Source organism: Flavobacterium sp. GT3P67, from assembly GCF_004349155.1.
GTDB lineage: Bacteria > Bacteroidota > Bacteroidia > Flavobacteriales > Flavobacteriaceae > Flavobacterium > Flavobacterium ranwuense.
Map to the genome: position 1 here is coordinate 1 of NZ_SMLF01000004.1, position 230,686 is coordinate 230,686.

Genomic DNA, 230,686 nt, shown 5'->3' on the forward strand with positions numbered 1-230,686 from the left:
AAGCGAAGCGAAGCGAAGCGAAGCGAAGCGAAGCGAAGCGAAGCGAAGCGAAGCGAAGCGAAGTACAGGGCAACCACACCAATTATTTTTTACCGCTAATTCGCTGATTTTAGTTAGATTTCAGCCGCATTCAGTGGAATCAGCGCAAATTAACATCTCCTTATCTAGGAATTTTAAAGGGTAAATTAGCGAATTAGCGGTCATTTTTAAAACTCATGAGTTTGCCTTGAAGCAAATAATTTACAATATGGATTTAAATAAATTTATAGTACGTTTGTAATTGAATACCACCAAACTTTTTAAAAAGCGCAAAGATGAGTTTAAAAGATTTACTAGATAATAACACCGATCATAGCCTTTCTGGTCAAAAGTGGCGTATTCTAAGACAGTCAATCGTAAAACGTTTGTTATCCGCTGGAAATGCAACCATAGCAGAATTAGGTTCTGAATTGCAATCGAGCGTTCCAACGATTACCAAAGCAATCAATGAATTACTATTAGAAGGTTATGTGGTCGATATGGGGAAAATAACCAATAGCGGCGGAAGACGTCCCTCATTATATAGCATTAACCCGACCTGCGCTTTCTTTTTAGGCGTTGAAGTAAGCAGAACCAGCATTTCTATTGGTTTACAAAATATTAAAAACGAATTCATCAGCATAGACTTAAGAACTTCTTTTACTTTAAAAAACACCCAGGAATCCCTTTTAGAATTTTGCAATTTGATAAACTCTTTTATTGAAGACAGTTCGGTCGAAAAAGAAATGATTGTGGGCGTTTGCATTAACTTTTCAGGTCGTATTAATTCAATGGAAGGATTCAGTTATAATTACTTCTTTAGTGAAAACAGGCCTTTAACAGAAATTATTTCAGAACAATTGAACTTACCGGTTCATTTAGAAAACGATACCAGAGCCATGGCTTTTGGCGAATTTTGTGAAGGAGTGGTTGATGCTGAGCAAAACATCATCTTTTTAAATTACAGCTGGGGGGTAGCTATTGGAATTATTTCCGATGGCAAGCTTTACTATGGAAAATCCGGATATTCCGGAGAATTTGGACACAGTACTATTTTTGACAACGAAATTATGTGTCAGTGCGGTAAAATGGGATGTCTGGAAACTGAAATTTCAGGCTGGTCACTCGTAAACCAGTTCAAAGCAGCTTTGAAAGAAGGAAAACAGTCAAAAATTACCCTCAATGAAAATTCTGATTTACTACATCTTGATATTATTGCAGGAGCCATAAACCTGGAAGATAGTCTATGTGTGGAGTTAGTTACAAAACAAAGCGAGAAAATGGGACGTTATTTATCTATTTTACTCAATATATTCAATCCAGATCTATTAGTTATTGGTGGCGATTTTTCACAATTAGGCGATTATATACTTTTACCAATCCAGTCCGCCTTAAAAAAACATTCTTTAGGATTAGTCAACAGAGACATGAAACTCAAAAAGTCCACTTTAGGACTTCGTGCAGGAGTTATAGGCGCTTGTTGCGTTATAAAAGAGAAAATGCTATCCCCTTTGATCAATAATTAAAATTAATGTTAAATTTTAATTATTAAATTTTTTTAATAAATACTTTGACTTATTAAAAAAATTTATATATTTACAGCCTGACAATACCCTTTTAGATAAAAGCATGGGTTCTTTTAATCTTCTGCTCTTTCTTTCTAATAAAAGTGTCACGAAAATTATTTTAGTTCACTTGAATAAAATGGAAATGAAATTACTATCGCCAAAAAGGAATCCTCCATTTTAGCAATAGTTTAGTCTTCAGGCTTATTTCTTCATTTGAATAACTGACATGGTTGTAAATACATCATTTGAAAAAACAAGTTTTTGTTTGAGAACTTTTGAATAAAATTTACAATTACTAAGAAATAATATTGCCATTTAGAAAGAAACGATGCTATTTTAAAATTACAGCTGAATTTTAAAAGTAATGTCATAGTAATTTGAATAAAACGGGGAAACCTATTTTTATAATTATTTTTTGTTTCGCATAAAAAAACCAGCAGATGCTGCGAACACTGCTGGCTGATTCCTTAATACAAAGGAATATAGACTTGGAAAAGAAAAATAAGACCACGAAGGAAAAATTATTATTAACCAAACCATTACAAAAGTATGAAATTACTACCAAAAAGCAAGCCTAAAAAATATTGGCTTTCGCCAAAATTCGGGAACGTTATCAAATTAACGCCCCTGTTTTTAATACCTTTCACTATGCAGGTATCGGCAGCTGAATCTACTAGAACGGTTACTTTATCCGAAAAAAACGGAATTGTAACAGTAGAAAATGACAGAACAACAATTAAATTATCTCTAATTCAAAAACAAATTAAGGGTAAGGTACTTGATGAATCCGGAAATCCTTTACCGGGAGCTAACATCGTTGTTAAGGGAACTAATGTTTCAACACAGACCGATTTTAATGGTGATTTTACATTGACCGTTCCTGATAATGCTACAAAACTTATTGTATCTTATATTGGTATGATTCAACAGGAATTAACTATTGGAAACTCCCCAATTACAGTTACCTTAAAAGAATCAGGTCAGAACCTGGATGAAGTTGTTGTTGTAGGATATGGAACTCAAAAGAAATCGAAAATAACCGGTTCCGTATCAAAACTAGACAATAGAGTATTGGAAACTGGAATGCGCTCCAACCCTGCTTCGGCCTTAGCAGGTACCATTCCAGGTTTAAGAGTACAACAGGCTTCAGGACGTCCTGGTGCTGTTGCAACTATTACTTTACGTGGTGGTACTAATTACGATGGTAGTGGGTCTCCATTAGTAATGGTTGACGGCTTTTTAAGAGCCAGTTTTAGCGAAATCAATCCAGACGACATTGCTTCTATCGAAGTTTTAAAAGACGCTTCGGCCACTGCTATTTATGGTGCCAGAGCCAACAATGGAGTGATTTTGATTACCACTAAAAAAGGGAAGGCTGGTGTATCAAACATCACCATTAATACGAAGTTAGGTATCAATACCCTAAATATTCCTTTTGAATTTTTAAACGCAAAAGACTATTTATCTTGGTCCAGAAAAGCCATTCAAACATCAGGTTCTTATGATGCCAGCCGTTTAAGTCAATTGAACTCCACTGGTCCTTTTGGTACTGGAAATCTTTACAAAGATGCAAACGGAAACATTATTGACGGAAACAAAAACTCCGGTGCGGTATGGAGCCCTATGTTTAGAAATGCTGCTAATCAAGAATTATTAGGTCAAGGTTGGCAAAGTATGATTGATCCGGTTCGCACCAATGCAGCTGGGGCTTACGATCCAAACGGAACCAATAAAGAAATCATTTTTAAAGATTTTGATTATAAAAAATATGCGCTTAGACCTCAAGGTATAACCAAAGACCTTAATGTAGCCATGACTGGCGGTAACGAAAAAGGCAGTTATTATGCAAGTATTGGCTCTTATAATGAGGAAGGTTTGCCTATTAACACCTTCTACAAACGAATGACCTTTGTTTTAAATGGCGAATATAAAGTAAAACCTTGGTTAACCTCTACTTCCAGTTTGAACTTTGCAACTGCTAAATGGAGAGAGGCACAAACAACTGGTGAAGGTAATTATTTGACCCGAGCACTGGGGGCACCACCAACGATGAGAGGAACCAATGCCAATGGAGATTTATTGGTAGGTCGTGATTCTCAAGATGGTAACCCGGCCGTTAACGATGATAAGTTTATCCGTAAAAACCAATCCGATAAATTTACAATGTCTCAAGCATTTAAAGCCGATTTATTAAAAAATCTAAGCTTTAGAACTAGTGCTAACTGGTTTTATAATGAAGGCTTTAATGAGTCTTTCAACAAAGATTTTTTAGCGAGTCCTAACAATATTAATAGAACCCGTGCTTCATCTGCTTCCTACGGAAGAGCATTCAGTCAAACCTATAATGGTACTTTAAATTTTAACAGTGATTTCTTAGGAAAACACCATGTTGATGCCATGGTAGGTACGGAGTATTATGATATCTATTCAAACGGATTGTTCGCCTCGGGTTCAGGCGCGCTATCTGATGATTTTATGGATTTACAATACACCAGTATCGAAAGAGACAGAAGATCTATAGACACCTACCATACAAGTCAACGTATTTTATCATTCTTTTCGCGTGTCACGTATGATTATGATGATAAATACTTAGCTACCTTTACTGTAAGACGTGATGGATACTCTAAATTACTAAACAACCGTTGGGGTAATTTCCCTGGAGTATCTGTGGGTTGGAATATGCATAAAGAAAGTTTCCTAAGCGATTCAAAAATAATTAATACCCTAAAATTAAGAGCCAGTTACGGTCAAAACGGAAACGTTAGTGATGATCTTATTGGACCTTATCAATTACAAGGTTCTTATCCGTCTGTAAGATACGATGGGACTGGAGGGTATCTACTAGGAGGGCTTCCTTTTCCTGATTTATTATGGGAACGCTCTTCAACCTATGAATTTGGTTTAGAAACCCGCTTATTCAATAGATTAGACCTTACTGTTGCTTATTACAACAGACAGACAAAAGATAAAATTTCAAGCTTTGCCCTTCCGGCTACCGCTGGTTTAACGTCTATTACAACAAACTTAGGGAATATGCAAAACAAAGGTCTAGAGGTTGATTTGAATTATAGAGTTATTAAAAACTCCGATTTCTCATTGGATTTTAATGCAAATGCAGCTTACAATGTTAACAAAATATTAAAATTACCTACCAATGGTTTAGAAAATAATAGAGTTGGTGGAAGTCAGGTTTATGATAAAGACGGTAATTTAATATGGGTTGGCGGTCTGCAAGAAGGTCAAGATCCAAACGTAGCTTATGCCTATGTTGCCGAAGGAATTATTAGAACCCAGGCAGAATTAGATTCTTATGCATTAACACTAAGAGATTTAATTGGTGCCAAAGTTTTAGTTCATCCAAACGTTTTCAACGCTATGACTCCAGCTCAAAAAGCATTGCATTTTCCTATAGCATTAGGAGATGTGAAGTGGAAAGATGTAAACGGGGATGGTATTATCAATACCTATGACAGACAATATATGGGTCGTACGGTACCAACAGTAACTGGTGGTTTTGGTTTTAACGCCAAATACAAAGGATTCTCATTAAGCTCTCGTTTTGACTATGCTCTAGGTCATGTTCAATTCGATGGACCGAATCAGTGGTTCTTAAGTAACGCTCAAGGAACATTTAACACTACCACAGCGGTAAATGACACTTGGTCTCCTGAGAATCCAAATGCCAAATACCCAACTTACTACTGGGCGGATCAATTGTTTAAAAACAACACCTTCCGTACCTCAAGTATGTTCTATAATAAAGCCGATTATATAGCTTTCCGCGAAATCAGTTTAGCCTATTCATTGCCTGCTGATTTATTAACTAAGGTAAAAATAGAAGGAATTAAATTTACTTTAACCGGACAAAATTTAGGGTATTTAAGTAAATCAACTTTATTCACTCCAGAGAAAACAGATCAAGGGATAAATGTAACGGGAGGGTATCCATTACCACGTACAATAATCTTTGGTGTTCAATTTATTTTATAAAAAAAGATATGAAAAAGATAATATTAGGATTTGCATTATTGGCGTTGTCAATTACGTTTAATGCTTGCGACAAACTGGATTTAGCCCCAGAAGATTATTTCAACACCGAAGCCTTTTGGAAAACTCCCTCTCAAGTGGATGGAGCGATGGTTGGTTTGCACCAACAATTGAGAAACTATCAATTTACATTGTTTACCTTAGGGGAACTAAGAGGAGGTACACTAAGAGACGGTACCAGTTTTACTGGAACGGCATCTTTAAACTCAGGGTCTATTGTTCGTCAGGATTTAAGAGAATCTTCTCCTGGTATCTCAGGTTGGGCAGGATTTTATGCCGCCATATTTCAGGTAAATAATTTTATTTATCAGGTAGAAAAAGCCGATTATTTGGTAGCGACTGATAAAAGTTACTATTTAGGCCAGGCGTATGGTTTAAGAGCTTTCTATTACTTCCAATTATACAGAACCTATGGAAGAGTGCCTTTGGCAAAAGAGCCAAAAATAGCCATCAACTTGCCAAATTCATCCCAAGATGCCTATTTGCCACGTACCGCGACCGAGAAAGAGACTTTAGACTTTATCAAAGAAGATGTCAACAAGTCCGTTGCTAATTTTACTGGAAATTATACCACTAAAATGCAAAAAGCACAGTGGTCTTTGGCAGCTTCACAAATGTTACTGGGCGAAGTATATTTATGGTCTGCCAAAGTTAAAATTGACGGTGCTGCACCTACAAGCACAACTGCTGATTTAGCGATTGCCAGAGCAGCTATGGAAGCTGTTATACCTAAATATAGTTTACAACCGAGCTTTGCAAACGTATTTAATTCAGCCGACATACCTGCAATTAAAGGAAACAATGAAATTATTTTCGCCATGAGATATGGTTTTGGAGAGGCTAGCAATAGCTATAGTCAATTTATTTACGCCATTACAGATCCATTATCAGGTTATGTAGACGACAAAGGGGTAGCCATTCCTGCCAGTGATCCGCTAAAAGTAAATGGTGGTGGAACCATTATTCGTTATGAGTATAAATACGAATTATATGCTAAATATGATGCTGCTGATACTAGAGCAAATGTTACTTTCTTAAACTTTAACAAAGGTGCGGTAAAAGCTACCAACTTGCGTAAGTTTATCGGTACTATTGTTAGTGGTGCCCGTGCATTTACAGATGATTTCCCTATTTATCGTCTATCGGAAGCTATCTTAATGTTAGCCGAGATTAAAAACAAACAAGGTCAGGATCCATCTGTTGAAATTAACAGAATCAGAACCCGAGCTTATGCTGGTGGTGGTGGTGTTGCTCCAGTATATGTAAACGGTTCATTCGAGCAAAACGAATTGGCTATTTTCGTTGAAAGACAAAAAGAATTTGTGGGCGAAGGAAAAATTTGGTATGACTTACGTCGTATGCAAGATGCTTCCGGAAATCCTTTAGCATTCTCAGGTTTACCTTTAGTTGGTGTATTGCAAAATATTGCGGGTCAAAACCATAAATTGCTATGGCCAATAGACCTATTTACTTTAACTACTGATCAAACTTTAGGACTAGATGCCCAAAATCCAGGTTACAAAGGAACTTAATAGTTTTTTTATTACAGAACCGACAAAGAAAACTTGTCGGTTCTTTTTAAAAGAATGTAACCAAAATTCCTATAAATTGAGTATTTAAGTTAGTCCAAATAAATCAATGATTTAGCAAACTAACATGGACACCAATTGAAAAAATACAATAAAACTTATATTGGAGATTTAAAGATAAAGCTGGAAATTCAACAGTTTCCGTCCTAATTAAAAAGCATAAAAAAGAATACTAAAAAAATATCTCATGAAAATTGAACACTTACAAGGGCTTATCTCAGCTCCTTTTACACCCTTTGACAGCAATGGAAAATTAGACGTTAGCCTAATTCCGGCTTACTATACTTTTCTAAAACGTAACGGAATAACCGGTGCTTTTATTAATGGTTCAACTGGAGAAGGCGTTTCTATTACCTTACAAGAGAAAAAAGCGGTTGCTCAAGCTTGGGCAGATTGTTCTAACCATGATGCCGACTTTAAAGTAATGGTATTCTTAGGAGGAACATGCCTTACGGATTGCATTGACTTAGCTAAACATGCGTATGAAATAGGTTTATATGCTGTTTCATTAACTGCTCCATTTTATTTCAAACCTGCAAATGTTGATATGTTGGCACAAGCCTGTATCGAAGTTGGGAAAAGTGTTCCTAATATGCCTTTTTATTACTATCACATTCCAGTATTGACAGGCGTAAACTTACCAATGTTTGATTTAGTACAAGCCTTAGACGAGAAGCTTCCAAATTTTGCCGGTGTAAAATACACACACGAAGATTTCATGGATTTCCAAAGTTGCATGAGTTATAAAAATGGCAAATTCGACATGCTTTGGGGACGTGACGAGAATATGTTATCCGCATTAGTATTAGGTGCCAAAGGTGCTGTTGGAAGTACTTTTAATTATGCAGCTCCGCTATACTATGATTTGATTGCTGCTTTTAATGCAAATGATTTGGTTACTGCACGTACTTTGCAGCAAAAATCAATCAACATGATTCGATTGTTGGGTAAATATGGTGGAATTTCAGTTGGTAAAGCCTATATGAAAGTGGTAGGACTAAATTTAGGTGAATTTAGATTGCCTGTTAAAAACATGAGTGCTGACCAATTTGAATTGTTCAAAAAAGATGTTGAAAGTCTCCATTTTGAAGATTTCAGATCAAAATAGTTTAGTCACTTTAGATTAAAACAAATACTATGAATAAATATTTTTCTCCTCTAATTCTTTCCTTACTGATTATGTCGACAACTGATGCCCTTTCTCAAAAAAAAGCTATAACCCATATTGAATGGAAAAAAGCAGCGCAATTACAAAATGCTGATGGAAGTATCTCATTAGGTTTTGCTGGTGCGATTAATGGTGTTACTAACGATGTTTTAATTGTTTCGGGAGGTGCTAATTTCCAAGATAAAAAGCCTTGGGAAGGCGGAAAAAAACATTATTCGAAAGAAATTCATGTATTACAGAAATGCAACAACACATACAGTTGGAACAAAGAGGTACAAAGTACATTACCGGAACCAATCGCCTATTGTGGTTCAACTTCAACTGATTTAGGAGTCGTATATGTAGGTGGTGAAAATGAAAATGGGCTTTCCAATAAAGCTTTTATCTTAAAATGGAATGCATCCAAAAATAAGGTTGAAACAAAATCGTTACCCAATTTTCCAGTACATATTACAAATATTGGCCTTACACATATTGGCAATGTAATATACGCCATTGGTGGTGATGAAGCGACTAAATCTTCTGATCTGTTTTTAAGTCTTGATTTAAAAAGCAACACTCCGGAGTGGAAAACATTACCAAAATTACCTATTGCTCTCGCTAATTCCGTTTCGGTAGTTCAGAAAGACAAAAATGGAACCAATATCTATGTAATTGGAGGAAGAACAAAAACTCCTTCAGGCATAAGTGATTTACACAATACCACTTTTGTTTTTAACATTAAAAAACAAATCTGGGAAAGTCGTGCAAACCTGTCCGATGGGGAAAATACAACCAACTTTTCAGCAGGTGCGGGTGTTGCTGTAGGCAATCATTCTATCCTAATCGTTGGGGGTGATAATGGTGAAACTTTTCATAAAATCGAAACCTATTTATCCCAAATTGCACTAGCCTATTCTCCTGAAGAAAAAGCGAGACTGGCTGCAGAGAAGAATAAGTTAAATACAAATCATGACGGTTTTTATAAAGGAATCTTATTATATGATACCAGAACCGATTCATGGTCTACCATTGGCGAATTGCCTTTTCTTGCTCATGTGACAACAACAGCTGTCCTATGGAATGACGAAATTGTCTTGTCAAATGGGGAAGTAAAACCTGGAATTCGTACTCCTAATGTCATGTTAGGAACAATAAAATAACGACACAAATAATTGGTTTTGTCTACTTTTTCATGTCGAAAAAGAAAGTTAAAACTAAAAAAAATAAAACATGAAAAACACAAAGCATTATCCTTGGATTGTAGTAGGCTTGCTATGGCTTGTAGCATTGTTAAACTATATGGACAGACAAATGTTAGCCACTATGCGTCCTTCAATGGAAGCGGACATTCCTGAATTAGTATCCGGTGAAAATTTTGGACGCTTAATGGCTATATTTCTTTGGATTTATGCTTTAATGAGTCCTATATCTGGAATTATAGCTGATAAATTAAACAGAAAATGGTTAATTGTAGGCAGTTTATTTGTGTGGTCAGCAGTGACTTATGCCATGGGTTATGCTACAACTTATAATCAAGTATATTGGTTAAGAGCCCTTATGGGAGTGAGTGAAGCTCTTTATATTCCAGCAGGTTTATCCCTTATAGCTGATTATCACCAGCAAAAAACAAGATCGCTTGCCATTGGTATTCATATGACCGGACTTTATGTGGGATCGGCCTTAGGGGGTTTTGGAGCAACAATTGCCGCTACCTATTCTTGGCATTCTACTTTCCATTATTTTGGAATGGCAGGTGTAGTTTATGCAGTTATTTTGGTTTTCTTATTAAGAGAGAAAAAAACTGTTGAAGAAAAAACCATTAACATAAGTGACATTGTGCCTAATAAAAAACCTTCTGTTCTTCAAGGCTTGGCATTATTATTTACTAATATTTCTTTTTGGATTATCTTATTCTATTTTGCTATAATAAGTTTACCGGGTTGGGCTACTAAAAACTGGCTCCCTACCCTATTTTCTGACAACTTAGGAATCCCGATGGAACAAGCTGGTCCACTAGCGACTATCACCATTTCCTTTTCTTCATTATTAGGAGTGATTTTTGGCGGAATTTTATCGGATAGATGGGTACAGAAAAATGTTAAAGGCAGGGTTTATACCAGTGCCATTGGTTTGAGTTTAACCATTCCTGCTTTATTGCTAATTGGTTTTGGGGATTCATTATTTCATGTCGTTGGAGCAGGGCTTTTCTTTGGTATTGGATACGGAATGTTTGATGCCAATAATATGCCAATCCTTTGTCAATTTGTTTCTTCAAAATACAGGGCAACTGCTTATGGTGTTTTAAATATGACCGGAGTGGGTTGTGGTGCTTTAGTAACCTCATTGCTAGGAAAATCCTCTGATAGCGGTACTTTAGGATATGGTTTTGCGCTTATGGCAGGTGTAGTCTTAATTGCTTTGGTTGTTCAAATCAGTTTTTTACGTCCAAAAGTAAATGACTTTGTTGACGCATAAAATTCTCAAAACATAGCTTTACTATGTTTTTATAAATTGTTTGGTTTTTGGTTAGTTTTTATCCGTTGAGGCGAAATCTCTGTGTTTCGCCTTGGCTGATAAATTGTCAAACTCTTTGAAAAATCTATCTAACATGATGAATCATTTGAAAAGGAATCTTCCCTTATTCGTATTTCTAATTTCTATATTCAGTCATTTTGAACTAGCTGCACAAAAAACAGCTATCAAAGTGGCCTGCATTGGAGATTCTGTAACGGCGGGTTATCTTTTAGCTAATCCGGCTACCGATTCTTATCCATCACAACTTCAAATTATGATGGGAGAAAAATATGAGGTAAAAAACTTCGGCCATAGTGGTGCAACCCTTTTAAAAAAAGGTCACAAACCATATTATAAAACAAAAGAATATACTGATGCTATTGCATATAGCCCAGATATTGCCATTATTCATTTGGGTTTAAATGATACCGACCCAAGAAATTGGCCTAATTACAAAGAAGAATTTGATGCAGACTACTCTTGGTTAATAGATACTTTAAAAAAACAAAATCCAGCTGTAAAAATATACATCTGCAGAATGACGCCTATCTTCAATGAGCATTACCGCTTTAAATCGGGAACCAGAGATTGGTTTTGGCAAATTCAATCCCATATCGAGAATATAGCAAAAGCAAATCAAGTAGGCCTAATCGATTTACACGAAAAATTATATCCTCGTCCAGATCTTTTTCCGGATACCTTACATCCTATAAAAGAAGGGGCGGCAATTTTAGCCCAAACCGTTTATGGGAATATTACAAAAGATTTTGGTGGATTGAAACTAGCTGCTGTTTTTACAGATAATATGGTTTTACAGCGCAATCAACCCATTCAAATTTATGGAACTGCCAATGGCGGAGATCAAGTCGAAGTTACTTTTAAACAACAAAAAAAGAGTGCAACAACCGATCAATATGGAAAATGGAAAATTACTTTTCCAACCATGCCACACGGTGGTCCGTACGAAATAAGCATTCGAAGCAATGAAAAAAATATTGTTTTAAAAAATATTCTAGTTGGTGATGTTTGGTTCTGTTCGGGACAATCGAATATGGCATTCCAACTTCAAAACTCAGAAAACGGAGCAGTTGAAGTAAAAAAAGCTATCGCCAATACTACGATACGTTTATTCAATGCCAAAGCGATTCGTGATACAGATGATACAGCTTGGGATTCGATCACTTTGGTTAAAACCAATCAACTGAAATTCTTTTCGGGAAGTTGGTCAGTTTGTGATTCAACAAGTGCCAAAGATTTTTCGGCAATTGCCTATTATTTTGGAAAAAATATCGCCCATGAAGAAAACGTTCCCGTTGGTTTGATACAAGTTGCTGTTGGAGGTTCTCCGATAGAATCTTGGATTGACAGATACACATTGGAACACGATGATAAAGTAGTTGATGTATTGACCAACTGGCGTAAATCTAACTTTATTATGCCTTGGGTTCGGGAACGTGCCGATGTAAATTTGAAAAACGCTACCAATACAAAACAACGCCATCCGTATGATCCTTCTTATAATTTTGAAGCTGGAGTTTCAAATTTTACAAATTTTCCCATCAAAGGAGTGATTTGGTACCAAGGCGAAAGTAATGCGCACAATATTGAATTGTATGAACATCTAATGCCCGTAATGGTTCAAAGTTGGCGTAAAGCCTGGGGAACCCTCCCATTCTATTACGTACAATTGTCCAACATAGACCGTCCAACATGGCCGGCTTTTAGAGACGCACAAAACAGAATGCAAAAACAGATACCAAATAGTGGCATGGCAGTTAGCATGGATTATGGTGATGTTAGCAATGTACACCCAATTAAGAAAAAGGAAGTCGCTGATCGTTTGTCGCTCTTGGCATTGCGCTATACCTATGGAAAATCAGTTACCGCCAATGGTCCATCCCCTTTGAAAGCAGTACAAAAAGAAAATACTGTCGTTGTTTCATTTGCATTTGCAAAACAACTGGCAACAGCAGATAAAAAAGAATTAATTGGTTTTGAATTAGTAACCGATAAAGGAAACCATATTCAAAGCAAAGCAACCATAATTAAAAACCAAGTCATTATTACTATCCCTAAAGGAGAAAAAATAACGACAGTTTTATATGCCTGGAAACCTTTTACTACAGCCAATTTAGTGAACGAAGCAGGCTTACCCTGTTCGACATTTAAATTAGATCTGAATTCATTTACCAAAAATTAACAGTTATGCCATAGAGTCCCCCAATTCTATCAATACAAAAAACAGTCAAATAACATTAACCAAACGACCTAAAAATCAACAACCAGTGTGAATGAAAAAATATTGGTTTCTAAAAATATATTAAAAATGAGCTATTCAAAAACAGATCTCCAAAACCTGAAAGAGTTTTATCAGAATCAATTATTAAATGACACCGTTCCATTTTGGTTTCCTCGTTCTATTGATACCGAATTTGGCGGTTATTTATTAATGCGGGATCAGGACGGAAGTTTGATTGACGATGATAAAGCGGTTTGGATACAAGGCCGTGCCGCTTGGTTATTGGCAACACTTTACAATACCGTTGAACCAAAACAAGAATGGTTAGAGGGGTCTAAAGCAGGTATCGATTTTTTAAACAAACATTGCTTCGATACTGATGGACAAATGTTCTTTCACGTAACCCGTGACGGACAACCGATACGCAAACGTCGTTATTATTTTTCGGAAACCTTTGCAGTTATTGCTATGTCAGCTTATGCAAAAGCAAGCGGAGATGAGGCTGCTGCCGAAAAAGCCCGTTTTTTATTCGGAAAATGTATCGAATACTCCACTACCCCCGATTTATTAGAACCTAAATTCACCACTACCAGACCATCAAAAGGAATTGGTACACCTATGATTATGATAAACACGGCACAACAGCTAAGAGAAAACATTGGAGACCCGCGTTGTGACGAATGGATCAGCAAATGGATTGCCGAAATTGAGCGTGATTTTGTCAAAGACGATATTCAATGTGTGATGGAACAAGTGGCGCCAGACGGCTCAATTATAGATCATATTGATGGCCGCACCCTGAATCCAGGACACGCCATTGAAGGAGCTTGGTTCATTTTACATGAAGCAAAATACAGAAACAATGATCCACATTTGATTGCATTGGGTTGTAAAATGTTGGATTATATGTGGGAACGCGGCTGGGATAAGGAACATGGCGGTATTTTATATTTCTGTGATGTATATGACAAACCGGTACAGGAATACTGGCAGGATATGAAATTCTGGTGGCCTCAGAATGAAGTGATTATTGCTACACTCCTAGCCTACACCATGACCGGTGATGAAAAATATGCAAAATGGCACAAAATGATTCATGACTATGCTTACGCCAAATTTCACGATAAGGAAAATGGAGAATGGTTTGGGTATTTGCATAAAGACGGGACTATTGCTCAAACTGCCAAAGGAAATATGTTCAAAGGACCTTTTCATTTGCCACGACAAGAATGGTACTGTTTACAGATTCTTAATGAATATTTGAATAGCGACTTATAATTACCACTAGCAACGGCTTATAACAATTGTTTTTTTATTGAAATTGAATACCAAATTTTTTAACTATAAAACCAATTTTAACCAACTATTAGAAATTATGAAAAAATTATTACTTTCTTTTTGTACATTTTTTATGTGTACCTATGTTATAAGCCTAAAAGCACAAAGCGGTAAAGTGCTAAATCTTAACGGAACCAGTACTTATATGACGGTAGCTGACCATGCCGATTTAGACTTTGGCATAAGCCAAAACAAAACAATTAGTTGTTGGATAAAAACAACCACTACAACTGGAACTCCTCGCATATTTGCCAAAAGAAATGGCTCATCAGGCAACGGATATGAATTTTGGACTGGCAATGGATCAAATGCCGGTAAATTTGCCATGAATATGCAAGGTACAGGAACGCCTAACAGCATTAGTACAGCGGGTTATTCTGCAAATTCTATTGCAGATGGCACTTGGCATCACATCGCATTGGTATTGGATGCTTCCAGTAACAGAACAGTTTACGGTTATGTGGACGGTGTTTTAGCCAATACAGGGAAAACTTTCACATCCGTTACCTCTGATTTTTCAACTGCATTAAACTTTGTTGTCGGAGCTACTTCTGACACAAATAACAGTTACAAATGGGCTGGTCAAATTGATGACATCCGGGTTTGGAATAAAGCAATGACTCCAACAGAACTACTGGCAGACATGACTGCTGTAGTAAATGGCCCTACAACCAACCTCCTGGCTGCCTGGGATTTTGAAAATGTGAGTGGCACTACCGTTCCTGATGTTTCAGGTTACAATCATGCAGGAACTCTTTTTGGAACTCCCTCTTTCCCAAATGCTTTCCCGATGATTTTATCTTTGGATGGTATAAATGATTACATGTCTGTTGTTAATCATTCCGATTTTAATCTGGCTGCGGGACAAAGTTTAACGGTTAGTTGCAGAATTAAAACAGCTGATTTCTCTAAACGAATCCTGAGTAAGCGACCAAACGGTGCGGGTATTGGTTATGAGTTTATCAATAATTCATCTGCTGGTGGTGGGCAATTTGGAGTTAATCTAACAACAAGTGCTGGCGCTGCTGGACCTCCTTATGGCACATCAAATATTTCTAATAATGTTTGGCATCATCTCGTTATGGTTATTGATGTTGCGACTACGAGTTGCAAAATTTATGTGGACGGTGCTTTACAACAAACCAAAACTACAACAAATATCGGAGGTGCAAATACCGTTTCTAATACTGGTAATTTATTCGTTGGTACACTCAGCAATTTTGCTTCTTATATGAATGCCCAAATAGATGACATCCGTTTCTGGAGCAAAGCAATGACAGCTACAGAAGTACTTGCTGATAAAACAGCCGTCATAACAGGTTCAGAAGCTAATTTATTAGCCGCATGGGACTTTGAAAATATAAATGGAGTTACTGTCCCAGATATTTCTGGTCACAGCCATCCCGGTACGCTAAATGGCGGAGCCACGGTAATTGCTCAAACGAATACGATGCAAATCAACAGCGTTTCATTGGTTCAAACGGAACTTCCAACGGGTATGGGAGATACAGACCAACGTGTTGTAGCTGTAAAAGTTGCTGCAAACGGAACCATCAATCCACTTACCGTGAGCGCATTAAACTTCACCATGAATGGTACTACTAATATTGCTAATGTCACCAATATTAAAGTCTATTCCAGTGGGACCAATGCTATTTTTAATGCTACAACAGCTACCCTATTTGGAAATGTCACTCCTGCTGCCGGTAACTTAGTCGTTAATGGTTCTAAAATATTAACCTCTGGAGATAATTACTTTTGGATTACTTATGATGTAGCTTCCGGAGTAACCGAAGGAAATCTATTGGATGCAACTTGTGAATCAATCGTTGCCAACTCCATAACCTACAATACTGTTGCGAATACCGTTTCCGGTAACCGAGTAATTTTATTGGCCAATACCCTTTTATTTACACCTGGGGATGCCGGGTCATTAAACTATCGTATTCCAGCTATCATTACAGCAGCCGATGGTTCATTAGTAACCGTAACTGACAAAAGATGGAATCACGCCGGAGATTTGGCTGCAAAAATTGATCCTGTCGTGCGTCGAAGTACAGATAATGGAAAAACATGGTCAGAGCCTGTGACCATTGCCAATTTTGGTGCGCCAACAGGAGTCGGAGATGCTGCATTGGTCATGGATAGCGCAAGTGGCGATTTAATCTGTTTACTTGCTGCCGATTTAGGATTTTTTGCATCAACACCAACAAATCCAATTAAAATAAAATATTGCAGAAGTACTGATAATGGAGTTACATGGGGTGCGCCAATAGATATCACCAATCAAATTTACGGTGCTGGTTGTAGTAATCCAATTACCCAAAATTGGTTAGGTGTATTTGCGGCTTCCGGTAGAGCGCATCAATTAAGAGATGGTCGTATCGTTGCTGCCATTTGTGTCAGAGAGTCAGGAGGAGGAATAAATAATTACATGATTTCAAGTACTGATGGCGGTATCACTTGGACACCATCAACAGGTATTGCCGAAGCAGGAGGCGATGAAGCAAAAATTGTCGAATTGAATAATGGAAATCTGATGATGAGTATCCGTAATTCCGGAACCCGCAGATTTAATATATCAACAAACAAAGGTGTTTCTTGGGGTACAGCATACAATCAGGCTAATATAACCGACCCAAATTGTGACGGCGACTTTATACGTTATACCTCAACTCTGGACGGATACGATAAAGACCGTTTGTTGCATACCATTCCTTTTGCAGGAAACAGAACCAATGTATCGGTATTAATGAGTACCGATGAAGGAGCGACCTGGCCAATCAGAAAAACAATTTTTCCTGGAGCATCTGCTTATTCTAGTTTAACGGTATTGCCTGACGGAACACTGGGAATCTATTATGAAAATGGAGAAAGCTCAACTTACCAAATGTATTTTGCCAGATTCAGCTTAAATTGGTTAACCAATGGAGCAGATACTTTCGTCCCTAATGGCTCACTTCTTAAAACCGATTCAACATTAAAAACAGGACTGAATATAAAAGACAATACAGACCTTGAATTCAACGTACAGGTAGATCCCAATCCAACAGATGATTTGTTTAACGTCAAAGTCAGTAATGCAAAAGGCAGTGTAACTGTCAAAATATTAGACCTCTCAGGGAAAATGCTTCAAAAAGTGACTCTAAATGATTTAGAAACTAACAAGGCATTCTCATTAGGAAATCGAACCAACGGTATTTATATTTTACAAGTAAGCGATACAAATACAACTATTAGTCGTAAAGTGATTAAGAAATAAATATTGTAATAATTCTCAACGCATTGTCAGAGGACGATTCTATTTTTTGAATTCCTCATTTTTAAATTAATAATTCTAATCCAAAATCCATAAATATGAAAAAGTTACTTCTCTTTATTGGTGCATTTTTTGTTTATTCCCACTCGGCAATTACACAAACAAATGCAATACAAATCAATTTTTCTATATATTGAAACATAACAAAATGTACCGAGAACCGTTTTTAATATTAATTTTTTCAATAGCCCCGAAATACAAAATAATCTTAAATCTATTTTTATCATGAAAAAAATTTTCATATCACTATTATTAATCACTGCAACGGGGCTTTCAGCTCAGAATCAAACCTATAAAATAGCAGATGGAGTAATCACACATCAGGATTTATTTAATACATCTATGGTTGAAGGTGTTTCCTGCTTTCGAATCCCAGCTATAGTTACAGCCCCAAATGGCGATCTTGTTGCTGCTATAGATGAACGTGTACCTTCGTGCGGCGATTTAAAATGGAGTAAAGACATCAACATCGTTCTACGCAGAAGTGCCGATAATGGTAAAACCTGGTCTGAGATTGAAACAGTGATTAATTTTCCTTTTGGGCAATCCGCATCAGATCCTTCGATGATTGTAGATCAACAAACCAATGAAATCTTTATGTTCTATAATTATATGGATTTAGATAAAGAAAAAGATGTTTATTATTTACACGTTGTAAAGAGTGCTGATAATGGTAAAACTTGGAGTAAACCACAAGATATTACCAGTCAAATCGCAAAGCCGGAATGGCATAAAGACTTTAAATTCATCACATCGGGGCGTGGAATTCAAACAAAAAATGGGAAGCTATTGCATACTTTGGTAAATTTAAATAGTGGCTTGTATATTTTTGGCAGCGATGATCATGGGAAATCATGGTATTTTATTGATACTCCAATAAAACCGGCAGATGAATCAAAAATCATCGAATTGGCTGACGGAAGTTGGATGGTCAATGCAAGAGTAAATAAGGGCGGCATGCGCTATGTACATATTTCAACTGATGAAGGAAAAACATGGAGCAGTAAACCCGAACCAAAGTTAATAGATCCAGGTTGTAATGCAGGTATCGTTCGATACACTGCTAAAGCAGATGGATATAACAAAAATAGAATCCTTTTTTCTAATGCTAAAATGGAAAAAGGACGTATGAATTTGACCGTTCGTATTAGTTATGACGAAGGAAAAACATGGACAGAAGGAAAAACAATATATGGCGGTGGCTCAGCATATTCTTCCCTTACTGTACTAAAAAATGGAGATATCGGTGTGTTTTTTGAGAAAGATGACTACACTCAAAATACTTTTGTTAGCTTTTCTTTAAAATGGCTTACTGATGGAAAGGATAAATTCAAAAAGCCTTCCAAAAAAAGAAAATCAACAAAGAAATAAATAACAATTAGTAGCCCTCTATGAATTCAGAATTCATAGAGGGCTTTAATTTATATACTAAATAAAAACTTAAAAAATGAAACAGGCTATTATTAATGCCAACGTTCATACTGGAGATGAAATAATTGATAACGGTGTTATTATTATAGAGAACGGAAAAATCCTTTCGGTTCAAAAAGAAATACCAAATGATGTTAAACAAATTGATTTAAAAGGAAAACATATCTCTTCAGGATTTATAGACATCCAAATAAATGGTGGAGAAAAGCATTATTTCAGTCAGTTTCCCACTGAAGAAACCATTCAGGATATTTATGATTCGAGTTTAAAATACGGCACTACCCATACCCTGCCCTGCTTAGTGTCTTCATCCAATGAAACTATTCATCAAGGAATTGAAGCCATTCGTAATTATAAAGCAAAATACAATAACGGAGTTATGGGAATGCACCTAGAAGGTCCGTTTCTAAATCCTCTAAAACGCGGTGCGCATAGTATTAATCAGGTTCGCAAACCTACAAATTCCGAATTAGAGGAAATCATTCGCTATGGCAAAGATGTGATAAAAGTAATCACTATTGCCCCGGAATGTTTTACCGATGAGCAATTAGACATGTTGTTGGAAAGCGGTATTGTTATCTCAGCAGGACATTCAACAATGACTTACGATCAAGCACAATATTATTTTTCTAAAGGAATTAAACTCGTGACACACTTATTCAATGCTATGACACAGTTTGGTCATCGTGAACCGGGCTTGGTTGGTGCAACTTTCGAAAATGAAAGCGTTTATGCCCCTGTTATTTTAGACGGTGCCCATTGCGATTATGCCGCAGCGAGACTGGCGTATAAATTAAAGAAAGATAAATTCTTTTTAATTAGTGACGCCGCATTTTTAGGGCGAAAAGTTGCCAGTTTTAAATGGGAGAATTTTGATGCGCATCTCGACAATGGTTTTTACAGAAACGACGAGGGCAATTTAGCCGGTGCCAGTATTTCGATGCAAGAAGCCGTACAAAATGCCTTTAACCATCTCAATGTATCTGCGGATGAAGCAATTAAAATGGCTACTTGTCGTGTGGCAAGTGCTATAAATATGGGAAATAAAATTGGAAAAATAAAACCTGGATTTCCCGCTAGTTTTGTTACGTTTAACGATGATTTATCGGTAATCGAAACCTTAAATTTCAATCCATTAACACCCTAAAAATCTTTCGCCAAAAGTGAAAATTTTAAAAATTGGTTGATTTTTTGTTTTGAATTTGGTTTTAAAAAAGAGGTGCTTTTATTCTAAAGCACCTCTTTTTTAATTAATAAGAAGTTTTAAGTTTTTTTGATGATTTTATGTTGGAATCAATAACTTCCATTTTTTCTGGTAGGTGTTTTTTGTTTTCGTCGCTAATAATGCAGTATTTTGGAAAAAATTACTTCTCAAGAGATATCCCTAGGAAGAAGTTTTAAGGTTTATTGGATTTAATAAAAGAATAAAATTCGGAAATATGAACAAAATATGGACATTAATCATCACGTGTTTGGTAACCTGTGCTGTATTTGCCCAGCAAAAACCAAATATCATTTACATTTATGCCGATGATATGGGGTATGGAGAATTAGGGGCTTATGGCCAAGAAAAAATAAAAACGCCCTACTTAGATAAAATTGCCAAGGAAGGAATCAAATTCACCCAACATTATGCTAGTGCACCCGTTTGTGCACCTTCGCGCTGTATGTTGATGACCGGAAAGAATAGCGGGCATTCCTACATTCGGGGGAATTATGAATTAGGCGGATTTGAAGATGAGAACGAGGGCGGACAAATGCCATTGCCGGAAGGCACTTTCACGATTGCGAAATTGATGCAACAGGCAGGTTATACCACGGGAGCCATCGGTAAATGGGGATTAGGCATGAACACAACAACTGGCGACCCGAACAAACAAGGCTTTGATTATTTCTACGGATATCTCGACCAGAAACAGGCACATAATTTTTATCCGACCCATCTTTGGGAAAACGGGAAATGGGATACATTAAAAAATCCGTACATACAAGTGCACAAACCACTGGCAAAAGATGCTCCAGATAGTGCTTTCGATTATTTCAAAGGAAAAGAGTATTCGGTAACAAAAATGGCGGAGAAGACTTTGGACTTTATCAAAGAAAATAGAAAGAAACCATTCTTTTTATACTTGCCTTACACAGGACCACACGTTTCACTTCAGGCACCGGATGAAGCGGTGAAAGAATACTTGGGCCAATTTGACGAAAAGCCTTACCGTGGAGAAAATGGATATGCTTCTGCGCTGTATCCTAGAGCTACTTACGCGGCCATGATTACCTATATGGATGAACAAGTTGGCCGAATTATGAAGTTGTTGAAAGAGCTTGGATTAGATAAAAATACGATAGTGATGTTCTCCAGCGATAATGGTGCTACTTTTAAAGCGGGCGGAGCTGACACGGAATTTTTCAATAGTTTTGGTGGTTTAAGAGGTAAAAAACAGGACTTATACGAAGGAGGTATTCGTGAGCCTTTTATTGCGCGTTGGCCGGGTAAAATTCCTGCGGGTAAAGTAACCAATCACATTTCTGCACAATTTGATATGATGGCAACTTTGTCTGAAATTACAGGAGTGAAAGCATGGGATAATGATGGAATTTCGCTTTTGCCAACTTTAATGGGGAATGATAATAAGCAAAAGAAACACGACTATCTTTATTTTGAATTTCCCGAAAAAGGAGGCCAAGTAGCAGTTCGAATGGGAGACTGGAAAGGGGTTAAGAGTAATATGAAGAAAAATAAGAATGCCCCTTGGGAAATCTACAATCTTCTTACGGATGAAAAAGAAACGACTGATCTTGCTGTTCTGCATCCGGAGCTTGCAAAAAAGTTTGAAGAGATTATGAAAAAAGAACATCAGTCATCGCATATAAAAGATTGGGAATTTATAAATCCAAAGTTTTCTGAAAAATAAAAAAAGAGATTTAACGGGCGGTTCTAAGGAACTTCCAATACAATAAGAAATAATTAATAAGCTTTAAGTATGAATAAAATTGGGACAATGCTAATTGTATGTTTGCTAACGACTGTACTGTTTGCTCAGCAAAAACCAAATGTGATAATCATTTTAACAGATGATTTGGGTTATGGCGATCTGAGTTGTTATGGTGCTACAAAGATCAATACACCTAACATTGATAAACTGGCAAAACAAGGCATTCGGTTTACCAATGCGCATTCTACTTCGGCGACCTGTACTCCGTCTCGTTATGCAATAATGACGGGGCAATATCCTTGGCGAAAAAAAGGCACGGGAATTCTACCCGGTGATGCCGCTTTAGTTGTTCCAACGGATAAAACAACTTTACCTTCCTTGTTTCAGAAAGCAGGATACCAAACTGGTATCGTTGGTAAATGGCATTTGGGATTGGGCAATAGTTTAGAAAAAGAATGGAATGGTGAATTAAAACCGGGTCCCAACGAAGTGGGCTTTGGTTATTCATTTATATTTCCGGCTACTGCGGATCGTGTACCCACGGTTTTTGTAGAAAATCACAAGGTAGTTGCATTGGATCTCGCCGATCCCATTCAGGTTGATTATAAAAAAATAGTTGGTAATGATCCAACGGGGAAAGAGCATCCTGAATTATTAAAAATGCAATCTTCTCCCGGACAGGGGCATAATAATACGATTGTAAATGGCATCGGGCGCATTGGTTATATGAGTGGGGGTAATAAAGCCCGATGGACCGATGAAGAAATGCCGTTGACTTTTTTATCAAAAGCAAAAGACTTTATTGAAACCAATAAACACAATCCGTTTTTTCTCTATTATACGTTGACTGAACCACATGTACCCCGCATGCCTTCCACGATGTTTAAAGGGAAAAGTGAATTGGGTTATCGTGGTGATGCGATTTTGCAATTAGACTGGACGGTAGGGGAAATTATGAAGCAATTGGAATATCTTGGCATTTCAAAAAATACCATCATCATTTTTAGCAGCGATAACGGCCCTGTGCTCGATGATGGTTATCAGGATGAAGCGGTCTCAAAACTAAATGGGCATACACCTGCAGGCGTTTTACGTGGCGGAAAATATAGTTTATTTGAAGCCGGCACAAGAATTCCATTTATTGTGAGTTGGCAAGGGAAAACAAAACAGGGTGTTTCTGATGCTTTGCTTTGTCAGGTTGATTTATTTAGCTCTTTTTCCAAGATGTTGAATATTAAATTGAAGGAAAATGATGCCATAGATAGTGAAGATATGTTAGCCGTTATGTTGGGAAAATCTATAAAAGGCCGGACTGTTTTGGTTGAACAGGGATTAGGATCATTGGCCATCGTTCAGGGCAATTGGAAATACATCGAGCCAAATAACGGACCGGCGATGAATACGGCTACCAATATAGAATTAGGGAATAACCAACAACCACAGTTGTATGATTTAAGTGTTGATATTGGAGAAAAAAATAATCTTGCGGATAAACATCCGATGAGGGTAAATGAGTTAGCGGCCTTATTGCAAAAAGCAAAAGATAAAAAGCAGAGCGATTAAATTATTTACTTTTAAATTTGGCAATTAGATTTAATAAAAATATAAATGAAGTATAAGGCAGTTATTCTGGGATTACTATTATTTTCACTGGGAGCTTGTAATAAGAAGCCTGACAAAACTTCTAAGGCTACTAATGATGCGATGAGTTGTGAATCGAGGCTTCCATCCCGTTTTTCGGCAACAAAAGACACCATTGCCATCAATAAATCAGGGACGGTTTCTTATGAAGGAATGGTGCAGATACCTGCGGGTGAATTTATGATGGGCGCTTCAGATAATGAAGGAAGGTCTGATGAATACCCGCAACACCCAGTAAAAACGAATAGTTTTTGGATGGATGCTACTGAAGTTACCAATGCCCAATTTAAAAAATTTGTCGATGCAACGGGCTATGTCACCACTGCTGAAATAAAACCGGATTGGGAAGAAATAAAAAAACAGCTGCCTCCAGGCACACCAAAACCAGACGAGAGTTTATTAGTAACAGCATCGTTAGTGTTTACACCTACTTCTTCGGCTGTAAATTTAAATGATGCCTCCAAATGGTGGAGTTGGACCCAAGATGCCAATTGGAAACATCCACAAGGACCCGCCAGCAGTATCAAAGGAAAAGATAATTATCCCGTGGTGCATATTTCATGGGATGATGCTAATGCGTATGCAAAATGGGCGGGAAAAAGATTGCCTACGGAAGCCGAATGGGAGTTTGCCGCTCGAGGCGGATTAGTTGATAACAAATATTTTTGGGGCGATGAAGATCCCGAAAAAGGGAAGCCAAAAGCAAATATCTGGCAAGGAAAATTTCCCTACTTAAATAAGACTGTAGATAAATTTAAAGGAGCCGCTCCTGTGAAATCTTTTGCCCCTAATAAATTCGGATTGTATGATATGGCGGGTAATGTTTGGGAATGGTGCAGCGACTGGTATACACCTGACTATTATAAGGGGTTGGGCAACGGTCTTTCGATTAACCCGAAAGGTCCGGCAAGAAGCTACGATCCCATGGAGCCTACCGTTCCCAAAAGAGTGGTTCGTGGCGGTTCTTTTCTTTGCAATGCTTCCTATTGCAAAGGATATCGAGTTACAGCACGTATGAAATCATCTCCCGATACCGGTCTAGAGCATACCGGTTTCAGGTGTGTGGCTGATGCCAAATAATGGTGCTTTACTTTGTTCCTAAACTTCAAAACTCTTATACTAATATTTTATAACTTTGTACCAACCGCTGAATTATGTGCCCTTTTAGATACTTCTGAGACTCTAAAGACGTCATCAATAAATAATGGCATGCAAACACGGGGTTGCTAATTCCTGCATTGGGAAGTAAAACTATAAATGGATTCATTAACACAGATTGTTTTAGGAATTGCCGTTGCCGAGGTATGTGTAGGCAAAAAACTTAAAAACAGAACCTTTTTATATGGTGCGATTTTAGGAACAATTCCTGATTTAGATGTAGTAATCGGTTTATTTTTGAATCCGATTGATGGGATTATGATTCATCGCGGCATAAGTCATTCTCTTATATTATTTCTGTTTCTATCTCCTTTTTTGGGTTGGATTATTTCAAAAATAGAAAAGGACAAAATTAACTTTCTTGGAGCAACATCGATGGTGTTTTGGTGCTTATTCACCCATGTATTACTCGATATGTTTACTTCCTGGGGCACACAGATTTTATGGCCGCTTAACCATCGATTTGCATTAAAAACAATATTTGTAATTGACCCATTATACACTATTCCATTACTTCTTTCATTGATAATGGTTTGGAAAACAAACAAAGTATTGCTCCGTAAAAAATATATTAGGAGAGGCTTATACATCAGCAGTGCTTATTTATTCTTGTCCTGTTTTATAAAACTATATGCTTTGAACCAATTTGAAAAAGCATTAACGAAGCAAGGAATCCAATATTCTGAAATTATAGTAAAACCAACAGCATTCAACCTAATTTTATGGAATGCGAACATAGCAACTTCTGATAAATACTTATTAGGGGATTATTCCCTTTTTGACAGTCAGCCAATTTCGTTTACCTCCTATGCTAAGAATACCGATTTGGACCGCCAGTTAATAGGCAATTCTGACTTTGAAAAGTTAAAAAAAGTAAGTGAGGGCTGGTATATCGTTTCTAAACAAAACGAGACCTTATACTTCAATGATTTACGTTTTGGTTTGCTAAATGATAATCCAAAACAGCCACAGTTTGCTTTCAGTTATAAATTTATCCAAACCGATTCAGAATTAAAAGCTGTTGAAGTAACCAAAGAAAAACGAGATGGTAAACGATTACTTCAGAAGATTTTCAAACGATTAAAAGGAAATTAATCATCCAGAATAGAAAATTATTGGATCTGTTATGCAGAATATTAGGATGATAGTACAGTAAAGAAGGTAATTTAAAAAAATAACCTTTGGTGCTTTTTTGTAATCTTTTATGTTGCTGAAACAAATCCAAAACAATGCCTTATATTGCAGTAGCCATAAAAATCCATCTCCATGAAAGATCTAAAAAAATATAGTAATAAAACAAAAGCGGCTTTTGTTATACTTATTGTTATGCTTATTATTATAGTAAGCAATTTCAATACGCTACAAAACTCCAAAAAGGCAAATGAGAATATCAATGCAGTCTACAATGACAGATTGGTCGTGGCCCGATATATCTTTCAGTATGCAAATGAACTTCATTTTATAAAAGCAAGCGCAATACAAATAAAACTAAATGACACCCAAAAAAAGGAGGAGATTACAACCGCATTAAAAAACATTCAAAACATAGATAAATTATATTTAAAAACGGTATTAACCCCCAAAGAAAAAATATCCTTTGCATCATTTCTGGCTTCTTCCTCTGCGATTAATGAACAAACCAAAAATAGAAATTGGCATCAAGTAGTTTACTCCACTAATCAGGCTTTACAAACATTGGAACAGCTATCACAAATTCAAATTAAGGAAGGCAGATCAAAATTGTCAAACTCAAATGCCTTGCATTACGGTAATAACACGTTTGGTCAACTTCAGATTGCTTTACTGGTTATTTTAGGTGCGGTGTCTTTATATTTGTTAATGGCGAAGAAAAATAAGATCAAAATACCCCAATCTCCAAGTATGAATTAATCATATGCTGAAATATTTTTTACTATGAGAATTAATAATTGTCATTCAACCATCGTACAATACAAAAAATCCAACTGTGACGCAGTTAACGTAAACACAATTATTTAAAAGTCAATAAATTAACGCATACCACCAAATACTAAATCAAGAAAAAATAGTAACTTTAGTATATGAAAAAGCATCACACTATTATTATTGCCGGAGCTGGTGGAATTGCCGAAGCTGTAGGTTTGTTATTGATGGAATGGAGCGAAGTCCCTCCTACTCTTTTTATTGGTGACAGAACCCATTCAAAAGCAAAAAAAGTGGCTCATTGGATTGAAGAAGGCACAACGAAACGCTGCTCCGTTAACGGCTTTCACCTTGCTGAGAAAAGCCTGACGGAGGAAATGGCAGCAATCTTGCGTCAAGGAGATATCATTCTAGACTGCCTACCGGGTAGCCAAGCACCAAGGATAGCCCAATTTGCCAAAGATTTCAATCTTCATTATGCTAATCTCACCGAATATGTTTCAGAAACCGAAGAAATAATGGCTTTGGCAAAAGATGCCAAAACTGGTTTTGTGCTTCAAACTGGTCTGGCTCCCGGCTACATCGACTTGCTCGCCAATGCTCTTTTTCAACAGTTTTGTAGAGACTTTGGAGTAGATAAAGTGGATAAATTAGAAATGAAAGTTGGTGCTCTGACCAATCACGCTGTTGCTCCGCATTATTATGGATTTACTTGGAGTCCGGTGGGTGTTGCTACCGAATATCTGAAAGAAACCATAGTCATAAGGGATTTTAAAAAAACTATACTACCTTCATTGTCGGAAAAAGCTACTATTATTATTGACGGCATTGCTTATGAAGAGGATCTCACCTCTGGTGGCGCAGCAGATTTACCCGATGCATTGTTAGGAAAGGTGCGTTCACTTGACTACAAAACCTTACGTCATCAAGGGCATTATGCTTGGGTACAAGAGCAACTTACTACTTTAGGAAATACATCGGACGCAATTAAAACTCTTCAAGAAAAAATGGAAGCTGTAATCCCTCATATTGAAGACGACAAAATTGTTTTGTATGCAGCTGTAGAAGGCAAAGATGCAGCTGGAATTTTGCGCAGACGAGAGATCGCAAAATGTATACTTCCTCAAAAAGTAGGAAAACATCAATTGAGAGCCATCCAAACAACTACTGCAGCACCCTTAGCGCAAGCAGCCCAATTATTACTCGAAACGCCTCATAGCGGAGTTGTTTTGCAAAGCCAAATTGATCCAGTACAATTTTTAAATGGGAATTATATTGTACATGTTTATGGGAAATTATAAACACGGTAATAATGTATTAACCTGAGTTCGATTATTAATTATTTTTTAATCAATTCAATATCAGTATTTTATTATTTTGTATTTTCCTGTAAGGTCTTTTTTCGACCTTGTAGGTATTTGGATGCAAGAAGAACAATACCTACAAGGTTTTGGAAACCTTGCTGGAACCCAAACCTCTTTGTAAATCAATGGTTTGGCGCTTGTCGAAGAAGCGAATATCGAATCAAAAAACTGTCTGCCTGCACTGAATTTGATACGAAGCACAAAACTTCATTTAAGCACTGATCCCGCTTTTTTTCCAAACGCCTGTTATATTTTTTCTTGTCATTTCGTAATTGCTGGTATTAAATAGTCCTGCATAATCTTGTCAACTTGTTTCTGTCCGTATGGAGTATTATATGCTGTCGAAGTAATTACAATTACAATTGGCTGGTCTTTGAAAATAAAAATTCTATTGCCACCATTTCCGCTCGAATAGTAAACTTCATAATTCACGCCATTTACTTTGTACCTTTTATTCCAAAATAGATAACCATAATACTCGTCTTCTGATATTGTCATTTGGTGTGATAAACTTTTTGCTATCCAGTCTTGTGACAGAATTTGTTTGCCATTCCAAGTACCCTGATTTTTGTATAACTGCCCAAACTTCGCAAAGTCCAACGAACGCAATTGTAAACCACCTGCTGTATTAGCTACTTTTTGAGGTGTGAACTGCCATTTATATTTTGTAATTCCGAGAGGTTGAAATAGGTTTTTGTCGGCATACTTATCTAAACCATTTGGAACAGATTTATGAATGATGTCGCCCAAAACTACAACACCAGCTGTAAAGTAATCCCACTGCTTGTCTGCTACTTTTGTTTTGTCAATTGGTAAATTTAAAGTGAAGTCAACCCAATTTTTTGTAGGATACATATTTTCTTCGTGACCAAATGATTCAGAATTTATATCGGAACCGTCAAAAGTTGAACTCATTGTCAGCAAACTTTTTAAAGTAATACTATCTTTTGATGAGGAATAGTTTTGAAAGGATTTTAGGTTGTAAAATTCTTTTAAGGTTTGTGTTTCGCTTTTTATGTAACCGTCTTTAATTGCGATACCTAAAAGAGTTGACGCAAATGATTTTCCAACAGACCGTGTGTCGTGAAGTGACTCACGAGTTGCTCCGTTAAAATACTCTTCAATTAAAAGTTTACCGTCTTTTATTACAACAACACTTGTTATATCTTTATAGGATTGTATTGCGATTTTTCGGTTTAGTTCTTCAATTTTAGCGGTATCAATTTTCTCTGTTGAAATTTGCCAGTCTTTAAGTGGTTTTATGGTCTGAACTTTAACCAATTTTTCATTGATTTTAATTTCTGGAACTTTGATTTTAATTTGGCCTTCAGCAATAATATTGCCAGTCAACACTTCGGTCAGTTTTAAGTAAGGCCTGATTTCTATTTTAAGAAGATGTTCTCCATTTGTAAATGCTTCTTGTCCGCCATTCGTTAAAAATCTATTCCAAAGAAATCTACCCCAAGAATCTTCATTGGTAGAACTTATTAACGGAATTCTAAAAACTGTTCTTTGATTTTTACTGTCAGCACTTCCTGCCCCAACATTGAGATTTTCAACATAAATCTTTTGGTTGTCAACGAAAAATGTGAATTGATAATTTCCATTTTTAGTTAGTTCGTGAGCGGTTGATTGAGACGAAAGTAAATGAAGATAATTTGTCAGAGAATTTCCTAAAAAAACTCTGATGTTAAGGTCGGTTTTCTCTTTTAATTCAAATGATGTTAGAAAGTCAGATTGTTTAAAATTTTCAATAGGAGCAATCTTACCCATAAAAGCAATTTTACCAACGTTTGCTTTATGAATTGGATAAGTAATACTATCACTTTTTACAAAATCAATTGTTTGTCCAAACAGGTTGAATGTTGTCAGGAAAATTGTGGTTAAAATAGCAAGCCGTCTCATCATATTTCTGTTCTTTAATGTTTGCAGTGTTGTCTTTTAAAATGGTAGATAACTGTTTAATAATCGAACTAATGTTATTAATGTTGAATGTGATATTTTTCAAAAACAAAGATTCATGACAGCCTTCGTAATCAAACTAAATTTGGACTTACCAAGCTTAAAATCAATAATATAAAACATAAATACAATTTGTGGAAGTGAAATTTTTTATTAAACCTCAAATCTCTTATATAAATAACGCTTAAACAAATAAACTTGAATGAGCACCATTATAGATAAAGAGAATAAAGCATATTGCAGTGTTTTAGAAAATGTCAATCTAGAAAATATTCCTAAAATTTTATTATTTAAAAGAGTACTAAAACCTACTGTATCAAACCATTCTGGTATTTGTGGTTGCTCTCCAATAATCGCATAAACTACCAAAGCTGCAAAACCTCCAAAAATAACAAACCATCCTTTTTTTGAAATTAAAGGTTTATAAATGGTAGTCTCGCTTTGCTTCAAAACCGTGAGCTGTGCCATTATTTGAGTAGTAAAATCAAATGAAGGAGACTCTAATGAGGCTTTTCTAATAACTTTTCTTGATAAGTTATCCATTTGTTTGTTTTCGTTCATAATGTTCAATTATTTCTGGCTCTAATCGTTCTTTTAATATGGAAGTTAACTTTTTCCTGCTTCTAAAGAGTTTCACTTTGACATTATTAGCTGTCAACCCCATTATTTTTGATATCTCATCTAATGATTGCTCTTCAAAATAATACAGGGTTAATAAAAAACTATCTTCGTTAGGCAGTCTTTGCAAACAATCTTCTATCGCTTGCTGCTGTTCTTTTTCTACTAAAGCATCAAACGCATTGTCTAGTGTTACCACTTGACGCTCTGTAAACTCATCTATAGTGACCCACTGATATTCTTGTTTGTATTTCTTTAAGGCATCTAAACAATTATTATAGGTTATTCTATAAATCCAACTTGAAAATTTTGAATCTCCTTTAAATTTATTTAAAGACTTAAACACTTTAATAAAGGTATCCTGTGATACTTCCTCTGCTTCTTCCTTGTTTTTAAGCATTCGCAAAGCCAAGGTAAAAACCAAATCTTTATAACGATCAACCAAAACGGCAAATACTTTGGTGTCACCTTCTACTATTTTTGTGATGTAATATTGATCGTCGATTAGGGTCATATATTAGTTAAGACTACAACAAATGGGTTTTGGTTACAGTTAAATTAAAAAAAGTTTTTGAAAAAAGTTGTAACCAAAGTTGAGCTTCTATCGTCCTAAGCTAGGAACACATTAAAAGTAACCAATTAAAAACAATTATTATGGGACCAGAAGTTTTTATCCTAATTATCATTTTCGGAGCAATCTTCGGAGTATTCTATTTATTTTTTTCAACCCGAAACAAGGAACGTTTAGCACTTATTGAGAAAGGTATAGACGCCAGCATTTTCATGACAGAAAGACAAGAGACTGCTCCAATAGCGAAAGTGCTTATCTTAAATTTCGCCTTATTACTAATGGGAATTGGAGCTGGCATATTAATAGCTTTGAGTATACAACACGTTTTTGGCGTTACAAATGAAGCCTTATACCCTGGAGTGATATTCCTAATGGCAGGTACTGGTTTATTGACTGGTTTTAAAATGACCGAAAGATTAGATAAAGAATAAAAATTTGCATTCAAAATTAAGCATATTCCTTTTCAATATTTAAAACAATAAAAGAGATGTCTCACGGCATCTCTTTTATTGTTTTCTAAACGAATTATGCGAATCAAGGGTTGGAAGTCTTTTTTTTCATATCCAGTTACTTTCTGTATCAGAAAATAAAACTATTGCAATAAAAAAAATCCAATGAAAATTGCAATAACTAAATCTTTACTTTTGCATAAAGCGTAAATCATAACCTATGGAAAAACAATATTCTGTTGCGATATACCCTTCGGAGGATATTATTGCTTTAGTTAAATCCATGAAAGATCAATTGGCAAAGGAAGCGGGTTGGTTTCACAGTAAAAATTCTGTGGTTCATATTACCATTTGTGAATTCAAAACTACCGATAAATCGATTGAAATTATTAAAAATCAATTAGTCAGATTGTGTGATACTTTAGAACCGATTGAAGTGTGTTTGAATGGATTTGGTTCCTATCCCAATGGTGCGTTTTTTATATCGCCTAACGAAGATTCTAAAAACAGTTTGAAACCCATAATGAAACGAGTTCATGAATCACTTCGAAGATTTGATTTACAAAAAAGCAACGATCCGCACTTGTCTATTGCGCGAAGATTAACTCCTGAAAAGCTTCAAAAAGCGAATCGTTTGTTTACCGAAATTGACACCGTTTTTTTGTGTGACAGTATTGTTTTACGAAAGTTTGATGAGAATATAAAACAGTTTTTTGTAACTGATACTTTTAAATTCAACAGTAATCCTCAACCCAAACTTATACAAGGAACGCTTTTTTAGTTATTAATCACTCTTCAACCATCCAGTAATGCTCATTCTGGTATTTTGTGTTACCAAAACTTCGTGAACTAGCTCGTCACTTTTAAAGAAAACAGTCTTGCCTTGTGTAGGTGAAATTTTCTGATTGTTGTCTAATTGATGAATCAGCAATTCTCCTCCATCACTTTCTTGCCAATTGCTGTTTAAATAACTAATCATAGAGTATTTTCGACTGGGATTGTTCTTGAATTGATCCAAGTGTTTTAAATAAAAATCACCCGATTCATACAATGAATAATGAAATTCATAACCTGTTATTCCGGCATAACAACTTTGGTTCAAATAGATAATAAATGCTTCAATTTGAGCAAAAAATTCATTTTCGAATACGTTGTTATGTTTTTTGTCAAGCCAATAAATAGAATCGCTTCGTATCGCACCATCATAAGAAACTTTCTCTGAGTTGCCAATTCCTGCTTCCATCAACAAACTTTTCTGATTTAAAGTAAGCAAGTTTTGCTTTAAGTTATTGGCCAAATCGGTACTCAAAAAATTTTCGGATATGCCTACCTTATTTTCAATATAAGTAGCAATCAAAGCCTCAAAGCAATTTTCCATGTCTTTTTTATTGACAGTTTAGACTGTCAACGGGGCAAGGTAGACTAAATAAAACCGTTAGCGTCTCATTGTGAAATAAATAAAAATTATAGTGTAAACTCGCCACCTTTAAAAACAGAAAAGGTAGAAACATAATGTCAATTTTAACCATGTAAGGTATTTAAGTACATTATAAAAACTTTAAACTTAAGACTCCTAAATACCTTTCATCGTTCAATCTATAAATATTCAAGGAATAAAATGCTGCTGAATATTAATAAAAAAGGGTTTAGAAATGAATCCAAACCCTTGTTGTTATTTATAATTTACTAATAAAACTTCCATAAATATCCTTGAACTGATACCCCTCAGAGAAGCGGTCTTTGCTCAGTTTTTTATATTCTACCAAACCCCAAAGAATAAATTCTTTCATAAAGAATTTGTCTTCTTTTTCCAGTTGTGGTTGGTATTTCTTAATCAAAATCTCAAGCGGGACAATACTTCCCAAGATTCTTTGATATTCCTCATCCGAACAATCATCCAATAATTCAAAACCGCTTTCGGCAAAAAACCATTCGATAATATCGGTATAAGGTGTTTTCTCGTCCTGTTTTTCCAGTTTTTCAATTTTTGGAAAATAAGCCGGGAAAAAAGTATGAATCGCATCCCCTAATAAATGCTGCGCCACAGCGGCTGCTCCCTCCTGCTCTCCTTCATAAACCAATTCTACTTTTCCGGTAATGGCAGAAATAATACCCATAAAATCAGATAATCGTAAGCTTGTTTTATCTTCTCCTGATTTCAATGCTCGGCGTTCTGCGGTACTTAATAAATTCTCTAAAGCCGTGATACTCAATCTGGCACTCACGCCACTTTTGTTATCAATATATTCACTTTCCCTTGCTTCAAAACTTATTTGTTCCAATAAATCCCGCGCTAATGAAGGTACGTAAACCATATCGCTTTGTGAAGCATCTAGTTTAGCTTCCTGTTCTGTAATCTTTCGGGCAATTTTAATGGTTTCCGGATAATGTGTCAAAATTTGGGAACCAATCCTGTCTTTTAATGGCGTCACAATACTTCCACGATTCGTATAATCTTCGGGATTTGCGGTAAAAACGAATTGCATATCCAGTGGCATTCGCAACTTAAAACCCCTAATCTGGATATCACCTTCCTGTAAAATATTAAACAGCGCTACCTGAATTCGAGCCTGTAAATCAGGCAGTTCATTAATGACGAAAATACAGCGATTCGCTCTTGGAATCATCCCAAAGTGTATCACACGATCATCTGCATACGATAGTTTCAAATTGGCTGCTTTTATAGGATCAACATCACCAATTAAATCAGCAACGGTAACGTCTGGCGTAGCTAATTTTTCGAAGAAACGGTCGTTTCTGTGTAACCAAGAAATTGGAGTTTCATCTCCTTTAATTTCAATTATATCTTTGGCAAAACGCGAAATTGGTTGCATAGGATCGTCATTAATTTCGGAACCAGTCACAAACGGAATGTATTCATCGAGTAATTCAATCATTTTACGAGCCAGTCTGGTTTTGGCTTGACCGCGAAGCCCTAATAAATTGATGTTGTGACGCGATAAAATAGCGCGTTCTAATTCTGGAATAACGGTATTCTCAAAACCGTGAACGCCTTCAAATGTTGGCTTTCCAGATTTTATTTTTTCTCTAAGGTTGGAACGCAATTCATCTTTAATGCTTTTACTTTCGTAACCCGAGTGTTTTAATTCTCCGAGTGTTTTTATATTTTCTATTTTCATATTGTGAATTATCTTTTCTTGCATCTTTTTCTAATCTTTATTTTATTCTTTTTTTACGATTCGTTTCATAATCTTCAAAAATCATTTCACCAAGTCCTTTCAATCCGGTGTAAAATGCTTTTCCTTGATTGGCTTCGGTAAACCGATTTACAAATTGCTGTAAATACGGATCATTGGCAATCATAAAAGTGGTTATTGGAATGTGCAATTTTCGGGCTTGTTGCGCCTGATTGTAGCATTTATCGACAATATATTCATCGAGTCCATTGCTGTTCATATAATAGGAACCGTCTTTTTCGCGAACACAACTTGGCTTTCCATCGGTAATCATGAAAATTTGTTTGTTGGTGTTTCGTTTTCGGCGAAGTAAATCCATAGCCAGTTGTAAACCGGCTACCGTATTGGTATGGTACGGCCCGACTTTTAAATAGGGTAAATCCCGAATTGCAATCGTCCAAGCGTCATTTCCAAAAACTAAAATATCTAAAGTATCTTTCGGATAACGTGTTGTAATCAATTCAGCAAGAGCCATCGCCACTTTTTTGGCGGGTGTAATTCTGTCTTCTCCATATAAAATCATGCTGTGACTAATATCAATCATCAAAACCGTACTCATTTGGGACTTGTATTGGGTTTCTTCAACCACCAAATCATTTTCGGTTAGCATAAAATCAGCTACACCATTATTGATTTGGGCGTTACGCAAGCTTTCAGTCAACGAGATTCTTTCTAGTCCATCACCAAAATGAAATTCCCGAAATTCACCGGTATGCTCATCTCCGTTTCCGGCATGTTTTGTTTTGTGATTTCCACTTCCGGAACGTTTTAAATTACCAAAAATGTTATCTAAAGCTTGTTGTCGAATGGCGCGTTCTGTTTTGGCAGTAATTCCAATTCCTGAAGTTCCATCGTCTTTGAGTTCATCGCGGATGTAACCTTTTTTCTTCAAATCTTCGATAAAATCATCAATGGTATACTGTTTATCGGTGAGTTTATATTCTTTGTCTAATTCCCGCAACCAGTCGATTGCTTCATCAAAATCTCCCGAAGTATGTGTAATTAATTCTTTAAAAATACCAAAGAGCTTATCAAACGGAGACTGAAATGGGGCTTCGTATTGCTTAAAATAAAATCCTTTTTTATTATCATTTTTCATAGACTTTAAAATTACATCATTTTAAAATGTAGTCTAGACAAACGTTTATTAATTTTTAGTTAAAAACATCGAGACAAAATTATGCTAGATTTTATTAGTAAAGGGAACTAATCAAAAAACTTCCCATTTACATAAAACCAATTCTCGTTTTCGAATTTAAAAGTAGAAAGTTCGTGATGAATTTGTTTTTGAAGCTTGCTATCCAAAAAATAGGCTTTGAACTCCACAGTATTTTCTGTCGCTTTTACAATTTCTAATTGAAGCCATTGATTTGAAATGGCCCAATTTAGAATTTCAGATTTAGAATACTGTTTTCTTTCTGAAATATGGGTTGTGGCCAATAAATATTCGGAGGCATGTGTTGCGTAAGCCGAATAACGGGAACGCATTAATTCTAAAGCTGTTGATGCTTTTTCAGCTCCATTAATAAATGGTTCGCAACACTGATCAAAATTTTTTTGAGAACCACAATGGCATTTTATTTTTGTCATTTTATATAAAAAACTATTGAAATCTATAACATTATAATTGTCCGTCAAGTGCAACTATCTTTTGTTGCAATTGATTCAACAGTACTTGATACTTACTGATTTCGATTAGATCTTCGTCTTCTTCTGCAAAGTCAAGCAACTCATCTAAATCTTCGCTCACTTCAACTAATTTATTATTAGCCTCTTTACCATTTCTACTGGCAATCAAATCAATTATTTCTTGAACCCCTTTTTTTAGATCCGCAAATTTATTGTTTTCCATCTTTAATTATTTTCTAAATCCTTACTCTCGTTAAACTGTTTGGCAATTTGTTTTAGTTTTTCTTTACGGAGAATTTCAGCTTGTTTTACTTTATCCTGAGCTTTATGCAACTTGTCGTTGTGCTTTTTTATATTTCTTTCGTTATTTCTGCCCATGTCATTTTTTTTTAATTATCAAATCGACTATTTAATCTGAGAACTCTTGCAAAGTTCGGGTTATTTATTGAAATTCAATTGTTTTTAACCATAGAGTTTAGCATTTTAAAAATAGCCATATAATCACTTTTCGTATTTATTCTGATTATTTCTGTTTTTTATAACAAGATATTATACTTTTTTTCAGAAATATTGGTTTTTATATAATTTTTGACACTACAATAAAATATGAATAATCACATAAACCATTTCAACAGGTTAAAAACTAAGAATTTAAGTATAGTATTAAAATGTTATGGTGTTATATTATTTTTATCTATATTTATTTTTTAAAAATTGAGCTTTCTCAATCCTTCCAATTAGTACAAATGAGCAATAAAAAATACCCGGAATTTATTAGTTGGTTCTTAAACAAACCGAAAACAACGGGTTTTATCACTTTCTTATTCCTGAGCTATGTTGTAGGCTTTCTTGTATATCAGCAATATCAACTTATAAAAGAGGATGAGCAGCGAGAAATGAATAGCATCCTTCAAATTGTCAATCAAAATTTAGAACAATCACTTAAAAACTGTTATACAACCACACTAACATTAGCATTAACTATTAATGATAAAGGAGTTCCAGAAAATTTTGATTATGTAGGTAAAAAGCTGATAGAATCAAACAATAACATCAGTGCGGTACAATTAGTTCCTAATGGGGTGATAAAGTATATCTATCCCTTGAAAAATAATGAAGCTGCAATAAATTTAAATATTTTAGCGGCTCCTCATCTTAAAGGGGAAGCTTTAAAGTCCATTGCATCTCAAAAGATGTATTTTGCCGGTCCTTTAAAACTAAAACAAGGCGGAATGGGGATTGTAGGGAGATTTCCCGTTTTTCAAAACAATAAGTTTTGGGGATTTTCAGCTGTTATTATTAAATTTAATACTTTATTGAAATCTTCAGGAATAAATACTGTTGATGATTCAAAATACTATTTTCAGTTTTCAAAGAAAAATCCAGTTACCAAAAAGGAAATTTTTTACTTACCCAATAAAAGTGATTTTTCTGAAAAATACCATATCTCTACAACTATTCCTGATGGTGATTGGAAATTATACTTAATATCTAAACATCCGAATTATTTTTACGCCCAAATTCTGATTCCAGGAATTATAGGTCTAATTTTAGCCGCGCTTTTTGGTATTCTTATTTACACTTTATTAAAAATTCCTGAAGAACTTCAATCTCTAGTAAATATTCAAGCAACAAAACTTTTTAATTCTGAAATAAAATTTGAGGCGATTTTTGATCAGGCAGCTGTAGGAATAGCACATATAGATTCATTTACGGGCAATTTTATTGAGATTAACAATCAATATTGTAAATTATTAGGGTATTCACAACAAGAAATGAAAGAGAGAAGTTTTCAATCGATAACACACCCAGGAGATTTAAAAGAAGATTTAATGAATTTAGAAAAGCTCAGAGATGGAAAAATCGCAGCGTATTCTATGGAAAAACGATGTTATACAAAATCTGGTGCTATTGTTTGGATAAATCTTACTGTATCTCCACTTTTTAAAAAAGGAAAAAAAGTGACAACCCATATCTCTATTGTTGAAGATATTTCATTAAAAAAAGAAGCTCAAAAATTAATCAAAAAAAGTGAAACCCGATTTAAAAGTCTATTTGAAGATTCCCCAATTCCTTTGTGGGAAGAAGATTTTTCTAAAGTTAAAAATTATCTTCAAAAATTAAATCTTGTCAATGAAACTCCAGAGACAGTTTCTCTTTATTTAAAAATGCACCCTGATGTGGTTCATGAATGTATTGCTTTAGTAAAAATTATTGATGTAAATACGATGTGCTTACACCTTCATAAAGTTAGAACTAAAGAAGAATTAATCTCTGGTCTTTCACAAATCATCGATAAAGATTCCATTGCCGATTTTACAAAACAACTAATTGCAATAACTCAAGGTAAAAAACAATTAATTATTGATACCAAAATAAAAAACAAAGAAGGGGAATATCGTAACGTAAATTTAAGATGGAATGTAATTCGGGGTTATGAAAAAACATTAGATAGAATCATTGTTTCCACTGAAGACATTACGGACCGAAAACTATCCGAAAACATAATTCTTAAATCACAACAAAGAATCGAATCCTTAATTAATACTATTGATGGAATAGTTTGGGAATGTGACGCTAAAACCTTTTCTTTTAATTTCATAAGTCAAAAAGCAGAAAAAATATTGGGATATAATGCAGAAGAATGGTTGGCAAGTAAAACTTTCTGGGCAGACCATATTCATCCTGAAGACAGAAAATGGACGCTCGATTATTGTACTTTAAAAACCAAGGAAAATTTAAATTATGATTTTGAGTATCGAATGGTTGCTAAGAACGGAGCTGTAGTTTGGTTAAGAGCTATTGTAAATGTAATTTCCGAAAATGGTCAAGCTTTTAGTTTACGAGGCATAATGATTGATATCACAACAACAAAAGAAGCCGAGAAAGATTTAAATGACTCTTTCAATTTAGTCACTGAACAAAACAAAAGGCTGCTTAACTTTTCCTATATTGTTTCACACAATTTAAGATCCCATACCAGTAACATCGCATCTATTATGGCTATAATAGAATCTTCTGAATCTGAGGAGGAGAAAGATGAAATGATACAATTATTAAAATCTGTTTCGAATTCCTTAAATGAAACCATGATTCACTTAAACGAAGTCATAAACATAAGAACCAATATTGGTCTGGTGTCAGAATCATTAAATTTACAGCAGTATTTAGAAACTGTTCAAAGAGTCCTTTCTGAGCAAATAAACTCAAAAGATGTTTCCATTTCTACAATCATGCCAGATAATGTTATGGTGAATTATAATCCAGCCTATCTGGAGAGTATCCTTTACAATATTATTTCTAACTCCATTAGATATAGCCATCCGGAACGCAAACCAATTATAAAAATAAAATGGCTTATGGAGAATGATATGAACGTACTTCAGATTTCAGACAATGGTATTGGGATTGACCTTGTTAAGAATGCTGATAAAATTTTTGGAATGTATAAAACATTCTCTAATAATTCTGATTCAAAAGGAATTGGATTATTTATTACAAAAAATCAAATTGATGCCATGGGCGGAAATATAACTGTGGAAAGTGAACCTAATTTAGGAACAACATTTAAAATCTATATCCAATGACAAAAAAAACAATCTGGGTAATCGATGACGACCCAATTTATCAAATCATCATTAATAAAATCATTCAAAGATCTGAAATGTTTTCAACCATTACGACTTTCAAAAACGGGAAAGAAGCAATAGATGCATTACATGATACTATACTTTATAAACTGGATAATACAGAAGTACTTCCGGACATAATCCTATTGGATATCAATATGCCAATTATGGATGGTTGGGAATTCATGGAGAAAATGGGGTTAATAAAATCTAAATTCAGCAAACAAATTATCGTATATATTGTAAGTTCTTCTATTGCTGCTGAGGATAAAAACAAATCAAAAACATATTCAGATATTTTGGGCTATTTATCTAAACCAGTCACTATTAGCGATTTAGTATTGATTGCTTCAGATAATTAAAAGTTAAACGTTTTTGAATAAATTATCCCTTAGAATTATTTCAATTCTCTTTTTATTTCTTCCAATGATTTATTGGTCAAAATTAATTTATCGATAATTTTTTTTCTCAAAACGTCCAAATCATCATAATCAAAATACTTAGCCCAAGAAGTCAGATTAAATAAATTTCGGACTTGCTTGATTCTTTTTGTAGTTTCAAAACTGGATCTAAGTATGGCTTTATTATCATAATTTGGATTCTTTTTATGCTGATAATTAACCGTTTTTTTTAGATAATTTGCTTCTAAATAATATAATTCTTCCAAAGTATTATCTGGATAAAAATTGGTCCAAGGTGCAAAACCTAATTTTATTTTAGAATCTATTTCTGGTTCCAATGGTTCTAAACGCCACTTACTGTTAGCCAATCGCCCCCAGTGATTAGACAAACGATACATTCCTACTTTAGTATAATAATATTTACTTCCCGATTTACTGTCGTACTGAAGTTCTAATCCATTTATGCTGTCCAAAAACTCTTCATGAAAGACACAAAAAGTATTTTTGAAGGAATTGGGGCTGGGACGAAATATTTTTTCCATTAAACAAAGGTAACCAGAAAGTCTAAAACATAGTAAGACAAGTAATATTTGATTAACTTTGCCAACAAGAATTAGTAAAAATAAATTGATTATGACCAAAGCTTCTGAAGAAAGAATGTTACAAAAAGGTGTTTACACCGGAATTATGGAAAAAGATGAAAACAACAACTTTTTTTGTGGTGCATATCTTTTAGACTATAAAATGGCCCAAAAACATACTGTTGGTGATTGGATTACAATAAAATCTATAATTGAAAATCCAAGCGATATCAGTTATAATAAATATCCAAAAAAATCGAAAAACTTCGATAAAGCCAATAATAAACCACAACAATAATATATTTTCCTCTTACTTTTTTAAGAAAAAAATAGAATTCAAATTCTTTTTTTTGAATATTTTTTTGTCACAAACTAAAAATTTAAAAAAAAGTGTACCTTTGCAAAAAATTTGTCGATTTTGAAATCAAATTACATTGATTTAATAGTAAAAGACAAGTAGTTACCTTTATTTATGAAAAAAATAGTTGAATACCGCAAACTGCTAAATGTAGATAAAACTGCAGAGCTTAAAGAATTAAAAACGATTTATCGTAACGCTATGAAAGAAGCGCATCCTGACAAATTTCAGGGTGATGAATCTGGATTGAAAGCTGCAGAAGAAAATAGTAAAAAAATCATTGAAGCATATCATTTTTTGGTAAGTATCAATCCTGAAACTCTTAAACAAAACTTACCTGAATATACTGAAACTATAGCAACTGCTACAATTTCAGACTATAAGTTTGTTGAAGGAAGATTGATTATTAATTTTTCAAATGGTAGTGTTTACGAATACATCAGCGTGCCAAAAGCAACTTATGTAAAAATGGTAAATGCTGATTCTCCTGGAAGATTTGCAAAAAGACATATCCTAAATTCTTTTACTTGGAGAAAAACAATCAACCAAGACTAGTTTTTTAGAAAATCAAAAAAATAGCTAAGCATCCTTTATCAGGGTGCTTTTTTTATTTTATAATTTTACGATAACTATTTCATAAACATATAATTACAATCTTAAAGAATTAATTTTAAATCGAAATTTAAAATAAAAACATTGATTGTTTATATTACAAAACACCTACAAATAAAATACACAATACCTTCTAATTAAGAATGAAAAATTATAACAAAAATTTAGGTTGCAAAATAATTTGTATTTTATATTTTTTAAATACTTTTGCAACCTTAACTTAATTAACTAATTAATAATGAAAAAAATAATTTTATTACTTTCTGCTGCTGTTGTTTTAATTTCTTGTAGCAAAGTTGGCAAAGATGAATACATCATTTCAGGAACTGCAACAGGAATTGAAAATGGTAAAACAATTATCTTGGAAACTCAAGATGCTAATGGCATGGGATTGATTGCTAAAGACACCGTGAAAGTTGAGAACGGTAAATTTGAAATGAAAGGGTCAATTACTGAACCATCGTTTTATACTATCCAATTAGAAGGAGCTCAAGCTAAAATACCTTTCATATTAGAAAATGGAGAAGTAACTATCGCCATTAACAAAGACAGTATCCAAAAATCTAAAGTTTCAGGAACTTATAATAATGATGAATACGTAGCATTCAATGAAGAAATCACTAAGGTTCAAAAGAAACTTATGGATTTTCAAACCAAAAACATGCAGGCAATGAATACAGCGCAACAAACTAAAGATACAGTAGTTATCAATAAGTTGATGCAAGAATTTTCTAAAATTCAAGAAGAAGTTGGTGCAGCTTCAAAAGCCAAATACGTAACTTATGCTGAAACACATCCTAAAGCATTCATTTCTGCTTTGATTATTCAAGGGATGTTAAATGATCCAACTGCTGATGTTGCAAAATCTGAAAAACTATACAACAGCTTAGAAGAGTCATTGAAAAAAACAAAACCAGGTATCGCCATTAAAGCTAAACTTGCTGAAATGAAAATGCCCGCTGTAGGAGCTGCTCCTGCTGTAGGGGTACCGGCTGCTGTTGAAGCTAAATGAAGGACAGATTTTTCAGGTCCTAATCCTCAAGGGAAAACAATTTCTCTAAAAGAAAATTTAGGAAAGGTAACAATCGTTGACTTTTGGGCTTCATGGTGTGGACCTTGTCGACAAGAAAATCCAAATGTTGTAGCAATTTACAAAGAGCTACATAGCAAAGGTCTTAACATAATTGGCGTATCTTTAGATAAAGATGCCAAAGCCTGGAAAGATGCTATTGCAAAAGATAAACTAACATGGAATCATGTTTCAAACTTGAAATTTTGGGATGAACCTATAGCTAAGCAATATAAAGTAGAATCGATACCGGCTACTTTCATTCTAGATGCATCTGGAAATGTAGTCGCAAAAGATTTAAGAGGTGCGGAACTTAGAGCAAAAGTTTTAGAACTTTTAGCAAAATAATCCCATTTATCGGTATAAAACAAAAAATCTCCCTAGTGGAGATTTTTTTATTTTATTCAATACCAACACATTAAAAATAATCCTAAAATTAAGCGCAAAATTAGTTTGCAGAAACCAAAACTGTTTCTATATTTGCAACCGCTTACAACAAATAAGTGTTGTACTCAAAGGCTTCGGGGAGATACTCAAGCGGCCAACGAGGGCAGACTGTAAATCTGCTGACTACGTCTTCGTAGGTTCGAATCCTACTCTCCCCACAAAAAGGGTAAAAGAAGCAAAAAGGCAACTTTTTCAATCTTTTCAAAAACCCGCAAAAAACGTGGTAAAACCTGCAAATCCAAGGATTCGCAGGTTTTTTTGTTTTAAAGCACTTTTCAATATTTATAAAAACGCTGAAAGTTTCTATGGCAAAATCGTGGCACATTTCCGTGTTCGCAAAATGTGCCACAGAATACCACTTAAACACTTGTAAATACAGAGGTTAACGAGATTAACGACTTGTTTTTTTGATGCTATAATTCTACATTTATTAATCTAAAAAGTTGAATTATGTTAGAGAGCAGCTTTGGGTTGGTTTTCTTTTTGAAAATCCCCCGCAATGAAAGTAAAATTAGAACAGTTTATCTTAGAATAACTGTAGATGGAATCCCTAAGGAAACATCCACCAAACGAAAATGGGACAGCGCCCGCTGGGACCAAAAAATCGAAAGGGCTATCGGCACCAAAGAAGATGCGAGATCCCTTAACTTTTTTCTGGATTCACTGATTTTAAAAATAAATGAATACAAGACCGAGATTATGTACAGCGGAAAACCGATAACTTCCCAAAAGATCATGGATTACATATTAGGAAACGTAAATCCAAGGGTTAAAGTACTGGAAGAATTTCAAAAACATAATGATGAAATGACTGCCTTACTGGGAAAAGGATATGCTAAAGGAACTCTTGATCGTTTTACCATTACGATAAATCATTTAAGGTCATTTATTCGATTTAAATTTAATACTGATGATATTGAATTTACAGATCTAAATCTTGAATTTATTAAGGACTTTGAGTTTTACCTAAGAACAGTTCGAAATTGCAGCAATAATACCACTCTTAAATACATTGCTAATTTCAAAAAAATTGTCATTCGTGCAATCGATAAGGAAGTCATCCTAAAAGACCCTTTTAAAAACTTTAAAAGCCGAAAAACCAAAATAGTTAAGAAACCTCTTTCCACACAAGAACTGTATGAATTGGAAAGGCATTATTTTACCACAGAAAGACTTAATGTCGTCAGAGATGTATTTGTATTCCAATGTTACACAGGATTAGCTTATATCGACGTATATCAATTAAAAAAAACCGATATCAAAGATGGTATTGACGGGAATTCTTGGATAATGTCTGAAAGACAAAAAACGGGTTCTCCCACAAATGTCCCACTATTGCCGCAAGCACTAAAAATAATTAAAAAATATGAAGAACACCCTCTCTGTTTGCAGCGTGGTACCGTTTTACCAGTTTCTTCCAACCAGAAAATGAACGAGTATCTAAAAGAGATTGCGACTCTATGCGGTTTTCCCTTCACATTAAATACACATATGGCACGTCGAACCTTTGGAAGTACAGTTACATTAAACAATAATGTCCCCATTAATGTAGTCAAGGAAATGCTAGGCCATGCGTCTGTAAAACAGACGGAAGCCTATGCCATAACAGAACAGGTAACCATTGGACGCGAAATGTCACTGCTCAATAAAAGACTGTCTAAAACGTCCTTTAAGATGTCCAAAGTAGATTTGGCTGTACTTTCAAGATTAGAAAAAGATATAAAAACAATTAAGGAAAAATATAATATACCCTCATCTTAATTCATATACTGGAAAAAAAAATAAATATTAAAACAAAGAGGTTATCTCACTAGTTATTAGATAACCTTTTTTCATGTAGTTCAACTTCACTCCTATAGTCTGGATGGTATGAGGGGCTGTACTTGACATATCCAAAATCTTGAAGCTGTTTAAAGTATTTATGGTATGTTGGCAGTGTATTTATGTGCGACAATGCCATTATTTTACTGCGACTAACTTTGATTCTCTGCCATTGTCTCTGCCTGTAACCTAAATTTAGAATTGCCGCTAAAATGGCCAGATGCCAAACATTAAGCCTTGGATCGTCCATACAAATGGATAAATAGTTCATGATTTGGTCTTCACTTGGTTTATTTGTCTGGTTCATCATTGAAAAGTTTCTGAAGATCTTCTTTATTGTAATAATACGAGCCCAGAACTTTTTTAAATCGGACTTTCTGTGTCACTCTGAGATTCTGCACTGAACCTGCAGAGATATCCAGCAGCTTTTTGACAGCCTTACTTTTGAGCCATTCTGGCTGTACTAATTCCGTTTGTGCATGAGTGGTCTCTTGAACTATAATGCGCATTTTATCTAATAATTGCAGACCAAACTGCCTTAAATCTTCTTTTGTTATAATTTCTTCCATAACATTTTTTTTAAAATTTGACTGTCGCATATTTTCATTTACCAAAAAATAAATTCTGCTTTTTTGATTTCTTTTTTTTAATCGGTACAACTACTAAATTATTAGAATGATACAGAAATAATCAATCTTCGGCTTTAAAAGGAGATTCTTGGCTATGATTGGCTGTTCATCAACTCTTGGCAATTAATCTATAGTAGAGGCAACGCCATGATCGCTTTCAAAAGCGAGCCCAAAGCAAACGAATCATCCTCGGGTTGAAGAAAACTGGACACGCTAACTTAGTCACCATAGAAAGTTAAGAAATAATCTTAATTTTACCCTATGAAACAAGTCCACAAAATTTATAACAACGCTTTTAAAGAAAAAAGCTGTCCAATTGCGTTATGAGAGAACTAACATATCAGAACTGGCTAGAGAGCTAGGAATAACAGCCTCACAGTTATATAAATGGCGCAAAGAGTTCGAGGAGTTTGGGGAAGGAAGTTTTCCTGGAAAAGGAAATTTAAAACTAACTCCCGAGCAATAAAAAATTCATTAACTGGAGAAAAGACTGAAGATACCGAGTTGGAGTGTGATATCTTAAAAAAAGCAATCGGGATTTTTTCCAAGAACGGTCGATGATTTATGCTTTCATTAAAAACAATGAACAACTATTTCCGATTGAAAAAATGTGTAAAGTACTGTTGGTTAGCAGTGGAAGTTATTACCGGTGGAAAAAACAAAAAATCACTGCTAGGTTGCAACGAAAAATTGTCATAAAAGAACAAATAACAGCGATGTATTTTGAATCCAAGCAACATTATGGAAGTTCTAGGATAAGTTCTTAACTTCAGAGTTTAGTTTATGAAATTTGCAGAGTTATTGTAGCAAAATATATGAGACAGCTAGGTTTACGAAGTAAATTAAGTAAGAAATTTAAAGTAACAACCAACTCGAATCATAATTATTTAGTCGTCGAAAATATATTAAATAGACAGTTTGTTATGAAAACACCTTAAAAAGTATGGGTTTCAGACATTACTTATATCCAAACCAAAGAAGGATTTGTTTACCTGACGACAATTATGGATTTGTACAATAGAAAATCATAGACTTGAGTTTAAGCGAGGGAATGAATACAGATGAAACCTCACTTAAAGATTGGAAAATGGCGGTTAAAAACCGAAATATTGAAGAAGGTTTGATTTTTCATTCCGACAAGGTGTTCAATATGCCAGCAAAAAGTTTGTAAATGTTCTTGATTACTATAAAAAATAACTCGCAGTATTAGCCGTAGAGGCAATTGCTGGGATAATGCTTTTGGTAGCAGTTTTCTTCGCGGTCAGTCAATTTATTTTTTTAGAATTCCTTTGTCCACACTTTCGTTAATTAAGTTCTCTGCATAATTCCAAATTGTTGTAGAACCGTTTTTAATTGCTTTTTTCTTCTCATAAACTTTTTGGTACGGCACATTAAATTCTGTCCAAGTCCCACCATTATTTGAAGTATTTTGAAGTAATGGTTCAAACCTGTCCATAGATTTTGCAAATTTTGCATCGTCTGTAATTCCTTCTTCAAATTCTTCCCAAATTTCAATAAATTCTTCTGCTTGTTCTGTCGGTAAAAGTCCAAAAATACGTTTAGCTGCAATAAGTTCTTCGTTTGTGTTTGTATGGTTTTTTGTAGAGTCGTAAATAAACGTGTCGCCTGCATCAATTTCTACAATGTCGTGGATTAAAACCATTTTTAAAACTTTAAGAACGTCAATTGGCTTGTCTGAATGTTCTGCTAATACTATTGTCATCATTGCTAAATGCCAACTATGTTCAGCGTCATTTTCGTGTCTGTCGCTATTGAATAATTTAGTTTTACGTTGAATGTATTTTAACTTGTCAATCTCTTTTATGAAATTTACTTGTTTTAATAAATGGTCTGTTTTCATTGTCTATAATATTTAGAGATATTAATTGTTTCTACGATGTCCGTCAAAATTGCTCCCAACTTTTATATATGTCTAACGAGGTTAGACCAATACATCTAAATCTGGCTGAATTGTTAGGATAATGACGTACTTTTTTAAAAAAATGGTAATTCTATAAATTATCAAAAGGGGGTATAAATTGTTTGTTCTTGCATGAGTATAGATTTCTATTGTTTTACTTCTATTTTGCCGCAAAAGCTCGTAAGAAATATTTTTAACCATGTTTATCTACTTTTCTTTTGCGGCCTCAATAAGATTTTTAATTTATTGAAATTACTACATTTCCTTTCTTATGCCCTTTTTCAACATATGCATGCGCCTCTGCAATTTGTTCTAATGAATAAGTTTTATCTATCACGGGTTTAAATTTTCCGGCTTCAATAAGTTCTTTTAAATATATAATATCTGCTGCTGTATGACTAATTACACCTGTCATAACCTTTTTGCTACTTGTGATAGCGATCCAAACGCCTTGAAGCATTTCTGACATTCCTGCGGCACTTAAAATCATTATTCCATTTTTACTAAGCGACTTTAAACTTTGTGAAACAGCTATTGCTTTCACAGCATCAAAAATCACATCATACGTTTCGCCATTTTGCGTAAAATCCTCCTTTGTATAATCAATTACTTTGTCTGCGCCTAATGATGTCACCAAGGCCATATTTACTGTGCTACAGACACCCGTAACGTTTGCTCCATATGCCTTAGCTAATTGAACGGCCGCACTTCCCACTGCACCAGAGGCACCTACTATAAGAACTTTTTGCTCTGGTTTTATTTCGGCCTTTTTTATAAAATGTAATGCAGTAACACCTCCAAAAGGAATGGCCGCTGCTTCACTGTGTGAAATAGCAGCTGGTTTTAATGCTATAGATGCATTTTCAGGCAGGCATTTATATTCGGCATAGGTACCAAAACTCATATCTGTATGGCCAAAAACAAAGTCACCAACTTTGAAATGTTTTACGTCTTCACCTACACTCTCTACTTGGCCAGAAAAAACACTTCCGAGAATCTTAATTTTGGGTCGTAATAAACCAAAAATAAATCTCACCGCAAATGGGTCCGCTTTGCGTAATCGACAATCACCTGAATTGACTGCGGTAGCTGTAATTTTTAGCAAAATTTCACTTTTGTTTGGTATCGGTTTTTCTACCTGTGTGACATGGAGGACTTCAGGTGGACCATATTGATTGTAAACTGCTGCTTTCATTTTTTATTCTTTTTTGTTGAATCTCTACTTTGTGTTAGGTTTACTTATTTTTTATATCAGTCGTCTTACTTTTTGCTGATAGTTTAACTACTTCTGATACAAGTTTTTTTGAAAATCAGTATTAATTCATTATCACATGATAAATACAAATGCTACCAATACCAATGACTATTATGCCTCTTCAACCAAATTTATGTTATCTTAATTCTCTTATAGGAGAAGTTTTATTGCTCTAGTTGCCAAAAATGCAGGAAAATAATCGTCCAAATTATTTTCACCTCCCCAATTGTCTTCATACATATTTGTTAAGCTAAAACCAGCCTGTAACTGACCATTAATTTGGTCAGTCAAACTATGACCATATTGCAAAGCCTCCTTGTTCTTAATCAGTTCTTCTACTTTTTCAGCCGGCAAAGAGTGTAGGTCTGAAAAAGGTTGTTTGTAAATCAGTTTCAAGCTTTGTTCGTCAATTTGAAATGAAATTGGGTTAATTAAACCTGTCATTAAAATACCGTTTGGTTTCAAAACTCGATAACATTCTTTCCAAACAGGCAGAACATTGTCTACAAAGAGTACAGAACAAGGATTAAAAATTAAGTCAAATGAATTATCCTCAAACACTGAAAGGTCTTTCATGTCTCCCTGTAGTGTTTTGATGTCAAGGTTAAATTTGTTGCTTATCGTTTCGTCTTGTTGTAATTGCTTATCTGAATTGTCAAAAATGGTAACGTTTGCCCCTAAAGTTGCGAGAATAGGTCCTTGCTGTCCACCACCAGAAGCTAGACCTAAAACTTTTAAACCATTTAATTCAGGAAACCAATTGTGAGGAACTGGCTTTTTTGGAGTTAAAACTATATTCCAGTTTCCTTTTTTTGTATTTTCCAATTCTTGTTCTGAAACCGGAATTGTCCAACGGTCTTTTTTGTCCACATAATTGTTCCAGGCTGATTTGTTGTGTTTTACTATGTCCATTTTGTCGTTATATATTTTTTTAAAACTACGTGCTATAAATGTCATTTTTTTGTAAAATAGGCCAAAGTTTAAGAATTTTTCAATAAAAGTTTTAACAGATTCGAAAGAAATGTTATCACTTTAACCAGAATGTTTTGACAGTAAATTGTGGCTTACTTCAATGGCTATTTTTGACTTATCACTTATAGTTACAAAGTTATCAAAAGTTTTTTCAATTAATTTATATCGTATTCATTTTAAGTAGTTTAAAATTGTTTTCGGGTTTATTATGGTTATCGTTCTCATGTCTATTATGCATTAAATAAAATTTTTAAAATCTATAATTTATTATACTATGGAATGTTTTAGAATACATTTTAATTTTTATTAAACTGTATGTTGAGCTCTAAGTCGCCCTCTTTAAAATTATCATTTTGTCTTTTGTTTAAATTTGGTAGAAAGTAACATATACCACTAATAAGAGGTAAAAAAGAGCAAACTAAAAATACATATTGAATTGAAGTATAATCTGCTAAAATCCCTAATGAGGCAGAACCGATTGCGGCCATACCAAAAGAAAAACCATAGAAAAGTCCAGAAATCATACCCAGTTTATGAGGTACTAATTCTTGAGCATATACAATTATTGCAGGAAATGCTGATGCCATTATAAAACCAATGATGACTATTAAAACATCTGTATAAAAAAGGCTTGCATAGGGTAATAATAAGGCAAATGGTGCTGCACCAAAAACTGAAAACCAAATAATATAAATACGACCAATTTTATCACCTAAAGGTCCGCCAAGTATAGTTCCTATCATGTATGCGAATAGGTAAATAAACATATGGAATTGGGCTTGTTGAATTGAAAGATGGAATTTTTCAATTAGGTAAAAAGTATAAAAACTTGATAAACTAGCAGAGTAAATAAATTTTGAGAAAATAATAACCAATAAAATACCGATTACCCATTTTACTTTATTATTAGATAGCTTATGTTTGCTCTCAACTATATTTTTTTTAGTGTTTTTTTCAATTAAATGGATTTTATACCAATTGGCAATACGAGAAAGGACCCCTATTCCTATTGTGGATGCTATAAAAAACCAAAGTAAATATTTTTGTGAATTTGGAATAACAATAAAAGCTACTGCTAATGGTGCTAAAGCAGATCCAAAATTGCCACCCGTTTGAAAAATTGATTGAGCCAGCCCTAATTTTCCGCCAGAAGCCAAATTAGAAATTCTACCTGACTCCGTGTGGAAAATAGCAGAGCCTATCCCTATAATAATACTTGAAACAACAATCCAATTTAAATTGTTAGCAAATGATAATACTATTATACCTAATGCTGTAAAACCCATTCCGTAAACTTGTGAATAAGGCTTTGGATATTTATCCGTGTAATATCCTATAAAAGGTTGTAAAATGGAAGCGGTTAATTGAAAAGCAAAAGTAATTAGTCCTATCTCTGAAAAAGTAAGCCCATAATTTTGTTTCAGTAGAGGATAAATAGAAGGAATTATTCCTTGTATTAAATCATTTAACAAATGGGCAAAACTAATAAAGAATAGTATCGAATATACTGTTTCGTTACTATACTGTTTTACAGCACTGCTTTGTTTTGTATTTAAATTCCTTGTCATTTTTTATTCAATCATATTGGTATTACAATACGTAGCTTTTTCAAAATCTCTAATGTTCATCGATAGCGTGGTTACTTTCGGAAACATTATTTTCAAGTTGTTGATAATTTCCTTTGAAAGGTTACTTTTTTGTTCTGTTGTTCTTCCTTCCATTACATTTCCAAAAATGTGAATGAAATCATCCTTAGTGTTTCCAACCTTATAATGTGGAAAAGCATTAATCCTTACTTTGATATCTCCTAAATCAAAAAGTTGAGTCGATTCAGCTGAATCGTGTACATTTTGCATTATTTCTTCAGCAGATTTTAATTTCAATATGTTTTCTTAGCATTCAATTATTAGATGTGGCATTGTATTTTTGTTTTTTTAATATAAATTATTATTATTGAAGTATTAGTAGCAACTGGTATTATACATCTAGTTGTTTACTGTAAACTTGGGCTCTTGGTTGTCTCGATTATATCACAATGTAATTACTTTCGTACTTCCTCAAATATTCCACCATTTCTAACAAACAATAGTGCCTTAGGATAGTTACCTTTTTCGTCCTTAATAAATTCAATTTGTGCATTACCGTCTAGTACAAATAGGTTGTTGGATATATGCGCTAGTTCAGAAATGTTACCAAGGATATTACAAAACAATTTGTCTCCCTCGCGATAGATTTCCAATGGACCGTATGTCCCTATGAATTTATCAAATTGATCCAAGGGTAGGCTGCCAAGGTCCTGGTTCACATATAGTCCATTGATCAAAAACTTCATGCTTTGCTTCTCCTTTTCAGTTTGTGCATTTGCCTGGCGCTCTCTAAATATAAGCTCCTGTGCTTTTATAAGAGCGTTTGCTGCTTCAACTTTAACATCAGGTATTACACCGGTTCCTTCCCAATCAGTTTTTGAAAAGGGATTAATTGAATAGGCAAAAGGTATTTCAACCACGAATCCTTGTCCGACTGAAAACGGTTTAGTAGGGTGGGCACCTCCGCCGGTAATCTCACCCACGACAGTCGCGCGTTTTGCCTGCTGCATGTTGTAGCTAAAAGCCTCCCCGCCAGAAAAAGTTTTTTTGCTAGTTAAGATATACATGGGCATAGAAAGGGTCAAGCCTTCTGTTTTTGCCGGGTCAGCATAGTAATATGTAGTGTCTTTTTTTGATGTATTTATTATAACATTGGTAAGCGTTTTTTCTTTGAAAAAGTAGCTTTCCATCTGGCTTCCCATATCGGGCTCACCTCCTGTGTTTTCTCTTAAATCGATAATAATGGCACTAGAATTAGCTAAAAAACCTAAAGCTGAAGCTATGATTGGTTTTGCCTCTTTAATAAATTCCACAAACACATTAAAGGGTAAATAGCCTATATTACCGGGCAAAAGTTACACCTTCTTAAACGTAAAGTTATTATCCGTAACAATTTTTTTGAATTGCTTGGCTTCTTCGTCAGAGGGTAATGTCTGTCCTTGATTATGACCCCACCAACCAGGATTATAATCTACACTCATATGGGGGTCTTGGTGTATTTTATAGATGTCAGCTTGAATTTGTTTTGCTAATTTTTGAGGATCTGTTGAAGACGAAACATAGACCTTCTTTTTTGCCTGGGCTTTTAAGAATGTAGAAATATTTTGAGCCTTATCAGGGAAGACATAATTATCCTGAAGACTCAAATTAATTGAATCAATAAGTTGATTAATCTTAATGGAATTTTTCTCACTATTTTGCGCACCACAGAAATTAGGTATTGATAGTGTTAGTACAAGGCCTAGTAATATTGCGTTTTTTTTCATGTGAATACTATTTTAGAGTTACTCTTGATTAAATAATTTTGTGAACTGTTTTAAAAACAATATAAATTGTTAGGGAATAAGATCTCCTTCTTATTTTATACAAAAATGAAAAAACCCTTTAGCCTCTACAAATTAATTATTTAACTAGCTCAATATACTATATGAAATAGCAAATTGAATTGACCAATGGAATATAGATAGTAGGGAGACTCCTTGCATGAATATTAGCTAATCGCTATTTATTTTCAGGTATATTTTGTTTTTAAAAACTTATTAATCAGAATTTTAATAACGTAAAAGAAGTAACCGTTTTGAATTAGTGCTTCTTATACTTATTGGTAGCTCTCTGCTTCAATTTATTTGGCATAGTGTGTATGCTTTAAGACCAATCAGAAAATAGGAGGGTATTATTACTTCACTAAAAGGATGACCCAGTTGATTAGGGGATGGCATCCTTTGTACCATAAGATGTTCTCCCTTTCTATGCTTGTCCTGGTTCAATATTAGCCAACTTTTCAAAATTATGTATGCAGCTGTTTCAGTATTACACCATTGATTTGTTACAATAAGTTGCTTTTTCAAAATCTCTAATGTTCATCGATAGCGTGGTTACTTTCGGAAACATTATTTTCAAGTTTTTGATAATTTCTTTTGAAAGGTTACTTTTTTGTTCTGTTGTTCTTCCTTCCATTACATTTCCAAAAATGTGAATGAAATCATCCTTAGTGTTTCCAACCTTATAATGTGGAAAAGCATTAATCCTTACTTTGATATCTCCTAAATCAAAAAGTTGAGTCGATTCAGCTGAATCGTGTACATTTTGCATTATTTCTTCAGCAGATTTTAATTTCAATATGTTTTCTGAGCATTCAATTATTAGATGTGGCATTGCATTTAATTTTTATATTACTATTACTGATATTTACCTATATTAAACCAAAGGCCATTACGATTGCGAATAATGACCTATGGTTATAATCACCAGAGTGATTAAGGTTTAATAATATGTCCGGTTACTTTACCCAATACACTTTTCTTGAACATAAACTCCAATTGTCGTATACTAGGTGGTATTTTTGATATATTATTGTAGCACCTCAGCAGAAAAACCTGCTTCATTGACTATTGATATAACCTCTGTTTCATTGAGATTAGTGCTAACAGTTAACGTTTTCTTAAGGGTCATTATGTCAACTTCCCAATTTCCTTCTCCTATTTTTTCATTAAGAACAGGAGTAGCTTTAGCAATGCATCCAGCGCATTTAATGTTTGATTTAAATTGTAATGTGTTCATGATTTATAAGTATTTAATTAATTTTTAAAATGGTTATTTTGTTGCTTTTATATAAAAAAATGTCATTAGCGTTGCCAAACCACTCAGTACTGCGGCGGCTATAAAAGCAGTTTGAAATCCTTGTACAAGTGCTTCATTCGGAGCACTACCGATGGCAGTAACGGCCTCTGTTTTAGCAGCGGCAATAACGACAACAATAGCCAATCCTAATGCCGAACCGATTTGATAACTGGTATTCACTAATCCTGATGCCAATCCCATCTCCTCAGGCTTCGCACCAGACATAGCAGCCATAGTACTTGGAATATAAGCTAAGGACATGCCGATGGCTCCTAATATAGATGCTGGTAAAACATTAGTCATAAAGCTACCATCAGCAGGAGCCATGCTAAATAGAATTAAGGAAGCAGTAAGGAATAGTAATCCTGCAATCAGATTCGCTTTATACCCAAACTTCATTACCAATTTTCCGGTAAAGCCCACCATAACTATCATGATTACAATAGTCATTGGGAGTAAGGCTAATCCACTATTAAATGCTGAAAAATTAAGCACTTGTTGTAAATAAAGATTCAGATAAAACCATAATGGAATCCATGATCCGGCCAATAAAGCGGTGATAATATTCCCTGCTGAAAGATTAGGAACTTTAAATATTGATAATGCAATTAAAGGTTCTTTCTTTTTATTCTGTGACCCTAAGAAGACCAGAAACAACACCAAAGAAACCAATAATAATCCGATGGTTTTCAAAGACATCCATCCTGATGATTCTGCTGAAACTATGGCATAAACCATTAATACTAAGGCAGTAGTTGCCATAATCGCTCCCGAAATATCCACACTTCCTTTTCTAGTATTACCTTTTTGTAATACTTTAGGAGCTTGAAATAGCACTAGCAACCCAATCGGAATGTTTATTAAAAATATCCATTCCCATGACAACCATTCTGTAATAACACCTCCCAAGAATACACCCGCAGAACCACCAGCTGCAGCAGCGGCGCCCCAAAAACCAAATGCTTTACCTAATTCTTGCGGATTGGTAAACATAGTCATCACCATGGTGAGTGCCGCTGGCGCTATAAAAGCAGAACCTAAACCTTGTAATGCTCTAGCGGTGTTTAAAGCCGAATCAGACCAGGCAACGCCGGCAAATAAAGAAGCTAAAGTCAATATAGCAAAACCCCACATAAAAATTTTGCGTGCGCCAAAAATGTCCGATAATTTACCCCCTAAGAGTAAGAATCCACCAAAGAAAATCACGTAGGCGTTAAATATCCATTGCAATCCCGTTTGGCTATATCCTAAATCGGATTTTATGGCTGGTAAGGCTACTCCAATAATAGAAGTATCCATAATTACTGTAAATTGTGCTAGACACAATAAGAATAGGGCTGACCATCTCAATGGATAAGGAATCGGAGCCGTAGTTGATTTATTATTTTTCATAACTTAATTATTATAAAGCAAAATTATCGTGTATGGTTCAGCTGAACTTTGCACTTTTCACTCCTTTTTTTCTATAATTTTTTAAAATTTGTATTTACTGCAACAAGCCTAAGGCCTTTTCGTAAGCAACCGTTAAAACTTTTAATTCATACACCGCCATTAAATAATTGAGCTGAGCCGTATTTAAGGCTAATTCGGCATCATTAACTTCTAGCATCGAACTCAAATTATTTAGATATCTATTGCTATTAATGGTGTAATTAATTTCAGCAGCATCAACTGTTTTCTTCTGAATATCCAATTGAGCTTTGGCATTTTTCCAATTCCCGGAAATAGTATTCAACTCTAAATTGACCTCTTGTTTTAAATCTTCCAGATTCAGTTTTTCTTGCTCGATCTTGATTTTGCTTTGTCTAGCTTGGGCAGTAATGCTACCACCACTGAAAATAGGTACGGAAACCTGAAGTCCTACAAAACTTGTTTTTGGAAATGTGTATTGCCCCACTTTCAAATCATCTGCTTGCGCCTGTATTTGATATTGACCTATTAAAGAAACTTGAGGCAAATAATTTCCTTTAACAGCCGATAAGTTTTGTTCTTCTTTTTCAATGGCTAAAACCTGAAGTTGAACATCGTTTCTATCATCTGTTCCACTTTTTATTTTTTCTTCTAATAGGATAAACTTTTCATTTTCATCTTCTAAAAGTAATGGGTCAGTAAGCGCTATAGTTTCAGTAGCATCCATACCCAGTAATTTTTTAAAGCTACCATTGGCTACCTCAATATTGTTGTGCAAATAGGCTATAGAAGATTTTAAATTCTCCACAGCAATATAACTTCTCAGCGTATCTACTTTCAACACTCTTCCTTCAGCAAACAAAGATTTAGAATCAGATAGAGCCTTTTGATTTCGAGCCAGACTTTTTTCCTGCAACTGTACTTGACTTTTCATTAGTTGGATGCCGTAGTACGATTTCGTCATCTGATATACCAACTGACTTTGCAGTTCTTGAGTGGTCTCACTTTGCATTTTCTCTTCCAATTTGGCCATATTTTTTTGACGGCTTATACTCTTAGCAATTAAAGGTTGTTGCAACGTAATCGATGTATTTAAGGCATTCAAACCGCCTACACTAAGATCCTGTACCGGATTTTGAGTACCAGCAAAAGTACCAGGCAAAAAAATCACTTGTCGATCAAAGTAATGAGAAACCGTACTGTTTAAGGCAACTCTAGGAAGTAATTTTCCTTTTAATTCATTGGTTACTTCTTTGTATCTTTCCTCTGCCAGTTTTTGAATGGCGAGCTTTTTATTATTCTTTGCTACCAATTCTTTAGCATCCTTTAGCGAAACACTAGTATTTTGTGCTACCAAAAATTGAGTTGAAAAGAAAGTTAAAAGAAGCAAAACTGTTTTATTAATTAATGTTTTCATAATCCTCATATTTAAAATTCATTAGTACTTTTTAACGGCACGACTGGTATTTCTTCAACAGTTAATTTTACTTTACTTGATGACAATGAAGAATATACGGCAGGAATAATAAATAAGGTTAATATCCCGGCAAAGATTAAACCACCTACAATTACAATTCCTAATGATTGTCTGCTATTCACTGTTAAAGCAATAGGTAATGCTCCAAAAATCATCGCTAAGGAGGTCATCAAAATGGGTCTAAAACGTTGTACGGCAGCTTGCGTTGCAGCCTCAAATTTTGACATGCCTTTCGCTTTTAAATCATTGGCAAATTCTACGATCAAGATTCCGTTTTTAGTGATCAACCCAACTAAAGTGATAATTCCAATTTGGCTGAACACATTCAAACTTTGGTCAAACCAATACAAACTGATTAGTGCTCCCGTTACCGCCATTGGAACGGTTAACATGATAATAAGAGGATCGCGAAGACTTTCAAACTGGGCAGCTAGGATTAAATAGATAAGTAGTAAAGCTAAAATTAAAGTGAATAAAATATTGCCTTGACTTTCTTCAAAATCACGTGCTTGGCCGGATAACGAAGTTTTAAAGTTTTCGCCTAAAACACTTTTTTTGATGCTTTCCATTTCACGAATTCCTTCCTCAAGACTCACGCCAGGCGCCAATCCTGCTGAAACAGTCGCGGAAGTATATTGATCGTAACGATAAATCGCTGCCGGACTGATACCTTCATCAAACGTAACCAGATTGTCAAGTGAAATCATGTCTCCTTTAGCCGATCTTACATTTATTGATTTTAAGTCACTTAGGTCATTTCGCTGTTCTTTTTCAACTTGACCAATGACTTCATACTGTCGGTCGTCTTTTAAGAAATAGCCATAACGTTGTCCGGAAAGTGACAATTGTAACGCCCTAGAAACTTCCTGAATAGAAACTCCCATCAAAGCCGCTTTTTGACGGTCTATATTGATTTTTATTTCGGGTTTATTCATTTTTAAATCACTATCAACAAACATTAGTTTTTTACTTTGACGGGCAGCATTTAAAAACTTTGGCAATATTTTATTAAGTGAATCTAAATTCTGAGCTTGTAAGACATATTGCACAGGCATACCGCCACCATATCGAGTACCAATTGTTGGCGGCATGTAAGGAAACAAAAGGAATTTTCTAAAATTACCAGATGCTGCACCATATTTGTTATAAATGTCTTGTACAGACGATTTTCTTTCCTTTGGATCTTTTAGATAAATTGTTTGTACGGCTACATTTACTGGTGCCGGTGCCGGTATAAAGGAAATAGCGACCATCGAATACGTTTGATAGAGTCCGTCAGTAGAATCATTGACAAATTTACCTACCTCCAACATGTTTTTCTTCATATAATCATAAGAAACACCTTCTGGAGCCACAGCGATCAGATTTAAATTGGAACGATCCTCAACAGGCGCTAATTCTGAAGGAAGCGATTTCCCTAAAAAGTAAATTAATCCGCCTGCAACTACTAAGAATACCCATGCTAACCATCTTCGCTTCATAAATGCGGTTAACAAGTTTTCATAGCCCTTATTTAGGTTGACAAAAAACGGTTCCGTTTTACGATACAACCAATTGTGTTTGTCTTGTTTTTTCAATAAATAGGCACTTAACATCGGTGACAAGGTCAAGGCCACAAAGGCAGAAACTAATACAGAACCCGATACCACTATGGCAAACTCTTTAAAAAGCTGTCCGCTAATACCGCCCATAAAAATGATAGGCATAAAAACCGCTGCTAATGTAATAGTAGTGGAAATAACCGCAAAATAAATTTCTTTCGAACCAGCAAATGCAGCTTGTACAGGTGTCATACCTTCCTCCACTTTCTTGTATATATTCTCAAGCACGACAATTGCATCATCCACCACCAAACCAATGGCTAATACTAATCCGAGAAGTGTCAAAACATTTATAGAAAATCCTGCTAAATACATAATAAAAAACGCCGACAAAATAGATACAGGAATAGCCAATACGGGAATAATGGTTGAACGCCAATCTCTCAAAAACAAAAAGATAATCAGTACCACCAAACCAAAAGCAATGAACAAGGTTTCTTCTACTTCTTTTATCGACTCTCTAACAGGTTTAGTAAAGTCAAAACCAACAATTAATTTATAGTCTTTGGGTACTTCACTTCGCAATTGATCCAATCTTTTATAAAATTCATCTACAACCTCAATAGCATTGGCACCTCTTTGAATTTGAATAGCTACTCCAACACCTACACGATTAGCATTATTAGTTGCGTTTATGATGGCATTGCGCTCGTTCATTTCTCCCAATTCAGCAAAACCTACATCTTTTAGTCTGATAATAACATTATCGGTTTGTTTAATGATCATTGTATTGAAATCCTCTACGGAAGTCAATCGACCGATGGAGCGCACACTCAATTCATTACTATTGCCTTCAATTCTTCCAGATGGCAAGTCAATATTCTCCCTTAGCAATGCCAGACGAATATCTTCTGGAGTCAATTTTACAGCTGCCAATTTAATAGGATCAAATCGTAATCGCATCGCATATTTGTGGTCACCTACAATCGCTACTCGATTGATTCCAGGAATGGATTGAATTCTGTCTTTAATTACGGTAGAAGCCAAGTGACTTACTTCTTTGATATCCTTAGTATCGCTTTCTACTTCCAGAAAAGCAACTAAATTATCAGGTGATGAAGCTTTCTCCACTATAGGCGGGTCAACATCGGCTGGTATTTGATTTTTAGATTTAGATACTTTATCACGAACGTCATTCAAAGCGTCATCTAAATTGATGTCACGGTTAAATTCTACCGTAATAATACTTACTTGCTCTCTCGATTCTGACGAAATAGTTCTAAGTCCGTTAGACTCTGCAATAGACTCTTCCATCGGCTTTGTAATTTTCGAAGCAATTACATCAGGACTTGCACCCGGATAAAAAGTAACTACTGATATCACTGGCGGTTCTGTTAGCGGAAATTCTCTAACACCAAGATTTTTCCATCCTACTAACCCCATAATAACTATAAGGACAGAAAAAACACCAGCCAATACTGGCTTTTTTATACTTAATGATGGTAAATTCATAATTTCTATATTTTAAATATTATTTTGAAGGAATAGCAGTAACGGGCATTCCATCTCCCAAACGAAGAATATTAGACACCACAATGGTATCACCACTGTTAATTCCAGAAACAATTACAGCTTCAGATTCAGTGCGATTGGCAATAACTACTGGAGTAGATTTTGCCACACCATCAATAACGATATAAACATTATAGCCCTTCCCTCCCGGAATCAAAGCTTCAGATGGAATTTTTAGTCCTTTCGCGCCTTCTTTACCAGCGGAGAAATGTATTTTAGCAGACATCCCTCCTTTAAATTCCCCATTTGGATTCCTCGCAATTGCCTGTATCTGCAGATTGCGGTTAGCTTCATCTAAACCTGACTCTGTCGCTTTTATAGTCGCCGTATTCTGTTGGTCAGATAGCTGCGTTGTAAAACGTATCGTATTGCCTTTATTTACTTGTAAAAGATATTTTTCAGGTAATGAAAAATTAATCTTAACAGCAGATTGATCTTGCAAATTCACCAAATCAAGGCCCGGCATTACATAGGATCCAACATACACCTTAGAAATCCCTATTCGACCTGAAAAAGGCGCTCTGATTTCGGTTTTACTCAATTGAAATTGCAGAAACTCTTCTTGAGCCTGTAAGGACTGCATTTTCATAGCCACATCATCATAATCTTGTTTTCTGACAGATTCCATTTTTAATAGTCTACCCAATCTTTGTTCATTGAGTTTAGCTAATTTAAGTTCGGCGTGTACTTCTTTTAATTTTGCTTTTAGGTCAGCGTCATTTAACTTATAAAGCAACTGTCCTTTGGCTACATTGGTACCATCGGTAAAAGCAATTTGGGTAATTTTTTGCGCAGTCTCACTTACAACCGCAACCTCTTGATTGGGAACAATTGTTCCAACAACCACTTCCTCCTGATTTAAATCAGTTTCTTGAGCTATAATAACATCTACCGGAAGTTTACTTACTTCTGCGGCTTTGTTATTGTTTTCTTTTTTCGATTTTGCAACTCCATCTTGGCAAGAATTCAATGTTAGAATTAGCACACTTAATAAGAGAAATCCTTTTACTATTTTTAAGTTTGGTATCATACTATTAGATTTTAAGTTAATATTATTCGACAAATATATAATGTTGTTCAAGCTATGACTTTGCACTATTTATGGGAAGATTTCTAAAATTTTTGAACTATCAATGCAAAAAAAATGTCCAGTGTTGAACTGGACATCTCTTGAAATAATCGAAATTTAAAAATTAAATCAGAGCTTTACACCTTTCAGTCTTAAGCTATTTCCTACTACAGATACTGAGCTTAGCGCCATAGCCGCTCCAGCAATCATCGGATCCAGCAGAAACCCATTGTACGGATACAATAATCCTGCAGCAAGCGGAATTCCAATTAAGTTATATATGAAAGCCCAAAAGAGATTCTGTTTGATAGTGGTGATGGTTTTACGCGAAAGTTCTAAAGCCTTCGGAATCATATTTAAATCAGAGGTAATAAGTGTCATTTTAGCCACATCCATTGCAATATCCGACCCTTTACCCATTGCAATACTTACATCCGCTTGCGCCAATGCATGGCTATCATTTATACCATCTCCTACCATTGCAACAATATGCCCTTTGGATTGTAATTCCTTTATAAAAGCAGCCTTTTCAGATGGCATTACTTCCGCTCTGTAATGCTGCAATCCTACTTCATTAGCTACAGCTGCTGCAGTTTGATGGTTGTCACCAGTAAGCATATAAACTGCAATCCCTTTATTTTGTAATTTAACAATAGCTTCTTTTGAAGTCAATTTTATCTTATCTGAAATGGCAATACATGCAAGTACCTCCTTTTCATTGGCAAAATAAACTACAGTTTTAGCATCTTTTTGCCATTCTTCTGCCCTAGAAAAAATCATCTCGTCAAAATTTATTTGATGCTCTTCAATAAGTTTTTTATTACCAACATAATAAGTTATATCATCATAGTTTGCGCTTACACCTCTTCCTGTAATACTAGTAAAATTAGTTAAGGCAACGGGTGAAACTATTTCTTGTTTCAAATGTATGGTTACGGCCTCTGCTAAAGGATGTTCTGATAACGATTCCATAGCATAAAGTACTTGTCTGGAGTGAAAAAAATCATTTTTATTATTCTTCCATTCAATATCGCTTACTACAGGCTTACCTTCTGTGATAGTACCAGTTTTATCAAGAATTATAGCATCAACTTTGTGTGCTAACTCTAAACTCTCAGCATCTTTTATAAGTATATTATTTTCTGCTCCTTTTCCAATACCAACCATAATCGCGGTAGGAGTAGCTAAACCCAATGCACAAGGACAAGCAATTACCAAAACTGAAACAGAAGTCAACAAGGCATGCGTTAAATTATTTTCGTTCCCCAACAGCATCCAAGAAATAAAAGTAAGAATTGCAATCAATAAAACAACGGGAACAAAAATTCCAGCAATTTTATCAACCAATTTCTGAACAGGTGGTTTACTACCTTGCGCTTCTTGAACCATCTTTATAATTTGGGCTAAGACTGTATCGCCTCCTACTTTTTCAGCTTTAAACTCAAAACTACCTTTTTGGTTAATCGTACCAGCAAAAACTTTTTCTCCCAAAGATTTTTCAACAGGAATGGGCTCTCCGCTTATCATGCTTTCGTCCACAAATGAAACTCCTCTCATAACAGATCCATCAACAGGAATTTTTTCGCCTGGTTTAACAATGATAATATTGGCAATTTGGACTTCTGCAACAGGAATTTCTTTTTCTATATTACCAACTTTAATTCTTACCGTTTTAGGTTGCAATCCGATAAGCTTTTTTAAAGCAGAAGAAGTATTCGATTTTGCTTTTTCTTCCAACAATTTTCCTATAGAAATAAAAGCGATAATTACAGCTGCTGCTTCAAAATACACGTGAGCATGTAATCCTCTTTCGTGCCAAAATTCTGCAAAAAAAGTATTAAAAACACTAAAAAAGTAAGCTATACCTGTGCTTAAAGCCACTAATGTATCCATATTGGCTTTGCCGTGTTTGGCTTGTTTATAGGCATTGCTGAAAAAGTTTTTCCCTAAATAAAATACCACCGGAGTAGCCAAAGCCATCATGATATAATTTCCATAAGGCATATCCATAAAAAACATCCCTATAATAGCAATTGGAATAGACAATAAGATCGCTAAAATGGTTCTTTTTTTTAGTGCTTCGTAATGCCTCTGTTGCTGGTCTTGTTGTTCCTGAAAAGGATCTTCCGCATTTACAATTAAATCATAACCTACTGAACGGGTTCTGCTTTGTATCTCTTCGATAGTTACGGTATCAGAATATTCTATCCAAGCTGATTGGTTGGCATAATTTACGCCGGCATCTTTGACACCTTCGGTGTCTTTGAGGATACTTTCCACACTGATAGCACAAGCAGCACAAGTCATTCCTGTAACTGGAAAAGTTTGCTTGATGAAAATATTCATTTTATCTTTTATGGGTGATGTTCTGTTTATTGTTTCCATGATTTAAAATTCTGTTGTTATTATCCTGATTGAATTAATTGATGATTGAAACTCTTACTGAAAAAAGTAGGTGCTTTTTCGGAGATTCTTAAAGTGGTAAGTATCGTAACCTGTGTAAGATTTTAATTGTCTTGACAAATGTGAGACACTGCTGTATCCAAATTCATCAGATATTTCAGTGAGCGATTTTTCAGTATTGATTAATTGCTCTTTAACTATATGAATGCGCTGTGTGATAATATATTTTTCTAATGTAATACCTTCACTATCTGAAAAAAAAGTACTTAAATAGTTGTAATCTTTATGCAATTCGGCACTCAAATATTCTGAAAACTTAATAATATCTTTGGTTTGCCTTTGTAAATCGATTCCGCTTATAACCAGACTTTTAATTTGTTCAATAAAGATCCTTTTTTTATCGGTTAACAATTCAAAACCAAATTTTTGAATCGCTAATTGAATTCGATTGCTATCTATATGCATGGGCAGTTGTCCCTTGAAGAATACTTCACCCAATTTAATTGAAGTAATTTCTAAACCGATGAGCGAAAGTTCATCGAACAATATCGATATACATCTCGTACATACCATTCCTTTAATTTGAAGTCTATTATCTACTTGCATGTCCTTTATTTTTTATAGGACAAAGTTAGAAGAAAGCCATCTTCGGCCTGTTGCAAAATTCCTGATAAGTTGTTTAAAATTTTACAATTGATCTAAAGACTTTCTTTTGTTTTCTTTGACCAACTTAAAATGAGAAGGGGTAAGACCAGTAATTTTCTTAAATTGGGTAGAAAGATGCTGAACATTATAATAGCCTAATTTATAAGCAATTTCACTTAGCGAAAGTTCATTGTAGACTAGCAATTCTTTTACCCTTTCTATTCTCTGAAGAATGATGAACTGCTCAATAGTAATGCCTACTGATGATGAAAAAATGGAACTAATATAGTTGTAATCAATAGGGATTTGTTGCGCAATAATATCAGAATAATTTCTTTTGATATCAACTTCCTCCGTACTGTGAATAATAGTGACTATGATGTTTTTGACTTTTTCAATAATCATGGCTTTTCGATCATCAAGAACTTCAAAACCATGAGTACACAAACCTTCTTTTAAAATTGTTATCTGTTCTTCAGACAAAGCTTCTTTGAAAGTAATTTCACCCAATTGTATAGTGTCAGCTGTTAAATTATTTTTTTCTAATTCCTGCTTGACAACCATAATACATCTTTCACAAACCATATTTTTAATCGATAATTTCATTGCAAGCTATTTAAATTTATATAGGTTAAAGCATTTAACAAATTTACAAAAAACACCCCTGTGTTTAACTATTGTAAACAGGCTAAAAACGTAGCTTATTTTTGTCAAACTATTAGATTAATAATTCAATCCCAGTCCGAATCCAAAACCCATATCGCTGTCATAATGCGTTGTAATTCCCATATTTCGAGTCAAAATATAACGCAAACCAGCCATGTATTCTTTATCGGTATTCCACATGAGGTTCATACGAAGTCTTTTGGAAAGTGGAATATCCATACGTTCGAATTGTATTCTGAAATTCCCGTCATCATATACCTCAGCCAGCGCTTTGACAAGCATCGGCATTGTATACTCGACACCTACACTAAAAACACCACGTTTATCTTTGGTACTGGTTTGACCAAAAAGATTTTCTTCCATTTCACCTTCTTCCATTTTACGATAGCGCCAATCGAAGCCTACAAAAGGCATCAACCATTGCATTTTACCGAGATACCTACCAATGTGGGTTTCTGTTTCATATCCATGCATATCCGTATAGCCTAATCTCCATTCTGTACCCAAACTCCAACGTGTATTTTGAATCATAAATCCACCATCATTGCCATTCGTGGCAAAATCATTCTCTGCCATAATATGAAAGGCTCTATCATCAGCAAACAGTTTTCGCTGCGCCAATTTTGGATTCGGAATCAAAGGATTCGCTGCTTGATTTTCATAAGTGAAAACACGACCCATACCGCTCATCATGTGATAAAGAATATGACAGTGGAAGAACCAATCGCCCTCTACGTTGGCATGGAATTCCAAGGTATCGGTTTCCATTGGCATGATATCAATAATATTTTTTAAAGGAGCGTATTCCTCTTGACCATCAATCACCCTAAAATCATGACCGTGTAAGTGCATCGGATGGCGCATCATTGAACCGTTGTAAATGGTAATCCTAACATTCTCTCCTTTTTTGATTAATATTTTATCAGTTTCAGAAACTACTTTATTGTCTAAACTCCAAACATAACGGTTCATATTCCCCGACAATTCAAAACGCAATTCTTTTATCGGTCCCTCAGGAAGTTTGGTTTTATGTGGAGCCTTGAGCATGGCATAATTAAGTGTTGCAATATCCGAAAGTGCATTACCATTGTATTGATTCGGATTGGCTTCGGTACTTTTTGTTTCTTCTTTTTTACTGTCGTCACCGGTTATTTCAGGATACATCACTACATTCATGTCCATTTGATTGAGTGACATTTGCATGTCCATATCATCCAAATCGCCATTCATTTTCATCATGCCATTCATCATTTTCATACCTTCAAAATACTTCAACTTAGGTAATGGGGTTGCTGGGTGTTTGGTTCCGTTACCTAAAAAAATTGAAGTTGACTTAGTTCTGTCTTCCGAAGTGGCCAAAAATTCATAGGTTTTGTAGTCTTCGGGAATGGTTATGATAACATCATAAGTTTCGGAAACGGCTATAATCAATCTGTCCACTTCTACCGGCTCCACATCATTACCATCACTGGCTACTACGGTAATTTTTCCACCGGAATAAGTTAGCCAAAAATAAGTGGATGCACCACCATTAGAAATACGCAAACGCACTCGATCTCCGGCTTTGAATTGTGAAAATTCGTTTTGAGTTTTACCGTTTATCAGAAATTTGTCATAATACACATCGCTAACATCCATGGCATTCATACGTTTCCATTCGTTGGTAACTTTTGTTAAAAAATGTCCACTTCGAATGGCTTCGGCATAACTTTGAGTTGTTCCTTTTTTAATAGCAAACCAATCAGTTGCGTTGTGTAGCATTCGATGAACATTTTCCGGTTTCATATCGGTCCATTCACTTAAAATAATGGGAATGGTTGGTAAATCATCGATTCCTTTTCTAAAGCTACTATCTTCTATGCGTTTATTCATTATGAACGAGCCATACATTCCTATTTGCTCTTGCAGTTCAGTATGACTGTGGTACCAATGTGTTCCATGTTGTATGATAGGGAATTTATACAAATGAGTAGAATGAGCAGGAATCGGCATTTGCGTCAAATTGGGAACACCATCTTCTTTATTAGGTAAAAATAAGCCATGCCAATGCATTGAAGTTTCTTCGTCCAATTCGTTATGCACATAAATTTCCGCAGTATCTCCTTCAGTAAACGTTAGTGTTGGCATTGGAATTTGTCCATTGACCGCAATAGCTCTTTTGGGTTTACCGGTAAAATTTACAATAGTATCTCTAACATATAAGTCATAGCGAACAGTTCTTGGCGGATCGCTTTTGACAACGATAACTGTCTCCTTTGGAAGTGTTCCCTGAACAGTTTTTGGCTTTGAAATACTGTCTTCAATTACCTGTAGCTTCTGTTTAACTAAATCTGTTTGTTTTACTGTTGGGGTTTTAGCTGGTTTTACAGCAGATTTTGTCTTGGCTTTTTTTGTTTTTTCTTTGATTAATGTCATTCCGCATTTGGGACAATTTCCCGGTTCATTCGCATGAATTTCGGGATGCATAACACAGGTATAAGTTATGAGTTTTGATTGCTGCAATACATTGGCTTCAGCAAGTGAAAATATAGAAAAGGCAAATATTAGTGAGAGTAGTTCTTTCATTTTTAATTAAAGTTTTAAATTTCGTAATCGTAAGGCATTTACAATTACCGACACGGAACTAAATGACATTGCCAATGCAGCAATCATAGGAGATAATAAGATACCAAAAGCTGGGTATAAAACTCCAGCTGCGATCGGTACACCAAGCACGTTATAGAAAAAGGCAAAAAATAGATTTTGCTTGATGTTTCTCATTACAGCATGGCTTAAATTTTTAGCTTTTACAATGCCTTGTAAATCGCCTTTTACTAAAGTGATTTTGGCACTTTCTATGGCTACATCTGTTCCTGTTCCCATTGCTATTCCAATATCGGCTTGTGCCAAGGCCGGAGCATCATTTATGCCATCACCAGCCATTGCTACAATTTTTCCTTCTGCCTGTAATCTTTTAATTTCTTTGAGTTTGTCTTGGGGTAAACATCCTGCTTTATAAGCCGTTAAGCCCAATTCATCAGCCACTGCTTTCGCGGTATTGACATTGTCACCAGTTAGCATAATTACTTCGACACCTTGATTCATAAGTTCTTTTATGGCTGCTGCACTTGAAGTTTTTATAGCATCGGTAATCGAGACAAAACCTACTGCAACCCCATCAACTGAAATGTATGAAACTGTTTTTCCCAATTTTTGTTCGGTTATAATTTTGTTTTCTAAATCATCAGAAACTGTTGCTTTGACTTGCTCCATTAGTTTTTTATTTCCCAATGCAACTTTTTTATTGGTCACTGTTCCTGTAACTCCTTTTCCTGTAATGGCTTCAAAATTTTTTACTTCTATTAGAGCAATGGATTTCGTTTTAGCATAATTCACAACAGCTTGTGCCAATGGATGCTCGCTATACTGGTTTAAGGAAGCAATGCTTTGTAATAAGTCATCATCGTAGTTATTGGATGAATAAATTTTTTCGATTGAAGGTTTTCCTTCGGTGATTGTTCCTGTTTTATCAGTTATCAAAACATTCACCTTATTCATGTTTTCTAAAGCTTCAGCATTTTTAATTAAAACTCCCGATTGAGCACCTTTACCAACACCTACCATTACTGACATAGGAGTTGCTAACCCCAAAGCGCAAGGACAGGCAATAATTAAGACTGCGATTGCGTTTATAAAACCATAGACCAAGGCGGGTTCCGGACCAAACTGTGCCCAAATGAAAAAGGTAATTACAGATATGATTACAACGATTGGCACAAAATATTCAGCGATGCTATCAGCTAATTTTTGAATTGGTGCTCTTGAACGACTGGCATCATTTACCATTTGCACAATTTGGGAAAGCAAGGTTTCAGAACCTACTTTTTCCGCTACCATCACAAATGATTTATTGCCGTTGATTGTTCCTGCTATTACAATATCATCTTTCTTTTTGTCGACAGGTATCGGTTCTCCAGTAATCATCGCTTCGTCTATACTACTTTCTCCATCCGTTATTTTTCCATCCACAGGAATTTTGTCTCCAGGTTTTACTCGTAGCAAATCACCTTTTTTGATATCGTGAATAGAGATTACTTTGTCAACTCCTTCAATAACCAATGTAGCTTCAGTAGGCGCCAATTTTAATAATTCTTTTATTGCTCCACTGGTTTGACTGTGCGCTCTCGCTTCGAGTAATTGTCCTAACAAAACTAAAGTTAGAATTACTGTTGTAGCTTCGAAGTATAATAGTACTGTACCGTGTTCTGTCTTAAATTCATTTGGGAAAATATCGGGAAAAAACATTCCTACTAAACTAAACAGAAATGCTACACCTGTTCCAATTCCGATAAGGGTAAACATATTTAAGTTCCATGTGATTATTGATTTCCATGCCCGGACAAAGAATATCCAACAGGCATAAAAAACCACTGGAAGTGATAATATTAATTGCACCCAATTCCATTTTGAGGTATCCATTATTCTTAATAAAGGATTGTTATGCGACATTTCTATCATGGCAATAGCGAAAATGGGAATTGTAAATACGACCGCTATTTTCATTTTTTTAACTAAATCCTTATATGTCTTTTGGCCTTCAGTATCACTTGGATTCATAGGTACTAAGTCCATTCCGCAAATAGGACATGAACCTGGAGTTTCACTAATTACTTCGGGATGCATGGGACAAGTATATAAAGTTTTGCTTTCTGCTAGTTCCGGCGCTTTTACTAAATCCATTCCACATACAGGACAGTCTCCTGCTTTGTCATAGACTTTTTCGCCTTCACAATGCATTGGACAATAGTATTTGCCGTTTGCATTAATGATAACAGTCATTTCTTTTTTATCGCTATGGGAAGGCGAAGTGCTACAAGATTTTGCAGCAGCCTCATTAGTTACTGACTCTTGCGGCATTTTACCATTAGTCATTTCTATGGTGTATTTTCCAACGGCGGTTAATGCCTCCTGTAGTTGTGCTGTTGGAAGGTGTTTTTTCATTGTTATAGTGGCTATGGGTGGGTTTAATGACACTTTCGCTTCAATACCCTCAATAGCATTCAATGCTTTTTCGACATTGGTGCGACACCCATCGCTAGTCATACCGGTAATGCTGTAAGAATGTATCATCTGTTATTTCATTTAATACAAATTTCTACCATAACCGTTTTTTTTTCTTTGCACAATTTTGGCTTTAATTTGCAAAATTTATAAATCCTCTATTTGCTTGAGGGTTTTAAGTTTTTGAAATGGTTGAAAAGCCACTTCCCTTTTAGAACTGATTGTTATCGTTTTTATTGAACAAGATAAATTAACCCTGCTTATCAACATAGCAAGGTTAATTTAAGTTTCTAGCCCAAAAAATAGGTTATTATTTACTTTCTTCCTTTTTCTCAGGAACAGGTTCTGTTAATTTCATACCGCATTTAGAGCATTTGTCATCCATTTTTCCTTGTACTTCGGGATGCATTGGACATGCATACATTTGTTCGTGATTTTCCATTGTTTTATTTTTATCGTTCATCATTGTATTATCATTATCTACCATTGTACTATCGCCCATCATGTGGGAATGTTCGGTTGTAGTTTCTTTGTTTTTTTGGTTACATGAAACCAATACAGATGCCATTATTATGGTTGAAAATAATTTATTTTTCATTCTGTTTAGATTTTAAAAGTTAAAATTTTTATTCTAATTCGCTGTAATAAAGGTAATTACATTTACTTTAATACCTTGCATTATTCACATTTAATTTATTCTATGACCTCTTTTATTTTACCACAATTAAGCATTTGGGCTCCATAATAGGGATTCTTAATATCTTTCGTCTCACTTAGCCAAATGGAACCACCTTCATACATGGGACAGTAATCTTGATACAATTTTTGGGAAGTGCCAAAAACATTTACCAACTCATTGATATTATCGCTTAACAGATGAAAAGCTTTTCTTTGTTTGTCAAGTTTACTGTTGTTAGTGCTTATAGTTTTGGTTTGCTTTTTTGCTTCTTCAGAAATTTTAGCAAATACTTGTTTTTGAGTAGCTGTTAACTGAGTAAAGTGTTCAAAATTAGTTCTAATGCTTTAGCTGTTTGAGCTGCTGTTTTAGTGTCGCTTTTTACTAAGGCATTTTTGATTTTTAAATAACTGTTAACAATCTCTTCGGTTGAAAATGAGATTTGAGTTACTAGATTTGAGTTAATTACTTATTCGTAGCTATCTTCGCATTCATCTTTGGTAAAAGATAATAATCCTAATACCAAAGAGACCAGGGAAATAATCATTGTTTCCATTCTTCTAAATTTTAATTGTTACTGCTTTTTCTTAGTCTAGATAGATTCAGACTTTCACAGTACAAAATTCAGTAGAAGTCAGCTGATGGGTTTTGTACAATTCCTGAAATGATGTATAAAATTTTCAAATGATTATTTAGTAGCTTTTAATAATTTCTTTATAGTCTCCATTTTTTCTTTACGTCTTTAAAGTCAGGAGCATTTTGAAATAAGATTAAGTAACTCAGTGAAAAAATAAATTAAGAATACAATTATTGAATTTCAATAAATAGAATACTTTTTGTACTATTCAAATCACTCAAAAAAGATGACTCGCAGGAACGTAATTGAAACACTAAATATGCGTACTCTTATTCGAATATGCTAACGGTTATATGTTTACAAATGGTTAAAAAATATTCAAAAGACTGGCTTGTATATAGTATTTGGAAATCCAACTTATGGCACCAATTTTTTATCGGTTACGTAATGCAATTTTTATTTATCATTAATTTTAAGAAAGATTTTGATTAAAAACACATTTGAATTAACGTAGGAACACGAGTTGCACCAGAAACAAGTGCAGGCTTTTAGCTTGCTAGAAAAAAAGATCAATTGAACATTAATATAGGACTTATATACAACAATTTCAGGGGAATAAACCTCCACTCCCTTTGGAATTCCGACATAATCGAATACAAAAAAGATCTCCCTCCCGGATTATCTAAGCACAATCAAGTATTTGAAAAATGAAATCAAGGCGCTGCTATTCCTGATTGAAAAAATGTGCAAATTGCTGCAAGTAAGCAGCGGAAGTTCTACCGATGAAAAAAACAAGTAATCACAGTAAGACAAAAACTAAAAATTATCATAAAAGAGCATATAACATTGATTTATTTTGCAGACAAGCAACGATATGGACGTCCTAGAATAACATTGGAATTACAGTATTTAGGTTACAAAGTTTCACGAATTAAAGTTGCAAAATATATGAAAGAACTTGGCTTAGAAAGCATATAAAGCAAGAAGTTCAAAGTGACAACAATTACCCAAGCCGGTACCAGGGCGTTGCTCTATTCCACGATATGACCGATTTACCCATTCTTCAATTAGAAACTGGAATATGACCTGCAGCCAAGTCTTTGTAAAGGCACGGTTGGCGCTAGTAGCTGCAGTAACCTCATTTTTCCTGCCATCAATATTAATGTAAAGGCCATCCATTAGCAGGGACATGTTTCCGCTTGCTTCCAAATAATTGATTTGCTTTTCTTTTAGCTCCTGCTTAACCTTAGGAAATATACGATCAGCAACAATCATAAATGTTGCTTCACTGCGTACCTTATCCTCCATACTGGTAAGATGCATACCACGTAGTTCTTTTTTAACTTCTACATTTAATACAACCTGGATGATATTTCATGTGAAGCGTTAGCTTTCCATCAATGAAATCATCAGTTGGTACTTCTCCATTCAGCTCGTATTTCATCATTGAGAAGATTGTGTATTGCATTCTGTATAATGTACTGCTCATTCATCTTGTTCACTTTATACTTACGTTCACGAAAACGTGAACACTTGATATTGGTGAACAACTATATAATTATTTAGCAGCACCAACAACAGCAGCACCAACTATTTGTGCTGTAACTACATCTAATATTATCAATCAATAACTCCCTCGGCAGCATTTTTAAAAAAAATCTTGAACATCGATTTATAGATTTTGTCATATTGATGAAATTTTCTGATCATTAGAACCATTTACCAATCTCTTCGTTGCTTCCCCTTCATTTTTGTATTCAAAAACCAGTATGCTTTTGTCTTATTTCAGGAGCAAAGGTAACTCAGTGTTCTTAACGCAATAGCAAGGCCTGGTCCTTCAGATTTGATAAAAAATCTCCACCCATCCAGGTTGTATTTTTTATCAAAGCCTTGCTATTGCTAAACACTCACCTTTTTATGCTCATGAAACGAAACATAGCATACTCCGGCTCTTTAGACGAATAAAAAAAATGTCAGCAATGAGAAATAAAATATTACAAATGGATTTGATGAAACAAAACAGCACCTCCTCTCATTGCCGAATAAAATTTTAAAAAAAAAGTAATTCATTAAAAATCGTAGAAATCATGAAAATCATTGGAAGAGTGACAGCGGATGCGCAGGTTCGCAATGTGTCAAACAGCAAACAGGTAGTAAACTTTTCAGTAGCCATCAACGACAGCTACCGAAATAAATCTGGCGAACGCGTGGAGCAGACAACATACTTCGACTGCGCTTACTGGCTTAGTCCTAACGTTGCCAAGATACTTACAAAAGGTACTGTCGTAGAACTCACAGGCAGAATAAGTGCAAGGGCGTGGACGGGCAGTGACGGAGAAACACACGCAGGGCTAAATTTTAATACCTCGCAAATCAAACTGCACGGGGGTGGCAAAAAATCCGAAACGGTACAAACTCCCACAGGGACCAACAATAGCAAGGAAAAGGACGACCTCCCATTTTAATAACAAGTATCTAAACAATTTTTAAACTTTTAAAATCATTTTATCATGGCACATAATATCAATTTCAACAGCACAACAGGACGTTATTCATTCTTTAGCGTAAAAGAAAAAGCGTGGCACGGCTTAGGGCAAGTCGTAGAGCAATACCCTACAAGCGAAGAAGCAATCATGCACGCAGGATTAGATTATGAAGTCATTAAAACACCACTATATACCAAAGGTTCGGGCATCATCGAAACCACAAACGGAATTGAAATAGGCAGTAGTGAACTGGAAGTCCCCAACTATTACGCCAATATCCGTACCGATAACAATGCCGTATTGGGCGTAGTTGGCAAAGACTATCACATTGTACAAAACCGTGAGGCTTTCAATTTCTTTGATGCTATTGTAGGTGGCTCAGAGGGAATATTGTACGAAACCGCAGGAGCATTGGGACAAGGGGAACGCATCTTTATCACTGCCAAACTACCCGACTATATCCGAGTGGGCAATGGCGATGATGTAACAGAAAAGTATATTTTCCTAACCACTTCACATGATGGTAGCGGAAGTATCACAGCAGCCTTCACCCCTATCCGTATCGTATGCCAAAATACCCTTAACGCCTCCCTTCGTTCGATGAGCAACGTGGTACGCATCAAACATACTTCGGGAGCAAAACAGCATTTGGAAAATGCGCACAAAGTTATGGGATTGGCGGATACCTTAAGCAACCAGTTAGAGGGAATATTCAACCATTGGGCTAAAGTAAAAGTAACTGACCAAGAAGTAAAAAAACTAATCCAATTAGCTCTTTGCCCAAATAAGGAAACATTGGATTTGCTTAAAAAGGGTGCGGAAGATGAAGTTTCCACCGTGTTCAAAAATGTTGTACAAGATGCCTTTGCATACGCTATTACAAGCGACACTCAACAAATGGACACTACTAAAGGAACATTGTTCGGGGCGTATAATGCCGTGACAGGCTACTATCAGAATGTACGCAATTACAAAGACAATGAAGCCAAGCTACAGAGTATTGTAATGGGTGGTACGGCACAGCTAAAGTCCCAAAAGGCTTTTGAACTGTGTACCTCTTTCGCAACAGACGGAGCGGAAATCTTAAACCTTAATTAAATACCATAGGCTACCGCCTTAAATGGTGGTAGCCTTTAAAAACTTTATGAGGTGAAAGCATTAGATAAAATGGACAATTAAATTTTTAGCACGATGAACACAAATTTTTTCAATCAGTTAGCACAGATGGATATACAAGGTGATTTGCACCTGACCATAGCAAAGGGAGCAGAAAACAACCTTATCGTATCCGTTATGCTCCAAAACCAACAATGCGGAGATAACGCAAAGAATATCATACCGCCCCTTACTCTTCGGGGAACAGCAGAAGAACTTGATAACGTTTTTTTTGAGAAAATAACCACGCCTATACAGACTGCTTCGGGCATAATGGTCGATATGGAAGGATTTATGAAGCAAGTGGAAGAAGCCAAAAAGCAATCGGCAATGGAGAAAGAAAAAGCCGACAGTAAGAAGAAAGAACAGGAAGTCAAAGACAAAAAGTTTAAAGACGGCATGGCAAAGGCGGATGAATTGGAGAAAGAAGGCAAATTCCGTGATGCATGGATGAAAGTACCCGAAATAACAGAGTTTCCCGAAAAAGCTGACGAGATACGCAGACGCAAAACGGAACTATCCGACAAGTTTTCCGCTCCAAGTCTTTTTGGAACAGGACAGGAACAAAATGTATAATCGCAAAATTCAGAAATCATGTTATTAGCAACGCAATTGGAACGAGTGTTTGTACTCAAGGATAAGGGACAGGACATCATACTGACCGACCCCGAACCACGTTGGAGTGTGGAAGCGGTATTGAATTTTTACGCCAATACATACCCCATTTTGACTACCGCCAAAATATCTGCACCCGCCATCAAAGACGATGCGGTCGAATACCGATTTGAAAGTGTAATGGGTACTAAAGGTTAAACCAAAATTTTAAAGCGATGAATTATGTGCAAACACATTATATCGGGAACAATCAGCCCGCCCGAACAAAAAAGACAAAGGCAGTTGTACCAACAACTCAGCGAGTTCGCCCATTGGATGCAAAAACCAAAAGATGCAAACGAGATTCAGAAAGACAAGCGCAAATCAGTACCAACGCAAATGTTGCCAATGGTTTTCTAAAGACTTCTTTTCTGCCTAAACTCAAAGAAACGAAAACGATACAGGCTTGTGAGAAAACAGCAAAAACGCAGAGGGATTTTTATAAGTCCCTTTTCCAACTTGCCGAGCATTACAAGATAGAACCAATGCAGACCAACCAATATGACTATCCCTACAATATGGCATTGGCTATATGGGACATGGAGGAAAAGCTAAAACAGCGTGTTTTAAACTGGCAGGAAATACGTTTGGTACAGGACAGCAAGAAAACCTACTTTATCAGCGAGGAAAAATACAATACAGGCACAACCCTGTATTATATTCCGATTGAACCGCTTTATCAAATGCTACACGACCCCAAGCGGAAAAGGAATGCCCAACTGCTTATTTCCGTTTGCGCTTATCTGTACCATATTGCGGATATTCCCTATTACAGACGGGAAGACAGCTATCTGTATTGGATGTACGAAATGCACAAGGAATGGGCGGAACAGGACGATGAAACAGACAAAGCAGAAACGTATCAACTTGAATTCAGCAAAGCAGAATTGATTGGGGATTGCATAGAGCAAAAGATTTTTAACCGTATGAGTCTTCAGGTATTTCAACAGCGTTTAAATGCTTTTAAAAACCGTAATACCTTCGACCATGAGTGTTGGCAGGTAGCTAGTACTGCCTTGGCTGTATACACGGAGTACCCACAGGAAAGCATTTTCCGAAACACACCAATAAAGGATGACCCCGACAATGAAGAGGACGAAAACGAAACCATCGGCATGGAAAAGTACATTTCCTTTATATCGCACACCAAAGGATGGCTGTACGAGAGCATTGCCGACAGCATCAACAACGAGTTTAACGAGTATGGAGCAATGGACGAACCGACCATTTGCAAATGCTTTGACGGCAAAGACGTAACAAATACCAGTCTTGATTTTGAGAACAGATTATTTGCCCTATTGGACGATATGTGCAGTCTATTGTATAACTATGAAACGACAAGAAAATGAAAAACACAAACGATATAACCGCTAGTTTTGGGACATTATACCACCCAAAATCCGCTTTGGTTTTCTATGAAGACAGAGAGAATACTGATGTATATGTAGAACATTTTGACATGGATAAAAACGGCAACCCCATTAATGCGCATCCATTAACAGAACGTGAAGCCAATGCATTGTCAAAGTCATTGCAGACTGAAAAAGAGAAGGATAAAGCCTTTTTAAAATCCAATGGGATTTTGCCGACCAACATTCTGCATGTCAATCCCAATACCGATAAAGGTGCGGTATTGTGGTACACTAAAGGACAAAGGAAACAACTGTATTTTGTGAACGATTTGAACATTCCGAGCGGTATGGCGTATGTACCTCCTATGATTTGGTATGCCAACAAAAACAGTCTTTCGGTATTTGCACTCACAAGCGACAGAAGATCGACAGAAAAAACGCCATTGTATTTCGCGCCTTTTTTAAACATCTATGAAGACGGCAGAGTATGCATGGGTTCTGTCAATATCAACATCAAAAACTCCGCTTCGGTAGAGGAATTTACAGGGGCTTGGGAAGACTACTTTTTCAACAGCTATTTCAGCCATTTATTAGGGCAAAACAGTCCGATAATAGGCAATTGTGTACATCTTTGGAAAGACCTTATCGGGACAGGGAAACCCTTTCCGAAAGAAGTATTAAAAAAGAAAAACAAAACACTTAAAAACCTATTGTGATGAATACAGAGAAAACAAAAATGCATTTTACGGACAATTACCTGATAAGTCCGACTAACCCCATTACCGTAAACCTAATCGGTGCGGGTGGTACAGGCTCAAAAGTATTGACCGCCTTAATGGAAATGAACCACAGTCTAGTTGAATTGGGACACGCAGGGTTATCCGTTCGCCTTTGGGATGATGATGTTGTAACCAATGCCAATTTAGGAAGACAGCGTTTTGCAGAATGTGAAACAGGATTGCACAAATCCGTTGCCCTTGTAAACCGTGCAAACCGTTTTATGGGAACGAATTGGAAAGCGGAAACCGTGAAATTCGAAAAAGATGCTTTGGGAAGAGTACCCAAAAGTGCAGAAGCAACCCTTTATATTTCCTGTGTAGACAGCGTGCAGGCTCGCTTTGATATTGCGGATATTTTGAACCTGCAAAACAACCGCAAACACCATAGGGATGCACCAAAATATTGGCTGGACTTTGGGAACAGCCAGCATACAGGACAGGTTATACTATCCACTATCGGAGAGATAAAGCAACCCAATTCTGAAAAGTACGAAACGGTGGCAAACCTGCCATTTGTCACCGAAGAATTTGGAGAACTATTAAAGCAGTCCGAACAACAAGACGACACCTCAAGTTGTTCATTAGCGGAAGCACTTGAGAAACAGGAATTGTTTATCAATTCGGCATTGGCTCAAATGGGATGCTCGCTTTTATGGAATTTGTTCCGTTATGGTATGAGCGAATACAGAGGTTTCTTCCTTAATCTAAAAGATTTCCGTTCACAGCCCATTCCAGTCGCGTGACCCGAAAAATCGGGCGGCAAAAAGACACTCCCTTCCGATGGTCGGGGCAGTCTTTTTGCATCAAATCGGTGCAGCCACTTTGCCAAAATGTACCCTTCAAACTTCCGTCCTTCCCATTTTGTCAAATAGACTGCAATCTGATTTCTAAGGGATATTCATTATCCCTTTCGTTGTTTTACGAAACTTCTTTTCTTTCCACAGCAGCGGCCAAAGAAAAGAAGCAAAAGAAGACCGCAATATTATAACTGGATTTTCTACCATTGCTAATTACTCTATTGGCAGTGTTTTCCAAACAGAAAAGCCTTCAAAAAGATGTTCAATGTTTTCAAACTCTATAAATGCAATCAGTTCTTTCTTGCACTGCTCTTTAAATCCCCTGAAACGATGAAAATCTGTCAAAGGTATCTCGCAAAGCTGACCTATAGTGTGAATATCCAAAACCTCGAACATGCTGTACATTCTTTTACTAAAAGGAAAATGGCTTGCATACAGCGTTTTATAAAGATCCGTTTCAGTTTTATTTTTCCTTTTTTTGATTTGCTGAGTCTCGCATTTAAAGTCGTATTTTAACTGTTCCAATTTATGCTTATAGTCATCAATTTCAGCAAGTAACTGGGTTACACTCTTTACTTTTTTATATGTTCTTTCGTAAATTTGGCGAACGTTTTCACCCGTGACCCCATAAATGGCCGACACTTCCTGAAGGGTCATTTTTTCTATCAGGAGCTTCTGCAATACATCATATTCCTTTTCAGAGAGTACTTTTCGGGACATTTCGATATAAAATCTATTGGTACGTGTTATAACATCTTTCATAGGAATGCAGTTAAATTACTTTATCACTGAAATAAAATCCTCTTTCGTGAAGTTCTATATTTTATTTAAATATAGCAAGGTTTATGGAGTTATCCAATGTTTGTATTATAGATCCGTCTGGAAAACATTAAATGAAACAACCCGAAGCTCAACTTCGGGTTGTGATTAAATGCAAATTTTTATAATATAAACTTAAACGAATACCTGGCAGTTAATCGCTGCTGTTAAACTCAAAGCTCAACTGCCTTTCGTTCCCGAAATTATCCGAAATCCATACTTCAAAGGATTGGGAGACGGTGGAGTTCGAAGTATAATACAATCTGAATTGCTTAGCCCGCAACGGATACAAATCGTTGGGTAGATAAGGTGGCGCATCGTTATATTGCAAAGTTCCTTGTCCGTCAAATTGGAAGTAACGAATAAAGTATTGTGTGTTACTATAATTGCCGGTTGGCTGTATCGTTAGCCTAATCTCCACGGTATTGCCATTAGCAATTTCTTTGGGTACGGGCATCACCTTTACCTCAAAAGGGAAATTATTTTGTATTTCCAGTTCGTTTTTGCTACAGGATGTAACGGAACTTATCAGTATTGCCAGCAATACATACATTGGCAGTAATCCTATTCTGAATTTATTGAAAAATGCTATCATTGTTTAATATTTTAAAAGTTAAAAGTTAAGCCTTAATCCCAGACCCGCTGATGGTCGGAACTGTTTCAGATCCGTACCCCACAAAACTTTTGTACGTCCCTGCAGGATCAGTACAAAACGGTCGGACAGGTATGTTTCAAAAGACAACCGTCCGCCTCCACCGTAAATGAAGTTGTCTTCAGTCAGTATTTTTGCCCCGTCATAGAGCAGAGTTTCGCCACGGTTAATGCTTTCATAACCCAGTACACCAGTTATTGCTGCATTCAGGGTAATATTCTTACGGGTATCACCCAACATGAAGAAACTGTAACCGCCTTCTGCTGTGTAGGTTTCCTGTGGTAAGCGGAGGTTTTTATACTCATCATACTGGTGCATATATTCCAATGCCCAAATCTGATAATTACCATTTCTACCGTTTAAGGTCATTCCTATATTGAGGTAGTAGTTCCTGCCGGGATAATCATCGGATAAGGTTCCTGCGTTTACTTCCAGTCCTTTCTGTTTAGGCAGCATTCGCTGTGCCTGTGCAATAGTGATGCCTATAAGGACAAACATCATCGTATAAATATACTTTTTCATTTTTCTGTTATTACGTTTAATGGATTACTAAAATTTCAGGTGCATATCGTTAATCAAACGAGCCTTAATCAAATCGGAATTTTCTACCTGAAATGTTTGATGTCTGCCCCCGTTCTTCTCGAAAATCTCAATCACTAACACCTTGTCATTGGCAATGGTAAACTGGTCTAACAGGAACACATTTTGTTCTGTTTTTTTTCCGCCAATATCACCCAGTGGCTTGTAAGTTCTTAGCGGTATCATTGATCTTTCCTGTACCACGGTTCGCTTGGCAATCTTTTTATCCGTCACTTTGAAATTTATAAAATCAATCTGGAAAGGAACATTGGTACGGTTTGCAAGTTCGATATGGAAATAGTATTTACCATTATGGATATAAATTCCTTTCAGGATAAACTGTATGCCGAAACTTTTCGCCCCGATATGCTTTACAATTCGATTGTCGTTTTTGTAAATTGTTTCCAGTAACAAGCCTGCCAGAGATGGTGAGTTGTTACCCAACTCTTCAAAAAGCACATCACTCCCATTAGCCTTGTCCACTGTCTTTTGCATTGTTAGCAGGTCATAACTCAACACCTCCGGGGATGAGCTGTAATGCACATTGAAGCTGTAAAAATGGCCGTCATTGGTAATTACCGAAAAATTGGTTTCCGGTTCAAATTCTTTTACTGAGGCTTTTACACGAAGTACATTTTCCGCATCTTCTGCTTTTCCTGCAATCAGGTATTCACTGCCCAGATCCACATAACGGATAGCGGTTGGAAAAATCAGATGCGAAGTCTTGTCATAAGTAACTTCCATACAGTACGGTTCTATCTTACCCAAAGCAAGAGGAATTTTTGCACTGTCCTGTGCAAAAGAGGATACGGGAAAGCCAATGATCATGGCAAATGCCCAAAAATTTTTTAAGTGATTTTTCATTGTTTAATTCTATTTATGTTTAACATTATTTTTTGGAAACAAGGAACAGTTGATGCCCTGCCTTTAAGGTAACTTTCGGTGTCTTCACTTTTTTAGAGAAATAGCCCGAAATGCCCTGTACTACACCACGGCTCAAATCAGCGGCAACCTGTTGTCCTGCCGATTGGGTAAGCATCAGGCTCGTCCCGGATTGCTGGCTCATATTGCCAGCCATTTCAGCAAGGGCATTCATTTCATGCGAATAGGGGACATACAAACCCTGCTGACCGTCCAGATCATAAATCGTAATATCAACGGGGATGATGTTTCCGTCCAGTTCTATGGAAGTAACTTTGAGCTGTAAACGCCCTCCCTCAAGTTTGGCATTAGCCGTTAAAGTTGTTCCTTTGGGAATGCTACGATTAGGCGTTTGGGCGGGTTCCAGTAACCGTAAGCGTACTCCAGTTTCACCGATAATGGTCTGCGTTTCCTGTACATAGGCTTTGATACTGTTCTTGGGTTGTACCACTTGCTCTACAGCACCAGCAGTATAAAAACGGCTCCTCTTGTTTTGACTCCAATCGGCTAAAAAGACACTATCGGTAGGCTCACGGTACAAGGCGGATATAGTGTTTTTTCTTGTAGAACTGAATGCCACAAACGGTTCTTTTTGCCTAGTGCCCGAAGACTTCGGAACTGTACTATTGGCAAGTGCAGGTTCTCCCATATTTGTACCTGAAGGAAGATATTTTGCAGCCATCTGATAGGATTTCTCCATCAATGCCAATTGGTTATCTACCGTTACTCCCGCAGGAACGTCTTTCTCAGCCAGTTTTCCCTTTAATTCCTCCAATTGCTTGCGGAGTTCATGCGTTTCAGAATTATCGTCCTTATAGAAAGAACCTAATGTGCTTTGCACATTGCGGTAACTGTTCAAAGCGGGATTACTTTGTTTTCCAGATCCGTTGGACCTACTATAGCTTTCTTCCTCTTCAGGCAGCTCCTCCTCCGCTTCTACTTTTTCGTCCGTATTCCAGTAATCAGAAAGAGATGTGAGAGCGTTCCGTTTTTCCTGATTCTTACGTTCCAGCATTTCCTCCTCATATGCCTTACCCTTATCGGCAGGCATTCCTGCACCGGTAGCCTGAGGCACAACCTCGTTCATTCCGATTTTATCGATTTCCTTTTTCTCGGAAGACGGTTTAAATATCAAGTACATACAGCCGAAGAACACAATACCCATCAAACCGAATATGAGCGGTTTTTTAAGCTTTTGGGCTTTGTTCTGTGTACTGTCTTGCAATATATCTTCGGTTGCTGCTGGGTTACCTTCCGTTACCCGAACAACCGTTTTTTTATTCTCATTTTCTTTCATAAATCTTATTTTTTAAAATTGTTGATAATGTATCCTGCAAGAGTGCAGGACTTCCTTTCTTTTTGAGAACAGGATTTTCGATATGCTCGATGACCATATCGTTATTGGACTTGCCGGTATCATACCATACTTTGAAAATAACCCCTGCGCTAAGCAACAGATACCCCGCAAAAAAGTAAAGCGTGTACTTGTGCTGTTTTCTTAAAGGCAGTGTTCGCCAACGTTCATCCAGTTTCTCAAACCACTTGTCCATAGCAGTTCGTAATTTTTTCATATCCTGCGTTTTTAGCGTTCAATGACTTCTAGGTCTTTGTTTTCCGCCACGGTAAACTTTTCGATATTGAAGCCCTGCGGGTTATTGTCAGAACGGACGGAATTGAGCAGATAGCAGGAAGTAACCAGATTACGTTTGGTTACATTACTGGAACGGATGATGAACTGTTTAGCATAAGTACGTACGGCATAAGGATAGATTTCGAAATTGCAGACCACACTATCCACTTCGATACGTTGCTGTACGTTGCCCGATATAATACGGTTGTAATAGCCCTTTTCCGAAAGATCTTTGTAATAATCAAAGGCACTTTTATCGGCTAGGTTAAACGCCCGACTCATATTACTTTCGATAGCTTTCTTATCGGGAGCCAGCGTAAAAAACAGTTCGTGAAAACGTTTTACGTGTTCCCTTGCTTCGACCGGACGGTTGATAGATGCATCCTGTGCAAGTGCCAGCATCAATGATTTTCCATTGTCCAGTACATAGATCTTCTGGCGTTGTTCTTCTGCAAAGTGGTAGGATTGCCAAACGGCATATCCTGCAACACTGATGCAGAGAACGGCAAATACAAGCGCATACAGCCTGATTTGGTGAAAACTGTTTTCGATATTTCTTAACGTTTTAAATTCCATTTTTTACTGATTAATAGTTTTACATTATTTGAGTAACTGCCCGCCGATATTTCCTGCTGTCGAACCTACTCCAGCTCCGGCAATATTTCCTGCTTTCATTGCGGTTTGGTTCACATTACGGGTAAAATTTCCTGCGCCACCAGCCTGAATAATCCAGCCTGTCACGGTTGGAATAGTAAAATATCCCACAATGCCAATGATCATAAAAATCACATACACGGTATTTGACGAATCGGGAATGAAAGTCGGGTCGGCAAGCATTTCGATATCCCTTTCTATAATCAGGGATTGTATTTTAGCAAGCATGCAGCTGAACAGGTCGGCAACGGGTAGCCATAGATATACACTAACGTATCTGGTAAGCCATTGCGAAAGTGTGGATTGAAAACCATCCCAAACCGATAAAGCAAAAGCTATCGGACCCAAAATGGACAACACAATCAAAAAGAAAGTACGTATGGTGTCAATTACCAGTGCAGCTGCCTGAAATAGAATTTCCAGCAATTCCCTAAACCAGTTTTTTACGGACTGCTCAATGTTGTACATCCCTCTTTCCATATACATCCCTGACATCGTGACCAGATCAGATGGCGACCAACCCAGTTCTTCCAGTTTTTTATCGAACTCTTCGTTCGATGCCAGATACGCGGTTTCAGGGTTGCGGAGCATTGCCTCACGCTCCAACAGGTCTTTTTTTACCTGCAAATCGTTCAGGTCAAGCACCTGATTTTCGAGAATGGCATGTGTCCCCTGTACCACCGGGCTTAACACAGCATTGATGGTACCTAAAACCAATGTTGGGAAAAACATAATACAAAGTCCCAATGCAAAAGGACGGAGCAAAGGGTACATATCAATAGGCTCCGCCCGGCTTAGTGCCTGCCATACTTTAATAGCTACATAGAATAAGGCTCCCAGACCAGCCACTCCTTTAGCAACTGCCGCCATATCTGCGGACAGTGGCATCATCTCATCGTACAAGGAGCGCAGAACCTCGTGAAGATTATTAAATTCCATAACTTACCAGTATTTTTGGTTAGCGGTTCCGTAGAGTTCAAGTACTCTTTTGGTATTGTTCTGCCTTTTAGCCCTAAGAAAGCTTACGGAAATATTTTTGTTCGTGTAATAGCGTACAAGGCTGTGGTATTCCTTAACTTCTTTGTACACACGGTCAATAATATCCATACGCTCTTTGTCATTCAATGACAAGCTGGAAGAGCTTACGATCTGTTTGAGTTCTTTCAGCAGTGCTGTACTTTCGTTAAGCAGTGCTGCATAACCATTGGCGATAGCTATTAATTCTTGAGCAGAAAAATTGGGGTCGTTCATCATCTTGCCAAAATTCTGAACATACATTTCGGAAACATCGCCAACCAGCAGTACTGTCTGCTGTACCTTGCGGGCATCTTTCACCAGATTATTGACGGCTTGCAACTTATCATAGTATTCTTTGCCCTGTTTATATACCTTTTCCACTTCCTTGAAATTTTTAATAACATTGGATACTGTGGATGAAGTCTGTACCATTTCATTGGCACTGTTAACAATTCCCTGAGCCAGATTTGTGGGGTCTGTAACCACCCATTGGGCTTTTGCGGACGGTGCTACAGCAAACATCAGTGCTGTATACACCATGAATAGTATTTTTTTCATTGTTCTTCGATTTTTAAATGATTAATAATTGTATTTACTTTTCTCTTCTCTGCAAGGCTATCCGCTTGATGGCCTGTTCTACATTTCCGCCCAGTTCAACGGCAAGCTTCATCACTTCCATTTTCTCCGTTTCTTCGGTGGTATAGGCGAGATACTCTTCAACCGACACTTCTGTGGCATATACCGCCGAATGGGTTCCACCCAAACCAATCCAAACTTCCTTATAGAGCCGTGACGGGTCATTATTCATATTGATGGAAAGTACCTGTGCCTTTTCTTTATCAGTCAAGCCAAGCATTGCCTGTATATCATCAAACTTGTTCATGTACTTGCGCTGGTCGAGCAGGATTTTACAATCGGAATTGTTGATGATGCTTTCCTTGACAATGGGCGACTGGATGATGTCATCGACTTCCTGTGTTACTACGATAGCTTCGCCGAAAAACTTCCTCACCGTTTTGAAGAGGTACTTTATATATTCTGCCATTCCCTCTTTAGCAATCGCTTTCCAAGCCTCTTCAATCAGGATGAGTTTGCGGATACCTTTCAATCTTCTCATCTTGTTGATGAACACCTCCATGATGATGATAGTCACAATTGGAAAGAGAATTTTATGATCTTTGATCGCATCAATCTCAAACACTATGAAGCGTTTGGAAAGCAAGTCTAATTGCTTTTCAGAATTGAGCAGGTAATCGTATTCACCACCTTTGTAATACGGTTCCAGTACGTTCAGGAAGTTGGCTATATCAAAGTCTTTTTCCCGAACCTGTTTTTCTTCCAGTACCTTACGATAATCACCCTGCACATACTCATAGAAACAATTGAAAGAAGGATATACATCATTCTGTTTGATATGTTCGATATAGCCACTTACCGCATTGGATAATGCCACTTCTTCGGAACGGGTCGGCGGTTCATCATCACGCTTCCAGAGCGTAAGTATCAGGGTTTTGACACTTTCTCTTTTCTCTATGTCGAACACACCATCATCGGTATAAAAAGGATTAAAGGCAATAGGGTTATCTTCTGTGTAAGTGAAGTAAACCCCGTCTTCGCCCTTGGTTTTTCCTTTAATCAGTTCGCACAACCCCTGATATGAGTTACCCGTATCCACAAGCAGGACGTGTGCACCTTGCTCATAGTATTGCCTGACCATATGATTGGTAAAAAAAGATTTACCACTACCCGACGGCCCCAATATAAACTTGTTCCGGTTCGTGATAATACCACGCTTCATCGGCAGGTCGGAAATGTCCAGATGGATAGGTTTTCCGGTCAGACGGTCAGCCATCTTAATACCAAACGGCGATGGCGAATTGTGATAATTAGTTTCTTCAGTAAAGAAGCACAAAGCCGGTTCAATGAATGTGTAAAAGCTTTCTTCACTTGGAAAATCACCTGCATTACCCGGCATCCCTGCCCAGTAGAGCGTAGCTACATCGGTGGTATTATGACGAGGTTTGCATTCCATCAGTGACATAGCACTACCACTATCATTCTTTAGCTGTTTGAATTCGCTAGGGTCATCCGACCAAGCCATAACGTTAAAGTGTGCCCTGATGGACGACAGTCCAAAACTGTGTGCTTCGTTGAGGTACCGCTCTATCCATTCTTTATTGATCTGGTTGGCACGACTGTATCGAGCTAATGAGTGCATATTCCTTGCGGACTTCTCAAACTTTTGCAAGTTGTCTTCGCTGTTATCCAAAAACAGATATTGGTTGTAGATATGATTGCAGTTTAAGAGCAAGCCCACTGGAGCAGCGAACGATAAACGGCAGTCACTCCGGTCGGTAGATAGTTTTTCATAACGGGTATCTGCTGATACAGTTGAAGGCAGATCGTCCGTATCGGATAAAGTGTGCAGGCACAATCTTTTGTTACCAACGCGTACTTCTTCAGCTCCGATTGCTATATCCTGCATTGGTGTTCCGGCTTCCCTTGACAGCGTTAGATACTGTTCCAATAATCCTTGTTTTTCATCCGTACCGATGATGTCTTCTTCCGTTAGGCGTCGTAACTCGATAAATCCGCTGTCATTTGTAATACGCTCAAACTGTGCAACCGCTTCCATAAAACGATGGATCGCTTCCTTATCCCTGATTTCTTTTGGTATTAGAGCACCTTTACAAAGCGATGAAAAATTACTCTGTGTACGCATTCTTTCCTTAGTGGTTTTGGTCAGGAACAGGTAGCAATAATGGTTAAGAAAAGGACGTTCGTTAAAATGCTGTTGGTAGGATTTGCCCAAAAAACTCAAACCATCACCCGTAATGTCGGGCGTATAGTTTTCCTTGATGTACCAGTCCTGTTTGTGGATAACAGTATAATCAGGCAAAGTTTTGATGGCTTTGTGCCATGCGGAATGAATGGCTTCATATTCTGCAGAAGCCACTGTGAACAGTTCTGGCAAACGCACTTCAAAACAGGCCGTAATGTCTGCATCCTTGGACAGAATACAATTGTTTTCCACTGCCAGTAAGGGAAACTTATTTTCCAGTGTAGTGGTCTTGGCTACATTTCTCATACGACATTCGATTTAGGGGTGAACTTTAAATAGCGGTGTAGAGGCTTGCGGCAGATGATGTATCTGGGATGCTTTTTTCTTGCACCAATTTTCATCAGCCCGTGTTCCCCATACTTTTTGTTCAGCGAGAAAGTTTGCCACACAATCAGCGAAGCACCACCTGTTCCAAGAAGCAAGCAGATGTAAGAATTTACGCCAGCCATATATAGTATCATCACGAGGATGAGCGTACCAAGCAGTCCGCCTGCGAATATGAACAGGTATTGTGCTTTCAGTCCCTTAAATTCTACCGTTCTTCCGATGCCTTTGTTGATATTGTAATTCATAAGGCAAGGGATTAAAGAAAGAATGAACGCAAAATGGTAGCCGCAACAATCAAGAAGATACAGGCTCCAAACCAGCTTGCTGCAGTCTTGCTTGTGTCGGGATCTCCGCTACTGAACTTGCCGTACACTTTAACCCCTCCAATGAGACCTACCACGGCTCCAATAGCATAGATGAGTTGTGTGGCAGGATCGAAATAGGATGTAACCATTTGAGTGGCTTCGGTGATACCAGCTGAACCGTCTCCCTGTGCCATCGCACCCAAACCTGTCAGCATTACCATTGCTGACAGCAAAACTTTTTTTCTTTGTTTTTCCATGATTTGAAAAAATTAAATTGTTATTGTCTTCCCGCTTCTTGCGGGCTTCGTGACAAAGGTGCTTCAGAAATAAAGGCGTTATAACAAATTGGAAGTCAGACGAATTGTTTGGCTGTGGGTGGCTACATTTAAAACGAGAAAGGACTGTCTCAAATAGAAACAGCCCTTTTTATTATGCTTTGATCTTCCTTACTTTAAAGTATTACATTAAAAAACTTGGTATTACTTAGATAATGTAATAAAAATAGGTGTGAAGACCCGAAGAATTATTATAATGAATTATTATCCAATTTTCCATTAACTTGTCTTTCATAGATTTCTTCAAGATCACGACTGATTAACTCAATTTTCCCAGGATCTAAATCCTTTTTGATCATCATTCTTACCGATCCTGTAATTGGACAGCAGATTTAGCTAATACACGTTTATCTGGATATCTATTCCATATGTTTTTATGGTATGCATTAAAATCAATGTAAGCAATTAATTCACCGCAAAGTGTTGTAAATTCATATTGATCTTTAGACAAATTTGAATTGATAAATTCTTTAAATGTAATTCCAGAGGATTTAAATTGTTCAGATAATTGCTCATAAAAGCCTTTTGGTAATTCATGTACTGTATATTCTTTAAATTTCCTTGAGGCTAATTCATAATAAAAATCATTATCATACTGAATTTTTTCAACTAATTCATTGATGCGAATATTAGGAATTACGGCTTCAATAACTAATTGACCACTAGTCGTATCTATGTCGAATGTATAGTTTTCCGCTGAATTGTGCAGCTCTTTATCTGCAGTGCAAAAAGTTAGCCGAATACCTTCTACGTTTTTATTTTCATAGAAGGCAGTACGCATAATATTAAGACTTAGATTTGGTTGAAGTTTACCAGCTCATGTTCCTAATCTTGGACTAGCTATTTCTCTAATATCTTTTAGTTCTGTTAATTTCTCTGCAAGTCTTTTCCCTATTAACCTTATTGCATAATAGGCACTATCATACTCATCGACAGTACAAGCGAAAGCTATATATTTGTTCTCAGACTTTTGAGGCAATATTTTAACATCTCCTAATTCATAATCCTTATATTCCCAGAGATTTGTTGAGATATTTAATTCTTCTAAGCCATTTCTAAAGGAATTAGAAATAGTGCCAGCGGTTGAAATTGGAATAACCAATATGTCACAAGGCACATCAAAAATATTATCGTTTAGAAAATCATTCATTTAATAAAGCTTTGGTTCTAAGTTAGTGAATCCTTGATCATTCTAAAATTGGCTAAAGCACTTTCAATATTCTCAATAATATCATCAATCAAGACTTCAGGGTCGGGAAGATTATCTAAGTCAATCAGATTATCGTCTTTGAGCCAGAATATATCCAAATTCGTTTTATCTTTTTCTATTATTTCATCATAAGAATATTTACGCCAACGACCACTTTCATTCTCTTGACCCCATGTCTCTTTTCTTTTTGAAATATTTTTTGCATTAAAGCACTTTATGAAATCTTCTAAATGTTCGTGCTTTAACGGATTCTTTTTAGGAGTGTGTCTGATATTTGTTCGATAATCATAAATCCAAACCTCTTTAGTTACTGGTAAATTCGATTTAGATTCTTTTTGAAAGAAAAGTACATTTGATTTTACTCCCTGAGCATAAAAAATCCCTGTAGGTAGTCGAAGGATTGTATGTAAATTTGTGCTTTCAAGAAGTTTTTTCCGAATTGTTTCACCAGCCCCTCCTTCAAAGAGTACATTGTCTGGAAGTACAACGGCGGCACGTCCATTCTCATTTAACATAGTTACAATATGCTGTAAAAATGCTAGTTGTTTATTACTTGTAGTTACCCAAAAATCTTTCCGTAGAAAATAGCCATCTTTTTCTGCTTGTTTTTTATCTGTGGTTGGTATATCACTACTACTTATCCCAAACGGAGGATTAGCAAGTACTATATCAACTTTTTCCGACTCCAACACCTCTCCATCTGCTCTTTTTAGGCTATCCCTAACTTCTATTTCAGGAGTTTCTTTCAAATCACCAACTCCGTGTAAGAAGAGGTTCATTAAACATAGTCGAGCCGTGGCTTTTTCAATTTCCCATCCCTTGAATGTATGAAACTTCAAAAATTCTTGTTCTGACTTATTAAGCTTATTTTTTTTTAAATGATTAAGCACACCCAAAAAGAAACCGCCTGTACCACAAGAAGGATCTGCAACTTTTTCTTTTGGTTTGGGTTGCATGCATTCAACCATTGTAGTAATTACTGACCTCGGTGTAAAATATTGTCCAGCTCCGCTATTTTCAGCATTCTTTTGTAATAGGGATTCATAAATCTCACCCTTAACATCAATTTCCTGGGAGGTCCAATCTTCTTCATTAATTAGGTTGATTAATTTTTTAAGCTTAACTGAATCATGTATTTTGTTTAATGCTCCCGCAAATATTTTGCTAAGCATCCCTCCCGAATTAGAAAGCTTTTTTAATATAAATTCGTAGGTTTCTATTATTTGATTAGAAGATTTCAACTCTTGCCAATCACATCCATCAGGAATTTGATAGTGATTTTTATTTTCATCTGCCATTTTAAGAAAAAGCAAATAAGTAAGCTGTTCTAGGTAATCACCATAACCTAATCCGTCATCGCGAAGAGTATCACAGAATGACCAGATTTTTGCTACTAGTATGTTTGTTGATGCCATTTTATTATTCTTCAAGTAATTTATATGCCCAATCTTGTCCAGATGCTCTTAAACAAGAGCGAACTGTAGAGGTTAATTCCTGTTCAAGAGAAAGCATCGTTCTTAGTTTGTTAATTTCAAGTTCTTTATTGGATTTATTTTGATTAGTCGGCTCATTATTATATACGGAGTTTAATCGATTTGCTTCCTTTATAATAATTGTTGTGTCTTGCCACTTTAGCTTCCTAGCTTCTTGCAAATCAGGATAATTTAAATCTAAGTACTCAATCGTATACTTTGCCCTGTCGTGATTCCATTTTTCTAAATTTTCTGGAGCTGAAGGTTTTATGCTTCCGTTGTTGTCAAAATTTAAAAGCTTGACATCCTCTTTTACTGTCGGATCAAGAAAGTAATATACCTCATCAGAAATTGGCCCAGGCTGAACAGCTCTATTGTACTTCACTGCAAAATGGTCGCCTTTTTTTATATTTCCGACACTTCCACATAATCGATAATTGGTAATTTCAAAGGTTAGCCACCAGTATCCATCTTTGAGGGGTGTGAGTTTATCAAATATATCTTCTGTCCTTTTTTTTGGTCTAAAATGATCTACATGCAAATGGGAATACGGATTTTTTGTTTCCGAATACCAACACTTTCCACATGATAACACCTTTAAACTATCTTTTATAAGTTTCCATATCCGATGATTTTGATCAATGATTTTATTTCTATCATTGTTGTTTTCTGCTTCTTTAAGCTTTTCTAGTAATATGCCTGCCTTGTCCAACCATTTCTGATTAGGTTTTTCAAGCTTAGTATTATCAATGTAAATCATGAATTTTTCGCATTTTGATTATCCATTTTTTTTGCAATAAATTCCGAGAAATCAGGATCTTTAAATGTGTAGTTAAACCCTTCATTACTCAAAATTTCAAAAAGCTCTTTAAGTCTTTTTTTATCCTCATCAGTGAGATTACCTTTGCTTTCTTTATATAGTAATAAATTCCTCTCTTCTAATAATTCATTTGTTGGCCTGTCAAGGGTTGTTGGCATTCCAAATAGTGGACTTGTCAAAATACCAGCAACTCCTAAGCCCCTAGGACTTATATCTGGTTCTACTACAATTGTTTCTAAGTTATCATTTTTTTTAAAAACACGTATTTGTTCTTTTTCTAGTCCACCTATAACTAATGGGTCATGCGTACAAAAAACTATCTGAGTTTTAGCAGATTTACTCACTACATTTTCTAAAAATTCAAGGTATTTCCATTTCCATAAAGGATTCAAGTGTGTATCAGGTTCATCAAGAAGAATAAGAGCTTCATCATCTTTTGTGAATTTAAGCAGACCAAGAACCGTAATCAATTGCTTTTCACCTTCACTAAGTTCACCCATAGCCAATTCGCCTTCAACGTGTTCTTTTAAAACTTTAATTCTTACATCCTGATCTTCTACTAATTCAGAATAATGAAGGCTACACAAAGCATTAAATAAGGTAATTTTGTTTTCATATTTCATTTCGACAAATGCTCTGATTGATTCTTTGTCTTTCAAGAAAAGAAAGAGCCTATTTAGTGTTTCTCTTTTATTTAAAGTTCCTCTCACAGTTTCCTTGTAAAACATTGGCACAATAGAAAAATTCCATAAATCTTCAATAAATCTGCGCACTAAACCGGCTGTATTCCAAAAGTGATCAGGGTCTTTACGAGATTTAGACCAATTGGGTTGCTTTAACATAAAAAGGGCTGAACCAAAGTCTACTATATTCAGTTCTCTTTTTAAAAAATCAATGGTTTCTTTCTCTCTTTCATCAAATAAATAAAAAGCAATTAAAGCAAAACTGGCATGGATTGGCTCTACTAAGAAAATACGAGGCATTTCTTTAAAATCCTCATATTTTGATTTTGGGTCCATCATTTTTTTAAATTGCTGAAGTTTGTGATCTGCATAAAGCGATTTTAAACGTTCACTTAAACCCGAATAATAAACAAAAACATGGCTAGGTAGATACTCATTTTTGTTTTTGAAAAACTGTGCTTTTGATTTCAATTTTTCACCATCAATAGAGAAAGTATATCCTGGTTTTACGGAATAATCCACTTCTATACTTTTGTCACGACAGATATAGCTAATCGTATATTCAAATGGTTGACTTTGCTTATGTAATATTGGAACTCTTTCTAAATCTAAATCTCTAAAGATTACAACTAACGCTTCCATAAAATTAGACTTCCCTGTAGCATTCAATCCAAGCAATACAGTCTCCATGGAGTTTTTCCCGAAATCAAAATGAAAATCTTCCAGATTCTTGAATCTACCTTTTATATGTACGTTATTTATTTTCATCTTTTAAAGTTAAAAGTGATTCTGTCTTTGATTTCAACTCATCAATTTGATTGTAAATTTCCTTTATTTCACTGTAGAATCGTTCAATATCTCCATCGCTCGTTGATTTTTCCCAAAGCTCTTGGGCAGATAGTGGTCCATCAGATTCTTTCAAAATTTCAAGTATGGATTTTTTCTCTTCCATTTTTTTATTTTGTTTTGGTTTATTATGATTTAGTTCTTTTTGCTTTTCAAAATATAATCTCTTTTCTTCTTTAATATCATTTAATAAGTTTTCTGCAGATTCATTTGAAGAATTATTAACAAGTCTACCCTCAAATGCCTTTTTTAAAATTGAATGTTTAAGAACAATAATTTCATTTAAAACATTATCAACGGTTTTTTCTAAATCATCAACTAACGTAAGTCTCGACTCCAGTATTTCGACAATTACATTTTGTTCTTCAATTGTAAGTAGTGGAATTGGAATAATTTTCAATTCTTTCACTCCTTTAATGTTGGGAATCGCTGAACCTTTTGAATTTTCAAAAATTTGCTTCTGAAAATATGGACTTCTGAAAAAGTGAAGAAAAAAATTATTATTAATAACCTCATTGTTGATGCGAACTCTTAATAACGCTTGATTAATAATTCCTTCTTTATATTTGTTTGGAATTTGAGTAATTCTTCCAAGTGTAACTCCTGAACAAGAAATCAAATAATCACCATCACGAACAGAGAATGATTTCAATTCTTCATATTTCTCTGGAGTAATGTAATACCTTTCAAATGAACAATCATCATTTATTGGACAATACTGTTCATAAATCTTATATCCATTTTTTACAAAAATCGATTTCGTTAATGTACTACCGAAAGGTCCTCTTTTGAAAGCATCTTCTTTATAATCTAATATTTCATTCCAGTGTACCCATTTCCATTCTTTTGGCAACTTGGTTAATCTACTAAAGTCCATTTCGCTGTAAGGAAAAGTAGAAAATGGCTTGGGCTTGCCGATCTTTACTTTTTTCTGACTATCCTCTTTTATTCTTAAAAACTCTTTTTCCCAACTAATCATAGTTTCGTCATGATAGTTAGTTCTTCTTGTATTTAAATCTTTAAATATTTCTGAAGCATTATTTGGATTATTATGTTCTCTCCAGTTTATTGTCAATTTGCCTTCAAATGCATTTTTTGATAATGCATATTTATAGATCTCCAGTTCTCTCTTTGAATTTTTTAAGACTTTTTCAGCTTCATAAAGTTTACTAAATAATGATTCGATCTGATGAACTATTCTTTCTTGTTCTTGCAGAGGAGATAAAGGAATAGGAAATATTTGCAGTATCTTTTGGCTAATGTTAGGTTGTGCCCCACCAACTCTTTTTTGCAAAAGGTTCTCTCTATTATGTAACAAATAATAATATAAATACTTACTTTTAAAGCTACTTGTTGTTTTTAGAGCCGCAATAGCTTGATTTGTTGCAGCATCTATTCCTAAAAAAGCTAATTTTCCAACTGTTGAGCCATATAAAGCAATTAATAAAGTTCCAGAAGAGACTATTTTAGCACTAGAATTTTCAATCGCTTCTTGGGTTATAGTCTCTTCAGTTTTAGTTATTATACCATGATTTAACTCACCTGATTTGACCCAAGGAATATCACCATTAAAATAGTTGCGATTTCCTCTATCTGGTGTGCCTCCACTAGATAAAACTGCGATTTCTCCAATAGTAGTCCATGCCCAATGCTCGGGTAAATTATATTTATCCTGTTGTTCTTTCATTTTAAATCTTTTCCAAAAGATCTGTTTCTACAAATTCATATACCTCATTAATATCGGATAGCATATTGTTTTGTAATAATCAATCAAAATGGTACTTAGTTATTTTTCCTTGTTGAATTCAAAAGTTCTTTAATATCCACTTTTAAAAGCTCAGCTATTTGCGCTAATGTTTCTACAGATGGTTGTATTTCATTGGTACACCATCGCGACACAGTACTTTCACTTTTACCCAGTTCTTTGGCTAGCCATTTACTAGTCTTGTATTCTTCTGCCAATATAATTTTCAATCGATTGATTTTCATACAATGCTATTTAATACGCACACAATGCGAATTTAGCATTATTAATAACACAAACAAAGTACTCAAATAGATTTTGTCATCATTATACACCCTAGGTTTTCATTGGTGATTAAACTAATTAATGAAGCTCTTAAGTAAAATAAAAAGGGAGTTTGCTTACACAAACTCCCCAATATCAAAATTCTCCAAATCATTTTTCCGCAAAGTGGAAGAACCGGCATCTGTTTCAGAAAAAAGGCTCCCGTCTAATAGCTCAGCTATTTTACGGGAAGCACTTTCCATAGAATTCTCCAGTAAGGTGAATAATTCGGTTCCTTGTATTTTCTGAACTATAGCAACTGCTGTTTCCTTTTGAGATGGCTCCAATTTATCTTTTTGCAGCAGCATCCCCACAGAGCTTAGTTCTTCAAAGGTAATCCCTTGGGCAAAACCGTTATCCCCACTAGATATTCCATACCTGTTCCATTCTTCTTCCTCTTCCTCCAAATCAGGCTTATTTCCAAAAACTTCGTCCAGTTCTTCCTGCGGTATTTGCATATCGACATCTTCCTCGTCGATTTCAATATCAAAATTATCCAACTCCTGTTCCTGCTCTTTAATTTGGCTTTCAGTGGCACTCTTTGGCATTGAAAGGCTTCTCATCGGTTTGGGTTGCCCCATTATATCGGGTAGTTTCAGATTGGGTTTTTCCTGCGTTGGTTTTTGCTCCTCCCCTTTCCTGATGACAATCTTATCCTCCAACAACAGCGCAATAACAATCAGTAGGCATATAACGATTACTGTTTCCATAATTATAAAATAGGTTTGTATTTATCATTGAAGCTTGTTGTAATCTGCTCACCGAACTCCTGAAAATGATATTCAAGAAGATTGTCTAAGTAGGCGTAAATGGTTATCTTATCTTCGCCTATTACCTGTACGATCCGAGACAGTTTCTCATGGAAATCCGGTCGGATATATACCGTTTTGCCATCACGGGCAATGGTACCAGGCTTTTTGAAAAAGATGCTTTCGTAATCCTGTTCATTTGCTTTTTTGCCTTTGTTCCCTTCCTTCGCAAAAGGCTTTTCCTGCAATGGTTTTATTTGAGTTTCGGGTTTTTCCAGCGGAAGTTGCAAACCTTCCTTCTTTATTCCATCTACCATCAAATTCATCATTAACTCTTCGTTGATTTCAGGAATGGCTTTTTTCTTATTGTCTTTTTCCATACTATTACAATTGAACGATTCTTAAAAATTCCGTCATAAACTGGTCTAAGCGGCAAGCTTTCATCAAACGTTCATCGGGAGGCATTAAAGTTGAACGAAAAACAGTCTTGGCACCAGCTTCGCTTTCCTTGCGGAAACGTGTGCTGTTCTTAATCTGACATTGCATCAGACTTAATCCCAATTCATCTATCAAATTATTATAAACATCGTACAAAGGCGAACGCTCACGACCATCTACCTGATTCCAAAACAGGTTAATGGTTTCAATGGAGGTTTCTCCTTTTTTCATAATAACATCCTTCATCAACTGGGTAAAAATAAGCGTACTTTCCATAACTACACGATCTGCTATAATAGGTGTGAAAATATGGTGCATCCCCGCCAGAGCTTTCAAAATACCGGGAGTGTTTACTGTACCCGGAAGATCAAAAAAGATAAAATCAACCGGAACGGAAGCGGATTCCAAAAAATCATGCGCAGCTTCCAATACCCCTTCAGCTTTATGTTGGATGATAGGATAAGCTTTTTTGTTAATGATTGTAAATTGTTTGAATGCCACCCTTTTTAAAAACTCATTTTCCATCACCATAGCTAAATCACGAATCTTCATTTTCATTAAACTATGTTGTGGAAAATCAACATCGAATACGGCTACATTGTAGCCCAGCCGATAATGCAGCGTACTGGCCGCAAGTGCCGTAAAGGTGGTTTTACCTACACCTCCCTTTTGGGAAGAAAAAGCAATGAATACTGTTTTGTGTTCTGTTTTCATTTTTAACTGTATTTAATTATTTACTTATATCGTTGCGTTGGTAGATACTTATCTGCTTTTACCTATACATATGCAGTTTTGTAGAAAGCTATGTGGTCATTTAAGTAGGTATTGCTCTGCTTGAATACTAACATATGTGCCTCTATTTTTAGGCACCTATACATATAGGTTTGTTTCATCAGACCTAGTTATATGCAAACCCAAGTCTGTAAATATGCACATATACAACTATATGATTTCATATCCTCAACTGCATCTATCCACATCCGGACGCTTTTACATACACAAGTGACTACATACATAATTAAGTAACTACATACCAACATAGTTATCTGTTTACATCCGCTTGCATGTACAAAGAAATGCAGATATATACGTCCTTATTCAAAGGTGGAACGAATTGGCGTTCATTGGCACTGTTTGGCACTGCAACACAGCTCAATGCTCTACTGAAGAGGAGTTTACTTTGTAAAGTGATTTTTATTAACGGACTTATGCAAAAATATTATGAAATATCAAGTAAGAAAGTGAACGGCCCGAAGCCGTTTATCCCTGCTTTATTTAATCCGTCCCGAAGGGCGGATTTTTGTGTTCACCAGAACACGGCAAGTTGTGTTTTGAGGCACTCGAAACTGAGTTCGTGCCTCAAAACAACTTGCCCTGCTGGGGCTGAAAAGCCTTCCGAAGTCAGGCTTTTTTGCTAAAGTTAAAAATGGATTAGTGATGAACGAAAACAGTAACAGAAAACAGAATAAAGGCGGACGGACGCCCAAGAGCAATCCGAGTATTCACCGCCACGTTTTTCGCCTTACGGACGAAGAAAACGCGAAATTATTATCGCTTTTTGAAGCATCGGGAATGGTCAATAAAGCAAAATTTATCATTTCCGTACTGTTTGGAAGAGAGATTAAAACGGTCAAAATAGACAAAGCTCTGTTGGATTTTTATATGAGGTTAACCTCTTTTCACAGTCAGTTCCGTTCCATTGGCGTTAATTATAATCAGGTCGTAAAGCTGTTGTACCGCAATTTTTCGGAGAAAAAAGCGGCAGCTTATCTCTACAAATTAGAAAAGCAGACAGCTGAAATGGCAGTATTATGTCAAAAAATTATTCAGCTAACAGAAGATTTTGAAGCAAATCATTTGAAAAAATAGTATTGAAATGATAGCGAAAATCGGAAGAGGGAGCAATTTACACGGAGCTTTGGCATACAATCAGCTCAAAGTCGAGAAGGAAAACGGGCAAATTCTGTTTACCAATAGAATAATTGAAACACCTAATGCGCAATATTCCGTTGCTCAATTGGTCCCATCTTTTGAACCTTATCTGATAGCCAACCGCAATACTGAAAAACCAATTTTGCATATTTCACTCAATCCTGACCCGAAGGATAATGTAAGTGATGAAAAATTCAAACTGATGGCTCAGGAGTATATGCAGGAGCTGGGTTATGGGGAACAACCTTTTGTAGTATTCAAGCACACGGATATTGACCGCACACATATCCATATCGTTTCGGTTTGTGTGGATGAAGAAGGCAAAAAGATTTCGGATAGGTTTGAAAAAAGACGGTCTATGAATGTATGCCGTGAACTCGAAAACAAATATGGATTACTACCGGCTATGGAGAAAGGACATCGGCAGAATGAAAAGATTTTTCGTCCCGTTAATTACCAAACAGGAGATATAAAAAGCCAGATTGCTTCGGTTGTCCGTTATCTGCCTAAGTATTATAAATTCCAGACGTTGGGGGAATATAATGCTTTGCTTTCCCTGTTTAATATTACCACTGAAAAAATAGAGGGAGAACTACAAGGAAAAATCAAGCAAGGCTTATTATACTTTCCTTTTAATGAAAAAGGAGAAAAAGCCGGGCATCCACTCAAGGCTTCCCTATTCGGTAAAAATGCAGGGATTCCGGCTTTGGAAGGACATTTTGAAGAATCCAAGGAAGCCTTAAAAAACCATACAGCAAAACTAACCATCAAAGCTTCGATTGAAATTGCCTTCCAATCGACAAATGATGAAAAGAACTTTAAGAAGCAATTAGCGGAACAGGGAGTTAATGTAATTGTTCGTAGAAATGATACAGGACGCATTTATGGCATTACGTTTATCGACCACAATTCCAGAACCGTTTGGAATGGCTCCAGATTAGGGAAAGATCTTTCGGCCAATACCTTTAATGATTATTGGAACCATAATATCAAACCGGAAATAAAAAGGCTTAACGAACCTCATCCTAAAATATCTCAGCACAACGCAATGAAAGATCTACCAGCCGAAAAGCCCCATGAATTATTCGATTTCCTAAACAAAGAAGTCCCCGCTTCCAGCACAAATGAAACTAGTATTGTGGAAAGTTTTGGGGGACTGTTGCCTGAAGCACACGGAGAAGATTATGAAGAACAGGACTTTACCAATAAAATGAAGAAGAAAAGAAGAAGTAAGAGAGGTCAGTAGGTTTTGTTGTTTATTATGAACTCCTGATTATAAAGACACTTTCAATCCCAATGCATAGCTCCAGTACAAAATCTTCGGAACAGTTGGTGTCTTGAACTGATAAATACCATAGACATATAATGAAAAAAGTATAAATGCTCCCCAACTCAATCCAATACACAATATACTTTGTCGTTCTGTCAGATTAAACATACCTGCAACGAATGATTTTACTATGAGTGCGGGAATAATACAGCATATTAACACACATATTACCCAAGGTAATATCCATAGCTGCCTATTCTTTGCCTGCAAACCAATGATAGTTCCTTTAAAGAAATAAATAATGCAGAAAATAAGGTAGGTAAATAATAGGGAGAGACCACAAATTTTAAATTTGTCGGTTTCTTCTCCCCAGAACTTTTGAGACAGTAAAAATCCGGCATAAAAAAACATACCGAAAATAGCAGCGATTTTTAAGACGAAAATAAAACCCTCAACGACCACAAACATTAGTCCTGTAGCAGAATCACTTTCTTCTCTTTTCCGAGCTATATATTCATCTTCACTTTCTGCCGGATCAGCATCAGGATTATTCCTATTCATATTATTCCCCTTTAATATTGATTATCAAATTGATGAGATAACCCAAAAATTTTTCAAGAGTATAAATTTAATAAAAAATCATTATTAAATCTGAACCTGGTTGGAGCCACTTAACGCCAAACACTGCCACGCACCGCTAATGCCTGCCACTTTTTTAAAGCCACGCTACACTGCCTTTAAATTAACACCCGAACATTTAATAATTAGAAAATGCAAGGAGAAGACGATTTAAGAGGTTTAGCCAAAATAATGGCTTTTATGCGGGCAGTGAGTATCCTTTTGGTACTAATGCACCTTTATTGGTTTTGTTACGGTTTCTTTATGGAACATGGCTGGACATTAGAAATCATCAACAAAATTTTAGGCAATTTCGACAGAACGGCTGGCTTGTTTTCACACATCTTATATACCAAAATATTTGCTTTGATATTATTAGCATTAAGCTGTTTGGGAACAAAAGGCGTAAAGAATGAAAAGATAACCTGGACAAAAATTTATGTGGTTTTGGGAATTGGTTTTGTACTATTCTTTCTGAGCACATCATTGTTAAAACTGTCATTAAACATCGTTGCATTTCTTTATATCCTTACCACAGGTTTGGGCTATATCTCCCTTATGGCTGCAGGAGTTTGGATTAGCCGTCTGCTCCGTACCAACCTGATGGAGGATGTTTTCAACAATGAGAATGAAAGTTTTATGCAGGAAACTAAGCTAATGCAAAATGAATTTTCCGTGAACTTACCCACCAAATTCTGGTACAACAAAAAACAGCATAATGGTTGGATCAATATTGTAAACCCTTTTAGGGCGACCATTGTATTGGGCACACCCGGTTCGGGTAAATCGTATGCTGTAGTAAACAACTATATCAAGCAGCATATTGAAAAAGGTTTTTCAATGTATATCTATGATTTTAAGTTTGACGACCTATCTACAATTGCCTATAATCATTTACTAAAACACACTGATAAGTACAAGGTAAAACCGAAATTCTACGTCATTAATTTTGATGACCCTAGAAAAAGCCATCGTTGCAATCCCATAAATCCAGATTTTATGACCGATATATCCGATGCTTACGAATCGGCGTACACCATCATGCTGAATCTTAACAGGAGTTGGATACAAAAGCAGGGGGATTTCTTTGTAGAATCTCCAATCATCTTATTGGCTGCCATTATTTGGTTTCTTAAAATCTATGAAAACGGCAAATACTGCACGTTCCCTCACGCCATTGAACTGCTCAACAAAAAATACGCTGACGTCTTTACAATCCTAACCACCTATTCGGAATTGGAAAATTATTTATCCCCTTTTATGGATGCCTGGCAAGGCGGCGCACAAGACCAGTTACAGGGGCAGATAGCATCAGCAAAAATTCCTTTATCAAGAATGATCTCACCACAATTGTATTGGGTAATGACTGGAGATGATTTTTCATTAGACATCAACAATCCGAAAGAACCTAAAATTTTATGTGTTGGTAATAATCCAGACCGTCAAAATATCTATTCCGCAGCGTTGGGATTATACAATTCAAGAATTGTGAAACTGATTAATAAAAAGGGACAGCTTAAAAGTTCCGTTATCATTGATGAGCTGCCTACCATTTACTTTCGTGGACTGGATAATCTGATTGCTACTGCCAGAAGTAATAAGGTAGCTGTTTGTTTGGGGTTTCAGGATTATTCGCAATTAACTCGTGATTATGGAGACAAAGAAAGTAAGGTTATACAAAATACCGTAGGTAATATATTCAGTGGGCAAGTGGTTGGCGAAACAGCAAAAAGTCTATCTGAGCGCTTTGGAAAAGTGTTACAGAAACGACAAAGCCTAACTATTAACAGAAACGACAAATCTACTTCAATATCTACACAACTGGACAGTCTTATCCCCGCTTCCAAAATTTCCACACTCACGCAAGGTATGTTTGTGGGAGCAGTTTCGGATAATTTTGACGAACGTATTGAACAGAAAATATTCCACGCTGAAATTGTTGTGGATAATGAAAAAGTAGCAACCGAAACCAAGACTTATCAAAAAATACCGGAAATTTTATCCTTTGTAGACGAACAAGGAGAAGACAAAATGAAACAAGAAATTGAACTCAATTATAAACAGATAAAGCGGGACATTGTTCAGGTTGTTGAAACTGAATTGGAACGTATTAAAAATGATCCTGATTTGCAACATTTGGTACAAAAAAAATAATGGAAAAGGCCGATGTATATGTTATATATCTCAGATTTACAATGGCGTTAAGCAATTTTTCCACTATCAAAAACCTTTTTTAGGGTATATAAAAAGAGTATATTTATCACCAGAATAATTACATACACTTACGGAGCAAAGCCAACATCAATTAGTTCTACTGGCAGCATATTTTAAAAAGTATAAACAAGTTGCCGGCAATTATATTAAGATTATGACTATACAAGAAAAAGCACTAAACGAAATAGTAGCGTACAGAGACCGATTAGATAAAATTGAATATGAAGATATTAAAACGTTAATTAAAGAATCTATTCGTCATATACCAATAGCTCTAGCAAAACTACATAAAGGAGCAGATATTGACAGAGTGAGATTAAATAAAGGAAAACCGTTTTTCACTTCACAGAGCGAATTATCATATATAACTGATGAAAAAATAATTGCTGATTGCCTAACTGGATTCGGGAGAGCTAACAAACCACATCAGCCATTATTCTATGGTGCTTTAACAAGTGAACGAATTAAAGAAAACAGAACGACTGCATATGTAGAAACTTCAACACTAATAAGAGACAATGATGCCGTGAATACTGAGGGAGAATTATTTACTTTAAGTAGATGGAGAACAAACAAAGAATTGGTAGTTCCAGAAATTGTTTTTAGCGAAAACGCTATTAAGGAAAATCCGCAAACCGCTGCTGCTTTTCAAAAATACTATAAAGATTTGATGCAAGAACCAATGAGAGAACTTGCACTAAGACAATTACAGTTATTCAGTCAAGAATTTGCACGTAAAACACGCTCTCATCATGATTATAAAATTGCAGTTGCTTATGCAGATTTATTGATGACCGAAGGAAATCACCCAGGTATTTTATATCCAAGTGTACAGACAGGTTATCAAGGACAAAATATAGTTTTACGACCAGATATAGTCGATAAATATCTCACATTAACAAAGGTTTCGACGCATAGGATGCACAAAAATAAAATGAATGCAACTATGGCTAATTATTATCATGCAAAAGGCTTTGGCGAAAACAATTCAAATTTTGAATGGGATTTAAAGGAATGTGATGAGCCAACATTGATAAAAATGTGGTCTGAACACGTAGCTGACTTAGTATAACTAACGGCAATAGCTATTACTTGAGTAATTCACTTAAACTGAATTGGTCGTTAAAAATTACCTATAATCGTACAGCAGGTCTTTCCTGAACCTGAATATCATTGATTTTAATTATTTTTTTTTCCTCTTCAGCCAGCTGCTCTTTAGGTTCGGGAGCAATAGATAATTGGATTTTCCTTTCAATGGCCGCGAGTTCGGTTTTTAGTTCGCTCAGCCTCCTTTCCTTTGTCCACGTACCATTGACCATTTCCTGAAGTACAGGGAGATCTTTTTGCAGTACTTCGATTTTCTTTTGTTCCTGTTCGATATAGCCGGGTATTTTTTCCAAAGCATTAAGGAAATTCATTGATGCAAGCTTTTCATCATTAGCAATCAATCCATTATTGTAGGTGTATTTTATATTACCCTCGCCTTGTACCAAAAACCGATTGACCCTAATATCAACACCCTCTTTTTCGGACATTTCGGTTTTAACCAACAATGCAAACCCATATAGGCTGCCTATTTCTTCATATTGACCACCAGTACGGGCTTTATCTGCAATCTGGTTAAGCTTGGCTCCAATCTGTTTCATATCTGCATTAGGCGATAATCCATCAAGTAGTACAGGATTCAGTATCGTACCATCCTGTCGTTTTTGTAAGCGTTGTTGCAGGTTTTTCCAATCAAGGCTCATTCGTTCCAATCGTGACCCGGCAGACTCCAGTGCAGCGGTAATATCTTCCAGCTTGTGTTTGGAGCTGAACTTGGAACGGTTGAATGCCTGCTTCTCACTTTCCAGTCCGGCAATCTGTTTTTCCAGCTTCGCTTTTTCCAAAAGATCGGTATTGCCTGAAAGGATAGCTACATATTCCGAAAAGTTCATACCCGATTTTTCATCCATACTGCCTTCATCAATAGTCCGCTTTCCGAGATTGTTGGTTTTAAGCTGGTCAATAAAAAGCTGTTTATTGTACAGCAGATTAAACTTGTAGCTGTCCAGCGATTTTTCGACTGCATAGATAATTACATCCACCTTGTTATCGGCGAAAAATTTGGCGATTTCATTGCCTTTCCGGACAGCTCTTCCGTCACGTTGGGCAAGATCGCTTGGTCGCCACGGAATATCCAAATGGTGAACGGAAACGGCTCTTTTCTGTGCATTTACACCGGTTCCCAACATAGCGGTAGAACCAAACAGCACACGGATTTTTCCCTCATTCATACCACTGATTAGCTCCTTACGTTGCTTATCATTTTTAGCCTCCTGTATAAAACTGACTTCATGTGCTGGTATGCCGTGGTCTTCTACAAGTTTGCGCTTGATTTCCCCATAGACATTCCATTCTCCTGGCTTGTAAGTACCTAAGTCAGAAAAGACAAACTGCGTTCCTTTCTGCGCATGGAACTTTTGGTAGTATTTAGCAATATTAGCAGCACAATGGGAAGCTTTGTTATCGGGGTGGTCATCGTATTTGCCGCTTACCATCCGCATATCGAGCGACATCTTACGGGCATAATCTGTAGCAATCAACATCTTTGCTTTTTCTTCCCGATCTGTCAGCGGAGGTCTTCCTAATAAGGTAGCATTACCTGATTTGGCAAACTCCATCAATTTCTGGATGAATACTTCCTGATCCGATGTAGGCGGTATATTATAGAGCACCTCGTTCTTTTCCGGACGATCTATACCAATATCCTTAGCGGTTCTGTAATCTGTGATTTCCGAATAAAACTGTGCCAGTTCCGGCACTTTGATGAAGTAACGAAAGCGCTCTTTTGACACGATATTATTCGCTACCGAAAACTCATAATCAGTCGTTTTCCTTGCATAGATAGCCGCCCATGCATCAAAGCAATTAATCCCTTGTTTTTCCAATGCTCTTGGACGCAGATATTTGAACAATAGATATAGCTCGGTTAAGGAATTGCTGATAGTTGTTCCCGAAAGAAAGGTAGCGCCCATATCTCCTTGTATGTGATCCTGAATGGTGCGGATGGCAAAAAGCAGATTCATGGCCTTTTGACTTCCCATCATATTGCCCAAACCTGCAACCCGGTCATGGCGGGTATTGAACATCAGATTTTTGAATTGGTGGCTTTCATCAACAAATAAATGGTCGATGCCCATCATCTTAAAGTCCACTACATCATCTTTTCGGTTTTCGATGTCGTGTTCCAATGTTTTCAGCCTAACTTCAAGGTTTTGTTTCCTTATGATTACACCTTTGAGCATTCCCCTTGAAATCTCTTTGCCCTGAGCTTCTAAGGTGGCAAGATTATCCTCCACGCTGTTGAGTTCGACTTGCAGGATTTCCTTTTGCATTTCTGGTGACTGGGGTATCATGCCAAACTGGTCATGGGTCAATATCACGCAGTCCCAATCGTTGTTTTTAATATCTCCGAAAATCCCTTGTCTTTTCTGTGGGGTAAAATCTTCTTTGCCAGGATACATAATTTTAGCGTGTGGGTAAGCTTTACGGTACGTTTCTGCAATCTCATGAACATTGGCTTTCAATCCTATTATCATAGGTTTGTGTACCATTCCCAAACGCTTCATCTCCTGTGCTGCGGTACACATCACCAATGTCTTTCCGGCTCCTACTTCGTGGTCGCAAATGGCACCGTTGTTCAGCTTAATCATCCATACCGTATCCTTTTGGCTCGAATACAGGTCTCTAATGCCCAAGCCTTTTCTGTCCAGCCCGGGAAATTCCTGATGGCTTCCGTCGTACTGCGGACGTACAAAGCAGTTAAAGATATCGTTATACTGGTCGGTCAGCCTTTTTTTAAACTCATCGTTTTGGGCGTGAAGCCATTCGGTAAAGACTGTACGTATTTCATCAATCTTGGTATTAGCCATCTGTATGGCTTCCATATCCCGTACCTTGACCTCCTTATCATCAATCTTGACCTTTTTGGTAATATCAGGAGTGGTATTGACTAATGCATTTTTCAGCAGAGCAATCCCGTCAAATGTTCGGCTTTCAGACTTGACGGCATATTTATCCCATATATGCACATTTTTCTGATCGCATTTTATAGAAAAGTCATCAGAAGTCTCGGAATACTGGATGCGCACCTCCGTATCGAAAAGATGAGAAGCGAAACGGGCATAGATCCCTGTCGGTATCCAGCGCTCCCCGAGATTGAAATCCAGCTCTTCAAATTCGATACGTCTTGGTCGGGCTTCTTCTAAAGCCGTAAGGCTTTCTTTAGTCTTTACATCATCGGGATTGTTTTCCAGGCAGGTTTTTACGGCTGCGGATTTCTCCACCACATTACCAGCTACCCATCTTTCAGCTATTTCATATTCCTTTTCCAAAGGATTGTAAAAAATGCGTCCGCGTAATGCCGCTTTCAAATCGTCAGATGGCATACCGCTGATTTGGGACATATAACCCAGATCAATGTTGCCGTATTTGTTCAGCGATGCAGCTAACGCCTCATCGGGATTATCGGTAGCCAATGTGGTAATGGAGAAGCTTACAGGACGGTGGAAGATATCCGCTTTGTGTACCACACCGCCCACCACACGTTCCAGATAAGGAATTTCCTTACCTGAACTGTCTGTTTTGATAAGCTTGATATTATCAGCACTGTTTAGGTTGCCGTACCTTTTTACAAAGGCATCGTAAGCCTTATTAAATGTTTCTCTCTCTTCTTTATGTTCGATTTGCAGTTCGGCTTCCTTCTGATATAAATCTAGATAGCTATCCCGTACATAAATATAGGCTTCAGCTCTTGCTTTCTGCAAGGACGATAATTGCAAAGGATGAAACATTACCTCCTGTTTATCGTTATCAAAATCTTTAAGATAGCCGACCCAGCCGTTATGTACTGCAAGGCAATCGTTACGATGAAAAGATTGTATTTCTTTGGTATAAATTGCAGGTTCGGGAATAGTGTTGCCTGCGGTAATCTTTTCGGCTAGACCATTTCCGTTCAGTCCTGAAAACAAATCGCCGATAACTTCCTGCGTATTCCTTTCATTTGGGGTATTGTTATTTACAAGAGAAATAGAAACAGGAGGTTGCTGCATCAAACCGCTGAACAGGTTTCCCTGATACCCGTTCACAGTTCTTTTTCTTTTGGCTGGTTGTTTTGTTGTTGCGACTGCTTTAACAGGAGTGGCAACAGCCGCCAGTTCTTCTGAATTTTCAAAGAGATCAAAAATGCTTAGTTGCCTTTCCTCTTTTACAATGTCCTTATTTGTTGTTGAAGCAGATAAAGTCTGTGTTTCCAATGTAATAGTTACTGACTCGACGACAGAAGGTGTAACCGTTGGTGTTATCGGAATTTGTATGACAGACGCATCGTTCCGTTCACCTTTATACAAAGCAGTGTCCAGATGCTTCCCAAAATCTTCCAATAGCATTTGCTTCAGGTCTTTGACTATTCCTTCCATACCATTCGTGTGCGTATAGATAAATGTAGGTTGTCCGTAAGGATTAGTGCCAAGCACACGTGTAGTATGGACAATCCTTACGTTATCCTGAAACAAGGCATTGTTTGGTGTATTGTATTCCGCTATTTGGCTTTGACAAAACAGTTCTTCCGCTTGGGTCAAACTTTGCTTTGCAGTGTTCTTTTGCAGGATAATAAGGTCGCTACCGACTTCCGTACCAGCATAGTCCGTAAACAGGTTGTTTGGCAATCGGACTGCTGAAACCAGATTATTATCCTTCATCAATGCCTTACGAATGGTTTCGTTCTTAGGGCTGTTCAGTACACCCTGTGAAGTGATAAAAGCCAGTATGCCACCCTCACGGAGCATATCGGCTCCTTTCAGGAAAAAGTAATTGTGTATGCTTCGGGTAGCCTGTACTTTTGCAGTGTCCCTGCTTCTGGAATAGGAAAGATCAAAAACGGAAGTATCACCGAAAGGGATATTGCTGGCTACTATATCGTAGCTGTTTTGTTCTCTTTCGGGTATTTCTTCAAAACCGTTTATTCGGACAGCACTGTCAGGATAGAGCTGCTTTAAAATTTTACCTGTAAGCAGATCCTTTTCATAAGCGGTAACCTGTGGTGAGTCTCTATCGGCAAAAGATTGTATAAAAGAGCCGATACCGGCAGAAGGTTCCAGAAATTTTTGGATGTTTACACCACTTTCTTTTAAGGAAACGGAAATAGCATCAATTACCAAAGGCGGCGTGTAAAATGCCGTAAGTACGGAACTCCGCATACTGTCCACATACCTGCGGTATTGTTTTTCACCAGCAGCATTCTCTTGTAAAACCTGATGGAGTTCCTGTGTGAGCTGAAAAAGTTCGTGCTCGCCCCTTCTCCAATGGTTGATATCTATCGAGTTTTGAACAGGGTTCAAAACAAATTTTAGACCGCCAAATCCGCTGTATTGCATCATTAGCAGTCTTTCACCTACGGAGGCTTTGCGGTTCTCTTTTTCCACTTTAAAAGCAATTCGTAAGGCATCAATATTCCTTTGGAGATGTTGACGTTTACTAAAGCCCATTTTCTTCTATCCAAATGGCTATTGTTCCAGTCAGTTCGGTATAGAGCAGGTCAAACTCCGAAGAATAGGCAAAGTCATCCGTCAATTTGTAGTTTGTAAAAACAGAGTCGCAAACAGGCAACATCTTTAAGGCTAACGGTCGTAGTTCTTCGTCTGCCATTCTAGTATCAAACTCATTGCATACCAACTGAAAAACGGTATCAAATCTGGAGAAGTACAATCCTTCAAATAAAACATAATCAGCAATATGATCGCATTGACTGACGGGGTTTCCTGCCCGAAATGCTCCTTCATAAGCATTGGAAGCCCAACTTGAACGCTGGTCAATAAATTTAACATCATACGCTTTTTCAGGAAAGCTTGTAGTCAATAGTTCTTGTAGTCGTAACCAAAAATACGACAGGTCTTTTTGCTGTGTATCCATACTATATTTTGTTTATGTTTTGCTTAATGGATAAATTTTGGAGCATTCGGCCAATCTCAATATCCATTCTCGAAAAGGCAAACCATTTTTTACCCACATCTTTCAATGATGCTCCGATGTGGTAGAGTTCGGTATTGTCAATGATTATAAAACGGTCGTGGGCATCCGAAAAAACTTCAACTTCAACCGGAGGATATTGACTATTATATCGTTGCACATCCAACCGTAGCTGATTACTTATCCTTTTGGTATAGATTGTTGCGGTAACATTAATATTTCTCTTGCCCAACAAGGTTAGCACTGTATCGTCTACATAATTATCAATAAGAATAATGGAACTTTGGGCACTGCGGATAGTATCCGATACAAAGGCATAGGCATCAAAAATTTGTCCATCATAGAAAATGCCCTTTTCACTGTGCAACTTTCCGCTTTCGAGAGCCTTAAAGATTTCTTCAAATTTCTGGTTTGCTTCTGTGTGTTTCAGTTCCATCTTATCCAGTCGGTGAAACAAAGCTGCGTTATCAACAAGCATCTTACGCATTTCGACAAATGCATTCATTATCTCGATACTAACTTTTACGGCAATATCGCTACGGAGTACTGCCGAAAGCATAGCGATACCTTGCTCGGTAAAAGCATAAGACAGATAACGCCTTCCCCCGTAATTCAAACTTGAGGTCACAAATTGTGACCTCAAGTTTATAGTATCAAATTCATCTTGGGTCAACTGGAAACGGAAGTTTTTGGGAAAGCGGTCTGTATTCCGCTTTACAGCCTGATTGAAGACTTTAGTTTCTACTTGATAAATCCTTGCGAGATCGCTGTCGAGCATAACCTGCTCCCCTCTTATAGTATAAATTCGGTTCTCAATTTCCTGACGGGTAGCGATAGAATTGCTCATTATTTCTTCGGAAGTTTAGATTTTTCAAATTCAAAGGAGCTTTCCGCTTTCTCATTCAATACAATATAGGCATCGAATTTCTTTCCAGCTTTACTTTTCATTCCTCTGATAAGAGAAGTTCTGCCAGTATTGACAAGACTTTCAATATCAGTTATACCTACCTGCACACCACATACATTTCGGAACTGTACCCAGTTGCAGACCTCATCAGTACATTTAACAATTTTATCCCTTATAATCAGTTGCTGCTTTTTGCATTTAGGACAAACAAGGCTAGGCAGGTTTTCTTGTGCAATGGCCGTTTGCAACAATTCATTGGTAATGGATGTGGCATAGATTTCCATTTCTTTTTGAAAAGCTTCCGCATTACTTTCGTTGTTTTCAATTTTCTGCAAAGCCAGCTCCCACTCTGCGGTCATTGCTACATCGGCAATTTTCTTGTCTTTGACCAGTTCATAGACTTGCAATCCTTTATCGGTAGGTATCAGGGATTTATTTTCCCTTTGGATATAGTTACGGCTAAACAGGGTTTCAATAATGGCGGCTCTTGTGGCTGGTGTACCAATACCTACGTTTTGCATTGCTTTTCGCTCCTCTTCATTTTCAATCTCCTTTCCTGCCGTTTCCATAGCTGATAAAAGTCCGGCCTCAGTATAAAGCACAGGTGGTCTGGTTTTCTTTTCCAAAACCGAAGCATCTTTGATTTTAAGTTCATCACCTTTTTTCAGTTCGGGTAATTCCTGCACAGGTCCAGTATCATTATCGGAAAAACTGCCTTTGATGGACCGCCAACCTGGTTCCAACATCTTGCAGCCTTTCAGGGCAAAATCATAATGCAAAGCCTGTAAATTAATATCGGTTATCTTTTTTTTACAGGCTTGTGAAATTGCTTCCAGTAGTCGAAAGGTAATCATATTGTAAACGGCATTTTCCTTAGCCTGTAATGCTGATGGGATTTTGTCCGTAATCAGCAGACCATGATGATCTGTAACACGAAGGTCATTTACGATACGTTTATTGAAATGCCCCCATTTCACTTTGGTTACTGCTTGCTTGAAGGCTCCCATATCCTGCAAAGCCCTGATAAGATTAGGAATCTCTGCCCACATATCTTCAGGAATATATTTACTCCCAGTACGCGGGTAAGTAATAAATTTCTTTTCATACAGGCTTTGGGCAATGTTCAAGGTTTCTTCAGCCGTCAGATTCAATTTATTATTGGCTTCTTTTTGCAAGCCTGTCAGGTCAAACAGCAGAGGCGGTTGTTCCGTCACGTTTTTGGTTTCTACAGATGTAACAGTAGCAGTATTCCCATTTCTTTGGATGGACTTTAATGTATCTTCCGCCTGCTTTATATCTTCCCATTTGTTTTTGGAAAGGCATTTAAAGTCTGTGAATTCTTTTGTATGGAACAATTGTATCTGCCAGTATTGCTCCACCGAAAAATTTCTGTTTTCCTGATAACGCTTACATATCAAAGCCAGTGTAGGTGTCTGCACTCTTCCGAGCGAATAGATGCCGTTGCCTGCGGCAATGCTTAATGCCTGAGAAGCGTTGATGCCCAAAAGCCAATCCGCTCGGCTCCTGCCCTGCGCTGCCTGATTTAATCCGTCAAAATCGCTACCAGGTTTTAGGTTGTCAAAACCCTGCTTGATTGCCTTTTCGGTCAGCGAACTAATCCAAAGACGTTGAAAGGGTTTGTTGCTTTTGAGGTATTCATAGATATAGCGGAATATCAGTTCACCCTCACGCCCGGCATCGGTTGCGACAATTATCTTTTCACTACGGTCAATGAGATGTTCAATTACCTTTAACTGCTTTAACGCTCCTGCATCTGCTGTATAGATTTTGTCTTTTTTGACTTTTCGGACGGTCAATAAAAAAGGATTGGGAAGTATCGGCAGGGACGATTTCTGAAATCCGGAAATGCCGTAATCTTCCGGCATACCCAATCCCACCAAATGTCCAAAAGCCCACGTAACATAATAGCCGTTACCTGTCTGATAGCCATCCTTTTTTCCGGAGGCTCCCAACACGCTGGCTATTTCCCTTGCTACACTTGGTTTTTCTGCAATAACTACTTTCATGTGTTTATTTTTACTGTTTTTTATTTGTCACATGGAATGCAAAAGGCATTTCATGACACATTACATTTTACGTCCTTTAGATTTGGTCGGCGCTTTGGCTGCTTCCTGTTCCTCCAGCTGACCCTTGCTGTCGGGATTTTTTTGTCCTGATTTTAAAGGCTCTTTGATATTCTTGGTCGCTTCATTGGTTTTCCCATCAGAATTGACCGCAGTTTGCGTTTTATGAGCTTCAGCAGGTTTTGCCTCTTCTTTGATTTTGTTCGGATTTTGAAAAGAGAAATCCGTCTTACTGGTTTCCTTGTTGAAAGTGATGTAACCATTGTATTCTTTACCTTTCTTATCCACTAAGCCACTAACATATGCGGTTTGGCCGTCTTTGAACTTTTGGTATTGCTCATTATCCAGTTCTTTACCGCGAAAAGTTTTAGGGGCTTCCTGCGACTGGCTTTGCTGATTGTTTTGTGTTTGCTTATTGGTATTATTTCTGTCAAACAAGAACTCTACAAAACGTTTGTCGGCATTGAATTGTACGGTAGCATCAAACGAAGTTCCTTTTTTGGCAGTCATACCCTCGATATGAAGCGGCTTACCCTCCATTAGGGTTTGCTTTTGTACATCATCCAGTTTCACGCCTTTGATCTCATCAGGGATTTTGATTTTGTCTGTTCGCAGAGCAATAAGCTCATTAGTCAGCCTATCCACGCTGACAATAGAGGGAATGGTCTCATCCGTTTTAGGATTGGTCAGATTGACCACGCGCCCCATATTGCCTGTTTTAAGTAGATTTTCTTTATCTTCTTTAGAGAACTCATGACCAAAAAAAGCAAAATTCAGGTTAGGCTCTTTGCGAATACCGTGAATGGCAACCACAACCACTCCTTCATCATTTTGTTGCAGAGACAGCCTTGCATCCATTCGGGTAACGGCAGTGCCTAGATTAAGGCTTACAGGTACAAGCTCATTGGTTTTAAACCCTCTCAATAAAGGATCAAGGAGGTTCATCTTTTCAAGTTTTTCTTTGTTCAGCCCGAGACTGTTCATTGTTTCCCAGTCAATCTGTTCTGGTTTATAGCGGTATTCGCTTTTTTCTGATGTTGTCTGTGTTGTTTCCATTCTATTTTTATTTTCATGTTTATTATTATTTTTATCAGGTTCTGCTTTCACTTCGTGTTGCTTCATCAGCTGTTCCCCTCCGGGAGTTGGTCTATCCAACTGTTTTTGCATTTCATTTGCCATATCAATAGCGACAGGTTCAGGAACTTTGAAAAATGAAAAATTAGTTGGGTTCTTTAATTGACTGACGAAGTTGGAAAAGAAGTTGGAAAAGAAATCACCGTGCTTATCCACCCGCACAAACTGGTTTTGGTTTTTCTTTATAGGTTCAACGGTTTCCAGCTTGCCATTTTTATCAATGCCCTTTACAGCCTGAATTTTCTTTTTCTCTTTATCCAAGACCAATAATATCTCGGATAATTGTTCGGGAGATTTTGGTATATCTAAAGTTTGTTCGCTCATAATCTGAATATTTTCTATTTCAATGCCGAAAGTAAAGAAGCTGTCACTGTTTCTCTTTGGTTGGCTTTAATTGACATCATTTGTCAGCCGTTGACTTTTGCTTTGGACATGGGAGAGCTAAAGCTTTCTCTGATGAACTGGTGCACATCTGAGAGCTTATAATAAATTTTCCCACTAATTGTATAATAGGGTAACTTGCCCGAAGAGCGGTAACGTTGCAGGGATCGTGCGCTTATCTTCAGCATTTGCAAAATATCCTGATTGTCCAACAGCTCTTCTCCATCAATAATAGTACTTTGATTTTTAGCCCCGCTTACCAATTCCATAAGGATGTCAAATCGCTCCATGATTCGCTCCATCCAAGCCATAAATTCTATTCTGTCGATATTCATATAGATATGTTTTAATCAATTATTACTTTTCGATTAATGATATATGCAAAATTGGAGGCTATTTGTTGTATTTTCTGCCAAGCTTTACCAATTGAAAATCATGATTTTGGAAATTTCTACAATACAGACAATTATTAATAATTAAACTAAATTTGAATTTACACTATCAAAGAAACTCGAATTGGAGAAACATTTTGCCAATGGGTAAGGATGGGTAGATATAAAAAAAGCAGTGTAATAAAACACTGCTTTAAAATAATAGAAGATTATAATTATTTATAGATCTTTATCCATATAATGCTCTAAAGAAGATTTGAGCTGGTCTAAAAATAAAGTGCGGTTACCTGCACGGTCTTTCATACGATGAAACGCATGATGAATATCCCCCAATTGTGTACGGAATAATAGCTGAAAAACTAAACTAATTTTACGTATTCCGATTTTACCATTGGAAATCGCACCAGATACGTATAGCGCATAAATCAATTCTATCATCGCGTTTTTAGATTCTGTCCAAAAGATATCTTTAGTAGATTCGGCATTTTGTAAAACCATATCAGGTTTGTCGACAGGATTGATTTTGAGAATCAAGTAATTATAAAGCAATTCATCGGCTATAATGCGCGACACTTTGTAATCATAATAAGTAGAGAATTGAGTATCAACTTCAAAGATAAAGCTGTTAAGACCCGTATTAAGATTTATTTTCCCTAATTTAAAAAAATCATGATCTCTATCTGTCCGTCCTGAACGATAATACCGGTAAAAATCAGAATTACAGATATGTTCTTTGTATTCATTCTTTAACTGCTGTAATTCACAGGAAAAGTATTTATAGTACATTTTACCACTGTTTACCGGACAAGAGGTCTCTATTCTATAAACTTTGTTATAATAAATCAACTTTCCAAGTATTTGTGGCTTAATGATTCTAAAAAATTCAATTTCTTCATTTTCTTCTGTAAAATGATGATCTAGCACACGTTTTTTCATATCTGAAAGTAAATCCTGAAGAAAAACAATCATACGATAGGATTCATCAATAACATGCACTGATTCCAAACTAATTTCCTGTTCTTTTTTCAGTATACTGTAAAGAGCATCTTTATAAGTAGACTCCATAATCATAATAACTAATAAAGCGAATAATTAATTCATTTGTATATTTCATTGCAGACAGCATTAAATGATTCAATCGTTTTTCAAATATTTTTTTTGATATTAGCTGTCAATATGCTTTCGTCATTTTGCAATTGATTTGTAATCATTTTGCAAAGTATTCATAAGTTCCATTGCGTAATTATCTCTTGTCTGAACATAGGCTACTTTTGGAATTATCCTAGCTCCTAATTTTCTTTTTTCAAATGAGGCTGACACTCCAAAATCTATCTTTTGAAGCTGCAGCTCATTAGCTCTTTTTATGGTTTGAAATAACAATTGCCTGTACAGTTGGTATTCTTTTGCCCATTTATAATCCATACCTATTAATTCCGGGACATAGGTATGATTTTCGTTTTTGTAGCAAAACATAATTCCTATGAATGGATTTTCAGTTTCTGCTTTCAATACCAGTACTATGAATTCCCAGTTTGGACTTTCATTCATGCTTTCGAAAATTTCTTGGGTATATCGGAATGTATTGATAGCGTAATTATTGTCTTTTACATTGTTGTAGAGTTGATATGCTCTTGCTATTTCTGATTTGCTCAATTTATCTTTTATTGCAACATCATAGTACTTCTCATAAGGTTCTATCTCTTTATTGAAATGTTTACGGGAACGCAGCGATAATGTTTTTGTAAACTCTTCGTATGAATGCCAAACTTGGTTTTCAATTACACAGGATTCCGGCATGTCTATTTTGAAATAACCTTGGTCTACTATTGTTTTGTAGTAGCTGTTGTCTTTTTCGAAATCTCTTAAAACTAGCATGTCTGCATTTAAGTCATTGTATTTTTCTTCCAACTTATCCAATAATAGTTTCAATGCTTTTTCTGCCAAAGGATGTGCCTGATTGATGAAGCAATGTTTTCCTTCGGTGAATAGAGAACCCATACCCAATACTCTTGAGGTTAGGTATAAAGGATTAGTCTTTCTTATTTCTTCCAAATGGATGGAGACCGATTCAGTAGCCAGCATATCGTCTTTCCAAAGGCCATAAGTAAAAAAGGTCATTAATACTATGGTACCTTTGTTGTCTTTAATAGTGAAATAATAAAAATCCCATTGGTTTGTTGGATCCGGATGCTGGCTGAATGTTTTTTCTAAATAAACCAGTCCTTCCCAATCAAAGATATTTTGTTTCCCCATGTATTGGTTCCATTCTTCTTTTATGATATCCTGAATGGTAATTTTTTCTTCGATAAAAAGCTCCTGCTCTTTTGATTCTGAAATATTTTCTGCTTTTTTATTGTCCATTCCAAAAGCCTGTCTGATTTTGATTTCGCTATTATTTGTTTCTTCCAAAGCTTTAGGAAAATGATGTTCCATCGCTTCGCCCAAGGCTGAAATGTCCTGTTGTTGATTGTGACTAGATAGCGTAATTCTAATTCCAGTATTCTTTATCGGTACAGCAGGGTAAATTCCTAAATTCAGAAAAAAACCTTCCTTAAATAAACGTTGCACAAAGTTATAGGCCGTTGCGGGTGTACCCATTCCCAAAAAGAAAACCGGCGAATCATTTTTTGAAATTATTGGAAGGTTTCCTTGCGACAGCAATTGGTTGAAGTAAGCAATTTTATCCGCCAGGTTTTTTTGTCTTAATTCTATTTCAGGAGATAAATGAATGTCTGCAGATGCAATTGCAGCCGCTACAGATGCAGGTTCTAACTGGGCGGAAAAGGTTAATGGCCCACCAAAATTTTTGATTTTGTCCCTCAATTTTTGATTCTTGCAAAATACTGTTGCACCACTGGCTCCGAAGGTTTTACTTAGAGTACTTACCACAATGCAATTTTCAGGCAGTTCTTTGATAGCGTCAAAAACAAAACCGGTTCCATTTTTGCCTTTCCAACTCATTCCGTGGACATCGTCAAAATAAAGGTTTAGTTGTGTGTATTTTTGAGTCAAAGCCAATAATTCTGGGATGGGTGCATAATCACCAAACATGGAATATACACCATCAGCCATGTACCATATTTTGTTGCATTTGGTGGTTAGTTGCTTGATTTTATCTTCTAGCATATCCAAATTACTGTGTCTTATTAGTTCTATTGGAATTCCCCTTAGTTTTAAAAGTTGACATGCATTTTGGACGCTCCAATGCACCTGATGATCCATTATTACGGCATCCTCATCTCTAATGAGTGTTGGAATAATAGCTAAATGCCCCAGCGTACTGTTCTTGGTTATAATAGGAGGAATATTATACATTTGTTCTATTTTACTTTCTAATTCATAGTATAATGGATGTGAAATGTATGATTTTGACAACGGAAATTGTGTGCCATAATCCCGAATGGCTTGAATTGCAGCTTCTTTGAGTCTATTATCTTGTTCTAAACCAAGATATCCTGTCGTGCCGAAATGAAACATTTCTTTTCCTTTAATTTGTATGGTTCTTCCTGTCAATACTTTGTCTTCAGAATATAAGTGCAATACACCTTCTTTTTTTGCTCCTGATAAAACCTCATCGACCGTATCAATGAAATTGTTATGCTTGATTTTTGCCATATTATTTAAATTTAAGTTATTTAAATGTAAAATTTTGTAAGTACTTCTTTCTTACTGGATACTATTTTTGGGTAAAAATCTGAATAAATAATGAATCGTATTGTATAAAATATCACAAACTCCCGATATGGTAAGACATACTCCCGATTTGATAACTACAATGCTATTTTTAGTGATTTGCGCTGTTTTTATGCTTATTATAATTAGAATTATTACTATTTTTACAAATAACATCATATTTATCTAAAATCTTATGAGGTTTTCAGCTAGTTACTTTGAGAATGAATATGCCCATTTTTGGATTCGAAATAGTATTCTTTTTTTTGAATACAAACCCAATGTTGTTATTGATTTAACTGTAGCCCAGCGCATTGTAGCCGATCGAATACAGATACAAAATGAAAAGGCTTATCCTATATTGTGCGATATCAGGGGTATTGTGGATTCTGACAAAGCTGCCAGAGATTATTTGGCTCAATCTGGTTCCGTTTTGACAAAAGCTGTAAGTCTTGTTGGGCATCAAAGTATTTCTCTAATTATAACCTCTTTTTATCTTAAAATTGGTAAACCAAGTGTTCCAACAAAGCTTTTTACTGATGAGTCAGCCGCTTTGGCTTTTTTGGAAGCTTACAAGTAATATTATAAATCACTACTTTTAATAAATCTTTTAACTGGTACCTTATAGTTCCTATATGCAACAAGAAATTAATCAACAGCGTATTCAAAGTATGCATAAAATGCTTCTTGAGATGGGAAGTGGTAATTTTACCAATCGCATCGAACGTACTGAGCAGGATGATGAACTGGAGGCATTGGTAGTGCTTGTTAACATGGTAGCAGAAGAAATGAAAGGATCTGTTTTTCATTGGGGCTTTATTAATCCTCACCATACTTATACCAATCTTGTTCAAACCACTGTTATTCTGGATACCGATTTTATTATCAGAAGTTATAATTCAGCTGTTCCTAGAGTATTAGGTTTTACTGATGAAATGCTCTATAATACTGCTTTCAGCAGTATACTCTCGAAGGAATCTTTACCCATTTGGGATAGTATTAAAGAATCCATAATTCATGATGATAACTATAATGGTACCTTGCAACTCATTTATATTACTCAAGAGCAATTGCTTGTACCTTGCTATTGCACCATTTCACGACTGATACACAGTACCAATATTTTAATCAGTTCGGTTACTACTGTTATTGATGAGACAATAGTGGCTAAAGCATTGGTTTCACCAGAAGATATTAATTTGCTTGGGGGGTTCAGTAGTTATTCTGATGTACAATTGATACAGCATGTCTATGATTATATTTTAAACCATTTGGATTCCCCACTACCTTCTTTAAAAGAACTTTCTCAAATTTTTGGAACCAATGATAATAAATTGAAACAGGGGTTTAAACTTTTATTTAAAACGAGTATTTATCAATTTTATGCTACTGAACGGTTGAAAAGAGCTCATCTTTTGATCCAGCAAACAACAATACCCTTAAAAAGAATTGCAACTATTATGGGATTTAACACTTATCCCAATTTTTCAAGAACCTTTAAAAAACACTTTGATTATGCGCCTAATGCTATTCAGAGGAGGTAGAAGGTTTGAAGTGGAAAGTTAGAGGTGAAAAGTAGGAATTAAATGCAATATCAATGTCAATTCCAACACATAATGTTAACAAGGCGGTGAGAATAGGGAATACGAATTACTCCATTATTTAAAAACTCCCTTTGGAGCAAGTTAAGCTCCCGAATTGATAACACTTATTCCCTTGTTTTTTCGGAATTTTATATCGGATTAAATTTAAAGTTTACCGATATGAAACTGAGTGCCACAATCAAAAGTATTTTTCTCGACAGTATCTGCCTGCTGTATGTTTTATTGTTTGTTTATGCGGCAGTGAGTAAACTGCTGGATTTTGAGAATTTCAGGGTACAGTTGGGGCAATCGCCTTTGATTAGTTCTTTTGCGGGATGGCTTTCGTTGACGGTACCTTTAAGCGAACTGCTGATTGCCTTATTATTACTGATTCATAAAACGAGGATGTACGGTCTTTACTTGAGCTACTTCTTGATGGTTTTGTTTACGACCTACATTTTTATCATTCTCAATTACAGTGCATCTATTCCATGCTCTTGTGGAGGCGTTTTGGAACAGATGGGGTGGCAGGAACATCTCTGGTTTAATGTTTTCTTTATAGCTTTGGCAGTGGTGGGAATTATTCTAATGCAAAGGAAAGCGAAGTTATTAAAAACAATATTCGTCCTTTTTGTAGGTGCTTTTGTTGGAGTTATCAGTTTGGTAGTGCTCTATAAAGTTTCCCATACCATTACCAAGCACCACAATACGTTCATTCGAAATTTTCCAATGGCTTCTCGTAAGATTTCCGAAATGGATTTAAACTACAATAGTTATTATTTTGCAGGTGCAGCTGCCGATAAAGTTTATCTTGGAAACTCTACTGCACCACTTGAGGTGTTGGTTTTAGAAAAGGAGGGTTCAAGAAAAGAGCGTTTTCGTATTTCTTTTGATAGTATTGATTTGCCTTTTCGGGCTGTACAGGTTCGGATACAACCTCCTTATTTTTATGCTTATGACGGCACGGTTTCCTGTTTGTATACGGGTTTGATTGCCAATTGGAAGTGTAATCTTCAATTCCGTGGAGACTTATTCTTCGACCAAGTCATAGCGCTCGATTCCACTCGTTTTGTATTTCGGGAGCAAAAGGCCAACGGGAGTGTTCTGGGCATGCTTGATTTGAAAAACAAGGACGTAATAACTTATAATAGAGATATTTTACAGAAGCAGATAGACGGCATTTTTGATGTGGACGGAAAATTGCTTTTGGACGCGAACCAACAAGAGTTAGTCTATATTTATTCCTATCGTAATCAGTTTACTGGTGCAGACAAGGATTTAAAGATTCGCTATCGCGGTACTACCATTGATACCATTACGCAAGCACAAATCAAAATCGCCAGCGTTAAGAATCGTGGTCAAAAGAAATTAGCAGTGCCCGCTCTTGTGGTCAATAATTCAGCGGCGGTGTATGGTAGTTTGCTCTTTGTCCACTCAGGTATTTCAGGTCGATATGAACCTGAAGAAATGTGGAAAGTGGCGAGCATTGTAGATGTATATAGTCTGGTGGACCGTTCCTATATTAGCAGTATTTATGTGCACAACATGGACCGTAAAAAAATGAGCAGTTTTATCGTAGAAGGCAACCGTCTCTATGCTATGGCAGGAACTAAATTAGCCATATATGAATTGGATTCCTTGATTACTTCAAAATATAAACAAGTGAAAAAAAATCTATCGGCCGATAGCAGGGGAAGATCGAAAACCTGAGATAGAGTAGATCTAATTAATATTTTTTTACTATGAAGTCAAATTTTTTTCGCATCCTACTACCCGTGGTAGTAGTTGCATTTGCCATTTTCGGAGCAGCAAGTACTGACTCCATTACTAAGGAAGGTAGCCTTGTACCAGATGAGCAGGGTTGGTATCATTTGAGTCCTACACAACCTTGTATCGCTTCTACGATGTGTAATGAGCAAGGAACACAAGTGTGTACGGTTAATAATGTACCTGGAGCGCAACAATTATTTCGTAAAACCGCAAATAAGTCTTGTGAAATTACGTTGTACAAGCCACTTACTCCTTAAGAATGTTTAATCTTTAAAAGTAATGCAGTTCTCTAATGGGAACTGCATTTTCATTTAAAGTCTATAGCTATGTAACTAATTTTCTATATAATTGGGAGTCATCCAAGGTTTGTATAGTCCATCTTTTAGATGGTAATCAAACCACTCTTTTATTTTAGTACTCAAGTCTATTTGATTTTGATTTTTTTGTATTACGTGTCTTTCATTCGGGTAAACAAGTAAAATATTTTCTTTTTGTAATCGGCGTAGGGCCATGTGGAATTTGTAACTGTGATTGACATCCACGTGTCGGTCTTCTGCACCCGTCCATAAGAGTAGCGGTATGGATAAGCCTTGTGCCGATAAGATGGGAGAATTACGGTGGTAACGCACTGGATCTTCTAAAAGTGTTTTCCCCATACGCATTTGTCCGTGCTCATATCTTCTGTAATCGGCAGTTTTAAAATCCCACGCGACGTGTAGAAAATCGGCTGCCAAGTCGTTGTAGGATGCTCCGGAAACTGCTGTTTTAAAAGGGTTTTTCTGAGTAACGATGAAGTTGGTTTCATAACCTCCGTAAGAATGTCCAATCAATCCAATACGGTCTTTATCTATGATACCCTTTTCTACAATACTTTGTACAGCTGCATTGATGCACTTTGTGGCCACTTCACCTGTATTGCCTATTTCGTAAAGCATATTGGGTAAAGCTACAAAATAACCTTGTGTGGTAAAATTAGCTACGCTAAACCCTCGTGAATCTAATAATGTTGGATTTTGATACTGATGTAGATCCATAGTTTGTTTTTGATAGACGTGCACAATCATTGGGTATTTTTTTTCGGGATTGTAATTAGCCGGATAAAGCAAAACACCACCTACGTCCTTACCTAAAACATCAAAGGAGAATAATTCCGATTTTCCATAGTAGTACTGGAGGTGTTGCAAATTGCTTTGATGTACTATTTTTTCTATTTTTGATTTTACGTCCAATAGAAGCATTTGTGGAGGAAGATCAAAGTCCTGTTCTGTATAAAGTACCTTGTTGTGGTCTGCAGTTAATAGAATATCACTGATTTGCCTATCTTTAGCTACCACTTTTTTGACTTGTTGCTCCTTTATGTACCTATAAATTCCATTTTGTTGGGTTCCTTCATTCACGGATTTTAAATACAAAGGTTTTGTAAGATCCACCTCAGCGGCCAGCAACCCATCATAAACATAACTTCGGCCTTGAAAGTTAGGCTGAGTTACTAGGCTAAATCGGGTTTGTGTTTCACGACCTTTAGTGATTCTTTCGGTCGAAGTCCCATCCGTCCGTACCTTCCAAATGTCGTAGGTATCGTAAATGAGAACCTCTTTATCCTCCATTGTAAAGCCTGCCACTCTCGAGTTGAGTGCATTAATAGCGTTAGCATCATCCCTTTCGGTTTCCACAAAGTTGATTCCTTTGGTCAGCAAGGTATGTTTCTCTGAAGCAAAATCATACGACCACCAAGCATCATTTTTATAGTACAATAGATATTTGCCATCCGGAGAGGATACGAGGTCGGAAGGTTCTCCTGAAGCTGCTTCAAGTAATAACTTTTTTTCTCCTGTTTCCAAATAGGTAAGGTAATAATCGCGGTCACCATGATACTTGAATTGGGGTTCGTACGCCAGTGGATTGCTTGTGATGGCGTACTTCATTTTTGCATCCAGTTGTACAAAAGGAATATTTAGGTCTGTCATTGGCATTGCTTTTCCATTTGCAGGCCACCAGATGGAGATAATCGGTCGTTTCCTCCAGTCGTTCATGTCTATTTTTCCTGGATAAATGCTCTTGTCAGCCGTATTCCAGACTTGAACCGACGAAGGGTCTGGCATCGCTCGCTCCGCTTTTTCTTCCATTCCAAAAAACACCCGTTGTCCGTCATCTGAAATCAGCAAGGCTGTAGTATAGTTTGCCCCAATAGCGTGCGTAGGTGCGAGAGTAGGATGTTCAGAAAGATAAAGTGTAGCCAACTTTTGCGTTTGTGTATCGTAGGCATATACCGCTCCTCTAGCATTCTTTTCTATCGTGTCCGTATATGGACTCAAGAAGGCCAAGGTGGTTCCCGAGGCGTTCCATTCCAACTGCCGCAGTATAGTTGCATTTTCAAACAAGGTGGTCTTTCTCAATTTTTTATCCAGCTCAATAATAACCACAACAAAGCGGTCTTCTTTTTGCGTGATGCAGGCGACTTTGCTTTGTGTCGGATCCATTTTCCATGCGACAAGATTAGGTATTTCTTGCTCTAGCTTCCCATTTATATCGGTAATCAAAAGGGCTTCCTTGTCTTTGGGCGCACTTTGCAGTACTAAATAACGGTTGTTTTTTGCTATTGCATATTCGGATATCTGCTCCAGTAACATACTACTTTCTTTTGTCAAATCGAAAATAGTAAGGGTATTTCCGGGCTGTTGGTAAATTAATTTAGATTCTACCACAAAGTTTGGTTTGAATCCTTTTACAAAGGCATGAACTTTAAAGGAAGCTGTGTTTTTTACAAAAAGCGTATCAGCGTTGGAGTTATAATGATGGGTATAAGTCATCCAATTTCCCTGCTGGGAAATACCCATTGTAAAGAGTTGGTGCCAACGACCATAATCTTCCGTCAACAACTCTCTTTTTTGCTTCATTTGAGCATGGAGGGACTGGAGACAGGAGAGGGTTACTATTAAGTACAGAAGGTAGTATTTATATCTTTTCATTTTAATAGCCAGTGTTTTGCGGTTTTAAATTGGGATTTAGCAGCAGTTCTGTTTCTGGTAGCGGCAGTATCTTGTCATTCGTATCCCAACCTGGTTTTGTAGGGGTTAGTATTTCATCGAGCAGGTTATTTCTTTTCAAATCAAAAAAACGATGCCCTTCCGAAAAGAGTTCACTTTTTCGCTCTTTGACAATTGCGTTAAGGATTTGCTCCGCGGTTAAGGCTGAACTGTTTCCAAGACCGGCTTTATTTCGTATTTTGTTGAGGTCTTCTAACGCAGTGGTCAGTTCTCCCTGTTGGGCTCTTGCTTCGGCCCGAATCAAATACAACTCTGCAGTTCGAAATACAATAGTATACTCTAACGAGCCCTGCGAATTATTATAGGCTTTATATTTATAGGCATGGTACCACACGGCTGTTCCATTCGTCACTTCCTTTATCCACTGTGCTCTTCTGAGGTCTCCTGCTTCAAAAGAATTTACGAAGGCCACACTTAAGGCCGAAACTGGTGGCGGACCTTGTAGAAACACATGGGTTTCAGCTTCTAAAGTATTACGTCCATCCGTGTCAGGCAATAATTGCCAGATGTTGCCCAAGTTGCCTTTCAAAAAGACAGTTTCTAAGTTATGATCATCCGCATAGAGCGTGGTATTGTTGAGTACTGCAGAGGCACTATTGGCGGCCTCTGCCCATCTGCCACTGTACAAATACAAGCGTGCTAAAAGGGCTTGCACTGTTGCCTTGTTGGGGCGTATGCGCTCCGAACTAATGTAAGCTACACCCAATAGTGCTTCTGATTCGAGCAAATCCGCTTCTGCATTTTCATATACTTGTATCTTACCTATTTTGCCAATCTTGGTGTTGGCTCTATAATCGGTCGTTTTTACATAGGGTATCGCATCAAATAGATTTGTCAAATGAAAATGCAAAAGGGCTCGGATGAAGAGGGCTTCGCCTCGAAGCTGTTCTTTTTGAAAAGAAGTTAGGGATTTGGAGTTTTCAACGCCTTCTAATAGGGCATTGGTAGCATATAGTTGCTGGTAGGTTGTGTTCCACCAGTCTTTAACATCCGTATTAGTGGGCAATACAATATTATTGTAAAAGGAAGCATCGGTCTGCCCACCCGCGCCATAAAATGTCAATTCATCGGTGTATTCGCCTAATTTTACATGCATACCTTTAGGATTCCCCGTCAGCAAGCCGCTGTCTCTAATTTGCGCATAAATAGCGACTAATGCAGCCGTTGCGGTGCTGTTGTTTTCAAAAACTAGTGGAGAGGAAAGCTGGGTGGAAGGAACTTCTACTTGCACGAATTCATCACAAGAGATGGTTGTTAATGTGATTCCAAGCAAAAATATCCCCAGTGTATTTGACCAAATGGAAAACCGACTGTTTTTTTTAGTTCTATTTTTCATAATGAGTAGTATTAGAAATTAAGTTGTATTCCTGCCGTTACAATTTTTAAAGGTGGTAGTGAATTGGTAGTTAAAAATTCAGGATCAGCTCCTTTGTAGTGTGTAAAGGTGAGCAGGTTCTGTCCTTCCATGACTATTTTGCATGCAGCACATCCCAGCCAGTTCTTAGGTAAGTTGTAGCTCAAGGCAATATTTTTTAAGCGAATAAAGGAAGCGTCCGTAACGACACCATCACTACTGTAGTAATTTATTTGAGCGGCAACAGCGCCTGCATCCATGCCGGTTGTAAAACGTTGGTAGGTAGCGATGTCTCCCGGTTTTTGCCAGTGGTTTGAAAGTGCTGCGGCTTGGTTGCCCAGCATTCCGGGAAAGCCAACTGCTGCCGTGTTTAGATTTTGTTGCTTCACAAATTGAAACAAGAAATCCAACTGCCAATTTTTATACCTTATTTGGTTTTGCAAACCCCCATAAAATTTAGGATTAAGGTCTACAATAGCTGTTTTGTCAGCGTCGGCAGTAATTTTACCATCGCCGTTGACATCCTTAAATTGATAGAAGCCCGTTTGGGGGTTGACTCCTTCAAAGTGGTACATTTTACGAATGTTCAGTGGTGCTCCTATAGCAAACTGATTGCGATAGGTTGAGGCTTCTAAATCAGGGAAAGACACTAATTTGTTTTTAAGTACTGTTGCATTAAATTTGGTGCTCCAGCTAAAACTTTTGGACTCTAGGTTTACGGTTCGTAATGTTACTTCTATCCCTGAATTTTGTACGGTAGCATCCAGATTGGCTTGGATGGAAGTAAAACCTGTTGTAGAGGGTAATGGCGTACCTACTAATTGATTCGAAGATCGGTTGCTGAAAGAAGCGAGTGTCAAGAAGATTTTATCTTTCAAAAAGCCCATTTCCAGTGCGACTTCCAATTTTCGGTTGGTTTCCCAAGCAAAATTGGGATTGAATAATCGGGTAGGCACTAAGCCAATAACGCCTTGGTAGTTACCTCCCGTTGCGCTGTAGGTATCTAAAAACTGGTAATTGCCAATCTGGTCACTACCCGTAAACCCGTAACTGGTTCTCAGTTTTCCAAAACTTAGCACACTATTCGTTAAAAAGGATTCTTCGCTAAACAGCCATGCAGCTCCAACGGCTCCAAAAGCGGCAAACTGTTTTCCAGGACCAAATCGACTGGAGCCATCGCGTCTGCCGGTCAAATTGACGATGTATTTCTTTTTCCAATTCAAATTGACACGTCCAAAAAAGGCTTGGTATTTGTAAACCGAATAGTCATCAATATCCACCGCTATATCCGAGGCAGCTGCAAGGTTGTTGATGAGACTGTTACTGGTAAAACCACTCGCGCGTTGCACCAGTTTACGAGCTGTTTGTTGCTGAAACGTACTTCCCAACAGCACATCAAGTTCAAGATCGTCCTGCAAGTTTTGTCTGTAATTAAGTTGAGGTTCGATAATCCAAGATTGGCGTGTGGTATTTCCAATCGAAATCAATGAATATTCAGGACCCACTTCCCAAGCTGGGTCATAGACGGTAGAGGGTTGTGAACTACTTTCTTGGTGTTTTAGATCGGTGAAACCCAAGTTGGATTTGATTTCCATATTGGGAAGCAGTCGATAGGAAAGCATTAAATTAGAAACCAAATCGTAGGTTTTAGCGAGGAATTCTCCTTGTAAATTGCGCAATGGATTATTGAATGTACCGTTTTCCCAATTTAGGTTGCCTTCTTCATCGTACAATACGGGTGCATTGGGAGCCAGCGTTCGAGACTCCACGGTGTAATCCTTTGCCGGTTGGTCGTTATCTTGAAGCGTGTATCCGGCCGCAAAGTTGGTTTTGAAACGTTTGTCCTCCGAAGTATGGTTTAAGTTGACGCGGATATTTCCTTTTTGGTAGTTGAAATCGCCTGGAAATACCGTGGTTTCTTTTCCGTAATTCCCACTGATCAGAAACTGGGTCAATGCGGAACCTCCAGAAATGGAGCTTTGCACATTGGTTATTTGTGCTGTTCCTCCTGTCAATTTCTTTTGCCAGTCGGTATACCGATTGAGATCCCAGGTACCATTCACATCGTAGGCATTGGCAGGATAGATGGTAACCCCATCGTTAGCGAAAGCCTCTCTACGCATCTCAAGATATTGTTCAGCCTTCATCAAGTCGGCAAATCGGGTGACTTGTGCCGTTCCACGGTTTAGGTTGAACGAGAAAGTTGTTTTACCGGCTTTACCTTTTTTGGTTGTCAGCAGCACTACGCCATTGGCGCCTCTTGACCCATAAATAGCCGTGGCGTCGGCATCTTTAAGAATCTCAATACTTTCAATATCTCCAGGGTTGATGTTGTTGAGGGGGCTGGTGGGTAATGGCATAACAGTCGCTGTATAGCCTACACCAATAGGATCAGAAGCATAGGGCACCCCATCGATGATGTAGAGCGGTGCATTTCCGTCGGTTCGTAAACTGTTTTGACCCCGTATTTTAATGTCGAAACCACTTCCTGCAATACCTGAACTTTGCACGATATTCACCCCCGCCATTCTGCCTTGCATGGCGGCCAATACGTTCGTTACAGGTTGCTTTTCAATATCTTTAGCCGTAATTCGGGCAATGCTTCCGGTGCGTTCTTTTTCTTTGACGGAATAATAACCTGCATTGACACGGACTTCTTGTAATGAAGTTATGTCTTCCTGCAATTGTATGTTGATTATTTTACGACCGTTTATGGGAACTATTGCTGTTTTGAATCCTATAAAAGAGACCATCAAAGTATCTGTAGCTGTAGCCGAAAGGATGTATTGGCCGTTGAAGTCGGAGCTAACGGTATTGTTTCTTTTTCCTTTTATGGAAATTGTCACACCAGGTAAAGGGCTTGTGCCATCAGTGATGGTGCCGCTTATTTGGTTTTGTTGCCATTGCAACTGATTTTGTCTCAGTCTGTTGTTTGCTTGAGCAGGGGTGCAGCAGAGGTATAACCCGAGAATAAGCGGATACCAAAGTGCTCCCAAGCCTTTGTTTAATGAAAAATTTTTCATAATATTGGTTTAGTTAAATGAAATGTGAGTTTTGTTTTGCTATGGTCCTCTAGTTTAGCTTGCCGGCGAGTTAGGGGACTTTTTTTGTTTAGTCTCAAGTCGAATGTCTTAAAGTCTTTAGGGATGGTGCTTTTTACTATATCATAGGCGTTTTTTAGTTATGAATTGATGTTGCGGCTAAATAACCTGTATCTCAACCACAAAGCCACATGCACATCGTTGCTATAAAAAGTATAATTATTCCTATTTGTATTTGTCTGTAGTATTTCATGGCATTTTTTTTAGTTATCGGTTAAGGGTTATAAGTTATGTTGCGGCTAAATAACCTGCACCTTTTATTAACAAATTCAAATTAAATTAACTAGGTGTTTTTATTCAAAGGGCCTTTCGGTGCAGGTGTTTTTAGTTTTGAGTCATGGGTTTTGGGTTATTGGTTTAAAGTTGGGCATAGGAATCTTGTGCCGGTTACGAAAAGGGCGTTTTCTTAACCGGGATTTTGTGGTTTAGTGATTGAAACCACTGCTAAGGTTTAGCTTAGGCTGTTTTAGGGATGTGTTTTTATTTTACTCATAGGCATGCGGGTTTTAGCGTGTTAAACTGCTGCGAGACTATGAAAAATGAGGAAGCGGTGCTAAGAATGTAAGCTTAGTATGTGCCAAGAGAATAAAAAAATGGCATGGAACTCAGCTTACTGCCCTTGAGGTACTGGTATACCGTGCAACAATAAGTGAGCCCACGCCATGGGACGTGAGCATCTTACTTATCATCTAGTTGCAAAAATTACCAGTTTTCAAGAGCTAGATTCTAAGCGAATGCTTCAATATTTTATTTGAAGGATCGCAAAAATACAATTCATTTCTGAATAGGAAACAAATATAGATTTTTTTTTTAAATACTGGCATATATCCCAATAATATTTTTACTAATAAAATGGAAATTGCTTGAAAACATATTGAAATGGAATTAAATGCAGATTTGCAAAAATATATAGGAAGAAGAATTTCTGAAATAAGATTAAAGAATAACCAAACTCAACAGGACATTGAATTTTTGACGGGTATTGATTCTGCAGAGGTAAGTAAGTATGAAAGTGGTAAACGAAATTTAACGCTAAAAACTTTAATGAAGTTTGCTAGAGCTTTACAAGTTCATCCTAAAGAGTTGTTTGATTTTGAATTTGATATTAAAAAATACCGAGTTGATGAGTAAACAAAAAATATGAATTTGAAAGATGATTAGGCATCTTTTTCTGTTTTATAGCGATACTGAATACTTGTCAATTCGGGATTAAAGCTTGCCAAAAACGGAGGAATTGATTTGATGCTAAAAGAGTAACTCTCTAAACATATTGTAAGCTTTAAAATGTTAATTTGTAAAACTTCCTAAAGAAGGTAAATATACTACAAATTACAAAAAAGTTATTAGATTTCAGCTTATAATTGAAAAGTGAATTTTTATGAATATAAGCAAGACTGGTAAAACAGCAAAATATCCTTAACTCAATTCAGTCTAACGGTTAAAAAATATTTTGAATAGATCGATTTTATTTCTTCTCGTGAAGGGAATTCTCTCTCTACCTCTACCTCCTTTACTGTGCATTTAAAGTTAAGCTTTTTTGGGATAATTAGATCAATAATGGTGTAAGAATAGCTCACAAGTTGAAATAATTATCAAGTTGAATTACTATATTTTTTATGAGTTTTAGAAATAATATGCCTATTTTACAACCGTAAAAAAATAATTGCAATATCCTTCCTATTTATATTTCTGTACGCCAACACAGAAAAAGGACAATTATTGAAATTAAACAACTTAATAGAACATTTCACAGAACAGACCACGAAGTGAAAAAACTGATACTGTCTCCGCTAGTTCATAATGATCAGGTAATCAAAACCATACAGGAGGGATATTAACTTTTCACTTGTTTTACAAATATGGTAGATAGTGCTTTTGAATATGCTATGAGTGATCCCACACAACTTATGAATACAACAAAAGGAAGAGTGTTCGGCGCGTACAATGCAGTCACTGGGTATTTCCAAAATATCCGAAATTAACAAAGATGATGAAGCCAAACTATCAATTATTTTTCTAATACTTTCCTGTATGCCTTGTGCAGATGCGGAACCAATTGTATCGTACAATAAGGTCACAATCAACAATCAATCAAATCCATTTTATTACTAATTTTCGTGGTCTATAGGAAGTTCGAACCATTACCCAATAAAATTAAAGTATTTTAAAAGTTATTTTTTTTAACCCTAAAAATATTGCATTATAAAAAGAGGCTGTCTCACAATTAGTGAAACAACCTCTTTTTCTGTTTTTAGTTCAGACTCCTTATCGGAGACTATGTCTCGAATATTCAATTCTAAAGGACTTATTTTAGTTTTGAGACAGCTTTTTTTTTTATTTTTTAAATTGCTCAATACCTAATTTCAGCCATTGTTCATATTCAGCAATGTCTGGCATATATCCAGCTGGTTGGTTTAAACTTTTCTCTTTTGTATCCAATATGATATAATACGGCTGAGCGTTTGCTTTATAACGAGTGATTTGGAAATCACTCCATTTATTACCTATTGATTTTATCTTTTTACCAGTTTCTTTTGAAATATACTGTTCATTGATTGGTAATTCTCTTTTATCATCAACATATAGTGAGATCAGAACAACTTCATTATTCAAGATTTGTAAAATGCGAGGATCTGACCATACATAATCTTCCATTTTTCTACAATTCACACAAGCAAATCCTGTAAAATCCAAAAGGATTGGCTTATTTACTGTTTTAGCATAAGCTAATCCTTTTTCATAGTCTGTAAAGGCAACAATGTCGTGTGGACCTTTATGTGCGCCGTCTGGTAATGCTATTGCTGATGTAGATTCTCTGTTGGAACCTCCTACACCATATGGAGATTCGCTATAGGTCATAGGTGGAGGGAAACCACTAATAAGTTTTAAAGGTGCACCCCATAAACCAGGAATAAGATAAATTGTAAATACCAATACCACCAACCCGATAGATAATCGTCCTACCGAAATAGAAGATGAAGGAGAATCATGTGGCAAAGTTATCTTTCCGAATAAGTAGAATGCCAAAGTACCGAATATCGCTATCCAAATGGCTAAAAATATTTCTCTTTCAAACCAGTGCAATTGCAATACTAAATCGGCATTAGACAAGAATTTAAATGCTAAAGCTAATTCTATAAAACCTAAAAATACTTTTACTGTATTTAACCATCCGCCAGATTTTGGTAATGTATTTAACCAACCTGGGAACATGGCAAATAACATAAAGGGTAATGCTAAAGCAAAAGAAAAACCTAACATTCCTACAATTGGTGCGATACCTCCTTTGGAAGCTGCTTCAACCAGTAAAGTTCCTATAATTGGTCCGGTACAAGAAAAGGAAACGATTGCAAGAGCCAATGCCATGAATACGATTCCTAATATTCCACCTTTATCCGCTTGACGGTCTACCTTATTTGTCCAAGAATTAGGTAACATGATTTCGAAAGCACCTAAAAATGATAACGAAAATACAACTAATAATACAAAGAAAATAACATTAAACCATACATTGGTAGATAATGCATTTAGTGCATCGGCACCAAAAATTAAGGTAATTACTGTTCCCAAAAATACATAAATCAAGATAATCGAAATACCATAAATAATCGCATTTTTGATCCCTTTGGCTTTGGTTTTACTTTGTTTTGTAAAGAAACTTACCGTCATGGGAATCATAGGAAATACGCAAGGAGTAAGCAAGGCTGCAAAACCAGATAAGAAAGCGATAAAGAAAATCATATATAAACTCGAATCAGATTCTTTCGATTCTGGTTGTTTTTCTATTGTGGAATTCGCATCAGTTTTAGTAGTTTTCTCATTTACAATATCCGCAGCTTGGATTTCTTTTGCTTCAAGCGTTTTAAGATTAAACTCAAAGTATTTTGTTTCACTAATACAGTTCTCCTTGCATACTTGGTAAGAAAGCTCTACTTGTATTGTTTCTTTTTCGGGATTAGTTTGTTTAATTAGTTGAGTAAAAACAACCTTGTCTGAGAAGAAGATTTCATCGACACCAAAGATTTCATTAAACTCACGTTTGGTTTCACTTTCGGTTGCTTTTCCAATAAGTTCATAATTGTTTTTACTATCATGAAAAAGGAATTCGGCAGGAAGCGGACCATCTTCGGGTGTAAATTGAGAATATACATGCCAACCTGTTTCGATGTTTCCTTTAAAAGTAAGCACATATTCTGAGGTGGATTTCTTCTCGATTATAGGTTCCCATTTCACAGGATTTATAATCTGTGCCTGGGCTTTGACAAAAACAAAGCCCAAGAGCAATAAATAAAAGATTTTCTTCATTTTATAAGTTTAATCAGAACGATTTGTTCTGGTGATAATTTGATTTTATACGTGCCATTTCGCGATAAGCCATAGTAAGTGTTTCGATGGATTTTGCCATCGAAACACTTATTTTTTATGAACTTTAGATTTAAATTAAAATATTGGCGGAGTAATTTATTTGGTCACATTAAAAAAAGTATATTCCAATTTTAAGAAAACACCATCAGATGTGGCACGTTGCATCGAGCTATACAATTCTTTTTTGTATGCAAGGTCAATTCTCGCCTGACTGTTAATGATAAACTGAATCGAAGGAACTACATCCAGATATGATTTTCCGTTTTCGGTTATCGTTTGTCCGGTAAATTCCAACATTGCATTAATGTTGGTTTGTTTAAAACTTGTATATTTTTTTGGATACATTAATTTCCCTACTGAGAACGTATAATTTACTGCGCTGTTACCCAAAAAATCCGGAAAGCTATAATCACTGTTATTAAGTGCCCGCGCGTAACTTACAGAAGAACTTATGGCAACTTTATGGATTAACTGAGTAGCTACCAGACCAGCTTCGTAACCAGAGTTTCCTCCCATTAAGTCTATAGCTTCCTGATTAATAAAAGAGTTATTATAACTGTATCGTCCAAAGGCAGCCATCCTAAAATGACTTTGTAAATCATCTACGGAAAAAAATCGGTATTTAGCATAAAAACCGCCACCTTTAAGTCCCAATCCATTTTCTTGATTACTAAGAAAAGCTGAGGTACGAACCATGATATTTTTATTTATTCCCCAAGTAACTTCTGGCGTTAAATTATACATAGAGCCACTTTCTAGTTGGTTTTTCATAAGCGATTGTCCAACACGAATCCCGATAGAACCCGCCGGAACATTACTAGCGGGTTCGGTTACTACAAATAATTCCTGTGCATCTACTTTGAATGAAACAAGTAATAAGAAAACAATTGATAGATATTTCATTTTATAGGGCTTTTAAATAATAATCATTTTCATTTTCCGTAGCATAACCAGGATATTTAGAATATGATTTAACTAGTTTTTTATACTCTTTTTGGGTTACAAAACCTTTATCCAAAACTCTGAATTTAACTAATGTATCTGCTACTGCGTTTTTGGTATCGAGAAAAGTATAAGTAGCTTCATCAATTTTTACGGTTGCATTATCTTCAATTTTTGGAGTATCAAATTTTACAGTCAAAACCATAGAACCTACGAAAAAACCAGCTTTTTCGACCGCATTTTTCAATACTTTAGGTTCTAATGAACTATCTTTCTTAAAATAAACGGTAAACGTATTGGTGTTTAAATCTGTACCAATACTATCGACTTGAGTTAAGGATTTTAATTGTTTATTTATGGCATTAGAACACATAGAGCAAGTTAATCCTGTTGCCATTATCTCAGCTTTAGTGATTTGAGAATATGATTTTACACCAGTTAATAATACTAAAAGTGTAGCGGCTATGAATTTTATATTTAAGGTTTTCATTTTATTTTTTGTTTTTTTTGATTTGAGCAATTATTTGTGCTTCGGTTGGGTTGATGGCAATCAGTTTTCCTGATGCATTAAAAAGATAGGTTGAGGGCAAGGTATCAACTCCAAAAGTTACGGCCGTTTTGGCATCAAAACCTTTTGGGTCAATTAATTGCTGATGTTTCATTTTATCTTTTTCAATAGCTTTTAACCATTTAGATTTATCGATATCTATTGATATTCCAACAATTTCAAAATTCTGGCTTTTGTATTGGTCATACATTTTAACCAATTTTTTATTAGCCATTCGGCAAGGCGCACACCATGAAGCCCAAAAATCTACCAAAACTGTTTTTCCTTTAAAAGAGTTTAGTTTAACTGTTGAATTTTTATTGTTTTGAAGCTGAATATCTGGAAAACTATCTCCAATTTTTATTTGTGCACTTGCTATGGAAACAGTTGCTATTAGGGAGAATAGTGTGATTATATTTTTTATTTTAAACATAAAATATGATTTTAAATTGATAGATATTGGTATTACTCAACCTTTTTATCGCTTGTTTCTCTGTCGTATTGGCAACATCCGTGCAATTGGTCGTAAACAGCATTTGGGGCATTAAATTTTTCATTGTCATATCCTGCGTTTGCAACGCGCTTTAGTATTGCATCCAGATTGGTTTTCTTTGTATCATAGGTAACTGTAGCGGTTTTGGTGTTCGTGTCCCAATTTACTTTGGCAACTTTATCAATGTTTGCAGCCGTTTCAATAGTTTTTTTGCACATACCACAATTACCATTGATTTTTACGGTTTCAGTTGTTTTGTTTTTTATTTGCGCGGTGGCGAAAGTGACTGATAGCAATAGAGTCATTGCCATCAATAATTTTTTTATTGAGTTCATTGTTTTTATAATTTTGAATGAATTAATCACAAAGCATGACAGAAGCCATAGCATTTACAGCTATGAATAGTATTGGTTGGATTAATATTTAATGATTTTTAAGCCATAAACAGGCTTTGGATTTGACACATTTACAGCCGTCAAAAAAGGAATCTAGCTTATTTTAGGCGGAAGCCAGATAGAACGGAAATCTGAAGAAATAAAGATTTCTGAATAATAGTGATTTTGTTTTCTTTCAGAAAAACTGAAAAGTGAATTGTTTTCTGTTTCGAAATAAGCCAAAGAAGTAAAACTACAATAAGCTGTTGGGCAACCACAAGAATTACTTAAACAACTAGTATCGCAATTGTGTTCTTTCTTATTAGAATCTTTTTTCTTGCAACAGTCTTTTACTGTAGATTCTTTTTTACAACATGACATTTCTTTTTTTGTCCCATGCGCATAAGTAAGCGTTGGTCCCATAAGGAAACCAAGCGTAACAATTAATAGTATGTAGATTTTTTTTGCCATGTTGTCAGCAAAGATATTATTTAATTCGCTGTCTCGGTTGTTAATTTTTTTATAAATATTCTACTATAATTGATTCTTCAATTATGCTTAGTGTCATCTCGCCGAGATAAAAATATTTAATTGTTTGATATTCAGTATTTTTGTTTTCAGGGCTAAAAGATTGTTTTTAATTTACTGAACACTTGTAACATGTAGATTAGTAATTTTTACAAATTAAAAGAAATATAATTGTTGATTATGAAACCAGATAATTGATTTAGTCGATAACGCACCCTAACTGAAGAACTGGAAATTCATCGCTTTCATTCAACCAAGGGAAAAGAATTTGATAAAATTAGCGATGGATTTGAAGAGCCATATATCTTCCATGAGATAATATTAAAAGGTAGTGAATTTAAATTTCTAATTTTAGATTATGATGAGAAAGATAAAAATTTCGATATAATAGTTTTCTTGTAAAACTACAATTTGTATCAACTGGCTCAAATACCAGATTACAATTAGGAATTAATCCATTTATATGATTTAAAATTTTACATAGATGAGATTAATACTCATAACAAAGATTAAAGTAGTTTAGTCTTTATCTATTTGCTTCCCTAATAAAACTTTTAATTGAGAATATAAATCAAAACAAAATAGTAGTGATGAAATTTTTTTAACAAGTCTTTAGCGAGAATTAAGATTATTTCTCTAACTTTGTTCAATATTAGATTTTCGATACAAATGAAAAAGTTTCACATTTTATTAATCGTTGTACTTGGCTTCTTCTTGATGCCAATGGTAACTTTTGCGTGTGGAAAGAATTCAGAAAAACAATCTTGCAAAAAAGAAATCTCTTCTAAAACAGATAAAAAAGATTGTTGCGAAGGTGATAATCATTCGAAGAATAAAAACCACGAGGGTTGCGGAGGAAAATGCAGCCACTCTAAATGTGGTTGTGCTTCTTCTTGCAACACATCCGTTTCTATTAATGAATTGAACTTTAATAGAAATATTTGTAATTTCTTTTCAGAAAAACAAAATTTTTACAATTACGAAACCTCCATTTCTTCTGGTTTCAATTCTTTATGGCTTATACCAAAAATAGGCTAAATTTTAAATTTGATAGCCATAATTGTGTCAAATCAAAAGCAATTATTGCTTTAAAATCATTTACTTTCTCAGTTAATTTCATTTTCAAAAGGGTGGCTTTGTTGTGCTGTCATTTTGTTCTTGTTTAACTAATTCAATTTAAAATTATTTTACAATGAAATCACTAAAAAAAATAGTGATGGCAATAACTCTATTGCTATCATTCACAGTGTCTAATGCGCAAATCAAAAACGCTAAAACTGAAACCGTAAAAATATTCGGGAATTGTGGAATGTGCGAAACCACCATAGAAAAAGCAGGAAGTCTCAAGAAAATTGCGAATGTTGATTGGAATAAAGACACCAAAATGGCTACGCTTACTTATGATGCTAAAAAAACCAATCAAGATGAAATCTTAAAACGTATTGCACTTGCGGGTTATGATAGCGAAAAATTCCTTGCTCCAGATGCTGCATATTCAAAACTTCCGGGATGTTGTCAATACGATCGTGAAGCAAAAGTTGCAGTAAAAACGGAAACAAAATCCGAAGAAACTAAAATGGAAATGAACGACCATTCTACAATGACTGAAAACCAAGGAACAGACCAACTAAAACCAGTTTTCGATAATTATTTTTCATTGAAAGATGCCTTGGTAAAAACAGATAGTAAAATGGCTTCTGCAAAGTCAAAAGATTTATTAACCGCAATCACTGTCGTAAAAATGGAAACATTGAAAATGGATGTACATATGACTTGGATGAAAGTTTATAAAGATTTAACTGCTGATGCAAAAAATATTTCTGAAACACAGGATATCAAAAAGCAAAGAGAACTTTTCAAATCATTATCTAAAAATACGTATGAGTTGATAAAAGTTTCAAAATTTACTGAACCGGTTTATTATCAATATTGCCCGATGCAAGATGCCAATTGGTTAAGTAAAGAAAATACAGTTAAAAATCCTTACTACGGATCACAAATGTTGAGTTGTGGTAAAACAGTTGAAACAATAAAATAATAAAATTAAAACTTTAAAAAATGAAGAATATATCTTTTACCGCATCAATAATTGGAGCAATTCTTTTATCATCTTGTAATAAAGATGATAATATGGATATGACAAATGCAGCATTAAACGTTAATTATCCAGCAGCGTATGTTATCAATGGTGAAGATGCAACAATTTCAGTAATCAAATTATCAACTAATGAAGTTACAGGAACTATTCCATTGATGGGAACCGGTACAGATATGATAATGTGGCCACACCATATTTCTTCACATTCAAATCATCTTGCAATTGGAGTTCCGGGAATGGATTTAAGCGCAGGACACGCAGTGACAGGAACTATGTCGGGTAAACTTGTTGTTATTGATGCAACAACTGGTTCAATTGTTAAAAACATGGGTTTACCTGTAATGAACCACAATACTATTTATTCTCCAAATGGTACAGAAATTTGGGTGCCTCAAATGGATATGAACGGAAAAATATTGGTGTATGACGCTACAACTTATGCGTTGAAAAATACAATTACTGTAGGTATGATGCCTGCAGAATTAACTTTCTCTTCGGACGGGACAAAAGCCTATGTTGCTAATGGCGATGATGATAACGTTTCAGTAATCAATGTAGCATCAAAATCAGTTATTGCAACGGTTACAGTAGGAGATAATCCTGTCGGAGCTTGGACTGGTAGCGATGGTAAAATGTATGTTGATAATGAAGACGGACAATCTATTTCTGTTATCAATGTGGCTACAAATGCCGTTGACCAAACCATTGTTTTAGGTTTTATGCCCGGAATTGCTTCACACAACGGAACAAAAAGCGAGTTATGGGTTTCAGACCCAATGGCTGGAAAAGTACATTACTGGACTTGGGATAATGCAATGATGATGTGGATGCACGGTGGCGCTTTTAATACGGGTGCTGGTGCTCACGCAATTTCGTTCACTACCGACGGAAGCACTGCTTATGTGACCAATCAAACAGCAAATACAGTTTCTGTTGTAAATGTTACCAATCATACCGTTACTAAAACAATCAATGTTGGTAAAAAACCAAATGGGGTTGTAATAAAAATGTAAACTATTAATTTCTAAAATATCAAATGTGAATTTGATAAACGATTAAAATGGCTTGCAATTGATCAGTGTTAATATTATAAACAATTAATTAAAACTGTAAAAAATGAAAAATCTAATTATCGTACTAAGTGTATTCTTAGCAGTTAGCACAGTAGCATCAGCTCAAGGAGCTACAAAATCTTCGCAAAAGGAAGCTCAAAAAACAACTTATACTTGCCCAATGCATCCAGAAGAAGTGAGTTTAATAGAAGGAAAATGTAGCAAATGTGGAATGACAATGGTAAAAACCACTGAAAAAATAGATACTCACGCTTCAAAAGGCAGTCAACCTAAAACTAAAATTGTAACAAAATATGTTTGTCTAATGGACGGCTCAACTTCTGATACCGAAGGGAAATGTTCTAAATGTGGAACTAGGATGGTAAAAATTACCGAAAAGATAGATACTCACGCTACAAAAGGCAGTCAACCTAAAACTAAAATTGTAACAAAATATGTTTGTCCAATGGACGGCTCAACTTCTGATACCGAAGGGAAATGTTCTAAATGTGGAACTGGAATGGTAAAAATTACCGAAATGATAGATACTCACGCTACAAAAGGCAATCAACCTAAAACTAAAATTGTAACAAAATATGTTTGTCCAATGGATGGCTCAACTTCTGACAAACCGGGGGAATGTCCTAAATGTGGAATGGAAATGACTAAAACGGAGGGTAAGAAAAAATAATCCAGTCGTTAAATTTCCTTTTAGTTTAATTCAATGCACATGATACCAATAATAAGGATGCAATGATTTTAATGACCCTATAAAATGAAAAAATTAATTTCTATATAAAAATGGGTTTTCAAAAAAATATTCATCAAAAAATGTTGCAAATACCAACAATATCAATTAAAAAAAAATAATAAAATGAAAAATCTAATCCTTTCAGCCATAGCGATGGCATTTGTACTAGTTTCTTGTAATCAAAAAAATAAAGAAGCTGCAACAACTAATTCGGAAACAACAGAGAGTACCTCGCAATTATACGCGTGTCCAATGCACCCAGAGGTTACAGGAAAAAAAGGTGAAAAATGTTCAAAATGTGGAATGGAATTAACCGAACCAGTTGTACAAAATGAAGCAGCTCATGATCATACTGATGGTAGTCATAGTCATAATGATACAACAACAGTTGAAGTTAATACTGAAGCTACATCGGTTACCCAAACAACATTTTCAACAAGCGAAATAATCTCTGGTTATTTAAAACTAAAAAACGCACTCACAAAAGACGATACAAAAGGAGCAGCCAATGCGGGTAAAGCATTATATGCAACTTTCAATAAAGTCAATACCAATGCAATAGATCCAAAATTAAAAACAGAATATATTGATATTGCTGATGATGCTAAAGAACACGCAGAACACATTGGTGATAATGGTGGGAAAATTGACCACCAAAGAGAACATTTTGCGATGTTGAGTAAAGATGTGAATGATTTGATAAAAATATTTGGAGCAAAACAAAAACTATATCAAGATTTTTGTCCTATGTATAATGAAGGAAAAGGGGCTATATGGATAAGTGAAAGCAAAGAAATGAAAAATCCTTACTACGGTTCGAAAATGCTTACTTGTGGCTCTATGAAAAAACAATTATAAAATGAAAAAAATCATCAAGAAAATACTCATAATCGGGTTTGTTATTTTTTTGTTGATGCAGTTATATCAACCTGCTCGTAATGAAAGTTATGAGCAGGAATTAACTGCAAATTTCACAAAAATGTACGATGTTCCTAAAAATGTTGAAACTATTTTACGGACATCTTGCTACGATTGTCACAGTAACAATACTAATTATCCATTATATTCTTACATTCAGCCAGCACGGTTTTTTATGGAGGAACACATTAAAGATGGTAAGAAGGATTTGAACTTTAATGAGTTTGGAAAGTACTCCAAGCGAAAACAAGAAAACAAATTAGAAGCTATAATCAAACAAATAAAATCTGATGAAATGCCCTTAGCGTCCTACACGCTACTTCATAAAAATGCAATAGTAACACCTGCTCAAAAAGAGGAGGTAATCAATTGGATAAATAAAACAAAAGATAGTCTTTCATTAGAAAACTAAACATTATGGTAGAAAAATTAATATCATTTTCACTAAAAAATAGATTTGTTGTTCTTCTCGTCTCAGCTTGCTTATTAGCTTGGGGTATTTATAGCGTGCAACAAAATCCTATAGATGCCATTCCGGATTTGTCCGAGAATCAAGTTATTGTATTTACAGAATGGATGGGAAGAAGTCCGCAGGTTATAGAAGCTCAAATAACGTACCCTTTGGTTTCAAACCTGCAAGGAATACCAAAAGTTAAAAATATTCGAGGTGCATCTATGTTTGGGATGAGTTTCGTATATATCATCTTTGAAGATAATGTAGATGTGTATTGGGCAAGAACTCGAGTGTTGGAACGGTTGAATTATGCCCAACGATTATTGCCTCAAAATGTAGTGCCCACATTAGGACCAGATGGAACTGGAGTTGGCCATGTTTTTTGGTATCATTTAGAGGCTAACGGTATGGACTTGGGAGAACAAAGAGCTTTACAAGATTGGTACGTGAAATTTGCATTACAAACTGTTCCCGGGGTGGCTGAAGTGGCATCATTTGGGGGTTTTGAAAAACAGTACCAATTAGTGTTAGATCCCCTGAAAATGCAGTACTACAATGTGAGTATGATGGAAGTGATGAATGCAGTCAAAGCAAATAACAATGATGTTGGTGGTCGAAAATTTGAGATGAGTAATATGTCTTACATAGTAAGAGGTTTAGGGTACATAAAAAACATAAAAGATGTAGAAGACATTGCTATTAAAAATTATAATTCCGTTCCAGTAAAAGTAAAAGACATTGGTTCCATACAAATGGGTGGAGATTTACGCTTGGGAATTTTTGACGAAAATGGAACAGGTGAAGTTGTAGGAGGAATTGTAGTCATGCGTTATGGTGAAAATGCAGATAAAGTTATAAAAGCTGTAAAAGAAAAAATGAAAGAAGTTGAAAAAGGATTGCCTGAAGGCGTTACTTTTAAAACGTCTTATGACAGAAGTGAATTGATAGAAAAAGCAATCGCATCGGTTAAAGGAACTTTAATAGAAGAAATGATTGTTGTTTCAATTGTTATACTACTTTTTCTTTTTCATTGGAGAAGTGCTTTAATTATCTTAATACAATTACCTATCTCTGTGGCTATTGGCTTTATTTTGCTCGAAGCATTTGGAATATCATCTAATATCATGTCATTAACGGGTATTGCATTAGCTATAGGTGTTGTCGTCGATGACGGAATTGTAATGGTGGAAAATGCGTATAGGACAATTTCGGAGAAACAGGAAGAGATGGAGAGTAATCAAAATAATTCGGAAATAAAATGAAAGATAAAATAAAAAATATATTCAAAAAAGAAAATGACCCCTTATCTTCTGAAGAAAAGTTACAGCTTATAGAAAAGTCTTCAAAATTAGTTGGTCCAGGTGTCTTTTATTCAACACTCATTGTGATCGCGTCCTTTTTACCTGTATTTCTTCTCACGGGTATGGAAGGTAAATTATTCAGCCCATTGGCTTGGACAAAATCGTTTATACTTATAGTAGATGCTTTTTTAGCCATTACCCTTACTCCAGTTCTAATTAGTTTTCTGCTCAAAGGCAAACTTCGTCCAGAAAACAAAAATCCAATTAACAAAAAACTGGAAAGCATCTATACTCCTATTCTAATTTTTTGTTTAAAATGGAGGAAAACAGTATTAGGTATTAATATAATTGCGCTCCTGATTGGTGTTTTAATGTTTACCCGTTTAGGCACAGAATTTATGCCCCCTTTAGACGAAGGTTCCGTGCTTTTTATGCCTGTAACATTGCCAGACGTATCCAATTCTGAGGTGAAAAGAATTCTACAAGTGCAAGACAAATTGATAAAATCGATACCCGAAGTGGTTCATGTTTTAGGAAAAGCCGGACGCGCTAATACAGCAACCGACAATAGTCCAATAAGCATGATTGAAACGATTGTTTTACTAAAACCCCAAAACGAATGGAGAGAAGACAAAACGAAAGCCGATATTGTTAATGAAATAAATAATAAACTTCAAATTCCAGGAGTTACGAATGGTTTTACACAGCCCATCATTAATAGGATTAACATGCTTTCTACTGGTATTAGAACCGATGTAGGAATAAAGATTTACGGAGCAAGTTTAGACACTATCAATGTTTTATCTCAAAAAATAAAAAAAGCCCTTGAAGGTACTTCTGGCGTAAAAGATTTATATGCGGAACCGATTACTGGCGGAAAGTACATCGATATCGAAGCAAAAAGAGAGGCCATAGGCAGATACGGACTTACAATAGATGATATAAACAATGTGGTAGAAGCGTCTATTGGTGGAATGAAACTAACCACAACCATTGAGGGAAGACAACGATTTTCTGTAAATGCAAGATATGCTCAAGAATACAGAAATAGTATTGAGGCGTTAAAAAAACTCCAAGTGCAAACAATGGAGTTTGGTCCTATTCCATTAGAAACCGTAGCCGATGTAAAAATAAGCGATGGTCCTCCAATGATAAATAGCGAAAATGCAATGCTTCGAGGCAGTGTACTGTTTAATGTACGAGAGCGTGATCTAGGAAGTACGGTAAAAGAAGCGCAAAAAAAATTGAATGCAATGATCACTAAAATGCCAAAAGGCTATTATGTGGAGTGGAGCGGACAGTGGGAAAACCAAATCAGAGCCAATAAAACATTAAGCATGATTTTACCTATAGTTGTTATCATTATTTTCCTTATTCTGTACTTCACCTATCATTCTATGAAAGAAGCACTGATTACAATGATAACCGTACCGTTTGCATTGATTGGAGGGATTTTTATGGTCTATTTTTATGGAATAAATTTATCCGTAGCCGTTGCAGTTGGTTTTATAGCTCTATTTGGTATGGCAATCGAAACCGCTATGTTAATGACTATTTATTTGAATGAAGCAATGAATAAAATGGTAGAAAAACACGGGAACAGTGCAGCAACAATTACAGAAGCAATTTTGAAACAGTACATTATTGACGGTTCCGCCAAAAGGTTGAGACCAAAATTGATGACCGTTTCCGTTTCGTTATTTGGATTAATCCCTATTCTTTGGGCAACAGGAACGGGTGCCGATGTGATGCTGCCAATTACGGTTCCGCTCATTGGGGGTACAATTACCTCAACAATTTATGTATTATTAGTAACCCCTATAGTTTTTGAGATGGTGAAACTTCGAGAATTAAAAACAAAAGGCAAAATAGAACTTATAGATGTTAAAGAATAACTATTATATCGCAATAAGCTGTTTGATTTTAAGTACTGCTAATATGGTGGCGCAAACACTTTCGTTGGATGCTGTTTTGACAAATATCAAAACAAATAATCCACAAATAAAAATGTATGATGCTGATATTCAAAGTATGGATGCTGCTGCAAAAGGCGCCAAAAGTTGGATGGCACCACAAGTGGAAACGGGTTTTTTTATGACACCTTACAATAGTAAATTATGGAAAGCCGATGAAATGGGACCAGGTATGGGATCTTACATGGTTGGTGTTACACAAATGATACCGAATGCTAGAAAACTTAAGTCTGATTTCAATTACATGAATGCAATGTCATCTGTTGAAAAAGAAAATAAAGGTTATACGATTAATCAATTAAAGGCACTGGCAAAAACGAATTATTACCAATGGCTGGTATTAAATAAAAAAATAAAAATTGCGGATGATAATTTATTGCTCTTAGACTATATGATAAAAAGTATGGAAATACGCTATCAGTATAATATGGATAAATTGCCAACCTACTACAAAGCAAAATCGCAATACGGTGCATTACAAAGTATGATTGTAATGTTACAAAACGATATTTCCCAGAAGCGAATTCTGCTAAATACCTTGATGGCTAGAGATAAAAACACTTTGTTTGAAATAGATGAAACCTATAAATTAAATGATTTTGATGCCATAAAAGCAGATACAACCTCACTTTCCCAAAACCGAAGTGATGTTAAAGCTATTGAAAAAACAATGGTATTAAATCAATTAAAAATTGAAACCGAAAAAGCAAAATTATTACCAGAATTTGGTGTCAAATATGACCATATGTTTGCATTTGGAGAACAGCCAAAACAATTCTCTTTAATGGGAATGATTACTATTCCCATGCCTTGGTCAACAAAAATGAATAAAGCCAATATCAACAGTTTTAAAATCAAGAATGAAGGTCTCAACTGGCAAAAGCAAATGATTTTGAATGAAGCAGCAGGAATGATTTCGGGTATGAATACAGAATTGATAAACCTAAAAAAACAATATGATATTGCTGAAAAAAATATCATTCCTGCCTTAAAACGAAACTATGATACTGCAATATTGGCTTGGCAGAATAATACGGGAGATCTATTTGTAGTATTGGATGCTTGGGAAGCATTAAATATGGCACGAATTGATGCTCTGGATAAATTGCAAAATATTTTAAGTACACAAGTAGAAATTGAAAAACAACTAGAAATCAAATAATTATGAATAGATATTTAAAATATAGTTTGGTTTTAATCATAATTTCTAGTATAGGACTTGCTGTCTATTTCTTTGCTATAAAATCAGATAATCACTCGGAGAATTCACATCAAAAAGAAGTATACACCTGTTCTATGCATCCCCAAATTATTAGCGACAAACCTGGCAATTGTCCTATTTGCGGAATGACTTTAGTAAAAAAAATAACAGAAAGCCAAGCTGAGGAAGATAATTCTATTGACAATCTTTTGAAACCTACTGATAATTTTATCGTCGGGAATTATCAAACTACAACAGCCAAAGACACTACATTAAGCAGTGAGATAAATTTGCCCGGTATCGTGGCTTACGATCCAAATTCATCAGTAAATATTGCTGCTCGAATAAGTGGAAGAATAGAAAAAATGTATGTAAATTATAAGTACCAAAAAGTAGCTAAAGGACAGAAATTATTTGATTTATACAGCCCTGAGTTATTGACAGAACAGCAAAATTTTATTTATTTAGTTTCCAATGATTCCGATAATACATCAATTATTAAAGCCTCAAAGCAAAAATTATTGCTTTATGGAATGACTAAAAATCAGATAAATTCATTGTCTTCTTCCAAAAAAGTAAATCCTCAAGTTTCAATTTACAGTCCAGCTTCTGGAATTATTCAAGGAACAGAAAAAATGGATAATACAAGCAATTCGACGATGCAAAGTGCAAGTAACAATACCGAAATATTAAATATAAAAGAAGGTAACTATATAAAAAAGGGAGAAGTAGTTTTTAAATTAGTAAATACAGATAAAGTATGGGGTATCTTTAATGTTAGTCAAGGGTACAATAGTCTAATCAAAACCAATCAAACTATCAAAATTGCTACAGAATTAGACAAAAATGAATTCATTGATGCACAAATAAATTTTATTGAAACTCAATTTAATCCAGCAGATAAATCCAATAGAATTAGGGTATACCTAAACAACAATAAACTAAAATTCTCCATAGGTCTGCGATTACAAGGAATTGTGAAAACAAATTCAATACAAGGGGTTTGGTTGCAAAAACAAGCATTAGTGAGTATTGGCAACAAGAAAATAGTTTTTATAAAAAAGAATAATGGCTTTAAAGCAACTGCAATAAAAGCAGGAATTGAAATAGATGATTTTATTCAAATTATCAGTGGAATTTCCGTTGAAGATACCCTTGCTAAAAATGCACAATATTTAATTGATAGCGAAAGCTTTATTAAAACCGAGTAATTATGAAAACGATAAAAATAATAGGCATTCTATCAATACTATTTGCAGTATTTATAGCTTGCAATACTAAAAACAAAGAAGACCATAGCAAACATAAAAACAAAGAAACTATTTTTTACACTTGTTCTATGGATCCTCAAGTAAAGGAAGATAAGCCCGGAAAATGTCCCATTTGTCATATGGAGTTAACTCCAATAAAAAGTGATGACACAGCTGCAAATGAGATAAGCTTGAGTAAACAACAGCTACAATTGGGGAACATCACCACGCAAACTGTTGCAACAACTCAAAGCAGTTTAGAGCAAAATTATACAGGGGTTTTAACAATTAATCAAGAAAAAATTAACACCATTTCTGCTAGAGCAATGGGGCGAATTGAAAAGTTATACTTCAAAACGGTTGGTGATTATGTTGCTAAAAACGAACCAGTATATCAATTGTATAGTGAAGATATTGCCATAGCCAAACAAGATTACTTCACAGCATACAAACAACTTACCATGCCAGGTGATTTTGGAAAAAATGCACGTACGATGCTCATTGCTGCCAAACAAAAACTATTATTCTTTGGTTTATCCAATGCCCAAATTGAAACTATAAAATCGAGTAAAGAAATTTCTCCGTACACTATTTTCTATAGTAATAGCAGTGGAACTATCTCGGAGATAATAGCAACAGAAGGCAGTTATGCAATGGAGGGTGCTGGTATAATTAAATTGGCAGATTTAAAAAGTCTTTGGCTCGAAACACAGGTGAATATAAATTATGCAAAAAGCATGCACCTTGGACAAAACGCCAAAGTTTCATTTACTGATTATCCTGATAAAACTATAATTGCAAAAATTTCATTTATCAATCCTGAAATAAATCCAGATACCAGACTGCTTTTAATTCGAATGGAGGTGCCCAATCAAAACTTGCTGTTGAAACCCGGAATGCAGGCAATTGCAAGATTGACACAATCCAATATAAAAGGAGTATTCATACCTACTGATGCTGTTATCAGGGAAGAAAATGCTTCTTATATATGGATTGAAAAAAGAACAGGAGTATTCGAAAATCTTATGGTAGAAACTGGAATAGAAATAAATGGGATGATTGAAATCAAATCTGAAATAGATAGCTCTAAAAAAGTGGTTATTACCGGAGCATATGCCATAAATAGTGAATATAAATTCAGAAAAGGAAGTGACCCGATGGAAGGAATGAAAATGTAAAAATAAAAAATTATGACACACACTCATACTATTACTGGGACGGCAGGTGTTCTATAATAAAAAAATGTTATCTGCGTGCTTTGCAAAAATCATTGACAAAACTTGGAACGATAACAAATAAATAGCGAATTGAAACGAGTACGAATAAAGCATATTCTACTTTCAATTTTAAAAGTTATGAAAATGGATAATCAAAAAGTAGATACCAATTGGTATGTTATTACAGGTGGACCCAGTACAGGTAAAACAACAGTAATTGATATATTATCTAAAAGGGGCTATAAAACAAGTATTGGGCACGCTAGGCATTATATTGATAGTATGAGGAAAGAAGGTAAAAGTCTAGAAGAAATAAGAGAAAACAAAAGAAAATTTCAATTAGCGGTGTTAGATATGCAAATTGAACAAGAAGCAGAATTATCACCGATTGAAACTGTTTTTCTTGACAGGGCTATTCCTGATGCAATGGCTTACTATCAATTTTTAAATCTTGATTTTGACGAAAAATTACTTAGTGCCATTAAGAAGGTATCTTATAAAAAGATTTTTATTTTAGACCGATTACCATTTACAAAAGACTATGCAAGAACAGAAGACGAAGAAGCACAAAAAACCATTCATAGATTAATTATTGAGGTTTACAATACATTAAGTTTTCCAGTCATTTTTGTTCCATTATTAACACCAAATGAAAGAGTAAATTTTATTTTAAAAAACATATGATACATACCTATAAAATTACCGGAATGACTTGCGATAGCTGTCGTTCTAAAGTGGAAAAAACATTGAATGCCATCGATGGAATTCAAGCAACGGTTACTTTGGATCCTCCAATTGCAACAATAACAATGGAAAAACACATTCCACTGAATCAATTTCAAGAGGCATTAACAACCGTTGGAAAGTACACTATAGAAATGAGTAGCGCTAACGATACAACTCACAAAACTGTCAATGAGCCAATAACAAAATCGTGTTGCAGTACTAAAACTAGTGATAACATGGATACAATACCTTCACTAAGTAATGATCAAGGCAAATACTATTGTCCGATGCATTGTGAAGGAGACAAGGTTTACGATAAGCCCGGGAGTTGTCCAGTATGCGGAATGAATTTAGAAAAAGTTCATGAATTAAGTGCGGTCAAAAAATTATACACCTGTCCGATGCACCCGGAGGTAATCAAAGAAGAACCTGGCTCCTGCCCTATTTGCGGAATGGATTTAGTACCAATGGAACCTACAGATAGTGAAGACAAAAAGGTTTACAATGATTTGCTTAAGAAAATGAAAGTAGCAACAGCCTTTACAATTCCTGTTTTCGCAATAGCTACTATAGAAATGATGTCAAATAATCCGTTAGAAAAGATAATGGGCATTTCATACTGGAATTGGGTACAATTGATTTTGACGCTTCACGTGGTTTTTTATGCGTGTTGGATGTTCTTTGTTCGCGCCTGGAAGTCAATTGTTACCTGGAATCTCAACATGTTTACGCTGATAGGAATTGGTACTGGAGTAGCTTTCTTGTTTAGTTTGGTTGGCATGTTTTTTCCTGATATTTTTCCAAATGAATTTAAAACCGAAAGCGGTACAGTTTTACTTTATTTTGAAGCTACAACCGTAATATTAACCTTGGTTTTGTTAGGACAACTATTAGAAGCAAGAGCACATAGTCAAACTAGCGGTGCCATAAAAGAATTATTGAAATTAGCACCCACCGAAGCGACTTTGGTTATCGAAGGAGGTGACAAAGTAATCTCGATTCACGACATCAAAAAAGGAGATTTATTACGTGTAAAACCAGGAGACAAAATTCCTGTTGATGGAAAAATTACTGATGGAGAAAGTACTATTGATGAATCTATGATTTCAGGAGAGCCTATTCCTGTTGATAAAAAGAGAGATGATTCAGTTATAGCGGGAACTATCAACGGAAACAAATCATTCGTTATGATTGCCGAGAAAGTAGGTTCGGAAACCTTGCTTTCGCAAATTGTGAAGATGGTAAATGATGCCAGTCGTTCAAAAGCGCCAATCCAAAAACTCGCGGATAGCATTGCTAAATATTTTGTCCCAATTGTAGTCGTTATTTCTGCCATAACCTTTTTTGTTTGGGCAAAATTTGGACCAGAACCTGCCCTGGTCTATGGTTTTATCAATGCCATTGCAGTATTGATTATTGCCTGTCCTTGTGCATTAGGATTAGCTACGCCAATGTCGGTAATGGTCGGCGTAGGTAAAGGAGCACTATCAGGTGTTTTGATAAAAAACGCAGAAGCATTAGAGAATATGAACAAGGTAAATGTTTTGATAACCGATAAGACGGGTACCATTACAGAGGGGAAACCTTCTGTCGAAAAAGTGTTCTCCTTACAAAATGACGAAAATGGGCTATTACAAAACATCGCTTCCTTAAATCAGTATAGCGAACACCCATTGGCGCAAGCCGTAGTCAATTTTGCGAAAGCTAAAAACATTTCATTAATCGAAGTCAACGATTTTGAAGCTATTGCTGGTAAAGGGGTTATTGGTACGGTAACCACTAAGAAAGTGGCTCTGGGGAATAAAAAACTAATGGAGCAAGTAAACGCCAAAGTTTCTGATGAATTGGAAAATAAAATTGTAGCCGAACAAAAACTAGGAAAAACCGTCTCCTATATTGCTGTAGATAGAATTGTAATTGGTTTTGTTGCCATTGCAGACAAGATAAAAGAAACAAGCAAAGAAGCAATAAAAGAACTGATGCGTCAGGGTGTTGAAGTAATAATGATAACGGGCGACAATGAAAACACCGCAAAAGCCGTTGCCGCCGAACTCGGCCTTAGTTCATTCATCGCAGGAGCCCTCCCCGAAGACAAACTAAATGAAATAAAACGCCTCCAATCCCTCGGAAAAATTGTCGCGATGGCAGGAGACGGCATCAACGATGCCCCTGCATTAGCGCAGTCAGATATCGGAATTGCCATGGGAACCGGAACTGACGTGGCGATAGAAAGTGCTAAAATAACTTTAGTAAAAGGCGATTTACAAGGTATTGTGAAAGCCAAAAAATTGAGCCACGCAGTAATGAGTAACATTAAACAAAATTTGTTTTTTGCCTTTTTCTACAATGTTTTAGGTGTGCCAATTGCAGCCGGAGTTTTATATCCATTTTTCGGGATTTTACTTTCTCCCATGATAGCAGCTTTGGCAATGAGTTTTAGTTCAGTATCGGTAATTGTAAATGCGTTAAGATTAAGAAGTTTGAAACTTTAGAAAATAAGAATAGAAATTTATATAATGAATTAAAATGAATAACCTTATTCAAATCATTCAACAATACAAAACCGATACCGAAAGTGTTTTCAATACTTGGTTTGTCGATAACGACCAAAGGCTAAAAGCGTTTCGAACCATTCGTAGAGGAATTTTACAAGTCATTGACGATATCAAAAACAAGGCTTTTCCAAATGATTTTAAAGGGAGTAGTTTAGAATTTGTGTTGAGTTGTATTGCAGAACAAAAACAAATATTTGTTGGAGTTGCACATCCTTTTTATTGGAAACCAAAATTAAGAATTCCAGATATTTACGAAAATCAAAATAATAAAATCGCTTTTGGGCAATTTCTCGAAAACTGTATAAACGCAAAAACCGAGGAACAAGTTGTAAAAGAGATTGTAAAATTAGATGAATTAAAAATAAAAGGTTTAGGTCCAGCAGTGGCCAGTATTTTATATTTTTTACATCCTACTTGGTTTCCACCGTTCAATACGGCAATTCTTAACGGATTTAATTTTTTATTCAAAGACAAAAAGAAGTTAGGAAGTTGGACAGAATATTTAAAAATCAGAGAGACATTAATAGAAACCAACAGCAAACATAAATCTGAATTATCAAATGATTTAGGAGCGATTGCGGGATTGTGTTTTGAAATTGGAACCCAAAAAATGCTAATTGGTAATGATGAATATTTAAGCGAAGACGAACGTACTCGGTTTGAAAAGAATATTTTAAAACGACAAAAAGAAATTCAGGAAGAAAAATTGGCAGAAAATCTTCATAACGAAATGCAGTACCATTTGCTTAAAATTGGAGTTTCATTAGGTTATGATGTTATGCCAGCCAGTAATGATAAGAGTAAATCTTTCAATGGTCAAATTTTTTCGTTTATATCAATTAGTAAATTTCCTGAATTGCCAACAGATAAAGATACCCAAAACACGATTAAACTCATTGATGTGCTTTGGTTTCAAAAAGGAACAAACAATATCATTGGAGCATTTGAAGTAGAAAAAAGCACCAGTATTTATTCTGGAATTTTAAGACTTTCCGACTTGTATTTTAGTATTTCCAATGGCGAAGAGGTATTCTATATCATCATTCCGGACAGTCGCGAAAAAGATGTGATTCTTCAGCTAAATAGACCAGTCATAAAAAATTCAAAAATGAATATCAAATACATTCTGTTTTCAGAATTGCGAAGTCAATGTGACGCGATTTGCAAATTTGGCTCAGACTATTCAATAATGGAAAAAATTGCTAAATCAACTTAAATAATAAAAAAATGAAAAATCTTGTAGTACTCAAAAAATTTCAGATTATCGTAGTATTAGTAGTGACTGGCTTAATAATAGGCAGCTGCAATAATCCTAAAAAACTAATGCAATTAGCAAAAGTATACGTAGCCAATGAAGATGGAGGTAGCATTTCTGTTATAAACCTTCAGGACAGTACAAAAAACACAGAAATATCAATTAGTGACTCTTCAGGAATGATGTTTATGGCACATAACGTACAAGTTGCACCTGATGGGAAATCCGTTTGGGTGACGGCAATACCTATGGATAGTACAGCAACAAACCAATTGATAGTAATCGATCCAAACACTAATTCAATAAAAAAGCGTATTGAACTTGGTAAGGATTTACATCTGGCTCATGTAGTTTTAGATAATAAATCCGAATATGCTTATGCAACTGCAAATGAAACAAATCAGATATTTCAGGTTGATGTCAAAACATATAAAATAACTGAAAAATTTGAATTAGGAAAAGGTTATTTACCACACGGTTTTAGACATCAAAACGGAAAACTTTATGTTGCAAATATGGATGCAAAAAGTTTGACGATCGTTACTATTGCAGATGGCAAAATAACAGACATTCCACTGGGAGGAGTGGCTGTGCAAGTTGCAACTACACAAGATGAAAAATTTATTTTTGCGAGTTTGTATGATACTAAAGAAGTAATAAAATATGATATTAAAAATGCTCAAATAACAAGAATAAAATTGCCAAATGATGCGCAAGGTCCAATTCAATTATATGCCACGCCAGACAGCAAATTGTTATATGTAGCCGATCAAGGGGAAACAATGGGTAGACCTGTTTCAAATAAAGTTTTTGTAATTGACATAACCAGTAACAAAGTTATTAAAACTATAACCGTAGGTAATAAAGCGCATGGTGTAGTGATTAGCAAAGACGGAAAAACAGTTTATGTAACCAATAGTGGTGACAATACTGTTTCAGTAATAGAGGTGGCAACTCAAAAAGTAATTAATACAATTGCAGTAGGCAAAAAACCGAACGGAATAAGTTATTGGTTCGAAACTGGCGGAATGGAATAGAAAATTAAGATAATAAAAAAAACAATTTAAAATTAAAAAACATGAAAAAAATAATTCTAATACACTTCTTTATTTTACAAGCCATAGTAATTTCGGCACAAGAAAAAGCTCAAATAAAACTAACTTCTGCTAGTCCATCCGCATCATTTGAACAAGAATTGGGTAGTACAATAATCAAAGTTTCTTACAGCAGACCACTAGCGAGAGGCAGAAAAATATTTGGTGAATTAGTGCCTTTTGAAAAACTCTGGCGCACTGGCGCTAGTGATTGTACTTCAATAACCACCAACGAAGATATTGTATTTGGAAATACTACTTTAAAAATGGGTAGTTACTCAATATTCACAATACCTTCTAAAAAGGAGTGGACAATAATTGTAAATACAGATACTACATTACACGGTGAAACTGGGTATGATGCCAAAAAAGATGTTTTTCGTTTTACAGTTCCAGTGGAAAGCATACCCAGTTTTTATGAAACATTTACAATCGAAATAAATGATATTAACAGCAAAGGAGAGGGATTCCTAAAAATAATATGGGGAAATTCGATGGTGAAAATTCCATTAAAAAGTAAAGCAGATGAAAATATTTTAGCAGTAATAGATAAAAATATCATTAAAGAAAAAGCCCTTGATGCTAATTTATTATTTCAAGCGGCAAACTATTATTACAGTACAAACAGAGATTCCAAACAAGCAATAGCTTGGCTAATTGAAGCCGAGAAATTAGATCCGCAAAATTTTTACTATCCTAATTTGAGACAAAAAATTGCAACGGAACTAAAAGACTATCCAAGTGCAATTGAAGCAGGCAAAAAAGCTTTATCAGTAGCAGAATTAAAAAAAATGAAAAGTGTAGAATCACTCAAAAAACAAATTTTAGAGTTGGAGTTACTATTGAAAAAATAAATTAATTTTAAATCAAAAAATTATGGAAATGAAACACACAACAGAAGAACATTCAAAAGAATTAAGTTTGACTATGTACAAGAAATTAGCGATTATGATAGTGGTATCATTTATAGCTATGTACATACTAATGTATTCAATGGTAGATGTTTTTGCCAATGTAATACCCAATATAAACCAATTTTACATGGCTGGACTGATGACCATGCCGATGCTCATAATTGAACTTCTAGTAATGGGTAGCATGTACGGAAATAAGAAATTAAATATTTCACTGGTTGTTATTGGTTTTATTGGTTTGATTCTATTTTTTACAGGCATTAGGCAACAGACGGCAGTTGGAGATAAAGAATTTTTAAAATCAATGATACCACACCATGCGGCAGCAATATTAATGGGAAAAGAAACATCGGTAACCGACCCTGAAATAAAGGAATTAATTAAAAATATTATTACCAGCCAGCAAGCGGAGATTGACCAGATGAAAGCAAAGCTCAAAGAATTAGACAAATAACTCCATGTGAATTAGTAAATCAATTTTAAACTAAAAAAAATGAAAAAAATTATAGTATTAATATTCATTATGTCTATTTGTTCCTTTGCCCTGGCACAGGATATAAAAGGTATGGATATGTCAAAAAAAGAAAAGGCGCAAAAAGTGCAGCACACAACGTACACCTGCCCAATGCACCCCGAAATTCACGCTGACAAACCGGGAAAATGCCCTAAATGCGGAATGACGTTAATAAAGGAAAAAGCGAAAACGGTTAAAAAAACGGTGGTGAAGAAGCATGATGAAATGCAAATGCCCATGAAAAAGACTTCTAAAAAGAAGGACGACATGGACAGTATGAAAACGGATAATAATACGGTGGCATCCGTAACATACACCTGCCCAATGCATCCCGAAATTCACGCTGACAAGCCAGGGAAATGCCCTAAATGCGGGATGACTTTGGTAAAGGAAAAACCGAAAACAGTTAAGAAATCGGTAGTAAAAAAGCAGGATGAAATACAAATGCCCATGGAAAAGACTTCTAAAAAGAAGGACAACATGGATAATATGAAAACCGAGACTACTGATGCACATCAAAATCATAATATGGGTAATATGGATATGCCAAAAGCAAACCTAGAGCCCATAAAGACAATTATAAACAACACACCGCCAAGAACAGTTCGATACGATTTATATGTGCGAGACACCATCGTAAATTTCACGGGTAAACCTAAAAGAGCCATTGCAGTAAATGGGCAAATACCAATGCCGACACTCACATTTACAGAAGGCGATACCGCTGAAATTTATGTTCATAATGAACTAAACGAAGAAACTTCTCTCCATTGGCACGGCTTGTTTTTACCAAACAAAGAAGATGGTGTGCCAAACCTTACACAAATGCCAATCAAACCGCATACTACACATTTGTATAAATTTCCAATTATTCAACACGGTACGCATTGGTATCATAGCCATACAGGCTTGCAGGAACAAATAGGAATGTACGGTTCTTTTACTATGAATAAAAGAGAAGAGCTTGATATTCCCACCGTGCCTATAGTTTTGAGTGAGTGGACTGATCTGAATCCCAATAATGTACATCGAATGTTGCATAATGCTTCGGATTGGTTTGCTATTAAAAAAGGAACAACCCAAAGTTATGCAGAAGCGATAAGAAGCGGATATTTTAAAACCAAACTTAGTAACGAATGGAAGCGAATGAACGCTATGGATGTGAGCGATGTGTACTACGATAAATTCTTAATAAACGGAAAAAGTGAAAGCCAACTTTCACAATTTAAAGCAGGCGATAAAGTCCGATTACGAATTGCAAACGGCGGTGCCTCCACTTATTTTTGGCTAACGTATGCGGGCGGTAAAATAACAGTTGTAGCAAGCGATGGTAACGATGTAGAACCCGTTGAAGTAGATCGGTTAATTATCGCCGTTTCCGAGACCTACGATGTTATCGTTACTATTCCTGCCGATAAGACGGCGTATGAATTTTTAGTTACATCCGAAGATCGCACAAAATCCGCTTCATTATATTTAGGCGACGGTATCAAACAATTAGCCTCTCCTCTACCCAAGTTAAAATATTTTGAAGGAATGAAGATGATGAACGGCATGATGAAAATGAACGGAGATCTAGACGATATGGGAATGCAAATGTCGCTTAACCAAATGGACATGAACGTAGTCATGTATCCGGAAATAACTGGCGAGCTAAAGAAAAAAGGCGATGATAAAATGCCGGGTATGAATATGGAGGGAGGTAAAATGGATATGAATAAAGAGGAAATGAAAGATAAGGATATGGGCAATGAGAAAAAAGAGGGTATGAATATGGGAGACCATAAAATGCAAGGCATGGATCAATATGATTCCAATGCACTATCTGATATCGTGACCTTGAACTATGCTATGTTGAAATCTCCAATCAAGACAACCCTTCCTAAAGATGCACCAGTAAAAGAATTAAAGTTTGAACTTACCGGAAATATGAATCGTTATGTATGGAGTCTGGATAACAAAGTAGTTTCAGAAAGTGATAAAATCTTAATTAAAAAAGGAGAAATCGTACGCATGATACTTCACAACAATTCAATGATGCGCCATCCAATGCACTTGCACGGACATGATTTTAGGGTAATCAACGGACAAGAAGATTACGCTCCAATGAAAAACATCATTGACATCATGCCAATGGAAACCGATACGCTCGAATTTGCAGCCACCGAAAGCGGCGATTGGTTTTTTCATTGTCATATTTTATATCACATGATGAGCGGAATGGGCAGGATTTTTAGTTATGAAAACTCCCCTACAAATCCATTAATCCCAAACCCTAAATTGGCGCAACGCAAATTGTTCGCTGACGATAGAGCATTTCACTTTATGGTAGAAAATGATTTTGCCACAAACGGAAACGATGGAGAAGCAATGTATCAAAGTACACGTTGGAGCATAGGAACAGAATGGCGTTTAGGTTACAAAGAACACCACGGTTATGAAACAGAAACCCATATAGGGCGATACATCGACAAAATGCAATGGATGATGCCTTTTATAGGTTTTGATTGGAGATCTAGAAAAGGGGGAATAGACGTGCAAGAAAGAAATCTATTTGGGCAATCCAATTCCAAAGACAAAAGAGCTGTTTTTAGTGCAGGGGTTAATTATACTTTACCAATGCTTATAGTGGCACAAGCCGAAGTATTCACCGATGGAAATGTACGTTTACAGTTTGAACGAAAAGATATCCCAGTTTCTAAAAGACTACGAATGAGTTTAATGTGGAATACTGACAAAGAATATATGGCAGGTTTAAAATACATTGTCAAAAGAAACTTTGGATTTACAACCCACTATGATAGTGATATGGGAATTGGTTTTGGCGCTACTTTGAATTATTAAAAAACTCAAATTTTAAATTTGTATAAAGGATGCTTGTTCTAAAAGACAAGTGTCCTTTTTTTGCAATTACATTTTTTATAAAATCAAAATACATTCCTGATAATGTGTGAATTATATAATTTTTATTAGAATTTCACAATACTTTTTCAAGTTAAAAAGCTACCTTTAAACTGCGAAAATTAATTCGCAATTTAAATTTAAAAAAGATGAGTCATCAAAAATTTAAAGATTGTATCGATGCGTGTTCAGAATGTGCAGTAGAATGTTCACATTGCGAAAGTGAATGCTTGAATGAGCAAGACGTAAAAATGTTAGCGCGTTGCATAAAACTAGATCATGATTGTGCAGCTATTTGTTTATTCGCAATGCAGGCTATGGCAAGCGGGAGTGAATTTACGGAAAAAATATGCAAATTATGCGCCGAAATTTGTACAGCTTGCGCCGAAGAATGTGAAAAACATGCACACATGGAGCATTGCAAAAATTGTGCGGAAGCCTGTCGCAAATGTGCTGTTGAGTGCAGTAATATGAGTAAGTTAAGTGCAGTATCATGAGTAAAATGGGAGTATTTAAATCTCTTAAATAAAGTTTCGTTTAGAGGAATTATTTAAGAGATTTTAAACCATCAAAATTATAAACTATGAAAACATTACAAAAAATCACATTAATTATTGTATCGATTGGTTTGTTTACATCGTGTCAATCCAAAACTGATGTGAATCAAATTCTTTCAAATTCAGATACAAAAAAGGCAATTATGGATACTATTGCAAACAATAGCGATATGTCTAAAGATATGATGCAAGCGATGATGAACAGTAGTAAAGGAAAAATGATGATGACAAATCACGAAAACATGATGAAAATGATTAAGGATAATCCAGATATGAGGAAAGGAATGATGACCGAAATGATGGAAGCATCTAAAACAGATACTACGATGATGTCTGAAATGTGTAAATCGATGATGGATAATCCTAAAATGATGGATATGATGAAAGATAAAAAAATGCAATCACACAAAATGACTGGAATGGATAAAAATATGGATATGTCCAAATAATACAAATACAAACAACATTAAAATATAAAAAAATGGAAACTCAAAAAACGTACACCTGCCCAATGCACCCAGAAGTTACTTCGGATAAACCCGGAAAATGTCCCAAATGTGGAATGAATTTAGTGGAGAAAAAAGAATGAAAATTCTACTAGCAACCGATGGTTCAAGTTATAGTAAAGCAGCTGTAGACGAAGTTGCAAACAGACTATTTCCAGTAAACACTAAAGTATGTATTGTTTCTGTTTATGAAAGAATGTCGCTAATAAATACTCTTGAACCAATGGGAGTTTCACATGAGTATTATGCTGAAGTTGACCAAAACGCCTTTAAATCTGCAAAGAAAATTACGGAAAATGCAGCGAAAATTTTGCGTGATAAAAATCCGGCTTTAATTGTAACTACAGTGGTTATTGAAGGTTCTCCAAAAAGTGCAATACTCAAAGAAGCTGAAACATTTGGTGCTGATTTGATTATCGTTGGTTCTCATGGTCATGGGGTTATAGAAGGCTTTCTGCTTGGCTCGGTTTCGCAAGCGGTGGCATTACATGCAAAATGTTCTGTGGAGATTGTACGTAAATAAAAAACTTAACAATACTTCCGTTCCTTGTTTGGTATCTTTGTTGACTCTTAGCTGAAAAGCTCCATAGTAATAATGCCATAGTGTATATCCATACTGTTTTAAGAATTTTTACCATTGCTTTATACATAATGACGATATAAATATATGTTTGCAATTACTTTTCTGAATTTGAAATATTCTCCATTTCTTTTAAAAGTACTTCGGTTATTATCATTTGAATTATTTATGTTTTTTTTCATTCATTTTCCTAATGATTTTGCCCCTGGTGTTCCATCATTTCGCCTGAATTTTTCAGAGAATTTACATATGCATAGACCGAAAGGATTTCTTCTTCGCTCAAAACGTTTTCCCATGCTGCCATTGCAGTTCCCTTCATTCCTTTTTTTATGAGGTATATTCGTCCTTGATTTGAATAAAATGACGAATGTTCAGGATCAGTAAAATCGGCTGGTTTTGGTTGTAATGTCGTTGCTCCTGGACCATCGCCTTTACCGCTACTACCGTGACAAGTAGCACAATATTTTGTGAATATATCTTTGCCTTGTGCAAGTTGTTCCTCTGTACCGAGAGATACGGGCTGATTATATTTTTCGCCCAATTCCTGTTTTAACCATTCGCGAGTTTCATTCATTAATTGTGAATGTTCGCTATGTTCATGGTTGTGATTTTCTTCTTCTTTTTGTTGAGGGTGGTTCTGTTTAACTTGTTTCTGTTTTTTTTCAGAATTCCTGCAAGAAGTAAGTATCAACTGTGTATACATTAATGCGGTAATGATTACTAATTCGATTTTGATAGTTCGGAAGAGTTTACGCAGAGTTTGACTGAAAAACACACCATATTGTTTTGGTTTTTTCATAGTTGTTGTTTTAGTTTTTAAGTTAAACCAAATACAAATACTCAATAATTTCGATCACTAAAAAATGTTTAAATTGATTATAAATCACTATTATTCAGTAATTTAATATAAATTTACGGTTTATTTAAGCATGTAACTTGGAATTTTTTAAATTTTTATTTGCACAAATAAATAATATATATCATGCCGAAGGAATGATTCATTTCATAAAACCATTACGAGTTTTATCATCTTTTCATTCCGTGCATATCGTCTTGCTTACCTAATATTTTATCTATGTTTATAAAAGTAAAAAGACATTACAGAAAATAGTATGTGAATAAAACCACATACTAATTTTTATTAAATAAATACCGTACTTTTACAATCTTGAAAAAAACAATTGCCATATTATTCCTTTTCATCTTTTTGTGTGCCAACACAGAAATAGGGCAATTATTGAAACTACCCAACTTAGTAGAGCACTTTACAGAACATCACGATCAAGATGAGGATAAGCACGGGATTTCTTTTTTAGATTTTATAGCGATTCATTACAATGATAGTCAACATCATTCTAATCAAGAAAAAGACAATCATCAAAGTTTACCTTTTAAGACTATTAACCAATCTGTTAATACTGTACTTGCTTTTGAAAACATAACCGAGTTTTCATTTCGCAAACCAAATACTATTTCCGTAAATAGTAATGTTCCGTTTTCTCCAGAATTTTACACTTCCGATGTTTTTGCATGCATCTGGCTTCCACCCAAATTGAGTTAAATTAATTTTTCAATGCTTAATTAATGATATTCTGAATATTTCTAATTAAGTATTAAAAAGTACTTTGCTATATACTTATAGCGAATGTTTCTTTGCATCAATTTCACTAATATTCAGTATTAAAAAACAAGTTTTTTAGTGAGTTAATGTAGCTAAATAACTAGAATCATTTTTTAGCCGCATACGCTATAAATTGACTTTTTAGTAATGTCGAAGACATACTCAATTACTTTTAACACTACAACATCAAAAATGAAAACAATTAAATCCATTGCAGTTGCGATACTGCTAACCATTGCAGGCACAACAATTTCAAATGCACAAGTAAGTACTAATACTGGCAAAACACCACACGGTGGAATAATACAAAATTCAGGTGATTACAAAATAGAAATGGTCGAAAGAGAAAACAATATTAGTTTTTACGTGCTGGATGCAAAAGGAAAAACGGTTTCAAATAAAAAAATTACTGGATCGGCTGTTTTTGAATTTTTCAATAAAACAAAAGCAACGAATCCAGTTTCTTTGGATACCAACAATTCTTTATTAGTACAAGTTCCTAAAGCAAGCATATATGCTTATTGTACCATCACATTACTTGTCAATGGAAAAACAATCTCTTCTAAATTTAGAAATAGCCAAGTTTCTGAACAAGATATTAATCATGGACACCAACATTAATTCAATTTTATTATTCTTTATAAACCCAATTTAAATTACAATTATGAAAAAAATTTTAATCGTAGCTACTATCGCAATCGGAATGTTAGTTTCTTGTAACAAAAAAGCAAACAACGAAACTGAAAACACTGAAGTTCAAACTATTGAAACAACAGAGCAAGTTCAAGTTATCACAGATACTACTGGTCAATTAAGTACGGATAGTATTAATAAAGTGGAGCAAGACAAAGTTGATACGGCTCATGGACACACGCATTAATATAATTTAACAGGCTGCTTCTCTTCAAAAAATTGCAGGAGAGAAGTAGTTTTAAAAGAAAAATAAAATTATGAATTCAAAAAAAATAATATTTCTTGTTTTACTTTTTTTTGTAAGCATCACAGGTGTTTTTGCTCATGGTGTCGATGAAAATACACAAACTTTTTTGTCAGGAAATGATGGCGTTGCTTTTGGCCCATTTCTTTATATTGGTGCAAAACATATGCTTACGGGTTACGATCATTTGCTTTTTTTAGTTGGCGTTATCTTTTTCCTTTATCGCCCAAAAGAAGTGCTACTTTATGTAAGTTTCTTTACAATTGGTCATAGTGCAACATTGTTGTTTGGCGTTATGAGTAATATATCAATTAATTCGTATTTAATTGATGCCATCATTGCACTATCAATAGTGTATAAAGGTTTTGATAATTTAGGTGGTTTCAAAAGATTTTTCGGGAAACAGCCCAATACAAAAGCAGCCGTTTTAATTTTCGGATTGTTTCACGGGTTTGGGTTAGCCAGCAAATTACAAGATTTCAAATTTGAAAAAGAAGGATTGTTTACCAATCTGCTTGGATTCAACATTGGGGTCGAAATTGGTCAGTTTATAGCATTAACTTTTGTGTTAATCCTTATTACAATATGGCGCAGATACCCGAGTTTCATTAAATTTTCAACATTCACAAATACCATGCTTATTGCTGCTGGATTTGTCTTATTAGGGTATCAATTAACAGGTTATTTTACATCTTAAAAAAATTAAACAATGTCAGAAATAAATCATCAAATAGTAGAAAAAAAAGAAATTATCAAAGCAGTCTTATTTGCATTGGTATTAGGGATAGTCATTTTAGTTAGTGCCGTTTTACCCGCTGAATATGGAATCGACCCAATAGGAACAGGGAAATTGTTCGGTTTCAGTAAGCTTTATGTGCCAGAGGATGCTCCTGATGGCTTAGCAACAACAACCGGGAAAACATTTCCTCTAATAAAAATGGAAAAAGCAGGTTCTGGACCAGAAGTAAAAAGACCAGTCGAGGCGGATAATCCTATTCCAGAAAAGCAATACGCAGAAAGAGAAGATACGGTTGAAGTAATTGTTCCTGCAGGAAAAGGGATTGAATATAAAACCTATATGCTAAAAGGCGGGAAAATGAAATACGAATGGAAAACTAATGATGGAACCGTTTATTTAGATTTTCACGGTGAAGTAAAACAGGCAAAGGCAGTTAATGATGTCTATTTTGAAAGTTACACACTTGCTTATTCCAATAATATGGTAGGAACTTTTTATGCTCCTTTTGAAGGAAAGCATGGATGGTTTTTTAGGAATAATGAAAATAAAGATATTACAGTTACTCTAAAATTAAAAGGTCAATATTCAATGTAACTATTGACTAACCATTAATCTTACTAATTATGCTAAATAAAATTATTGAGTTTTCAATCAAAAACAAACTCATTATTGGACTATTTATTTTTGCGCTCATCGGATATGGGAGTTATCAATTTACCAAATTACCAATCGATGCGGTTCCTGATATTACAGATAATCAAGTTCAGGTAATCACTTCAGCACCATCATTGGGTGCAACCGATATTGAACGACTGATTACTTTTCCAATTGAACAAGCGAATAGTAATATTCCTGGATTGAAAGAAATTCGTAGTTTCTCTCGTTTTGGCTTATCAGTGGTTACCATTGTTTTTAAAGATGCAACGGATGTTTACTGGGCAAGACAACAAGTAACAGAACGATTAAGCGCTGTTAAAGACCAAATTCCCAAAGGTATTGGAGATCCAGTTCTTGCACCGGTAACAACAGGACTAGGCGAAATTTATCAATATGCTGTTCGAACCAAACCCGGTTACGAAAAAAAATACGATGTAACCGAGTTGAGAACCATTCAGGATTGGATTGTTCGCCGTCAATTATTAGGAGTTGAAGGTGTTGCAGAAGTAAGTAGTTTCGGTGGAAAATTGAAACAATTTGAAATTGCCGTTGACCCAAATAAATTGCAATCCTTTAATATTACTATTACTGATGTTTTTACTGCTTTAGAAAAAAACAATCAAAATACAGGTGGTGCTTATATCGAAAAAGGACCTAAAGTTTTGTACATCAGAAGTGAAGGGTTAATTAATACTATCGAAAATATTAAAGATATTTCTATTAAAAATACCAGTAGCGGAAGTCCTTTATTTATTCGTGATGTAGCTGATGTACGAATTGGAAGTGCTATCCGTTACGGAGCAATGACTTTTAATAAAAAAGGAGTTCAATCTGGTGAAGTTTCGGGTGCAGTAGTAATGATGTTAAAAGGAGCCAATAGTAATGTGGTTATTAAAAACATTAAGGATCGTATTGCACAAATCGAAAAAACATTACCCGAAGGCGTTATTCTGGAGCCTTTTCTAGACCGAACCAAAATGGTCAATAATTCCATTTCAACAGTGGAAAAAAACTTATTGGAAGGAGCATTAATTGTACTTTTTGTTCTTATTTTATTTTTAGGAAATATAAGAGCAGGCTTAATCGTAGCATCAGTTATTCCATTGGCGATGCTGATAGCGGTCATACTGATGAATATTTTTGGGGTGAGCGGTAATTTAATGAGTCTAGGGGCACTAGATTTTGGATTAATTGTGGATGGGGCAGTTATTATTGTTGAAGCGTGTTTGTTTAGTTTACACAGCAGGAAAACGTCTAAAATATCACAGCAAGAAATGGACAGCACCGTATTAAATACGTCAATAAAAATGCGTAATGTTTCCGTATTTGGAGAGTTGATTATATTAATCGTGTACATTCCCATTTTTACTTTGCGGGGTATTGAAGGGAAAATGTTTTTACCAATGGCACAAACCATTGCATTTGCATTATTTGGTGCTTTTATATTGTCGCTGACTTATGTTCCGATGATGACCGCTTTATTTTTGAATAAAAATATATCTCACAAAAAAACTTTTTCAGATAGAATGATGGAAAAATTAGAAAATTTCTACCAACCTCTTCTGAACAAAGCATTAGGAATTCCAAGAACAATTATCGGTGCAACTTTGGGATTATTTGTTTTAGCGCTGATTACACTTTCGTTCATGGGTGGCGAATTTATGCCCTCGTTAGAAGAAGGAGATTTTGCTGTAGAAACAAGGGTTTTGCCGGGAAGTAATTTGCAAACTTCAATGACTGCAATTTCACAAGGCGCAAAAATACTAATAGAAAAATTTCCGGAAGTGGAAAAAATAGTAGGCAAAACAGGAAGTAGCGAAGTGCCAACTGATCCAATGCCCATTGATGCCAGTGATATGATGATTATTTTAAAGGACAAAAGCGAATGGACTTCTGCCAAAACTTTTGATGAATTATCAGAAAAAATGGCAAAGGAATTGGAAGCCGTTCCAGGTGTTTCTTATGGTTTTCAATATCCGGTACAAATGCGTTTTAATGAATTGATGACAGGAGCAAGACAAGATGTAGTCTGTAAAATATTTGGAGAAAATTTAGACACACTGGCTTTGTACGCCAATAAATTAGGTAAAATTGTAAATACAGTAGAAGGAACTTCAGACCTATATGTAGAAACCGTTACTGGAATGCCTCAAGTAGTAATTGACTACAACAGAGCTTCCATTGCACAATACGGTTTGAACATTCAGGATATCAATCGAATTGTAAACACCGCATTTGCAGGACAAAGCACTGGGGTTGTTTACGAAGGTGAAAAACGATTTGATTTAGTTGTTCGTTTAACAGGCGAAAAACGTCAGGATTTGGTGGATGTTCAAAATTTACTAATACCAACGTCCACTGGTTCGCAAATTCCTCTATCTCAATTGGCCAAAGTTGAAATTACTGAAGGCCCGAATCAAATACAAAGAGAAGATGCCAAACGTAGAATTGTAGTTGGTTTTAATGTTCGAGGTCGTGATGTGCAAAGCATCGTAAAAGAATTACAAGGTAAAGTCGAAGCTCAAATAAAATTTCCTGCGGGCTACTATCCTACGTATGGCGGTGCTTTTGAAAACTTAAACGAAGCCAAAAATCGTTTGATGATTGCTGTTCCAGTTTCATTACTATTAATATTTATTTTGCTCTATTTCGCATTCAATTCCGTAAAACAAGGATTATTGATTTATTCCGCAATCCCGCTTTCTGCAATTGGAGGTATTTTCTTTTTAGCGATGCGGGGAATGCCGTTTAGCATTAGTGCCGGAGTTGGTTTTATTGCTTTATTTGGTGTAGCGGTTCTGAATGGTTTAGTATTGATTGCAGAATTCAATAGCATACGAAAATCGGGTGAAACCAATTTAAAAGCGATTGTTTTACAAGGTACCAAAATACGTTTACGACCAGTTTTAATGACTGCATTTGTAGCATCATTAGGCTTTTTACCCATGGCATTAAGCAATGGTTCTGGTGCAGAAGTACAAAAACCTTTGGCAACTGTGGTAATTGGAGGTCTGTTGATTGCAACGTTCTTAACATTATTTGTTTTACCAATTTTATATATCATGTTTGAAAAAGGAATTAATTTAAAACCAAAAAAGATAAAATCAATTACAACAATCATGGTATTGGGACTGTTTTTTTCTTTTCAAAGTACTGATGCTCAGGAAATAATTTCAATTGATAAAGCGATTGAAACGGCTCTTTCAAACAATATAAAAATTAAAAACGAAAAACTAAATTCAGAGTACTTGCAAAAAATGACCAAAACAGGCTATGATATTTCCAACACGGGAATTATTGGGGAATTCGGTCAGTTTAACAGCAATGCAAATGATGTGAAAATTGGTATTTCGCAAAGCATAAAATTCCCAACCGTTTACAAAAGGCAGAAACAACTTTTAATAGAAGAAGCCAAAAAAGGACAATGGAACGAAGCTTTGCAAAGAAAGGAATTGACTAGACAGGTAACAATCGTGTTTTACGAAATGATGTATCTAAAAGAAAAGGAAAAGTTGTTGTTAAAAAGTGATAGTATTTATTCCGAATTTTTAAGGAAAACAGCGCTTCGTTTTGACAAAGGCGAAAGTAATATATTAGAAAAAGCAACCGCTGAAAACCAATCTGGACAAATAAAAATTCAACTTCTGGAATTACAAAGTGATTATAAAATAATACAATCGCAATTAAAGTATTTACTTAATACTGATAAAGACTTTGTCCCAGTTTCAGATAAATTCAAAATGGATTTTACCGAAAATTTAGATAAAAATGCTATTGGCAATCAACCCAGTATAAAATTATTTGAGCAAGAAGTAAATAGTAGCAAAGCTGAAATTTCACTTGAAAAATCTAAAAAATTGCCCGAATTAATTGGTGGTGTTTATTACCAGACTTTCAAAACAAATGCGGAGTTTCAAAACAGTTATAATGGTGTTTACGGACAATTTGGAGTGGCAATTCCGTTATTCAATGCGGCAATAAATAATAAGAAAAAAGCATTAGAGATAAACACCCAAATTGCCGAAAATAATTTAAATAATGAAAAACTAAAACTGGAAAGCAAGAATCAGGAATTAGTCCAAGAATATAAAAAACACAAAGAAACTATTGCCTATTTTGAAAGTCAAGCCTTGAAAAATGTTGATTTGGTAACCAAAGCTGCTAATGATAAATTTATCAATGGTGACATCAATTATCTGGAATGGGTAATGCTTATTAATCAAAGCACAGGAATTCAAAGTGATTATATTGAAGCGGTTAGAAAATTGAATATAAGTATAATAGAAATCAATGCATTAACTAATTAAAATAGTTTAATTATGAAATGAGCATGACCGTAATTGGGGTCGCAAGCGCCAATGATGATATGCGAATTACATATGACCGATAAAAAACAATAAATATCAACATATGAATTATACACAAACCTTTTTTTCGCGACAGTTCCTTTGGGAAATTGTACGGATCATAACAGTGGGAATAGCCTGTTTATTATTTTATTTCGATGTTATTCTATTACCCATTTTGATAGCCGCAATGGCTTTCGGTCTTTATTCGTTAGTAAAAACTGCGGTACTGGATATCATAAAAGAAAGAAAAATAGGTACCGAATTGTTTATAACCATAGCGGTCATAATTTCAGTTCTTGGCAAAGAATATTTGGCTGGTGCTGTCGTGCTTATGATCATCCTCATTGCAGAATATATTGCAAGTGCGAGCACTGAAAAAGCGAGAGCATCTATAAAAGAGTTGATTGGTTCCGTGCCTAAAACGGCAATAGTAAAAAAAGACAATCAGGAATCCGTAGTGCAAATAACCGGTTTAAAAATCGGTGATATTGTTCTGGTAAAAGCTGGAGAAAAAATCCCTGTTGATGGCAAAGTGATTGGCGGATCAGGTTCTGTGAATCAGGCACCAATAACCGGCGAAAGCGTACCTCAAGAAAAAACAGCGGGAAGTGAAGCATTTGCCGGAACCATACTGGAATTAGGTGCGCTAGATATAGAAATGACTAAAGCAGGATTAGACACCGTTTTTTCGCGTATTATAGCCTTGGTGGAAGAGGCAGAAAGCCAGCAAGCACCTATTGAAAAATTCACAGATAAAGTGGCTTCATGGCTTATTCCGGTGGTATTTATTTTTGTTGGTACTGTTTACTTTTTTACCCGTGATGTCAAACTGGTGATTGCATTGCTGATTTTTACTTCCCCTGCCGAATTAGGTTTGGCAACACCGCTTGTGACCATTGCGGCAATTGCTCGTGCAGCGAGAGAAGGTATTTTGATAAAAGGAGGTTTGTTTTTAGAAGAGCTTGCTAAAGTAACTACCATTGTTTTTGATAAAACAGGGACATTAACCGTTGGAAGTCCTATTGTGAATACCGTTGAAATAATAGATCCTGCTTATAATGAAAACCAATTGGTTCAATTTGCTGCTAATGTTGACCGTCGTTCCAGCCATCCATTAGCAAAAGCAATCTTAAGCTATGCGGATCAATTAAAACTTACCTATGGCGAGCCTGAAAATTTCGAGGTGGTAAAAGGACGGGGTGTTTCCACAAAAATAGATGGCAAATCGGTTTTATTAGGGAACAAGCTCTTTATGGAAGAAAGTAAAGTACCGGTGTCGAAATCCTCAGAAAATAGTACCGATACTGCTATTTATCTTTCAGTTGACAATAAATTGGCGTGTATCTTTTATATATCCGATGCGATACGCGAAGGTGCAAAAGAAATGATTGAAGGTTTAAGAAAAAGTGGAATTGAAAACATAATTATGCTTACCGGTGATAATCCTGAAACTGCCAAGCACGTTGCCAATCAGATAGGAATTAGCGATTACAGAGCAAATTTATTGCCCGAAGACAAAATCAATATTATAAAAGAATTGCAAAAAGAAGGTTCAAAAGTAGCAATGGTCGGTGATGGGATTAATGATGCGCCAGCTTTAGTTCAGGCAAATATAGGCATAGCAATGGGTGCTATGGGAACCGAAGCAGCAATGGAAGCAGCCGACATCGTTCTGATGCAGGATAAGTTGGAAAAAATCGCAAAGGCTCGTGCTATTAGTAAAAGAGCCTATCGAACCATTCGTGAAAATATTTTTGTGGGAGTTGGCGTTGTTCATGTGATTGGAATTACCCTTGTCTTGCTTAAAATAATTGGACCAATTGAAGCAGCTGCTATTCATTTGCTTCCTGACACTTTAGTTTTTATTAATTCCGTAAAACTCCTTCGCGTTAAGATTGATGCCTAACCGATTAGCAAGGGCAATGAAATTTTAAATAACAAACACTATCTTACTATTCAAAATAAAATGAAATCGCAGATTCACAAACACCAAAATAAAAATACAATCATGAGTAAAAACACAATAGTTACAATAATGGCAATAGTATTCCTTTCTTCATGTGGAGACAAGAAAACTGAAAGCCAAACAGAAGCCACTCCAACTATCGAAAACACGACAACACTTACCGATGCACAAATAAAAAATGCAGGTATTGAAACGGGGAAAATAGAGCAAAAAGAAATTTCATCTACCTTAAAATTAAATGGAAAAATAGATGTACCGCCTCAAAATTTAGTTTCCATAAGTGTGCCGATGGGTGGTTATTTAAAATACACCAAACTTTTAGAGGGAATGTATGTAACCAAAGGACAAGTATTGTGCGTTGTAGAAGACCAGCAATACATTCAACTACAAGAAGATTACCTTTTGGCGAAAGCAAAAATAGGGTACGCAAAAGCCGAATTCGAAAGACAAAAAGAACTCAACCGAAGCAAAGCTAGCAGCGATAAAGTATATCAACAAGCACAATCAGAATACAACTCACTATCGGTAATGGTACAATCGTATGGCGAGAAATTAAAATTCGCAGGGATAAATCCAAGTAATGTTTCTACAAAGAACATTTCAAAAAGCATCAATATTTATTCGCCAATAAGCGGTTATATTTCTAAAGTCAATGTAAATATTGGCAAGTATGTAAACCCAAGCGATATTTTATTCGAGATTGTTAATCCTTCGGATATTCATTTGGCATTGACCGTTTTTGAAAAAGACATCAATAAATTGACTATTGGCCAATCAGTTATATCCTATACAAATACCAATCCTGAAAAAAAATATCTTGGCAAAATTATTTTAATCGGTAAGGATTTTTCCGAAAACAGAAGCACTGAAATGCATTGCCATTTTACAACTTACGACAAAGCACTTTTACCAGGAATGTATATGAATGCCGAAATAGAATTAAAAAGTCAGCAATCAAATGTATTGCCATCTGATGCTATAGTGAATTATGAAAACAAGAATTATATTTTTGTTGCCAAACAAAACAAACAATTTGAAATGAAAGAAATTAGAATTGGAACAGCTGAAAATGGGTTTACAGAAATTCTTTCAGACGATTTGAATGAGGCGACTATTGTGATTAAAGGTGCTTATTCACTTTTGATGAAAATGAAAAATGTAGAAGAATAAAAACGTAAATTTACAGTATGGACAGAAAAGAGTTTTTAAAATCAAGTACATTGTTTGGCGCAGCTGCATTAGTGTTTCCCACTACAAATGCGTTTTCCAAAAATTTAGCTGACAATTCAATTGATAAATTAGTAGATGTCAATGGTAATTATATTCAACAGACCTTACCCTATAGCGAAAGTTTTTTAGAACCCTATATGGATGCTGAAACCTTACATCTACATTATACTTTTCATCACGGTGGAGCAGTAAAAGGAGCGAACAAGGATTTGCAAATGATAAAAAAAGCGTTGGACGATAATAATTTGGAAACTGTAGATTTCTGGACGAAGAAATTATCCTATCATTTTTCATCACATATCTTGCATTCCATATTTTGGACAAACCTAACTAATAAAAAAACAGCACCACAAGGCGAGTTGCTAAAGCGAATAGAGAAAAATTTTGGGAGTTTCGATAAACTTAAAATCTTAATTGCTGCTACCGCAAAAAATGTAGATGGCAATGGTTGGGGAATTTTGGCATATCAGCCATACAGCAATAGTTTGGTGATTTTACAATGCGAAAACCATGAAAAACTAACACAATGGGGTGCCATTCCTTTATTGGTTATTGATGTTTGGGAACACGCCTATCATTTAAAATACAAAAATAAACGAACCGATTTCGTGGATGCTTTGTTTAATATTATTAATTGGGATAATGTAGCATTACGATTGAATGATGCGTTAAAATTGACATTATAAAATTTTGAAATTAGGATATCAGGACAAATGAGAAAATGACTCATTTGTTCGGTTCTTTTATTCATTAAATCGTTGTTAATCAAAATAAATATTATTTTCAATCACATTTATTCTTGGGGTTCGATACTCATTTTCATCAAAAAGCAATGCATTTTTCTGTATTTAAATTATTACAATTGGTTCAAGAAAACGTTTAGGACACTATTAGTAAAAAATATTAAATTAGCGTTAAACTGCAAAAATATTAAATAAACTTTTTGGACTATCATAAAATTACTTAATTTTGATTTTCAAAACATGAATTACATCATTCAATTTGAACAAGTTAATTCAATAATTTACTTAAAAAATGGCTTAAAAATTGTCATGTAGAGTTTTGTGGCAAAATCGTGGCACATCGGTTTTTAAGTAGTTGAAAATGCAGCATAGGCGCGGGTTCCAGCTTATTGGTTCGAATCCTGCTCTCCCCACAAAAACGCTTCAAGCAATTGTAGCGTTTTTTTATTTATCCTAATTGATACTTTCATCACATTTAGTATTGTAGTTGATTCAAAAAATAATCCCATCTCATTTTTATCTGAGATGGGATTATTTAACTATAATTTTTAGCTTCTTTATTCTAAAATAAAACTCACTGTTACATTAGCTGTAATATTGATTTCTCCTACCGCCAGAGTTTCTCTTGGCGCACTAGCATCACTCATTTCCATTGTTTTCATTGCTGCATACATTGGCTGCGGATAATAGGTTTGTGAATTATCAGATATTGTCATGGCACGCCCAACTTTTTGTCCTAAAACAGAAACATAATCCTCTGCTTTCAATTTAGCCTCTTTCATTGCTAATTTTCTAGCTTCTGATTGATATTGTGCCAACTTTGAAGATTGAAAAGTAACATTGTCAATTCTATTAATTCCTTGGTCTACCAAACCTTCCATCAATTCATCATACTTTAATAAATCTCTCAATAGAATTTCTATTGTTTGAGTAGCATTATAACTGTGTTTCTTTTTTTCATAATCGTATTGTGGATTCAATGAAACACGTTGCGTTTTATAATCTGTCGGCGCCAAGTTCATTTTTTTAATAAACTTTAAAACTGCCTCTATCTTTTCATCATTTTGCTTTTTTACCTCTTTGGCATTATTCCCTTTTGTTTCAACAGTTACCGCTACAGTGGCTTGATCCGGGATAACTTTTACTTTTCCTTCTCCACTTACATTTACTTGAGGAACTTGCTTAACTTCTTGTCCATAAGACATCGAAATAAATAGAACCGACAGAATTAATAGTGCTTTTTTCATTTTTATATAATTTAATTGTTTGTACTAATTTCTTTTCAAAAGTTGTGCCATTATAGTTTTCCCATTTTTTCCATCACAAAAAGAATAACTATTGGAATAGCCAATAATATCACCATTAAAGTATGATCTACTAATAAAGTAGGCTCTTTGAGCAATGTAATCAAATAACCACCTACAGCGCCTCCAAAATGAGCCGTATGTCCTATATTATCATTCTTTGCCTTCATACCGTAAATAGAATACAATAAATAAAGGATTCCAAAAATATAAGCAGGCATTGGGATAATAAAAAAGATTCCCAACATCATATCCGGCTGTAATAATATTGCTGAGTATAAAACTCCGGTTACCGCTCCAGATGCACCTACAGCTCTATACCCATAATCATTTTTATGGAAAACCATCGTCAGTAAACTTCCAAAAATTAAACTTCCAAAATAAATCAATCCAAAAGAAAAAGCACCTAAATAACTAATGACTACCGGAGCAAAAAACCAAAGCGTCAACATATTAAAAATCAAATGAGTCATGTCAGCATGAAGAAAACCAGACGATAACATTCTAATTTGTTCTCCTGTACGAATACTCCCAACATGAAATTCATATTTTCTAAAAAAAGAAAGGTCGTTAAACCCCTTGTAACTAATTAAAACATTTACTACAATTATTGCTATTAAAACGGTATTCATAAAGTGTGTTTATTGTGAATTGTAAAGATAGTCATTCTAAAATACCGATACAGTAAGCCGTCAAAATTAATATCAATCTACATTTTTGACTTATATTTGCAAGAAAAATAACGGCATGCAATTTCTTGTTTTTATCTTAACCTTTCCGCTTTTATGGATTATTTCCATTCTTCCATTTAGGGTTTTCTATTGGTTTTCTGATTTCATCTATTTAATTGTTTATTATATTATTGGCTACCGCAAAAAAACGGTTAAATATAATTTGGCACTGGCTTTACCGCATCTTAGCGCAGAAGAGCGTCTTGTCATTGAAAAAAAATCGTACCACCACTTGTGTGATATGTTTTTGGAAATGATAAAAACCATGACAATTTCATCTGCTGAAATGAACAGAAGATTCGTAGTCACCAATATCGAATTGGTAAAAGAATTCGAAAACAAAGGAAAAAGCACTGTTTTATTGGCATCACATTATGCGAGTTGGGAATGGTTATTGTCTATTAACGCCAAAACAAAATTTAAAGGAATAGGCGTTTATAAAAAAATTACCAATAAATACTTTGATAAACTAATACGAGACATTCGATCCAAATACAATGCTGAACTAGTGGAAACTAAAAAAGCGATTCCATTGATGGCCGAAAACCAAAAAAATGAGATTCTTAGCATGTATGGGCTTGCCAGTGATCAATCTCCAAAATTAAATAGAGCCTTTCATTGGGATAAATTTATGGGCGTAGAAGTTCCTGTTCATACCGGTGCCGAAATGCTTGCCAAAAAATACGATTTGAATGTTCTTTTTGTAAAAGTAAAAAAAGTAAAAAGAGGTTTTTACAAAGCTACTTTTGTACCCATTACAGATAATCCCAGATCGATTCCTGATTTTGAGATTACCAACACCTTTTTACGAGAAGTAGAAAAACAAATTCTGGAAGCTCCTGAATATTATTTCTGGACGCATAAAAGATGGAAACACCGCCGTTAGAGGTTAGAGTGTTCAGTAATCAGCCTCACTGGTCAGTTAAATAAAAAATCACCTATTCAAAAACCGTATAGTTTTTGAATAGGTGATTTTTTCAATCTTTGAACCTTTGAATCTTACAAAGAAAACCAGTTTTTTACCAATTCATCTTCTAACGGTTGTGCATTCTTATTTATAAACTCATTGGTAGCAGGATTATAATCATAATCCAAAGCCCAAGTTTTATGATTTTCAGCCAATGCTTTTATTCCGTTACAAACAAATTCAATTTCGGCATTTGTAGTTGTAGGATGAATAGACATTCTAATCCAGCCCGGTTTTCTGATTAAATCTCCAAGAGTAATTTCGTCTATTAATTTATGGGACGTTTCCTGGTCTACGTGCAATAAAAAGTGACCATACGTTCCGGCACAACTGCAACCGCCACGAGTTTGAATTCCGAATTTATCATTCAGTAATTTCACGCCCAAGTTAAAATGCAAATCTTCCACAAAGAAAGAAATCACCCCTAACCTATCATGATGCTGTCCTGCAAGGATTTTAATATTGGAAATATTTCCTAATTCTAAGAAAATATAATCTACTATTTCGTGCTCTCTTTTTAAGATATTTTCAATCCCCATTTGCTCTTTCAACTGAACAGCCAATGCGGTTTTTATTACCTGAAGAAACCCCGGAGTACCACCATCTTCCCTATCTTCGATATTATCGATGTATTTGTGTTCTCCCCAAGGATTCGTCCAACTTACCGTTCCTCCACCCGGATTATCAGGAACTAAATTTTGATATAATTTTTTATTAAAAACCAAAACACCACAAGTTCCAGGTCCGCCAAGGAATTTATGAGGTGAAAAGAAAATCGCGTCCAAATAACTTTCAGCCTCTTCAGGATGCATGTCGATTTTCACATAAGGTCCTGAACAAGCAAAATCCACGAAACAAAGTCCGTTATTTTGATGCATTATTTTTGCCACTTCATGATACGGAGTTCTGATTCCCGTAACATTCGAGCACGATGTGATTGAAGCTATTTTAAAAGGTCGCTCTTTATATTTTTCTAATAAAAGCTCAAGATTTTCTATACTGAACAATCCATCTTCTGAAGAAGGAATAACTTCAACATCAGCAATGGTTTCTAGCCAAGACGTTTGATTCGAATGATGTTCCATGTGCGAAATAAAAACAATTGGTTTCTTTTCGGCTGGAATAGTGATGAAATTTTTTAAGTTTTCGGGTACTTTTAAGCCCAAGATTCGTTGGAATTTATTGACAACACCTGTCATTCCTGTTCCATCAGTAATCAAAACATCGTCAGCACTTGCATTCACGTGATGTTTAATAATATGACGCGCTTGATGATATGCTTTAGTCATCGCAGTTCCCGAAACCGTAGTTTCTGTATGCGTATTGGCCACAAAAGGACCAAATTGATTCATTAATTTTTCTTCAATAGGACGATACAAACGACCACTCGCCGTCCAATCCGTATAAATAATTTGTTTTCGCCCATAAGGAGATTCAAACTCTTGATTTATTCCGATTATGTTATCGCGAAACTGTTGAAAGTATTGCTCTAATTGTGTTGACGCTTCTTTGGTAATCATTGTATGTTTAATTTGAGTTCAAAGATATTGATTTTTACTAAATAGTCTTTTTCAAATTTAGTTAATACTGATTTTTAAATAAATTTATAAACATGGTCCAAATGTAAAGTAGCTGACAAACTCTGATTTTGTTTCGTTTTATATTTGATTAACGAATTAAAAAACATTTTCACTATGAAAAAAATTGTTTTTACACTACCGCTTTGCTTGCTTTTACTTTCTTGTGAAGTAGAAGGCGATTTGACCCGTGATGCTGAGTTAAGCATACCAATTCCTGAAAACAATTCTCCTGTAGCTACCGGTAATTTTATGCCAACCTCAGGAATCAAAGTTACCGGTTCTGCTAAAATTTATTTGAATGGAAATCAAAATGAAGTGCGATTGGACGGTTTTAGTGTTTCCAGCGGTCCCGATTTGAAAGTATACCTGTCAAAAAATGCAACCCCTACAGATTTTGTGAATCTAGGTAATTTAACATCTTCCACTGTGTATGCAATTCCAACTCAGGTTAATGTTTCAGCTTATAAATATATACTGATTCACTGCCAACAGTATAGTCATCTTTTTGCAGTGGCGCAATTATCTCAAAATTAAAACCTGATTTATGAAAAAACTACTGCTAATCATCGCTATTGGAATGTTCTCTAACTCCTTTGCACAAGGTTGTAGCGATGCCGGAATTTGTTCCATTGGAACCGGTTTTCAAATTACAGATAAAGAATTAAAAAACGGAATTGAAGTAGGAAGTATTTTTGGTGCAGGCGAAGCTGATGTCATTTATTTTTCACCTTATATCAGCTATACCAGAACTATTAACGAACGATTTGCGCTAAGTTCTAAAATCACATATTCCGTTGCAAGTGGAAGTTTTGGTAAACGAGGCGCTTTTGGTGATGCATATTTTATAGGGAATTACAATTGGAAACCAAAAACGAATACGCAATGGAGTTCACTTTTGGGTTTTAAAATACCTTTTACGAGTTCAAATCTTAAAATAAATGAGTTTTCACTTCCTTTAGATTATCAATCCAGTTTAGGAACTTTTGATTTGATTGCAGGATTGAATCTTAATTATAAAAAATGGGATTTTAATACGGCTGTCCAAATTCCCGTCTTCAATAACAATAAAAATTCGTACTTCAAGGAGTTCTCCAATACGGATGATTTTCCTTCCACTAATTTATTCGAAAGAAAACCAGATGCATTGTTTCGAACTACATATACGTTTCAAACTTCTAATAAAAAATTTACTTTCAAACCCAATGTATTATTTATTTATCATTTAGGAGAAGATAGTTTTGAAAATGCTTTTGGAAAAAGAGAAACGATAAAAGACTCTGATGGATTGACAATAAACGGAAATATAATTGGCGCTTATGCTATTAATACTCAAAACAGCATCGAATTATCTTTAGCCACACCATTTGTAGTTCGAGAAGCTCGCCCTGACGGATTAACTCGGGAATTCACCGCAGGAATAATTTACAAAGTGTCTTTTTAAAAGACAAATCAGAATTTTTACTTTCGAAAATACATAAAAAAATGCCCAAGAAATTTTCTTGGGCATTCTATTTTTAAAACTATTTATGATTATAAATCAAACCCTAATGAAAATTGTAGCACTCTGTTTTGTGCTTTGCCGTCATCATATAAATCTCCTAAACCTAAATGATAACGCACTCCTAAACTAATACCAGAATCGGTTTTAAACCCTCCTCCAAAGTTTATTCCCCAATCAAAATTATTAGGCTCATACTCTTGTGAACCACTAAAAAGTCCATCATATTCTTCTTTATGAGAAACTGCTAATCCAATTTGTGGACCCGCTTCCAAAAAGAAATTTTGAGAAGGATATGCTTTAAGCATTATTGGTAAGTTTATGTAATCTAATTTTTGCGTAAAAGTCCCACTGCTATTTGTTATTTCGTATCCTTGTTGAGAATACATCAATTCAGGTTGTATAGAAAAGCTTTCGCTAATAAATGACTCGCCATAAACTCCTATATGAAAACCGTGTCGTTGTTCTGTTTCTCCATCTCCGTCAAAACTTACTGCAGCTAAATTATAACCTCCTTTTATTCCTCCATTCGATTTGGGAATAGCATTGTCCTGAGCATTCATTGTTGAGCCTATTCCAATAAATAAAGCTATTGCTAAAAATTTTGATTTCATTTGTTTCATATTATTATAGTTATTTAAATTAAATTCTATTTCCCTCCATTGGCACGAAGATCTGCAATACATTGCGCATCTAATTGTGGTGCTGAACCACCCGAAACCATATTTCCAATACCGCTTCCGGTTTCGGATGACCAATACATTAAACAGGTTTTTTCAATACAATGTTTTGGATGCGCTGCATCTTCGTGATTGCTTTGCAAGGCTGTACCAAGGTTAGTCAATCCTAATATATGTCCAAATTCATGGGTAATTACTGTTGTTTCTAACAAACTTCTACTGGGTTCAACTGGACTATCGCTCAAACCTTGAATAGTTTGTTCGAAAATAACAAAAGAAGTATTTCTGTAAGCCGTTCCTAAAATAACCCCTGTATCAGTATCTTTTGAAGATTTCCCATCTGCAAAAAATGCCCAAACCGCTATTACATCAGAAGTGTTATATTTTGTTCTGTTAGCATCTTCAATACTTACAATCTCTGCATCTGTGTAAGGTGAATTCCCTGGTGATGGTATAGAACGTTTTATAACACTAATACCGTTTGGCTTATATGTTCTTGCAGTAAGAAAGCTTACAAAATTATTAATTGTTGTACTGCTTGGCTCAAAACCGGCCACGTACACCACTTCAATAACCATACTCTTGAACTTTTTATCTGATAATAAATCGTTAGAAGAACTTCCAGTTTGCTGTTTATTTGTATTAGGATTTACTGCAATTGAGTTATCTAATGGATCATCTTCTTTTGAACAAGAAATCACTAATAGGAACAAACCTATAGTGAGTAGAGTAATTACTTTTTTCATTATTATTTTATATTATATGTTTATATTAAAGAACAGCTACAATATGTTTAGTAGCTGTTCTTTGAAAAAACTAACCAATCAAAATCCTAACTATATTTGTTTCAATACTAATATTACTGCAGCATCAGTCTTACTTTGCAATGTGATTGTCGAAGCAGTAAAACTTGTTACTTTCCAAGTATTATTCAATAAAGTAAACGAAGCATTACCTGAAAAATTTAGTTTTAGAAAAACATTTAATTCCGAGCTTACCGCATAGGTACCATTTACTGTTGTATTCAATTGATTCATGGCTGTTACCGATAAATTATTTGCGAAATCTAATGCATACCCAGAATAGTTGTTTGCTGAATTAACTCCTGCATTTACATAAGAATCTACTTTAAACTTACCGTTCACCAAAATCGTTTCTAATTTTTTTCCATTTTGAACTGCTTCTGCCATCGTTGCTTCAGTTTTTAAAGATGCAGTAATAGCTGCTTGCAATTCAGCATCACTTGAAACAGTTGTTTTTGTTCCATCCGCAATTTTCACTGAAATCGGATAGTTTACCGAAAATAATTCTGTGCTGCTTACATTAGACATATACGTATATAATTGTTGTTCGGATGTGATGACAACACTTCCTGTTTGTTGAAAACTTAAATTATACGTAAAAATTGTAATTGGGAAGCTGATATTTACAGAAGAAATAGCATCTTGACCAGAAGCTTCCGCTGCTGTACACGCATTAAGAATAGCATTATACTCCGTTTGATTGGCAACGGCAACCTCTGTATAATTACTTGATTTAATTTTTAAAGGAAATTGTAATATTACTGAATCTTGGTCATTATTAGACTGTCCCAAAATGCTAATAACTTGTTGGTAATCCAATTGACTAACAATGGAAACCTGAACTCCATTTACTTTAGCGGTAATTGGTAATATGATTGATGAACATGATGCTCCATCCAAGAAATCATCAAATGAACCATCGTGCATCGAAGTACGTTTTAGATTATTTGTTGTAGTTGAATTAGCCGAATTGGTATTTGGATTTTCTCCTTCTACCTCATCTACTTCACTTTGGCATGAGGTAAAACTTAAGATAGCCATCAATGCAATTCCTGTAACAATTTTTAACTTTTTCATAATTTCAAATTTAATGTTTTTTTTATATTTACAAGCGATGTTTTTAGCGCCTTTCTATTAGTAAGACAACTACGCTTATTTTTACCCTATCAAAATTTAAAAAAAAATATAAAATTTTACAAATAAATCCATAAAACACTACAAATCAACAAATTAAATTTTAAACTATTTTTCATAAAAAAGCAATTATAATTTACTCAACTGCTTTTTGAAAAAATATTTTACATTTACAACCTACAAAAAATGAATTAATACTCAATGAGCGACGAAAACAGTACACTTTGCGACGAAAATCACTTTAGAGACTTTTACTTAAAGCACGTGCAATCAGCAAATAATTTTGCGTATTACAAATGTGGTGATGATGAAGCTGCATTAGATTTGGTACAAGATGCGTTTACCAAAATTTGGGAGAATTGTTCCAAAATTGACTTTAGTAAGGTCAAAACGTACTTGTTTACCAGCATTAATAATTTATTTCTAAATAACATAAAACATCAAAAAGTAGTATTGAGGTACGCCAAAGATGCGCCTAACTTAGATACAAATAATCAAAGTCCCGAATATTTATTCGAAGAAGAAGAATTCAAACTTAAACTCACCAAAGCAATCGCATCATTAAGTGAAGCACAGCGAGAAGTATTTTTATTGAATCGAATAGATGGAAAAAAATACAGGGAAATCGCTGAGTTACTCAATATTTCTCAAAAAACCGTAGAAAAAAGAATGTCTGGAGCGTTGCAACTGTTAAGAGCCCAAATAGAAAATATTTAATTAGTCATTTAGCTGTAGGGTAATTTAAAAGTTAGTTGTCTTATAAACATAGAGATATAAAATGAAAAACGAAAAAGAGATATTAGAATGGTTAAATAATGAGCTTTCAAGCAAAGAAATTGAGGATTTAAAACAATCTGAAGATTTGCAAACACTTGAAAAAATTACTCATTATGCATCACAACTGGAAACCCCAAAAGTAGATGCCCACGCTGCTTTAGAAGCTTTTAAAGCCAGAAACCATTCTAAAAAGAAAACAAAAGTAAGAACTTTAAATGTTAACGCATTCTATAGAGTTGCTGCTGTTCTAGTTATTATGTTAACCTCAGCTTATTTCTTATTTTTTAACAACATTACATCTTTTGAAACTCAAATAGCGCAAACAAAAGCAGTTACGCTTCCTGATAATTCTGAAGTTATATTAAACTCCGCTTCAAAATTAAGTTTTAACGAAAAAAAATGGGCTGATAAAAGAGCTTTAACTTTAGAAGGAGAAGCTTTTTTCAAAGTTCAGAAAGGCCAAACTTTTAGTGTAAACACAACTGTGGGAGTCGTTACCGTTTTAGGGACACAATTTAACGTAAAAGAACGCAAAAACTATTTTGAGGTTCATTGTTACGAAGGTTTGGTGAGTGTAACGTATAATAACGAAACCATTAAATTGCCTCCCGGAAAAACATTCCGAGTTATAAATGGCATTATCGAAAATGTTGAAGATTTTAATGCCGAAAACCCTTCGTGGATTCAACAAGAATCAAGCTTTAATAAAATTCCTTTAGATCAGGTTATTGCAGAATTAGAGCGTCAATACGATATGAAAATTAAAGTTGAAGGCGTTGACACTTCAAAACTCTTTACCGGAACTTTTACACATACTGATAAAGGAATAGCGCTTCAAGCGGTTACAATTCCGCTTAAATTAAGTTACAGGATTGAAGGCAAAAACATTATATTTTACAACTATGGTGTTAAATAAATGGCTGATTTCTCTGTTACTTTGTATTGGCAGTATTTGTTACGGACAAAATACAACTAAAAAAACACCTTTAAGTGAGGTTATTATTTCCCTCGAAAAACAATTCAACATCAAGTTTTCGTATGCCGTTGAAGATGTTGCAAATACTGCAATTGAGCAACCAAATACTTCTTTTACATTACAAGAAACAATTGATTATCTAAACTCGAAAACGCTTTTAAATTTCAAAGCTCTAGACAATCGATATGTTACTGTTTCAGTGCTAAACAAAACAATATCCGTTTGTGGCATTGTTTTTTCTGATGAAAAAAAATCTCGTTTGGTTGGCGCTTCAGTACTTGTAAATAACATCGGAAGAAGTACAATAACCGATAAAAACGGCACATTTAACCTGCAAAATATTCCAATAACTGCAACGTTGACCGTTTCTTATTTGGGTTTTGAATCCAGACAGTTTTCTGCTAACGAATTGTTTTCTGCACAAAATAATTGCAAGGAAATTGTTCTTTCAACAAAAAATGAAGAATTGAATCAGGTTCTGATAAATGTCTATTTAACGCCCGGATTACAGAAATACCTAGATGGAAGCACTGTTTTAAATACTAAAAAATTCGGGATTCTTCCCGGATTAATAGAACCCGACATTTTGCAATCTGTTCAAGCGCTTCCCGGTGTGGAAAGTACCAATGAAAGCATTGCTAATATCAACGTACGTGGTGGAACTAACGATCAGAATTTAGTGCTTTGGGATAATATCAAAATGTATCATTCCGGTCATTTCTTCGGGTTAATATCCGCTTACAATCCTAATCTTACCAATAAAGTTATCGTCAGTAAAAACGGAACAAGTGCTGAACACAGCGATGGCGTTTCCAGTACTATCAATATGTATACGAAAGATCTGGTCACCAATGCCTTTTCTGGTGGAGCAGGAATTAACTCTATTAGTGCCGATGCCTTTTTAGAAATTCCAATAACTAAAAAAATAGAGCTTCATATTTCAGGACGTCGTTCTATTACCGATTTGTTTAAATCTCCTACGTACACTAAATACTTTGATCGTAGTTTTCAAGACACTGAAATCAATGCGGATAGTGACCAGAATAATACGTCTTCTGATTTTTACTTTTATGATTATACCGCTAAATTACTTTTCGATTTAAATGAAAAACATCAATTTAGAGCGAATATTATTGGTATTAATAATGCATTGGATTATTCAGAAAGCCGCATTACAAATTCAAATGAAACCCAATCTAAAACCAGTAATTTATCCCAGAAAAACATGGGGTACGGAGGAAGTTGGAAAGCACAATGGAATCCAAAATTAAGCTCAAACTTCATCACTTACTTTTCCAGATACAATATTGATGCTACCGATTACAGAGTGGAAACGGATCAGCGCTTAACTGAAGCCAATGAAGTGATGGAAACTGGAGCTAAACTCAATACGTATTACAAAACTAATGACAACTTAAATTTCTTGTTTGGCTACCAATTCAACGAAACGGGGATGTTAAACCAAACCACCGTTAGTGCTCCGTTTTACTCCAGCACTAAAAAAGATGTTTTATTGAATCACGCCTTATTTTCTGAAATCGAATACAATAAAAACAACACGTATTTGAGAGTTGGATTGCGTTTGAATTATTTTCAAAAATTCGAAAAGTTTTTGGTCGAGCCAAGAATAAACATTCGACAAAAACTATCAGATCAATTTGCTTTAAAATTAGAAGGGGAATTCAAAAACCAATCTACTACTCAAATAGTGGATTTTGAGGATGATTTTTTAGGTGTCGAAAAAAGGCGTTGGGTTTTAGTAAACGATAAAGACATTCCCATTGCAACGAGTAAACAAGGTTCTTTTGGTGTGGAATTCAATCAAAACAAACTAAATGTAGAAGCTACAGGTTTTTATAAAATTGTTGACGGCATTACAGCTTCCAATCAGGGTTTCTATAACAGCTTTCAGTTTACTAACGCGAATGGAAGTTACACTGCTAAAGGTTTTGAATTTTTAGCCAATAAAACAGCGCGTCAATATAGCGTTTGGGTAAGCTATACTTTCAGTACAAATGACTATGAATTTGATACTTTTACACCTTCAACCTTTCCTAATAATGTAGATATAAGGCATTCCGTATCGCTTGGTTTTTATTACGATATTCTTAAAAATCTAAAAATAGCTGTTGGCGGTGTTTGGAGAAATGGGCAGCCGTATACAAAACCAATTGAGGGAAATGAAACCGTACAAAACGGAAATAATACCATGGTAAATTATGATTCTCCAAACAATGAAAACTTAGATGATTTCATGCGTTTAGACGCTTCTTTAAATTACAATTTCAACCTGTCACAATCTATTAAAGCTTCGTTTACTGCCGGTGTCATTAACGCTACTAATCAGGATAATCTTATCAATCGCTATTATAAAGTCAATCCAAATGACTCGAATGATGCTATTCAAGTAGATAATAAATCGCTTGGCTTAACACCAAATATAAGTTTTAGGGTTAATTTTTAATATTTGCCTTAACCTTTAAGCTAATTTATAATTTTACCCTTTGTCAAGCTCAAAATTGGCAAGAATTGATTTCAAATTTATTCCAATAAATTTTATGATAAATTATAGAGATCGCTTTGTATATTCGCAAATTCTTACTTTTTATAAAAGGTATAGCCCTCGATTTACAAAAGCAACTATACTATAAGTAAAGGAGAGCTTAGCCCATACTGAAATCAAAACACAGAAATTAAAATGACCGAAAATAATCAAAGGAAACAACAAGCCAAATTGCTCAGGGTATTCAGGAAAATTCACCGAACAACTGGAGCTTTTTTATTTATTTTTTTCTTTTTTGTTTCCGTGACAGGAATTCTATTAGGTTGGAAAAAAAATAGTGGCGGGTTGCTGCAATCAAAATCATTTCAAGGAACTTCAATACATTTAAAAGACTGGCTTCCTATTGACAGTTTACACAAAAACGCTTGCAAAATTTTACTAGACTCTATTTCAAAAGAATCAACGCTGGAACTAGAACGAATTGAGATTAAAAAAGATAAAGGAATGGTGAAATTTATTTTTGCCGAAAACTTTTGGGGAATTCAACTTGATGGGGCAACAGGGCAATTATTACATATTGAAAGAAGACGGTCTGACTTTATTGAAAAGGTACACGATGGATCAATTCTTGACGATTATTTCAAGACTGGCAATGGACTCATTAAATTGGTTTACACAACCGTCATGGGACTGGCACTTTTGATATTTTCCATCACAGGGTTCTGGCTCTGGTATGGACCAAAAAGGATGAAACGAAAATAACGAATCTGTAATTCTTATAAAAACATCCTCTGTTTTTCAGCACATTACAAAAAAACAAGCCTATTCAATTAATCGAACAGGCTTGCAATATGTAATCTTTTAGACTTCTCTTATAATCCAGCTACTGCTTTAATTTCATCAATAATTCTAAGTGCCAAACTGTCTGCTTTTTCTTGTGAAGCCGCTTCGGTATAAATACGAATAATCGGTTCTGTGTTCGATTTCCTTAGGTGAACCCAATTTTCAGCAAAATCAATTTTCACACCGTCAATAGTGGTAATATCTTCATTTTTGTATTTCTCAGTCATGGCAACAAGAATCGCATCAACATCAATTTGTGGCGTTAATTCGATTTTATTTTTGCTCATATAATATTCAGGATACGAAGCACGCAAAGCAGAAACGGTCATTTTTTTGTTGGCCAAATGCGTTAAAAACAAGGCTACTCCTACCAAACTATCACGTCCGTAATGCAGTTCGGGATAAATGATTCCTCCGTTTCCTTCTCCCCCAATTACAGCATTATTCTTTTTCATCAATTCCACTACATTTACCTCACCTACGGCACTGGCTTCATAGCTTCCTTTATGCATATTTGTCACATCACGCAAAGCACGGGAAGAAGACATATTCGAAACGGTGTTTCCTGGTGTTTTACTCAAAACATAATCGGCGCAAGCCACCAAAGTATATTCTTCTCCAAACATTTCTCCGTCTTCGCAAATGAAAGCCAAACGATCTACATCAGGATCAACCACGATTCCTAAATCAGCTTTCTCTTTGACAACCAATTCCGAAATATCAGTCAAATGTTCTTTTAACGGTTCTGGATTATGAGGAAAATGCCCGTTTGGGTCACAGTATAATTCGACTACTTCAACGCCCATTAATTCCAATAATCTTGGAATAATAATTCCGCCTGATGAATTTACACCATCAACCACTACTTTGAATTTAGCCGCTTTAACTGCATCTACATCTACCAAAGGTAAATTCAAGACTTCATCAATATGAATATCCATGTACGCATCGTTAATCATGATAGTTCCTAAATCATCTACATCCGAAAAATCAAAAGCTTCCGCTTCGGCAATTTCCAGAATTTTTAGTCCTTCTGCACCATTCAGGAATTCTCCTTTTTCATTCAATAATTTTAAGGCATTCCATTGTTTTGGATTATGAGAAGCCGTAAGGATAATTCCTCCTTCGGCTTTTTCTAACGGAACAGCCACTTCAACAGTTGGCGTAGTTGATAAACCCAAATCAATCACATCAATTCCTAAACCAATTAAAGTGTTTACCACCAAATTGTGAATCATTGGTCCCGAAATACGAGCGTCACGACCTACAACAACAGTGATTTTTTCTTTTCCAATATATTTTTTTAACCAAGTTCCATACGCCGAAGCAAATTTAACTGCATCAACAGGTGTCAGGTTATCACCTACTTTACCTCCTATTGTTCCACGAATTCCTGATATTGATTTTATTAAAGTCATTGATTATTATTTTAATTTTTGAATTATAAATTTTAAATTGTCCGCAAATATAATAATTGACGGTTTATAAAAGTCATTTAGAATTCAAAATTCATCATTTAAATTCCTAAATTAGGCGAATGAATTTTCTAGCACACATCTATCTTTCCGGTGATAATGATTTAATCAAAATTGGCAATTTCATGGCCGATGGGATTCGTGGAAAACATTTTGAAAGTTATCCTTTAGAAATTCAAAAAGGAATCATTCTCCATCGTGCCATTGATACTTTTACCGATGCGCATCCCATTTTTAGGAAAAGCACCAAAAAACTGCATGAGAAATACCATCATTATGCCGGTGTAATTGTAGATGTTTTTTACGATCATTTTTTAGCTAAAAACTGGAACACTTATTCTGATGAAAACCTTGACGATTTTGTATCACGCTTTTATCAATCTTTACAGGACAACCATATCAATCTTTCAGAAAGGACCAAGGGAATGATGCCATACATGATTAACCAAAATTGGCTGGTGAGCTATCAAACTGTGGAAGGAATTAATCGAATTTTGACGCAAATGGATCAACGCACCAAAAACGAATCTAAAATGCGGTTTGCTACCCATGAACTTTCAGAATTTTATCCGGAATTTGAAAAGGAGTTCACCGATTTCTTTCAAGAATTAATACTATTTTCGAATACTAAAATAACCACCTTATGAAAAAAATATTTTTTCTACTTGCCTTTGCCGTTTTAGGTTGCAAATCGAATGAAAAAACTGTTGAACCAACTGGTTTAGTAACTTCAAAAGCCATGGTAGTTTCAGCTCGTGAAGAAGCTTCGCAAATTGGAGTTGAAATCATGAAAAAAGGCGGGAATGCTTTTGATGCCATGGTTGCCACTGAACTGGCTTTGGCAGTTTCACATCCTCAGGCCGGAAATATTGGTGGCGGCGGTTTCATGGTTTTCAGAAAAGCCAATGGCGAAACGGGTGCTATCGATTACAGAGAAAAAGCGCCTTTGGCAGCGTCAAAAGATATGTTTCTGGACGAAAAAGGAAATGTAATAGAAGGAAAAAGTACAGCAACCGCTTTGGCATCCGGAATTCCGGGTACCATTGCAGGAATATTTGAAGTGCATGAAAAATACGGTTCTTTACCCATAAGCGAAATTCTGAAACCTGTAATTGCCTTAGCAGAAAGAGGTGTTGTTGTCACTAAATTTCAAGCCGAAAGTTTGGCTTATTATAGAGCTTCCTTTATAAAAAGCAATGGTAAGAATAGTTTGTTTTCCAAAGCATATAAAGAAAATGATACCATAAAATATACCGCATTAGCAGCAACATTAAAAAGAATTGCTAAAAACGGTCGGGATGAATTTTACAAAGGAGAAACTGCTCAAAAATTAATCTCTTTTCTTGCTAAAAAAGGCGGAAATGCTACATTAGAAGATTTAAACCGTTATAATGCCAAATGGAGAACTCCAATTACCTTTCAATATAAAAATTTAAAAATCACCTCGATGTCTCCACCCAGCAGTGGCGGAATTTGTCTGAATCAAATCATGAAAATGATTGAGCCTTTCAATCTTTCACAAATGGGACACAACAGCGTAAAAACGATTCAAGTAATTACAGAAGCAGAACGAAGAGCCTATGCCGACAGGAATTATTTTTTGGGTGATCCTGATTTTGTAAAACTTCCGATAAAAGAATTAGTAAGCCCATCCTATTTAGAAAAAAGAATGAGTGATTTTTCATTCGATAAAGCTTCTAAATCTTCGGATATTGCCCATGGAGCAATTAAAGGATATGAAAGCAACCAAACCACTCATTATTCTATTGTGGATGCAGCAGGAAATGCAGTTTCGGCAACGACCACTTTAAATGATAATTATGGTTCTAAAATATATTGCGATGAATTGGGTTTCTTTTTGAATAATCAAATGGACGATTTCAGTGCCAAACCGGGAGTTCCAAACTTATATGGATTAACTGGAAGTGAAGCCAACAGCATTGCTCCAGAAAAACGAATGTTGAGTTCCATGACGCCAACGATTGTCGAGAAAGACGATAAACTTTTTATGGTTGTGGGTACGCCGGGAGGCTCCACAATTATCACTTCGGTTTTACAAACGATACTAAACGTGTATGAATTTGATATGAGCATGCAAGAAGCTGTAAACGCACCTCGTTTTCACCATCAATGGTTACCGGATGAAATTACTTTTGAACCGAATTCTTTCTCTAAAGAGGTATTAGAACAATTGAAGAAAAAAGGATACATCATCAATGAAAAAAACAAAGAAATTATCGGCGAAGTCGATGCTGTTTTGATTCTTCCAAATGGCAAATTGGAAGGTGGCGCAGATAAAAGAGGTGATAATAAAGCCGTTGGATTTTAAATTTATAGTATTCGAATGAAAAAAATTATTATTCTATTGAGTATTTTTTCTATTGGTTGTAAAACCCAAAATGTAATGATTCAACCCACTGGACTAGTTGCTGATAAAGCAATGGTAGTTTCAGCACGAGAAGAAGCTTCCAAAATCGGAGTTGAAATCATGAAAAAAGGTGGCAATGCTTTTGATGCGATGGTTGCAACCGAATTGGCTTTGGCAGTAGCCTATCCGTTTGCAGGAAATCTTGGCGGTGGTGGTTTTATGGTCTATCGAAAAGCAAACGGCGAAATTGGTTCATTGGATTACCGTGAAAAAGCGCCATTAGCAGCTACAAAAGATATGTTTCTTGACGAAAAAGGAAATGTTATAAAAGGAAAAAGTACTGAATCTCCTCTTGCTATTGGAGTTCCTGGAACGATAGCCGGCGTTTTTGCTGTTCATGAAAAACTGGGTTCTTTACCTATCGAAGAAATTCTGAAACCTGTAATTGAATTAGCAGAAAGAGGTGTCATTGTTACCAAAAAACAAGAAGATAGATTGGCTGCATATCGAGCGAAAATCATAAAAGTAAATGGTGATAAAACGCTATTTGCAACTGCTTTCAAAGAAAACGATGTGATCAAATATCCTGCACTGGCAGCTACATTGAAAAGGATTTCAAAAAATGGCAGAGATGAATTTTACAAAGGGGAAACCGCTAATATATTATTCAAATATCTTCAGGAAAAAGGAGCCATAATCAGCTTGGAAGATTTGGCAAAATATGAAGCCAAATGGAGAACGCCACTCATTTTTGATTACAAGGATTTAAAGGTAATTTCTATGCCTCCACCCAGCAGTGGCGGAATATGTCTGGCCGAAATATTCAAAATGATAGCACCTTTCGACCTGGCTAAAATGGGGCAGAATTCAACGGAAGCCATTCAAGTTATTGTAGAAGCCGAAAGAAGGGCCTATGCAGACAGAAGTTATTATCTGGGCGATCCTGATTTTGTAAAAATTCCCCTGAAAGCATTAATGGCTGATGATTATTTGAAACAAAGAATGTCGAATTTTAGTTTTGAAAAAGCCACTTTATCCTCAGATATAAAAGAAGGAAAAGTAAATTATAATGAAAGTACGGAGACGACCCATTATTCAATTGTGGATCAGTTTGGTAATGCGGTTTCATCAACTACAACATTAAACGACGGGTATGGTTCCAAATATTATTGTGATGAATTGGGCTTTTTCCTTAACAACGAAATGGATGATTTCAGTGCCAAACCAGGTGAACCCAATATGTTTGGGTTAGTAGGAAATGAAGCCAACAGTATTGCGCCACAAAAACGAATGTTGAGTTCTATGACTCCAACTATTGTAGAGAAAAACGGAAAATTATTTATGGTTGTGGGTTCTCCCGGTGGTTCTACGATTATTACATCGGTATTGCAAACCATATTAAATGTTTACGAGTATAGTTTGAGTATGCAAAAAGCCGTAAATGCGCCTCGTTTTCACCACCAATGGTTACCGGATTTAATCACTTTTGAACCCAATACATTCGATACTAAAACCTTTGAAACCTTGAAATCAAAAGGATACATCATTAATGAAAAAACAACACCCGTAATAGGAAAAGTAGATGCCATTTTGGTTTTACCAAATAAAAAACTCGAAGGTGGCGCTGATTTTAGAGGAGACGATAAAGCGGTTGGATTTTAAGTTATGAGTTACTGGTTATTGACCATGTTAAGCATTTTAAATCGATATTGTTATTGAATTTTGCCATTGAAATTTACTATTTATGAACTTTATACTTGTCTTAGAAAAAGCTTTTAAACAAAATAAGAATCCGGAAAATGCTTTTGCTATGGCAAAATACATGAAGAATAACTTTCCTTTTTTTGGAATAAAAACGGAGGAACGAAGACGCATTTTCAAAGAAATTTGGAAAGAAAACAAAAACGAGATTTCTGAAAACGCTAGAACAGTTGCAGTAGCTTTATATTCAAAAAAAGAACGGGAATTTCATTATTGCGCGATTGAAATTTTGATAAAAGAACTCAAGGGGAATTATAGAAAAGAAGACATTCAACTGATTGAAAAATTGATAGGCAACAATTCTTGGTGGGACAGCGTCGATACGATTGCAAAATACATATTGGGTGAATATCTATTGGAATTTCCATTGGAAGCCCAAAATGTAATAAAACGATTTTCTAATTCAGGGAATATGTGGTTGAACCGAAGTGCTATTTTATTTCAATTGGGTTATAAACAAAAAACGAATGCTGATTTTTTATTTTCACAATGTTTAAAACAGGCTCATTCTAAGGAATTTTTTATTCAAAAAGCAATTGGCTGGTCGTTACGGGAATATGCAAAGTCAAATCCTGAAATTGTGAGACAGTTTGTAGAAAACAGTAATTTAAAACCATTAAGTAGAAAAGAAGCATTGAAAAATATTTGTTGCCCTTAAAATAATAGTAATTTTGCACTCCCTTTAAAAAGTATCATGTTCAAAAAATATATTTCGAAATTAGAAACCATAATAGCTTTTGCGCAATCCATGTTAACTCCAAAGCAGTTTATATTTTTATCTGCGGTTTTAGTTGGTATCTCTGCCGCTTTTGCGGTTATCGTTTTGAAAACTTTTGCGCACTGGGTATTTTCTTTTGCTACTTATGTCAGTGGAATTTTAAAATTGGGTTTCATCAATAGTATTTTGCCTATAATTGGTATTCTGCTTACTGTTTTTGTTGTCAAAAGAGTTTTAGGAGGAACAATTCAAAAAGGGACTTCACAAATTTTATATGCTGTTGCCAAAAAAGCGAGTATTATTCCAAAAAAACAAATGTATGCCCAAATTGTAACCAGTTCGCTAACTGTTGGATTAGGAGGTTCAGCTGGTTTAGAAAGTCCGATTGTGATTACCGGGGCTGCTTTTGGTTCGAATTATGCCCAAAAATATAAGTTAAGTTATAAAGACCGAACGCTACTTATAGGTTGTGGAGTTGCTGCAGGAATTGCCGCTGCCTTTAATGCGCCTATTGCCGGAGTTTTATTTGCTATTGAAGTTTTGCTTGTTGATGTGAGTATTGCTGCATTTACACCCATTATGATTGCCGCTGCAACAGGTGCTTTAGTTTCGGTAATTGCATTAGATGAAGAAATTTTGCTTTCGTTCAAACAACAACAAAGTTTTGATTATCATAACATTGCTTTCTATATCCTTTTAGGTTTGTTTACTGGATTTATTTCGGTTTATTATTCCCGTAATTTCCAAAAAGTAGAACATTTTTTCGCAAGACTTAAATTATCACCTTATAAAAAAGCGTTGTTTGGTTCTTCGATTTTGGCCATTCTTATTTTTATTTTTCCGACGCTTTTTGGCGAAGGATACGAAAGTATTAAAACATTATCCGAAAATGATCCTGGGAAATTATTGGAAAACACATTATTTAGCGGTTTTCGAGACAATAGTTGGGCTTTATTGGTATTTGTGGGTTTGACTATGATGCTGAAAGTTTTTGCAACTGGAATTACTCTGGGAAGTGGTGGAAACGGAGGAAACTTTGCTCCTTCCCTATTTCTGGGTTCATATGTTGGTTTCTTTTTCTCTAAATTTTTAAATCTGACAGGACTTACTAAATTACCAGTAAGTAATTTCACATTAGTTGGAATGGCAGGAATTTTAAGTGGTTTGTTTCATGCTCCCTTGACTGCGATATTCTTAATTGCTGAAATTACCGGAGGGTATAATTTGATGATTCCTTTGATGATTGTGGCTTCCATTAGTTTTGCGATTTCAAAACGATTTGAAAAACATTCTATGGATGTAAAGAATTTAGCCAAAAAAGGACATGCTTTTACCAGTAATAAAGATACAAACGTACTATCCACTTTAGATACTAATTCTATTATTCAAACAGATTATTTAACCGTTTCGCCTGATGAAAATCTAGAAAAATTAGTTGATTTAATTTCACATTCCAATCAAGTTATTTTTGCTGTTGTTGATAAAGACCTAAAAATGGTAGGTATAGTACATTTTAATACGATCAGAGAAATTATTTTCAATCCGTATCGCGTAAAATATACTTTGATAAAGGAAGTTATGATTCCGCCTGTTGAAATAATATCCCCCGAGGATAGTATGGAAACTGTTATGAATAAATTTGAAAAGGCGAAAGTTGTTTTTCTACCGGTAATAAAAGAGGGCAAATATTATGGTTTTATTTCTAAATCTCTTGCACTTGAGGCCTATAGAGCTAAACTAAAATCGATGACGATTGAATAGATTTTAATATAAAAATGATATTATTGATCCACATCCATAATAGAAAACGCTAACTTAGGTTGGCGTTTTTTTGTATCCTAAATTTAACATAAACTCCTAAACTGTTCTATCGAAAAAATAAATCAAAATGTGTTTTTTAGAAGAAACATCAAATGTGACTGAATCCATAACAATCACATACTGTTATAATTATATTTTTTTATTTCATACTTTATTAATTAATATCTTTAAACATAATTATAACCTCTAAATTAATTAACAAGAATATCATTTCATCTTGTAACTTTTTAAAATAAATTTATACTAACACAGTAAACCAAACAAAAAATTATGAAAACATTAAAATTATCAATCGTTGCATTTTTATTTTCTATTGTCAGTACTTCTGTTTTTGCACAAAGTGCAGATGAAGTTATCTCTAAATACTTTACAACTATTGGAGGTGTAGAAAAATTAAAACCCCTTAAAGGTGTTAAAATGGAAATGAGCATTAATGCTCAGGGTATGGAAATTCCAGTTGAAATGGTACAATTAGCTGGAGGTAAGATGTATGTTAAAATTTCTTTACAAGGAAAAGAAATCACACAAATGGCATCGGACGGTAAAACCATTTGGAATACTAATTTCATGACGATGAAAGCGGAAAAAAGTGATGCTGAGACAACGGCAAATGCTATTCTAAGCAACAACGACTTTCCGGATGCATTGTTAGACTATAAAGCTAAAGGATACGCCGCAGAATTTATAGGAAAAGAAACTAAAGAAGGTACGGAATGCTTCAAGATAAAATTCACAAAGAAACCAGTCACTGTTGATGGTGTAAAAATGGATGATATATCCTATTACTATTTTGACACAGAAAACTACTTAGCAATAGCAACAGAAACAGAGATTAAACAAGGTCCAATGAAAGGTCAAAAATCGGTTTCAACAATGAGTGATTATCAAGAAGTTGACGGTGTATTTTTTCCATTTTCAATGAATATGGGAGGACAAGATATGAAAATTAAAAAAGTAACTTTAAACCCTACAGTTGCTGACAGCGCTTTTGCTTTTCCAGCGCAATAATATCAAGCTATAACTATCAATCCTCAACCTGCGTTGGGGATTTTTTTAAAACTCTTTTTATGAAATAGCCATGTTTCTTAAAACACAAATTGTGTATAAAGATATTTCCTCATGGTGCATACATATTCCTATAAAAAAAATATTATCTACATATGAAAAAAACCAATCTATTAATAGCAACTTTACTTCTTTTTGCGTCATCAGCAGTTAATGCACAAGAAAAAGTAATCCTTAAAGGAAAAGAATTATTTGGTGACATTTCCGCAAGACATCTTGGTCCGGCGTTGATGAGCGGTCGTATAACCGACTTGGAAATGCACCCAACCAATAACAAAATAGTCTATACGGCTACCGCTGGTGGTGGTGTCTGGAAAAGTTATGATGGCGGAGCCTCATTCGCTCCAATTTTCGATGGGCACATTCAGTCTATCGGTTGTGTAGCCATTGACCCATCAAAACCCGATCAGAATATTTGGGTAGGAACTGGTGAAACCTGGACACGAAACAGCGTATCCGTAGGAGACGGAATCTATAAATCTACAGATGGAGGACAGAACTGGAAAAATATGGGATTGCCAAAATCTGATCGTATCAGTTCTATTGTAATCGATCCAAAAAACAGTGATGTGGTATGGGTGGGTGTATTAGGAGCCTTATGGGGAGATAGCGAAGAAAGAGGTATTTATAAAACGACAGACGGCGGAACCACTTGGAAAAAAGAATTTTACGTTGATGCAAAAACTGGTTGCTCCGATTTAATTATAGATCCAAAAAATACTAACATCATGTATGCCAGTTTTTGGGAATTCCGTAGAACGGGATGGTCATTTAGTTCTGGAGGAACACAATCTGCATTATACAAATCATTTGATGGTGGCAAAACATGGAACAAAATCCACAATGGTTTTCCTCAAGGTAAATTAGGAAGAATCGCAATTGCCGTTGCGCCTACAAATTCAAATATTTTATATTCCGTACTTGAAACTGAAAAAAGTGATAAGAATGGCTTATACCGTTCCGATGATGCAGGCGCAACATGGAAACATTTAAACAGTGATTTTGGTTTGGTGGTGCGTCCTTTTTATTTTTCAAGAATTGTGGTAGATCCAAAAAACGCTGACATCGTTGTTAAAGCAGGATTAATGGGTTCTATTAGCCGAGATGGCGGAAAGACTTTTAAGAGTTTAGGAAACATGCATGGCGACATTCACGATGTTACTTTTGATATTAATGACAGCAATCGCATGTATTCTGGAACCGATGGCGGTGTATATAGAAGCTGGGATGGTGGCTCAACCATGGAAATGGTAAGTAGTTTACCCGTTTCCCAATTTTATCATGTAAGTATAGACGATAATGAACCTTATAATGTATATGGTGGATTGCAAGATAATGGTTCTTGGTATGGGCCTTCAAAAAGTCCGGGTGGCATTGAAGCAAGAGATTGGACTCGCGTAGGTTATGGAGATGGCTTCAGAGTAGTGAAACATCCATCCAAGAACATTATTTATAGCGAAATGCAAGGTGCCGAAAATGTTTGGCGCTTCAATATTGACAGTCAAGAACTTATTACTATACAGCCACTTGCCGTAAAAGGAGATCCTAAACTACGTTTCAACTGGAATACTCCTATGGATGTCAGCAAAAAACAAACTGACCGCCTTTATATCGGTAGTCAATTTGTTCATAAATCGGAAGATATGGGGCGCACCTGGACAAAAATATCACCAGATTTAACTACAAATGATCCTAAAAAAATGAATCAGGAAAATTCAGGTGGTTTATCCAAAGATAACTCAGGAGCCGAAAATCATTGTACGGTTTTCACCATTGCAGAATCACCGCTAAACGAGAATATCATTTGGGCAGGAAGTGACGATGGTAACATACAGGTGACAAAAGATGGCGGAAAAACATGGACAAATGTTGTGGCTAACATCACAGGATTGCCTAAAAACACTTGGTGCTATCATATTGAAGCCAGTGTTTTTGGAGAAGGAACAGCTTATGCCGTTTTCGAAGGACATACCAAAAACGATTATGCGCCATACACCTATAAAACAACAGATTTTGGTAAAACCTGGAAATCTATAATCACGGCTGATGTGGACGGATTTGTACGCAACATTCAGGAAGACTATATAAATGAAAATTTATTATTTTTAGGAACCGAAAAAGGATTATATATAACTATTGATGGTGGAAGCAATTGGTCGCATTTTACAAACAAAATGCCATCAGTAGCGATTCATTACATGGAGCTAAACAAGAAAACCAACGATTTGGTTATGGCAACCCACGGAAGAGGAATAATTATTCTGGACGACATTAGTCCGCTACGTCAAATTAACCAGGTAGTATTAAATAAAGACTTGCATTTCTTTGATTTAAAACCAGCGGTAATAGAAGAACAGTCCAGTTTTGGAACAACGGCAACCGAATTGGAATTTGTTGGAAATAATCCATCTTCGAGTGCCCAGATTATTTATTACCTAAAAAAACGTCATACTTTAGGGAAAATGGATCTTGAGATTCAAGATGAAAATGGCAACAAAATAACTACTCTTACACCTGGTAAACAAAAAGGAATCAATGTTGTAAATTGGAATTACAACATGAAAAGTCCTAAAATTGCAGCAGGAAAAACGCTCTCCTATTATGGATTTACAGCACCAAGAGTAGCCGAAGGGAACTACAAAGCGGTCCTTACAAAAGGAAAAGAAACCTACGCGTACATGCTAAAAGTAGTAAACGACCCTAAAAGTAGTATTTCTGCAACAGACCGTCAAAAAGAAAGAAAAATCACACGTGTATTATTCAACATGAACGAGGAATTGGCCTACACGGTATATGAAATTGATCAGACTAATAGTTTGCTGACCGAACTTATGGCAAAAGACAAAGCATATACCAAAGAAGCTACCAAAATAAAAACGGCTTTTGATAATTTAAAAGCAAAATTGGTGGTGACAACTGGTGATAACTACGTAGGTGCAGCAGAGCCACAATTAAGAGAAAAATTGGGAGAATTATATTCTAATATCGCCAGCAGTTTTACGGCACCATCCCCTTCACAACTGGAGAATATGGAAGCGATAAAACAACGATTTGACAATTCAATAAACGAGTTTAAAACGTTAAAGTCAAAACACGAAGCATCTTATCAAAAGAAAGCAAAAGAAAGTAATATTCCTTTCGTGCTTAAGCCTTTTAATGAATTTATAACCGAATAATATTTATCAAAATTTCTCAAAGAAAGCGTTAAAAATTATGTTGGCGCTTTTTTTATATGTTGAACTTTTTATTTGCACAAATCTAATTTCAGAAGAATCTTTAACAAAATCTTCCAAACCGTTGGGTGAAAAGAACAACTCAAAATTGTAACTTTGCTTTTTTGCAAAAATTATGTTAGACAAAGACAATACTATTGAAGTTCAAGGCGCTCGCGTTCACAACCTAAAAAACATAGATATTTCCATTCCTCGTGAAAAACTGGTCGTAATTACCGGTCTTTCTGGTTCCGGAAAATCCTCCTTAGCTTTCGATACCATTTATGCCGAAGGGCAACGCCGTTATGTAGAAACTTTTTCTGCTTATGCACGTCAATTTCTGGGTGGCTTGGAACGTCCCGATGTCGATAAAATCGACGGACTTTCACCTGTAATTGCTATTGAACAAAAAACGACCAGTAAAAGTCCTCGTTCAACCGTGGGAACTATCACTGAGATTTATGATTTCCTGCGTTTATTGTACGCGCGTGGTTCTGATGCATACAGCTACAATACCGGCGAAAAAATGGTTTCCTATTCTGATGAGCAAATCAAAGATTTGATTATTCAAGATTTTACAGGGAAACGCATCAATATTCTAGCGCCTGTTATTCGGGCTCGAAAAGGACATTATGCTGAACTTTTTCAACAAATTGCCAAGCAAGGTTTCCTAAAAGTTCGAGTAAACGGCGATGTGCTGGATATTACTTTGGGAATGAAATTAGACCGTTACAAAACACACGATATCGAAATTGTTGTGGATCGAATGGTGATTGAAGATACGCCAGATAACGAAAAACGTTTGACTGAAAGCATCAATACCGCGATGCATCACGGAGAGAATGTTTTGATGGTTTTAGATCAAGACTCTAATGAAGTTCGTTTTTTCAGTAGAAATCTGATGTGTCCAACCACCGGAATTTCATACCAGAATCCTGAACCTAATTTATTCTCTTTCAATTCCCCAAAAGGTGCCTGTGATCATTGCAACGGATTAGGAACAGTAAATGAAATTAACCCAAAGAAGATTATTCCAAACCCAAAATTATCCATTAAAGCGGGTGGTTTTGCTCCTTTAGGCGAATATAAAAGCTCTTGGATTTTTAAGCAACTGGAAATCATAGGAGAAAAATACGGTTTCAAATTGACTGATGCGATAGAAACCATTCCTGAGGAAGCAATGGAAATGATTTTGAATGGCGGAAAAGAGAAATTCACCATCAACTCCAAAGATTTAGGCGTTGCCCGAGAATATAAAATTGATTTTGAAGGGATATCCCATTTCATAAAAAATCAACATGACGAAAGTGGTTCAACAACTATAAAACGTTGGGCGAAGGAGTTCATGGACGAAATAAAATGTCCTGTTTGTGAAGGTTCCCGTTTGAAAAAGGAAGCAATGTTCTTTAAAATCAATGAAAAAAATATTACCGAATTATGTGATATGGATATTTCGGATTTGACAGCTTGGTTTTTAGATTTGGAAAATCATTTATCTGATAAACAAAAGCGTATCGCTACTGAAGTAATCAAAGAAATTAAGGATCGATTGAACTTCCTGATGAATGTCGGTTTGGATTATTTGGCTTTAAGCCGAAGCTCAAAATCACTTTCCGGTGGCGAAGCGCAACGCATTCGATTGGCAACACAAATTGGTTCGCAATTGGTGGGAGTTTTGTATATTTTGGATGAGCCAAGTATTGGTTTACACCAAAGAGATAATGATAAACTGATCCATTCTCTCGAACAATTACGCGATATTGGAAACTCGGTAATTGTGGTGGAACACGATAAAGACATGATCGAACGTGCGGATTATGTGATTGATATTGGTCCAAAAGCAGGGAAATACGGTGGAGAAATCATCAGCAAAGGAACGCCTGCCGAAATCCTGAAACATCACACTATTACAGCAATGTATATGAATGGGGAGATGAAAATTGAAGTTCCGGCAAAACGTAGGGAAGGAAACGGGAAGTTTTTAAAACTGACCGGAGCAACAGGAAATAACTTAAAAAATGTTTCGATAGAATTGCCTTTGGGCAAAATGATTTGTGTGACCGGAGTTTCGGGAAGTGGAAAATCGACTTTAATTAACGAAACGCTCTACCCTATTTTGAATGCCTATTATTTTAATGGTGTCAAAAAACCACAACCGTATAAAAAAATTGAAGGATTGGAACATATTGATAAAGTGATTGATATTGACCAAAGTCCGATTGGGAGAACTCCAAGAAGTAATCCAGCAACTTATACCGAAGTTTTTACTGAAATCAGAAATCTGTTTACGATGACTTCTGAAAGTATGATTCGGGGATATAAAGCGGGACGATTCAGTTTTAATGTCAAAGGCGGACGTTGCGAAACCTGTGAAGGTTCAGGGGTACGAACCATAGAAATGAACTTCCTGCCTGATGTGTATGTAGAATGTGAAACCTGCCAAGGGAAGCGTTTTAACAGAGAAACATTGGAGATTCGATACAAAGGAAAATCCATTTCTGATGTGTTGAATATGACGGTAGATGAAGCGGTTCCGTTTTTTGAAATGATTCCGAAGATTTACAGAAAAGTAAAAACCATTCAGGATGTTGGTTTAGGATATATTACACTTGGACAACAAAGCACGACGCTTTCCGGTGGCGAAGCACAACGCATCAAACTGGCTGGGGAATTATCCAAAAAAGATACCGGAAATACCTTTTATATTCTGGACGAACCCACTACGGGCTTGCATTTTGAAGATATTAGAGTATTGATGGAAGTGATTAATAAACTGGTTGATAAAGGAAATACGATATTGATTATTGAGCACAATATGGACGTAATTAAACTAGCCGATTACATTATCGACATTGGCCCCGAAGGCGGAAAAGGCGGCGGACAGCTTATTGCGAAAGGAATGCCTGAAGAAATTATAAAAAATAAAAAAAGCTATACGGCGCAGTTTTTGAAAAAAGAGTTACTTTAGTAAAAGTTGAATTTGAACCTTAACAGGGTTAAAATAAAAAATAAAATAATATGAGATTAGAAGATTTTGACAATGACGAGGATAAAGTAATCCAAGACCGACTGAAGAGAAAGACTTGGAACGAGATTAGAACCAATGATAGTTGGGCAATTTTTAAAATTATGGCCGAATTTGTAAACGGTTATGAAAGCATGGGACGCATAGGTCCGTGTGTTACCATCTTTGGATCGGCAAGAACAAAACCCGAAGATGCTTATTATTTATTGGCAGAAAAAATTGCCTATAAAATCAGTAAAGCCGGTTATGGCGTGATTACTGGCGGTGGTCCAGGAATTATGGAAGCGGGAAATAAAGGCGCACATCTTGGCGGAGGAACCTCAGTGGGATTGAATATTGAACTGCCTTTTGAACAACATTTTAACCCGTATATTGACAGCGATAAAAACCTGAATTTTGATTATTTCTTTGTTCGAAAAGTGATGTTTGTCAAATATTCCCAAGGTTTTGTGGTGATGCCGGGTGGTTTTGGAACGATGGATGAATTGTTTGAAGCAATGACGTTGATTCAAACTAAAAAAATTGCACGATTCCCAATAATATTGGTGGGTACCAGCTTTTGGGCCGGATTAATCGAATGGATAAAAACGGTTTTAATAGAAAAAGAACATACGGTAAGCCCTGAAGATTTGAATTTATTTAAAATAGTTGACACCGAAGATGAAGTGGTTGATGTGTTGGATAAATTCTATAAAAAATACGATTTAACTCCAAATTTTTAACAAAAAAGCTGTCTAATTGATAGCTTTTTTTATGTTAATTAGGCAGTTTTTATAGTGTTTTAATCTAAAAAAAAAAGTATATTTATTTTTTTAATAAAATTAAGATCAGAACTTGAACTCATTCTTTAAAATTACGCTTTACACTCTTGTTTTATTGCTTTCAATAAAACAATATGCACAACATCGTTCTGATATAAAGGCAGAGTTAAATGCGGAGAATAAAACTTTAAAAATTCAACAACAAATTATTTTTTTCAATCAGTCAGATGATACCTTAACCTCGATTGTATTGAATGATTGGAACAATGCTTTTTCAAATAAAAACACCCCTTTAGCCAAACGCTTTTCTGATGAGTTTTTTAGAGGTTTCCATTTAGCCAAAGAAGAAGAACGTGGAAGTACGAAAAATGTAACCATTTTAGCTGTAAATAAATCAGTTTTGTTTTGGGAAAGAACAGATAAAAATCCAGATTTAATTGAAGTTAAATTAACTGAGAATTTACTTCCGAATCAGAAAATCGTTTTACACCTTACTTATGTCACTAAAATACCCAGCGATAAATTTACAAAATATGGGTACAATAATAACGGAACTATACATCTTAAAAACTGGTTTCTTACGCCAGCCCGTTATGAAAACCATGATTTCTTACGGTACAGCAATACTAATTTAGATGATATCGCCAATGCCTATTCCAGCTTTGAAATTGATTTAAAAACACCTAAAAACTTCGAAGCCATTTCTGATTTAAAAAGCATTAAATCAACCGCTAATGAAACTTATTTAAACTATAAATTATCTGGGAATAACAGAACTAATTTTAGCGTGATAATAGAACCAAAAACCCATTTTGAAAGTTATAAAAATAGTGCTGTTGAAGTAGTCACAGATTTGAGAAACAATAAATTGAATACTATTCAAAAAGCGATTGTAATAGATCGAGTTGTGAATTTTACAAACGATTTAATTGGAAAATATCCTCATGAAAAAATTATTGTTTCTCAAACGGATTACGAGAGAAATCCTTTTTATGGATTGAATCAACTTCCTTCTTTTATAAGTCCGTTTCCAGATGAATTTCTTTTTGAAATTAAATTTCTGAAAACCTATCTGAATGAATACCTAAAAACAAGTTTACAATTAGACCCCAGAAAAGACAACTGGATCTATGATGGTTTGCAGGTCTATGCCATGATGAAATATATGGATGAAAATCACCCCAACACTAAAATGATGGGGAGTTTGTCTAATATCCGACTATTGAATAGTTTTAATATTGCTACTATTGGTTTTAACGAACAGTATAGTTATTTCTATATGCTGATGGCTCGAAAAAATCTGGACCAACCGCTTGGAGATCCTAAAAACACTTTAATAAAATTTAATGAACAAATAGCCAGTAAATATCGTGCGGGATTAAGTATTCGGTTTTTGGATGATTATTTACAAAATGATGCAGTTACAACCAGTATAAGACAATTTTACAATCAAAATCAGATAAAACAAGTTTCCAGAACTGATTTTGAAACCATACTAAAATCAAATACAGATAAAGACATTAACTGGTTTTTTAATACCATTATTAATTCCAGAGCTATTATTGATTATAAATTTTCGAGCGTAACAAAAACCAAAGACAGTATCACTTTTTCAGTTAAAAACAAAACAGGAGCTCCTATTCCTATTCCTGTTTATGGCACAAAAAAAGGCGCAGTTGTTTTTAAACAATGGCTGGATATTCAAGAACGCGACAGCACTTTTACAATACAAAGAAAGGGTGTTGATAAAATTGTTTTAAATTTAAAAAATGAAGTCCCTGAATATAATTTAAGAAATAACTGGAAAAAACTGGATGGTTTTTTTCCGAATAACCGTCCGGTTAAGTTTGTGCTTTTGAAAGATTTAGAGGATCCGTATTACAATCAAGTTTTATACGTTCCTTCTATATATTATAATTTATACGACGGAATAACTCCAGGATTACGATTGCATAATAAAACTATTTTAGAGAAGCCTTTCACATTTGACATCAATCCGTCCTACTCTACTAAATCCAATAATTTATCCGGGGCAGCTTCATTTGCAGTCAATCAAAATTATCGAAACAGCACGCTTTACAATGTAAAATATTCTATTAGCGGCTCTTACTTTCATTATGCGCAAGATGCTTCTTACTTTAGACTAAATCCTATGGTTCAATTGCGAATTCGGGAGCCTAATTTCAGAGACAACAGAAAACAACTGATTCTCTTGCGACAAGTTATTGTAAACAGAGAAAAAAGCGCTTTTGCAATGGACAACTCTCCATCCAATTATTCCATTTTTGATGCACGCTATGTGAATACAAAAACGGAAGTAACGAATCATTTCAATTTTAGTTCCGATATTCAAATCTCGGGAAAATTTGGAAAAGTTACCGGCGAAATAGAATATAGAAAGCTTTTTGAAAACAATCGCCAAATTAATTTACGATTCTATGCGGGAAGTTTTTTATACAATAAAACTGAAACTGATTTTTTTAGTTTCGCATCCGACAGGCCTACCGATTATTTGTTTGATTATAATTACTTTGGACGATCAGAAAGCACTGGTTTTTACAGTCAACAATTCATAATGGCAGAAGGTGGCTTTAAATCAAAAATGAATACGCCATACGCTAATAGATGGATTACCAGCTTAAATGCAAGTGTGAGCGTATGGAACTGGATAGAAATTTATGGAGATATTGGTTTTATTAAAAATAAAAACCAAAATGCAAAGTTTTTATACGACAGCGGTATTCGCCTCAATCTCGTCACAGACTACTTTGAGTTGTATTTTCCTATATATTCTAACAATGGATGGGAAATAGCACAAAATAATTATAATGAGAAAGTACGATTTATGGTTACTTTTTCCCCTAAAACATTAATCAATCTTTTTAATCGAAAATGGTTCTAATCCAAAACAATTATCATCATTTATTAAACTATTCTCATTAAAATACAAACAAAATTACACATAGTAAAAAAATAAAGTTCTTTTTATTAGAATAAATCGAAATAATTTAATTTTATTTTTTCAATGAACTATGAAAATAGCTAGTTTTTAAGTAAATTTGCCACACAAAGTTATACTTTTCAATTATGATAAAAGAAAAAACCAATACTACATTGACATTTGAAGATTTCAAAATCGAGGTGTTGAAAGACTATAAATTAGCTATAATCAGCAGAGAATGCAGTCTTTTAGGACGTAAAGAGGTATTGACTGGAAAAGCTAAATTTGGCATTTTTGGTGATGGAAAAGAAGTGCCACAGCTAGCAATGGCAAAAGCCTTCAAAAATGGTGACTTCCGTTCAGGATATTATCGCGATCAGACTTTTATGATGGCTATTGGTGAATTAACTATCCAACAATTCTTTGCCGGATTATATGGTCACACCGATATTGAACAAGATCCCATGTCGGCAGGAAGACAAATGGGTGGTCATTTTGCCACGCATAGTTTAAATGAAGATGGTTCTTGGAAAGATTTAACAAAACAAAAAAATTCTAGTGCTGATATTTCTCCTACAGCCGGGCAAATGCCTCGATTATTAGGACTTGCTCAAGCTTCAAAAATATACAGACAAGTTTCCGGAATACCAAATGCAGCTAATTTTTCTAATGAAGGAAATGAAATTGCATGGGGAACTATAGGAAATGCAAGTACATCTGAAGGTTTATTTTTTGAAACCATAAATGCTGCAGGTGTATTACAAGTACCTATGGTTATGAGTGTTTGGGATGATGAATATGGAATTTCTGTCCATGCAAAACACCAAACTACCAAAGAAAATATTTCTGAGATTTTAAAAGGATACCAAAAAGAAAAAAACACTAATGGTTTTGAAATACTAAAAGTAAAAGGTTGGGATTATGCTGACTTGATTGCTACGTATGAAAAAGCAGCTGATATTGCTCGTGAAAATCACATTCCTGTCCTGATTCACGTAAATGAATTGACACAACCACAAGGACATTCCAGTTCAGGTTCCCATGAAAGATATAAAGACGCAAATCGTTTGGCATGGGAGAAAGATTTTGATTGTATCCGTCAAATGAAATTATGGATGATTGCCATCAATATTGCTTCGCCAGAAGATATTGATGCTATTGATGTTCAAGCCAAAAAAGATGTTTTAGAAGGCAAAAAAGCGGCTTGGAATGCATTTATTGAACCTATCGTTGAAGAGCAAAAAGAACTTGTCACTTTATTACAAAAAATTGCCGAAACCAGTAAAAACAAAGACCTGATTTTACAATTCACATCTGATTTAAATAGTATTAAATCACCTTTGAAAAAAGAAATTCTGGTTACTGCCCGAAAAGTATTGCGTTTATTACTGAACGGAAACAGTAAAGAAGAATTGTCGCATTGGATCACATCATATACGACTAAAACTCAAAAGAATTTTAGCAGCAACTTATTTTCAGAAACAGATTTAAATGTATTTTCTGTAGAAAAAGTTTTACCGGTATATCCTGAAGATGCTAAAGAAGATACGGACGGTCGCATGATTTTACGTGATAACTTTGATGCTATTTTTACAAAATATCCTGAAACATTGATTTTTGGTGAAGATGCCGGAGCCATCGGAGATGTGAATCAAGGTTTAGAAGGAATGCAGGAAAAATATGGAGAGTTGCGTGTTGCCGATGTTGGAATTCGTGAAGCAACCATATTAGGCCAAGGTATAGGAATGGCATTAAGAGGCTTACGCCCTATTGCCGAAATTCAATATTTGGATTACTTACTATATGCCATTCAAATCATGAGTGATGACTTGGCTACGTTGCGATATCGAACCGTTGGAAAACAAAAGGCCCCTTTAATTATACGTACTCGTGGTCATCGTTTAGAAGGAATCTGGCATTCCGGTTCTCCTATGGGAATGATCATAAACGCCATCCGAGGAATTCATGTGTTGGTTCCAAGAAACATGACGCAAGCAGCCGGATTTTATAACAGTTTGTTAGAATGTGACGAACCTGCTTTAGTTATCGAATGTTTGAATGGCTACCGATTGAAAGAAAAAATGCCTTTGAACTACGGAGAATTCAAAACTCCAATTGGGGTCGTGGAAACGTTGAAAAAAGGAACTGATATCACACTCGTTTCCTATGGTTCTACGTTGCGATTAGTGCAACAAGCAGCAAATGAGCTTCTGGAAGTAGGTATTGATTGTGAGATTATCGATTTGCAATCGTTGCTTCCATTTGATGTGAATCAAGATGTAGTAAAAAGTATTGCCAAAACAAATCGTCTATTAGTAATTGACGAAGATGTTCCGGGTGGGGCTTCTGCTTATATTTTACAACAAATTATTGAGCAACAAGACGCCTATAACTATTTAGACAGTAAACCGCAAACCTTGACTGCAAAAGCACACAGACCTGCTTATGGAACTGACGGAGACTATTTCTCAAAACCTTCCGCAGAAGATATTTTTGAAAAAGTATACGGAATGATGCATGAGGTTAATCCTTCGAAATATCCAAGTTTGTATTAAAACATCTTAAATTATTAAAAAGCCAGACAAAATTCATTTTTTGTCTGGCTTTTTTGTTACGACACAAAATTATATTTTAGCACAAATATTTGTAATGCGTGACAACCTTTTTAGAATAGATGCTATAAAAATATAATCATAAAATATATTTAAAAGGCATCCTTACTTTGTTTCTAATTTGGGTAATCAAAAAAAACTCGTTTTCACAATTAAAAGTTATAATGCTACTCTAAACTTTCAAAGTTTGCCTATTTTATTTTAAATTTAGAATTTATAAAAATTTACAAAAATATGACAGTACTGGAAACTATCTTAAAAGACATCCAAAACGTAAAAGTGATAGGCGAATCAATTGATTACAACGAATATATCCCTTTGGATTTATCCATTACAAATGAAGCTTTTAGAAAACACAATATTGATAATGCAAGCGATTTTGAAAAATACATTGAAAGCTATTTAGACGAAAACAATGTAAAAGTAGCTTTTGGAGGTTATAACGAAGTTAGAGATTTGTATAAACGAAGTGAAATTTTTAACGATTCTAAAACAGAAGAACGAAATATCCATATTGGTTTAGATTTATGGATTAAAGCTGAAACTTCAGTATTAGCGGCACTTGACGGATTTATACATAGTTTTAATTATAATACTGGTCTAGGTGATTATGGCCCAACTATTATCTTAGAACATAAAATAGAAAATCAGCGATTTTATACTTTATACGGGCATCTTTCGTTAGAAAGTATCGGTGCTATTGAAATTGGCGGCATTGTTAAAAAAGGGCAACAAATAGCGACTTTAGGAAATGCTTCCGTGAATGGGGATTATTCACCTCATTTACATTTTCAGATTATAAAAAACATCGGAGATAATTTTGGAGATTACCCAGGAGTTTGTACCAAAAGCGATTTGGATTATTATTTAGAAAATTGTCCTGATCCTAATATCTTATTAAAAATTATATAAACATGAAAAAAATAATTATTGTCTTTAGTATTCTTCTGCTCATTGGATGTAAATCAAAAAAGGTTTTGACAACCACTGAACCAGAAAAAGCTAAAATTGAAAAACTTGGTATATCCGAAGTTAACGAAAGTCAAAAGAATAAAGCGTATGAATTAGGGAAGAGAGTTTTAATGACGTGTAATACCTCAAAATTCAAGCCTTTCAACCAGAGTGAAGCGACAGCATCAGTAATTCAAAACACTACAGAGGAAAGATTGACAAAAACCTGCACCAGATTCCGCCAATATTATGGGACTTTTATAGATCTTCAATTAGTTGAAATCTATAAAAACAATTTTGAAGGAACAACTATTTTTCGCTATAAAGCACTGTATTCAAAAAAAGTAGCCAATAAAGAACTTCGTGTTTCAATGAATGAAGAAAATAAAGTTTCCTCCATTAAATCATTAGATTGGGTCACTCCTTTCCCAATGAAATAATTTCAAGTAATAGAACTGAATTCATAAAATAAAAAGTAATTCAAAAGAAAACTATTCACGGAATAATTTTTGTAAAATGTTGTATCCAAACAACTCATTTTTATAATGTTTTGTATGTATTAATTTATTGCCCGTATTTCAAAATTATTACAGTTCAACAATACTGTGATTTTTATTAAAACTCAAATCACCCTTCTTTCTCGCTGTTTATTTTTAAATTTATTTACATATAAATAGCGACTCGATAAATCTGTCATAAAATCAGCCCTTTTTCAATTACCTATTTTTTCTTCGAACGCTATATTATTAAATTAATAATGTGTGAATTATACAAATAAAAAAATTAGTTATATAAGTCCTTTTGATAAAATTTATTCGATTTTTACATAATCTGTTAAAAAAAATAATTTGAAACTATACATAAAATACATGGTCAGTAATCGCTGTAAAATGGCGGTAAAAGAGGAATTGAAAAAACTTGGACTACACTTCATTGTTGTTGATTTAGGCGAAGTTGAAATTATGGAAACCATTTCTATGGATCAGAGACAACGATTAAAAACGGTACTCTTAGATTCTGGACTTGAATTAATGGATGATAAGAAATCCATGCTAATCGAAAAAATAAAAAATGTAATTATTCAGATGGTTCATCATTCAACTGAAAATATTAAAATTAATTTTTCTGATTATCTGAGTCAACAATTAAATCACGATTACACGTATCTATCCAACTTATTTTCGGAAGTGCAAGGAACTACAATTGAACAATTTATAATTTCCCATAAAACGGAACGCATAAAGGAATTGATTATTTATGGTGAATTAAATATCACTGAAATAGCCTGGAAAATGAACTATAGCAGCGTTGCGCATTTATCCAGTCAATTCAAAAAAGTTACCGGTCTCTCTCCTTCCCATTTTAAGCAATTAAAAGATAAAAGGCGCAATCCGATTGAAGAAATTGGCAATTCGAATGATACAAATCATTAAAATGGAAAGAACAAGCAAGCACGCAATATACCAGAAGTTTGATTGAAGCCAGTTTAGATCCTTTTGTCACTATTAGCACTGAAGGTAATACAACTTGAGGAAATTTGTTTGCAAGTCTGTAGTGAATTAGAAGAAGAACTTAACTTAATGAAAAATACATAATGATAAAAAACGAAAATAAAATAAAAATTTTCCTGGTAGATGATGATGCGTTATTTTTAAAATCTTTAGAAATTGATTTTTTGGAGAATGCTGATTTTACCATTGAAACTTATTCCACTGGAGAACTCTGCATAGACAATATATCAAATAATCCCGATGTAGTAATTTTAGATTATCAACTTGATGGTATTGTAGAAAATGCTATGAACGGAATTGAAACATTAGATAGAATTAAAACCTTTAATCCTGAAATCCCAGTTGTAATGCTGTCTTCACAAGATAAAATTGAAGTAGCTATAAACTGTATGCACCATAAAGCATTTGATTATGTAGTGAAAAGTGAAACTGCTTTTGTACGCTTGCAAAAAATAATCACTACCATTTTTAAATATCAAAAAATAGAAAAAGAATTAAGTTGGTATATGGATAGAATGTAAATTTTATTCCTAATCACATTATAATTTTGTTTAAATTTAATTAATAGATTTAGATTAATCACTCCAGATTTGGTCAGAATTAAAACTAAAATTGTTTTAAAAAAAATGCATTATAAAGACACATCAGATTTGGAAATTTCATTGCTATTGGAAGCTATCTATCGGAAGTATGGTTATGATTTCAGAGAGTATTCCCAAGCCCATATCAGGCGTAGGGTTATGAATAGAATGGCGGTATCGGGATTCGAAGATGTTTCTCAAATGCAATCCAAGGTGCTGAATGATGAACCATTTGCTTCCGAACTTTTACAGGATTTATCAATAACAGTAACCGAAATGTTTCGTGATCCTGCCTTTTATAGGTCATTGCGAGAAAAGGTTATCCCTATTTTAAAAACGTATCCATTTATAAAAATATGGCATGCAGGCTGTGCAACAGGAGAAGAAGCCTATTCTATGGCTATCCTTTTGCAAGAAGAAGGCTTGTATGACAGAACTACCATTTATGCTACTGATTTTAACCAGATGGCTTTGAACCGTGCAAAAGATGGGATTTTTTCGAACAAAATGATAAAAGAATACACTTCAAATTATCAATTGTCGGGAGGAAAAGAATCTTTTTCCAGTTATTATACTTCCAGTTATGATAACGTCATTATGAATCAATCATTGAAAAAAAATATTGTTTGGGCCAATCATAATTTGGTAACCGATAGTGTATTTGCTGAAGTACACTTGATATTATGCAGAAATGTGCTGATTTATTTTGATAAAAATTTACAAAACAAAGTCCAGACTCTTTTTTACAATAGCCTCATCAATGGAGGCGTTTTATGTTTGGGTTCCAAAGAAAGTTTACAGTTTACCGATTTGTATGAGGAATATATTGAGTTGGACACAAAACAACGAATATTTAAAAAGAAATATTAAAAATGTATTATGAAGCAATAGTAATAGGGGTCTCTTCTGGCGGCATGAATGCTTTGAAAATTATATTCTCAGCCTTGCCGGTAGATTTCAATATACCAATTATCATAGTCCAGCATGTAGGGGCGCATTCCGATAGCCAATGGATAAAACTTTTAAATGAAAAAAGTCCTCTTGAAATAAAAGAAGCAGATGAAAAAGAGAAAATTGAAAATGGCAAAATTTATATTGCTCCGCCTAATTATCATTTGCTAATTGAAAAGGATAAAACATTTTCCCTTACTATAGACGAACGCGTAAGTTTTGCAAGACCATCAATTGATGTACTGTTTGAATCGGCGGCAGAAGCCTATAAAAACAAATTAATTGGAATTGTTCTTACAGGATCAAATCATGACGGGACAAAAGGAATAACACGAATAAAAGAATGTGGGGGTCTGGCAATTATTCAAGACCCGAAAACAGCAGATTCTGCATATATGCCGAAGTCAGCAATTGCTGCTATTGTACCGGATTATATTTTATCTTTGGAGGATATCGTTGCGTTACTAATACAAATGGATCAACAAAAAGATAATCGGAATGAACTTGACAAATAAGAAAATAAAAATGACCCTTGACAAAAAAATAGTATTAGGATTTATTGCTTGTGCCTTTGTACTTTTAGGAGTTGCGATTTTCTCTTTTAAAAACAGTGAAAAATTTGTGGTTTCAAATGCCTTGGTGAATAATTCCAATAAGGTATTATATGAATTTGAACAAATACTGATGTCTTCCGTTGATGCAGAAACAGGCGTACGAGGTTATGTCATTACAGGCGAAGCCGATTTTTTGGACCCTTTTAGATCTGCTAATATAAAAGCAATCGAACAGCTTGATAAAGTAAAGGAATTAACCAAAGACAATCCCATACAGCAAAGCAACATTGAGGAACTAGCAAAACAGCTCAAGTTGCGTTTTGATAATTTAAACAAAAGCATCGTCCTTCGCAAAAAGGATTTTGAAAAAGCCAGAGAATTTGTTGCATCAGGAGAAGGAAAACAATTACAAGACGAGATAAGAAAAACAATTGATAAAGCACAGGAATCAGAACAAACTTTACTTGCCGAAAGAATACAAATCAGTGAAAACGATGCCAGCAGGTTCAATATTGTTTTTGCTGTTTTATTGTTAATCATTGTTATGATTCTTATCGTTGTATACACTATAGTTGCTGGAAATTTAAAAGCCCTTAAAAGCTCCGAATCAGAAAATGCTAATAAAAACTGGTTGCTAACAGGCAACTCAGAACTTAATGAAAAATTAATAGGAGACCAAAGTATAGCACAGTTGGCAAACAATACCATCAGTTTTTTATGTACGTATCTGAAAGCAAACATAGGAGCTGTTTACCTATTTAATGACAAAGAAAATACCCTGACACTCAGCGGTAAATTTGCCTTTTCAGCTGCTAAAGACACTAAGGAAAATTTTAAATTAAATGAAGGATTAATTGGCCAGGCCGCTTGGGAACAAAAACAAATTTCTTTAACCGATATATCCGAAGATCAAATACGCATTACTTCATCCGTTCTAGACGCAAAACCAAAAAATTTGCTCATAACTCCTTTTTTGCTTGAAGGTAAAACCATAGGCGTAATAGAAATAGGTAAGCTTACTGATTTTAATGAAACAGAGAAGGAATTCATCAGTGTTTCCATGAACAGTATCGCTATCAGCGTTAATACGGTTCAACAAGCTGAAGAAAAAGAAAAAAGAGCCGCAGAATTAGCCATTGCCAACAAAGAATTAGCCTATCAAAATGATGAGAAAGAAAAACGGGCAGCAGAATTAGGAATTGCCAACAAAGAACTAGCCTATCAAAATGACGAGAAAGAAAAAAGGGCAGCCGAGTTAGGAATTGCCAACAAAGAACTAGCCTATCAAAATGACGAGAAAGAAAAAAGGGCAGCCGAGTTAGGAATTGCCAACAAAGAACTGGCTTATCAAAATGACGAGAAAGAAAAAAGAGCAGCAGAATTAGGAATTGCTAACAAAGAACTTGCCTATCAAAATGATGAGAAAGAAAAAAGAGCAACAGAGTTAGGAATAGCCAACAAAGAACTTGCTTATCAAAATGGTGAGAAAGAAAAAAGAGCCTCAGAACTAGGAATAGCCAACAAAGAACTTGCTTATCAAAATGATGAGAAAGAAAAAAGAGCAGCTGAGCTAGGAATAGCCAACAAAGAACTGGCTTATCAAAATGACGAGAAAGAAAAAAGAGCAGCTGAGCTAGGAATAGCCAACAAAGAACTGGCTTATCAAAATGACGAGAAAGAAAAAAGAGCTGTAGAGTTAAGTTTTGCAAACAGAGAGCTTTTGAATCAAGCGGAAGAACTTCAAATACAGCAGGAAGAGCTCAGACAACTGAATGAAGAGTTAGAGCAACAGGCGCAAAATCTTAAACAGCAGCAGGAAGAACTTCAAATGACCAATGAAGAATTAGAAGAACAGACTCAGTCATTAGAAGAGAAAAACAAAGAAGTTGAAGCCTCAAAAAATAACATTGAACAAAAAACAAAACAACTTGAAATTAGCAGCAAGTATAAATCTGAATTCCTTGCAAATATGTCGCATGAGTTGAGAACACCACTTAATAGTTTGCTTATTCTATCCAAAGATTTGTCAGAAAACAGAAAGAAAAACCTGGATGATGTTCAGGTTGAAAGTGCTGAAATAATTTATAAAAGTGGACATGACCTTCTTGTGTTAATTAATGAAGTGTTGGATCTCTCCAAGATTGAAGCAGGAAAAATGGCGGTAAATATTGAAAAAGTATCACTGAAAAACTTTACAGATAATCTCCTTCGCGATTTTAAACATCAGGCGGAACAAAAAGGATTGAAGATACTTTGCAAATTGGCCGCAGGTTTACCCGAATTTATCCACACCGATTCACAACGTTTGAATCAGATATTAAAAAATCTTTTATCTAATGCTATAAAATTCACCGAAAAAGGAAGTGTAATTATACGTATGGACCCAAATACGGACACTACTTTGAACATTTCTGTTGCTGATACAGGAATTGGAATATCAGAAGACAAACAGACAGCCATATTTGAAGCTTTTCAGCAGGCCGAAGGCGGTACTTCCAGAAAATATGGCGGTACAGGATTAGGACTTTCTATTTCACGGGAACTTGCAAAATTACTCGAAGGAGAAATAAAAGTAAAAAGTAATTTAGACAAAGGATCCACTTTTTCACTCATTATTCCATTGGAAATACACCCTAGACAAGAGTCAGTCAATGAAATTCCTTTGAAACCTATTTCGTATGCACCACGCTCCGAAAATAAGATCAACTATCTAAATTATCCAACCATAAAAGATGATAGAGATACAATAAACACAGATGATAAAATAGTTCTCATTATTGAAGATGATCAAAATTTTGCTGCCATACTTTTAAAACAAGCCAACAAAAAAGGATTCAAATGTTTGTCGGCTTCTTCTGGAGAAGATGGTCTATTGCTTGCTTCAAAATACAAACCTCAAGCAATCATTCTCGATATGGGTTTGCCAGGAATCAATGGGAAACAAGTATTACATGAATTAAAAGTAAATCCTTCCGTAAGGCATATACCGGTGCATATTATTTCTGCAAATGACCGTTCGCTGGAACCAATCAGAGAAGGTGCAGTAGAATATCTAATGAAACCGATATCTAAAGATGGTCTGGAAGAAGCTTTTAACAGAATTGAAAATTTTGTGAATAGAAAAATAAAAAACCTGTTGATTATTGAAGACAGTGAAAATTCCAGAAAAGCAATGAAAGTACTCATTGGTAATGGTGATGTAAAATGTTATGAAGCAGCAACAGGAAAAGAAGCTTTGGAATTGTTTGAACAGAAGCATATCGATTGTATTATTCTGGACATTGGATTGCCTGACATGACTGGCTTTGAACTTATCCATAAACTGGAGGACATAAAAGGTCATAACTTACCCCCTATTATTGTTTATACCGGAAAAGAGCTTACAAAAGAAGAAAATAATCTGCTTCACAAATATGCGGAAAGCATTATTATAAAAGGGATAAAATCCGAAGAACGATTGCTGGATGAAACTGCTCTTTTCCTTCACCGAACCATCAGCAATTTACCGAAATCAAAACAAATGATTATTAATAATTTGCATGATAAAGAAGCTATATTTCATTCAAAAAAAATATTATTGGTTGATGATGACATGCGAAATGTTTTTGCATTATCCAAAATATTACAAGAACGTGGAATGGAAGTCATAAAATCAGAAAACGGGAAGAATGCATTAAATATGCTGGAGGTGCATACTGACATTGATCTGGTATTAATGGATATTATGATGCCGGAAATGGATGGCTACGAAGCAATGAAACGAATACGATCTCAGATAAAATTCAGAAACTTACCTATAATTGCCCTTACCGCAAAAGCGATGAAAGACGATAAACAAAAATGTATTGATGCTGGTGCGAACGATTACATCACTAAACCTATTGATGTAGAACGCCTGTTATCATTGATGCGCGTATGGTTAAGTAAATAATAAAACAATAAGACAAAGGCGTTATATCACCGATGTCATTTAAGTTACATTTTTTTGTTGGTATTTTACTATTCGTTAATGAATACTCAACATTCAAACTTTTATTTTACAATTAAAAATGAAAATAAATTGCCCCGTTAAAATTTTATTGGTCGATGATCTGCCCGAAAATTTGTTTGCCTTAGAAATAATACTTTCTAATGAAAATTATTTATGTGTTAAAGCAAATTCAGGTAATGAAGCCTTAAAAATTCTGCTGCACCAACAAGATTTTGCCATCATATTAATCGATGTACAAATGCCGATGATGGATGGTTTTGAAACCGTAGAATTAATTCGCCAAATCGAAAAACTTAAACATGTTCCTATTATTTTTTTAACGGCCAGCATGCATAATTCTCAACAAATTTTCAAAGGATATCAGGCTGGTGCTGTTGATTATATGATTAAACCGATTTCGCCTGAAATATTAAAAGCAAAAGTGGCGGTTTTTGTGGATTTGCATAAGAAAAATCAGGAATTATTAGTTCAGGCAGAACAACTGAAAAAACTTAATACCGATCTTACAGCCCAAAAATTACTTTCTGAATATTCTCTTAGTCTTATAGAAGCAAGTCATGACCCTTTATTTGCAATTAGCCCAGAAGGAAAAATAACCGATATGAATAATGCATCGGTAAAAGTAACGGGTATAGGACGTCCGAAATTAATAGGAACCGATTTTTTTGATTATTTCACTGAACCACAAAAGGCTCGTGAAGTATATCAAAAAGTGTTTGAAAAAGGATTTGTTGCAGATTCTCCATTAATCCTTCGCCATAAAAATGGCAAATTGATTCATGTATTATTCAATGGCTCAGTATATAAAGATGATAAACGGAATGTGCTGGGAGCAGTTATTGTTGCCAGAGATGTGACCAATCAAAAAAGAATTGAAACAGAATTAATTGAAGCTAAAATTTTTGCGGAATTAACCACCGAAATTGCAGAAGAGGCAAAAATAAAAGCGGAAAATGCAACTATTTTAGCGGAAAATGCAGTAAAAGCAAAGCAACAATTTTTGTCGAATATGAGCCATGAAATTCGTACACCGATGAATGCCATTATCGGATTTACAAAAGTGGTCTTAAAAACAGATTTGACAGCCAAACAAAAAGAATATTTAAACGCAATTAAAATGAGTGGTGACGCTTTAATCGTACTCATAAACGACATACTCGATTTGGCAAAAGTAGATGCCGGTAAGATGACATTTGAAAAAACACCTTTTAAAATGAAATCTTCCATATCAGCGATGCTTCATTTATTTGAAACAAAAATTTTAGAAAAAAATTTAAGATTAGTTAAGGAATATGACGACAATATTCCTGATGTTCTTATAGGTGATCCCGTTCGTTTGCATCAAATTATTTTAAATCTGGTCAGTAATGCCGTAAAATTTACTACAGAAGGAAAAATTACGGTAAGTGTTCGTTTATTACACGAGGAAGAAGACAAATTAATTATTGAATTTGCCGTAACTGATACCGGAATTGGTATCCCCGAAGAAAAAATAGGAAAAATATTTGAAAATTTCCAACAAGCTTCTAGCGGTACTTCAAGATTGTATGGCGGAACAGGATTAGGCCTGGCTATAGTAAAACAATTAGTAGAACCTCAAGGTGGAAGTATTCGAGTAAAAAGTATCGTTGAAGAAGGTTCCACGTTTAGTTTTACATTAAGTTTTCAAAAAACAAATTCTGATGCAGAATTAGAAAATGAGATGATGGAATTGGATACTGAAATAAAAAATATTAAAGTATTGGTTGTAGAGGACATTCCTCTTAATCAATTGTTAATGAAAACATTACTGGATGATTTTGGTTTTGCCAGAGATATTGCCGAAAATGGTAAGATAGCTGTCGAAAAACTAAAAGAAAATTACTATGACATTATTCTCATGGACTTGCAAATGCCCGAAATGAATGGATTTGAAGCTACAGAATACATTCGCAATACTATGAAATCAAAAATCCCAATTATTGCTTTGACTGCTGATGTCACAACTGTTGATTTGGCTAAATGCAAAGCGGTAGGAATGAATGATTATATTGCAAAACCTGTTGACGATAAGCTTTTATACAGTAAAATTGTTGGAATATTAAAGAAACCTAAACTCGCAAAACTTACTGCTAAGATTAATGAAAATTTAGAAGATACTAATAGTTCTATGAAAAAAATAAAATGTATTGACTTGGTTTATTTAAATCAAAGAACAAAATCAAATCCAACATTAATGATGGAAATGATATCGCTTTATTTATCCCAAACACCTTCTTTAATTAATACTATAAAACAAAGTTTAGAAGATGAAAATTGGCCATTATTAGGAGCTGCTGCACATAAAATGATTCCATCTTTTTCAATAATGGGTATCAGCACTAATTTTGAAAATATTGCAAAAAAAATTCAGGAATTTGCTCTTGCACAAGAAAAATCAGAAGGAATAGAAGACTTAGTAAAGCAACTTGAGGAAATTTGTTTGCAAGCCTGCAGTGAATTAGAAGAAGAACTTAACTTAATTAAAAATACATAATGACAAAAAACGAAAATAAAATCAAAATTTTCCTTGTAGATGATGATGCGTTATTTTTAAAATCTTTAGAAATTGAATTTTTGGAGAATTCTGATTTTACCGTTGAAACTTATTCTACAGGAGAACTCTGTATAGACAATATTTCAAATAATCCTGATGTAGTAATTTTAGATTATCAACTTGATGGTATCGTAGAAAATGCTATGAACGGAATTGAAACATTAGATAAAATTAAAGCTTTCAATCCAGAAATTCCAGTTGTAATGCTGTCTTCACAAGATAAAATTGAAGTAGCTATAAACTGTATGCACCATAAAGCATTTGATTATGTAGTGAAAAGTGAAACTGCTTTTGTACGCTTGCAAAAAATAATTACTACCATTTTTAAATATCAAAAAATAGAAAAAGAATTAAGTTGGTATATGGATAGAATGTAAATTTTATTGCTATTCCTTGTTTTTATATTGTAACAGCCATAATTTATCAAATCTCTAAAAGTATTACCTTATCTTTATATTAAATATTCGGGAACACACTGTGTTCAAATTTGATTTTATTTTCAAATCGAAGTTTTCAAAATTGATAAAGTATAACTGTTAGACAAAATTTCATAGTCCGTCATTAAAACTATGAATTAAAAATACAAATCTAAAAATGGAATTAGCCCAAAAGTCCTCTCCAAAAAAATTGACACCAGAAAAAAAAGTAGAAAAAAAATCTTTTACAGTTGTAGCAATAGGTGCCTCAGCAGGAGGGCTGGAAGCTTTTAGCCTTTTATTAAAAAATTTACCTCCAGACACAGGTATGGCATATATTTATGTCCAACACCTAAGTCCAAACCATAAAAGTTTACTGACTTCAATTCTTTCTAAGATTACTAAAATGAAAGTGCAGGAAATTGATAATATGGCAAAAATGGAGCCCAATAATCTATATATAATTCCTCCAAATAAAGTAATTGAGGTAATTAACGGGCACATTCAATTACATCCCCGCATTAAAAAAAATGTTCCTAACCTCACCATAGACTTTCTTTTTTCCTCACTTGCTGAAACACACAAAAAAAATGTTATCGGTATAGTGCTTTCGGGATATGCCAGTGACGGTATGATTGGGCTCAAAGCGATTAAAGATGCTGGAGGAATAACCTTTGCACAAGATGAAACGGCTCAAGCCAGCAGCATGCCTAAATCTGCTATTTCATCAGGAGTGGTAGACTATATATTATCTCCTGAAGAAATTGCGCACAAATTAGTTCGCATTAGTCAAAATGATTTTCTTTTAAATGATACTAAACAAAAAGATAAAAAAGAAGAAATTGTCGTTGAAAATAACAACTATGATTTAAACGCAATTTTTGAACTTTTACTTAAACAAACCGGAGTGGATTTTAGTCATTATAAAATGCCTACCATTAAGAGACGAGTAAATCATAAAATGCAGCAATATGGAATAAAAACAATAGAAGAGTATGCAAAACTTTTATTTAAAAAAAATAATGAAATTGAAATTCTTTATACGGATTTACTAATTAATGTAACCAGTTTTTTTAGAGAAACAGAAACCTTCAAGTTTTTAAAAACGAGTCTTTTTCCAAAACTTTTGAACAGTAAATCTTCCGAAGAAACATTGAGGATATGGGTTCCAGCCTGCTCCACAGGGCAAGAAGCCTATTCTATTGCAATGATTATTGCCGAATTACAAGAGAATAAAAAGAATAAGACACCAGTACAAATTTTTGCAACTGATTTAAGCGAACAAGCAATAAGGTATGCTCGTATAGGAGAATATTCGCAAAGTGATATTGATTCTATTCCAAAAAAATATTTGTCCCGTTTTTTCACTAAAGAAGGTGATAATTATCGCATTATAAAAGAACTCCGTGAAATGTGCATATTTGCACCTCACAATATTTTACGCGATCCACCTTTTTCACGAATGGATTTTGTTAGTTGCTGTAATCTTCTTATTTATTTTGATTCAGCTGCACAAAAAAAAGTCTTTGCATCCCTTCATTTTGCATTGAATGAAGGAGGATCTTTAATGCTTGGTAAAGCCGAAAGCATAGGAACATCATCATTACTTTTTACTCTAATAAATAATAAATTTAAAATCTATTCTCGAAAAAATAATTTGGGAGTGAGAAAGATATTTGAATTAACACCCCGTTTTTCGCGTACAAATATGTCAAACAAAAAAACAAATACTCCCTCAAAAAATATAAGCGTAAATCAAGAAAGTTTAGAAAACGCTATTGATTCAACGCTACTTACTAATTATATGCCGGCTTGTGCAGTAGTTAATAAAGACATGGAAATCTTACAGTTTAGAGGCCCCATTTCCTCCTACCTTGAGCATGCTTCGGGGAAAGCCAGTCTCAATATTTTAAAAATGGCGCGACCAGAATTTGCTTTTGAGCTTCGAAATACAATTAATAGAGTAATAGAAACAAAACAATCCGTATACAAATCAGGCATTGAAATAAAAATAGACTCCGTTTTAAGGTTGATGTCTTTTGAAGTTTGCCCACTTAAAATTGAGTGGGACGAACCCTTGCTGCTTATTATTTTTAAACCTCAGGAACAGATAGAAAAATTTATTGAATCGGATTCAGACGGAAAAAATAATGCAACACTAAAAGACATAAAAATAAAAAAACTGACCGAGGAGTTAAATACTACTCGCACAGAAATGATTACTATCATTGAATCACAAGAAAGTATTTATGAGGAATTGCAGGCTGCAAATGAAGAAATAGTTTCGTCAAATGAAGAATTCCAGACCCTGAATGAAGAACTGGAGACCTCAAAAGAAGAAATTGAAGCCACTAATGAAGAGCTTATTTCTACTAACCAGGAATTGCAAATGCGCCATGATTTATTAATAGAATCACATGAATATTCTGAAGCAATTATTGCTACCATTCATGAACCAATGCTTATTCTGAATAAGAATTTCCATGTGATTTCAGCCAACAAGTCTTTTTATAAAAAATTCTTGGTTAATAAAGAAGAAACCGAAGGAAAATTATTATTTGATTTAGGAAACAAACAATGGAATATTTCAAAACTCCGTGAGGTTCTAAATGAAATAATTTTCAAAAATAGTAGTTTCGAAAATTTTGAGGTTACTCACACTTTCTCTGAAATAGGAGAGAAAATCATGCTGCTTAATGCACATCTTATTATTCAAAAAGTTAATAGCGAACAATTAATTCTACTTGCTATTGCTGATGTTACCGATATAAGGAAATTGGCAATCGAACTTCAGGCGAAAGAGAATATTGCTTTAGTTGAACAGCTTGAGGCCGAGAAAAAAATATTGAAAAGGATTCAGGATAGTAAAAAATACTACCGTAACCTGATTCAAAGTTTACCTGTAGCGGTTTATACCTGTGATAAAAATGGATACATACAATTATACAATAAAGAGGCCGTAGAACTCTGGGGTCGCAAACCGGAGATTGGTAAGGATATGTGGTGTGGTTCCTTTAAAATTTCAAATACTGATGGCTCTTCACTTCCTTTGGATAAATGTCCTATGGCAATAGCCTTAAAAGAGGAACGCGCTGTTCTGGAGCAAGAAATTATTATTGAGCGCCCTAATGGTGAAAAACGTTTTGTACTGCCAAATCCAAGGACAATTTTTGATGAAGAAGGGAAATTATCCGGCTGTATAAATACATTAATAGATGTTACGGATCAAAAAAGAATTGAGTCTGAATTAATAGAATCAAAAGTATTTGCCGAATTGGCCACTTTAATTGCTGAAGAAGCTAAAAGTAAAGCCGAAGATGCAACACGAATTGCAGAAGATGCGATGAAAGCAAAACAACAATTTTTGTCGAATATGAGTCACGAAATCAGGACTCCAATGAATGCCATCATTGGATTTACCAGAGTGATCTTAAAAACCGATTTAACTGATAAACAAAAAGAATATTTAAATGCCATAAAAATGAGTGGTGATACATTAATAGCATTGATTAATGATATACTCGATTTAGCAAAAGTCGATGCAGGTAAAATGACTTTTGAACAAAAACCATTCGAAATGGAAGTTTCTATAACTTCAATGCTTCAATTATTTGAAACAAAAATTCAAGAGAAAAATTTAAAATTAGTTACAAATTATGACCCTAAAATACCTGCTGTACTTTTAGGAGATTCTATTAGATTGCACCAAATTATTTTAAATTTAGTAAGCAATGCCGTGAAATTTACTTCTCAAGGTAAAATTATCGTTAGCACCAGTTTATTGTTTGAAGATGAAGAAAAAGTAATTATTGAATTTGCAATTACAGATAGTGGAATTGGTATTCCAAAGGACAATATCGATTTAATATTTGAAAACTTTCAACAAGCTACTAACGGAAGTTCAAGTCTATACGGAGGAACTGGTTTAGGACTCGCTATTGTTAAGCAACTGGTAACATCCCAAGGAGGTAGTATTCGTGTAAAAAGCAAAATTAATGAAGGCTCTACATTTAGTTTTACTCTGCCTTTTCAAAAAACAAAAATAGATACTGAATTAGAAACTACCATAAAAGGATTAGATACAGAAGTAAAAAATATAAAAATATTGGTTGTAGAAGATATGCCACTCAATCAACTATTGATGAAAACAATATTGGATGATTTCGGATTTGAACGTGATGTTGCTGACAATGGAAAAATTGCTATTGAAAAGCTTCTGGTAAAATCATATGATATTATTTTAATGGATTTGCAAATGCCAATAATGAATGGATTTGAAACTACAGATTACATTCGTAACACTATGAATTTAAAAATTCCAATTATTGCTTTGACAGCTGATGTTACAACCGTTGATTTAGAAAAATGTAAAGCTGTTGGAATGAATGATTATATAGCTAAACCCATCGATGAAAAATTACTATTCTCCAAAATTGTTGAGCTAACAAAATAAAATCTAATTTCACTGAACCTCAAAAGGCAATTCAACGGTTCTCAATAATTTTTAATGCAATATTAATCCCTAAATATTAGATTCCCTTATTTTAAGTGTGTGAATGATATAACTTTTATTGGCAATTATGTAACACTTTTAGAGTCTAACTGAAATACATTTGTTCTGTAATCAACTACATAACAAATATTTGAAGATGATTAACTCTAAGTATTTCTCTTTTTTATCAAGTTGACTTTTGACTGTTAAACAGGGAAATAAATTACAATATCAATCTAAAAAAAATAAAATTATGAATCTTAAAAGAATCTTTGGAGCATTACTTACTGCACTTGGAATAGGTGGTCTTATTTATACCGCAGTATTATTTGCTGGAACATCTGGCGACATGACAGATGTTAAATCATTAATTATTTACGGTGTGCTTGGCATTATTTTCTTCGTTTCAGGAATCAGCTTGGTTCGTACCACAAAAGACGAATCATAAAATTACAATTCTGTCTTTGTTTTTATTTTTGATGTTAAGTATCATTTAATTGGAAATCAAAAAATAATTTAGATTACCTTTTAATCTTTATTTCCCCTAATGTTACATTAAGGATTCTTCAAACGAATTTAAACTAAAATCGTTATATTTTACAATACCTATAACTTCTCTCCTCTTTTTTAAAATAGTCGAGAAAGGTTATTTCTACTATGCAAATACCTCATATTGTTTCTTAAACCTTCCTTTTCTATTAATATACATGTGAATCTTACAACTCATTTTAAGAATTATGTAATAATTTTTAGATCTTAAAAACGGAATTTTACTATATAGGATTAAACAACAATTAAATAGAAACTGATGAAAAGTACAGCCACCAAAACTATTAAAAAAGTAAAGTTGCAAGAAGGTAAAGGAAATTCAGAAAATACTATACCAGAGACAAAGCTAAATTGTCGCAATGTTTTTGTAGAGGAGTTAAAAGAAATCTACTTTAGTGAAAAAGCACTAATGATATCCATTCCCGTAATGATTAAGAATGCAACTACTGATGAATTAGTAGATGCACTCAAAGTACATCTGCAATTTACACAAGACCATATAAAACGCTTAGAAGATTTTTTTTGTTCAATAGGCGAAATAGATATTATACTAAAATATGATGCAATGTATGGATTAATTACACCCAAAGAATAAATAAAATAGTAAGAGTCCAGATGCCTAAAACAATACTGCTATTTTGTTAGATAGTCTATTTTCTGGTTTGCCAGGTTGGCGAAACAGCATCAAGAACATAGGGGTTTTCCAACCTTCCGCCTATGACCAACGAATAGGTACACGAGCTTGATACCTGTTAATCAGAACTTTTTAAAAGGCAAAATAATCTAACTTAATTTTTGAGAGCAATTTTATTTATGCAATATAAACCGCATAAATGAAATTGCTTTTAATTTTACAACAAACTCATTTAAAACATCTTACGGTTTAATTTATATCGTTTTCCAACAGACAAATCATTAAATATAATTATCTTTATATCAATTTTTTAAGGTTAAAAAAATATGAAAACATATACATTATTCACATCAAAAAAAGTAGGTTCCATTGATTTAAAAAATAGAATTGTTAGACAATTCATTTTATAAAGGTTAATTAATGTTAAAACGAATGTTTTTTTAAGTCTATTCAAATCAAAGATAAGATGAAAGATATAGCCCAATTATTAGCTTTATTAGGTGATGAAAAAGACTCTTTATTGAATCATGTCTGTAAAACAATTTTGAAAGATCAAATTCGCTTGCCCAATCCATCGCATATAGATACTGTTTTTTTGCAAACTAATCGGAATGCACAAACAATTCGAAGTTTGTCAGAGTTGTATCATCATGGCCGACTTTCTAATACTGGCTATATTTCTATTTTACCCGTAGATCAAGGAATTGAACATACTGCGGGAAGTTCATTTTCTCCAAATCCAATTTATTTTGATCCTGAAAATATTGTAAAATTAGCCATTGAAGCAGGTTGCAATGCAGTAGCTTCAACAATGGGAGGACTTGCCATGTTATCCAGAAAATATGCCCATAAAATTCCGTTTGTGGTAAAAATTAATCACAATGAACTCCTAACCTATCCCAACAAATACGATCAAATAATGTTTGGGAGTGTTCGAGACGCCTGGAATATGGGAGCTGTAGCTGTGGGCGCGACTGTTTACTTTGGTTCAGCCGAATCTGACAGGCAAATTATAGAAGTAGCAAAGGCTTTTGAAGAAGCACATAATTTAGGTATGGCAACCATTCTTTGGTGCTACTCGAGAAATGATGGGTTTATTAAAAACGGTGTCGATTACAATACAGCTGCTGATATTACTGGTCAAGCCAATTACTTAGGTGTTTCTATTCAGGCAGATATTATTAAACAAAAGTTACCAACTAATAACGGTGGTTTTACCACGATACAATTTGCGAAAACAAATCCAGATATGTATACCAAATTAGCCAGCAATCATCCCATCGATCTATGCCGCTATCAGGTAATGAATTGTTTTTCTGGCCGTATTAGTATGATTAATTCAGGAGGTGAATCAAAAGGTGAAACTGATTTGGCCGAAGCCATAAAAACAGCCGTTATAAACAAACGAGCTGGTGGAGCCGGAATGATTATGGGTCGAAAAGCTTTCCAGCGTCCCTTTGGCGAAGGCGTAAAACTTATAAATGCTGTTCAGGAAATTTATCTTGCAAAAGAAGTTTCTATTGCTTAAAACATGTATTTGCAAATTTATTAAACACTTTACAAATAAACTAAAATACTGATTATATAGACCTTACACTACCAAAAGGTGTGAATCATGTAACTTATTTTTACAATTTTATAATACTTTTAGAAAGGAATAAAAGGACCTTTGTAATAATTAGGATACTTTCTTACTTGTCACATACCGTTTAAATAATTCCAAAAAAGAACTGGTATGCAGTCATTAAAAAAGTAGCACAAATTAAATAATAAAAAACATAGAAAATATGAAAGCACAAATTGGAATTACACAAGAACATTTAAAAAATAGCATTTCTATCCTATCGTCAATTTTAGCGAATGAAATGACACTATATGTTAAATTAAGAAAATTTCATTGGAATGTTTCTGGAGAAAGTTTTATGGAATTTCACAAATTATTTGAAGGCCAATATATACAACTGGAAGCGTCAATCGATGAAATCGCAGAACGCATCGGCAAATTAGGAGGGAAAACTATTGGAACGATGAAAGAGTTTTCAGATTTAACAATAATAAAAGAATCACCAAATCATTACCCATCTCAAAAAGAAATGATTAAAGAACTTTTAGAAGATCATGAAACGGTTATCATTCATTTGCGAAAAGATGTTGACATAAGTACTGAAGAAAATAAGGATGCCGGAACGGCAGATTTCCTTACAGGTTTGATGGAAACACATGAAACAATGGCTTGGACACTAAGAAGATATTTAGAATAATAATATATATATACAAATGGAAAATTCAGAAAACGAAGTTTATTCAGCTTCCAAAAGTCATTGTAGAGTTGGTAAAATAACTCCTAAAAAAATTGAAGAAGATGCATCAATAACGGAAAATGATTTTAAAACAAAATATCATAAATAACTTATAATCATTTACTTAACACAAATTCTATATTCTTTTTAATATGGAAATCAGAACTATTAAAAAACTTTTTCAACTTCAATCCCAGAGCAGTTAATAAAAAACTAGTTTTTTAATAGTTCTTTTTTTGAGATAGAAATACAATAATCGAAATGTGGGAATGATGCAACTTATTCATAAAGTTCTATAACATTAACACATTTCATCTTAGCCATCTTTGTATTAATTAATTAATTAATTAATCAAACAATAAATTAAGATGAAAAAAATCCTGCTACTTTGTACATGCATAGCATTTACATTAATTTCGAAAGCCCAAACAGAAGATAAAAAATGGAATATTGGTCTTCATAGTGGTGTAACACAATATCAAGGAGATCTTGGTAATAATTTTTACAAAACGGATAAAGCATTTTATGGCTTTGGAGGTTTATCTGTAACTAGATATTTAGGTCGTCATTTTGATTTAAATTTTTTAGCATCTAAAGGAACAATTGGTTACAATAGTACTTCAGGAAGCTTCAAAACTGATTTCAATTCTGTTGCATTAAATCTAAGATTTAATTTTACGGGGCCTGAATCTATAGTCAGACCCTATGTATTTGCTGGAGTTGGAGCGATGTTATTTGACAAAGACCTCAACTTTGACCAAGATAGAATTGATTATGCTTTACCTACTGCCGGTGGTGGATTAAATTTCAGATTGAGTCCTGGAATCATGCTTAATTTACAAGAAACTTTTAGTTATTCTAATAAAGACCGAAGAGACGGAGTTGTTTCAGGTAAAAAAGATGCTTACTTATCACACATGGCTGGTTTGACTTTCAATATTGGAGACAAAAAAGACGCTGACAATGATGGCGTTTCGGATCGTAATGATACTTGTCCCGGAACTCCTGCCGGTGTTTCAGTAGATGCAAACGGTTGTCCTTTAGACAAAGACAAAGATGGAATCGCTGATTATTTAGATACATGTCCAGATGTTGCAGGAAGAGCAGCATTAAATGGTTGTCCAGATACTGATAATGATGGTATAGCTGATGGCAACGATAAATGTCCAGATACTAAAATGGGTACCAAAGTTGATGCAACTGGTTGTCCTATGGATAATGATAAAGATGGCGTAGCTAATGATTTAGACCGTTGTCCTGATGTTGCTGGTCCATTAAGTTTAAAAGGTTGTCCAGATTCTGATGGTGACGGTGTTGCTGATATGGATGATCGTTGTCCTACTGTTAAAGGAACCATAGAAAATAAAGGATGTCCTGAAATTACAAAACAAGATATACAAAGAATTACCTATTTAGGAAGTAAAATTTTCTTCGAAAATAATAGTGAAAAATTGAAAGTTGCTTCATTAGTTCAATTGGACGAACTGGTAATTTTGATTAATAAATACGATGCTTCAAATTTAGTTATCGAAGGACACGCAGATAGCAATGGTAGTGATGCATTCAATTTAGAATTATCTCAAAAACGTACTGAATCAGTTAAAAAATATTTAATGGAAAAAGGTATTTCGGGGTCTAGATTGACAGCAATTGGGTATGGTGAAAGCAAACCAATTGCTAACAACAAAACCGCTTTAGGTCGTGCAAAAAACAGAAGAGTAGAGTTGAAAATGAACTACTAAAGATAATAAGATTTGGTTTGGTTTTTTTGGTTTGGTAAGGGCTGTTGGAAACAACAGCCTTTTTTTTTATGTGTAACAATAGTTTTATTTAAAGAAAATGTCATTTTCAATTCGTTATTTGAATGAATCTATACTTCAATATCTCTTCTAAATTCAGATCGTATTATGAGGCCATTTCTCTAAAATAGGATCCTTTATAATAAATTGACTATCCAGTTTAAAAACATGTAAATTATATAATATTTACCTAAAGTAATGTAATATTTTTTAATATTAAATAAATGAACTTTAAATAGTTGTAACTTTATTAATTATAATAACTGTTACATCACATAACAACAAAAAAACAGCTATGAAAACAACAAAAAAATTAGGTATTTGGATGGATCATTCTATGGC

190 protein-coding genes, 1 tRNA gene and 3 pseudogenes (1 of these 194 cut by a window edge) are annotated in these 230,686 nt (G+C 35.2%); 113 read left to right on the forward strand and 81 right to left on the reverse strand.

What is annotated here, in order from left to right; all coding sequences use genetic code 11:
- Nucleotides 1-314: 314 nt before the first annotated feature.
- From E0H99_RS08120 to E0H99_RS08200, 17 genes are all read left to right on the forward strand, one after another.
- Entirely contained in the window at nucleotides 315-1,544 is a 1,230-nt protein-coding gene (locus E0H99_RS08120) for an ROK family transcriptional regulator (protein ID WP_131993616.1), read from the forward strand.
- A gap of 591 nt (nucleotides 1,545-2,135) precedes the next feature.
- Nucleotides 2,136-5,579 (forward strand): SusC/RagA family TonB-linked outer membrane protein, encoded by a 3,444-nt coding sequence (locus E0H99_RS08125; RefSeq protein WP_205728676.1) that lies wholly within the window; start codon nucleotides 2,136-2,138, stop codon nucleotides 5,577-5,579.
- Between the two features lie 8 nt (nucleotides 5,580-5,587).
- The gene (locus E0H99_RS08130; protein ID WP_131993619.1) at nucleotides 5,588-7,168 is read left to right on the forward strand and encodes a RagB/SusD family nutrient uptake outer membrane protein; all 1,581 of its coding nucleotides are present in this window, start codon (nucleotides 5,588-5,590) and stop codon (nucleotides 7,166-7,168) included.
- 244 nt (nucleotides 7,169-7,412) lie between these two features.
- Nucleotides 7,413-8,333, forward strand: a complete 921-nt coding sequence (locus E0H99_RS08135) for a dihydrodipicolinate synthase family protein (protein ID WP_131993622.1) — start codon at nucleotides 7,413-7,415, stop codon at nucleotides 8,331-8,333.
- 29 nt (nucleotides 8,334-8,362) lie between these two features.
- Nucleotides 8,363-9,535: a kelch repeat-containing protein gene (locus E0H99_RS08140; protein WP_131993625.1), complete on the forward strand. Its 1,173-nt coding sequence runs from the start codon at nucleotides 8,363-8,365 to the stop codon at nucleotides 9,533-9,535.
- A gap of 70 nt (nucleotides 9,536-9,605) precedes the next feature.
- Nucleotides 9,606-10,850, forward strand: a complete 1,245-nt coding sequence (locus E0H99_RS08145) for an MFS transporter (RefSeq protein ID WP_131993628.1) — start codon at nucleotides 9,606-9,608, stop codon at nucleotides 10,848-10,850.
- 115 nt (nucleotides 10,851-10,965) lie between these two features.
- Nucleotides 10,966-13,089: a GDSL-type esterase/lipase family protein gene (locus E0H99_RS08150; RefSeq protein WP_240723463.1), complete on the forward strand. Its 2,124-nt coding sequence runs from the start codon at nucleotides 10,966-10,968 to the stop codon at nucleotides 13,087-13,089.
- 126 nt (nucleotides 13,090-13,215) lie between these two features.
- A complete protein-coding gene (locus tag E0H99_RS08155) occupies nucleotides 13,216-14,406 on the forward strand; it encodes an AGE family epimerase/isomerase (protein WP_131993631.1) in 1,191 nt (396 codons plus the stop codon).
- Between the two features lie 97 nt (nucleotides 14,407-14,503).
- Entirely contained in the window at nucleotides 14,504-17,728 is a 3,225-nt protein-coding gene (locus tag E0H99_RS08160; protein ID WP_131993634.1) for a LamG-like jellyroll fold domain-containing protein, read from the forward strand.
- Between the two features lie 282 nt (nucleotides 17,729-18,010).
- On the forward strand, nucleotides 18,011-19,156 hold the full coding sequence (locus tag E0H99_RS08165) for a sialidase family protein (protein WP_240723464.1): 1,146 nt from the start codon (nucleotides 18,011-18,013) through the stop codon (nucleotides 19,154-19,156).
- Nucleotides 19,157-19,232: 76 nt separating this feature from the next.
- Nucleotides 19,233-20,363 carry an N-acetylglucosamine-6-phosphate deacetylase gene (gene nagA / locus E0H99_RS08170; RefSeq protein ID WP_131993640.1) on the forward strand — a complete coding sequence of 377 codons (1,131 nt, stop codon included), beginning with the start codon at nucleotides 19,233-19,235 and terminating at the stop codon, nucleotides 20,361-20,363.
- Nucleotides 20,364-20,655: 292 nt separating this feature from the next.
- The gene (locus E0H99_RS08175; RefSeq protein ID WP_131993643.1) at nucleotides 20,656-22,131 is read left to right on the forward strand and encodes an arylsulfatase; all 1,476 of its coding nucleotides are present in this window, start codon (nucleotides 20,656-20,658) and stop codon (nucleotides 22,129-22,131) included.
- A gap of 69 nt (nucleotides 22,132-22,200) precedes the next feature.
- A complete protein-coding gene (locus E0H99_RS08180) occupies nucleotides 22,201-23,715 on the forward strand; it encodes a sulfatase family protein (RefSeq protein WP_131993646.1) in 1,515 nt (504 codons plus the stop codon).
- Nucleotides 23,716-23,760: 45 nt separating this feature from the next.
- On the forward strand, nucleotides 23,761-24,873 hold the full coding sequence (locus tag E0H99_RS08185) for a formylglycine-generating enzyme family protein (RefSeq protein WP_131993649.1): 1,113 nt from the start codon (nucleotides 23,761-23,763) through the stop codon (nucleotides 24,871-24,873).
- Nucleotides 24,874-25,050: 177 nt separating this feature from the next.
- Nucleotides 25,051-26,046 (forward strand): metal-dependent hydrolase, encoded by a 996-nt coding sequence (locus E0H99_RS08190; RefSeq protein ID WP_131993652.1) that lies wholly within the window; start codon nucleotides 25,051-25,053, stop codon nucleotides 26,044-26,046.
- 171 nt (nucleotides 26,047-26,217) lie between these two features.
- The gene (locus tag E0H99_RS08195) at nucleotides 26,218-26,841 is read left to right on the forward strand and encodes an MCP four helix bundle domain-containing protein (RefSeq protein WP_131993655.1); all 624 of its coding nucleotides are present in this window, start codon (nucleotides 26,218-26,220) and stop codon (nucleotides 26,839-26,841) included.
- A gap of 170 nt (nucleotides 26,842-27,011) precedes the next feature.
- Entirely contained in the window at nucleotides 27,012-28,154 is a 1,143-nt protein-coding gene (locus E0H99_RS08200) for a saccharopine dehydrogenase family protein (protein ID WP_131993658.1), read from the forward strand.
- Between the two features lie 324 nt (nucleotides 28,155-28,478).
- On the opposite strand, the gene E0H99_RS08205 is transcribed toward E0H99_RS08200, so the two are convergent.
- The 3 genes from E0H99_RS08205 to E0H99_RS08215 form a co-directional block, all read right to left on the reverse strand.
- On the reverse strand, nucleotides 28,479-30,125 hold the full coding sequence (locus E0H99_RS08205) for a serine hydrolase domain-containing protein (RefSeq protein ID WP_131993661.1): 1,647 nt from the start codon (nucleotides 30,123-30,125) through the stop codon (nucleotides 28,479-28,481).
- Nucleotides 30,126-30,332: 207 nt separating this feature from the next.
- Nucleotides 30,333-30,740 (reverse strand): hypothetical protein, encoded by a 408-nt coding sequence (locus tag E0H99_RS08210; protein WP_131993664.1) that lies wholly within the window; start codon nucleotides 30,738-30,740, stop codon nucleotides 30,333-30,335.
- A complete protein-coding gene (locus E0H99_RS08215; RefSeq protein ID WP_131993667.1) occupies nucleotides 30,715-31,311 on the reverse strand; it encodes an RNA polymerase sigma factor in 597 nt (198 codons plus the stop codon). The genes E0H99_RS08210 and E0H99_RS08215 overlap by 26 nt, the downstream gene beginning before the upstream one ends.
- Nucleotides 31,312-31,451: 140 nt before the next feature.
- On the opposite strand from E0H99_RS08215, the gene E0H99_RS08220 reads away from it, so the two are divergent.
- Nucleotides 31,452-31,799 (forward strand): DUF6249 domain-containing protein, encoded by a 348-nt coding sequence (locus tag E0H99_RS08220; protein WP_131993670.1) that lies wholly within the window; start codon nucleotides 31,452-31,454, stop codon nucleotides 31,797-31,799.
- Between the two features lie 238 nt (nucleotides 31,800-32,037).
- Complete coding sequence (locus E0H99_RS08225) at nucleotides 32,038-32,598, forward strand: 2'-5' RNA ligase family protein (protein WP_131993673.1); 561 nt, start codon at nucleotides 32,038-32,040, stop codon at nucleotides 32,596-32,598.
- 3 nt (nucleotides 32,599-32,601) lie between these two features.
- On the opposite strand, the gene E0H99_RS08230 is transcribed toward E0H99_RS08225, so the two are convergent.
- The 6 genes from E0H99_RS08230 to E0H99_RS17210 all read right to left on the reverse strand — a co-directional run bounded on the left by E0H99_RS08230 (nucleotide 32,602) and on the right by E0H99_RS17210 (nucleotide 37,021).
- Nucleotides 32,602-33,195 carry a 2OG-Fe(II) oxygenase gene (locus tag E0H99_RS08230; RefSeq protein ID WP_131993676.1) on the reverse strand — a complete coding sequence of 198 codons (594 nt, stop codon included), beginning with the start codon at nucleotides 33,193-33,195 and terminating at the stop codon, nucleotides 32,602-32,604.
- Between the two features lie 298 nt (nucleotides 33,196-33,493).
- Nucleotides 33,494-34,957, reverse strand: coding sequence for an AAA family ATPase (locus E0H99_RS08235; protein ID WP_131993679.1), 1,464 nt, complete (start codon nucleotides 34,955-34,957; stop codon nucleotides 33,494-33,496).
- A 37-nt stretch (nucleotides 34,958-34,994) separates the two neighbouring features.
- Nucleotides 34,995-36,113, reverse strand: a complete 1,119-nt coding sequence (locus E0H99_RS08240) for a vWA domain-containing protein (RefSeq protein ID WP_131993682.1) — start codon at nucleotides 36,111-36,113, stop codon at nucleotides 34,995-34,997.
- Nucleotides 36,114-36,220: 107 nt separating this feature from the next.
- Nucleotides 36,221-36,604: a YchJ family protein gene (locus E0H99_RS08245; RefSeq protein WP_131993685.1), complete on the reverse strand. Its 384-nt coding sequence runs from the start codon at nucleotides 36,602-36,604 to the stop codon at nucleotides 36,221-36,223.
- 31 nt (nucleotides 36,605-36,635) lie between these two features.
- Nucleotides 36,636-36,866: a hypothetical protein gene (locus E0H99_RS08250; protein ID WP_131993688.1), complete on the reverse strand. Its 231-nt coding sequence runs from the start codon at nucleotides 36,864-36,866 to the stop codon at nucleotides 36,636-36,638.
- Nucleotides 36,867-36,868: 2 nt separating this feature from the next.
- Complete coding sequence (locus E0H99_RS17210; RefSeq protein WP_165930185.1) at nucleotides 36,869-37,021, reverse strand: hypothetical protein; 153 nt, start codon at nucleotides 37,019-37,021, stop codon at nucleotides 36,869-36,871.
- A 368-nt stretch (nucleotides 37,022-37,389) separates the two neighbouring features.
- Here E0H99_RS17210 and E0H99_RS08255 point away from each other — a divergent pair, with 368 nt between their 5' ends.
- Together E0H99_RS08255 and E0H99_RS08260 are read left to right on the forward strand one after the other, a co-directional pair.
- Nucleotides 37,390-40,230, forward strand: coding sequence for a PAS domain S-box protein (locus E0H99_RS08255; protein ID WP_165930276.1), 2,841 nt, complete (start codon nucleotides 37,390-37,392; stop codon nucleotides 40,228-40,230).
- Nucleotides 40,227-40,634 (forward strand): response regulator, encoded by a 408-nt coding sequence (locus E0H99_RS08260; RefSeq protein ID WP_131993694.1) that lies wholly within the window; start codon nucleotides 40,227-40,229, stop codon nucleotides 40,632-40,634. The genes E0H99_RS08255 and E0H99_RS08260 overlap by 4 nt, the downstream gene beginning before the upstream one ends.
- A 35-nt stretch (nucleotides 40,635-40,669) precedes the next feature.
- Here E0H99_RS08260 and E0H99_RS08265 read toward each other — a convergent pair whose 3' ends face one another.
- Nucleotides 40,670-41,215 (reverse strand): hypothetical protein, encoded by a 546-nt coding sequence (locus E0H99_RS08265; RefSeq protein ID WP_131993697.1) that lies wholly within the window; start codon nucleotides 41,213-41,215, stop codon nucleotides 40,670-40,672.
- 91 nt (nucleotides 41,216-41,306) lie between these two features.
- On the opposite strand from E0H99_RS08265, the gene E0H99_RS08270 reads away from it, so the two are divergent.
- The 6 genes and pseudogenes from E0H99_RS08270 to E0H99_RS08295 all read left to right on the forward strand — a co-directional run bounded on the left by E0H99_RS08270 (nucleotide 41,307) and on the right by E0H99_RS08295 (nucleotide 45,501).
- Nucleotides 41,307-41,552, forward strand: a complete 246-nt coding sequence (locus E0H99_RS08270; protein ID WP_131993700.1) for a hypothetical protein — start codon at nucleotides 41,307-41,309, stop codon at nucleotides 41,550-41,552.
- Between the two features lie 174 nt (nucleotides 41,553-41,726).
- Entirely contained in the window at nucleotides 41,727-42,167 is a 441-nt protein-coding gene (locus E0H99_RS08275) for a KTSC domain-containing protein (RefSeq protein WP_131993703.1), read from the forward strand.
- 295 nt (nucleotides 42,168-42,462) lie between these two features.
- Nucleotides 42,463-43,236, forward strand: coding sequence for a DUF4369 domain-containing protein (locus E0H99_RS08280; protein WP_131993706.1), 774 nt, complete (start codon nucleotides 42,463-42,465; stop codon nucleotides 43,234-43,236).
- Nucleotides 43,237-43,254: 18 nt separating this feature from the next.
- Nucleotides 43,255-43,641 (forward strand): annotated as a pseudogene (locus E0H99_RS08285) (TlpA family protein disulfide reductase); the annotation flags it as partial.
- Nucleotides 43,642-43,816: 175 nt separating this feature from the next.
- Nucleotides 43,817-43,898: transfer RNA gene (locus tag E0H99_RS08290), tRNA-Tyr, on the forward strand.
- Between the two features lie 292 nt (nucleotides 43,899-44,190).
- On the forward strand, nucleotides 44,191-45,501 hold the full coding sequence (locus tag E0H99_RS08295) for a site-specific integrase (RefSeq protein WP_131993712.1): 1,311 nt from the start codon (nucleotides 44,191-44,193) through the stop codon (nucleotides 45,499-45,501).
- Between the two features lie 350 nt (nucleotides 45,502-45,851).
- Here the strand turns inward: E0H99_RS08295 and E0H99_RS08305 are convergent, their stop codons facing one another.
- Complete coding sequence (locus E0H99_RS08305) at nucleotides 45,852-46,130, reverse strand: DNA-binding protein (RefSeq protein WP_131993715.1); 279 nt, start codon at nucleotides 46,128-46,130, stop codon at nucleotides 45,852-45,854.
- A gap of 343 nt (nucleotides 46,131-46,473) precedes the next feature.
- Between E0H99_RS08305 and E0H99_RS17630 the strand changes: the two genes are divergently transcribed.
- Both E0H99_RS17630 and E0H99_RS17215 read left to right on the forward strand, forming a co-directional pair.
- Nucleotides 46,474-46,656, forward strand: coding sequence for a transposase (locus tag E0H99_RS17630; RefSeq protein WP_131994303.1), 183 nt, complete (start codon nucleotides 46,474-46,476; stop codon nucleotides 46,654-46,656).
- Between the two features lie 567 nt (nucleotides 46,657-47,223).
- Nucleotides 47,224-47,361 (forward strand): hypothetical protein, encoded by a 138-nt coding sequence (locus tag E0H99_RS17215; RefSeq protein ID WP_165930278.1) that lies wholly within the window; start codon nucleotides 47,224-47,226, stop codon nucleotides 47,359-47,361.
- Nucleotides 47,362-47,460: 99 nt separating this feature from the next.
- Here E0H99_RS17215 and E0H99_RS08315 read toward each other — a convergent pair whose 3' ends face one another.
- The 20 genes and pseudogenes from E0H99_RS08315 to E0H99_RS08410 all read right to left on the reverse strand — a co-directional run bounded on the left by E0H99_RS08315 (nucleotide 47,461) and on the right by E0H99_RS08410 (nucleotide 72,009).
- The gene (locus E0H99_RS08315; protein WP_131993718.1) at nucleotides 47,461-48,051 is read right to left on the reverse strand and encodes an HD domain-containing protein; all 591 of its coding nucleotides are present in this window, start codon (nucleotides 48,049-48,051) and stop codon (nucleotides 47,461-47,463) included.
- Nucleotides 48,052-48,349: 298 nt separating this feature from the next.
- Nucleotides 48,350-49,306 (reverse strand): NAD(P)-dependent alcohol dehydrogenase, encoded by a 957-nt coding sequence (locus tag E0H99_RS08320; protein WP_131993721.1) that lies wholly within the window; start codon nucleotides 49,304-49,306, stop codon nucleotides 48,350-48,352.
- Between the two features lie 210 nt (nucleotides 49,307-49,516).
- Nucleotides 49,517-50,278 (reverse strand): class I SAM-dependent methyltransferase, encoded by a 762-nt coding sequence (locus tag E0H99_RS08325; RefSeq protein ID WP_131994306.1) that lies wholly within the window; start codon nucleotides 50,276-50,278, stop codon nucleotides 49,517-49,519.
- Nucleotides 50,279-50,634: 356 nt separating this feature from the next.
- Nucleotides 50,635-51,906, reverse strand: a complete 1,272-nt coding sequence (locus tag E0H99_RS08330; RefSeq protein WP_131993724.1) for an MFS transporter — start codon at nucleotides 51,904-51,906, stop codon at nucleotides 50,635-50,637.
- Nucleotides 51,907-51,909: 3 nt separating this feature from the next.
- Nucleotides 51,910-52,221 carry a 5-carboxymethyl-2-hydroxymuconate Delta-isomerase gene (locus E0H99_RS08335; protein ID WP_317128655.1) on the reverse strand — a complete coding sequence of 104 codons (312 nt, stop codon included), beginning with the start codon at nucleotides 52,219-52,221 and terminating at the stop codon, nucleotides 51,910-51,912.
- A gap of 158 nt (nucleotides 52,222-52,379) precedes the next feature.
- Nucleotides 52,380-53,276 (reverse strand): S41 family peptidase, encoded by an 897-nt coding sequence (locus E0H99_RS08340; RefSeq protein WP_131993727.1) that lies wholly within the window; start codon nucleotides 53,274-53,276, stop codon nucleotides 52,380-52,382.
- 3 nt (nucleotides 53,277-53,279) lie between these two features.
- Complete coding sequence (locus E0H99_RS08345) at nucleotides 53,280-53,690, reverse strand: hypothetical protein (RefSeq protein WP_131993730.1); 411 nt, start codon at nucleotides 53,688-53,690, stop codon at nucleotides 53,280-53,282.
- A gap of 544 nt (nucleotides 53,691-54,234) precedes the next feature.
- The gene (locus tag E0H99_RS08350) at nucleotides 54,235-54,579 is read right to left on the reverse strand and encodes a 5-carboxymethyl-2-hydroxymuconate Delta-isomerase (protein ID WP_131993733.1); all 345 of its coding nucleotides are present in this window, start codon (nucleotides 54,577-54,579) and stop codon (nucleotides 54,235-54,237) included.
- Between the two features lie 195 nt (nucleotides 54,580-54,774).
- Nucleotides 54,775-54,984: a heavy-metal-associated domain-containing protein gene (locus E0H99_RS08355; protein WP_131993736.1), complete on the reverse strand. Its 210-nt coding sequence runs from the start codon at nucleotides 54,982-54,984 to the stop codon at nucleotides 54,775-54,777.
- A 33-nt stretch (nucleotides 54,985-55,017) separates the two neighbouring features.
- Nucleotides 55,018-56,436, reverse strand: coding sequence for an MFS transporter (locus tag E0H99_RS08360; protein WP_131993739.1), 1,419 nt, complete (start codon nucleotides 56,434-56,436; stop codon nucleotides 55,018-55,020).
- A 94-nt stretch (nucleotides 56,437-56,530) separates the two neighbouring features.
- Entirely contained in the window at nucleotides 56,531-57,871 is a 1,341-nt protein-coding gene (locus E0H99_RS08365; protein ID WP_165930279.1) for a TolC family protein, read from the reverse strand.
- Nucleotides 57,872-57,882: 11 nt separating this feature from the next.
- Nucleotides 57,883-60,984, reverse strand: a complete 3,102-nt coding sequence (locus E0H99_RS08370; RefSeq protein WP_131993745.1) for an efflux RND transporter permease subunit — start codon at nucleotides 60,982-60,984, stop codon at nucleotides 57,883-57,885.
- Nucleotides 60,985-61,003: 19 nt separating this feature from the next.
- Complete coding sequence (locus E0H99_RS08375; RefSeq protein WP_131993748.1) at nucleotides 61,004-62,074, reverse strand: efflux RND transporter periplasmic adaptor subunit; 1,071 nt, start codon at nucleotides 62,072-62,074, stop codon at nucleotides 61,004-61,006.
- A gap of 168 nt (nucleotides 62,075-62,242) precedes the next feature.
- Entirely contained in the window at nucleotides 62,243-64,498 is a 2,256-nt protein-coding gene (locus E0H99_RS08380; protein WP_131993751.1) for a heavy metal translocating P-type ATPase, read from the reverse strand.
- A 54-nt stretch (nucleotides 64,499-64,552) separates the two neighbouring features.
- On the reverse strand, nucleotides 64,553-65,122 hold the full coding sequence (locus tag E0H99_RS08385; RefSeq protein ID WP_131993754.1) for a helix-turn-helix domain-containing protein: 570 nt from the start codon (nucleotides 65,120-65,122) through the stop codon (nucleotides 64,553-64,555).
- Nucleotides 65,123-65,203: 81 nt separating this feature from the next.
- Entirely contained in the window at nucleotides 65,204-65,767 is a 564-nt protein-coding gene (locus E0H99_RS08390; RefSeq protein ID WP_131993757.1) for an AraC family transcriptional regulator, read from the reverse strand.
- A gap of 117 nt (nucleotides 65,768-65,884) precedes the next feature.
- Nucleotides 65,885-68,392, reverse strand: a complete 2,508-nt coding sequence (locus E0H99_RS08395) for a multicopper oxidase domain-containing protein (protein WP_240723465.1) — start codon at nucleotides 68,390-68,392, stop codon at nucleotides 65,885-65,887.
- Nucleotides 68,393-68,398: 6 nt separating this feature from the next.
- Entirely contained in the window at nucleotides 68,399-70,936 is a 2,538-nt protein-coding gene (locus E0H99_RS08400; RefSeq protein ID WP_131993760.1) for a heavy metal translocating P-type ATPase, read from the reverse strand.
- A 241-nt stretch (nucleotides 70,937-71,177) separates the two neighbouring features.
- A complete protein-coding gene (locus E0H99_RS17300) occupies nucleotides 71,178-71,465 on the reverse strand; it encodes a heavy metal-binding domain-containing protein (RefSeq protein ID WP_205728677.1) in 288 nt (95 codons plus the stop codon).
- Between the two features lie 95 nt (nucleotides 71,466-71,560).
- Nucleotides 71,561-72,009, reverse strand: a pseudogene (locus E0H99_RS08410) (DUF3347 domain-containing protein).
- A 450-nt stretch (nucleotides 72,010-72,459) separates the two neighbouring features.
- Between E0H99_RS08410 and E0H99_RS17635 the strand changes: the two are divergent.
- Both E0H99_RS17635 and E0H99_RS17640 read left to right on the forward strand, forming a co-directional pair.
- Nucleotides 72,460-72,612, forward strand: a complete 153-nt coding sequence (locus E0H99_RS17635; RefSeq protein WP_410503708.1) for a DUF6943 family protein — start codon at nucleotides 72,460-72,462, stop codon at nucleotides 72,610-72,612.
- A 354-nt stretch (nucleotides 72,613-72,966) separates the two neighbouring features.
- Complete coding sequence (locus tag E0H99_RS17640) at nucleotides 72,967-73,098, forward strand: IS3 family transposase (protein WP_165930280.1); 132 nt, start codon at nucleotides 72,967-72,969, stop codon at nucleotides 73,096-73,098.
- Here the strand turns inward: E0H99_RS17640 and E0H99_RS08425 are convergent.
- Together E0H99_RS08425 and E0H99_RS17220 are read right to left on the reverse strand one after the other, a co-directional pair.
- A complete protein-coding gene (locus E0H99_RS08425) occupies nucleotides 73,084-73,428 on the reverse strand; it encodes a hypothetical protein (RefSeq protein ID WP_165930281.1) in 345 nt (114 codons plus the stop codon). The genes E0H99_RS17640 and E0H99_RS08425 overlap by 15 nt on opposite strands.
- A gap of 31 nt (nucleotides 73,429-73,459) precedes the next feature.
- Entirely contained in the window at nucleotides 73,460-73,609 is a 150-nt protein-coding gene (locus E0H99_RS17220) for a hypothetical protein (protein ID WP_165355352.1), read from the reverse strand.
- A 598-nt stretch (nucleotides 73,610-74,207) separates the two neighbouring features.
- Here E0H99_RS17220 and E0H99_RS08430 point away from each other — a divergent pair.
- The 7 genes from E0H99_RS08430 (at nucleotide 74,208) to E0H99_RS08460 (ending at nucleotide 79,289) form a co-directional block, all read left to right on the forward strand.
- The gene (locus E0H99_RS08430; RefSeq protein ID WP_131993766.1) at nucleotides 74,208-74,585 is read left to right on the forward strand and encodes a single-stranded DNA-binding protein; all 378 of its coding nucleotides are present in this window, start codon (nucleotides 74,208-74,210) and stop codon (nucleotides 74,583-74,585) included.
- 45 nt (nucleotides 74,586-74,630) lie between these two features.
- A complete protein-coding gene (locus E0H99_RS08435; protein ID WP_131993769.1) occupies nucleotides 74,631-75,704 on the forward strand; it encodes a DUF932 domain-containing protein in 1,074 nt (357 codons plus the stop codon).
- Nucleotides 75,705-75,797: 93 nt separating this feature from the next.
- Nucleotides 75,798-76,337, forward strand: coding sequence for a PRTRC system protein E (locus E0H99_RS08440; protein ID WP_131993772.1), 540 nt, complete (start codon nucleotides 75,798-75,800; stop codon nucleotides 76,335-76,337).
- Nucleotides 76,338-76,355: 18 nt separating this feature from the next.
- Nucleotides 76,356-76,574 (forward strand): PRTRC system protein C, encoded by a 219-nt coding sequence (locus tag E0H99_RS08445; RefSeq protein ID WP_131993775.1) that lies wholly within the window; start codon nucleotides 76,356-76,358, stop codon nucleotides 76,572-76,574.
- Between the two features lie 17 nt (nucleotides 76,575-76,591).
- Nucleotides 76,592-77,764 (forward strand): hypothetical protein, encoded by a 1,173-nt coding sequence (locus E0H99_RS08450; protein ID WP_131993778.1) that lies wholly within the window; start codon nucleotides 76,592-76,594, stop codon nucleotides 77,762-77,764.
- Nucleotides 77,761-78,483, forward strand: coding sequence for a PRTRC system protein B (locus E0H99_RS08455; RefSeq protein WP_131993781.1), 723 nt, complete (start codon nucleotides 77,761-77,763; stop codon nucleotides 78,481-78,483). Before E0H99_RS08450 ends, E0H99_RS08455 begins: the two co-directional genes overlap by 4 nt.
- A complete protein-coding gene (locus tag E0H99_RS08460; protein WP_131993784.1) occupies nucleotides 78,483-79,289 on the forward strand; it encodes a PRTRC system ThiF family protein in 807 nt (268 codons plus the stop codon). The genes E0H99_RS08455 and E0H99_RS08460 overlap by 1 nt, the downstream gene beginning before the upstream one ends.
- A 267-nt stretch (nucleotides 79,290-79,556) precedes the next feature.
- Here the strand turns inward: E0H99_RS08460 and E0H99_RS08465 are convergent, their stop codons facing one another.
- From E0H99_RS08465 to E0H99_RS08570, 22 genes are all read right to left on the reverse strand, one after another.
- Complete coding sequence (locus E0H99_RS08465) at nucleotides 79,557-80,105, reverse strand: sigma factor-like helix-turn-helix DNA-binding protein (RefSeq protein ID WP_131993788.1); 549 nt, start codon at nucleotides 80,103-80,105, stop codon at nucleotides 79,557-79,559.
- Nucleotides 80,106-80,316: 211 nt separating this feature from the next.
- Nucleotides 80,317-80,757 (reverse strand): DUF3872 domain-containing protein, encoded by a 441-nt coding sequence (locus tag E0H99_RS08470; RefSeq protein WP_131993791.1) that lies wholly within the window; start codon nucleotides 80,755-80,757, stop codon nucleotides 80,317-80,319.
- An 18-nt stretch (nucleotides 80,758-80,775) separates the two neighbouring features.
- Entirely contained in the window at nucleotides 80,776-81,336 is a 561-nt protein-coding gene (locus tag E0H99_RS08475; protein ID WP_131993794.1) for a conjugal transfer protein TraO, read from the reverse strand.
- A gap of 27 nt (nucleotides 81,337-81,363) precedes the next feature.
- Nucleotides 81,364-82,257 carry a conjugative transposon protein TraN gene (gene traN / locus E0H99_RS08480; protein ID WP_131993797.1) on the reverse strand — a complete coding sequence of 298 codons (894 nt, stop codon included), beginning with the start codon at nucleotides 82,255-82,257 and terminating at the stop codon, nucleotides 81,364-81,366.
- A gap of 25 nt (nucleotides 82,258-82,282) precedes the next feature.
- On the reverse strand, nucleotides 82,283-83,611 hold the full coding sequence (gene traM, locus E0H99_RS08485; RefSeq protein ID WP_131993800.1) for a conjugative transposon protein TraM: 1,329 nt from the start codon (nucleotides 83,609-83,611) through the stop codon (nucleotides 82,283-82,285).
- Nucleotides 83,598-83,885 (reverse strand): nitrogen regulatory IIA protein, encoded by a 288-nt coding sequence (locus E0H99_RS08490; RefSeq protein ID WP_131993803.1) that lies wholly within the window; start codon nucleotides 83,883-83,885, stop codon nucleotides 83,598-83,600. Before E0H99_RS08490 ends, traM begins: the two co-directional genes overlap by 14 nt.
- A gap of 11 nt (nucleotides 83,886-83,896) precedes the next feature.
- Nucleotides 83,897-84,520, reverse strand: a complete 624-nt coding sequence (traK, locus tag E0H99_RS08495; RefSeq protein WP_131993807.1) for a conjugative transposon protein TraK — start codon at nucleotides 84,518-84,520, stop codon at nucleotides 83,897-83,899.
- Nucleotides 84,521-84,544: 24 nt separating this feature from the next.
- Nucleotides 84,545-85,537 carry a conjugative transposon protein TraJ gene (gene traJ, locus E0H99_RS08500; protein ID WP_131993810.1) on the reverse strand — a complete coding sequence of 331 codons (993 nt, stop codon included), beginning with the start codon at nucleotides 85,535-85,537 and terminating at the stop codon, nucleotides 84,545-84,547.
- A gap of 3 nt (nucleotides 85,538-85,540) precedes the next feature.
- On the reverse strand, nucleotides 85,541-86,173 hold the full coding sequence (locus E0H99_RS08505) for a DUF4141 domain-containing protein (RefSeq protein WP_131993813.1): 633 nt from the start codon (nucleotides 86,171-86,173) through the stop codon (nucleotides 85,541-85,543).
- 34 nt (nucleotides 86,174-86,207) lie between these two features.
- Nucleotides 86,208-88,703, reverse strand: a complete 2,496-nt coding sequence (locus tag E0H99_RS08510) for a TraG family conjugative transposon ATPase (protein ID WP_131993816.1) — start codon at nucleotides 88,701-88,703, stop codon at nucleotides 86,208-86,210.
- Complete coding sequence (locus E0H99_RS08515) at nucleotides 88,700-89,029, reverse strand: DUF4133 domain-containing protein (protein WP_131993819.1); 330 nt, start codon at nucleotides 89,027-89,029, stop codon at nucleotides 88,700-88,702. The genes E0H99_RS08510 and E0H99_RS08515 overlap by 4 nt, the downstream gene beginning before the upstream one ends.
- Nucleotides 89,030-89,040: 11 nt before the next feature.
- Nucleotides 89,041-89,346, reverse strand: a complete 306-nt coding sequence (locus E0H99_RS08520) for a DUF4134 domain-containing protein (protein WP_131993822.1) — start codon at nucleotides 89,344-89,346, stop codon at nucleotides 89,041-89,043.
- A gap of 382 nt (nucleotides 89,347-89,728) precedes the next feature.
- Complete coding sequence (locus E0H99_RS08525) at nucleotides 89,729-90,205, reverse strand: hypothetical protein (protein ID WP_131993825.1); 477 nt, start codon at nucleotides 90,203-90,205, stop codon at nucleotides 89,729-89,731.
- 36 nt (nucleotides 90,206-90,241) lie between these two features.
- Nucleotides 90,242-90,574, reverse strand: coding sequence for a hypothetical protein (locus E0H99_RS08530; RefSeq protein ID WP_131993828.1), 333 nt, complete (start codon nucleotides 90,572-90,574; stop codon nucleotides 90,242-90,244).
- A 17-nt stretch (nucleotides 90,575-90,591) separates the two neighbouring features.
- Nucleotides 90,592-92,049 (reverse strand): class I SAM-dependent DNA methyltransferase, encoded by a 1,458-nt coding sequence (locus E0H99_RS08535; RefSeq protein WP_131993831.1) that lies wholly within the window; start codon nucleotides 92,047-92,049, stop codon nucleotides 90,592-90,594.
- Nucleotides 92,050-92,053: 4 nt separating this feature from the next.
- Nucleotides 92,054-92,866, reverse strand: coding sequence for a hypothetical protein (locus tag E0H99_RS08540; RefSeq protein ID WP_131993834.1), 813 nt, complete (start codon nucleotides 92,864-92,866; stop codon nucleotides 92,054-92,056).
- Nucleotides 92,863-94,377, reverse strand: coding sequence for an AAA family ATPase (locus E0H99_RS08545; RefSeq protein WP_131993837.1), 1,515 nt, complete (start codon nucleotides 94,375-94,377; stop codon nucleotides 92,863-92,865). The genes E0H99_RS08540 and E0H99_RS08545 overlap by 4 nt, the downstream gene beginning before the upstream one ends.
- Nucleotides 94,364-96,142: a restriction endonuclease subunit S gene (locus tag E0H99_RS08550; RefSeq protein WP_131993840.1), complete on the reverse strand. Its 1,779-nt coding sequence runs from the start codon at nucleotides 96,140-96,142 to the stop codon at nucleotides 94,364-94,366. The genes E0H99_RS08545 and E0H99_RS08550 overlap by 14 nt, the downstream gene beginning before the upstream one ends.
- A gap of 95 nt (nucleotides 96,143-96,237) precedes the next feature.
- Complete coding sequence (locus tag E0H99_RS08555) at nucleotides 96,238-96,444, reverse strand: helix-turn-helix transcriptional regulator (protein ID WP_131993843.1); 207 nt, start codon at nucleotides 96,442-96,444, stop codon at nucleotides 96,238-96,240.
- A gap of 156 nt (nucleotides 96,445-96,600) precedes the next feature.
- Entirely contained in the window at nucleotides 96,601-97,233 is a 633-nt protein-coding gene (locus E0H99_RS08560; protein ID WP_131993846.1) for a conjugal transfer protein TraD, read from the reverse strand.
- 2 nt (nucleotides 97,234-97,235) lie between these two features.
- Entirely contained in the window at nucleotides 97,236-97,652 is a 417-nt protein-coding gene (locus E0H99_RS08565; protein ID WP_131993849.1) for a DUF3408 domain-containing protein, read from the reverse strand.
- 4 nt (nucleotides 97,653-97,656) lie between these two features.
- Nucleotides 97,657-98,424, reverse strand: coding sequence for a ParA family protein (locus E0H99_RS08570; RefSeq protein ID WP_131993852.1), 768 nt, complete (start codon nucleotides 98,422-98,424; stop codon nucleotides 97,657-97,659).
- Nucleotides 98,425-99,147: 723 nt separating this feature from the next.
- Here E0H99_RS08570 and mobA point away from each other — a divergent pair.
- Nucleotides 99,148-99,579: a conjugal transfer protein MobA gene (gene mobA, locus E0H99_RS08575; protein ID WP_131993855.1), complete on the forward strand. Its 432-nt coding sequence runs from the start codon at nucleotides 99,148-99,150 to the stop codon at nucleotides 99,577-99,579.
- A gap of 7 nt (nucleotides 99,580-99,586) precedes the next feature.
- On the forward strand, nucleotides 99,587-100,888 hold the full coding sequence (gene mobB / locus E0H99_RS08580; protein ID WP_131993858.1) for a conjugal transfer protein MobB: 1,302 nt from the start codon (nucleotides 99,587-99,589) through the stop codon (nucleotides 100,886-100,888).
- A gap of 27 nt (nucleotides 100,889-100,915) precedes the next feature.
- Here mobB and E0H99_RS08585 read toward each other — a convergent pair whose 3' ends face one another.
- On the reverse strand, nucleotides 100,916-101,473 hold the full coding sequence (locus E0H99_RS08585; RefSeq protein WP_131993861.1) for a hypothetical protein: 558 nt from the start codon (nucleotides 101,471-101,473) through the stop codon (nucleotides 100,916-100,918).
- A gap of 210 nt (nucleotides 101,474-101,683) precedes the next feature.
- On the opposite strand from E0H99_RS08585, the gene mobC reads away from it, so the two are divergent.
- Together mobC and E0H99_RS08595 are read left to right on the forward strand one after the other, a co-directional pair.
- Entirely contained in the window at nucleotides 101,684-103,684 is a 2,001-nt protein-coding gene (mobC, locus tag E0H99_RS08590; RefSeq protein ID WP_131993864.1) for a conjugal transfer protein MobC, read from the forward strand.
- 214 nt (nucleotides 103,685-103,898) lie between these two features.
- Nucleotides 103,899-104,816 carry an RES domain-containing protein gene (locus E0H99_RS08595; protein WP_131993867.1) on the forward strand — a complete coding sequence of 306 codons (918 nt, stop codon included), beginning with the start codon at nucleotides 103,899-103,901 and terminating at the stop codon, nucleotides 104,814-104,816.
- A 61-nt stretch (nucleotides 104,817-104,877) separates the two neighbouring features.
- On the opposite strand, the gene E0H99_RS08600 is transcribed toward E0H99_RS08595, so the two are convergent.
- From E0H99_RS08600 to E0H99_RS08635, 8 genes are all read right to left on the reverse strand, one after another.
- On the reverse strand, nucleotides 104,878-110,271 hold the full coding sequence (locus tag E0H99_RS08600; protein WP_131993870.1) for an N-6 DNA methylase: 5,394 nt from the start codon (nucleotides 110,269-110,271) through the stop codon (nucleotides 104,878-104,880).
- Nucleotides 110,261-110,695 carry a DUF1896 domain-containing protein gene (locus E0H99_RS08605; protein ID WP_131993873.1) on the reverse strand — a complete coding sequence of 145 codons (435 nt, stop codon included), beginning with the start codon at nucleotides 110,693-110,695 and terminating at the stop codon, nucleotides 110,261-110,263. Before E0H99_RS08605 ends, E0H99_RS08600 begins: the two co-directional genes overlap by 11 nt.
- A gap of 1 nt (nucleotide 110,696) precedes the next feature.
- On the reverse strand, nucleotides 110,697-111,599 hold the full coding sequence (locus tag E0H99_RS08610) for an ORF6N domain-containing protein (protein ID WP_131993876.1): 903 nt from the start codon (nucleotides 111,597-111,599) through the stop codon (nucleotides 110,697-110,699).
- Nucleotides 111,599-113,686 carry a type IA DNA topoisomerase gene (locus E0H99_RS08615; RefSeq protein WP_131993879.1) on the reverse strand — a complete coding sequence of 696 codons (2,088 nt, stop codon included), beginning with the start codon at nucleotides 113,684-113,686 and terminating at the stop codon, nucleotides 111,599-111,601. The genes E0H99_RS08610 and E0H99_RS08615 overlap by 1 nt, the downstream gene beginning before the upstream one ends.
- Nucleotides 113,687-113,746: 60 nt before the next feature.
- Nucleotides 113,747-115,201, reverse strand: coding sequence for a DUF3945 domain-containing protein (locus E0H99_RS08620; RefSeq protein ID WP_131993882.1), 1,455 nt, complete (start codon nucleotides 115,199-115,201; stop codon nucleotides 113,747-113,749).
- 83 nt (nucleotides 115,202-115,284) lie between these two features.
- Nucleotides 115,285-115,593 carry a helix-turn-helix domain-containing protein gene (locus tag E0H99_RS08625; RefSeq protein ID WP_131993885.1) on the reverse strand — a complete coding sequence of 103 codons (309 nt, stop codon included), beginning with the start codon at nucleotides 115,591-115,593 and terminating at the stop codon, nucleotides 115,285-115,287.
- Between the two features lie 276 nt (nucleotides 115,594-115,869).
- A complete protein-coding gene (locus E0H99_RS08630; protein ID WP_131993888.1) occupies nucleotides 115,870-116,715 on the reverse strand; it encodes an RteC domain-containing protein in 846 nt (281 codons plus the stop codon).
- 120 nt (nucleotides 116,716-116,835) lie between these two features.
- Complete coding sequence (locus tag E0H99_RS08635) at nucleotides 116,836-119,265, reverse strand: bifunctional aminotransferase class I/II-fold pyridoxal phosphate-dependent enzyme/GNAT family N-acetyltransferase (RefSeq protein ID WP_131993891.1); 2,430 nt, start codon at nucleotides 119,263-119,265, stop codon at nucleotides 116,836-116,838.
- A gap of 253 nt (nucleotides 119,266-119,518) precedes the next feature.
- Between E0H99_RS08635 and E0H99_RS08640 the strand changes: the two genes are divergently transcribed.
- From E0H99_RS08640 to E0H99_RS08655, 4 genes are all read left to right on the forward strand, one after another.
- A complete protein-coding gene (locus E0H99_RS08640; protein ID WP_072944060.1) occupies nucleotides 119,519-119,902 on the forward strand; it encodes a hypothetical protein in 384 nt (127 codons plus the stop codon).
- 55 nt (nucleotides 119,903-119,957) lie between these two features.
- Nucleotides 119,958-120,866, forward strand: a complete 909-nt coding sequence (locus E0H99_RS08645; protein ID WP_131993894.1) for a helix-turn-helix domain-containing protein — start codon at nucleotides 119,958-119,960, stop codon at nucleotides 120,864-120,866.
- A gap of 219 nt (nucleotides 120,867-121,085) precedes the next feature.
- Entirely contained in the window at nucleotides 121,086-122,615 is a 1,530-nt protein-coding gene (locus E0H99_RS08650; protein WP_165930282.1) for a MauE/DoxX family redox-associated membrane protein, read from the forward strand.
- Nucleotides 122,616-122,647: 32 nt separating this feature from the next.
- Entirely contained in the window at nucleotides 122,648-122,932 is a 285-nt protein-coding gene (locus tag E0H99_RS08655; RefSeq protein WP_131993900.1) for a DUF6520 family protein, read from the forward strand.
- 75 nt (nucleotides 122,933-123,007) lie between these two features.
- Here the strand turns inward: E0H99_RS08655 and E0H99_RS08660 are convergent, their stop codons facing one another.
- The 3 genes from E0H99_RS08660 to E0H99_RS08670 form a co-directional block, all read right to left on the reverse strand.
- Nucleotides 123,008-125,572: an alpha/beta hydrolase family protein gene (locus tag E0H99_RS08660; RefSeq protein WP_165930283.1), complete on the reverse strand. Its 2,565-nt coding sequence runs from the start codon at nucleotides 125,570-125,572 to the stop codon at nucleotides 123,008-123,010.
- A gap of 73 nt (nucleotides 125,573-125,645) precedes the next feature.
- Nucleotides 125,646-127,058 carry a RagB/SusD family nutrient uptake outer membrane protein gene (locus E0H99_RS08665; RefSeq protein WP_131993906.1) on the reverse strand — a complete coding sequence of 471 codons (1,413 nt, stop codon included), beginning with the start codon at nucleotides 127,056-127,058 and terminating at the stop codon, nucleotides 125,646-125,648.
- An 11-nt stretch (nucleotides 127,059-127,069) separates the two neighbouring features.
- Nucleotides 127,070-130,099 carry a SusC/RagA family TonB-linked outer membrane protein gene (locus tag E0H99_RS08670; RefSeq protein WP_131993908.1) on the reverse strand — a complete coding sequence of 1,010 codons (3,030 nt, stop codon included), beginning with the start codon at nucleotides 130,097-130,099 and terminating at the stop codon, nucleotides 127,070-127,072.
- A gap of 957 nt (nucleotides 130,100-131,056) precedes the next feature.
- On the opposite strand from E0H99_RS08670, the gene E0H99_RS08675 reads away from it, so the two are divergent.
- Nucleotides 131,057-131,308 (forward strand): helix-turn-helix domain-containing protein, encoded by a 252-nt coding sequence (locus tag E0H99_RS08675; RefSeq protein WP_131993911.1) that lies wholly within the window; start codon nucleotides 131,057-131,059, stop codon nucleotides 131,306-131,308.
- Nucleotides 131,309-132,511: 1,203 nt separating this feature from the next.
- Here E0H99_RS08675 and E0H99_RS08685 read toward each other — a convergent pair.
- The 6 genes from E0H99_RS08685 to E0H99_RS08710 form a co-directional block, all read right to left on the reverse strand.
- A complete protein-coding gene (locus E0H99_RS08685; RefSeq protein ID WP_131993914.1) occupies nucleotides 132,512-134,482 on the reverse strand; it encodes a protein-disulfide reductase DsbD family protein in 1,971 nt (656 codons plus the stop codon).
- Between the two features lie 156 nt (nucleotides 134,483-134,638).
- The gene (locus E0H99_RS08690; RefSeq protein WP_131993917.1) at nucleotides 134,639-135,445 is read right to left on the reverse strand and encodes a hypothetical protein; all 807 of its coding nucleotides are present in this window, start codon (nucleotides 135,443-135,445) and stop codon (nucleotides 134,639-134,641) included.
- Nucleotide 135,446: 1 nt separating this feature from the next.
- The gene (locus E0H99_RS08695; RefSeq protein WP_240723466.1) at nucleotides 135,447-135,974 is read right to left on the reverse strand and encodes a heavy-metal-associated domain-containing protein; all 528 of its coding nucleotides are present in this window, start codon (nucleotides 135,972-135,974) and stop codon (nucleotides 135,447-135,449) included.
- 1 nt (nucleotide 135,975) lies between these two features.
- Nucleotides 135,976-136,464, reverse strand: coding sequence for a TlpA family protein disulfide reductase (locus tag E0H99_RS08700; protein WP_131993923.1), 489 nt, complete (start codon nucleotides 136,462-136,464; stop codon nucleotides 135,976-135,978).
- Nucleotides 136,465-136,496: 32 nt separating this feature from the next.
- Complete coding sequence (locus E0H99_RS08705) at nucleotides 136,497-136,859, reverse strand: heavy-metal-associated domain-containing protein (RefSeq protein ID WP_131993927.1); 363 nt, start codon at nucleotides 136,857-136,859, stop codon at nucleotides 136,497-136,499.
- Nucleotides 136,860-137,012: 153 nt separating this feature from the next.
- On the reverse strand, nucleotides 137,013-137,369 hold the full coding sequence (locus tag E0H99_RS08710; RefSeq protein WP_131993930.1) for a hypothetical protein: 357 nt from the start codon (nucleotides 137,367-137,369) through the stop codon (nucleotides 137,013-137,015).
- Between the two features lie 726 nt (nucleotides 137,370-138,095).
- Between E0H99_RS08710 and E0H99_RS08715 the strand changes: the two genes are divergently transcribed.
- The 22 genes and pseudogenes from E0H99_RS08715 to E0H99_RS08815 all read left to right on the forward strand — a co-directional run bounded on the left by E0H99_RS08715 (nucleotide 138,096) and on the right by E0H99_RS08815 (nucleotide 161,186).
- Nucleotides 138,096-138,464 (forward strand): hypothetical protein, encoded by a 369-nt coding sequence (locus E0H99_RS08715; protein WP_131993933.1) that lies wholly within the window; start codon nucleotides 138,096-138,098, stop codon nucleotides 138,462-138,464.
- Between the two features lie 154 nt (nucleotides 138,465-138,618).
- On the forward strand, nucleotides 138,619-139,464 hold the full coding sequence (locus E0H99_RS08720; protein WP_131993936.1) for a DUF3347 domain-containing protein: 846 nt from the start codon (nucleotides 138,619-138,621) through the stop codon (nucleotides 139,462-139,464).
- A gap of 20 nt (nucleotides 139,465-139,484) precedes the next feature.
- Nucleotides 139,485-140,537, forward strand: a complete 1,053-nt coding sequence (locus E0H99_RS08725) for a hypothetical protein (protein ID WP_131993939.1) — start codon at nucleotides 139,485-139,487, stop codon at nucleotides 140,535-140,537.
- Between the two features lie 103 nt (nucleotides 140,538-140,640).
- A complete protein-coding gene (locus tag E0H99_RS08730; protein ID WP_131993942.1) occupies nucleotides 140,641-141,267 on the forward strand; it encodes a heavy metal-binding domain-containing protein in 627 nt (208 codons plus the stop codon).
- Nucleotides 141,268-141,450: 183 nt separating this feature from the next.
- Complete coding sequence (locus tag E0H99_RS08735) at nucleotides 141,451-142,185, forward strand: DUF3347 domain-containing protein (RefSeq protein WP_131993945.1); 735 nt, start codon at nucleotides 141,451-141,453, stop codon at nucleotides 142,183-142,185.
- 1 nt (nucleotide 142,186) lies between these two features.
- Nucleotides 142,187-142,657: a heme-binding domain-containing protein gene (locus E0H99_RS08740; protein ID WP_086452985.1), complete on the forward strand. Its 471-nt coding sequence runs from the start codon at nucleotides 142,187-142,189 to the stop codon at nucleotides 142,655-142,657.
- 5 nt (nucleotides 142,658-142,662) lie between these two features.
- Complete coding sequence (locus tag E0H99_RS17540) at nucleotides 142,663-143,961, forward strand: efflux RND transporter permease subunit (protein WP_131993948.1); 1,299 nt, start codon at nucleotides 142,663-142,665, stop codon at nucleotides 143,959-143,961.
- Nucleotides 143,958-145,895: an efflux RND transporter permease subunit gene (locus tag E0H99_RS17545; protein WP_131993951.1), complete on the forward strand. Its 1,938-nt coding sequence runs from the start codon at nucleotides 143,958-143,960 to the stop codon at nucleotides 145,893-145,895. The genes E0H99_RS17540 and E0H99_RS17545 overlap by 4 nt, the downstream gene beginning before the upstream one ends.
- Nucleotides 145,882-147,135: a TolC family protein gene (locus E0H99_RS08755; protein ID WP_131993953.1), complete on the forward strand. Its 1,254-nt coding sequence runs from the start codon at nucleotides 145,882-145,884 to the stop codon at nucleotides 147,133-147,135. Before E0H99_RS17545 ends, E0H99_RS08755 begins: the two co-directional genes overlap by 14 nt.
- A gap of 2 nt (nucleotides 147,136-147,137) precedes the next feature.
- A complete protein-coding gene (locus E0H99_RS08760; RefSeq protein ID WP_131993956.1) occupies nucleotides 147,138-148,385 on the forward strand; it encodes an efflux RND transporter periplasmic adaptor subunit in 1,248 nt (415 codons plus the stop codon).
- A 2-nt stretch (nucleotides 148,386-148,387) separates the two neighbouring features.
- Nucleotides 148,388-149,602 carry an efflux RND transporter periplasmic adaptor subunit gene (locus E0H99_RS08765; protein WP_131993959.1) on the forward strand — a complete coding sequence of 405 codons (1,215 nt, stop codon included), beginning with the start codon at nucleotides 148,388-148,390 and terminating at the stop codon, nucleotides 149,600-149,602.
- Between the two features lie 183 nt (nucleotides 149,603-149,785).
- The gene (locus E0H99_RS08770) at nucleotides 149,786-150,325 is read left to right on the forward strand and encodes an AAA family ATPase (RefSeq protein ID WP_131993962.1); all 540 of its coding nucleotides are present in this window, start codon (nucleotides 149,786-149,788) and stop codon (nucleotides 150,323-150,325) included.
- Entirely contained in the window at nucleotides 150,322-152,859 is a 2,538-nt protein-coding gene (locus tag E0H99_RS08775; RefSeq protein WP_131993965.1) for a heavy metal translocating P-type ATPase, read from the forward strand. The genes E0H99_RS08770 and E0H99_RS08775 overlap by 4 nt, the downstream gene beginning before the upstream one ends.
- Before the next feature lie 34 nt (nucleotides 152,860-152,893).
- Nucleotides 152,894-154,138: a hypothetical protein gene (locus E0H99_RS08780; protein WP_131993968.1), complete on the forward strand. Its 1,245-nt coding sequence runs from the start codon at nucleotides 152,894-152,896 to the stop codon at nucleotides 154,136-154,138.
- A gap of 11 nt (nucleotides 154,139-154,149) precedes the next feature.
- Nucleotides 154,150-155,214 carry an SMP-30/gluconolactonase/LRE family protein gene (locus E0H99_RS08785; protein ID WP_131993971.1) on the forward strand — a complete coding sequence of 355 codons (1,065 nt, stop codon included), beginning with the start codon at nucleotides 154,150-154,152 and terminating at the stop codon, nucleotides 155,212-155,214.
- 41 nt (nucleotides 155,215-155,255) lie between these two features.
- Nucleotides 155,256-156,125 (forward strand): DUF2911 domain-containing protein, encoded by an 870-nt coding sequence (locus tag E0H99_RS08790; RefSeq protein WP_131993974.1) that lies wholly within the window; start codon nucleotides 155,256-155,258, stop codon nucleotides 156,123-156,125.
- Between the two features lie 28 nt (nucleotides 156,126-156,153).
- Nucleotides 156,154-156,639 carry a DUF305 domain-containing protein gene (locus tag E0H99_RS08795; protein ID WP_240723467.1) on the forward strand — a complete coding sequence of 162 codons (486 nt, stop codon included), beginning with the start codon at nucleotides 156,154-156,156 and terminating at the stop codon, nucleotides 156,637-156,639.
- Between the two features lie 39 nt (nucleotides 156,640-156,678).
- The gene (locus tag E0H99_RS08800) at nucleotides 156,679-159,543 is read left to right on the forward strand and encodes a multicopper oxidase domain-containing protein (protein ID WP_240723468.1); all 2,865 of its coding nucleotides are present in this window, start codon (nucleotides 156,679-156,681) and stop codon (nucleotides 159,541-159,543) included.
- Nucleotides 159,544-159,749: 206 nt separating this feature from the next.
- Nucleotides 159,750-160,097 carry a four-helix bundle copper-binding protein gene (locus E0H99_RS08805; RefSeq protein ID WP_131993980.1) on the forward strand — a complete coding sequence of 116 codons (348 nt, stop codon included), beginning with the start codon at nucleotides 159,750-159,752 and terminating at the stop codon, nucleotides 160,095-160,097.
- Between the two features lie 86 nt (nucleotides 160,098-160,183).
- Complete coding sequence (locus E0H99_RS08810) at nucleotides 160,184-160,606, forward strand: membrane or secreted protein (protein WP_131993983.1); 423 nt, start codon at nucleotides 160,184-160,186, stop codon at nucleotides 160,604-160,606.
- 38 nt (nucleotides 160,607-160,644) lie between these two features.
- A pseudogene (locus E0H99_RS17425) lies at nucleotides 160,645-160,743 on the forward strand (heavy metal-binding domain-containing protein); the annotation flags it as partial.
- On the forward strand, nucleotides 160,743-161,186 hold the full coding sequence (locus E0H99_RS08815) for a universal stress protein (RefSeq protein WP_113634459.1): 444 nt from the start codon (nucleotides 160,743-160,745) through the stop codon (nucleotides 161,184-161,186). The pseudogene E0H99_RS17425 and the gene E0H99_RS08815, both read left to right, overlap by 1 nt.
- Before the next feature lie 247 nt (nucleotides 161,187-161,433).
- Here the strand turns inward: E0H99_RS08815 and E0H99_RS08825 are convergent, their stop codons facing one another.
- Nucleotides 161,434-162,042 carry a c-type cytochrome gene (locus E0H99_RS08825; RefSeq protein ID WP_131993989.1) on the reverse strand — a complete coding sequence of 203 codons (609 nt, stop codon included), beginning with the start codon at nucleotides 162,040-162,042 and terminating at the stop codon, nucleotides 161,434-161,436.
- A gap of 369 nt (nucleotides 162,043-162,411) precedes the next feature.
- Here E0H99_RS08825 and E0H99_RS08830 point away from each other — a divergent pair, with 369 nt between their 5' ends.
- From E0H99_RS08830 to E0H99_RS08870, 9 genes are all read left to right on the forward strand, one after another.
- A complete protein-coding gene (locus E0H99_RS08830; RefSeq protein ID WP_113634462.1) occupies nucleotides 162,412-162,804 on the forward strand; it encodes a hypothetical protein in 393 nt (130 codons plus the stop codon).
- A gap of 252 nt (nucleotides 162,805-163,056) precedes the next feature.
- The gene (locus E0H99_RS08835; RefSeq protein WP_113634463.1) at nucleotides 163,057-163,485 is read left to right on the forward strand and encodes a hypothetical protein; all 429 of its coding nucleotides are present in this window, start codon (nucleotides 163,057-163,059) and stop codon (nucleotides 163,483-163,485) included.
- A 43-nt stretch (nucleotides 163,486-163,528) separates the two neighbouring features.
- Nucleotides 163,529-163,744 carry a hypothetical protein gene (locus E0H99_RS08840; protein WP_113634464.1) on the forward strand — a complete coding sequence of 72 codons (216 nt, stop codon included), beginning with the start codon at nucleotides 163,529-163,531 and terminating at the stop codon, nucleotides 163,742-163,744.
- A gap of 70 nt (nucleotides 163,745-163,814) precedes the next feature.
- A complete protein-coding gene (locus E0H99_RS08845; protein ID WP_131993992.1) occupies nucleotides 163,815-164,498 on the forward strand; it encodes a HupE/UreJ family protein in 684 nt (227 codons plus the stop codon).
- A 12-nt stretch (nucleotides 164,499-164,510) separates the two neighbouring features.
- Complete coding sequence (locus E0H99_RS08850; RefSeq protein ID WP_113634466.1) at nucleotides 164,511-165,134, forward strand: hypothetical protein; 624 nt, start codon at nucleotides 164,511-164,513, stop codon at nucleotides 165,132-165,134.
- A 29-nt stretch (nucleotides 165,135-165,163) separates the two neighbouring features.
- Nucleotides 165,164-169,504 carry a CusA/CzcA family heavy metal efflux RND transporter gene (locus tag E0H99_RS08855; RefSeq protein WP_131993995.1) on the forward strand — a complete coding sequence of 1,447 codons (4,341 nt, stop codon included), beginning with the start codon at nucleotides 165,164-165,166 and terminating at the stop codon, nucleotides 169,502-169,504.
- A gap of 103 nt (nucleotides 169,505-169,607) precedes the next feature.
- Nucleotides 169,608-171,452, forward strand: a complete 1,845-nt coding sequence (locus E0H99_RS08860; RefSeq protein WP_131993998.1) for a heavy metal translocating P-type ATPase — start codon at nucleotides 169,608-169,610, stop codon at nucleotides 171,450-171,452.
- A gap of 102 nt (nucleotides 171,453-171,554) precedes the next feature.
- The gene (locus E0H99_RS08865; RefSeq protein ID WP_131994001.1) at nucleotides 171,555-172,682 is read left to right on the forward strand and encodes an efflux RND transporter periplasmic adaptor subunit; all 1,128 of its coding nucleotides are present in this window, start codon (nucleotides 171,555-171,557) and stop codon (nucleotides 172,680-172,682) included.
- Between the two features lie 17 nt (nucleotides 172,683-172,699).
- The gene (locus E0H99_RS08870) at nucleotides 172,700-173,428 is read left to right on the forward strand and encodes a superoxide dismutase (protein ID WP_131994004.1); all 729 of its coding nucleotides are present in this window, start codon (nucleotides 172,700-172,702) and stop codon (nucleotides 173,426-173,428) included.
- A 614-nt stretch (nucleotides 173,429-174,042) separates the two neighbouring features.
- Here E0H99_RS08870 and E0H99_RS08875 read toward each other — a convergent pair.
- Together E0H99_RS08875 and E0H99_RS08880 are read right to left on the reverse strand one after the other, a co-directional pair.
- On the reverse strand, nucleotides 174,043-174,732 hold the full coding sequence (locus tag E0H99_RS08875; protein WP_131994007.1) for an SIMPL domain-containing protein: 690 nt from the start codon (nucleotides 174,730-174,732) through the stop codon (nucleotides 174,043-174,045).
- Between the two features lie 50 nt (nucleotides 174,733-174,782).
- Nucleotides 174,783-175,421: a rhomboid family intramembrane serine protease gene (locus E0H99_RS08880; protein WP_131994010.1), complete on the reverse strand. Its 639-nt coding sequence runs from the start codon at nucleotides 175,419-175,421 to the stop codon at nucleotides 174,783-174,785.
- Nucleotides 175,422-175,536: 115 nt separating this feature from the next.
- Here E0H99_RS08880 and E0H99_RS08885 point away from each other — a divergent pair, with 115 nt between their 5' ends.
- Nucleotides 175,537-176,406 (forward strand): lysophospholipid acyltransferase family protein, encoded by an 870-nt coding sequence (locus E0H99_RS08885; protein ID WP_131994013.1) that lies wholly within the window; start codon nucleotides 175,537-175,539, stop codon nucleotides 176,404-176,406.
- A gap of 113 nt (nucleotides 176,407-176,519) precedes the next feature.
- On the opposite strand, the gene E0H99_RS08890 is transcribed toward E0H99_RS08885, so the two are convergent.
- Nucleotides 176,520-178,007 carry an aminotransferase class V-fold PLP-dependent enzyme gene (locus E0H99_RS08890; RefSeq protein ID WP_131994016.1) on the reverse strand — a complete coding sequence of 496 codons (1,488 nt, stop codon included), beginning with the start codon at nucleotides 178,005-178,007 and terminating at the stop codon, nucleotides 176,520-176,522.
- Between the two features lie 174 nt (nucleotides 178,008-178,181).
- On the opposite strand from E0H99_RS08890, the gene E0H99_RS08895 reads away from it, so the two are divergent.
- Both E0H99_RS08895 and E0H99_RS08900 read left to right on the forward strand, forming a co-directional pair.
- On the forward strand, nucleotides 178,182-178,601 hold the full coding sequence (locus tag E0H99_RS08895) for a DM13 domain-containing protein (RefSeq protein WP_131994018.1): 420 nt from the start codon (nucleotides 178,182-178,184) through the stop codon (nucleotides 178,599-178,601).
- Between the two features lie 10 nt (nucleotides 178,602-178,611).
- Entirely contained in the window at nucleotides 178,612-179,508 is an 897-nt protein-coding gene (locus tag E0H99_RS08900) for a hypothetical protein (RefSeq protein WP_165930284.1), read from the forward strand.
- An 89-nt stretch (nucleotides 179,509-179,597) separates the two neighbouring features.
- Here the strand turns inward: E0H99_RS08900 and E0H99_RS08905 are convergent, their stop codons facing one another.
- The 3 genes from E0H99_RS08905 to E0H99_RS08915 all read right to left on the reverse strand — a co-directional run bounded on the left by E0H99_RS08905 (nucleotide 179,598) and on the right by E0H99_RS08915 (nucleotide 182,125).
- Nucleotides 179,598-180,179 (reverse strand): porin family protein, encoded by a 582-nt coding sequence (locus E0H99_RS08905; RefSeq protein WP_131994020.1) that lies wholly within the window; start codon nucleotides 180,177-180,179, stop codon nucleotides 179,598-179,600.
- Between the two features lie 35 nt (nucleotides 180,180-180,214).
- Entirely contained in the window at nucleotides 180,215-180,991 is a 777-nt protein-coding gene (locus E0H99_RS08910; protein ID WP_131994022.1) for a membrane metalloprotease, read from the reverse strand.
- A 90-nt stretch (nucleotides 180,992-181,081) separates the two neighbouring features.
- Entirely contained in the window at nucleotides 181,082-182,125 is a 1,044-nt protein-coding gene (locus tag E0H99_RS08915; protein WP_131994025.1) for a hypothetical protein, read from the reverse strand.
- A 258-nt stretch (nucleotides 182,126-182,383) separates the two neighbouring features.
- Here E0H99_RS08915 and E0H99_RS08920 point away from each other — a divergent pair, with 258 nt between their 5' ends.
- The 4 genes from E0H99_RS08920 to E0H99_RS08935 all read left to right on the forward strand — a co-directional run bounded on the left by E0H99_RS08920 (nucleotide 182,384) and on the right by E0H99_RS08935 (nucleotide 187,200).
- Entirely contained in the window at nucleotides 182,384-182,899 is a 516-nt protein-coding gene (locus tag E0H99_RS08920; RefSeq protein WP_131994028.1) for an RNA polymerase sigma factor, read from the forward strand.
- Between the two features lie 61 nt (nucleotides 182,900-182,960).
- Nucleotides 182,961-183,875: a FecR family protein gene (locus E0H99_RS08925; RefSeq protein ID WP_131994031.1), complete on the forward strand. Its 915-nt coding sequence runs from the start codon at nucleotides 182,961-182,963 to the stop codon at nucleotides 183,873-183,875.
- Complete coding sequence (locus tag E0H99_RS08930) at nucleotides 183,862-186,399, forward strand: carboxypeptidase-like regulatory domain-containing protein (protein WP_131994034.1); 2,538 nt, start codon at nucleotides 183,862-183,864, stop codon at nucleotides 186,397-186,399. Before E0H99_RS08925 ends, E0H99_RS08930 begins: the two co-directional genes overlap by 14 nt.
- Before the next feature lie 234 nt (nucleotides 186,400-186,633).
- Nucleotides 186,634-187,200: a PepSY domain-containing protein gene (locus E0H99_RS08935; protein ID WP_131994037.1), complete on the forward strand. Its 567-nt coding sequence runs from the start codon at nucleotides 186,634-186,636 to the stop codon at nucleotides 187,198-187,200.
- Between the two features lie 110 nt (nucleotides 187,201-187,310).
- On the opposite strand, the gene glmM is transcribed toward E0H99_RS08935, so the two are convergent.
- Nucleotides 187,311-188,699 (reverse strand): phosphoglucosamine mutase, encoded by a 1,389-nt coding sequence (gene glmM, locus E0H99_RS08940; RefSeq protein WP_131994040.1) that lies wholly within the window; start codon nucleotides 188,697-188,699, stop codon nucleotides 187,311-187,313.
- 119 nt (nucleotides 188,700-188,818) lie between these two features.
- Here glmM and E0H99_RS08945 point away from each other — a divergent pair, with 119 nt between their 5' ends.
- The 28 genes from E0H99_RS08945 to E0H99_RS09075 form a co-directional block, all read left to right on the forward strand.
- Nucleotides 188,819-189,403, forward strand: coding sequence for an ACP phosphodiesterase (locus tag E0H99_RS08945; RefSeq protein ID WP_131994042.1), 585 nt, complete (start codon nucleotides 188,819-188,821; stop codon nucleotides 189,401-189,403).
- Entirely contained in the window at nucleotides 189,400-191,085 is a 1,686-nt protein-coding gene (gene ggt / locus E0H99_RS08950) for a gamma-glutamyltransferase (RefSeq protein ID WP_131994045.1), read from the forward strand. The genes E0H99_RS08945 and ggt (E0H99_RS08950) overlap by 4 nt, the downstream gene beginning before the upstream one ends.
- Nucleotides 191,086-191,100: 15 nt before the next feature.
- On the forward strand, nucleotides 191,101-192,786 hold the full coding sequence (gene ggt, locus E0H99_RS08955; RefSeq protein ID WP_131994048.1) for a gamma-glutamyltransferase: 1,686 nt from the start codon (nucleotides 191,101-191,103) through the stop codon (nucleotides 192,784-192,786).
- A gap of 82 nt (nucleotides 192,787-192,868) precedes the next feature.
- Nucleotides 192,869-193,543, forward strand: coding sequence for a DNA alkylation repair protein (locus tag E0H99_RS08960; protein WP_131994051.1), 675 nt, complete (start codon nucleotides 192,869-192,871; stop codon nucleotides 193,541-193,543).
- 36 nt (nucleotides 193,544-193,579) lie between these two features.
- Nucleotides 193,580-195,364, forward strand: coding sequence for a chloride channel protein (locus E0H99_RS08965; protein ID WP_131994054.1), 1,785 nt, complete (start codon nucleotides 193,580-193,582; stop codon nucleotides 195,362-195,364).
- Nucleotides 195,365-195,694: 330 nt separating this feature from the next.
- Nucleotides 195,695-196,432 carry an outer membrane lipoprotein-sorting protein gene (locus E0H99_RS08970; RefSeq protein ID WP_131916065.1) on the forward strand — a complete coding sequence of 246 codons (738 nt, stop codon included), beginning with the start codon at nucleotides 195,695-195,697 and terminating at the stop codon, nucleotides 196,430-196,432.
- A gap of 152 nt (nucleotides 196,433-196,584) precedes the next feature.
- The gene (locus E0H99_RS08975; RefSeq protein WP_131994057.1) at nucleotides 196,585-199,665 is read left to right on the forward strand and encodes a WD40/YVTN/BNR-like repeat-containing protein; all 3,081 of its coding nucleotides are present in this window, start codon (nucleotides 196,585-196,587) and stop codon (nucleotides 199,663-199,665) included.
- 172 nt (nucleotides 199,666-199,837) lie between these two features.
- A complete protein-coding gene (uvrA, locus tag E0H99_RS08980) occupies nucleotides 199,838-202,669 on the forward strand; it encodes an excinuclease ABC subunit UvrA (protein ID WP_131994060.1) in 2,832 nt (943 codons plus the stop codon).
- A 50-nt stretch (nucleotides 202,670-202,719) separates the two neighbouring features.
- Entirely contained in the window at nucleotides 202,720-203,448 is a 729-nt protein-coding gene (locus tag E0H99_RS08985; RefSeq protein WP_131994063.1) for a TIGR00730 family Rossman fold protein, read from the forward strand.
- A gap of 193 nt (nucleotides 203,449-203,641) precedes the next feature.
- Nucleotides 203,642-206,389, forward strand: coding sequence for an aminopeptidase (locus E0H99_RS08990; protein WP_131994323.1), 2,748 nt, complete (start codon nucleotides 203,642-203,644; stop codon nucleotides 206,387-206,389).
- 185 nt (nucleotides 206,390-206,574) lie between these two features.
- Nucleotides 206,575-208,983, forward strand: a complete 2,409-nt coding sequence (locus E0H99_RS08995) for a thiamine pyrophosphate-dependent enzyme (RefSeq protein ID WP_131994066.1) — start codon at nucleotides 206,575-206,577, stop codon at nucleotides 208,981-208,983.
- A 291-nt stretch (nucleotides 208,984-209,274) separates the two neighbouring features.
- Entirely contained in the window at nucleotides 209,275-209,952 is a 678-nt protein-coding gene (locus tag E0H99_RS09000; protein ID WP_131994069.1) for a peptidoglycan DD-metalloendopeptidase family protein, read from the forward strand.
- A gap of 2 nt (nucleotides 209,953-209,954) precedes the next feature.
- Entirely contained in the window at nucleotides 209,955-210,431 is a 477-nt protein-coding gene (locus E0H99_RS09005) for a hypothetical protein (protein ID WP_131994072.1), read from the forward strand.
- Between the two features lie 429 nt (nucleotides 210,432-210,860).
- Nucleotides 210,861-211,424: a helix-turn-helix domain-containing protein gene (locus E0H99_RS09010; protein WP_131994326.1), complete on the forward strand. Its 564-nt coding sequence runs from the start codon at nucleotides 210,861-210,863 to the stop codon at nucleotides 211,422-211,424.
- A 161-nt stretch (nucleotides 211,425-211,585) separates the two neighbouring features.
- Complete coding sequence (locus E0H99_RS09015; protein ID WP_131994075.1) at nucleotides 211,586-212,023, forward strand: response regulator; 438 nt, start codon at nucleotides 211,586-211,588, stop codon at nucleotides 212,021-212,023.
- A gap of 105 nt (nucleotides 212,024-212,128) precedes the next feature.
- Nucleotides 212,129-212,953: a CheR family methyltransferase gene (locus E0H99_RS09020; RefSeq protein ID WP_131994078.1), complete on the forward strand. Its 825-nt coding sequence runs from the start codon at nucleotides 212,129-212,131 to the stop codon at nucleotides 212,951-212,953.
- A gap of 2 nt (nucleotides 212,954-212,955) precedes the next feature.
- Nucleotides 212,956-213,549, forward strand: a complete 594-nt coding sequence (locus tag E0H99_RS09025) for a chemotaxis protein CheB (protein ID WP_131994081.1) — start codon at nucleotides 212,956-212,958, stop codon at nucleotides 213,547-213,549.
- A complete protein-coding gene (locus tag E0H99_RS09030; RefSeq protein ID WP_131994084.1) occupies nucleotides 213,533-217,519 on the forward strand; it encodes a response regulator in 3,987 nt (1,328 codons plus the stop codon). Before E0H99_RS09025 ends, E0H99_RS09030 begins: the two co-directional genes overlap by 17 nt.
- Nucleotides 217,520-217,637: 118 nt before the next feature.
- Nucleotides 217,638-220,094, forward strand: a complete 2,457-nt coding sequence (locus tag E0H99_RS09035; protein WP_131994087.1) for a response regulator — start codon at nucleotides 217,638-217,640, stop codon at nucleotides 220,092-220,094.
- Entirely contained in the window at nucleotides 220,094-220,531 is a 438-nt protein-coding gene (locus tag E0H99_RS09040; protein ID WP_131994090.1) for a response regulator, read from the forward strand. The genes E0H99_RS09035 and E0H99_RS09040 overlap by 1 nt, the downstream gene beginning before the upstream one ends.
- Before the next feature lie 217 nt (nucleotides 220,532-220,748).
- Nucleotides 220,749-225,023 carry a chemotaxis protein CheB gene (locus tag E0H99_RS09045; protein ID WP_131994093.1) on the forward strand — a complete coding sequence of 1,425 codons (4,275 nt, stop codon included), beginning with the start codon at nucleotides 220,749-220,751 and terminating at the stop codon, nucleotides 225,021-225,023.
- A 238-nt stretch (nucleotides 225,024-225,261) separates the two neighbouring features.
- Entirely contained in the window at nucleotides 225,262-225,510 is a 249-nt protein-coding gene (locus E0H99_RS09050) for a hypothetical protein (protein ID WP_235832072.1), read from the forward strand.
- A gap of 360 nt (nucleotides 225,511-225,870) precedes the next feature.
- Nucleotides 225,871-226,206 (forward strand): DUF892 family protein, encoded by a 336-nt coding sequence (locus E0H99_RS09055; protein ID WP_131994096.1) that lies wholly within the window; start codon nucleotides 225,871-225,873, stop codon nucleotides 226,204-226,206.
- A 505-nt stretch (nucleotides 226,207-226,711) separates the two neighbouring features.
- Entirely contained in the window at nucleotides 226,712-227,773 is a 1,062-nt protein-coding gene (locus tag E0H99_RS09060) for a class I fructose-bisphosphate aldolase (RefSeq protein WP_131994099.1), read from the forward strand.
- Between the two features lie 259 nt (nucleotides 227,774-228,032).
- Nucleotides 228,033-228,506, forward strand: a complete 474-nt coding sequence (locus E0H99_RS09065) for a Dps family protein (protein ID WP_131994102.1) — start codon at nucleotides 228,033-228,035, stop codon at nucleotides 228,504-228,506.
- A gap of 16 nt (nucleotides 228,507-228,522) precedes the next feature.
- Nucleotides 228,523-228,654 carry a hypothetical protein gene (locus tag E0H99_RS17550; protein WP_262708570.1) on the forward strand — a complete coding sequence of 44 codons (132 nt, stop codon included), beginning with the start codon at nucleotides 228,523-228,525 and terminating at the stop codon, nucleotides 228,652-228,654.
- Between the two features lie 259 nt (nucleotides 228,655-228,913).
- On the forward strand, nucleotides 228,914-230,287 hold the full coding sequence (locus tag E0H99_RS09070; protein ID WP_131994105.1) for an OmpA family protein: 1,374 nt from the start codon (nucleotides 228,914-228,916) through the stop codon (nucleotides 230,285-230,287).
- 352 nt (nucleotides 230,288-230,639) lie between these two features.
- Nucleotides 230,640-230,686, forward strand: the 5' end (the start) of a protein-coding gene (locus E0H99_RS09075) for a hypothetical protein (protein ID WP_131994108.1). 337 nt of this gene lie beyond the right edge of the window; the window shows 47 of its 384 coding nt (coding positions 1-47); the start codon lies at nucleotides 230,640-230,642; its stop codon lies beyond the right edge, outside the window.

What these genes read in the sequence shown, in the direction of transcription:
- E0H99_RS08660 (WP_165930283.1), bottom strand. Translation starts at nt 125,572, where the DNA reads ATGAAGCAAAAAAGAGAGTTGTTGACGGAAGATTATGGTCGTTGGCAC.
- E0H99_RS08615 (WP_131993879.1), bottom strand. Translation starts at nt 113,686, where the DNA reads ATGAAAGTAGTTATTGCAGAAAAACCAAGTGTAGCAAGGGAAATAGCC.
- E0H99_RS08235 (WP_131993679.1), bottom strand. Translation starts at nt 34,957, where the DNA reads ATGAAAATAGAAAATATAAAAACACTCGGAGAATTAAAACACTCGGGT.
- E0H99_RS08295 (WP_131993712.1), top strand. Translation starts at nt 44,191, where the DNA reads ATGTTAGAGAGCAGCTTTGGGTTGGTTTTCTTTTTGAAAATCCCCCGC.
- E0H99_RS17220 (WP_165355352.1), bottom strand. Translation starts at nt 73,609, where the DNA reads ATGAGCAGTACATTATACAGAATGCAATACACAATCTTCTCAATGATG.
- E0H99_RS08400 (WP_131993760.1), bottom strand. Translation starts at nt 70,936, where the DNA reads ATGATACATTCTTACAGCATTACCGGTATGACTAGCGATGGGTGTCGC.
- E0H99_RS08835 (WP_113634463.1), top strand. Translation starts at nt 163,057, where the DNA reads ATGAAAACAATTAAATCCATTGCAGTTGCGATACTGCTAACCATTGCA.
- E0H99_RS08350 (WP_131993733.1), bottom strand. Translation starts at nt 54,579, where the DNA reads ATGCCACATCTAATAATTGAATGCTCAGAAAACATATTGAAATTAAAA.
- E0H99_RS08510 (WP_131993816.1), bottom strand. Translation starts at nt 88,703, where the DNA reads ATGAGAAATGTAGCCAAGACCACTACACTGGAAAATAAGTTTCCCTTA.
- E0H99_RS08200 (WP_131993658.1), top strand. Translation starts at nt 27,012, where the DNA reads ATGAAAAAGCATCACACTATTATTATTGCCGGAGCTGGTGGAATTGCC.
- E0H99_RS08645 (WP_131993894.1), top strand. Translation starts at nt 119,958, where the DNA reads ATGCAACAAGAAATTAATCAACAGCGTATTCAAAGTATGCATAAAATG.
- E0H99_RS08320 (WP_131993721.1), bottom strand. Translation starts at nt 49,306, where the DNA reads ATGAAAGCAGCAGTTTACAATCAATATGGTCCACCTGAAGTCCTCCAT.
- E0H99_RS08880 (WP_131994010.1), bottom strand. Translation starts at nt 175,421, where the DNA reads ATGAATACCGTTTTAATAGCAATAATTGTAGTAAATGTTTTAATTAGT.
- E0H99_RS08930 (WP_131994034.1), top strand. Translation starts at nt 183,862, where the DNA reads ATGGTGTTAAATAAATGGCTGATTTCTCTGTTACTTTGTATTGGCAGT.
- E0H99_RS08850 (WP_113634466.1), top strand. Translation starts at nt 164,511, where the DNA reads ATGTCAGAAATAAATCATCAAATAGTAGAAAAAAAAGAAATTATCAAA.
- E0H99_RS08870 (WP_131994004.1), top strand. Translation starts at nt 172,700, where the DNA reads ATGGACAGAAAAGAGTTTTTAAAATCAAGTACATTGTTTGGCGCAGCT.
- E0H99_RS08920 (WP_131994028.1), top strand. Translation starts at nt 182,384, where the DNA reads ATGAGCGACGAAAACAGTACACTTTGCGACGAAAATCACTTTAGAGAC.
- E0H99_RS08505 (WP_131993813.1), bottom strand. Translation starts at nt 86,173, where the DNA reads ATGAAAAAAATACTATTCATGGTGTATACAGCACTGATGTTTGCTGTA.
- E0H99_RS08720 (WP_131993936.1), top strand. Translation starts at nt 138,619, where the DNA reads ATGAAATCACTAAAAAAAATAGTGATGGCAATAACTCTATTGCTATCA.
- E0H99_RS08280 (WP_131993706.1), top strand. Translation starts at nt 42,463, where the DNA reads ATGAAAAAAATAATTTTATTACTTTCTGCTGCTGTTGTTTTAATTTCT.
- E0H99_RS17540 (WP_131993948.1), top strand. Translation starts at nt 142,663, where the DNA reads ATGGTAGAAAAATTAATATCATTTTCACTAAAAAATAGATTTGTTGTT.
- E0H99_RS08925 (WP_131994031.1), top strand. Translation starts at nt 182,961, where the DNA reads ATGAAAAACGAAAAAGAGATATTAGAATGGTTAAATAATGAGCTTTCA.
- E0H99_RS08205 (WP_131993661.1), bottom strand. Translation starts at nt 30,125, where the DNA reads ATGATGAGACGGCTTGCTATTTTAACCACAATTTTCCTGACAACATTC.
- E0H99_RS17300 (WP_205728677.1), bottom strand. Translation starts at nt 71,465, where the DNA reads ATGAAAAATAAATTATTTTCAACCATAATAATGGCATCTGTATTGGTT.
- E0H99_RS08250 (WP_131993688.1), bottom strand. Translation starts at nt 36,866, where the DNA reads ATGGAAAACAATAAATTTGCGGATCTAAAAAAAGGGGTTCAAGAAATA.
- E0H99_RS09020 (WP_131994078.1), top strand. Translation starts at nt 212,129, where the DNA reads ATGCATTATAAAGACACATCAGATTTGGAAATTTCATTGCTATTGGAA.
- E0H99_RS08760 (WP_131993956.1), top strand. Translation starts at nt 147,138, where the DNA reads ATGAATAGATATTTAAAATATAGTTTGGTTTTAATCATAATTTCTAGT.
- E0H99_RS08730 (WP_131993942.1), top strand. Translation starts at nt 140,641, where the DNA reads ATGAAAAATCTAATTATCGTACTAAGTGTATTCTTAGCAGTTAGCACA.
- E0H99_RS08690 (WP_131993917.1), bottom strand. Translation starts at nt 135,445, where the DNA reads ATGAAATATCTATCAATTGTTTTCTTATTACTTGTTTCATTCAAAGTA.
- traK (WP_131993807.1), bottom strand. Translation starts at nt 84,520, where the DNA reads ATGGAATTTAAAACGTTAAGAAATATCGAAAACAGTTTTCACCAAATC.
- E0H99_RS08465 (WP_131993788.1), bottom strand. Translation starts at nt 80,105, where the DNA reads ATGAAAGATGTTATAACACGTACCAATAGATTTTATATCGAAATGTCC.
- E0H99_RS08145 (WP_131993628.1), top strand. Translation starts at nt 9,606, where the DNA reads ATGAAAAACACAAAGCATTATCCTTGGATTGTAGTAGGCTTGCTATGG.
- E0H99_RS09035 (WP_131994087.1), top strand. Translation starts at nt 217,638, where the DNA reads ATGAAAATAAATTGCCCCGTTAAAATTTTATTGGTCGATGATCTGCCC.
- E0H99_RS08365 (WP_165930279.1), bottom strand. Translation starts at nt 57,871, where the DNA reads ATGAAAACATTAATTAATAAAACAGTTTTGCTTCTTTTAACTTTCTTT.
- E0H99_RS08585 (WP_131993861.1), bottom strand. Translation starts at nt 101,473, where the DNA reads ATGAATAGGAATAATCCTGATGCTGATCCGGCAGAAAGTGAAGATGAA.
- E0H99_RS08155 (WP_131993631.1), top strand. Translation starts at nt 13,216, where the DNA reads ATGAGCTATTCAAAAACAGATCTCCAAAACCTGAAAGAGTTTTATCAG.
- E0H99_RS08570 (WP_131993852.1), bottom strand. Translation starts at nt 98,424, where the DNA reads ATGAAAACAGAACACAAAACAGTATTCATTGCTTTTTCTTCCCAAAAG.
- E0H99_RS08380 (WP_131993751.1), bottom strand. Translation starts at nt 64,498, where the DNA reads ATGGAAACAATAAACAGAACATCACCCATAAAAGATAAAATGAATATT.
- E0H99_RS08305 (WP_131993715.1), bottom strand. Translation starts at nt 46,130, where the DNA reads ATGGAAGAAATTATAACAAAAGAAGATTTAAGGCAGTTTGGTCTGCAA.
- E0H99_RS08815 (WP_113634459.1), top strand. Translation starts at nt 160,743, where the DNA reads ATGAAAATTCTACTAGCAACCGATGGTTCAAGTTATAGTAAAGCAGCT.
- E0H99_RS08275 (WP_131993703.1), top strand. Translation starts at nt 41,727, where the DNA reads ATGAAAAAAATAGTTGAATACCGCAAACTGCTAAATGTAGATAAAACT.
- E0H99_RS08270 (WP_131993700.1), top strand. Translation starts at nt 41,307, where the DNA reads ATGACCAAAGCTTCTGAAGAAAGAATGTTACAAAAAGGTGTTTACACC.
- E0H99_RS08135 (WP_131993622.1), top strand. Translation starts at nt 7,413, where the DNA reads ATGAAAATTGAACACTTACAAGGGCTTATCTCAGCTCCTTTTACACCC.
- E0H99_RS08265 (WP_131993697.1), bottom strand. Translation starts at nt 41,215, where the DNA reads ATGGAAAAAATATTTCGTCCCAGCCCCAATTCCTTCAAAAATACTTTT.
- E0H99_RS09015 (WP_131994075.1), top strand. Translation starts at nt 211,586, where the DNA reads ATGATAAAAAACGAAAATAAAATAAAAATTTTCCTGGTAGATGATGAT.
- E0H99_RS08770 (WP_131993962.1), top strand. Translation starts at nt 149,786, where the DNA reads ATGGATAATCAAAAAGTAGATACCAATTGGTATGTTATTACAGGTGGA.
- E0H99_RS08700 (WP_131993923.1), bottom strand. Translation starts at nt 136,464, where the DNA reads ATGTTTAAAATAAAAAATATAATCACACTATTCTCCCTAATAGCAACT.
- E0H99_RS08825 (WP_131993989.1), bottom strand. Translation starts at nt 162,042, where the DNA reads ATGAAAAAACCAAAACAATATGGTGTGTTTTTCAGTCAAACTCTGCGT.
- E0H99_RS08255 (WP_165930276.1), top strand. Translation starts at nt 37,390, where the DNA reads ATGAGCAATAAAAAATACCCGGAATTTATTAGTTGGTTCTTAAACAAA.
- E0H99_RS09055 (WP_131994096.1), top strand. Translation starts at nt 225,871, where the DNA reads ATGAAAAGTACAGCCACCAAAACTATTAAAAAAGTAAAGTTGCAAGAA.
- E0H99_RS08190 (WP_131993652.1), top strand. Translation starts at nt 25,051, where the DNA reads ATGGATTCATTAACACAGATTGTTTTAGGAATTGCCGTTGCCGAGGTA.
- E0H99_RS09065 (WP_131994102.1), top strand. Translation starts at nt 228,033, where the DNA reads ATGAAAGCACAAATTGGAATTACACAAGAACATTTAAAAAATAGCATT.
- E0H99_RS08965 (WP_131994054.1), top strand. Translation starts at nt 193,580, where the DNA reads ATGTTCAAAAAATATATTTCGAAATTAGAAACCATAATAGCTTTTGCG.
- E0H99_RS08540 (WP_131993834.1), bottom strand. Translation starts at nt 92,866, where the DNA reads ATGATTTACATTGATAATACTAAGCTTGAAAAACCTAATCAGAAATGG.
- E0H99_RS08120 (WP_131993616.1), top strand. Translation starts at nt 315, where the DNA reads ATGAGTTTAAAAGATTTACTAGATAATAACACCGATCATAGCCTTTCT.
- E0H99_RS08705 (WP_131993927.1), bottom strand. Translation starts at nt 136,859, where the DNA reads ATGAACTCAATAAAAAAATTATTGATGGCAATGACTCTATTGCTATCA.
- mobA (WP_131993855.1), top strand. Translation starts at nt 99,148, where the DNA reads ATGAACGAAAACAGTAACAGAAAACAGAATAAAGGCGGACGGACGCCC.
- nagA (WP_131993640.1), top strand. Translation starts at nt 19,233, where the DNA reads ATGAAACAGGCTATTATTAATGCCAACGTTCATACTGGAGATGAAATA.
- E0H99_RS09030 (WP_131994084.1), top strand. Translation starts at nt 213,533, where the DNA reads ATGAACTTGACAAATAAGAAAATAAAAATGACCCTTGACAAAAAAATA.
- E0H99_RS08215 (WP_131993667.1), bottom strand. Translation starts at nt 31,311, where the DNA reads ATGACCCTAATCGACGATCAATATTACATCACAAAAATAGTAGAAGGT.
- E0H99_RS08360 (WP_131993739.1), bottom strand. Translation starts at nt 56,436, where the DNA reads ATGAAAAATAATAAATCAACTACGGCTCCGATTCCTTATCCATTGAGA.
- E0H99_RS09000 (WP_131994069.1), top strand. Translation starts at nt 209,275, where the DNA reads ATGACAGTACTGGAAACTATCTTAAAAGACATCCAAAACGTAAAAGTG.
- E0H99_RS08895 (WP_131994018.1), top strand. Translation starts at nt 178,182, where the DNA reads ATGAAAAAAATTGTTTTTACACTACCGCTTTGCTTGCTTTTACTTTCT.
- E0H99_RS08945 (WP_131994042.1), top strand. Translation starts at nt 188,819, where the DNA reads ATGAATTTTCTAGCACACATCTATCTTTCCGGTGATAATGATTTAATC.
- E0H99_RS17545 (WP_131993951.1), top strand. Translation starts at nt 143,958, where the DNA reads ATGAAAGATAAAATAAAAAATATATTCAAAAAAGAAAATGACCCCTTA.
- E0H99_RS09040 (WP_131994090.1), top strand. Translation starts at nt 220,094, where the DNA reads ATGACAAAAAACGAAAATAAAATCAAAATTTTCCTTGTAGATGATGAT.
- E0H99_RS09060 (WP_131994099.1), top strand. Translation starts at nt 226,712, where the DNA reads ATGAAAGATATAGCCCAATTATTAGCTTTATTAGGTGATGAAAAAGAC.
- E0H99_RS08240 (WP_131993682.1), bottom strand. Translation starts at nt 36,113, where the DNA reads ATGAAAAATGATAATAAAAAAGGATTTTATTTTAAGCAATACGAAGCC.
- E0H99_RS08390 (WP_131993757.1), bottom strand. Translation starts at nt 65,767, where the DNA reads ATGAAATTATCGATTAAAAATATGGTTTGTGAAAGATGTATTATGGTT.
- E0H99_RS08915 (WP_131994025.1), bottom strand. Translation starts at nt 182,125, where the DNA reads ATGAAAAAGTTAAAAATTGTTACAGGAATTGCATTGATGGCTATCTTA.
- E0H99_RS08840 (WP_113634464.1), top strand. Translation starts at nt 163,529, where the DNA reads ATGAAAAAAATTTTAATCGTAGCTACTATCGCAATCGGAATGTTAGTT.
- E0H99_RS08375 (WP_131993748.1), bottom strand. Translation starts at nt 62,074, where the DNA reads ATGATACCAAACTTAAAAATAGTAAAAGGATTTCTCTTATTAAGTGTG.
- E0H99_RS08435 (WP_131993769.1), top strand. Translation starts at nt 74,631, where the DNA reads ATGGCACATAATATCAATTTCAACAGCACAACAGGACGTTATTCATTC.
- E0H99_RS08175 (WP_131993643.1), top strand. Translation starts at nt 20,656, where the DNA reads ATGAACAAAATATGGACATTAATCATCACGTGTTTGGTAACCTGTGCT.
- E0H99_RS08640 (WP_072944060.1), top strand. Translation starts at nt 119,519, where the DNA reads ATGAGGTTTTCAGCTAGTTACTTTGAGAATGAATATGCCCATTTTTGG.
- E0H99_RS08530 (WP_131993828.1), bottom strand. Translation starts at nt 90,574, where the DNA reads ATGAATGATTTTCTAAACGATAATATTTTTGATGTGCCTTGTGACATA.
- E0H99_RS08545 (WP_131993837.1), bottom strand. Translation starts at nt 94,377, where the DNA reads ATGAAAATAAATAACGTACATATAAAAGGTAGATTCAAGAATCTGGAA.
- E0H99_RS08755 (WP_131993953.1), top strand. Translation starts at nt 145,882, where the DNA reads ATGTTAAAGAATAACTATTATATCGCAATAAGCTGTTTGATTTTAAGT.
- E0H99_RS08995 (WP_131994066.1), top strand. Translation starts at nt 206,575, where the DNA reads ATGATAAAAGAAAAAACCAATACTACATTGACATTTGAAGATTTCAAA.
- glmM (WP_131994040.1), bottom strand. Translation starts at nt 188,699, where the DNA reads ATGACTTTAATAAAATCAATATCAGGAATTCGTGGAACAATAGGAGGT.
- E0H99_RS08855 (WP_131993995.1), top strand. Translation starts at nt 165,164, where the DNA reads ATGCTAAATAAAATTATTGAGTTTTCAATCAAAAACAAACTCATTATT.
- E0H99_RS09045 (WP_131994093.1), top strand. Translation starts at nt 220,749, where the DNA reads ATGGAATTAGCCCAAAAGTCCTCTCCAAAAAAATTGACACCAGAAAAA.
- E0H99_RS17210 (WP_165930185.1), bottom strand. Translation starts at nt 37,021, where the DNA reads ATGGGCAGAAATAACGAAAGAAATATAAAAAAGCACAACGACAAGTTG.
- E0H99_RS08985 (WP_131994063.1), top strand. Translation starts at nt 202,720, where the DNA reads ATGAGATTAGAAGATTTTGACAATGACGAGGATAAAGTAATCCAAGAC.
- E0H99_RS08195 (WP_131993655.1), top strand. Translation starts at nt 26,218, where the DNA reads ATGAAAGATCTAAAAAAATATAGTAATAAAACAAAAGCGGCTTTTGTT.
- E0H99_RS17550 (WP_262708570.1), top strand. Translation starts at nt 228,523, where the DNA reads ATGGAAAATTCAGAAAACGAAGTTTATTCAGCTTCCAAAAGTCATTGT.
- E0H99_RS08325 (WP_131994306.1), bottom strand. Translation starts at nt 50,278, where the DNA reads ATGGACATAGTAAAACACAACAAATCAGCCTGGAACAATTATGTGGAC.
- mobB (WP_131993858.1), top strand. Translation starts at nt 99,587, where the DNA reads ATGATAGCGAAAATCGGAAGAGGGAGCAATTTACACGGAGCTTTGGCA.
- E0H99_RS08735 (WP_131993945.1), top strand. Translation starts at nt 141,451, where the DNA reads ATGAAAAATCTAATCCTTTCAGCCATAGCGATGGCATTTGTACTAGTT.
- uvrA (WP_131994060.1), top strand. Translation starts at nt 199,838, where the DNA reads ATGTTAGACAAAGACAATACTATTGAAGTTCAAGGCGCTCGCGTTCAC.
- E0H99_RS08595 (WP_131993867.1), top strand. Translation starts at nt 103,899, where the DNA reads ATGACTATACAAGAAAAAGCACTAAACGAAATAGTAGCGTACAGAGAC.
- E0H99_RS08345 (WP_131993730.1), bottom strand. Translation starts at nt 53,690, where the DNA reads ATGAAAAAAAACGCAATATTACTAGGCCTTGTACTAACACTATCAATA.
- traM (WP_131993800.1), bottom strand. Translation starts at nt 83,611, where the DNA reads ATGAAAGAAAATGAGAATAAAAAAACGGTTGTTCGGGTAACGGAAGGT.
- E0H99_RS08160 (WP_131993634.1), top strand. Translation starts at nt 14,504, where the DNA reads ATGAAAAAATTATTACTTTCTTTTTGTACATTTTTTATGTGTACCTAT.
- E0H99_RS08565 (WP_131993849.1), bottom strand. Translation starts at nt 97,652, where the DNA reads ATGGAAAAAGACAATAAGAAAAAAGCCATTCCTGAAATCAACGAAGAG.
- E0H99_RS08600 (WP_131993870.1), bottom strand. Translation starts at nt 110,271, where the DNA reads ATGGGCTTTAGTAAACGTCAACATCTCCAAAGGAATATTGATGCCTTA.
- E0H99_RS08890 (WP_131994016.1), bottom strand. Translation starts at nt 178,007, where the DNA reads ATGATTACCAAAGAAGCGTCAACACAATTAGAGCAATACTTTCAACAG.
- E0H99_RS08610 (WP_131993876.1), bottom strand. Translation starts at nt 111,599, where the DNA reads ATGAGCAATTCTATCGCTACCCGTCAGGAAATTGAGAACCGAATTTAT.
- E0H99_RS08625 (WP_131993885.1), bottom strand. Translation starts at nt 115,593, where the DNA reads ATGAATATCGACAGAATAGAATTTATGGCTTGGATGGAGCGAATCATG.
- E0H99_RS08650 (WP_165930282.1), top strand. Translation starts at nt 121,086, where the DNA reads ATGAAACTGAGTGCCACAATCAAAAGTATTTTTCTCGACAGTATCTGC.
- E0H99_RS08860 (WP_131993998.1), top strand. Translation starts at nt 169,608, where the DNA reads ATGAATTATACACAAACCTTTTTTTCGCGACAGTTCCTTTGGGAAATT.
- E0H99_RS08440 (WP_131993772.1), top strand. Translation starts at nt 75,798, where the DNA reads ATGAACACAAATTTTTTCAATCAGTTAGCACAGATGGATATACAAGGT.
- E0H99_RS08430 (WP_131993766.1), top strand. Translation starts at nt 74,208, where the DNA reads ATGAAAATCATTGGAAGAGTGACAGCGGATGCGCAGGTTCGCAATGTG.
- E0H99_RS09010 (WP_131994326.1), top strand. Translation starts at nt 210,861, where the DNA reads ATGGTCAGTAATCGCTGTAAAATGGCGGTAAAAGAGGAATTGAAAAAA.
- E0H99_RS08765 (WP_131993959.1), top strand. Translation starts at nt 148,388, where the DNA reads ATGAAAACGATAAAAATAATAGGCATTCTATCAATACTATTTGCAGTA.
- mobC (WP_131993864.1), top strand. Translation starts at nt 101,684, where the DNA reads ATGCAAGGAGAAGACGATTTAAGAGGTTTAGCCAAAATAATGGCTTTT.
- E0H99_RS08905 (WP_131994020.1), bottom strand. Translation starts at nt 180,179, where the DNA reads ATGAAATCAAAATTTTTAGCAATAGCTTTATTTATTGGAATAGGCTCA.
- E0H99_RS08695 (WP_240723466.1), bottom strand. Translation starts at nt 135,974, where the DNA reads ATGAAAACCTTAAATATAAAATTCATAGCCGCTACACTTTTAGTATTA.
- E0H99_RS08395 (WP_240723465.1), bottom strand. Translation starts at nt 68,392, where the DNA reads ATGAAAGAACTACTCTCACTAATATTTGCCTTTTCTATATTTTCACTT.
- E0H99_RS08975 (WP_131994057.1), top strand. Translation starts at nt 196,585, where the DNA reads ATGAAAAAAACCAATCTATTAATAGCAACTTTACTTCTTTTTGCGTCA.
- E0H99_RS08635 (WP_131993891.1), bottom strand. Translation starts at nt 119,265, where the DNA reads ATGGCAAAAATCAAGCATAACAATTTCATTGATACGGTCGATGAGGTT.
- E0H99_RS08165 (WP_240723464.1), top strand. Translation starts at nt 18,011, where the DNA reads ATGAAAAAAATTTTCATATCACTATTATTAATCACTGCAACGGGGCTT.
- E0H99_RS08455 (WP_131993781.1), top strand. Translation starts at nt 77,761, where the DNA reads ATGAAAAACACAAACGATATAACCGCTAGTTTTGGGACATTATACCAC.
- traN (WP_131993797.1), bottom strand. Translation starts at nt 82,257, where the DNA reads ATGAAAAATCACTTAAAAAATTTTTGGGCATTTGCCATGATCATTGGC.
- E0H99_RS08725 (WP_131993939.1), top strand. Translation starts at nt 139,485, where the DNA reads ATGAAGAATATATCTTTTACCGCATCAATAATTGGAGCAATTCTTTTA.
- E0H99_RS08795 (WP_240723467.1), top strand. Translation starts at nt 156,154, where the DNA reads ATGAAACACACAACAGAAGAACATTCAAAAGAATTAAGTTTGACTATG.
- E0H99_RS08140 (WP_131993625.1), top strand. Translation starts at nt 8,363, where the DNA reads ATGAATAAATATTTTTCTCCTCTAATTCTTTCCTTACTGATTATGTCG.
- E0H99_RS08710 (WP_131993930.1), bottom strand. Translation starts at nt 137,369, where the DNA reads ATGGCAAAAAAAATCTACATACTATTAATTGTTACGCTTGGTTTCCTT.
- E0H99_RS08180 (WP_131993646.1), top strand. Translation starts at nt 22,201, where the DNA reads ATGAATAAAATTGGGACAATGCTAATTGTATGTTTGCTAACGACTGTA.
- E0H99_RS08470 (WP_131993791.1), bottom strand. Translation starts at nt 80,757, where the DNA reads ATGATAGCATTTTTCAATAAATTCAGAATAGGATTACTGCCAATGTAT.
- E0H99_RS08525 (WP_131993825.1), bottom strand. Translation starts at nt 90,205, where the DNA reads ATGCGTACTGCCTTCTATGAAAATAAAAACGTAGAAGGTATTCGGCTA.
- E0H99_RS08665 (WP_131993906.1), bottom strand. Translation starts at nt 127,058, where the DNA reads ATGAAAAATAGAACTAAAAAAAACAGTCGGTTTTCCATTTGGTCAAAT.
- E0H99_RS08670 (WP_131993908.1), bottom strand. Translation starts at nt 130,099, where the DNA reads ATGAAAAATTTTTCATTAAACAAAGGCTTGGGAGCACTTTGGTATCCG.
- E0H99_RS08620 (WP_131993882.1), bottom strand. Translation starts at nt 115,201, where the DNA reads ATGAGCGAACAAACTTTAGATATACCAAAATCTCCCGAACAATTATCC.
- E0H99_RS08885 (WP_131994013.1), top strand. Translation starts at nt 175,537, where the DNA reads ATGCAATTTCTTGTTTTTATCTTAACCTTTCCGCTTTTATGGATTATT.
- E0H99_RS09005 (WP_131994072.1), top strand. Translation starts at nt 209,955, where the DNA reads ATGAAAAAAATAATTATTGTCTTTAGTATTCTTCTGCTCATTGGATGT.
- E0H99_RS08490 (WP_131993803.1), bottom strand. Translation starts at nt 83,885, where the DNA reads ATGAAAAAATTACGAACTGCTATGGACAAGTGGTTTGAGAAACTGGAT.
- E0H99_RS08220 (WP_131993670.1), top strand. Translation starts at nt 31,452, where the DNA reads ATGGGACCAGAAGTTTTTATCCTAATTATCATTTTCGGAGCAATCTTC.
- E0H99_RS08460 (WP_131993784.1), top strand. Translation starts at nt 78,483, where the DNA reads ATGAATACAGAGAAAACAAAAATGCATTTTACGGACAATTACCTGATA.
- E0H99_RS08740 (WP_086452985.1), top strand. Translation starts at nt 142,187, where the DNA reads ATGAAAAAAATCATCAAGAAAATACTCATAATCGGGTTTGTTATTTTT.
- ggt (WP_131994048.1), top strand. Translation starts at nt 191,101, where the DNA reads ATGAAAAAAATTATTATTCTATTGAGTATTTTTTCTATTGGTTGTAAA.
- E0H99_RS08715 (WP_131993933.1), top strand. Translation starts at nt 138,096, where the DNA reads ATGAAAAAGTTTCACATTTTATTAATCGTTGTACTTGGCTTCTTCTTG.
- E0H99_RS08450 (WP_131993778.1), top strand. Translation starts at nt 76,592, where the DNA reads ATGAATTATGTGCAAACACATTATATCGGGAACAATCAGCCCGCCCGA.
- E0H99_RS08210 (WP_131993664.1), bottom strand. Translation starts at nt 30,740, where the DNA reads ATGAACGAAAACAAACAAATGGATAACTTATCAAGAAAAGTTATTAGA.
- E0H99_RS08230 (WP_131993676.1), bottom strand. Translation starts at nt 33,195, where the DNA reads ATGGAAAATTGCTTTGAGGCTTTGATTGCTACTTATATTGAAAATAAG.
- E0H99_RS08970 (WP_131916065.1), top strand. Translation starts at nt 195,695, where the DNA reads ATGAAAACATTAAAATTATCAATCGTTGCATTTTTATTTTCTATTGTC.
- E0H99_RS08535 (WP_131993831.1), bottom strand. Translation starts at nt 92,049, where the DNA reads ATGGCATCAACAAACATACTAGTAGCAAAAATCTGGTCATTCTGTGAT.
- E0H99_RS08125 (WP_205728676.1), top strand. Translation starts at nt 2,136, where the DNA reads ATGAAATTACTACCAAAAAGCAAGCCTAAAAAATATTGGCTTTCGCCA.
- E0H99_RS08330 (WP_131993724.1), bottom strand. Translation starts at nt 51,906, where the DNA reads ATGACAAGGAATTTAAATACAAAACAAAGCAGTGCTGTAAAACAGTAT.
- E0H99_RS08935 (WP_131994037.1), top strand. Translation starts at nt 186,634, where the DNA reads ATGACCGAAAATAATCAAAGGAAACAACAAGCCAAATTGCTCAGGGTA.
- E0H99_RS08560 (WP_131993846.1), bottom strand. Translation starts at nt 97,233, where the DNA reads ATGGAAACAGTAATCGTTATATGCCTACTGATTGTTATTGCGCTGTTG.
- E0H99_RS08355 (WP_131993736.1), bottom strand. Translation starts at nt 54,984, where the DNA reads ATGAACACATTACAATTTAAATCAAACATTAAATGCGCTGGATGCATT.
- E0H99_RS08675 (WP_131993911.1), top strand. Translation starts at nt 131,057, where the DNA reads ATGGAATTAAATGCAGATTTGCAAAAATATATAGGAAGAAGAATTTCT.
- E0H99_RS08805 (WP_131993980.1), top strand. Translation starts at nt 159,750, where the DNA reads ATGAGTCATCAAAAATTTAAAGATTGTATCGATGCGTGTTCAGAATGT.
- E0H99_RS08845 (WP_131993992.1), top strand. Translation starts at nt 163,815, where the DNA reads ATGAATTCAAAAAAAATAATATTTCTTGTTTTACTTTTTTTTGTAAGC.
- E0H99_RS08775 (WP_131993965.1), top strand. Translation starts at nt 150,322, where the DNA reads ATGATACATACCTATAAAATTACCGGAATGACTTGCGATAGCTGTCGT.
- E0H99_RS09025 (WP_131994081.1), top strand. Translation starts at nt 212,956, where the DNA reads ATGTATTATGAAGCAATAGTAATAGGGGTCTCTTCTGGCGGCATGAAT.
- E0H99_RS08900 (WP_165930284.1), top strand. Translation starts at nt 178,612, where the DNA reads ATGAAAAAACTACTGCTAATCATCGCTATTGGAATGTTCTCTAACTCC.
- E0H99_RS08425 (WP_165930281.1), bottom strand. Translation starts at nt 73,428, where the DNA reads ATGGAGGATAAGGTACGCAGTGAAGCAACATTTATGATTGTTGCTGAT.
- E0H99_RS08260 (WP_131993694.1), top strand. Translation starts at nt 40,227, where the DNA reads ATGACAAAAAAAACAATCTGGGTAATCGATGACGACCCAATTTATCAA.
- E0H99_RS08785 (WP_131993971.1), top strand. Translation starts at nt 154,150, where the DNA reads ATGAAAAATCTTGTAGTACTCAAAAAATTTCAGATTATCGTAGTATTA.
- E0H99_RS08550 (WP_131993840.1), bottom strand. Translation starts at nt 96,142, where the DNA reads ATGAAAGAACAACAGGATAAATATAATTTACCCGAGCATTGGGCATGG.
- E0H99_RS08130 (WP_131993619.1), top strand. Translation starts at nt 5,588, where the DNA reads ATGAAAAAGATAATATTAGGATTTGCATTATTGGCGTTGTCAATTACG.
- E0H99_RS08315 (WP_131993718.1), bottom strand. Translation starts at nt 48,051, where the DNA reads ATGAAAACAGACCATTTATTAAAACAAGTAAATTTCATAAAAGAGATT.
- E0H99_RS08780 (WP_131993968.1), top strand. Translation starts at nt 152,894, where the DNA reads ATGAATAACCTTATTCAAATCATTCAACAATACAAAACCGATACCGAA.
- E0H99_RS08810 (WP_131993983.1), top strand. Translation starts at nt 160,184, where the DNA reads ATGAAAACATTACAAAAAATCACATTAATTATTGTATCGATTGGTTTG.
- E0H99_RS17635 (WP_410503708.1), top strand. Translation starts at nt 72,460, where the DNA reads ATGCTAACGGTTATATGTTTACAAATGGTTAAAAAATATTCAAAAGAC.
- E0H99_RS08960 (WP_131994051.1), top strand. Translation starts at nt 192,869, where the DNA reads ATGAACTTTATACTTGTCTTAGAAAAAGCTTTTAAACAAAATAAGAAT.
- E0H99_RS08520 (WP_131993822.1), bottom strand. Translation starts at nt 89,346, where the DNA reads ATGGAAAAACAAAGAAAAAAAGTTTTGCTGTCAGCAATGGTAATGCTG.
- E0H99_RS08605 (WP_131993873.1), bottom strand. Translation starts at nt 110,695, where the DNA reads ATGGATACACAGCAAAAAGACCTGTCGTATTTTTGGTTACGACTACAA.
- E0H99_RS08865 (WP_131994001.1), top strand. Translation starts at nt 171,555, where the DNA reads ATGAGTAAAAACACAATAGTTACAATAATGGCAATAGTATTCCTTTCT.
- E0H99_RS08475 (WP_131993794.1), bottom strand. Translation starts at nt 81,336, where the DNA reads ATGAAAAAGTATATTTATACGATGATGTTTGTCCTTATAGGCATCACT.
- E0H99_RS08225 (WP_131993673.1), top strand. Translation starts at nt 32,038, where the DNA reads ATGGAAAAACAATATTCTGTTGCGATATACCCTTCGGAGGATATTATT.
- E0H99_RS08790 (WP_131993974.1), top strand. Translation starts at nt 155,256, where the DNA reads ATGAAAAAAATAATTCTAATACACTTCTTTATTTTACAAGCCATAGTA.
- E0H99_RS08555 (WP_131993843.1), bottom strand. Translation starts at nt 96,444, where the DNA reads ATGAAAATCAATCGATTGAAAATTATATTGGCAGAAGAATACAAGACT.
- E0H99_RS08910 (WP_131994022.1), bottom strand. Translation starts at nt 180,991, where the DNA reads ATGAAAAAAGTAATTACTCTACTCACTATAGGTTTGTTCCTATTAGTG.
- E0H99_RS08655 (WP_131993900.1), top strand. Translation starts at nt 122,648, where the DNA reads ATGAAGTCAAATTTTTTTCGCATCCTACTACCCGTGGTAGTAGTTGCA.
- E0H99_RS08370 (WP_131993745.1), bottom strand. Translation starts at nt 60,984, where the DNA reads ATGAATTTACCATCATTAAGTATAAAAAAGCCAGTATTGGCTGGTGTT.
- E0H99_RS08875 (WP_131994007.1), bottom strand. Translation starts at nt 174,732, where the DNA reads ATGAAAAAAGCACTATTAATTCTGTCGGTTCTATTTATTTCGATGTCT.
- E0H99_RS08245 (WP_131993685.1), bottom strand. Translation starts at nt 36,604, where the DNA reads ATGACAAAAATAAAATGCCATTGTGGTTCTCAAAAAAATTTTGATCAG.
- traJ (WP_131993810.1), bottom strand. Translation starts at nt 85,537, where the DNA reads ATGGAATTTAATAATCTTCACGAGGTTCTGCGCTCCTTGTACGATGAG.
- E0H99_RS09070 (WP_131994105.1), top strand. Translation starts at nt 228,914, where the DNA reads ATGAAAAAAATCCTGCTACTTTGTACATGCATAGCATTTACATTAATT.
- E0H99_RS08185 (WP_131993649.1), top strand. Translation starts at nt 23,761, where the DNA reads ATGAAGTATAAGGCAGTTATTCTGGGATTACTATTATTTTCACTGGGA.
- E0H99_RS08685 (WP_131993914.1), bottom strand. Translation starts at nt 134,482, where the DNA reads ATGAAGAAAATCTTTTATTTATTGCTCTTGGGCTTTGTTTTTGTCAAA.
- E0H99_RS08630 (WP_131993888.1), bottom strand. Translation starts at nt 116,715, where the DNA reads ATGGAGTCTACTTATAAAGATGCTCTTTACAGTATACTGAAAAAAGAA.
- E0H99_RS08800 (WP_240723468.1), top strand. Translation starts at nt 156,679, where the DNA reads ATGAAAAAAATTATAGTATTAATATTCATTATGTCTATTTGTTCCTTT.
- ggt (WP_131994045.1), top strand. Translation starts at nt 189,400, where the DNA reads ATGAAAAAAATATTTTTTCTACTTGCCTTTGCCGTTTTAGGTTGCAAA.
- E0H99_RS08515 (WP_131993819.1), bottom strand. Translation starts at nt 89,029, where the DNA reads ATGAATTACAATATCAACAAAGGCATCGGAAGAACGGTAGAATTTAAG.
- E0H99_RS08385 (WP_131993754.1), bottom strand. Translation starts at nt 65,122, where the DNA reads ATGCAAGTAGATAATAGACTTCAAATTAAAGGAATGGTATGTACGAGA.
- E0H99_RS08445 (WP_131993775.1), top strand. Translation starts at nt 76,356, where the DNA reads ATGTTATTAGCAACGCAATTGGAACGAGTGTTTGTACTCAAGGATAAG.